Consider the following 230686-nt stretch of genomic DNA (forward strand, 5'->3'; position numbering starts at 1 on the left):
AATAAACTATTAACAATCAAAAATAATAAAATGTAACTTTAAGCCGATATTTAGAACGATTTGTGAGTATATAATTGGCATTTTCAGCAAAGTTAAGGCATAAATAAGTAGAGAATATATATAGATATAAGGGAGAGATTGTAATGAAATTCATTAGTAATAATAATATTACAGATCCAACTTTAAACTTAGCAATGGAAGAATATGTTTTAAAAAATTTACCAGCAGAAGAAAGTTACTTTTTATTTTACATAAATAGACCATCTATCATTGTTGGAAAGAATCAAAATACGATAGAGGAAGTAAATCAGACATATATAGATGCTCATAACATCGATGTAGTAAGAAGAATTTCTGGTGGTGGCGCTGTTTATCATGATACTGGCAATTTAAACTTTAGTTTTATAACAGATGATGATGGTAACAGTTTCCACAATTTCCAAAAATTCACTGAACCAATTGTTCAAGCATTACAATCTTTAGGCGTAAATGCTGAATTAACTGGTCGTAACGATATTCAAGTTGGACAAGCGAAAATCTCAGGAAATGCCATGGTTAAAGTTAAAAATAGAATGTTTAGTCATGGTACGTTGATGTTAAATAGTGATTTAGACGAAGTTCAGAATGCACTAAAAGTTAATCCAGCTAAGATTAAATCAAAAGGTATTAAATCTGTTCGTAAACGAGTAGCAAACATTCAAGAATTTTTAAATGACCCTTTAGAAATTGAAGAATTTAAAAAAATCATCTTGAAAACTATCTTTGGAGAAACTGAAGTAGAAGAATATAAATTAACGGATGAAGATTGGGAAAATATTGAAAAGTTAAGTAACGACAAATATAGAACTTGGGAATGGAATTATGGAAGAAACCCTAAATATAACTTTGAACGCGAGGAAAAATTTGAAAAAGGATTTGTACAAATCAAGTTTGATGTTAAACGAGGTAAAATCGAACATGCAAAAATTTTCGGTGATTTCTTTGGTGTCGGAGATGTCACTGATCTTGAAAATGCATTAGTTGGCTGTCTACACGACTTTGAGCACATAGAAGAAGCACTATCAGAATATGATTTATATCACTATTTCGGTGACATAGATAGACATGAATTAATTAGATTAATGTCATAAACGATTAAAGGACTATTCTTACATGTATGAGATGTTAAGAATAGTCCTTTTATGATTGCGTTATGGAATTCGAATCAATGTTATTCACCGAGAAATGCCTCCAAATTTTTGTATTCTGCCATATATTGATTAAATGCTGCTTCATCTTTATTGACGAGTGCGTCATCTATAAGTTCTATGAGCTGTCGTTTTCTTACCTCTCGAAGTGCTTCATTGATAATTAATTCAATACCCAAATCATTGACGGTTGTGACAAACGCTTCTAAAGTTGTATGCTTAACATTAGTATTGTATTTCATAGAAACCACTACCTTTCTTTAATTTATAATAAGTATACATTTTTCTAATTTTGAAATCAATGAATATTCTGACTATTAGTTAAAAATTATTGTACATTTTCACCAAAATAATAACTTGACAACTCAGAATTTTATTATAAAATATCTTTATATCATTAATTTCATTTTTATATTAATGGTTTAAAACTTAATAAAGCGAGGTTTTGCTTATGTATTCTCAAAATATTTATGTGATACGCAAAGGAGACATGGTTATTCGACCAGCATTTGATGATGACGATCAAAGAAATGGTAGTGAAATAATTCGGTTTGACAAAACGCGTATTCAAAATCCTTTTAAAGTCCAGAAAATCATTGAACGCTCTTGCAAATTTTATGGTAATACTTATCTTGGCAAGAAAGCAGAGACAAACCGCATTACTGGCATTTCTAGTAAACCACCTATTTTACTAACACCATTATTTCCAACTTATTTTTTCCCAACACATTCTGACAGACAAAATGAAAATATTTGGTTAAATATGCATTATATCGAAAGTATTAAAGAATTAAAAAATCGTAAATGTAAAGTGACATTTATTAATAATGAATCAATCATTCTTCATGTTTCATACCACAGTTTATGGCACCAATATAACAATTCCATTTTTTACTATTACATGGTAGATAAACAATCTCGCATGATATCAAAAAATCCCGACCAACCAATAGATTATAATAAAGCCACATTGAATGTGTTTGAAGCATTGACACGCTATTCTTTATTTGAAGATAAATAAATTGTTTATTTTTAAAATATGCGGAATGTTTTATAAATATAGTGTAAATGTTCTGCATATTTTTTTAAGGTATCTATTGCAAATTAACTTAATCTTGTTATAATAATATTTGTGCTTGATATTCAAACACATACAAATTAATCCACAGTAGCTCAGTGGTAGAGCTATCGGCTGTTAACCGATCGGTCGTAGGTTCGAGTCCTACCTGTGGAGCCATTGGAAACGTACTCAAGTTGGCTGAAGAGGCGCCCCTGCTAAGGGTGTAGGTCGCGAAAGCGGCGCGAGGGTTCGAATCCCTCCGTTTCCGTTACTTGCTTAAATGGTATATACCATTTAAGCTTTTTTGTTTACTTATATATATAATGAATGAGAATTTCACTGTTCTTTTATATCAATTTTATAATTCTAAAAACCTTTCCTAGATAATCTTCTCTAAGAAAGGTTTTTATACTTGTTAAACTTATAATTAATTTATTACATAGCAATATTCACCTGTTTTTAACTACAAAATTATCACTACATGAAATAAGATAATTCGGATCTCTTAACTTCTCTGCAATTAATGTACTCATTGTTTCATCGTATGATTCATGTATAATAGCATTTTTTAAATAATTCTTGTAGTTACGATAACAATAGTCAGTCATTGTAACTCTATAACTCTTAGTCGAATCAATTTGATCTAACATTACTCGTTGCCCAGGTTCTAGATTCATATCAATCTCATAATTGAATCCTTGCCACATTGTACATAATGTTTCATCAATAATTGTTAAGCTTAATTGCTCGTTAACAAAATCTAAATGTGAATAACTATACTCCAATATATCTTTGATATTTTGACCACTAATTGTCATATCCATTGGCTTATCTGGATAAGGGTATGCATGATACAAATCTTCATTTCGAATCTGTCCATTCAACCCCTTCTCTCCGTTCATAGGCACGTGGACACATGTTATATCATTATCAAATGCAAGGTGAATTGCATCATGTAATAATTGCGAAAATGGATGTGTTTGACAGACTAAATCTTGTAACCCATTTACTGATAACATCAAACCTTTATCACTTATGATTTCCTGTGACCAATAAGCCACTGCTTTTCTATCATAGAATGTTAAATCTAATAATTCTTGGTCCTCTTCATACTCATTTAAGTCAATCACTTTAGAATCAATGCTTTCAACATCATAAGTTGTTGTTCTCTTTTTAAAATTAATCGAAAGATGTACAAGCTCTTTTGCATCTTGACCAGCCTGAACATAATACGTTTCATGATCTTGACCTACTATTGTTTGATGCTGATGAGCTGTAATCATTAAATCTATAACACCAATTTCTTCCATTAATTTTTCAGCTTCATTCGAACTTGCCTTTTTATTTTTCGTGCTATTACTAATTTTATTCAATCCACCATGATAAATTACAATCAAAAAATCCGGCTCTTCAACTTCATGGATATATCTAATCCATCGTTTTGATGCCACTAATGTCTTTTCAATAGATACATCTTGCTCCATTTCAGAATACTCATTTTCCATTAAACCATCTGCTGTAACGCCTACGATAGCAATTTTTAAGTCACCAAAATGTTTAATACAATATGGAGTTGAAAAATAAGGCTCCTTAGTAACATTGTATTCAATATTTGCTGATAACCATGGAAAACGTGCCAAAGCAATTGAACGAGTTAAAAATGATAAACCAAACTTGAATTCACTTGGACTCACACCGCTAGCATCATAATGCATTCTGTTCATCAACTTTATCATTGGATGTCGTTTATAAGGTGCAACAATAGCATAATAATAGGCCGCTAACGAGCCAGCTAAACTTCCGCCACTATCTAATAAAATGACGCGATGATTTTGTGCTCTTACTTGGTTAACATAAGTACCAGCTCTATAAATATTTGAACCATAATCACCATTTAAGAAATGACTATGCATATCTGACGTAGTTAAAATCTCTACATTAATGTTTTCATTTTTTTCCATCATGTTACACCTCTCATTGTTACTAGTTTACCATTTTCAAATCCAATCGTCTTATAATATAAGTTAAAAATACAAACTAAAAAAGCAATCTAAGTTCCAGTTAAAATCTACATTAACTAAACTTAGATTGCTATTATATTATCCTATTTGAATACGTTCTTTTGGATAATGGAATTTATCTGGTTCTCGACGTCCTGCTATCATAATGATAAATGATATTAAGCCAACACGTCCTATAAACATGAGTACCATTAGTACGACCTTGGAAATATCACTAATATCACTTGTGACACCAAGCGATAGTCCACAAGTTCCAAATGCAGACATGACTTCAAAAAATACTTGTAAAAATGTAAGCTTACCATTTTCAGTAGCTGATATAATTAGCATTCCTAAAAATGTTAAAATTGTCGCCATTGTAAATACTGCAAATGAACGTTGAATATCCATAATGTGTACTTCTCTATTGTATACTTTTATGGATGTTTTATCGGCATTATTACTAAAGTTAATTAAAAACAAAATTAAAATAGCGAAAGTTGTTGTACGAATACCGCCACCAACCGAACTTGGCGAAGAACCTATAAACATTAAAATACCCATGATAATATTCGTAGGGTCACTTAGTGTTGTCACATCAATTGTTTGAAGACCCGCACTTCTTGTAGTCGCTGATTGAAACAGCGAATAGAATAACGATTGATGCCAACTTAATCCTTTGAACGCATGGTTATGTTCAAATAATAGAATGGCTAATACCCCAACAATAAATAGGAATAAATATGTTGATGTCGTAATTTTAGTAAATAATGAAAATCTAAAATTAGTAACCCTATTTTGAATGTAAGCTTTAACCTCTAATAATACTGGGAAGCCGATTGATCCTAAAATTATTAAAAATATAACTATCGCTTGTACAAAATAATCATGTGCATAAGGAATTAATGACTTACCTGTAATATCTAATCCACCATTGGTAGTGGCAGAAATAGAAACAAAAACACCTTGCATGATTGCATATTTTAAATCTGGATTATCTCGATAAAAGTAAAATGCTAATAACATGGCTCCTACGAGTTCGATTACAAATATTGATTTTACAATATCAATAATCAATTTGACGGTACCACTCATTGTGTTTTTGTTATTATCTAACATAATTAACTGACGTTCTCTAATTCCAATATGTTTACCTAGTACCACCCATAACATCGTACCAATTGCCATGACGCCAATTCCACCAATATTTAATATCACGAGGATAATTAATTGTCCAAATGTAGAATAGGTATCGACAATACTTATCGGAGACAATCCAGTAACACTAATTCCGGATACGGCAACAAATAATGTGTCAATTGGATTTACTTCTACACCTGGTTTATGAACATACGGTAAGTTTAATAATAAAAATGCAACGACAATTGCGACGATATAATACAATACAATACCTTGTTGAGGGCTTGATCTTTTTAAAAACTGGCTAAAAATTGACACGTTGTTCACCTCAACATTATTTTAGTTTAATATTAATTTCTTTTTCTTTACCATCTCTATAAATCTTCGCTGTAATTGATTTCAAGTCATCTTTATGACTAAATATAATCTGCCTAAAGCGTAAATCATCTTCTAAAAGTTTGCCATCTAATTCAGTAATTACATCACCTTTTTTCAGACCAGATTGATCTGCTAAACCATTGTTGTCAACTTGATCTACAACAACACCGTTCTTAACTTTTCCTAGCAATTTAACTGCTTGTCTTTCAAAACTATTTAGACTGGCAATATTCTTCATTTTAACACCTACATCGGGATAGTCAATTTTACCTTTTGTTTCTAATTCTTTTACAATCTTTTGTACTTCATTAACAGGTATTGCAAATGACATATTTTCAACGTTTGGCATACTAATTTTAGCTGCAACTACACCAATTAATTTTCCTTCTCTATTGACGACAGCACCACCCGAGTTACCTGGATTTACTGATGCATCAATTTGGAAAGCTTTCATCAACATATCATATTTATTATCTTTATCGAAATCAATTGGAACATTTCTGTTCAGACCTGAAATAATACCTTCTGTCACAGTGCCTTTAAAGTCTACACCAAGTGGATTACCTACGACTAATATTGGCTCTCCTAACACTAAATTATTTGAATCTCCAATAGCTATCTCTTTCACTGAACTGTCTGAAGAAGTTGCTTTAACAACAGCTAAATCTGACCATTTATCTTTACCAAGCACTTTCCCAACAACACTTTTATTATTCGAGAAAGTTATTTTTTGATTTTCTTTATCACCGACAACGTGTGCATTCGTAACAATATATAACGTATCTCCAGATTTTTTATATACAACACCTGATCCTACTTCGTCTTGAGATGCTTTATCTTTAGGTAATGATGAATCTTTTGATGTTTCATTTTCAACTGTAACGACCGATTTAACTGCGTTATTGGCATTTTTCATCGTTGTCGTATATTTTTGAGCATCTGCATCATTATTATCATTCATGCGATCATTTTTGTTCACATTATTAAAAATGGCATTCAAAATAACAATTAGAATAATAATACCCATTAGAATAACTAATTTAGGCCAATACATCATCCAAAACTTTTTCAAAATGGCACTATAATTATTATTTGTAGCGCGCCCTTTGTTCAATTTTGATGTAGCCTTTTTTTGATTATTATTTGCCGATGTCTTTGTATTTGGTTTTTGACCGTTTAATTTATCATGGTCATTAATAGCCATATTTCTTTTTTCAGTGCTACGATGAGATGCACTTGACTGACTTTGATATCCCACCGTTTCAGATGAGTCTGCATTTTGTTTATGTTTATCTTCGACATGAATTTTTTCATCAAGTTTTCGATCGTCATCTATTTTTGATAATGATGGTGTATTGATATCATTATCAGGATTATCGTCAACAATATGATCTTCTCTCATAACGTAATCTTTATCATCACTTATCGATGGTGTATGATGACTTAAATCATTTTCATGATTAGACTTGTCATTTTGTTCGCTATCACCATATGTATAAGTTTTTGTTTGCTCATTTTGACTTTGCTGCCTTTTCAATTTCTGTTCTTCCGGCAAAGTTAATGGCTTCTGATTATTTACTTCATCATCAGATTCCGACAATATTGGTACTGAATTTGATTTGTCTGATATTACTTCAGATTTCAGATTACTACTTTTATTTCCATCTGAACTGTCTTTTTTTATTTTCTCTGTCTGCATCGAGCTGTCTGAATCAGTTCTTGAAGACTCAAAATCAATTCTAGTCTCTTTATCATGTTCTGAAGGTTTAGAAAGTACATGTTGCTCTTCATGACCAACTTTGTTTTTATCTGAACTTAGCTTTCTCATGTCAGTTGATTCTACTTTATCGGTTGAATTAGTTGATAAAGTCGCTTCAGTATTTTGCTCATAATATTTTGATTTCTCTGTATCTTGGTCTACTGAATCTAATGAATTTTGTTTTTTAGATACATCGTCTGTTAAATAATGATCTTTGTTATATGCTGACTTACTACCCTGATTACTTTTACTTTCTTCAGCTTTGTTCTCATTCACATCACGGTTTCTCTGTTCTAAATGCGATGATAAACTATTTTTAAAACGTTCGTGCTTATCAATTGAATCTTTATGTATTTGCTTATCTGCTTTTTTTGATGTTGTATTATCTATATTTTGTTTATCTTGATGTTGATTTAAATTTTCTTCTCTGTCTTCGTTGTGGAAGAATTCACGACGCTTACGTCGGTACTGACTTTTAGGAATTACATGTTTTTTACCAATATCCACTAATGTCCACTCCATTCAATAAAATCACTTTTCATTATGACACATTAACACTTAATTTGCTTTAAAATCTATATAATTTCTATTGAAAAAATGCTAAATATAAAAGGCACATTTTCTTAATACTATATCGCATCTTTTGATACATATTCTTCAAAATCCATTTTTCATAGATCACTTAATTAAATGAAAAAGGACAACCTTAAACTAAATTAAGATTGTCCGCTTCACATCATTTATTTATGCGATTTTTTATTTTTAACAACCGAACCTAACCAACCGATAATTACTAATCCAATTAGTACCGTCCAGAAAATAGATTGCCATAATACGCCATGTGGGAAGTGCTCAGGCAATACAGCGATGTCTGGGTGCGCTAATACCATGACAACTAACTTAACACCTACCCAACCAACGATCGCGAAGGCTGCACCTTCAAGTCCTGGATATTTGTTTAATAGCTCTACGAACCATGTTGCTGCATAACGCATTAGAATAACACCAATCATTCCACCTAGGAACATGACTACGAACTGACCTAAGTCCATACCACCAAAGTGAATACCAACTTTAGGAAGTGTTACAGCAATAGCTAAAGCAGCAAGCATAGAATCAATGGCAAATGCGATATCTGCAAATTCTATTTTCAACACAGTTCCCCAGAATGATTTGTTACTTGCTTTAATCTCTTCACCAGACTCATCATAATGATGATCATCTCCAGCTTCAGGACTTTCAATTTCTGGGTGTTTAAAGAACTGCCATAGATTTTTGATTGACATATAAATTAAGTAAACCGCTCCTGCAGCTTGAATAAACCAAAAGTTCGCGATAATACTAATTAAGAATAATGCTAAAAATCTAAATACAAATGCACCTAGCAAACCGTAAAACAAAGCTTTTTTACGTTGTTCGGGTGGTAAGTGCTTAACCATTACAGCCATAACGATTGCGTTATCTGCTGCTAATAAGCCTTCTAAAAATACTAAAACGACAAGTACCCATAAATAAGGTAAGATCAAACTTGGATCCATTAACATGTACAACTCCTTTAAATAAATAAGTTAAGTACAAACAAAAAGACCTATGCTAAATAAATAGCAAAGGTCTCACTAAGCAATTTTAATTGCCCACTTTACCGGAAGATATCTTCGTAATGACGATAAAGTGTCGAATCATTTATACGGTCATGATTCTTAAGTTACTCCCCTCTGACAAAATGCCATAGGTTATTCATTTGATACATCATAGTATACCTTTTTCTTTTAAAATATACAATTTATTTTTCTTCAAGGAAACAATTATTTTTAATGTAACAAATTCGATTATACAATTGAGCCGTTAAAGTAAACTATACAATTTAATTTCAGGGAATTTCTCTTCGAACCATCTTGTTGCAAATTCATTTTCAAATAAGAATACTAAATCGTCATATCTATCTTTCACTAAAATCGATCTTGATGTGTTCATCTTATCTGTAATTTGGTCTTCATTTTCAATCCAACGTGCAATTTTACGGCCTACTGGCTCCATAACAACATCAACATTATATTCGTTTTTCATTCTATGTTCGAAAACTTCAAATTGTAACTGACCAACAGCACCTAAAATAATTTGGTTTGTGTGTAATGTTTTATAGTATTGAATCGCACCTTCTTGAACTAATTGTTCAATACCTTTATGGAAATGCTTCTGTTTCATGACGTTTTTAGCAGAAACTTTCATAAAAATTTCTGGCGTAAATTGTGGTAAATCTTGGAAACTGTAGGTTTGTTTTCCACCAACTAAAGTATCTCCAATTTGATAATTACCTGTATCATATAGTCCAATGATATCGCCTGCTACAGCATGATTCACAGTTTCTTTATCGTCTGCCATAAATGACGTTGAACGTGTGATCTTTTGCTTTTTATTAGTACGTTGCAAAGTGACATCCATACCACGTTCAAATGCACCACTAACGACACGCATAAAGGCAATTCTATCACGGTGTTTAGGGTCCATGTTGGCTTGAATTTTAAAGATAAATCCTGAAAATGAATCATCAAACGGGCTTACTTCAACCTCTTCTTTTGTTTGTCTCGCATTTGGCATTGGCGCAAAATCAACATATGCATTCAAGAAATTTTGTACACCAAAGTTAGCTAAAGCTGAACCGAAAAATACAGGTGTTAAGTCTCCACTCAACAGCGCGTCATTATCAAAGGCTTCCCCCGCTTCTTCAACCAACATTAATTCTTCAATTGCTTGTTCAAAAGCACTATCATTTGTAATTGCATGATCTTCTTCCAACTCAAAATCATCATTCAAATGTAATATATTTTCTTCATCTCTAAATGGTTCAATTGTTTTAGACTTTCTATCAATGATGCCAAAGAAACTTTGTCCCATACCAATTGGCCAATTCATAGGGTATGTTTCAATATTTAATGTCTCTTCGATTTCATCTAATAATTCAAATGGTTCTTTACCTACTCGGTCTAATTTATTAATGAATGTAAAAATTGGAATACCACGCATTTTACAAACTTTAAATAACTTCAAGGTTTGTGGTTCAATACCTTTTGCACAGTCTATGACCATGACAGCACTGTCAACTGCCATTAATGTTCTATACGTATCTTCTGAAAAGTCTTCATGTCCTGGTGTATCTAAGATATTGATTTTATAATCATCGTAATCAAATTGCATTACTGAACTTGTTACAGAAATACCACGCTCTTGTTCAACTTTCATCCAGTCACTTGTCGCAAATTTACCAGTCTTCTTCCCTTTAACTGTACCCGCTTCACGAATGGCACCACTGAAGTACAATAGTTTTTCAGTTAACGTTGTTTTCCCTGCATCGGGATGTGAAATAATCGCAAAAGTCTTTCTAGACTCAACTTCTTGCTTTAAGTTCATTAGTCTTTCTCCTTTTTATATGTTTCTATCCAATCTGTTAGTTGTGATGCAATCGATTCTGCCTCTTCCTCTTCTTTAAAAACAAACAATTGCATGAGTATTGCTTCAAAACAAGTTTCTTCATTTAATGTCATTGCCATCTGATATGACCAAAACCAATCTGGTATAGCAATGATTATCTGGTCATTTAATGCTTCGAATAAATAAACATCAATAGTTTTACCTTCATCAAGAAGTCTTTTATTGACCAACAGGGCCACCACCGAACTTTTTGTAAGCTGCTTCAAGGCCAATTAAATCATCTCGATGTGGCACCTTAATATGTCCTGGCATGATTTGATATGGTTCTCTTCCTTTTGATGCTAAAACGACAGTATCCCCAGGCTCAGCTATGTCAATTGCATGTTTTATCCCTTCTGCACGATCATCAAATTCTATATAGTTTTGATGTGTTGCACCTTTGGCTAATTCTGCTGTTAACATTTTCGGGTCATCATTTGCCGGATTATCCGGTGTGAAAATGACATAATCTGCACGACAGGCAACTCGCCCCATTTCAGGCGTTTTAGTTAAATCACGTTCGCCTGCCATACCAACTAAAAATATCAACTTTTGCTTTACAAAAGGCTGTACTGCATCGATTAATTTGTTCATACCATCAGCTGTATGTGCATAATCGATAATTAAATCAATAGGTAACGAAGGATCTAAAACTTCTAATCGTCCTTCAACAGGTTCTAAATTTTCAACAGCTTTAATAATCGTTTCTAAAGATGTACCTTTACTCCACACCGCAATCATTGCTGCCATAATATTAGAAATATTAAACTTACCAACATAAGGCGATTTTACTTGGTAAGTTCCAAAAGGCGTTACAAAATCAAAGCTGACACCTTGTAAAGATTCTTGAATATTTTCAGCCATAAATTGGGCTTCCTCATCAATTCCATAACTAAATACTTCATAAGGCGTCACTGTTCTTAAATACTCAGAAAATGAATCGTCATTGTTTAACACGACATACTTTTCTTTCGACAAATCTTCACCTAATTGACTAAACAATAAAGACTTCGCGTGTCCGTACGCTTCCATTGTGCCATGAAAATCTAAATGGTCTTGTGTTAAATTTGAAAATATTGCAACGTCAAATTCAACGCCTCGCAGTCGTCCTAATACTAAGCCATGGCTCGATACTTCTAATGTCATGGATTCAGCGCCTGCATCAACTGCTTCTTTAATTTTCTTAGTCAAAGAAACTGTTTCTGGTGTCGTATTTGCACCTTTTGTCTTTGTTTCATTAATTTGGAAACCATTAGTTCCTAAATATGCACTATTTTTTTGTAACTTTCTTTGAATTAAATGAATCATCGTCGCAATAGAGGTTTTACCATTTGTACCCGTTACACCAAATGTCACTAACTGATGACTCGGATAATCAAATAATGTGTGTGCTAGAATACTAGCTACTCTTAATGTGTCCGGCACAACCACTTGTGTTACGTTAGCTGATAATGATTGTTCTTTATTGACCACTACCAACTTACACCCTTGATCAGCTACACTTTGACAGAACTTATGACTGTCTACAGTATATCCAACTGAAGCGACAAAAATGCTACCTTCTCTCGCTGTACGTGAATCAGTAGTGATATCATCTATTTGTTGTTCTAAAGAACCCAATACACGCTTTACTTTTACTTTCTTAAACAACGTACTTGCATCCAAACTGAACCGCTCCTTTTTCTACAATATGTTTATTATACACGTTTTGTTGATGTTAATAAATTTATAATTTCACTGTTATATCCTACTAATCAGCATTTTCTAATTTCTACTATTAAAAATAAAACATAAGGTATTATGAATTAGTTTCACAATTATGGTTCATCTTAAATTATTAAAACCATCTTGTAACATGGTATAATATCATAATTGTTTCCAAAAATATGCTATAATTGTATACTGGATAATTTTAAATATACAAATAAAACATAGAACAATAAATTGCTTAATAAAATAACGTTTTATTTTGTATCAATTCATCTATTGATTAAAATGCTATAAATGTAACGACTTTGCGTCTTTATTTCTTTTATAATGCCGTAAAATAAGTTACACTTAAATAAAATTTTCAAACTAACGGAGGGTGGCTATTAATGGTTACTCAAAATAAAAAGATATTGATTATTACTGGCTCTTTCGGTAACGGTCATATGCAAGTTACACAGAGTATCGTTAATCAACTTAATGATATGAATCTAGACCATTTAAGCGTCATTGAGCACGATTTATTTATGGAAGCTCACCCAATTTTGACTTCTATTTGTAAAAAATGGTATATCAATAGCTTTAAATATTTTAGAAATATGTACAAAGGGTTTTATTACAGCCGCCCAGATAAACTAGACAAATGTTTCTACAAATACTATGGACTTAATAAATTAATAAATTTATTGATAAAAGAAAAGCCGGATTTAATATTATTAACGTTTCCTACACCAGTTATGTCGGTACTAACTGAGCAATTTAACATTAATATTCCAGTTGCTACAGTGATGACAGACTATCGCTTACATAAAAACTGGATTACGCCGTATTCAACAAGATATTATGTGGCAACAAAAGAAACGAAACAAGACTTTATAGACGTAGGTATTGATCCTTCAACAGTTAAAGTGACAGGTATTCCTATTGATAACAAATTTGAAACACCTATTAATCAAAAGCAGTGGTTAATAGACAACAACTTAGATCCAGATAAGCAAACTATTTTAATGTCAGCTGGTGCATTTGGTGTATCTAAAGGCTTTGACACGATGATCACTGATATATTAGCGAAAAGTGCAAATGCACAAGTAGTTATGATTTGTGGTAAGAGCAAAGAGCTAAAGCGTTCTTTAACAGCTAAGTTTAAATCTAACGAGAATGTATTGATTCTAGGTTATACCAAACACATGAATGAATGGATGGCATCAAGTCAACTTATGATTACGAAACCTGGTGGTATCACAATAACTGAAGGTTTCGCCCGTTGTATTCCAATGATTTTCCTAAATCCTGCACCTGGTCAAGAGCTTGAAAATGCCCTTTACTTTGAAGAAAAAGGTTTTGGTAAAATCGCTGATACTCCAGAAGAAGCAATAAAAATTGTAGCTAGTTTAACGAATGGTAATGAGCAATTAACTAACATGATTAGTACAATGGAACAAGATAAAATTAAGTATGCTACACAGACAATATGTCAAGACTTACTTGATTTAATCGGTCATTCATCACAACCACAAGAGATTTATGGAAAGGTTCCTTTATATGCAAGATTCTTCGTTAAATAATTACGCTAATCATAAAAATTTCATTTTAATGCTTATTATCTTATTTTTAATGGAATTTGCGAGAGGCATGTATATCCTAAGCTATATTAATTTCTTGCCAACAGTAACATCCATTGCTGTAGCAATAACGTCTCTAGCATTTTCAATACATTTTATTGCTGATGCATCTACAAACTTTGTTATAGGATTTTTACTGAAAAAATTCGGCACAAAAATCGTTTTAACGACTGGATTTATTTTAGCATTTACAAGTTTATTTTTAGTTATTTGGTTTCCAGCATCACCTTTTGTAATCATATTTAGTGCTATGATGCTCGGTATTGCAGTTAGTCCTATTTGGGTCATTATGTTATCCAGTGTTGAAGAAGATAAACGTGGCAAACAAATGGGCTATGTTTATTTTTCATGGTTGTTAGGCCTATTGGTAGGTATGGTTTTTATGAATCTACTTATCAAAGTGCACCCAACACGCTTTGCCTTCATGATGTCTTTAGTCGTTTTAATTGCTTGGATATTATATTATTTTGTCGATGTAAAGTTAACAAATTATAATACTCGTCCAGTTAAAGCTCAATTGAGACAAATTGTTGATGTGACAAAGCGCCATTTATTGTTGTTCCCTGGTATTCTTTTACAAGGTGCCGCAATTGCTGCACTAGTTCCTATATTACCAACATATGCTACTAAGGTTATTAACGTAAGCACAATTGAATATACTGTTGCAATCATTATTGGTGGTATCGGCTGTGCAGTTTCGATGCTATTTTTATCGAAACTAATAGATAACCGCAGCAGAAACTTTATGTATGGTGTTATTCTAAGCGGATTTATTTTATACATGATATTAATTTTCACTCTATCTATGATTGTTAATATTCACATCGTGTGGATTATCGCTTTAGCTATCGGTCTAATGTATGGCATCTTATTACCAGCATGGAATACCTTTATGGCACGATTTATCAAATCAGATGAACAAGAAGAAACTTGGGGTGTTTTTAATAGTATCCAAGGATTCGGCTCAATGATCGGGCCATTATTTGGCGGATTAATTACACAATTTACCAACAATTTAAACAATACATTTTATTTCTCGGCATTAATCTTTTTAGTCTTAGCTGTATTTTATGGAAGCTACTTTATAGCAAATAGAGAAAAAGCTAAGTAAGGTTAAAACGTATTTTAAAATAAAGAAAATGGTCATTTTTATTACATTCAATAAAAATGACCATTTTCTTATTAATTCAAACATACTACGATTAACAATACTATTATGTTACTTAAGCTAATTTAAACGTTTCAATAACTTTCCATTTATCTTCGTCATCGTCAAAACGTAACAAAGTTAATTCATCGATAATTTCTTTATGGTCTACCCCAGCTAATGCTACTTGACCAAAAATATCTTCGAATTCTTGGCTAGATAGTCCTTGTGCTATTGTAAAGTGTGGCACAAAAACATGTTCAGCTTCTCCATAGAAATCTTCTCCATTAAAGCGATTAAACAATTCTTCTAAGTCGTCCGTCTTCGCAACTTTAAAGTAAATCACATTGTTCGTTGGTTTGAAGCTAGAAGCTTTTGTAGCATGAACTTCTACTGCTGGTATACCATTAATACGAGCTCTAACCTGTTCAATGACAGAATCTAAATCACCATCTTCAATTTCAAATGGTGCTTTAATTGTCACATGTGGTTTAATTCGTGAATACTGTTTATCATATCTTTTACGGTAAGAATCCACCGCTTCTTGAAATGACTTTGATGGAATTAATGCTAATCCTAAAATCATCTGAATTCCTCCTTTGTTTAACCTATTGCTATTATATCAAATTTCTTTGAAAACCGTTACATTAAAAATAATTCATTATACATCTTTTGCAATTTCGACAAATTTAAATTAAATTAAATTAAACAGTAAAATCTTTTATAAATATATTTAACTATAGCATTGTCAAATTTATCTAGACAGCCTAGATAACCCTATAAATAATTTTAATTCTGTTTTATAATTCAGTGCGTTTCTATTACAATGTTCATTTAAGCTTGTTGTGATAGGATTCTATAATAAACAAAAAATATTGATTTCTAGTAACAGTTGTATATTATTTTTAGTTAAAGAACTCCATACAACATTCGTATGTAATTGGTTTATAGATATAAAAATGTATCGCTGAAAAAATATATTGAGAATTTTCTACAACAATTACCTTAAACCTTTCCGGTAGTAATGTGATAATCATCTTAATAATTCCTTTAAAAAAAATGATAGAACTGGCATGATAAATAGTCACTATACTGCCTATTTAAGATAATCCAACATTTATATAAATAAAGTAGTATCTTCTATTATTTCAGAAATAGGTCTTTAAAAAGTTTATCTACTCTTACCTTTCATTTAAAAAGTACGTAAAGTAAACATATTCTGTAAAGTAATTTACAGAATATTACATCGGGAGTTGAATAATTAGAAAAGAGATTAAGCAATCCTTATATTTAATAGGTTTTATTTTTACTGTACAACAAACTGCTTAAACATCTATTCAACCATGTATATATACCAATATTTAAACACATCTATAGATTTCATGTTTTGGAAGTAAGATTCTCCCTTACTTTTATCAATCGATTTATGTGGAAGATCATGATTTTTTTCTATGGCCCTGTGCAATCCTATGTCTGCTACAGGAATATTTTCAAAAGCTACGTGAGGAAATTGAAATAGCATAAACATTTGCACTGTCCAAGAACCTATACCTTTTATACTTGAAATAACTTGTAAAACATTTTCTCTTAAGCCGTTTTTTATATGTAATTCAGCAAGAGTTATGATAGCCTGCTTTCTATTATTAGTCGTACCTACTAAAACTTTTTGTTCTTTATATATTCGACTGAATATTTTATCCCAATTTAAAAAAGTGTATTCTTTATTATTTAGTTCAAAAATTTCACCATAAGTATTAATAAATAATAAAAATAGTTTATTGGCTTGTTCTATGCTCACTTGCTGAGCAAGTATAGTCCGTATTAATGTTGTGTAATTATCTGCATCGGATATAATAGTTAATCCAAAAGTATCAGATTTATATTTTATATTACTATTGATATCAAGAGCTTCATTAAGTATGCTTCGTGAAATTCTAACTATATCACTTTCTTGTATTACACTTTTTCGATTAGAGTTTAATACTTCCTGATAATGAAGTTTAATTAAAGCGTCTTTTTCTTGATAAATTTTTAAGAGCACATAATTTCCATCTACTACCAAAGGCATTTCAATAAAATCATAATTTTCATTGGTTACATAGGGCTCAAACTTTTTCATTAAGCATAAATTTTTAATACTCTTTTTTAAATCAATATAATGATTGAAATTTAATGATATATCCATGTTAATTTTTATTCTCCATTGTTGTTATAGCCCAATCTTTCTTAATATATTTAGGTATTTTGCATTCTGAAAAAGATAAATTAAAATTATCTTCACTCACATAATATGGCATAACAGAAATGTTATTACATCGTTCATTCAATAGCGATAACTCACTTTTATAATGTTCTATATTATCAAAATAAATATATGGCTTTATACTTAAATAATCCAATGGTACGAATTTGTTATAAAATAAATGATACTTTATCCAGTCTATATATTTATGGTGTTCCGGTAGTATATTAATACAATTTACAGGTCTTAACTCACTTTTTTTCGGTACTAGTTCGGAAATTTCCTTTTCTTTAAGTATATTTGAATCATCAAAGTCTAAAAATAAATCGTCATTTATACTCGAATTCTCTAATAAAGAAGGTATGCTTATATACTTAACTGGAGAGGATTTATATTTTAACCATGAGGCTATTTCTAACCGAACTCCTTCTGGAATATATTTATTATTGTCTATGAATACCCAAAGTTCATCACAAATCATTTCCAAAGACAAGCAGTCTCTTAAACACTCACCTTTGTCATTGTCATGAATCGATGTAGATATATAATATCCTAATGATTTAGTTGGATTTATTGGAATATATTTAAAATCAATAACAAGTTTAATAAAACTATCTATCAATAGTATGTTATCACCATCATAAGAGGTATATATAAGCTTATTATTCACTGTAAATTCCCCCCTTCACTATTCTATACATTTCACCTTCTTGAAGCTCTTTATCCGTTGTTATTGCAGGAATATGCTTTTCTCTTAATATAATACCTAAGTGCCCTAAAATTGCCCCTCTTTTGAAGATAAAACCACTACAATAATCAGTTATATAAGAACATATTACTCATATAATTGATCCGGTGACTGATTACTAAAAAAATACAATAATATATCTGACAGCAATGGTTTCCAATCTTTCCATTGGTGACCACCTTCAAATTCATCGTAATAATAAGTTATATTATATTTCTTAATTTGTTCAGCTAATTCTCTATTCGGTGTTAAGAAATCGGCACGCTTACCATTTGTTGGTAAAGTGAAATCTTTTTCATCTAGACCAATGACATGCCAAATTGTCAATTGTTCTTTATTAGCACATTGATTTAGCTTATCTAATACTTTTTCATCTGAATGTGGACTTAACATTGCTACACGACTAAAAATCGTTGGATAGGTCAACGCCGTTAATAAGGCAATACTACCCGCTAAACTATCTCCTACTAATAACCTTGCATTACCTACTTTCAGTGTAGAAAACGTCGAGTCAATAAATGGCAATATTTCTTTACCGACTGATTGAATAGTTAAATGAGAACGACTTCCTTGTGGATGAAATTCCTCTCTACGCTTATCAACGTCTTCATAATGGAATCCGACAATGATCGCATCATCAATACGCGCTTCTTTGATTAACGATTCATATGTACGTTGTATTCTCCCGAAACGTAAAAAATCTAATCCGTCAAAGCAAAGAATGACATTATATTTAACAAGTTGATTATAAGATTCTGGCAAATAAATACTTAGTGTGACATCTCTATTTAAAATATCACTATATAAAACATGTTTATTAATCTTTCCAGCTTTAAATTCCAACATAAAAAAGTGCCCCCTAGTAATTGTATTATTATTGTACCAAGAGACACTATATTTTAAAATTCAAATTTCTGAGCACCTAAAATTCTCAATACTTTTTCTTTTTTATCAAATGATCACTACATATACCATAACTAAAAGTTGACTACTTTTTGGCACGTGCTTGTTTTAAACGTTCTGGATATGTCTTCAACCAAAAGACAGCATTAGGTAATTTATTCGGATCAGGTTGATAAACTGCATTATAACCGCTGCCTAAACGTTTCTTTTGAATTTCATAATCTTTTAAAGCATTTACGGCAGGCTTATGTAAAATCCAAATCGCAATGATATTTAACCAAGCCATTAGACCTACACCTAAATCACCGAATGCCCATGCTACATCAGCTGTTTTAACTGCACCGTAAAATGTAGCGAACAAAATAATCACACGAGCAATATTAATAAATACCGATGAAACTTGATTATTTTGATTACGCGTTAAATAAGCAACATTTGTTTCTGTAATGTAGTAGTACGACAAAATTGTAGTAAATGCAAAGAAGAATAAAGCAAATGCAATAAAGTACGAACCTACGCCAGAGAAAGTAGGATCAAATTGATAACCACTGCCATGGAACGCTTTATCAATGCCGGCTTGTGCATACATCGCAGTACCTGAATAATCTTTACCTGTTGCATTTTCAACATAAATCCCACCGTCTTTAATTAAATGCGGTGTGCCATTCGCATTAACCGTACCATCAGTCACATTATATGTACCAGAAATAAGTATAATCAGAGCAGTTGCAGTACATACAAATAATGTATCAATATAAACTGAAAATGCTTGTACTAGACCTTGTTTACTTGGATGTGATACTTCTGCTGCCGCTGCTGCGTGTGGACCTGTACCTTGACCAGCCTCATTTGAGTATAATCCACGTTTAACACCAATCTCTATCATTGCGCCAACGATACCACCAAAAGCAGATTGTAATCCAAATGCTGATTTGAAAATTAATGCAAATAACGCTGGCACTTCTTGTATATTGATACAAATGATAATGACAGCCATTAGTATGTAAATAATTGCCATAAATGGTACAACGGCTGTTGCAACATTGGCAATACTACGTACACCACCAAAAATAATTAATCCCAAAATAACTACAACAATACCACCCATTAACCATTGTGGAACATGAATCGCATTGTGCATAGAACTTGCTATAGCGTTAGATTGCACACCAGGAAGCAATAGACCTACTGAGATAATCGTAACAATAGCAAAGATAATTCCGTAAATTTTACCAAATTTACCACCAATACCATATTCTATATAATACGCTGGTCCACCACGGTATTCATTATTTTCAACTCTCTTGAATATTTGACCAAGTGTAGATTCAATAAAAGCACTACTTGCACCTAAAAATGCAGTAATCCACATCCAAAATACTGCACCAGGTCCTCCTATAAATATTGCAGTAGATACACCGACAATATTACCTGTACCAACCCTGCCTGCTAAAGACATGGCTATCGCTTGAAAACTTGAAATACCATTTGGAGACTTCTCTCCTTGAAACATTAATCGAATCATTTCTTTAAAATGTCTAACTTGAAAAAATCGCATACGCAATGTAAATAGCACACCAGTAATTAGCAAACCATAAACTAATGGCTTACTCCAAACAACCTCATTTAAAAAGGTTACTAATTTTTCAATCATAAGATTCCCCCTATTGTTTAAACATAAAAATATTATACGATTAAGCACGAGACACTTCAATATATTTTTCAGAATATTCTTATAAATATTAATATGATCATTTCATTATTTAAACACGTTTAATATTAAAATAAGTTATTCATATAAATTGGTACTGTTTGATCCATTTGCAGACTTACGAGTCATTGAAAAGTCTCACAAACTATTGAAAGTAAATATCTTAAAATAGAAAGTAAATGGTTAATTTAAGTATATTTAAAAAATATTAACCTTTTTAAGCACTGCTATTTAGGATATACTAAATAATAACTAAGTTTAGAAAAATAGGAGGAACATCGTTTATGTTAAACAAGGTTTGGTTCCGAACTGGCATCGCTCTGATTATGCTGTTCATTCTCATCAAACTATTTATGGAAGTGCACGAAGTATTTACTCCAATAGCTACAATCATCGGTTCTGTATTTCTTCCATTTTTAATTAGTGGTTTTTTATTTTATATCTGTCTACCTTTTCAAAACTTACTTGAAAAAGTCGGTTTTCCAAGATGGGCTAGTATAACAACAATCATGTTAGCTTTGTTTGCTATTATCGGCTTAATTGTTGCGTTTGTTGCACCAATCATCATTTCAAATATCAACAATTTAATTAGTCAAACACCTGCCTTACAAAAAGAAGCAGAGCAAATTATTAAATTCGCACTAGCTCAAATGGATAAATTACCTGAAGATGTAACAAGTAGAATTACAAATATGGTTAAATCAATGGGTGATGGCGTTACTAATATTTTATCTAATTCATTACAGTACATTACATCATTAATTTCAACCATCTTCTTATTGATTATGGTTCCATTCTTCTTAATTTATATGTTAAAAGACCATGAAAAATTTATCCCAGCTGTTGCTAAATTTTTCAAAGGTGAACGTAAAGTATTTTTCGTAGATTTATTAACTGATTTAAACTTTACATTAAAATCTTACATTCAAGGTCAAGTAACTGTCAGTGTTATTTTAGGTATATTCTTATATATCGGTTATTCAATTATTGACTTACCATATATTCCTTTATTAGTACTATTTGCTGGTGTCGCAAACTTAATTCCTTTCTTAGGTTCATGGTTATCATTTGCACCTGCAGCAATACTCGGTATTATAGATAGTCCTACTACATTTATATGGGTTTGTATCATTACATTAATTGCACACCAACTTGAAGGTAATATCATTACACCAAATGTAATGGGTAAATCTTTAAGTATCCATCCTTTAACAATTATCGTTGTTATTTTAGCAGCAGGAGATTTAGGTGGCTTTACATTAGTTCTGATTGCAGTGCCATTATATGCTGTACTTAAAACGGTTGTTAGTAATATTTTTAAATACCGCCAACGCATTATTGATAAAGCAAACAGTAATGTTAAGGACTAATTCTGTGGATGTCTTTTAATAATATAAGATACTATCGCCTCAAAAGTTGAAACTACAGCTTTTGAGGCGATTTTTTTGTGCATAAAAAAATCAGTCAGATGAAATATCAAATAATTTTCCATCAGTCCGATTATTATAAAAGCAAAAAAGCTTTGCTCACATATATAATAACGTGAACAAAGCTGTTGAATGATATTATTTAATTGCGTGGAATCCGCTATCTACATGAATATTTTCACCTGTAACGCCACTTGATAAATCACTTAATAAGTAAGCCGCTGTTTTACCTACTTCTACTTGATCAACATTACGTTTTAAAGGTGCACGCTCTTCGATTTCTTTAAGAATTGTATTGAAACCACCCACACCTTTTGCACTTAATGTACGGATTGGACCAGCTGAAATTGCATTAACGCGAATATTATCTGGACCTAAGTCTAATGCTAAATATTTAACATTTGCTTCTAAACTCGCTTTAGCAACACCCATCACATTATAGTTTTGAACTGCGAATTCGCCACCTAAATATGTTGTTGCAACAATGCTACCACCTTCTGGCATTAATTTTTTAGCTTCATGAGCAACGATAGTTAGTGAGTAAGAACTAATGTCTTGAGCTAACAAGAAACCTTCACGTGAAGTTTCAGAAAAACGTCCGCGTAAGTCTTCCATATTAGCAAATGCGATTGAATGATATACACCATCGATATTGCCAACATCTTTACCAATTTGCTCAAAACCATTAATAACTTCTTCATCGCTTTGAACATCAATTTGATATAAGTGCGCTTCTGGTTGATTTAATTGTTCTAATAATTTTTCAAGCTCTTTACGGCTACGTTCTTTACGGTAAGTAAATACTAATTTAGCACCTAATTGATCTAAAACTTTAGCGACACCAAAAGCAATACTACGCTTATTAGCGATTCCCATGATGACATATGTTTTGTTTTCAAGATTTAACATGTAAGATAACTCCTTATAATAATTAATTTAACGGATAGAATATCTAATCCCAGTTTTAACTAACTTTTTATTCGTCAATACATTTTAACACTATTATGACTTTTTAATAAAGTTATTTAAACGTATTACAACGATAAATGTTTGATTTAGTCCTTTCTGTATCAAACTTGATTTACGTAAAAAGCATGTATTTATCAAAATCATATACATACAAGCATTTTAAAATCATTAATTTTACGTCGTACTAAAATACGTCTGCATTTTAATATCATTATTGTTAAAAATAAAATTCTAACTCTTGCTTCAATTCATCAACGTATTCTTTAGCACCGGTAACAATTAAGCGATCACCATATCGCAATTGTGTATCTCCATGCGGAACAATCGACTCATTATTACGGATAATACGCACGAAGATGATGTCTCCTCCGAATGGGAAATTACGTAATTGAATATTTTCATATTTATAATTTAACATTTGAATTTCATATAGTGACGTTTCAACATTACTTAATAAATTCAACATGTTAGGTGTTTCAATTAAACCTTTTAATAAGATTTTATTACTTAAGTAGCTACTGAAAATTTCAATACCTGAATCAACTAACTCTGTATCGTCCGTTGTGCTTTCAAGTCTGCAAATGACACGCTCAACTTGATGTGTTTTGGCTAATTTAGCAACTTTTCGGTTAATATCATCGTCATTCGTGGCACAAACAACTATGTCTCGGTCAAACAGACCTAGTCGTTCTAAAACATCTTGTTCATAATCAGCAATTTCTATCATCGTGATATCATCCGACAATTGACGACGATCACTCAAGTCTTTGCGATAATATAATGTCACGTCATATAACTGAGATGTTAAATTTTGCGCTATAGGAATCGTTAATTGATTTTTACCAATTAAACTAACTTCAATTTTACGGTTAAACTCATCTGGAACTGGAAACAGTTTTTTGAAAATAATCGGAACGAATACACATGTAATGACTGCGCTTAAAATTAATATACCTGACGTTTCAGCTGAAATAGCATTTAATCTTTCTGAAATTTTGGCTGCAGCTATCACGAGCGATAATGTTGATGTTAATAAAAATGCTGATGCAATCGTTGTTTTCATATCAAACCAACGTCGAATAAACATGACTGGAATTAATTTTGAAATGATAAATGCAACGATTAAAATCGGTATGATAATTAGTAATTTCGGTTCTTTAATTAATGAAGGTATGTTTAAATCTACACCAACCATTATGAAGAAAATAGGAATAAAAAACCCGTAACCAAATGAGTCTAACTTTTCAACCATTTCTTCATCTGGATTTAATAATGAAACAACGACACCTGCTAAGAATGCACCTAATATATTTTCTGCGCCAACTCCCTCTGCTAGGGCTACTAATAATATTATTAATGCAAACACCGCACGAATACCGATTTGCGTCGTACCATCCATCAATTTTTGTAAAAATGACATTCTTTTAAATTGAACACCTAAAATATATGAAATTGCTGTGAAAACAACTAATATACCTATTAACCATATTGTACTGCCGCCTTGACCATTGATTGCACCATAGACCGTTAATAAAATCATAGTTACTAAATCCGCAAGCACTGCTACTAATAGGATAAATTGCCCTATAGTTGTTCTCATAATATTCATTTCTTTTAAAGTTGGAACAACTACGCCTAAGGAAATAGTTGAAATGATAATGACCATTAATAACACATCATCCACTAATCCAAGCCATTTAAATACATACGCTAAAAGAATCGAAATAATCATAATAAATGCAAATACAGTTAACGCTAGATTAAGATGCCCTGGAATTGAGGATTCATCATCATTTTGTCCTTGACGTGCGCGTTTATCTTTTTTAAAAGCTTTAAAATCAATTTCTAAACCACTTAAAAACATTAAAAAGATAAAGCCTAACGTTGATAAAATATTTAGAATTGAATCCCTTTCTACTATATTTAGAAATGAATTTCCAATCACAATTCCCATCAAAATTTCTGCAACAACAACTGGCAAGAAATTAATATTTAATCGATTGACAATTATTGGAGTTAAAAACGCTGCTAAAACAACAATAACTAAAGATAAAAACTCCATAACTCCTCCTTAAATTAAGTAAGCCATAAATGATGTAGCTAAACCAAAATAAATCAACATACTAATAATATCATTAATTGTTGTAATAAATGGTCCACTAGCCACTGCTGGATCGATATTCAATTTATTCATCAATAATGGAATCATCGAACCTACAAACGTCCCCACCGTCATCGCACAAGTTAAACTTCCTGCAACAATTAATGCTAAAAGTGGCTGATGATATATTGCAACAATAATTGTAAATAATATTGTTGAACATACAACACCCGATAATACACCACTTCCCGCTTCTCTTAATGCAATTCTAAATTTACTTTGCTCATTAATTTCCCCTGTCGTAATGTTACGAACTGAAACGGCTAAAGATTGTGTACCTGAATTTCCTGACATACCACTAATAATAGGAATAAACGCTGCGAGTAGCGCTACATTTTCTAATGTTTTTTCGAATCTCCCTAAAATTGTCGCAGTAATCATTCCTAAAAATGTTAAAATAATCAACCATGGTAAACGCTTTAATGCTGTTTTAATGATTGAATCATTAGTCGAATCGATATCTGAAACCCCGGCTAAACGAGAGTAGTCTTCACTAGCCTCTTCATCCATAACGTCTAAAATATCATCAATCGTGATGATCCCCAGCAAATGGTCTTGGTAATCTATAACAGGTACAGCCATGAAATCATAGTCTCTCATAACTTGAGCAACATCTTCTTGGTCGTCTGCTACATTCACACTAATGACACGTTCGTTCATAATATCTTCAATATACGCATCATTTTCAGCTACAATTAAATCTCTTAGCGATAAAACACCTACTAATTTACCATCATCATCAACAACAAAGATAACATATATTGTTTCTGCGTCTGGCGCTTGTGCTTTGACCAATAATAACGCTTCTTTAACAGGCGTATGCGCTTTAAGTGATAAATACTCCGTCGTCATAATACCGCCGGCCGTATCCTCATCATAGTGAAGTAATGCTTTGATTTCATTCGCGTCATCTTTATTCATCAATGTTAAAAGACTAGCAACTTTTGGTTTAGTCAACTCATTTAAAATATCTACTGCATTATCGTATGACATTTCTTCTAATATGTGACTAGCGTATGTCGCATTCATCTTATCAAATAGCAACTCATATTCATCGTCATCAATATCTAATTGATCAAAGAAATTTGCAACCTCTTCAGGTGATAAATATTGAAAAATCTTTTGTCTATTTTCATCGGTAGTATCTTCAAAATACTCACTTTGTTCATATGTGTGTAATGCTAGAAATTCATCTCTAAATTGATCAATATCATCATTTTCTAAGTATTGATCTAATAATGTCTCATCATATAATTCCTCTTGAACACGCTCTTTTTCATCTGTGTTCATTGACATACTTACACCCCCTGTGTGAATTAGAGTTGATTGAATAATTTAAGTAATTGCTTATAATCAATTGTAATATAAATATTGTTCTTATTGATTGGATGAACAAAATATATTTGCGTACATTGCAGTACTTGACCATGAATTTTGTCATGAAAACCATCATACAAAGAATCTCCCACAATTGGATGCCCAATATGTTGAAAATGTACACGAATTTGATGTGTACGTCCCGTATGCAAATGAACTTTACACAAACTATATTTATCATTTTGATTTATTACTTCATAAGATGTTTTAGCGTATTTACCATCCGAGGCAACTTCTCTAGTTATAATACTATCCTTTGACCGTCTAATATTAGCTTCAATAATACCAAATGTATGGGTTTTACCATATACAAGGCAAGTATATATTTTTTTCAAGTTTACTTTAGAAAATAAATGATGGATGTGTCCATATTTAGCGAATATCACAATACCAGTTGTATTACGATCTAGACGCGTAACAATATGTGGGTTAATATTTTCACCATGTTCTTGACAATGATATAGTACTTGTTCGATTAAACTTTCATGAGGATGTTCTCTCGAAGGCGTACAATTTTGATTGTTTGGTTTAGTAACTATGATGACAAAAGCATCTTCATACAATACTTCTAGCTTACGAGCATAAGGTATTAAATTAACACTCGGTATTTCTCGCGGCAAATGAATTTCTAATATATCATTTGGCATTAATTGCTTACGCACTGTGACTGGTTCATCATTAACAATTAAAGCGCCATTATTTTTAATGGCGCTCACTGTCTTCTTAGAAAAATCATGTCGTGCTAAAAAAGTTTTAACAGTTTCTTGTTGTGATATATGATACTTAAATTTCATCGTTCTTCATCACTTGATATGAAAGAATCGTGTACACGTTTCCAGAATGGGAATGGTCTAAAACGTGCAAACCTCACTTTTTCATTTGCTACACGGTATTGTATTGAATTAACATTTTTATGTTTGATACTAACATGATCTATCGTCATTCTAATGGTATCATGATTAACTGGTGATATTAAACATGTATGATGCTTTGGTAATACAAGTGGTGATCCTACCGTTCTAAACACACGATTATTTATTGAGGCAATTTCTGTAATTTGCATTGCTTCAAGTGAAGGATGTATAAGTGCGCCACCTAGCGCTTTGTTATAAGCCGTTGAACCCGAAGGTGTTGATACACATAATCCATCGCCTCTAAATCGCTCAAAGTGTTTCCCTCTTAAGTTAACATCCACAACAAGTGTTGAGCCATTTTCAGTTTTCATCGTTGCTTCATTTAATGCTAAATACCTTGTTTCATAGCCGTTGTCGTTGTATCTCATAATAATTTCAAGCAATGGATATTCAATGACCTGAAACTCTGAATTATTAATTTCGATGATTAATTTTTCAACTTCATGAGGTAACCAATCCGCATAAAATCCTAAATGACCTGTATGAACACCAACAAATGCCACTTTTGATAACATGTGGCTATACTGATGGAATGCTTGTAGTAATGTACCATCACCACCAACTGAAATAACAATTTCAGGATTTTCACTATCCTCAATCATGCGAAAATCTTTCATATAGTTCATCATTTTATGCTTTAAGGCATTAGACTTGGAGTCACCTTTAGTTAAAATTGTATAACGCATGATTTATAACACCTCGTTAATCATTTTCATGTTTTTTAGAACGTTTTTGCGTGTAATATTTTTGAGCTTCCTGAATTTCATCTTTAATTTCAGACATCTCTTCATCAAGTAAATACGCTGCTTCTGCCGCTCTTTCCAAACGATGTTGAATTTCATCCGGATAAGCACCATCATATTTATATCGTAAAGTATGTTCAATCGTTGCCCAGAAATTCATTGCTAATGTACGAATCTGAATCTCAGCCAATATAAACTTTTGGCCTTGTAATGTTTCGATTGGATATTCAATAATGACATGATACGAGCGGTAACCACTTTCTTTAGTGTTACGAATATAATCTCGTTCTTCAATTACTTTAAAATCTTTTCTTTGTCTTAAAATATTGACGACAACATCAATATCTTCAACAAATTGGCACATCATTCTTAAACCAGCGATATCGTACATTTCTTCTCTTAACCTATCAAATGGTATTTGTCGTTTGTTTGCCTTATCTATAATACTAGCGATTGGTTTAACACGACCAGTAACAAATTCTATTGGCGACGCTTGTTCACCAACTTCATATTGTTTGCGCATGCCTTTAAGTTTCACTTTCAACTCATCAACCGCTTGCTTATAAGGTGTTAAGAACTGATCCCATTGATTCATAGTGCTTCACCCCGCTTTATTCAATGTCGAATGTTTCTTCAACGGTTGCAACAAATTCCTTACCATAATTATTATTTCCTTTTATGTTGTCTAAAATATAAGTAAGTTCTTGGTGGAATTCAGTCAATTCTAGTTCATCATTGATAATAATTTTTTTAGTCATGTTTTCATGCAACATCGTCCATGTTTCTTGTACGAAAATGAGATAAGCATACGCTTTACCATCATCTAATGTATACGCAAAGGCATAATTATCACTATCAACGAGCATTTGTCCTACTTCAGATAATCCTTTAATAGAATCTTCTGTATAACAATAAAGTATGTCATCTTTAATTTTAATTTCATTAATATATAAACGCATGCTTAATCCTCCTCTTATTCCATAACATTTTAACACAATTCAATAATACAAAACACTTACGAACACTATTTTTAATGGTCAAATTAACATTGATAATAGATAAAGGAAATTACTTTTAAAATTCAACTTTGTCATTCATAATATAGTTAAGATAAATTGAATTTGATACGAGGTGTATACATATCATGGCAACAAATCATGAAATAGAATTTAAACAAATGATAACTGCATCAATCTATAATAAATTGCAAGAGAAATATTTTAAAGACAGTGTGCTTTTTAAGCAAGTCAATTACTATATTGATACACCCGATTTCAAATTAAAGGAACATCGCTCTGCACTACGCATAAGAGTTAAAGACAATCAATATGAAATGACTTTAAAGACACCAGCAAAGGTTGGTCTATTAGAATACAACTATATCGTCGACATTAAACCAGAGATGAACTTGATTATTTCAAACGACAATCTTCCAGATGACATTCGTCAAATTATAGTTGAACAGTTTGGTGTAAAGGATACAACTTTATCAATACTTGGCGCATTAACGACATATCGCCAAGAAACTAAATATAAAGGTGATTTACTTGTTTTAGATAAAAGTGAGTATTTCGACACTACGGATTATGAGTTAGAGTTCGAAGTTAAAGACTATAATCAAGGTTTAGAAAAGTTCCAATCTTTATTAAATGAACTAAACCTCGAACATCATCAACCTTTAAATAAAGTTCAACGTTTTTTTAAGAAAAAAGAAACACTTTCAAACAATATAAATTAAATTGGCAAATATGCATATTTCTTTCAAATGTTTAAAATCATGTTATATTAGTTATATATTAACTTAAGTTCGTAACAGTAAATTTTTGAAAATGGGTGATTAAATGACAACAACACCATATGACATCATTGGTAAAGAAGCGTTATACGATATGATTGATTATTTTTACACCCTTGTAGAAAAGGATGAACGACTTAATCACCTGTTTCCAGGAGATTTTGCAGAAACAAGTCGTAAACAAAAACAATTTTTAACACAGTTTTTGGGCGGTCCAAACATTTATACCGAAGAACACGGACATCCTATGCTAAGAAAAAGACATATGGCGTTTACAATCACTGAATTTGAAAGAGATGCATGGTTAGAAAATATGCAGACAGCAATTAATCGCGCTGCGTTTCCACAAGGTGTTGGAGATTATTTATTTGAGCGCTTAAGATTAACTGCTAATCATATGGTGAATTCCTAAAATTAATTGTAGGTGAATAAACATGGCTGGAGAATTACGAATAATGGAAAATAAGAGTCGTGAAGATATTAATCTATCACCTGTAAGTAAAATCGAAATTTATTCATTTTTCGATCCATTTAGCTCCGATTGCTTCAAATTATCAGCAATCTTATCCAAATTAAGAATTGAATATAATCAATATATACGTATCAGACATATATTAAATCCTTCGTTAAAAGTATTAACGAAATGCCAAGCTCAAAGTACATCCAACTTTGATAACATCGCCCTAGCTTATAAAGCAGCTGAGTTACAAGGTCGTTTACGTGCCGAACGATTTATACATTTAATGCAAAATGAAATCATACCTAAAAGAGATATTATTACAGAATCAATGATTTGTGACTGTATTCAAAATGCAGGTATTGATTTAGAAGTATTTAAAGACGACTTACAAAAAAGTAAATTAACCGAAAGCTTGAAAATTGATTTGCATATTGCAAGAGAAATGGAAATCGAACAAGCCCCTTCTCTCGTTTTCTTTAGTGAAGATGTTCATGAAGAAGGTTTAAAAGTCGAAGGATTATACCCATATCACATCTATACTTATATAATTAATGAATTGATGGGTAAACCTATCGAAAAGAATCTTCCTCCTAAATTAGAAACTTATATACAGCAACAACAACTTGTAACGATGGAAGAATTACTTACTATTTATGAATGGCCAGAAAAACTTTTAAACAAAGAGTTAAAGAAGTTAGCTATTCAACAAAAAATTGAAAAACTTAAATATCCAGATGGCGATTTCTGGAAATCTAAAATGCCTAAAATCAAATCAAAATAAATAAATTAAAGACCTCGTACACCATAAATGTAACGAGGTCTTTTTATTGACTCTTAATTTTGCAACATTAAATTATTAGAACGTAATGTTACGCATCGATCTAAATATATTAGTGATGTTTTTCGAATTTAACCAGTTCGAAAATTATACAAATTATGAATTTGGTACATAATAGACATATATTAATCGTTAATGTATAAAAAGTGCATATTTAATACATTTTTATACAACTTCACTTCCCTCTTATTAAAAAAGAACATAAAAAAACGTCGTGTCTGAATACACGACGCTAAACAAAGGGGATGGGAGAAATTTTTCACTTCAAACAAAGGGGTATGTTTGTTATGTGATTAATTTCATGTTCATAATATAACACGCTATCTCTCCCATTTCAACCTTTTAATAGTACTTAATTTAAATTGTCACAATCTGTTCATAATGTAAGCGAATACAACAGTGCTAAGCTTTCATTAATTTTTCAAAAGCGTTCAATTTTTGTTCAAAAACTTCACAAGCTTGTTCAATTGGTTCAGGTGTTGTCATATCTACACCAGCATTTTTTAATATCTCAATTGGATAATTTGAGCTACCTTTTTTCAAGAATTCATTAATATATCTATCTACTGCTGGCTTACCTTCTGTTAAAATTTGATGACTTAAGCTTTGAGCTGCACTGTAACCAGTTGCGTATTGATATACATAATAATTCATATAGAAGTGTGGAATACGTGACCATTCCTTACTAATATCTTCATCAGTTTCTACAGAATCACCGAAGTATAATTTATTTAATTTGGCATATTCTTCATTCATTCTAGTTGGCGTTAATGGTTCACCTGCTTCTTCAATGGCATGAATTTTATGCTCAAATTCTGCGAACATTGTTTGTCGGAATAATGTAGCTCTGAAACGTTCTAATTCTTGGTTTAATAATAATAAGCGTTTTTCATCATCAAGATGTTTATCCATATAATCACTTAAAAGTGCTTCGTTACAAGTTGATGCTACTTCAGCGACAAAAATAGTGTAGTCACTAGAATTTGACGGTTGGAATTTTCTACTGAAGTAACTATGTGCTGAATGTCCAAATTCATGAACTAATGTGTATAAGTCTGAAATAGTATTAGACCAGTTAAGTAGAATAAATGGATTAGTTAAATGTGCACCTGATGAATAGCCACCTGAACGTTTACCTTTATTCTCATAGACATCGACCCAACGATTGTTTAAGCCTTCTTTAACTACATTTAAATATTCTTCACCCATTGGTTCTAAAGCTTTTAGCATCCACTCTTTAGCTTCTTCATAAGGCATTTCAAACTTAATATCTTTAATTAATGGTGTATATAAATCATACATTTTCAAGTCATCTAAACCTAGCAATTCTTTGCGCAATTCAGTATATCTATGTAGCAATGGTAAATATTTATGTACAGTTTTTACTAGATTGTCATATACATTTTCTGGAATATGATTATTACTCAATGCTTTTTCTCTTGCAGTTTTGTAATTGTGTGTACGAGCATTAAATACATTTTTCTTCACTTCACCTGCTAGCGTAGCGCCAAGCGTATTATTATGAGCACCATATGCTTTATATACATTTCTAAAAGCACTTTCTCTTAGTTTGCGATCATCTGATTCTAAATACTTAATAAATGTACCTTGTGTTAACGGGTGTGCATTTTCATCTTTATCAATCGCATCTTCAAATACTAAATCAGCGTTGCTAAACATACCGTATACATTTGATGGCGTTGATAACGCGTCCTGCGCTTCTGTTAATAACTTTTCCGTTTCAGCATCTAAAATATGAGGACGTTTTTCATTAATCAACTTCAAATCAAATGCGAATTTTTGTAATTTATCATATGAATTTACAAATGATTGAATTTTATCTTCATCAATTTGTAAAATCTCTGGCACTAAGAAACTCCATGCCGAGCTAAATTTAATAATTAATTGATGTGCTCTTGACTCCATACCAGTATACTTGTCGTTCGTTGTATCTTGGTCTTGTTTTAGATGCGCGTATACATATACTTTTTCTAATTTAGTACCTAATGTATCTTCTAATTCTAACGCATTGTATAATGTCTCAGCACTATCACCAATGTGTCCTTTAAATTGTTCTTCTTTGCCTAACTCATTTTCAACTTCTTTAAATGCAGCCTCAAAAGCTTCATCATCTTTGAAAATTGTTGTTAAGTCCCATGTATATTCAGGATATTTACGTTCCTGTTCTTCTCTCGATAATTGTTGACTCATATGTAGTAAACCTCCTAATAAAATATAATTGATATAATTTTCTCATTTTAGAACAAAATTTGCACGTCATTACCTCTATCTGAACTAATATTTAAATAATTGTTAATAAGTTTTTCTATAATTGCTGTTTTACTTTCTAGAGCAACAATAAACTTTTTCAGTTTAAAATAATTAATATTGTCACTTACTAATTTGCTTTTTCCATTCTTTAACCATAAATCAACTTGTAATTGCCACTCAATTGGATGATTTTCAATATAAATTTGCTCTGGAAAAATATAACCATAATTGTGCACTACTTCGTGATCAGTTAACTGTAACTGATACATTGCACTTAAAGTGGGTTCTAAAACAGAATTTTGCCAGCGACAATATTTGATATATTGATTAATTGCGAACTTTGATAATTTATAAACAGCATGATAATCACAAGGCGCCTCATTAAACAACTCACTAATTTTGGCATTCTTTTTTTCAGCGACATATTTGTGCCCGCCTAAATATTGTATTTGTTGAAACATAATTATTTGTTTTTTCTCTAAATTGAACGTATGAAGTTTTCGAGTGATTGGATTAATAAACATACTTTGAAAATGATTGAACTTCACTTTATTATGACAATAATCAACATCATTTAATAACCAACTTACTTTATATCCCATTTTCTTTAAACCTTCCGTTCGTTGAAGAATCTGTTTATAAGGAATTGGCGAATACTGTAGCTCAATAACATATTTATTATTAATCAAAATATCCGGAATTTGTTTTATTTCTTTTAAAAATGGCTCTATCTCTACTTTACATCCTTGTTGCTGTATCATCTGTGCTAAAATCAATTTACTTTTATAATGTTTAATCGATTCATTATTAAAACATTTTTGTTCCGCTAAATGTTTATGTGCAAAATGACTAATTACTTTGAGCCCACGCTTTAAAATAACTTGCTTGCCACACACCGGACAAAAATATTGTGTCTTTCTCAATGCAGTAGTTGCTAACACGCGTTCCTTTTCTTCATTTAAAGCTACTAACATATCTTCACCTCAAAATATTACACGTAAGTTTAACTACTATTACTTTTTCAGCTTTTGAAACAATAAAAAAAAGAGACTCCAAAGAGTCTCCTTTCATAGTGCGTTGCTTAATTAATATCGTTATTCAGTTGTCTCCGGAAAATAACGTCGAACTTGAGCTGTTACGTTATGACTCATAATTATTTTAGCATAGTCATTTAAATAAACTTCTGTTCTGTCTGTTGGATAAGCAAATTCAAGCAATTGACTGTAACTATCATTAATGACCTCTTGATCAACATGACTATCAAAATGTACAGCATAATAATAAGTACCATCAACCATATATAACAAATCTTCAAACTCTGTAGTTATTGGATTGCTATGATATGCATAATTAATAACATCTTCTAAATCGTTAAATTTCACAATAATTGTTCTTGTATTTTTACGTGCTGAAGACTTTTGACGTTTAGAACCTTGAGCCTCTTTTTCTTTTGTTCGTTGCTCGAATAATTCTTCTAATTGATCTTCACCTTCTAATGTTTGAGCTAACAATTCTTGAACTTGTTCATCAAATTGATCAGTTGCATCATCATCAGACATATTCATCATATCTTCATTTTTAGATTTAGAAATTGTGACTTCGACACCTTTTTCAAAGGCATGTACTTGAATCCATAATGGACCTTCTACAACAAAATCTTCTTCTTCGTTAATTTCATCCATCATTGACCAAAAGAATTCTTCGCCACGTTTGCGATTTGTCCATAAATCTTCACGACTAAATCCACGGGCCTCGATATCGCTATATGTTATAAACAATTTTACAGTTGTATCATCTACTCGTTCTATTCTCATATCATCTCACTCCTTACAGTCGATGAATAGTATCCACATTGTATTAAAGCATCAAACAAAATACAATATATTTGTTTGATTTCTTTCTCTAAAATATTTTGGTAACTTATAATAACATATTCGTTGTAGCAAAACTATTTAAATGATTTATACAGTTAAAGCATTAAAGCACTTTCTTAATTTAATTTTACCTTATCATAGCAAATGTTTCATCCAAAACACTCTAATATAGAGCTATATTAACAATTGCACATTTGATTTAAAAGATACTAAGCAATTATTGTAAATTTAAAACCAAAAAAGCAACACTATAGAAATAGCGTTGCTTGACATATCTTTTAGTAAAGTATGACACATAGTTAAATGGTTATTAGTCAACCATACGTTGTGCTTCTTGTAATTGGAACGTACGAACTTTTCTAGGTAAGAAACGTCGAATCTCGTCCTCATTATAACCAACTTGTAGTCGTTTATTATCTAAAATAATTGGACGACGTAATAAGCCAGGATTATCTTGAATGATTGAATATAAGTCTTGTAATGGTAGTGAATCAATATCAACATTTAATTTTTGGTATGTTTTAGAACGTGTAGAAATGATTTCATCAGTACCGTCTTCAGTCATTTTTAATATTTGCTTAATTTCATCAATTGTTAAATGTTCAGAAAAAATATTACGCTCCGTATACGGAATGTCATGTTCTTGTAACCATGCTTTCGCTTTACGGCAAGATGTGCAACTTGGTGAAGTAAATAATGTTACCATACATCTCACTCTCCTATTTGAATGAATAAAATTCATTGCTTAAAATTTAGTTATAGATCAAGAAAAAACATTTTTTTCTAAAATTCTTAATCGTTACTATTTATTATAACTATCTAACATTAAAATTAAATGAGAAAAACCTAATTTTTCAGATAAGTTTCTACACTTATAAAAAAGATTATTAATCCCTTTGTTAGTAGCAAGTTATACATATATTCTAACACATCTTACATTTTTAAGAAATACTGTTATAATGATAATTGTTAAATTATTACTAAGAAAGTAGGCATTTAAATGGAAACATTATTTTCAGGCATTCAACCTAGTGGAATTCCTACTATTGGAAATTATATTGGCGCATTAAAGCAATTTGTTGATGTGCAAAACGACTATGATTGTTATTTCTGTATCGTAGATCAACATGCAATTACAATGCCACAAGATCGCTTAAAATTACGTAAACAAACTAGACAATTAGCAGCGATTTATTTAGCTTCTGGTATAGATCCAGACAAAGCAACATTGTTCATACAATCTGAAGTCCCTGCACACGTACAAGCAGGATGGATGTTAACTACAATTGCTTCTGTTGGCGAATTAGAGCGTATGACGCAATACAAAGATAAAGCTCAGAAAGCAGTTGAAGGTATACCAGCTGGTCTATTAACATATCCACCTTTAATGGCAGCTGATATTGTTCTTTACAATACTAATATCGTTCCAGTTGGCGATGACCAAAAGCAGCACATTGAATTAACACGTAATCTTGTAGATAGATTTAATAGTCGTTATAATGATGTCCTTGTGAAACCTGAAATTCGTATGCCTAAAGTCGGTGGCCGTGTTATGAGTTTACAAGATCCAACAAGAAAAATGAGTAAAAGTGATGACAACGCTAAAAACTTTATTTCATTATTAGACGAACCAAATGTTGCTGCTAAAAAAATTAAAAGTGCTGTGACTGATTCAGACGGTATTATTAAATTCGACCGCGACAATAAACCAGGTATTACAAATTTAATTTCAATATACGCTGGATTAACAGACATGCCTATTAAAGATATTGAGGCAAAATATGAAGGCGAAGGTTACGGTAAATTCAAAGGCGACCTTGCTGAAATAGTTAAAGCATTTTTAGTAGAATTCCAAGAAAAATACGAAAGTTTCTATAACTCAGATAAACTTGATGATATTTTAGATCAAGGTAGAGATAAAGCACATAAAGCTTCATTTAAAACTGTCAAAAAAATGGAAAAAGCGATGGGTTTAGGACGTAAGAGATAAAATAAAGAGCTTGGGACATTAAGTTCTTAGGCAATGTAAAAAAGCTGATTTCTATTAATTATTTGATAGAAATCAGCTTTTTTTAAATGTATTTGATAATATACAGCTCGTCGAGCTACTATTTTCCTTATATTAAGTGCCATTAATACAAAACCTAGCTCTCGTTTAACTTTATTTATTCCTCGAACTGACATTCGAGTGAAACCCAAAATAGCCTTCATAAATCCAAAAACAGGCTCTACATCAATTTTTCTTTGACTATAGATTTTTTTCGTTTCTGGTTCAGAAAGCTTTTGATTAATTTGGGCTTTAAAGTATTCCCAATTATAATTCTTCATGATTTTCTTATTGGATTTCGAATTTGGCTTCATGCATTGTTGCCTCAAAGAACATGCTGAACAGTCATCGCATTCATATAGTTTGAAGTCACGTTTAAAACCATATCTATCATTACGGTATGCATATCTTTTAAAACCTATTCTTTTGTTATTAGGACATATAAATTCATCATTAAGTTCGTCATATTTCCAGTTTTGAGTGTTAAAAATGTCACTTTTAAACTTTCTCGTTTTATCTTTAATAAACATACCATACGTAATAAGTGGCGTTTTATTAAAATCATCTATAATAGCCATATAGTTTTGCTCACTACCATAACCTGCATCAGCTACAATATACTCCGGTAAATAACCGAAGGTATTTTGAATCATTGTTAAAAATGGAATTAAAGTTCTAGTATCTGTCGGGTTTTGAAATAGGTCATAGGATAAAACAAATTGAGAATTTGTCGCTATTTGTAAATTGTATCCTGGCTTAAGTTGGCCATTTTTCATATGGTCTTCCTTCATTCTCATAAAAGTTGCATCATGATCAGTTTTAGAAAAGCTATTTCTATCTTTAAGAATCGATTTTTGTTCTTCATATTTACTTTTTCTTTCGGAATAATCATCAAATTTCTTTTTGAACTTCTTAATCTCAGTTCTTTTTTTACGGGTCTGTTTTCTAATTTGAGTACAATCTTCGTTCTGAATAGAATGATTTAAATCTTCGATTTCTTTATCTAAATGACTACCAATTAAATCTATTTCTTCTATTGTTAAATCGCTATCTCCATCTTCTTTTATCTCTGGTATTATTTTTTCTTCGACTAAGTCACGATATAATGCTTTTGAATTTTCGTTCAATTTCGATTCGTAATTTTGAATACTTTTCTTCCACACAAATGTATATCTATTGGCACTAGCTTCTACTTTTGTACCATCAATAAAAATTGATTTATCATCAATAAGATTTTGCTTTAAACATTGACTATGGAACTGAATAAATAAAGATTCAATTAGCGCATCAGTATTAGGATTCACTCTAAAACGATTAATAGTTTTATAAGAAGGTGTTTGATCTTGAGCTAACCACATCATTCGAATACTGTCATGAAGTAATTTCTCTATTCTACGACCAGAAAATACAGATTGAGTATATGCATATAAGATGATTTTTAACATCATTTTTGGATGATAGGATGTTGCACCACGATGATGTCTGAATTCATCGAATTCGCTATCAGGTATAGTTTCAAAAATTTCATTAACATATCGCGAAATATCATTTTGAGGAATTCTAACAGAAGTTTCTATTGGTAGTGTAAGTTGAGTCATGTTATAATTTTTATACATAAGGCACCTCGTTAATTTAGTTTAGTGGTATTTATTAAATTATACGAAAGTGTCTTATTTTTTTAAAGTATTTCAAAGTAAAATTACATGTTAATACGTAGTATTAATGGCGAGACTCCTGAGGGAGCAGTGCCAGTCGAAGACCAAGGCTGAGACGGCACCCTAGGAAAGCGAAGCCATTCAATACGAAGTATTGTATAAATAGAGAACAGCAGTAAGATATTTTCTAATTGAAAATTATCTTACTGCTGTTTTTTTAGGGTGAAATGCTCCCTTCAAAGTAGACATTGAAAAAATGAAAACTTTGAAGGGAGCTTTATTTATGTCAATAAAACCTAAAGTAGACATAGATGTACTGCTATATATGTTTCAAGAATATGAAAAAGGCGTGTCGTTTCAATACTTAATCGATACATTACAATTAGATATTAATGTCAATACTTTGTATCCTAAGTATAAATATTATAAAACCCATGGTATTGAAACACTACTTACACAAAAACAATACAATCACTATTCAAAGGAACTAAAATTAAAAGTTGTAAATGAATATTTGAATTCAAATCAATCAACCCAAGACATCGCAATCAAATACAATATTCGTAGTTCGACACAAGTCAAAAATTGGATAAAAATGTATACTGTAGGAAAAGAGATTAAGAATCAATCTCCTAAAACTGGGGTGTATATCATGAAAGCAAGAAAAACCACATTTGAAGAACGTGTAACAATTGTTGAATATTACTTGAATCATAAACAATCTTATAGAGAAGTTGCAGAACACTTTAATATCTCATACGGTCAAATTTACCAGTGGGTTCATAAGTATCAAGCACATGGTAAAAATGGATTAGTAGATGGCAGAGGCAAAGGAAAACCCAAATCTATGATGACGCCAGAAGAACAAAAAGAAGCTGAAATTCAAGCATTAAAAGCACAAAATCGATTATTAGAGATGGAAAATGACGTTTTAAAAAAGTTTCAAGCATTGGAAAGAGAGATGATTCAAAGAGAAAACAAATCACGGCATACAAAACGATCGAAGCGTTAAAACATCAATACCCTATCCAACGCTTGTGTCGTATTTTAGGCATTTCTAGAGCGAGTTATTATAAGTGGGTACATTATCAATCGAGTGAACTTGAATTAGAGAATGAACAGCTTAAGCGAGAAATAGAATCAATCTATCATAAGTATAATGGTATTTATGGCTATCGTCGCATTTATATCTATATTCGCTTAAAACTAGGTAAACAAGTAAACCGAAAGCGAATTTATCGTTTGATGAAAGAACTTAATTTAAAAGCAGTAATACGTCAAAAGCGAAAACCTTATCGACGTTCAACGCCACAAATCACATCAGAAAATAAGCTTAATCGACAATTTGACATTGATACGCCAAATAAAGTTTGGTTAACAGATGTAACAGAATTTAAAATCAAAGAAGGTAGTAAGATATATTTGAGTGCCATTTATGACTTAGGTGCTAAACGTATTGTTAGTTATGAGCTAGGCCCTTCTAACAATAATCAATTAGTATTTAAAACATTCAATCAAGCGATAGAAAAAGTAGAAAATACCAAAGGTATTTTATTTCATAGTGACCGAGGTTTTCAATATACATCGAAAACATTTAAACATATGTTGGATGAATGTGGCATGATTCAAAGTATGTCACGTGTTAGCAAATGTATCGATAACGGTCCAATGGAAGGTGTATGGGGTACAATAAAAAGTGAAATTTTTAGAGGAAATAAGCACTTTAAATTTAATAGTGTAGAAGAAGCTACAAAAACAATTCATGATTTTATTCTTTTCTTTAATCATGAAAGAATTACATTAAAAATGGCTGATTCTGTATAACAACAAAACCAACCATTAATTTTAATTATTTAATTGTCTACTAGACTGGGTGCAGTTCAGGGATTTATGTCCCAGACTCTTTTATTATTTAACGTCTACCTCTAGGATTAAAAGCATCTTTAAGCCCTTCCCCTACAAAGTTTATACTTAATATAGTTAATGTAATCATTATAGCAGGTGGCATCCATATCCACGGTTTACCACTTATAACATCCCCTTCTTGAGCATCACTCAACATATTACCCCAAGATGGAATTGCTTTACTAATTCCGAATCCTAAAAAGCTCAATCCTGATTCCACTACAATCATACCGGCAAATAACAATGTTGCTTGTACGATAACTACACTTAATATATTCGGCAAAAGATGTTTCAAAATAATTTTATATGTGGGTGTACCAATTGATTTTGCTGCCAAAAAGTATTCATTTTCTTTTTCTTGAAGTACTTTACCACGAACAAGTCTTGCAATACCTCCCCAACTTAATACGATAATAACTAGAACAAGAATTATGGCAGATCCATAAGGATTTTTAATTTTATCTCCAAGTGCAGCATTTAATACAATTGCAAATATTAAAAATGGAAATAACATAACAAATTCGGTTATTCTCATTAATAATGTATCAACAATACCTCCAAAATAACCAGAAATCACTCCAACTGTAATTCCAATCAAAAGCATTCCTATTGTAGATGTAATTCCAATGGATAATGAAATACGACCTGCATATAACAAACGACTAAAGTTATCCCTACCACCAGAGTCTGTACCAAGAATGTTTTGTGCTGTCATTTCACCTTTTATATTTAATAAATCTTGTTGGTTCACTGGAAAAGGAGCTATTAATGGCGCTATAATTGATACAATAGTTATGATTAATAAAAAAATAACCGATAACATTGCAATTTTATTATGAATAAATTTAGACAATGCAATTTTAAAAGGCGATTTTGACTTATTTTGCATTCTAATCCCCCCTAGTTACTTCTAATTCTTGGATCTATAAATCCATAAGTAATATCAGAAATCAAATTACCCAGTAAACCTAAAGTGAATGCAGGTAAAAATGTGTGATATATTTTACTCATATAATATTCAAAAGTACCTTCTTTAAGGTTAATATCAACAGAACCTTGAAACGGGAACCATTGTAATTCAAAAGAAAAAATAAAAATTGCAAATACTCCCGCAATAAAAGATGGAATGGCTAACATCAAATAATTAAATATTTGCACAGTATAATCCGTCAAACTGTAAGAATATCTACCTGACGTTATTCCTAAAGCAAATGAGATAATATAAGTAATAATTAATGACATAGCACCGAGTAATATTGTATTTGGAATTCTTTCCTCAATAACATCAATTACCGGCCTTTTATATTTGATTGACTCCCCTAAATCACCGTGTATAACATGATTGACCCATCTAATGTATTGATGTGGTATTGAGTCGTTGAGACCTAATTTTTCCCTTTGTGCATTTATTGCTTCTTGTTTTATTTTACCGTTTTGTAGATCTGAAAATGGATCTCCTGGTTGTATGATTGCTAATGAAAATACAACTATTGAAATTAAAATTAGTAACGGGATCATTAACCCTAATCTTTTAAGTATTAATTTAATCATTTAAATCACCTACTTTATCTACGTAGAAACAAGCGACTTGATGTTCGTTACCAATGTCCTTTAATTCTGGCATACTTTTTTTGCACATATCTTGAGCAATTGGACATCTAGTATGGAAAGGACAACCTTGTGGCGGATTACTTGGCGAAGGTAATTCTCCCTTTAATATAATTCTATTTTTATTTAGCTTATCAATTTGTGGTATTGATGAAATCAACGCTTTTGTATAAGGATGTTTGGGATTTTCATAAATTTCTTTATCAGATGCGATTTCAACTATATGACCTAAATACATAACTCCAATGACATCACTTATATGTTTTACTACACTTAAATCATGTGCGATAAATAAATAGCTTAAGTTAAATTGTTCTTGTAAATCTTTTAATAAATTCAGTACTTGAGATTGAACAGATACATCTAATGCACTTACAGGCTCATCAGCAACAATTAAACTCGGACGCAAAGCCAATGCTCTTGCAATTCCCACTCTTTGTCTCTGTCCACCTGAAAATTCATGTGCATATTTATAATATGCATCTTCACTTAGACCAACACATTTTAATAAATATAGAACTTCTTTTTTTATTTCTTCTTTTGGCAATTTTTTATAATTTAAAATAGGTTCTGAAATGATATCTCCAACCATTTGCATCGGATTCAATGATGCATACGGATCTTGAAATATCATCTGATATTGTTGTCGTGATTTTCTCAGTTTTTTACCTTGTAATCTTGTTATATCTTCACCATTAACAATTATTGAGCCTGAAGTTGCATCTTCAAGTCTGATAATCACTTTACCTAACGTTGACTTACCACAACCTGATTCGCCTACCAATCCAAAAGTTTGTCCTTTTTTTATTGAAAACGATACGTCATCAACAGCTTTAACGTACTGAGTTTTTTGTAATAATCCAGTTTTAATTTTGTAGTATTTTTTTACTTGATTTACTTCTAAAATATTTTCCATTCTTATATCTCCTTATATTCATTTTGGTATAAATGACACCGTACAATGACGTCTTCACAAACATGCATTTTAGGAGATTGATTATTACAAATATCCAGTTTTTTGTTACATCTATTTGCAAATCTGCACTTATTAACGTGAAATGCTTGGATTGATGGCACAATTCCTTCTATTGTTTCAAGTCGTTTCTGCTCTTCTTTAAGTTTTGGAATTGTAGATAATAATTTTTGGGTATAAGGATGTTTCGGATTGTGTAGTATTTCTTTTATGCCTCCAAATTCTACAATTTGACCTGCATACATAACCAAAACTTTATCGCAAAATTCAGCAACCACACTCAAATCATGTGTAATCATCATAATTGCCATTTGCGTTTCCTTTTGCAATTCTTTTAATAAGTCTAATATTTGCGCTTGAATCGTGACATCCAAAGCAGTTGTAGGTTCATCAGCAATTAATAATTTGGGAGAACATGAAATGGCCATTGCAATCATTACTCTTTGCCTCATACCACCAGATAATTGATGGGGATAGCTATTTAATATTTCATCTTGTCTTGCAATTCCAACTTTTTTTAGTAAATCTTTTGCTAAGTTATTTGCTTCTTTTTTAGAAATTTTTTTATGTGATTTTATAGATTCCACAAGTTGATTTTTTATAGTAAATACCGGATTTAAAGCAGTCATAGGTTCTTGAAAAATCATAGCAATATCATTTCCTCGAATATCTAGCAATTGCTTCTCATTGAGCGTATCGATTCGTTTACCATCAAATATAACTTCTCCATTACTTAGTTTAGATATCTTTTCTGGTAATAATTTAATAATTGACTTACTTAATATGGACTTACCGCAACCAGATTCCCCTACTATACCCAAAACTTCTCCTTTAGATAATTCAAAAGAAATATTTTCAACAGTTGCTAACCATTCATTATTTATTTTTAATGATGTTTCTAAATCTTTAACCTCTAACAATACATTATTCATAACATCCCCCCATATAAGTAAACCTCGACAAAATCGTCGAGGTTACATTACTAAGCTTCTTTAGTTAAATTATATAAACTTTGATCAGTTCCAATTTCAATGTCTAAGTTTCGTACTTTATCATTAACTATAGTTATCGATTTACCTTGGAACATTGGTAATCCAGGTAACTCATCATTCATATATTTTTGCCATTTAACATAAATATCTTTACGTTTCTTTTCATCAATGCCTACTTTATCGAAGTCTAATGCATCATCTAAATATTGATCTGATTTTGGTAAAACTGTTCTCATTTCATTTTGAGGTCTATCAGTGTGGTATAAATCTGATGGGTCTGGATCTGTACCACCTGCCCATGATCTGAAGTACACTTCCATATCTTTTGATGCATTTGCTAAGTCTTCATTATATTTACCGAATTCTACTAACTTCACATTTGTTTTCAAGCCAACTTTTTCCCAGAAATCTTTTATCGCAGCAGTTCTTGGTTCAAAAGTAGGATTTGAACCTGAATAATGTTTAAAGTTAATCTCAAATTTATTACCTTTAGGATCTTCTCTAAATCCGTCACCATCTCGATCTTTATAACCTAACTTATCTAAGATTTTTTTAGCTTTTTCAGGATCATATTTATAATCGTTTAGTTCCTTAGGATCAGCTGCTATCCAATGCATTGATGGTACAAAACTATTTATTTCACTAGCGTAACCATTGAAAAATGCTTTGATCCATTTTTCTCTATCAATTGCATAAAGCATTGCTTTACGTAATTCTTTGTCTTCATATTTTGGTCTCACTTTACCAGTTTTATTAGCTTTTTTATCGTAATCATGAGATACGAATCCTATTAAACCGTAGTCTAAGCTTGGCGCAGATAATACCTTGAGACCAGCATTAGATGACTTAGCATCTTTTGCCATTGCACCGGTAGCATCATTCGTAACATCAATATCGCCTTTTTCCATTGCCTTAATAATTTGAGCTTGATCAATAACTTTTAAATTGATTTTATCTAATGCAGGCTTACCTTGCCAATAATCATCAAATTTAACAAGTTGAACAGCCTCACCTGGGACGATTTTCTTAACTTTATATGGTCCAATACCAATAGGATATTTTCGGATTTTATCTGATTTCGCTAAATCTTTAATTGGTACATCTGATAAATATTTTTTACTTAATAAAGGTCCAGTAATAAATCCTGTTAAGTAATTTTCTTGCTTTTTATCAAATGTAACCTGCATTGTGTAGTCATCTATTTTCTTCAATCCGTTAATATGATCAGCTTTTCCTTCATGATAATCTTTTGCACCTTGGATATTTTCTACACTTGGATAATAAGCACCTTCGTAATCCTTGTTAGCTAAGACTTCAATTGAATAAATCCAATCATCAATTTTCAATTCATTACCATCATGCCATTTAATACCTTTTTTAATTTTAAATTCTATTTTCTTAGCCGGCTCGATATCCTTCCATGAAGCAATATATGCTTTAGGATGTATTTTTTTATCAATTGACGGATTGTAATATTAAGTGCAACACCTATAAAAATTCATAAAAAATGCCCATAATTGGCACTTTGTTGTAAGATGTTAATAACCACAAAAACACATACAAGGAGTGCCAACATGAGCTATAACCATCTTACACTAACTGAACGCGCACGTATAGAGGTTTTACGTCAAGAAAATTATTCTTTAAGATCTATTGCACGTAAATTAAAACGATCTGTATCTACTATCTCACGTGAAATTAGTAGGAATAATTTAAATCAGTCATATCAAGCTGAAACAGCTCAAAAAAATTATGAAACCAAAAGAAAACTTTGTGGTCGTCCTACTCGATTTACTCCAGAACTTGGTAATATCATTAAATATTATTTAAAATGCCACTGGTCTCCTGAACAAATCGTAGGTCGTCTATTACAAAACCAAATCTGTTTTAAAACCATCTATCGATGGATTAACTCTAATATGATTAATTTCGAACTTATTTCATGCCTTCGTCAAAAAGGAAAAAGACAGAAACCTAAAGAAACTAGAGGTAAGTTTAATATTGGCCGTCCTATTTCACAACGTCCTAAGGAAATAAAGAAACGTAATACATTCGGTCATTGGGAAGCTGACACAATTGTATCCAGCAGAGGCAAAAGTAAAGGGTGCATTGCTACTTTCGCAGAAAGAAAATCACGTTATTATTATTGTGTACTTATGCCTGATCGTTCCTCTAATTCTATGGAGACGGCAATTAATAACCTTATCAAACATCTACCTAAAGGTGCCGTTAAAACTATTACTGTCGATAGAGGGAAAGAGTTCTCTTGTTATCAAAATATTGAAAACCAATTTAATATTAATGTCTACTTCGCTGATCCATATTCCGCATGGCAAAGAGGTACAAATGAAAATACCAATGGTTTACTAAGAGAATTTTTCCCTAAGAAAACAGACTTAGCTAAAGTAAATCAAGAGCAACTTAACTATGCATTAGACTCAATTAATTATCGACCAAGAAAGTGTTTAAATTGGAAGTTTCCTTATGAAGTTTTATGTGATGAACTGTTGCACTTAAATTGACAAATCAACAATTGTTAATAAGTTTTCATTAAAATATCCTTCAACTACAGCATCCGCATGTGTACTATTTAATAACGAAGAATAAACACCACTTGGCGGTGCTGTTAACGCTACATTTAGAGTACCACCTTTATGTTTTGACGCTTCTGTTTTAGTAGCATCTTTTACTCCTTCATCTTTATTACTGCTTTTTCCGCAAGCGCTCAACACTAAAACGACAATAAGAAGTATTGAAATATATTTAATAAGCTTCCCCATACATATGCCTCCTACTTTCAATCTAATATTTTCTTTTTAGTTTACTCATAGAAAAAATTATTACAAGTTTATTTTTAGAATATTCAGTCATTTATGCATTTAATCAATTTCAGTAATTTAAAAAACGACTTATTTTAATTTTTTATTCCCAAAGTTTTTCTGCAACACAAAAAGACTGGAGATATATCTCCAGTCTAATTTACAAAGCAAATTATTTTTTCTTCTTACCTGTTTCTTTATCTATCGATTTATCAATATATACATGTTTAAGTGAGTTATTTGGACCAAATTTATGGTAAATCAATCCTTTTACTTGAGGATTTGTTAAATGTGCAACACCTTTTTGATAAATTGGTGCTACCGGTGCATCTCCTAGGAACATTTCTTCTGCTTTTTTCAAGTTTTCATATCGTTCGTTCGGTTGAAGTGCCAATTTGGTTCTCGCTACTTTAAGTAATTGATCGTATTCTTTATTACCCCAGTCTGTATTATTTTGTGCGCTACCTGTGGTCATTGTTTCTAAATAAGCCATAGGATCAGGGTAATCTGCAGACCAACCACTAAGTGATGCTTCAAAATTGTTACTCAGTTCTAGTGATACTCTTTGTTTAAACGGCAATTGCTTAATTTTCAAAGTAACTCCTGGTAAATTTTTCTCAACTTGTGATTTGATGTATTCAGCAGATATTTTTGCATCTGGTGTATCTTCTGTGTTCATCGAAAATGACAATTCATTTTTACCTAACTCTTTTTTAGCTTTGTCCCAGTGCGCTCTTGCTTCTTTAGGATTATATTTTAGAGGTGAATTCATGGTACTCGCATAATCTTTGCCATTAGGTGCTTTCGCAATGCCTTTGGCTGTTAGTGTATCGGAAGGAATTGAACCATTGTTTTTCACTGAATCAACGTATCCTTTTTTATCTATTGCTTGTGCGATAGCCAGTCTTAAATTTTTGTTTTTAAAATCAGGATATTGTTTTTCATTCATTTTTACAAAAAATGTCCCAGTCGTTAACACAAAGTTTAATCCTTTATTATCTTTATATTTATTTACTTGATCTGCTGTAATAACTGCGTCATCTACAGATTCAGTATCATACAATGATGCACCTGCTTGTAAGTCTTTAATAACTTTATAATTCACTTTATCTAATTTTACTTTCTTTTTATCCCAATAATACTGATTTTTAGATAGTAACGTTTTATCTTCTTGTTTCCAATCATCAACTTTAAATGGACCATTGTATACCGCTCTATCAGCTGCCGTACCATAATTTTTACCATATTTTTTGGCAACTTTTTCATTTTGAGGTGCAAATGTATTAAGTGCTAATAATTGATTAATGTATGGTACCGGCTTTTCTAAATCAATTTGTAATGTTTCATCATCTAATGCTTTGATACCTAATTGCTCTACAGGTTTCTTACCAGTACTAATATCACTCGCATTTTTAATGTCCCCCATAATGTATGCAAATTCAGAACCAGTTTTAGGGTCAACTGTTTTTCTCCAAGCATAAACAAAGTCTTGTGCAGTCACTTTGTCACCATTGCTCCATTTAGCATCGCTTCTTAATTTAACCTTTAAAGTTTTCCCATCTTTACTCTTTTCAGGAAAAGCTTTCGCAACACCTAACACCGGTTTGTCACCTTTTCCTAATGTATATAAACCTTCGAATGTTTGCGCAGTCACTTCAGAAGATATTTCATCCGTAATTAATGATGTATCAAGTGATGTTAAGTCTGCTGACAAAATTTTTCTGAATACTTGACCTTTATCTGAATAAATACCATCATCATTAGCACAACCACTTAATGCAATTGTGGCAACAAATATTAAAATCAGCGTTTTTAACTTTCTTGTCATTTCATTTCTCCCTTCCCCTTAATCTTGTGTTACCAACAAATTTTTTCGTAGTCGTGCCGCTTCTTCTTCAGTACTAAAGACAAAATGCTGTGGTCTTATTTCATGTAATTGTCTTAAATGATTATTTGCTTCATCATCAATATAACTAAATCGTTTACGACTACGTTCCGATTCAGGATCCGGTTGAGGAATTGCCGACAATAAAGACTTAGTATAATCATGTAATGGATATTGATAAATATCGTCTGCTGGTCCGATTTCTACAATTTTCCCAAAATGCATGACTGCAATTCGATCAGAGATATACTTCACCATCGATAAATCATGTGCAATAAATAGGAATGTAATACCTTTTTCACGCTGTAATTTTAATAACAAATTGACTACTTGAGCTTGAATTGAAACATCCAATGCTGAAATAGGTTCATCTGCTATAATAAATTCTGGTTCAACGGCTAATGCACGGGCAATTCCAATACGTTGGCGTTGTCCACCTGAAAATTCATGAGGATAACGATTGGCATGTTCTTTACTTAATCCAACAGTTTCAAGTAAATCATAGACACGTTTTTTACGGTCACGCTTATCAGTTGCTAAATGATGGATATCAATACCTTCAGCTACTATATCCATTACTTTTAACCTAGGATTTAAAGACGCATATGGGTCTTGAAAAATCATCTGTATCTTTTTATTAAATTTAAGCAAATCTTTACGTTTACGAATCTTTTGTATATCAATACCCTCATACAAAATTTCTCCACTTGTAATATCATTAAGTTTGATAATTGATTTACCAGTTGTAGATTTACCACACCCCGATTCTCCTACTAAACCTAATGTTTCTCCTTTGTATATTTCAAACGAAATATTTTCAATCGCTCTCACTTCGTTTTTCTTTCCTGCGTTAAAATATTGCTTTAAATTTTTAATAGATAATAGCACTTCATCATTTTTCATTGAACGACACCCTTTCTACCTTGAGTGGTTTTTCATAATTATTAGGCATCGGTTTCATACGTTGTTTTACCAGCTCGGGTAGTTCAACTTTTGGTGCACGTGCGTCTAATAACCAAGATTTCACAAAATGTGTCGGTGAAACTTTAAACCACGGCGGTTCTACTTTAAAATCAATATCTAATGCATATTGACTACGTCTCGCAAATGCATCACCTTTAGGTGGGTGTAATAAATCAGGTGGCGCTCCAGGAATCGCTAGTAATGGTGTGTCATTTGTTGTTGATAGATCAGGCATTGACGATAATAATCCCCATGTATATGGATGCTTTGGATCATAAAATATTTCGTTAACATCTCCTGTTTCAACCATTTGACCACCATACATAACTGCCACTCTATCAGCAATATTCGCAACAACCCCTAAATCATGCGTTATAAAAATAATTGCTGTATCGATTTTTTGTTGTAGTTCTTTCATTAAATCTAAAATTTGTGCCTGCATCGTTACGTCTAATGCAGTCGTTGGTTCATCAGCAATCAGCACTTTAGGTTCACAAGCTAATGCGGTTGCAATAACAATTCTTTGCCTTTGTCCACCTGAAAATTGATGTGGATATGCTTTAAATCTTTTTTCTGCATTTGGTAATCCTACAAGATTTAGTATTTCCAATGCGAGCTTTTTAGCTTGTGCTTTACTATAATTTTTGTGCTTAATTAATGGTTCCATGACTTGTTTACCAATTTGCATCGTTGGGTTTAAAGATGTCATTGGATCTTGAAAGATCATTGAAATATCTTTTCCACGTAATTTAATTAACTCATTTTCAGGTTTTTTTGCTAAATCTTCCCCTAAAAATAAAATTTCTCCCTTTTTAATTCTTCCTGTGTCCCCTTGGAATAATTTTGTAATTGCTTTTGTTGTCACAGATTTACCTGAACCTGATTCACCAACAATTGCCAATGTTTCCCCTTTGTTTAAATAAAAATCTACACCTCTCACTGCCTGCACTTCCCCTGCTGTAATATCAAAGGAAACATGCAAATCATTTAGTTCTAATATTCTTTCAGTCATATGCTATGCCCCCTTTTATTTACGCATTTTCGGATCAAATGCATCACGTAATCCATCACTAAATAAGTAAAAGAATAGAATTAATAAACTTAAAATCATTGCTGGTATAAATAATTCATGTGGATAAATTAATAACATTGCGCGCCCATCATTTACTAATGACCCTAACGATGTTTGAGGTGCGGGTACACCTATACCAATGAAACTTAAAAATGCTTCGAAGAAAATAGCACTAGGTACTGTAAACATTGATGTAACCACGATAGCACCTAACGTATTAGGTAAAATATGCTTAAATATCAATTTGAATTTAGAAGCCCCCAATGTTTTCGAAGCCATGACAAACTCTTGATTTTTCAATTTTAAAAATTCTCCACGTACAACTCTGCTCATGCCTAACCAGCCTGTGATAGACATAGCCAATATAATTGTCCAAATGGATGGTTCAAAAATTAATACAAATAAAATTACGACAATTAAATTCGGAATAGATGCTATGACTTCAAGTATACGTTGCATAATCGTATCGACACGTCCACCGAAGAATCCAGAAATCGCACCATATACAACGCCAATAAAAATATCTAACATCGCTGCAACAACACCGATAAACAATGAAATTTGAGCACCTTTCCATGTTCTTGTCCATAAATCTCGACCCAACTGATCAGTACCAAACCAATAATTTTCTTTAGCATTTGCTGCTTTATAAGCATCCTTGCCATCTGCATCTTTACCATCAAAAGGTAAAAATGGAACTTTGTCTAATAAAGGTATTTTTGCCGGAAGATTTCTATGTTGTACATTTTGTTCAGCATAATCATGTTTATTTATAACTGGACCGATAAAAGCAAATATTACAATGATAATTAAACCTATCATACCGACAACAGCTAACTTATTTCGTTTTAACTGAGCCCAAGCATCTTGCCAAAAGTTTTTGCTTTCTCGTTGCATTTCAGGTTCCTGATTCAAATCTAATTCTCTAATAATAAAATCAGATGATGCGATAGCGTCAGAGGTATGCGTCATAGCTGCATTAGAATGATCGTCGTTAATCGACAAATTGTTTTTATTTTCAGCCATTATTTTTTACCTCCTTGAACACGAATTCGTGGATCTATCACACCGTACAAAATATCTACAATAAAAATAGAAACGATAAACAGTGTGCTAAATAATAGTGTGATTGCCATGATTACTGAGAAATCATTTGTTGTAATTGAACGTACGAATTGATCCCCTAATCCAGGAACTCCAAAAATATTTTCAATTGTTAAAGTGCCTGTTAAAATACTTGCTAACATGGGAACGATAATTGTAATAATTGGAATTAAAGCATTTCTAAGTGCATGTCCAAAAAGTACACGCATTGTCGAATTACCTTTAGCTCTCGCTAATAAAATGTAGTCTGAACTTAATACCTCTATCATCTCTGCTCTTATGTATCTGGCGACAGTTGCTAAAACAGCTGCAGATAATGCAAGTGACGGTAATACCGCGGTCGAAAAACCTTCCCATCCAGCTACTGGGAACCATCTTAATTTAACTGCAAATACGTATTGTAAAAGTACAGCAAGTACAAAAGATGGTACAGATACTGCAATAACTGAAATAACTGTAGTTGTATAATCAACCCAAGAATTTTGTTTAGTAGCTGCTGCAACACCTAAAATAAGACCCAGTATCACACCGATGAACATTGCTGTAAGACCCATTTCAAAAGAAGGTAATAGTCTCGGTTTAATCAAATCCCACACAGGTTGATTATGATATTGGAATGAATTACCAAAATCCCCTGTAACAACATTTTTTAAATAATGTAAATACTGCGTTGCTACAGGATCATTTAATCCATATTTTTCATTTAAAATTTCTTTTTGTTCAGCATTTAATTTAGCATCGTTAAATGGTGAACCTGGCATTAATTTCATTAAGAAAAATGTAATTGTAATAATAATAAATAAAGAAATAAGCATATAAATAAATCGTTTAAAAATATATTTCCCCATCTAATCCCCTCCTCTAACAAATTCCGATTTCTAAATTTCCATTCCCTTCAAAATTTTCTGAAATCTTAACTAATATTATATATACAATATTTACTATATATCAATATTTTTTTGCTTTAAACTAATGAAGAATGATTGATTTTAGAATTTCAATAAAGCTGAAGAAATTAAAAAATCATTCCTCAATGTCTCATTTTAATGTAAACTATGCGTAAGAGTTTTCTATAAGTGGGAGTGATCAAATGTTGAAAAAATGGCTTGGAATGGCACTAATAACCCCAATGCTAACGTTTATTATATGGGTTTTTAATAGCCATACTATCATTACATATTTAAATATATTGTTTTATGTTTCATTAATTATTTTTATTAGCATTTTTTTGATTTTACTTGTACAAGAAGGCATTTTTGATGCGACAAGTTATGGTTTTAGAAGATTAAAGTATCAAATGTCATCTTCGAAAAAGAAGAAGTCTATCTCTGATGATCCATTTTTCAACCCACAAGAGGTAAAAAAAGAGCATTACTTTGTTTCTACATGGATAATACCCTTATTATTAATAAATATTTTATATTTTATTATGACGATTGTGCTGTCGCTCATCTTAGTATAAAGAAACAGAAAAAATCTTCAGTAACTAAAACAACGTTACTGAAGATTTTTATAATTATGCTTCAAATTTCTTGAATACTAATACTGCGTTATGTCCACCGAATCCTAAGCTATTACTCATTGCATAAGTAATATCAAGGTCTTGCGCTTCATTTGGAACAATATCCAAATCACATTCTGGGTCTGGTGTTACCGCATGAATTGTAGGTGCGACTTTAGAGTCTTTAATTGAAAGCGCTGAGAAGATTGCTTCAATTCCACCTGTTGCACCAAGTAAGTGACCAGTCATTGATTTTGTTGAGCTAACTTTTAAGTGTTTAGCTGCTTCACCAAATGTATTTTTAATAGCTTTAACTTCATTTAAGTCACCAACAGGAGTACTTGTACCATGGGCATTTAAGTATTGTACATCTTTAGGTTCAATACCAGCATCATCCATAGCTGCTTGCATTGCTCTAGAACCGCCTTCACCTTCTGGAGCTGGCGCTGTAATATGATAAGCATCACCTGTAGTACCATAGCCAACTATCTCAGCATAAATATTTGCACCTCGAGCTTGTGCTGATTCTAACGATTCGATTACTAAAATACCAGCACCTTCACCCATAACAAAACCGTCTCTACCTTCTTGGAATGGACGACATGCTGTTTCAATGTCATCATTTGTAGAAAGCGCTCGACTTGCACTGAAACCTGCAATTGCCATATGAGTAATTGGAGCTTCCGTACCGCCAGTAATCATTGCATCTGCATCACCGCGTTGCACAATTTTAAATGCTTCACCGATAGAGTTAGTACCTGTTGCACATGCTGTAACTGTTGCACCATTTGGTCCTTTTGCACCTAAGTCAATTGATACTTGTCCAGTTGCCATATCAGGAATTAACATTGGTACGAAAAATGGACTCACACGTCTTGGGCCTTTATCCATTAATTGTTTATGTGCAATTTCAAATGTTTCCATTCCACCGATACCAGAACCAATCCATACACCGATTCGATCTGCAGTATTTTCATTGATATCTAATTGCGCATCTTTAACAGCCTCTCTAGCTGCTACAATTGCATATTGAGTAAATCTATCCATACGACGCGCTTCTTTTTTGTCGATATGATCTTCAATATTAAAGTTTTTAAGTTCTCCTGCTAAGTGAACGCTATAAGGTTCAGTATCGATACGTGTAATTTTATCGATACCATTTACGCCTTTTAGAGCATTCTCCCATGTTGTTTTGACATCATTACCGATTGGAGAAAGGGCTCCCATACCTGTAATAACTACTCTTATATTTTGACTCATTCGTTATCCTCCTATTTTCCCCATTTTATTGTCATTGCGCCCCAAGTTAGGCCGCCACCGAATCCGACAAGAACAATTGTATCATCATCTTTGAGTTTACCATTTTTTAATTCTTGATCGATACTTAAAGGTATTGACGCAGCTGAAGTATTTCCATATTTATTTACAGAAACACTCATTTTGTCTTTTGAAATACCTAAGCGTTCTCTAGCTGATTCCATAATTCTAATATTAGCTTGATGAGGAATAAATAAATCTATATCATCTGATGTTAAATTCGCTTTTTCAACTACACGTGTTGATGCATCACCCATAATTCTAACAGCAAATTTAAATACTTCTCGACCATTCATTTTCAGTTTACCAGTATCTTTATCTAAATATAAATGTTTACCACCTGTGCCATCAGAACCCATTTCATAACTTATAATACCTCTGCCTTCTGAAACTTCACCGATGATAACCGCACCTGCACCATCTCCAAATAGAACTGCAGTAGAACGGTCAGTTAAATCTGTTATTTTAGATAATTTATCTGCACCGACAACTAAAATATTATGATAATCTCCAGATTGAACATATTGTTTAGCTGTAATCATTGAATACATAAATCCAGAACATGCTGCAAGTTGATCCATAGAGGCAACTTTGCCCGTCCCTAAACGTTCTTGTAACATATTTGCGACAGTTGGAAATGGCATATCTCCAGTTGCTGTGGCAACAATTATCATATCTATATCTTCGGGCTGAATACCAGCGTCAGCGATTGCTTTTACACTTGCTTCATATGCTAAATCTGAAGTATCTTGATCGTCATCTGCCCAATGTCTTTCTTTAATTCCAGTCATCTTAGAAATCCATTCATCAGATGTATCTAAAAATTGCTCAAAATAGGCATTGTCAATAATCTTTTCTGGTGCATATGCACCAAAACCTTTAATACCCACGTTCATAGTTGAACACCTTCTTAATAAAATTTTTAATACCAGGTATTAATTTAACATAGATTACTTTTTAAACTCAAGTCAGAGGTAGGAATATTGACTAGTTAATAAAATTTTAATGCTTTATTATCGTCAAATTTCAGTATGAAATTGATTTTAATGCGCTTAATTTAGAATAGCCATTCAGATAAAATCATTTATTTAAACTGTATAATATGGTCAAAATATATGAGATGTTACTATACAAATTTCTAACTTTCACTTAAAATAAAATATATATAATTAAAGTGGAGGTAGAATGACATGAAACACCTCGTAACATTCTTTTGGGCATTATTATTAATGCAAATGGTTAACTTTGTACTTAATAGCCTAGTAGGTGGAGACAGCTTAAATGTAGTGAATCCAATTATCATGGCAGTATTGTTCACGATTTTCACAGCAATTTTCGCTGCAGTAATTAAACCGCCGAAAGATTCATCACAATAACTATTTAGTATAAAATGAAATATGTCTTTCTTATTATTGAAGCTGCCCAGATAAAGGCGGCTTTTATTTTTGGCCATTAATGTTTTGTATTTGGAATATTTTAAAACTCAATGACCTCTAACCCATCACTTTTAAATTTAGAAAAAGCCTTAATACAAAGATGTCATTTACGAGTAATCTTTGTATCAAGGCAATTATATTATAATCATCACTGTAAAATTAAATGCTTCATGTTGAATTTGATAATTTTAAGTGTTTATTTAGTTTTTACATTAATATCAATTTGCTTAATTGAATTTGAATCAAACAAGTTTGCTGTATAACTATCTTTCTTTAAATCCACTTCTTTTTTACTGCCATCTTTCCAAGTAATCGTGTAAACGGCAGATTTTGCATTTCGAATCTTCTCAGGTGTAACACCACGTTCATCATATAATAAAGCTTTAACTTTATTCCCTAAATCTAAATATGATAATTGGCTATCTTTTGGTAAATTTAAGTAAGATTGATTGAAAGCCATAATGCCATCTACTGCAATTGTATATGGAACATTTTGCATTTCTTTAGCTTTTTGAGTTGCCGGTAGTTTGTCCTTTTCTGCTGCAGATACCTCATTACTTGCCACAGTAGCGCCAGTCGTTGCGATCATGCCCAGTGCCAAAGTTACAGTTATAAATGATTTTAATTTCATATAATCTCTCTCCTTTGTGAGTTAAAGTATCTTACAAAATCAATATAACACAAATCTAAAAGTTTCAAAAATTATAAGTATGTAAATTGTTTACTTGTTTTTAAAAATAAATTTTAATTAATGTAAAAGCTATAATTGTTAATACTTTCTATTTTTTCAAATAAATTCACATTACAATAACTAAGTTTACATTTCTTAAATTTAATTACTTCATTGCATTATAGCGAACGCCGTACCTAATATATAAATTAAATCCCTTGTTTCTTCGTACTTTTAATTGAACAATTTTATATTGATGAGATATTTAATATTAAATTTTTCTTCCTATAAGGTTAATACTTGTTTGATCTATTTTATGTTGATTTACTTCTTTTAAAAATTCATTCAAGTAGAACCCATTCTTCAAATTTAAAGAATGATCTAACGCATAAACTGTTAATTCATATTGATGATCTTTATCAGGTGGTGTTGGTCCTACATAGTGATTTTCTATTTCTGAAAAATCTTCAGCTAACAAACCACTAGTGAAGCTATTTTTACCTTGTACATAGTCGCCCTTTGTTCTTGATAAATCTGCTTTAATAGAAATTGAATTGCCACTAACACTTACATTAGCTACACTCCAATGAATCCAAGCAAAGCCACATACTGGGATTGCATCATAGTCAATTAAAGACCAAGCAAGATATTTAGTCCCTTCCGGTAATTCAGTTACTTCAAATGGAAATGATTTAATTGGATTCCCGTTAATAGAATCACTCACATCTGCACCTGCTGCGTATTCATATGGTATATTGTTCCCTTTAAATTCAGTTTTTAGTTTCATGTTGCTCTCTCCTTGTAAAATAAAATATTATTATTAAATATATAAAAATTAATAATGCAATAAATAATATTAAGTATTGAATAGTTCCTATTGTATATAAGTAACCACCCATAAGTAAAAATGCGATATTAAAAATAAAATATAACGTTTCTGCATAATTAAGCATCACTCTTAAGTTACTACTGCTAGAAAGTTTATTTATAGTTTGTGGACGAGTTAACCCTGAAGAAATACCTAAAAATATCATAGAAATAGTAACTGCTATGAAACTTTGATATGTATATATTATTAAAAATATTACTAAACAAATTTCTGACACAAACTTATAGTTCAAGTATTTGGTTAAATAACGTGAAGATAAATAACCCATAACTGTGTAGCAAGTTAATACTGAAATAAATTGTAAATTATTCAGTTTTAAATCATTATATATATTAATTGGAATAAATCCTATAAAAAATCCTAATATTAACGCTCTTAAAAAAGAATAATGCAATATCCAAAACTTCTCTTCCGGTAGAAATTTCTTTATCTTTCCCTTTGTTTCTCCTATTAAATTTAATTCCCTATTTTCAACTAATGTGCAGCGAATAATTATAATTGTTAGAATTGAAAATATACCAGTCATTATTATAGGCCATTTAATATTTATTCCATAAAGATAACTACCTATAATCCCTGAAATTAATAATGATAGGAACATGTAGCTATTTGACTTATTTTGTACGTATTTCTCATTTGTTATATTTCTTTTAATTATTGCTGTATCAACACCCGTCATCATTGAGTAACTTAACCCTAATAATATTTGTGCCACTACTAAAATTAAATATTGATTTTGATATAATAACAACAATAAACCGATGATTTTGAATATTTCACTAACAACTAATTTATTAGAATCTTTTAAGTTACAAATTTTAAAACACTTCTCTTTGTATAGAGAGAATAAAAATGCTGCAATGCCATAAGACGCCATTAATATTTCTAATTGTATTATGGAATAACCTTGAACCAAAAAGTAAATTAATAAAAAAGGTAAATAAAAGTACGCTCGTGAAAAAATTCGGTATAAATAAATCCCAAGTATTAACTTATTCATAAATAATACCTGTACCTAGTCTTTCTTTTATTTCTTCAAACTTTATATCTCCTTCTCTTAATAATTCAATTTTATTATCTGTCACTTTAATAATCGTACTAGACGTTTTATAGTTAGTTTTATTTTGACTTCTTAGCATATATCTTACATTTTCACCCATGTGCTTAATCGCTTCATTTTCAGTTATTAAAATATCATTGGCAGTTCCAGAGATATTTGCTGAAGTAATTGCTATAGGTGAATTAATATATGAAATAAACCTTCTCATCGTTTTATTTTGTACACATCCTATAGCTATACTATCTGAATTATTGAGCATATAATTATAGCTTGTTTTATTTTTTAAAATAATATTTAATGGTCCAGGCCAAAATATTTCAACTAGTTTATCAACTATTTCCGTATTTTGATTATCTCCATACAATTTCCAATCCTCTGGCTTATCAATAAATAATGATAATGGCTTATCTTTCGATCGCTTTTTATATTCAAATATTTTATCGATACAAAGATCGTTGTTTGGTAAACTACATAAATTATAATTAGTATCAGTAGGAACAATCACTGGAAAACCATCTTGTAATTGTAAATAAAGTTTTTCAAAACTTTTTACAGAATCATTTAAAATTTCCATCTTTACTCCTCCTTTTTATTATCTGAAGTAAATCCACTGTATCTTCAGGTGCTACTTCAGGTGAAAACTTGTTCACAAGTTTATAAAAAGAAATATTTTCATCAATTTCTTCAGTGTTAACTATTGATTTAAATTTATTGTGCAAGATTTTCTTACTAGAAATATTACTTATTGGAAACTGAACAACTTGTGAATTTTTCAATCCTAAATCACTAGGAACTAAATATTGATACATATTTATATTTTTTTTAGTACCATCTTGATGAATTCCTGATTCATGTTTAAATATATTTTCACCAATTATAGGTTTGTTTTCTGATATTTGAAAATCGAGAATTTTAGAAATATTAATACTAGTTTTATATACGTCGGGTAAAGTGAATTCCGTACTTTCTATTTGTTTTTTTGTCAAAATAGTAATTATTTCCTCAATAGGAGCATTACCCGCTCTCTCACCAATTCCCAAAAATGTAGTTTCTATTTGCTTCGCACCATTTAAAATTGCAGCTAATGTATTTGCAGTAGCCAACCCTAGATCGTTATGACAATGAGCAGAAAAAATTATGTTAGAATATTTTTTTACAAAGTAATTAAAAATATCTCCGTATTCTAATGGTGTCGAACATCCTACAGTGTCCGCAAATGTAACTGTTCTAACTTGATATTTTGAAATAATTTCCATGTATTCTTTCAATTTTTCTCTAGAAGTCCTTGTTGCATCTTCAAAACAAATATCTACTCCTTTTTTATCTTTCTTTAATATATCCAAGCAGTCTTTGATTTTCTGAATATAATATTTATTTGAAAAATTAAGCTTTTCTTTTATATGCAAGTCAGATATTGGCAATAGTATTTTTACCACTAAATTATGAATTTTTAATTTGACTATTTTTTTTATTTCTTTTTCATTAAGCCTAGTCAATACTACTAATTCTTTTTCAGGACTTAAAATGTCTCTGAATTGATGAATATTAAATTCATCCTCGATAGTTGTACACATGCCTACTTCAACAGAATTTATATTTAACTTGTTAATTTGTTTCAATACTTCTTTTTTTATAATTAGACTTTTTCGAACATTACTTTGTTGCATACCATCCCTTATTGTATTATCTTGAATTCGAATCATATTACTTCACCCCCTCGATAACCTCTGATATAATATTAATATTATTTTTATGCAATAAAAATTAAATATTATCTAATGAATTATTAACTTTTTTGAAAGAGGTAAGTTCATGAATTTGGATTGGTACTATACATTTGTCATTTTAGCGAAGACGTTAAACTATCGATTAGCTAGTGAAGAAATTAATCTCACTATACCTTCTATACATAAGCAAATTAAAAATTTAGAACAGCATCTCAATGTGAAACTATTTGAAACTTATAAAAATCAAATTATCTTGACTGAAGATGGTCATACATTTCTTCCAATTGCGCAAAGTTTTATTGAACAATATGAAAGTGGCATCAAACATATCCAACTTAAAAAGACGATGTTTCAATCGAAATTAAATGTTGTCGTGTCTTCATATATCGCGACATTCATTATGCCCAAATTTTTAAAATCTTTCTTTAACGAGCATCCGTTTATCGATGTTTCTCTCCATGTCAAAAATGAAAATATTGAAAAAGATATTAATAATCATACGTATGACATCGGGATTAGCAGAAATCAACCTAAACTAAGAGAAGTTCATTCTGAAAAAGTATGCGAAGGTAAAATTGTATTGATTGCTCCCAATAAAGAGAATAATCATCTTCTAACTGAGGCATCTTTATTTGAAAAATACAAAATAATAAGTGATAACCATCCAGAATATTGGTCATCACTTAAAAATAATATTTTAAATATTTATGAAAAAGCACAATTTCTATCTATCAATGATGTGCATACTTCAATTAAATTAATCGAAATGAATCAAGGTATATCATTCCTGCCTATTTATATAACAAAAAATAGTAATTACAATATTTCGGTTATTAACACGAAAATTTTACAAGCACCTATTTCATTTACATATATATACAGCAAAAAAGAAAATCCAGAAATATTGGCGTTTATTAAATCATTTAAAAAGTATATTGCCAATGAACAATTATAATAAATTTCAAATCTAAAAAACCAAGAATGCGATTAATCATCACATTCTTGGTTCAATTTTATTCATGAATTTTTTCAACATTAAACGTTAAGTTATTGTCTGAATTTAAATTAACTTTAATAGTTGTACCTTCTGGGAATCCCTCTTTAATCATCATACGTGCTAATGGTGTTTCAATTTGGCGTTGTACAAAACGTTTTAATGGTCTTGCACCGTATTGAGGTTCATAAGCCTCTTGACCTAGCCAAGCTTTAGCATCATCAGAAACTTCAATTGAGATTCGTTGTTCTAGTAATCTTATATTTAATTGCGTTAATATTTTGTCTACAATCATACTCATGTCATCAATAGATAAAGGTTTAAATAATACGATGTCATCCATACGATTCAAAATTTCTGGTTTGAAATATGCATTTAAACTTGTCATAACAGCTTTTTCTGTTGATTCTGTAATTTCACCAGTCTCTTTTACGTTTTCTAGTAAAACTTGAGATCCAATATTACTTGTCATAATAATAATAGTATTTTTAAAATCAACGCTACGTCCTTTAGAATCAGTTAAACGGCCTTCATCTAAAATTTGCAATAATACATTAAAGACGTCAGTATGCGCTTTTTCAACCTCATCTAATAAAATAACTGAGTATGGATTACGACGAACCGCTTCAGTTAATTGACCCCCTTCATCATGTCCAATATATCCTGGAGGTGCCCCTATCAATCTTGATACTGCATGTTTTTCCATATATTCACTCATATCAATACGAATCATATGTTTTTCAGAATCAAATAATGATGCAGCTAATGATTTAGCTAATTCAGTTTTACCTACCCCAGTTGGACCTAGGAATAAGAAACTACCAATAGGTCTGTTTGGATCTTTAATACCTGCTCTAGCTCTAACTACTGCATCTGAAACCAGGTCAACCGCTTTATCTTGACCTACAACACGTTTATGCAAGATATCACTTAAGTGAAGTAATTTTTCACGTTCTGTTTCAACTAATTTTGAAACTGGTATGCCTGTCCATTGGCTGACAATATCACCAATTTCTTCGTCTGTTACAACTTCACGAATCATTCGATCTGAATCTTCACCTTGCTCATCTTGGAAATTATCCTCTAATTCTCTAAGCTCTTTTTCCAATTGAGGAATTGTTCCATATTGTAGTTCAGCTGCTTTTTCTAAATTGTTATTTGTTTGTGCATCTTCCAACGCTTGTCTACTTTCATCTAGTTGCGCACGTTTTTCTTGTAAATTTGCTATTTTTTCTTTTTCTGATTCTACACGAGATTGAAGTGCTGCTTGTTTCTCTTTTTCATTGGCAAGCTCTTCTTGTAGTTCTTGTAATCTCTGTTTGCTCGCATTGTCAGATTCATTTTTAAGTGCGCTTTCTTCAATTTCTAATTGCATGACACGTCTATTAACTTGATCCAATTCAGTTGGATTTGATCCCATTTCCGTACGAATTGTTGCACATGCTTGGTCAACTAAATCAATCGCTTTATCTGGTAAAAAACGATCAGTGATGTAACGATCAGACAATTCAGCGGCAGCAACTAAGGCTCTATCTTGAATACGCACACCATGATATACTTCATATCGTTCTTTTAAACCACGTAAAATTGAAATTGTATCTTCAACATCAGGCTCACTAACTGCTACTTTTTGGAAACGACGCTCTAATGCCGAATCTTTTTCAATATATTCTCGATATTCATTTAAAGTTGTTGCACCAATACAATGTAACTCTCCTCGTGCTAACATTGGTTTTAACATGTTGCCTGCATCCATGGCACCATCTGTTTTACCAGCACCTACAAGCATATGGATTTCATCAATAAATAATATAATTCTACCATCAGACTCTTTAACTTCTTTTAGGACTGCTTTTAATCTCTCTTCAAATTCACCACGATATTTAGCGCCCGCTACTAATGCGCTTAAATCTAACTCAAAAACAGTTTTATCTAATAATGATTCTGGCACATCTTTCTTAACTATACGCTGCGCTAATCCTTCAACAATTGCAGTTTTACCAACACCTGGTTCACCAATGAGCACAGGGTTGTTTTTAGTTTTACGACTTAAAATACGAATCGTATTTCGAATTTCTTCATCTCTTCCTATAACAGGATCCATTTTACCTTGTCTAACTTCTTCTACTAAGTCGCGGCCATATTTAGCTAATGCTTCGTAATTAACTTCTGGATTTTGTGATGTCATGTGATTTCCCCCTCTTACTTTTTTAATAATTTCTTTGATAACTTCTACTTTATTATTTATATAATGTTTTGTTGTTTGATCAATGTCCATTGCCGAACGTAAAATATGCTCCATTGAAATATATTCATCTTCATATTCTTTCATGTATGATTCAGCCTTAGTTATCAATTGGTTTGCTTGTTGGCTAATATATTGACCATATTGTATATTGTCACCTTCTACAGATGCATACGTGTTTAGTTCGTCTTCATAAGCTTTGTTTAATTGATCTACCTCAATATTTGCTCGTTCTAAAATACTTTTATATAAGCTTTCACTTTCATTTAAGGCAGCGCTTAAAATTGCCTCAATTTCTATATTTTGTAATTTATGTTGCTGACTCAGTTCAACTGCTTGTTGTAAAGCACTTTGAACAGCATATGTCATTTTATTTATATCCATTAATTTCACCTCTAATTTGTAGAGTTGGTCAAGTTGCACTTTTGACTTTGACTTTCTTTGACCTTAATTATATTATAGTCCCAATATAATCATTTATCAACTCTTTTACACTTAAATTTCCTAATATTTGTAAATAATTTTTTGAATTAAAAAAATCTAGCTAATGTTACGTTACACATTAACTAGACTTATTAAACATATGTTATTTCTTTTTAAGTGCTTTTAATATTTCATCTTTTAAAGCTAGGACTCCTTTGTACTCTAAATGTACACCGTCTGGTGCAAAATATTCACTATGTCCTTGTGATCGCTTATACCAATCAATTAATGTGACATTGGACTTTCGTTTCGCCGCGTCAGCTAATAATCGATTTACATTTGCCTCATAAATTCTTGGAACACGTGTATTAACTAAATAAATCTTGGCTTTTCCAAATTGATTAAGTAAATCGTCGAGCTGTTTGACAGTAAAGTCGCCATTTGTACCTAATTCTAATACGACTTGATCAGATGATTTTTTATATTGTGAATAATTCGCTTTAACTAAAGGTAAGGTTTGATACAATTGACGCCCTACTTTTCCATCAATTCTAGACTTAGGAACTGATGACTTAAATGACTCACCGATATCAACCATTACTGAATCACCGATTAAAAGAGGTTTAATATTATTATATACATCGGAAGATTCCTTTTTCTTCTCACTTACTAAGCCATCAATGTGAATGTTATCAATTGGTGCTATCCGCATTGAATAATTATCTTCAATAGTGGTATCAAAGCTATTCGCTTTTTCTCCTATAATGTCTTTACCATATTTATTGAATGCACCTACTAAAATCAACATAAATGGAATTAACAAGGTTACTACAATTACCATTCTTATAAATTGTGGTATATAAGAAGATCGCCAATTTAAAGCTTTAATACCTTCTTTTCTAAATGGAGTTTCTATAAAGCGATATGATAGCTCTGCAAATATAATTGTTAAACTTATATCTATAAAGTACACATATACAGGTATCTGTCCGTCTACATAGTAACTATGTACGAAACTAATTACTGCAAAATGCCATAAATATAGACTATAAGACCTTTTCCCGATAAATACTAACACTGGATTTGAAAATATCTTCGCTATCCATGTAGATGGATGAACGACACTGGCAATAATAAATAACGTTAATATGGATATTAAATAGAAACCACCATCATATATCCAATTCGTCTCATCATTAATAATGAAAAATAATAATATAAGTACTATAAATGATAAACTACCTATGCTATCAATAACATATTTTACAACTTTAGGTGGATCATTTTTCAATTTAAACGGCGGCCATAAAAAAGCTAAAATAACACCCAGTAACAATGTCTGTAATCTAGTATCTGTACCAAAATACACTCGTGAATGATCCCCATTAATACTGTAGATAAACATCATTAACCCTAAAGAAATTATAGATACTCCCCAAAAAATAAATCCTATTTTGTATCGCTTTTTAATTGTTAACAATAATGTAACCAAAATAACTGGGAAAAATATGTAAAACTGTTCTTCAATTGCTAAAGACCATAAATGCTTTAATGGCATAAATGAAAATTGCTCAAAATAATTAACATCTTTTGCTATATACCACCAGTTTGATACATAAAATATCGCAGCAATAATATCATGTTTAACCCTAATGATATTATCTGATTTTAATAATAAGGTTGCTGTCCCTACAACCATTAATAAAACTATGACTGCTGGTAATAAACGTTTTAAACGACGTATCCAAAAGCTTTTCAATTTAATGATACCTGTGTCATCATACTCTTTGAGTAATAAGCTTGTAATTAAATAACCAGAGATCACAAAAAATGTATCCACACCTAAAAAGCCACCTGTCAACCATTGCTTATTTAAGTGGTAAATAATAATTCCTAGAACAGCGATTGCCCTCAAACCATCGAGCCCTGGCATATATCTCATTTTCTTATATTTTGTAAAACCCTTTGTTTTGTTCATTTTTGCATTCTTCCCTTTTAAAACTGTTCTTCTTAGATGCTTAATTAAATTTAGTTATGCTGTTTAAAAGAATATTGAAATGCATATGTATATTATTGAATTACGACATCATCAAAATCATATTGACTAAAATACTGTTAAATTAAAAAATTACCAATGATGATTCTTATTTCGAAATCCAATTTGTAATGCAACTCGGCAACTTAAAAACTATGAAGTATTATGTATTGTAATATAACTGTAATATAAATTCAATTTATTATAGAAATTTTCAAGAAAATATTCAAATAGGAAATGAATTGTGCACTCTTAGAAGTGCAAGTCACTGTCTTAATTCATATTTTCTGAAACAAGTTAGATATAAATTTTCAAAATAAAGTCAGAACCTAGAACGTAAATAAGGCTCCCTTCAATGTCTACTTTGAAGGGAGCTTATTCACAATGAATTATACTCTACAATGTTATATTGACTGCGGGGCCCCAACACAGAGAATTTCGAAAAGAAATTCTACAAGCAATGCAAGTTGGGAGCGGAGCCCCAATTGGATTTCCAATTTCTACAAGTAATGCAAGTTTATGTTAGCTCACACCAAGTGCAATCTTAGCGTAACGTGACATCATATCTTTTGTCCAAGGTGGACTCCATACGATATTCACTTCAGTATCCTGAATTTCAGGAATCTCTGCTAATACTGTTTTAACTTGATCAATAATTTGAGGTCCCATTGGACATCCCATTGATGTTAAAGTCATATCAACTGTACATACGCCTTCATCATCAACATTCACTTTGTATACTAAACCTAAATTAACGATATCAATTCCTAATTCAGGGTCAATTACCATTTCTAATGCACCTAAGATACTATCTTTCAATGCCTCTTCCATCCATATCACCTCTTTAATGTCATATTATTCATAATATATCAAATATCCGACAAAACGCCAATAAAATGCTATGATGTATCTATATGAACTAAGCAACTTATGAGGAGAGAGATATGCAACCACATTTAATATGTCTAGACTTAGACGGAACATTATTAAACGATAACAAAGAAATTTCATCATATACTAAACAAGTATTAAATGAATTACAACAACGTGGACACCAAATTATGATTGCGACTGGCAGACCTTATCGTGCAAGTCAAATGTATTATCATGAATTAAATTTAACGACACCAATTGTTAATTTTAATGGCGCTTACGTACATCACCCTAAAGATAAAAACTTCAAAACTTGCCATGAAATTTTAGATTTAGGCATCGCACAAAATATTATTCAAGGATTACAACAATATCAAGTATCGAATATTATTGCAGAAGTGAAAGATTATGTTTTCATTAATAATCATGATCCAAGATTATTTGAAGGTTTTTCAATGGGTAATCCAAGAATTCAAACTGGTAATTTACTTGTCCACTTGAAAGAATCCCCTACCTCAATTTTAATTGAAGCCGAAGAAAGTAAAATACCTGAAATCAAAAATATGCTTACTCATTTTTATGCCGATCATATTGAGCATCGACGCTGGGGCGCACCATTCCCTGTCATTGAAATTGTAAAACTTGGAATTAATAAAGCAAGAGGCATTGAACAAGTTAGACAATTTTTAAATATTGAACGAAATAATATTATTGCATTCGGTGATGAAGATAATGATATAGAAATGATTGAGTACGCGCGTCACGGTGTTGCTATGGAAAATGGTTTGCAAGAACTTAAAGATGTAGCGAACAATATTACATTCAACAATAATGAAGATGGAATTGGTCGATATTTAAATGATTTCTTTAATTTAAATATTAGATATTACTGTTAATTTATAACTAATCATTTTATAATATTTTAAAACAATAGGAGGTAAGTTACGATGCCCAAAATAGTCGTAGTCGGAGCAGTCGCTGGCGGAGCAACATGTGCCAGCCAAATTCGACGTTTAGATAAAGAAAGTGACATTATTATTTTTGAAAAAGATCGTGATATGAGCTTTGCTAATTGTGCATTGCCTTATGTCATTGGCGAAGTTGTTGAAGATAGAAAATATGCTTTAGCGTATACACCTGAAAAATTTTATGATAGAAAACAAATTACAGTAAAAACTTATCATGAAGTTATTGCAATCAATGATGAAAGACAAACTGTATCTGTATTAAATAGAAAGACCAACGAACAATTTGAAGAATCATACGATAAACTCATTTTAAGCCCTGGTGCAAGTGCAAATAGCCTTGGCTTTGAAAGTGATATTACATTTACACTTAGAAATTTAGAAGACACTGATGCTATCGATCAATTCATCAAAGCAAATCAAGTTGATAAAGTATTGGTTGTAGGTGCAGGGTATGTTTCATTAGAAGTTCTTGAAAATCTTTATGAACGTGGTTTACACCCTACTTTAATTCATCGATCTGATAAGATAAATAAATTAATGGATGCCGATATGAATCAACCTATACTTGATGAATTAGATAAGCGGGAGATTCCATACCGTTTAAATGAGGAAATTGATGCTATCAATGGAAATGAAATTACATTTAAATCAGGAAAAGTTGAACATTACGATATGATTATTGAAGGTGTCGGTACTCACCCCAATTCAAAATTTATCGAAAGTTCAAATATCAAACTTGATCGAAAAGGTTTCATACCGGTAAACGATAAATTTGAAACAAATGTTCCAAACATTTATGTAATAGGCGATATTGCAACATCACATTATCGACATGTCGATCTACCGGCTAGTGTTCCTTTAGCTTGGGGCGCTCACCGTGCAGCAAGTATTGTTGCCGAACAAATTGCTGGAAATGACACTATTGAATTCAAAGGCTTCTTAGGCAACAATATTGTGAAGTTCTTTGATTATACATTTGCGAGTGTCGGCGTTAAACCAAACGAACTAAAGCAATTTGACTATAAAATGGTGGAAGTCACTCAAGGTGCACACGCGAATTATTACCCAGGAAATTCCCCTTTACACTTAAGAGTATATTATGACACTTCAAACCGTCAGATTTTAAGAGCAGCTGCAGTAGGAAAAGAAGGCGCAGATAAACGTATTGATGTACTATCGATGGCAATGATGAACCAGCTAACTGTAGATGAGTTAACTGAGTTTGAAGTGGCTTATGCACCACCATATAGCCACCCTAAAGATTTAATCAATATGATTGGTTACAAAGCTAAATAAATGAATCATGCGATTCAATCTAATCTTAATTGTCTAGGTTAGAATTTTGTTGAGCTTGGGACATTAAGTTCTTAGGCAATGTAAAAAAGCTGATTTCTATTAATTATTTGATAGAAATCAGCTTTTTTTAAATGTATTTGATAATATACAGCTCGTCGAGCTACTATTTTCCTTATATTAAGTGCCATTAATACAAAACCTAGCTCTCGTTTAACTTTATTTATTCCTCGAACTGACATTCGAGTGAAACCCAAAATAGCCTTCATAAATCCAAAAACAGGCTCTACATCAATTTTTCTTTGACTATAGATTTTTTTCGTTTCTGGTTCAGAAAGCTTTTGATTAATTTGGGCTTTAAAGTATTCCCAATTATAATTCTTCATGATTTTCTTATTGGATTTCGAATTTGGCTTCATGCATTGTTGCCTCAAAGAACATGCTGAACAGTCATCGCATTCATATAGTTTGAAGTCACGTTTAAAACCATATCTATCATTACGGTATGCATATCTTTTAAAACCTATTCTTTTGTTATTAGGACATATAAATTCATCATTAAGTTCGTCATATTTCCAGTTTTGAGTGTTAAAAATGTCACTTTTAAACTTTCTCGTTTTATCTTTAATAAACATACCATACGTAATAAGTGGCGTTTTATTAAAATCATCTATAATAGCCATATAGTTTTGCTCACTACCATAACCTGCATCAGCTACAATATACTCCGGTAAATAACCGAAGGTATTTTGAATCATTGTTAAAAATGGAATTAAAGTTCTAGTATCTGTCGGGTTTTGAAATAGGTCATAGGATAAAACAAATTGAGAATTTGTCGCTATTTGTAAATTGTATCCTGGCTTAAGTTGGCCATTTTTCATATGGTCTTCCTTCATTCTCATAAAAGTTGCATCATGATCAGTTTTAGAAAAGCTATTTCTATCTTTAAGAATCGATTTTTGTTCTTCATATTTACTTTTTCTTTCGGAATAATCATCAAATTTCTTTTTGAACTTCTTAATCTCAGTTCTTTTTTTACGGGTCTGTTTTCTAATTTGAGTACAATCTTCGTTCTGAATAGAATGATTTAAATCTTCGATTTCTTTATCTAAATGACTACCAATTAAATCTATTTCTTCTATTGTTAAATCGCTATCTCCATCTTCTTTTATCTCTGGTATTATTTTTTCTTCAACTAAGTCACGATATAATGCTTTTGAATTTTCGTTCAATTTCGATTCGTGATTTTGAATACTTTTCTTCCACACAAATGTATACCTATTGGCATTAGCTTCTACTTTTGTACCATCAATAAAAATTGAATTATCATCAATAAGATTTTGCTTTAAACATTGACTATGAAACTGAATAAATAAAGATTCAATTAATGCATCAGTATTAGGATTTACTCTAAAACGATTAATAGTTTTATAAGAAGGTGTTTGATTTTGAGCTAACCACATCATTCGAATACTGTCATGAAGTAATTTCTCTATTCTACGACCAGAAAATACAGATTGAGTGTATGCATATAAGATAATTTTTAACATCATTTTTGGATGATAGGATGTTGCGCCACGATGATGTCTGAATTCATCGAATTCGCTATCAGGTATCGTTTCAACAATTTCATTAACATATCGTGAAATATCATTTTGAGGAATTCTAACAGAAGTTTCTATTGGTAGTGTAAGTTGGGTCATGTTATAATTTTTATACATAAGGCACCTCGTTAATTTAGTTTAGTGGTATTTATTAAATTATACGAAAGTGTCTTATTTTTTTAAAGTATTTCAAAGTAAAATTACATGTTAATACGTAGTATTAATGGCGAGACTCCTGAGGGAGCAGTGCCAGTCGAAGACCAAGGCTGAGACGGCACCCTAGGAAAGCGAAGCCATTCAATACGAAGTATTGTATAAATAGAGAACAGCAGTAAGATATTTTCTAATTGAAAATTATCTTACTGCTGTTTTTTTAGGGATTTATGTCCCAGACTCATTTTTTTTGTTTAAACATTTTTAGAATCAAAAAAGACATAAGGTCTTGGACTAATAATTGTCCATGCCTTATGTCATATACTATATGTCTTATCAATTAGCCAATACCGAATAATTTTGATATAGGCCCTAACGGTAGAATGACACCTAATACCATTGTGATGATAATTAATGCAATTGTTATCCAAAACATTGTGTGACTTTGTTCATGTCTCTTTCTTTTAGCAATCGACACTTCCATCAATCCAACTACTGCTACACCACACAGCATTTTCAATGTAAGCAACATATGATTTGCCCCGCCATTCATAAATGACTGAATTAATATCCAAAATCCTGAAATTAACGTCAACAGCATAAATAATCGTAGCACCATATGTAATGGTTTGAAATATGGCGTACCACCTTGATTTTTTGAAATATTTAAGTATGTAGCGATAAATAAAATGATTGCTAATACCCAACTTAAAATATGTAAATGTAACATATTAATTCCCCCACTTTAATAATTTTAGTTATTAAATTAAAACTTCGTGGGATAAATACCCACTTTCTTATAATTTAATCATTATTTGTTCATACACAAATATATATTTTACCACACTTCTATATTTTAGAGGAAGAACATGACATTTTATTACTTATTAGAATACTGTGCATCTACTGTAAAATAATCAACTACTTCTTAATATCAATATTTCACTTTCGTCTCAAAATGGTAACATTATAAACAATGATCTTTAACACTTTTTAGAAAAGCAAGAAAAAACTAACCAATCTATATAAAGACTGGTTAGCTTTTTAAATGATAATTATTTAGCGATATAAGTTGTCAGCGTTCCAATATTATCAATAGTCACTTTAACTTCATCACCTGGTTGTAAGAATTTTGGTGGTTGCATACCTGCACCAACGCCTGCTGGTGTACCAGTTGCAATAATATCTCCCGGATGCAGTGCAACATATTTTGAAATTTCTTCTATTAATTCATCAATTTTAAGAATCATTTCGCCAGTGTTGCCATCTTGTCTAATTTCGTTGTTAACTTTTGTAACAATATTTACATTTTCAGGTAATGGTAGTTCGTCTTTAGTAACGATATAAGGACCCATTGGGCAACCGCCAGTTAAACTTTTTGATAAAAATGCTTGATCTTGTTCACTTTGTGCTTTGCGATCAGTGATATCGTTAATAATTGTATAGCCGTAAACATAATCTAAAGCTAATGCTTTTGGAATCTTTTCACCAGACTTACCAATAACAATACCTAATTCACCTTCATAATCTAATTGATCAGTAATATCTTTATGATTTGGAATTGTTGCATTATCTCCTGTTAAAGATGACGCTGCTTTTGTAAATACATATAATCTTTCTACTTCATGATTTAATTCGTTCGCATGATCTTTGTAATTTCTACCAAAAGCAATCACATTATTCGGAGGTGTTACTGGTGGTAAGAATTCAATGTCATTAAATGAAATTTTATAGTCTTCAGCTTTGCCGCTATCTTCTGCTGCTACAACTGCTTTACGTACTTGTTCTTGAAAATCTAAAGTATGATTTTGTTGTAAACCAGCTAACAATGTTTTAGGATGGAAATCTCCTTCTGCAAAGTCAGCAAATACTTGTGTTAAATCCCATACAGCATCTTCGCGTTTTACTTTAACGCCATATGAAGTTTTGTCATTATACTTGAATGATAAGAATTTCATTCATTCTCAACTCCTCATCTTTATCTTAATTCACATTATAACTTTTTTCGTTATCAAATAACAAATAAATAAGTAAGACAATTTTGAAAATGAGTTGTGTTCATTCTGCTACAAGGACTTTGCACTTAATCGAAATTATTTTTTATTCTTTTGAAAATCAAAATACTACAGTTGCAATGTACCAAATTTGAAGAAGTATAAATAACCTTTAACTTCTTTATTAAGAATCGTTTGAAGCGTATTTTGATAATATTTCATCTGTATCTTATATTTATTTTTTAATTGTGTACCAATTTCTTCATCTGTCATCCCACGGCGACGATTAAATGCATCGGTTTTATAGTCTACAAAATAATGCACACCATCTTTAACAAAGATTAAGTCAATCATACCTTGAATAATTGAGACGTCTTCGTCTCCTTGTGGCAATTGGTCAACTAATGCTTGGTTAACTACAAACGGTAATTCACGATAAACTTGCTCTGCTTCAGCAATAATCGAATATAACTCACTATTGATAAATGTCATTATTTCATCCATACGGATATCTTTTTTCGTATCTGCTTCGATAATATGTTTATCGATTAATCCATCGATATACTGATGTAACTCAACTTCAGATATGCGTTCTTTTTTGAATGGTAAATGTTGCATCACTGTATGCATTAACGTACCAATTTCATTCGCTTTTCGTTTACCTTGTTCACTTAGAAATTTAGGTCGTTCATACGTTGAAAAACCGATACGATATTGCCTTACTCGTTCGTAACTTGTGCCACTTTCTTCAGTTTCATATTGTCTTTTCAATTCAGAAACAGATTGTTTTGAGGGCTTTTTAGTATCATTTACATATGGATATTGATAATCAAGTTGGTGTTTAATTTGTGCTTTAACATCTTCATTACCATTTTGCATAGTTTCTAATTGATTAACCGAACGATATTCATCATTATCTAAAATGGTTTCTGTAGACACATCTTCAAAGTATATAATTGAAATATTTACATTCGGACGACTACTATCTTCAATTTGTGCTATATCTTTTTCAAATTTTAAATCATCTGGAATTGACGCAGATTGATGTTTAGATAAAATACTATAAATAAGATGGAACGGATTTGGTGAAGTTAATCGTTCATTGACAGCAATGTGCTCACCAGAAATAGACAATTGCTCTAGTTCTAGTAATGATTTATCATTTTTCACTCTACCAATTAAATAAAGTTGTTCTTTCGCTCTTGTTAATGCTACATAGACTAATCGCATTTCTTCTGACACAAGTTCTTTTTCGGCAACAGCTTTATATGCAACCGAAGCTAAAGATGGAAATGCCATTTCTTTATCCACATCAAAATAATCCATTCCGAGACCAAATTGCTGATTTAAAATAACTGGTTGTTTCAAATCACGTTTATTAAAATCTTTTGACAATCCAGAATAAATGACAAATGGAAACTCTAGACCTTTACTACTATGAATTGTCATCATTCTAACGACATTATCGTTTGGACCAACTACATTTTCCTCACCAAAATCTTTGCCTCTTTCAATCAATTCATCGATAAAACGAATAAATTGATATAAACCTCTAAAACTTGAATTCTCAAACTCGATAGCTTTATTAAATAAACCATAAAGATTTGCACGTCGTCCACGTCCACCAATAAGTCCACTAAAGTATTGAATAACATAATGATCATTATAAAATTTATCAATTAACTGATACACCGGATGATCTTTACTATATTGTTGGTAACTTTGAATATCTGATAAAAACATTTTTAATTTATCAACTAAAATAGCATCTGCTGCTTCGTCATTAATGTAATTTACAATCGATTGATAGAAGTAGTCATCATTCGGACTCAATATTCTAATTTGAGCTAATTCATCTTCTTTGAACTGATAAATAACGGAACGCATTAACCCAACTAAATAAATATCTTGTAATGGATTATCTATCGCTCTTAAAAATGATAATACTAAACGGACTTCTGTTTGTTCAAAGTATCCTTCACGACTATTAACATGGAATGGAATATCTTCATTTTTAAAGGCTTGTTGTAAATTGCGAGCTTGTCCAAAGCTGCGTTCTAGAATAACGATATCCTTGTATGTCGCACTTCTATAGCTTCCTGTTTTCATATCAAAAACTTTTTGATGTTCTAAGATATCTTTAACTTGTTCTACTATAAAATGCGCTTCTTGTTCACTACCAGTTAAATCACTATGTTCTTGATCCGCTTCAACAAGCACTTTTAAGTTTACTGGATGGTCCGATTCATCATATGGTGCACCATAATACAACTGTGCTGCTTCATCATATCTTACTTCACCGACTTGTTCATCCATCATATGTTTGAATATATAGTTTGTCGTTGACAGTACTTCTTTACGAGAACGGAAGTTTTGCGACAAATCAATTCGACGCCCAGTGCCATCTCCATCTAAAGTAAACCGTTGATACTTTTCAATAAATAAACTTGGATCAGCTTGTCTAAATTTATAAATGGACTGCTTAACATCTCCAACCATAAATAAATTACCATTATGTTCATCACCCGTTTTGATGCAAGATAGTATTTTCTCTTGAACTCGGTTCGTATCTTGATACTCATCGACCAATATTTCATGAAAATGTTGACGGTATGATTCGGCAATTTCTGAAGGCGAACCATCCTCATTAGTTAAAATTTGTAATGCAAAATGTTCATAATCAGAAAAATCCAGAATATTTTTGCTACGCTTTTTTCGATTGAATTCTGACATAACATCTTTCACAATACGCGCAAGGTACTTTACTCGTGGCGCCAATTGTTGCATATCAGCTTTCAAATCATCAGCTTCTCTTGAAAAGTAATCACTTTTCACTTTATCAATTAATGATTTATATTTTTTATACTGAAGTTTAGCATCTTCTAAGGCATCGACCATCATTTCATTTGCTTCTTTAATTTTCGCTGTTACATTAGGCAAACGCGCACCAAATTCGTGACCAGTTAAATAAGATATATCAATAAAGCCACCTTCTAAAACACGCCCCATTAAACGTCGTTCATCTTCTATAACAGCTAAATGTTTATCGACGCCATCCATCATACTAAACAAATCATACGCCTTATTTAAAGCATCATAGGCAGCTGTGATAAATACTTTAGATAAGTCTGTTAGTAGTTGAATAAGTTGCGCTTGTTGTGCTTCTTCTTCGTATGGTGTCACCAATTGATCCAACCAATTTGTAGGATTTGGATTTGCAACGCTAAAGAAATACAATTGTTTAATAATCATTCGAAACTGATCATCACTTCTATCTGAAGACAATTGCTCTGTTAATTCAATAAAAGCAGGATCAAGGATATCGTAATGTTGTTCTATGACCTCATCTATCGTTTGTTCTAATAATAAAATATTTTCAGCTTCACTGCTTGTTCTAAAGTTCGGGTCAATATTTAATACATCATAATGCTGTTGAATTAATTTCAAGCAAAAACTATGAAGTGTAGATATTTGTGCTTGATGAATTTTGATGCGTTGGTTTTTCAAGTGTGCATTTGCAGGATCAGCAATCGATGCCTCTTGAATACGTTGGTCTACACGATGCTTCATTTCACGTGCACTTAAGTTTGTGAACGTTACGACTAAAAGTCGATCGACATCAATGCCATCACGTAAAATCTTTTGGATAATACGCTCAACTAGTACAGCTGTTTTACCTGAACCTGCCGCGGCTGCAACAAGTACATCTTGTCCAGTTTCGTAAATACTTTGCCATTGCGCGTCAGTCCAAATCACGCCTTGTGGTTTCTCTGGAATTGTCATCTATTGCTCACCCCCAAATTCATCATTAATGTTAATATTTTGAATTGCTTCAATTGGATTTATTGTTTCATCTACAGTTCGATATCGCTTACTATCAATCATGCCATCTACATGACATACCGATTGATAACTACAAAAAGCACATGGCAATTTTTGTTTGTACTTTAATGGTGCAACTTCAGTATGTCCATCCATAATATTTGAAGCGGTTTCTATAAAATTTTCTTTGTTATGTTGGATGAATTTATAAATCGTTGCTTCATCTGCAACTTGGCTGCCTCGTTTACTCAAAGAACCATCTTTATTCAAACCAACTGGTACAATATCTGAAGTGAATTTAGGTTCTAAACGAATATCCAATGCATCAATAACAGTTTGGTCTGCATTCACTAAACCACTCAGCTTAAACTTTTTAATTAAATCTTGTTCTAATTTATCTTCATCAATATCTGCCCAAGATTTAAATTTAATTCTAGGTTCATGTACATGGAAGTATAATAAACCACCTGGTTTCACAATATCTGTTAATCCAAGGCGTTGTTTATTTTGTAAAACGATATCCATGTATGTCATCATCTGCATTTGCATACCATAATATACTTTCGTTAAATCAAGTGTCGCACTACCTTCAGAGGATTTATAGTCAATGATATTAACAAAACTTGTATCATTCTTTGTATACGTATCGATACGGTCAATTTGCCCTCTAATATTAATTGGAATACCTTGAGTTGTCGTTAATGTTTGTGCAATTAATTCGTCATTTGTTCTTGGTTTCCTTCTAAAACTTGTCTCAAAATGTTTTGGCATAAACTTTGAATACGTGCCTTGATATTTTAATGCGCTTAGTGTTGTTTCTACAATAGCGCCAATGCGTCTTGATAAATAACGATAGTAAGCTGAAGAATTTAATAAATTAAATTGAACTTTAGGTAAAATTTCTTCCAATGCTTCATTTGTTAATTGTCTTATTTTTTTCAGGTCTAATTGTTTAAAATCACCATTAATACGTTCAGATATATATTTTAAAACGGAATGGAAAATATCGCCTAAATCAAAGTTTTGAAGTTCATACTTCGTTCGCTCATTTAGTTTCAGACCATGTGAGGCATAGTGTTTAAATGGGCATTGTTGATAACCTTCAAATCGAGATACACTGGCATTGATTTCCTTACCATATAAATCTTTAGACAACGTTTCACCTAATTTTACAGTTTCATTGTCAAACGTTAATGCTGACATTAAATAATCTAAACCTTGACTTAAATGATCGCTATCTCTAATTACTTGATAAGCATCTAACCAACTATCAGCCACAATTTCATCATCTAACCAAGCACGCAATGCTTCAAATAATGTAATTTTGGTTTGCTTAGCATGTTGCATTAGTGACAATGGGTTAACTTCATGGTATTGAGGAATGTTAGTAATTTCCAATTGGTTGAACAATGATTGAATTTGATTTAAAAATGGGCTGATTTCCTTATCATCACCACTTGATCCCATTAGACTATAAGAAAATGTAACATTTCCCTTAGCTCTAGTCATAGCAACATAACAAGCAAATGCTTCATCCATCTGTAAAATATCTGATGTTGGACTTAACTCGACATTAGCCTGCTGTTCAAAGTATTTCTTTTCTTCATCTGTAATCAAGCTTGACGCAGTTACTGGTTGTGGCATCGTACCATCATTCATTCCAACTAAGTAAACATGTTGCTTATTGTCGACTTTAGCCAAATCCATCGTACCAATACTAACTTGGTCCAATGTTTGCGGAATCATAACAAATTCTAATTGTTCTAAACCAATATCAAATACTTCTAAGAAACGTTCCATCGACATTGGTTCATCTCCAAATACTAGAACTAAGTCATCGAGGATTTGAATTAAGCCATTCCATATTTGATCAATTTCTTCCGCCTTTTCATGATTACCATTTAAATCAAGTTCATCTCGCTCTGTCATCAATTGATTTGGCAGTTCAAAATATTCCATACTTTCATAAAAAGCAGTTGCAAAGTCTTTTACAGTTGCTGCTTGTGACATTTGCTTTTCAAAATGTAAAATTTTATCAATGACATCTTTCTTTAACTTAACGACTTGTTCAAATGTGTTACGTTCATCTTCGGTAAGTTTATGCGCTTTACGCCCCATTTTGCTAAAATGTTCGACATTAAATAGCTCATCATCTAACCAACGTTTACCGTATATACCACGTTCAAGTACAAAATTTTCAAGTAAATCAACTAAGTATGCACTTTTTAGATATGATGTCGTTAACACATCAGTCTTCAATAAGCGTAGCATTGGATTAATTTGCCAATTTGATTGAATAACTTCAATCAATGAACGAATCATTTCCATGACCGGATGATGTGTCATCGAACGCTTTGTATCAATGTTATAAGGAATATTATAAAGCGGTAATATGGAATCAAATAAATAAGCATAAGACTCGTCACGATATAAAATAGCAATATCTTGATATCGTAATTGTTTATCACGAATATCAACGATGATACGTCGTGCAATTTCATTTATTTCCTCTCTCATAGTCGCAGATTCTAAAATATTGATATGACCTTGACATGCCACTCGATTGATTTGAAGTGCATCAAATTCTTGTTCAAGATGCTTTAAATCTTGATTATTAAAGCGATATAATTGGTTGAAATATTGACGTTCAATAGAAATATTGAGTTCATTTGATATTTCTTCAATATGTCGTAACACTTCCGATGGTTTTCTAAATAAACTGAATTGATCGTGGTTACCATCTGTCGTCAATATAATTGTGACACTCTTCGCATATTTAATTAATCCTTTGATTATTAAATACTCAATCGTTGAAAAGTTGTGAAAACCATCAATATATATATCAGCACGTTTTAGCCACTCTGATTTCGGCATACAATCAATAAAATATTGTAATGCATCCTCACCCGTAATAAACTCGTTTTGAATGCGTTGTTCGAACTCTCGGTATATTAAAGCAATATCCTCTAACTTATTTTTAGTTCGAGTTTGCATATTTTTATCAGCAATAAAGCTTTCTAAATGTTCAGGCGTTACTGCATATTTTTTAAAATCTTGAATTTGTTCTGTTAATTTTTCACTAAATCCATAATATTTTGCTTGTGATTGATAAAGTTTTAAATACTTTTGTTGTTCTTGAACAATGTTATAAATCATCATTTCCGTTGCAGCTTTAGATAACTTTTGTTCGCTATAACTACCAACTTCTTGGAAAATACGATGACTTAATCGTTCAAAATGCAACACTTCTGTTCTTAAACTACCATTTAATTCCGGATCATTGACAAAGGCTTGTTCTAATTGAAATGTACTTTGAGTTGGCGCAATTAAAATGATTGGATCTCCAAGCGGATCTGCTTTCATTTTTTGTTTTATTTCGGTCAACATTTTCGTAGACTTACCTGTTCCCGCTCTACCTAAATAAGCATGTAATGTCATGACAAACCCTCACTTCCTTTGACACATATTTTAACACAAAGTGATTGTGATTGATTTATTATAAGTTCATTTCGAACTTAGCTTTTATCATACCTATTACAAAATAAAACATCGTTTATCAGTATTAAAACCGACAAACGATGTTGTATTTGTTTCATATTAATTTTTAGTATTTTCAGGATTGAAATTATATTTAAATTCGCTGAATGGCCAGAATCTAAACGAAACTTTACCAACAATTTGGTCTTCATCAATGAGGCCAAACGCACGGCTATCTTTACTTACTTCACGATTATCCCCAAGCACTAAATATTTACCTTTTGGAATTACATTTGATTTAGGGTTCGCATTCGGTAAATCTTTAACTTGGAAAGTCCCAGTAATGTAATCACCTTGTTTATGTTTTAAATTGTAGTTTAAATATGGTTCATCTTGTTTTTTGCCATTGACATATAATGTATCATTTTTATATTCTACTTTATCACCAGGAACACCGATGACACGTTTAACATAGTCATCATTTTTGTTTGCATGGAAGACAACTACATTACCTTTTTCCAAACCACCTGTTTTATATCCAATAATGTTTACAGCTACTCGCTCGCCATCTTTCAAAGTTGGATCCATTGATTCACCTTTAATTGTATATGGTGTAACAATAAATTTACCTACTATAAATAAAATGACAAAAGCGACTGCAATTGAAATAATCCATTCCAATAATTCTTTTTTCAATTTTGACACCTCTTTTTAAGATTTGAACTGAATCGTCCATTTTGAAAAAGGATAATATCTCAAACTTATATTACCAATAATATCCTTTTTATCAATTAAACCAAATTGTCTAGAATCATGCTGATTGTTATCATGATCATTTAGCACAACAAAATTGTTAGGCGGTATAATATCTCCATCTAATTTTTTAAAATTGCGCAAACTAAAATCTTTAATTTTTCTGTTCTTGGCATAAGATGCGTCAACCGGTCGGTCATCACGGTATAATTGTCCCTGACGAAACGCCATTGATTGACCAGGCTTGGCAATAATTCGACTAGTATATATCTCGTTACCACGCCTATATGTAATGATATCACCATTATTCAATTGATTAAATGTAACTTTAATTTTATTTACAATAACACGATCCCCTTTGTTAAGGGTTGGTGACATATCATTATTCGGAATGACATGACCAACTATTACAAAAGTTTGTATGAACAGTACAATGATAATAGCAAGTATCAATGAAATCAAATATTTTACAACTTTTTTCACGATGTCACTCCTTTTTCGACCCCATAAAATGCTGTTCTAACTTTTTTCCAACAATCCAAAATACAATCAACACAACTAACATTAATATCCCTCTTAAAGGATGCGTTAAAATTGTAGTAATTTCCTTTCCTAAATAACCTAAAATAATTGTTGAAACTAACTTTGATGATGCCAAAACAATGAAATAATATTTAGGTCTAATATGAGATAGACTCGCTACAAAATTTATTAATGTATTTGGCGTAAAAGGAAAACAAAGTAAAATAAATAATGGGATTAATCCTTGGCGATCAATAAAACTAATCAAGCGTTGAACAGCAGTACGTTGTTTAATTCGCTGCATCCTTTCAGTATCCACCAATCGTTTACAGATCAAATAGACTGTAAATGTTCCAGAAATTAATCCAAGCCAACTAATCAATATACCTAAAATAGGTCCATAGGCTTGAATATTAATTAAAATATAGAGTGCTAATGGAAATACTGGAATAATCGCTCTTATATATAACAATATGAATCCAGGTAAATAACCAAACTGTCGAAATATCTCAAACCATTCTTCTACTTGATGAAACGACAAATCATCAATCCCTTTCTTTGGCTGAAGATAATTATTCTTACATTATAAAGTTAATTACTAAGTAAAGAAACATTAACATGTAATCATGCTAATAAATCAGTCTCTAGTAGTATAACAATTTTATTGTATGGCAGATATTATTTTCTCTTTAATTTTCTCTTAACATCTTGTCACATTAGCTAGTAACCTATATCTTGCATATAAAATAAAAACGAGGTTGTCATTACATTTTTACATTTGTAATGACAATCTCGGAAATATGCTTTAAATAGTTAACGTCTAGTTCTATCTTTTCAAACTTCACTAATCATTGAAGTAATGTATTTTATAAACGTTCTTCTAATTCTTTTTTCAAGTCTTCAAAACCAGGTTTACCTAATAATGCGAACATGTTTTGTTTATATGCTTCTACACCAGGTTGGTTAAATGGATTTACGCCTAATTGGTATCCACTCATTGCACAAGCAAGTTCGAAGAAGTATACGACATAACCGAAAGTTTCTTCATCTAATTGTGGAATGTTCACTACCATGTTAGGAACACCACCATCAGTATGCGCTAATAATGTACCTTCGAATGCTTTTGTGTTAACTTCATCGATTGTTTTACCAGCTAAATAATTTAATCCGTCTAGATCATCACTATCTTTTTCAATAGTAATATCATATTTAGGATGATTTACTTTTACAACTGTTTCGAATAAGAAACGACGGCCTTCTTGTACATATTGACCTAAAGAATGTAAATCAGTTGTGTAGTTGGCACTTGAAGGATAAATACCTTTGAAGTCTTTACCTTCTGATTCACCAAATAATTGTTTCCACCATTCATTAAAGTATTGCATAGATGGTTCATAGTTAATCAACATTTCTGTTGTATAACCTTTTGCATATAAAATGTTTCGAATTGTCGCATATTGGTATGCAATGTTTTCTTCTAATTTATCTGAAGATAATTCTTCACGTGCTTTTGCAGCACCAATCATCATAGCTTCGATGTTAATTCCAGCTGTTGCAATTGGTAATAATCCTACTGCTGTTAAAACAGAATATCTTCCACCTACATCATCAGGTACGATAAACGTTTCATAACCTTCGTTTGTAGCCAACTGTTTTAAAGCACCTTTTTCTTTATCCGTTGTTGCAAATATACGTTTTTGTGCTTCTTCTTTACCGTATCTTTCTTCAACTAATTGTTTGAACAATCTAAATGCAACTGCTGGTTCTGTAGTTGTACCAGATTTAGAAATAACGTTTACAGAGAAATCTTTGTCTGCTAAATAATCAACTAACTCTTTAGTGTATGTTGATGATAAGTGATTACCAACAAATACAATTTCAGGGTATTCATTGCTGTTTCTAAATGATGACGTTAACATTTCGATTGCTGCACGTGCACCTAAGTAAGAACCACCAATACCGATGACTACTAAAACATCAGAATTTTCTTTAATGCGTTTTGATGCTTCAACAATTCTTGAAAATTCTTCTTTGTCGTAATCAACTGGTAAATCAACCCAGCCTAAGAAGTCACTACCTGCACCAGTACCTTCATGAATTGTTTTGTGAATTGATTTAACAATTTCTTGTTGTTGTTTTAATTCGTGTTCACCGAAAAATTCTAACGTTTTACTAAAATCTAATTGAATATGAGTCATCTATAAAAGCCTCCTGTTTCATTTAATATCTTAATTTTACTAAGTTTACGTTTGCGATTCAATTCACAAGTTTGTACTTAATCAATAAAATTGATATTTATGTGACGTTTCACACCTATTTTTCAACAAACATTTCAAACCGGCGTCAAACACTCAAACATTTTTTATACAATTTGCATGTTTTTTAAAACACTTTTAAACATTGATAAATAAGTATTTATACTTACAACTCTAACTACCTCTATCATATTTTATGAATAAATATGTAAAATAATGGTTTTATTTTCATTAAAAGTTTGCTATCATGTGTTCATACGAAATATTCAGATAACTACAATGAGGTGAATTTTATGAAAGAGAAAATTGTTTTAGCATATTCAGGAGGACTAGATACAAGTGTGGCCGTTCAATGGCTTATCGACAAAGGATACGACGTTGTAGCTTGTTGCCTAGATGTTGGTGAAGGTAAAGATTTAGACATCGTTTATAAAAAAGCTTTAGATATGCGAGCTGTTGAATGTCATATTATTGATGCAACAAAAGAATTTAGTGATGAGTATGTAAGTTATGCAATCAAAGGAAATTTAATGTATGAAAATGCATATCCATTAGTTTCTGCTTTATCAAGACCATTAATCGCTAAAAAATTAGTAGAGATTGCTGAGAAAACAAATTCAGTAGGTATTGCACATGGTTGTACTGGTAAAGGGAATGACCAAGTACGTTTCGAAGTTGCCATTAAAGCATTAAACCCATCATTGAAAGCATTCGCACCTGTACGTGAGTGGGCATGGAGTCGTGAAGAAGAAATTGATTATGCAATTAAACATAATATCCCTGTATCAATTAACCATGATTCACCTTATTCTATCGATCAAAACCTATGGGGCAGAGCGAATGAATGTGGTATTTTAGAAGATCCTTATGCTGCACCACCAGAGGATGCGTTCGATCTAACAAATGCTTTAGAAGAAACACCAGATACTGCTGATGAAATCATTTTAACGTTTGATAAAGGCATCCCAGTTCAAATTGATGGCAAAACATATGAATTAGACGATTTAATTTTAACGTTGAATGCATTAGCTGGTAAGCATGGTATCGGAAGAATTGACCATGTAGAAAATAGACTTGTAGGTATCAAATCAAGAGAAATTTATGAAGCACCTGCTGCAGAAGTTATTTTAAAAGCACATAAAGCATTAGAAACGATTACGTTAACGAAAGATGTTGCACACTTTAAACCAATCATTGAGAAGCAATTTGCTGAACAACTATACAATGGACTTTGGTTCTCACCTTTAACTGATAGCTTGAAATTATTTATTGATAGTACTCAGCAATACGTAAGTGGTGATGTCAGAATTAAATTATTCAAAGGTAATGCTATCGTGAATGGTAGAAAATCACCTTACACATTATATGATGAAAAATTAGCAACTTATACAAAAGAAGATGCATTTAATCAAGACGCTGCTGTTGGCTTTATCGATATCTATGGTTTACCTACTCAAGTAAATGCGATGTTACATGGAGGCTATAGCAATGAGCAATAAAGCTTGGGGCGGTAGATTTGAAGTACAACCTGAAGAGTGGGTTGACGACTTTAACGCATCCATTACTTTTGATCAAACGCTCATAGATCAAGATATCGAAGGCAGCATTGCGCATGCAACTATGCTTGCGAATCAAGGCATTATTAGTCAACAAGACAGCGAACAAATTATACAAGGACTAAAATCTATTCAACATGATTATCATCAAGATCAAATTCAATTTAATGCATCATTAGAAGATATTCATTTAAATATTGAACATGAATTAATTAAACGTATTGGTGATGCTGGTGGTAAGTTGCATACTGGACGCAGTAGAAACGATCAAGTTGCAACAGACATGCACTTGTACACTAAGAAACAAGTGCAAGATATCATCGCATTAATTAAGTCGTTACAAAGTGTAATTGTAGACATCGCTTCCAATAATGTTGATACAATTATGCCTGGTTATACTCATTTACAGCGTGCACAACCAATTTCATTTGCACATCATATTATGACTTATTTTTGGATGTTACAACGAGACCAACAACGATTTGAAGATAGTTTAAAACGAATCGATATTAATCCTTTAGGTGCAGCAGCCTTAAGTGGTACCACATACCCTATCGATAGACACGAGACAACAGCATTGTTGAACTTTGGCAGCCTCTATGAGAATAGCCTAGATGCTGTTAGTGACAGAGACTATATTATTGAAACATTGCATAATATTTCTTTAACGATGGTTCACTTATCACGTTTTGCAGAGGAAATTATTTTCTGGTCCACAGACGAAGCTAAATTCATTACATTATCAGATGCATTTTCTACTGGCTCATCTATTATGCCACAAAAGAAAAATCCTGATATGGCAGAATTAATTAGAGGTAAAGTTGGTCGAACGACTGGTCATTTAATGAGCATGCTTATGACTTTAAAAGGATTACCTCTAGCATATAACAAAGATATGCAGGAAGATAAAGAAGGTTTATTCGATGCTGTCCATACAATTAAAGGTTCTTTACGTATTTTCGAAGGTATGATTCAAACGATGACCATTAATAAAGAACGACTCAATCAAACTGTTAAAGAAGATTTTTCAAATGCAACGGAACTAGCAGATTATTTAGTAACTAAAAATATTCCATTTAGAACTGCACATGAAATTGTAGGAAAAATCGTCTTAGAATGTATACAACAAGGTCATTATTTATTAGATGTTCCTTTATCAACATATCAACAACATCATTCTAGTATCGATGCCGATATTTACGATTATTTGCAGCCTGAAAATTGCTTAAAACGACGTCAAAGTTACGGTTCTACGGGTCAATCATCGGTCAAACAACAACTTGATGTTGCTAAACAATTACTATCACAATAAATACGTTAATCTACCTACCCACAATGTCTATGAAAATTACATTGTGGGTATTTTAATGCTCTCTTCGTCTTGTTGAACATCACATTTTTAAGATTCCTAAAATGTTTGATAATTCTTTTAAATTTATATTACAGAAATGTTATAAATTGTAAAAGAAATGTGTAAAGCGTTTTCACAAGCAGGTTTTTGTAGTATTTTAAAATTGTTAGACTACAAATAAAGAGATGAAAGGATAAAGACTATGACTAACTCTTCGAAAAGCTTCACTAAATTTATGGCTGCTTCTGCTGTTTTTACTATGGGATTTTTATCAGTACCTACTGCTGGCGCTGAACAAACTAATCATATTGCAAATAAACCTCAGGCTATTCAATGGCATACAAATTTAACGAATGAGCGATTCACTACTATCGCACATCGTGGCGCAAGTGGCTATGCACCCGAGCATACGTTTCAAGCATATGATAAGAGTCATAATGAGTTAAAAGCATCGTATATCGAAATTGATTTACAACGTACCAAAGATGGCCATTTAGTTGCTATGCATGATGAAAATGTTAACCGTACAACAAATGGACACGGTAAAGTTGAGGATTATACCCTTGATGAATTAAAACAGTTAGATGCAGGAAGTTGGTTTAATAAAAAATATCCAAAATACGCAAGAGCAAGTTATAAAAATGCTAAAGTACCCACTTTAGATGAAATTTTAGAACGTTATGGTCCAAATGCAAACTATTATATTGAAACAAAGTCACCTGATGTATACCCAGGAATGGAAGAACAATTATTAGCTTCATTGAAAAAGCATCACCTTTTAAATAAAAATAAATTAAAAAATGGACATGTAATGATTCAATCATTTTCTGACGAAAGTTTAAAGAAAATTCATCGTCAAAATAAGCATGTGCCATTAGTAAAATTAGTTGATAAAGGTGAACTACAACAATTTAACGACCAACGCTTAAAAGAGATACGCTCTTATGCGATTGGATTAGGTCCTGATTATACAGATTTAACTGAACAAAATACCCATCATTTAAAAGACTTAGGATTTATAGTACATCCTTATACAGTGAATGAAAAAGCTGATATGTTACGATTAAATAAATACGGCGTTGATGGTGTCTTTACAAATTTCGCTGATAAATATAAAGAAGTCATTAAATAGTATTGTTAAACTAGAAAACATAAATACAAAAATATAGCTATTACTATAAAAAACAGCAGTAAGATATTTCCAAATTGAAATTATCCTACTGCTGTCTTTTTGCTCAACTATATATAGTTGAGCGTTTAATTAGAAATTCTCTGTGTTGGGGGCCCACCCCAACTTGCACATTATTGTAAGCTGACTTTTCGCCAGCTTCTGTGCTGGGGCCCCGGCTATTTTTGAAATAAGCTTGTTACAAGTGTATTTTTATTCAGTCAACTACTGCTAAAATATAATTAACGAGCTTAGGGCTTTGTTTTCTGTCCCAAGCTCGTTAAATCACATATGATAATTAATTATGCCCAACCACGATATCTAGCTGCTTCTGCTGTACGTTTAATACCTATGATATATGCTGCAAGTCTCATATCTATTTTTCGATTTTGAGACAATTCGTAAATCGTATCAAATGCCGCTTCTAATTTTTCACGTAGCTTTTCATTAACTTCTTCTTCAGACCAATAATAACCTTGATTATTTTGTACCCATTCGAAGTATGAAACCGTTACACCACCAGCACTTGCTAATACGTCTGGAACTAATAATATACCACGTTCAGTTAAAATACGTGTTGCCTCTGGTGTTGTAGGTCCATTAGCAGCTTCAACAACGATGCTAGCTTTAATATCATGTGCATTGTCTTCTGTAATTTGGTTTGAAATAGCCGCTGGTACTAAAATGTCACAATCTAATTCAAACAATTCTTTATTTGAGATTGTTTCTTCAAATAAATTTGTTACCGTACCAAAACTATCACGACGGTCTAATAAATAATCTATATCTAAGCCATTTGGATCGTGTAATGCACCGTAAGCATCAGAGATACCTACAATTTTTGCACCTAAATCATATAAGAATTTAGCTAAGAAACTTCCGGCATTACCGAAACCTTGAATAACAACCTTGGCACCTTCAATTTGCATATTACGACGTTTTGCAGCTTGTTCAATTGCAATAACTACACCTAGTGCAGTTGATCTATCGCGTCCATGAGAACCACCCAATACAATTGGTTTACCTGTGATGAAACCTGGTGAATTAAATTTATCTAATGCACTATATTCATCCATCATCCAAGCCATAATTTGTGAGTTTGTAAATACATCTGGTGCTGGAATATCTTTGTTCGGACCTACGAATTGTGAAATTGCTCTTACATATCCGCGTGATAAACGTTCAACTTCATGAATGCTCATTTGACGTGGATCACAAACGATACCACCCTTACCACCACCGTATGGTAAGTTAACAATGCCACATTTCAAAGTCATCCACATTGATAATGCTTTTACTTCTTCTTCATCAACATCTGGGTGGAAACGCACGCCCCCTTTTGTTGGTCCAACAGCATCATTATGTTGCGCACGGTAACCTGTGAATGTTTTAACAGTGCCATCATCCATTCGTACAGGGATACGCACTTGTAACATTCTTAAAGGTTCTTTAATTAAATCGTACATTCCTTCGTCAAATCCCAATTTATGCAATGCTTCTTTAATAATTCCTTGAGTAGAAGTTACTAAATTATTGTTCTCAGTCATGATCCTTTTCGCCTCTTCTTTACCTAATGATTTCGCTTTCAAACATATTGTAACATAACGTATTCCTTTTTAAAGCCCTTACAAACTGATTGTTACAACTTTTTGACATTATTGAAATACATGTCTTATTTTTTCAAGTGCAAGGTCCAATTCTTCTTTAGTAATAATTAATGGTGGTGCAAAACGAATGACAGTATCATGCGTTTCTTTACATAATAAGCCTTCTTCTTTTAATGCTTCACAGTATGGTCTAGCACTTTCATTAAGTTCCACACCTATAAACAAACCACGTCCACGGACTTCTTTAATTGATGGATGATCAATTTGCTTTAATTGTTCTTTAAAATAATCTCCTAATTCTAAAGAGCGACCTGGTAAATCCTCATCAACGATAACATCTAATGCAGCAATTGATGCTGCACAAGCAAGTGGATTACCACCAAATGTTGAACCATGTGAGCCAGGTGTAAAGACATCTAATACTTCTTTATCTGCTAATACAACAGAAATTGGGAAGACACCACCACCTAGTGCTTTACCTAAAATATAGACATCAGGTTTTACATTATCCCAATCCGTAGCAAATAATTTACCCGAACGACCTAATCCTGCTTGGATTTCGTCAGCAATAAATAAGACATTATGTTCATCACATAATTCTCTAATTGCTTTCAAATATCCTTCTGGTGGTATATTTATACCCGCTTCACCTTGAATTGGTTCTACTAAAACTGCTGCAGTATTTTTATTAATTGCAGCTTTCAATGCATCTACATCACCAAAATCAACTTTTCTAAACCCATCTAATAATGGACCATAACCACGTTGGTATTCTGCTTCTGATGATAATGAAACTGGCGCCATTGTTCGACCATGGAAGTTACCATTAAATGCAATGATTTCTGCTTTATTTGGCTCAATTCCTTTAACATCGTATGCCCAGCGTCGTGCTGCTTTCAAAGCTGTTTCTACTGCTTCAGCACCTGTATTCATTGGTAAAGCTTTATCTTTACCTGCCAGTTTACAAATTTTTTCGTACCATTCTCCTAAGTTATCACTATGAAAAGCACGTGAAACTAGAGTCACTTTATCAGCTTGATCTTTTAATGCTTGAATAATTTTCGGATGTCTATGACCTTGGTTAACAGCGGAATATGCAGATAACATATCCATATATTTATTGCCTTCAGGATCTTTAACCCATACCCCTTCAGCTTCTGAAATGACAATTGGCAATGGTAAATAATTATGTGCTCCGTAATGATTTGTTAACTCAATAATTTTTTCAGATTTAGTCATCATATCTCCCCTTTTCATCATTTATAACTATTATACATGAAACATTATCCAAATAATTACATTAGTTTTCAAAGCAGATACTTTTTCACCCGAAAAGATGAATTAATCACTAAGTTTCATTAAATTTGTCTATTTTGAAAACCCTTACATTTATAATGACATAATTACTTAAATGATTACAAGCAAAAGAATTGATAATTTTACACTTAATCAAAAGTATATTTTACTAAGAATATTTTTATTTATAAATATTGAAAACCACTAACAAATTGCATACACAATATCATTAGTGGTAACAGTCAAACACTTATTTATCTTTACGTGGTAATGGATAGAACCCTTCATTAAATTGATGCCATAAATTAGGAGTTAAGTGATGATTATCTTCTCTCTCTGGATCAAAGTAATTAATAATTTCATCTTCCCGTCCATCTTTAATTTTTTCAACAAATTGATAATCTAGTAGTAGCTCTCTACCAATGGCTACTAAGTCAACACCAACATTTTCAACTGCATCTAAAGCGTCGTCAGCTGTGAAAATTGAACCAATACCGATAAGTGGCATACGACCATTTATCCATTTGTGAATTAAAGGCAGTCTTTCTTGTCCAGCGTATTTACCTTCACGTGCCGTTGCATGCGTATCCATCATTGAAACATGAATATAGTCGATTGGCATATGGCTAATTTTATTAACGAGTTCCTCTGTAATTTCCATTGTGATTCCTGGAGACTCCGCTTCCTCTGGAGATAATCTGTATCCAACTATAAAGTCTTTATTACCATACACTTCTTTCGCTTTAAGCACTTCTTCAATCACAGCGATCGGGAATTTATATTGATTTGCCCATACATCATTTCTTCTATTATAGTATGGTGATACAAATTGATGAATTAAGTAATGATTCGCGCCATGAATTTCAACACCATCAAACCCTGCTTCAATTGCACGTCGCGTTGCTTCACCAAAATCCTTGATTGCTTGTTCAATCTCTTCATTCGTCATTTCTCTAGCACTATGTTCTTGTTTCTGACCGAAACTTTTTAAAGAAATTGGACTTGGTGCTACGACGTCTCCATCAGGTGTTAATTCAGGCAATGCTTGTGCACCGCCATGATGTATTTGTACGAGTGCTTTGGCACCGTTTTTCTTCATTGCTGTAGCTAATCGTTTTAGTCCTTCAATATCACTGTCATGCGCGATTGACGGCTGTCCTGGAAATGCTTTTCCGACATCACTCACATTACTCGCAGCATTACTTGTAATACCAACATCTTGTGAACGCTTTTCAATATAAGGAAGTTCTATATCTGAAATAGTACCATCATCATTTGAAGAAATATGTGTTAAAGGGGCTAACACAAATCGATTTCTCAACTCTACTCCATTTGGTAATACTACTTTATCAAACAATGGTTCGTATTTACTTTTCATTACTTAATTCCTCCTTAAAATTATTGAGTTGACTATAACATGTAATTTTTTCATTCTCCAATTATCTGTTTATATAGTTGCAATTCGTTTAATACTTTAAGTTGTAGTTCTCATTTCTAAAATAAATTAAAAAAACAAATCCACATACATCATTGCAAATCAACGATTCTATCTAATAAAGATAATGGATATGTCACCTTAAACCATTTGTACGTGTAAATAGAATCAATCATATTACGTTAACGCAGACAAAAAGAGATTAGTATCTAATATAATTTAATAGATACTAATCTCTTTTATAGTCTAAGAAACTTTCATTTCAGACCCTTTGTATGATTTTCGGTACGATTTATCTGTTCCTTTAGTCGTTTCGAATTGCTCGCTTTGACTGTTTTATCCAGATTGGTAAGCGTTCTTTAAGTGTTTGAAACCCATATTTTTCTGTTTCTCTGATTTCATCTAATACTGATTGTTTTTCCTTCTTACGCTCATAATTTTTGAAGTAATCATTATCCTTTAATGATAGATTGAGCTTTCCTTCATCATCTATAGACAAAATTTTAGCTTTAACAATTTGGCCTTCTGATAGAAATTTCTTCAAATTATGAACGTAGTCATCCATAATTTCTGATATATGAATCAGTCCTTCAGTATGATTAGGGGTCTCAACAAACGCACCGTATGGTTGAATACCAGTTACACGCACCTTGATATGTTGGCCAATTTTGTAGTTATTCAACTTAATAACCCCTTATTTCGTTTACTTAACACTATTATCATAGCACAAATCGAAATGGTGGACTAATTAAAACATCAAATCATACGAATATTATTTTATAAATGAATAAGAATACTACAAACTTGGATTTACAAATAAAATCAGCAACAAATTCCTATCTAAATCAATATGATATCCAGCTACTTTGTTTTCAATTTATTAACTATTTGAATAGCAATTCTCTGTAAAACATAAAAAGCAACCTCAACTATTATCTCTAGAATACACATCTATTTAAAAACTGTGCTTTCTTGATAAATATATTGAGATTGCTCATCATATTAGTTTATTTGTTTTCGTTGGAATATATACTAATCCATTCATAAATTAGCTTTATCCGAGTTTAAAATGTTGGCAGTTAATTATGTTTAGATATTATTCTTCAACATCAATAGATTCAATTACAACATCATGAAGTGGTTTGTCTTGTGGTCCCACTTTTGTATTTGCAATATCTTCTAAAGTAGTTTCACCATCAATGATTTGACCGAATACTGTATGTTTTTGATCTAACCATGGTGTACCACCCTTTTCGCCATATGCATCAACGATTGGTTGAGGCCAGCCACCATCTGCAAGTTGACTTAACATATTTTGAGGTACTTCTTTCATTTGAACAATGAAAAATTGTGAACCATTTGTATTAGGTCCTGAGTTAGCCATTGATAATGCGCCATATAAGTTAAATGCATTTAACGAAAATTCATCTTCAAAAGCACCGCCATAAATACTTTCGCCACCCATACCAGTAGCTGTTGGATCGCCACCTTGAATCATGAAGTCATTAATGACACGGTGGAATGTTATTCCATCATAATAACCATTTTTTGCATGTGTCACAAAATTTTCAACTGTTTTTGGTGCAATATTTGGAAATAATTTGAATGTCATGTCACCTTTATTTGTGTGCATAACCACTTTAATTTCACCTTGTTGTACTTCTTTGTTTAACTGTGGATAGTTAGCCATTTATATTCTCCATTCATGTTATGATACATATATATTAACATACTTTTAAGGGAGGAAAATAGCATGAAGCTATATCGATTTTCACACAAAACAGGTAGCTATGGTGTCACGATTGTTGAAGAAAATGGAGACGATGTCCTTGTTAAAGTTGAACAAGTTATCAAACACCCGAAACAAGGTGATTTACATAACCCTACTGAAACTGAAGGTGTATTTTTCCATGAACGCAAAGCATTAAGTCATTTTGAAAAACGCTATACGAAACGTTCACAATTACGCGACTTCAATGTTGATGTATTGCGCTATGAAGATTCACTTCAACAAGCAATTACAGATTTAGAAACTAAACTTAAAGCTCAGCAAACAAAACATGCTGAAATGTCTTTAGCTAGTTTAGCACGCTTAAAAGAAGATTATTCACTTCAATACAAAGAAAATTTTAAATAAAAAATGACGTGTTTCTTCTTATTTAAATACTTCTGAAAATAAAGCACAACAAGGAGTGTGTACGTTTTTCAGAACTATATCATTCATGTATAATGAATAACATAAATATTTTTTAAAGGAGGACAACATAGTGAGTTTGTTACATATTGCGGTGATATTACCGTTAATATTCGCACTCATTATTCCTATCCTGTATAGATTTTTTAAACGTATACATTTAGGATGGTTCGTATTACCTGTCCCTATCGTCATATTTATTTATATGCTTACATTAATTAAAACGACGATGTCAGGTAATACTGTAATGAAAACCTTAAATTGGATGCCTCATTTTGGTATGAACTTTGATTTATATCTTGATGGCTTAGGTTTACTCTTTAGTTTGCTTATTTCAGGAATCGGCAGTTTAGTAGTATTATATTCAATCGGCTACTTAAGTAAGTCAGAACAACTAGGGAATTTTTATTGTTATTTATTACTATTTATGGGTGCAATGTTAGGTGTCGTACTTTCAGATAATGTTATTATTCTATATTTATTCTGGGAGCTAACGTCATTTTCTAGTTTTTTACTTATTTCATTCTGGCGCGAACGACAAGCATCTATATATGGTGCTCAAAAATCGCTTATAATCACAGTATTTGGTGGTCTATCATTATTAGGTGGTATCATCTTACTCGCTATACCAACACAATCATTTAGCATTCAGTACATGATTCAACATGCTTCTGAAATTCAAAATAGCCCATTCTTCATTTTTGCGATGATTTTAATCATGATTGGTGCTTTTACAAAATCTGCTCAGTTTCCATTTTATATTTGGCTACCAGATGCAATGGAAGCACCTACACCAGTCAGTGCTTATCTTCATTCAGCAACAATGGTTAAAGCAGGGTTATATTTAATCGCTCGAATGACACCAATCTTCGCAGCATCGCAAGGTTGGATATGGACTGTCACACTTGTTGGTTTAATTACGTTATTCTGGGCTTCGCTAAACGCAACAAAACAACAAGACTTGAAAGGTATACTGGCATTTTCAACAGTATCCCAATTAGGTATGATTATGGCGATGCTTGGAATCGGTGCCATTAGTTATCACTATCAAGGCGATGATAGCAAAATATATGCTGCTGCATTCACGGCTGCAATATTCCATTTAATCAACCATGCAACATTTAAAGGTGCCCTATTTATGATTACTGGTGCAGTGGATCATTCTACTGGTACACGTGATGTTAAGAAATTAGGTGGCTTACTAACAATTATGCCTATTTCATTTACAATCACTGTTATTACAGCATTAAGTATGGCTGGTGTACCACCGTTCAATGGTTTCTTATCAAAAGAATCATTTTTAGAAACAACATTTACAGCAAGCAAAGCAAATTTATTCAGTGTTGATACATTAGGCTACCTATTCCCAATCATTGGTATAGTGGGCAGTGTCTTCACATTTGTATATTCAATTAAATTTATAATGCATATATTTTTCGGACAATATAAACCTGAACAATTACCTAAAAAAGCACACGAAGTATCAATATTAATGCTTTTATCACCAGCTATTTTAGCTACATTAGTAATTGTATTTGGTTTATTCCCTGGCATTTTAACTAATTCGATTATTGAACCAGCTACATCTTCGATTAATCATACGGTAATTGATGATGTTGAATTCCATATGTTCCATGGATTAACGCCTGCCTTTTTATCAACATTAGTGATTTATATTTTAGGTATCTTACTAATTGTGACATTTAGTTATTGGGTGAAATTGTTGCAACGACAACCTGGTAAACTAACATTCAATTATTGGTACAACAGAAGTGCAAATGTTATTCCAAACTACTCTGAAAAGATGACGAATAGCTATGTTACCGATTATTCACGTAATAATTTAGTTATCATTTTTGGTGCATTAATTTTATTAACATTTGTCACTGTATTCTCAGTACCTTTCAACATTAATTTTAAAGACGTTAGTCCGATTAGAATTTTCGAAGTTTGTATCGTAATTTTATTATTAAGTGCTGCCTTTTTAATTCTTTTCGCTAAATCAAGATTATTTAGCATCATTATGTTAAGTGCAGTTGGATATGCTGTGTCTGTATTGTTTATATTCTTTAAAGCACCCGACTTAGCATTGACACAGTTTGTCGTTGAATCTATTTCAACAGCATTGTTCTTATTATGCTTCTATCACTTACCAAATTTAAATCGTTATAATGAAAAGCGCTCATTCCAGCTTACTAATGCTTTAATTGCTGGTGGTGTTGGTTTGTCCGTCATTATTATCGGTTTAATTGCATACGGAAATAGACATTTTGAATCGATTTCTAAGTTTTATCAAGAGCACGTTTATGATTTAGCTCACGGTAAAAACATGGTAAACGTTATACTAGTTGATTTCCGTGGTATGGATACTTTATTCGAGTCATCTGTGCTTGGTATCGCAGGATTAGCTGTATATACAATGATTAAATTACGTAAAAAGCGTCAAACGCAAGGTAACGAGGTGAAAAATCATGAATAGACAACAAAATGATCTAATTTTGCAATTTGCTGCAGTTATTATCTTTTTCATGGTAATGGTCTTTGGTTTTTCACTTTTCTTAGCAGGACATTATACACCTGGTGGCGGTTTCGTCGGCGGATTATTATTCGCAAGTTCACTTGTTATCATTACGATTGCATTTGATATAGAAACAATGCGTAAAATTTTCCCATTAGATTTTAAAATCTTGATAGGTATCGGATTAGTTTTTTGTATTGCGACGCCTATTGCAAGTTGGTTTTTAGGCAAAAATTTCTTTACGCATGTCACATTTGATATACCGTTATTTATATTAGAACCTGTTCATATGACAACAGCAGTATTCTTTGATTTCGGTGTTTTATGTGCAGTAGTTGGTACTGTCATGACAATTATTATTTCGATTGGAGAGAACGAATAGTGGAAATTATTATGATTTTTGTTAGTGGTATTCTCACAGCAATTAGTGTCTATCTCGTTTTGTCTAAAAGTCTGATACGAATTGTTATGGGAACTACGCTATTAACACATGCAGCAAATTTATTTTTAATAACTATGGGCGGACTTAAACATGGTACTGTTCCAATTTATGAAGCGAACGTAAAAAGCTATGTTGATCCTATCCCGCAAGCACTTATTTTAACAGCAATCGTTATCGCCTTTGCGACAACAGCCTTTTTCTTAGTATTAGCATTTAGAACATATAAAGAATTAGGCACAGATAACGTTGAGAGTATGAAAGGAGTTCCAGAAGATGATTGAAAGTAATATGCTTGTGTTAACGCTCGTCATTCCAGTAATTACAGCCATATTACTTGTCTTTATTGGAAAACGTCCTATTATAAAGCGTTATGTCGCACTAGGCGGTACATTATTAACCTTGGTCGCGGCAATTATCAATTTAGCAAATGTTGTAAAACATGGACCATTACGAGTTGAACTAGGTTCATGGAAAGCGCCTTACAGTATTGTCTTTGTTTTAGACATATTCAGTGCCCTACTAATTATTACTAGTATTATTATTACAGCTATTGTGATTTTATATTCATACCAAACAATTGGTATTGAACGTGAAAGATATTATTATTATTTTTCAGTACTATTTATGTTAATAGGTATCATTGGTGCATTCACAACTGGTGACATTTTCAACCTATTCGTATTTTTCGAAGTATTTTTAATGTCATCTTATTTCTTATTAGTAATTGGTTCTACAAAAATTCAACTACAAGAAACAATAAAATATGTTCTTGTTAACGTTGTATCGTCATCCTTCTTCGTAATGGGTGTAGCGATTTTGTATTCAGTAGTAGGAACATTGAATCTAGCAGATATAAGCAATAAATTAGCTAACCTTTCAGCGCATGACAGTGGCTTAGTCAATATCGTTTTCATACTATTTATCTTTGTTTTTGCTACAAAAGCTGGCGTATTCCCAATGTTTGTTTGGTTACCTAGTGCATACTATGCACCACCAATTCCAATCATTGCATTCTTTGGTGCTTTGTTAACAAAAGTTGGTGTTTATGCAATCGCTAGAACATTGAGCCTATTCTTTAGTGATAATGTAAGCTTTTCACATTATGTCATTTTATTCTTAGCACTATTAACGATCATCTTTGGTTGTGTCGGTGCTGTTGCATATGCCAACATTAAAAAAATCATCCTATACAATGTCATGATTGCTGTAGGTGTGATCTTAGTCGGCGTTGCAATGATGACAGAGTCAGGTATGATTGGTGCTATTTACTATACATTGCACGACATGTTAGTAAAACTTGCATTATTCTTGCTTATCGGAATTATGATTAAAATTACAGGCACTGCTGATTTAAGACAATTTGGTGGCTTAATTAAACGATATCCTGTACTTGGTTGGTCATTCTTTATCGCAGCATTAAGTTTAGCTGGCATTCCCCCACTCAGTGGCTTTTATGGAAAATTTTTCATTGTCCAATCAACATTTGAAAGAGGATTTTATTTAAGTGGTGTCATCGTCTTATTATCAAGTTTAGTCGTATTATATTCTGTCATTCGCATATTCCTACAAGGCTTTTTCGGTCAACCAAAAGGATATGATCTTAATAACAAAGTCGACGTCAAATATTTAACTACGATTGCAATCGTTGCAGTTGTGATAACTGTTTTATATGGATTGTCAGCAGATTACTTATATCCAATGGTAAAAGCTGGTGCAGAAACATTCTACAATCCATCAACCTACGTTAAAGCTGTATTAGGAGGTAAATAACATGGCTGTACAATTAGTTTTAAACTTTATTATTGCAGTGTTTTGGTTGTTTGTGACAAATAGTTACACAACAAATAACTTTGTGTTAGGTTTCATCTTTGGCCTAGTTCTTGTTTACCTCTTACACAGAGTGTTACCAGGTAGATTTTATGTCATCACGCTATATCGTATTATTAAATTAGTTATTATTTTCTTAATCGAACTGATTAAAGCTAATTTTGATGTTTTGAAAATTATTATTAAACCTTCGATTAAAAATGAACCAGGATTCTTTGTTTATCACACAGATTTAAAAAAAGATTGGCAAATTGTCTTGTTGTCTAATTTAATTACATTAACACCTGGTACTGTAGTGCTTGGTGTAAGTGATGATCGTACAAAAATTTATATTCATGCCATAGATTTTTCAACTAAAGAGCAAGAAGTAGAAAGTATTAAAACATCATTAGAGAAGATTGTAAGAGAGGTGGGCGAAATATAATGAATCATAATGTTATTATCGTTATTGCATTAATCATAGTTGTCATTTCTATGTTAGCTATGCTCATTCGCGTTGTGCTAGGCCCATCACTTGCCGATCGTGTTGTCGCATTAGATGCGATTGGTCTTCAATTAATGGCAGTTATAGCATTATTCAGTATTTTATTAAATATTAAATACATGATTGTCGTTATTATGATGATTGGTATATTAGCCTTTTTAGGTACTGCAGTATTCTCTAAATTTATGGACAAAGGTAAGGTGATTGAACATGATCAAAATCATACTGATTAGTCTTGCACTTATCTTTGTTATCATCGGTGCTTTAATTAGCGCCCTAGCAGCCATAGGATTATTGAGACTTGAAGATGTATATTCACGTGCACATGCTGCCGGAAAAGCATCAACATTAGGTGCAATGTCATTACTATTTGGTACGTTTTTATATTTTATTGCTACTCAAGGTTTTGTAAATATGCAATTAATCGTTGCGATTATCTTTGTATTAATTACAGGTCCTCTTTCAAGTCATATGATTATGAAAGCAGCATATAATATTAAAACGCCTTATACTAAAAAGACTAAAGTCGATGAAATTTCTGAAGACTTAAAAGACACAAAATTATAGATTATATAACAAAGTCATGAATATAAATCAACAACAAACAGCAGTAAGATGATTCCAAATTAGGAATGATTTTACTGCTGTTTTCTTTTGACATTGTTACCTCTTTTTCAATGATTTTAGTTTAGTACATACTTCTTTGACTACACCTTCGCCCTATCTAGGTATATCTCTTTAATTTAATTGCCTTTCATGTCGTTATGTATTATGATAATAATGATTATAAATCGTAACGATTACGCTTTAAAAAGAGAGAGGTTTTATTATGCATTGGACAATTATCGGCGGTGGCATACAGGGAACTGCAATCGCACAAAAACTATTATCAAGCGGATTAACAACAGACCGATTAACAATCATTGACCCACATGAAACTTTTTGCCAAAGGTTTAACTCATATACAAATCGAATAGAAATGCCTTATTTAAGATCACCGATTGTACATCACGTACATCCACAACCGTTCCATCTAAAACAATTCGCTAAACAGCACCAATATACAAATGCTTTTTATGGTCCTTATCAGCGACCTGAATTGACAATGTTTATGGATCATATTGCACATGCTTCTAAACAATATCAATTAGAGGATTGCTTGGTTCAAGGTTTAGTTCAAACTTTAGATAAACAAGAAGACAAATGGCATATCAAGTTAGAAGATGGACAAATTATCACTACAGATTGCGTCGTTATTGCAATAGGCAGTACAAATATTCCGTTTATGCCTGACATTTTAAAAGACAAACAGAATGTAAATCATATCTTCGAGAAAGAACATGATCAAGTAGTATATGATAAGACCGATCATATCGTTGGTAGTGGTATTACTGCTGCACATCTTGCACTTAAATTGTTAAATCATGATGACGATAAAAAGATTCATTTATGGCTAAATAAAGATATTGAAATACATGACTTTGATGCTGATCCTGGTTGGTTAGGTCCGAAAAATATGTCTTCATTTTTAAGTACTAAAAGTATGCCTGAAAGAAATGCCATTGTACAACGTGAACGTCATAAAGGATCAATGCCTCACGAACTGTACTTACGCCTTAAAAAACATATTAAAAATGGTCGTATAAATGTGCATAAAACACCTATCACTCAAATTAGTGATGGTTTAATTAACACTGAAAATGATTCTGTTCCATATCAACAGATTATGGTTGCAACTGGTTTTGAACAAGATTTTATGTCACAACCACTTATTAAGCAATTAATACAAAATTATGATGCACCTATCAACGAATGTAATTACCCTGTTATTTCCGAAAAATTAGAATGGATACCAAATCTATATGTCGCAGGATGCTTTGCAGACTTAGAATTAGGACCATTTGGTAGAAATGTTATGGGTGGCCGTAAAGCTGCCGAACGCATTGAACAAGCATTTCTAAAATTACAACAATATAGCGCATAAAAAAACTGCTAGCCGTAGTTATGAATATCTCATAACTTTTCAGCTAGCAGTTCTTTTATTTTAAAGGTTTAATAGCAACTGTACCACGCATAACTGTAATTAATTGTTCTTTGTCATTCTTAATTTTTATATCCCATACATGTGTTGACTTACCTTGATGAATAATTTCAGCTGTCGCAATAACACGACCATCTTTAGCAGAATGAATATGATTGGCATTCATCTCTAAACCTAATGGAATAAATTTGGTTGTATCAATTAGATTAGCAGATCCTAATGAACATGCTGTTTCACCTAAAGCAATCGAAGCACCGCCATGTAAATATCCAAATGGTTGTTTTACTTTATCAGTAACAGGCATAGAAATAACAACTAAACCATCTTCCTGGTGATCTATTGACATCTCAAATGTCTCTAATAAATGAGTCATATTTTCACCTCTTTATGCTTATAGTACCATAGCAGCAATAGTACCGAAAATCATTAAAGGAATATTATAAAACAAGAAGTTTGGTACACATGTATCGCGTATATGATCATGTTGGCCATCAACATTTAATCCCGCAGTTGGTCCTAATGTTGAATCACTTGCAGGTGAACCTGAGTCACCTAATGCACTCGCTGTTCCAATCAATGCGATTAATGCCATTGTATCTAGTCCAATTGACGCTCCAAAAGGAATGAATAATGATGCGATAATAGGAATTGTTGCAAATGATGATCCAATACCTAAAGTGACAATTAAACCTATCACATACATCATGATAATGCTAAATAATTTATTATCACCAGTAATACTTGTTAAAGTTTTAACTAATTCATCTATATCACCAGTAGCATTCATTACACCAGCAAATCCATTTGCTGTTAAAATAACTACACCAATATAAGCCATAATTTTAATACCTTCAACAAACTTAGCATCTAATTCATACCAATTATATGCACGTGAAATAAAGAATACGAGTACCCCGGCCAGTGCACCAAAAATCATTGAATCTGTAAACGTTTGTACTAAAAATGTAGCTAGTATTGCCACAATTGTTACTATTAAGATATATGGTTTTAACTCTGTAACATTGTCACTATCTGAAATTTTACGTGTTTCATATTCACGTGGTTTACGATATACATATAAACCGATAAGTAAGCCAACAATATACCCCATTGAAGGAATAAGCATTGCTTTCCAAATCATATTAAACTCAATTGGGTGATTCGCCTTTGCAAAGCCACTTTGAATAATTTGCTGGAAAATTTGACCGAATCCATATGGTAATAACACATACGGGAAACATAAACCAAAACCGATAATCAAACCGATTAAACGTCTATCTATTTTTAAGTCATTAAACAGACTTAATAATGGTGGGATGACAATTGGAATGAATGCAATATGTACAGGAATTAAGTTTTGACTCATGATACTCATAGCTAATAATGCAATGATTATTGTCACTTTCACTTTAACTCTTGACCATCGACTATTTTCAGCGTGAATTGCATTTATTATTTTTCCTACTAAATAGTCTGTGATACCACTGTATGAAATTAATGCTGCAAATCCACCTAATAAGGCATAGCTTAATGCTACCTCAGCACCATCGACTATATTTTTCCCAAATACATTTATAACTTTTTCAATGCTCATGCCTGAAATTAAGCCACCTACTAGCGCACTGATAAATAAGCTTATAACTACGTTTAATCGACATAAACATAGCACAATCATTAATATTACTGCTATTACTACTGCATTTATCATATGACAACCACCCTTTATCACTCTATCGAACTAAAGCGTTTATAGACTACATAGTATCAGTAGCTTTAACACCTGTCAATAGCAAACTATACCAATAATCTTTATTTTTTAGTTAATTGTCTTTCTTAAAATAATTTTCGCTTTCATTAAATTAAACAATTTTACAAGTCTGGAACACCAATCAAAATCCTAAGTTCTATAATGTTATATTAGTAGTCGTTGACTGAATGAACATATGCTTATAATAAGTTTTTGCAATGCTAATCAAGTTGATTTATGCTCACAAGGATATGCGATTTATATTTTCTTACAACAATGAAAATGCCTGATACAATGCGATCCTTTATACTTTCAAGAGTTAAATTAGAAATGTATAACAAGACACAAGTTGTATCAGGCAAATAATTAAATTATTGTTGTTTTAACCATTGTACTATCGTCGGAATCATAAATCCTGTTGGCCCTTTTGGACCATTATATGAAGCTTTATTAGTCGTTGCTGGACCTGCAATATCGAAATGAATGTGAGGTGTTTGACCACTAAAATGTGTTACAAAACTTGCCGCAAATAGCGCTTTACCTTGTCCATTCGTATGGTTAACTAAATCAGCGATATCACTGTGTTTAATACTTGCACGTTCGGTTGCAGTAATCGGTAATTCAAATACCATTTCATCGACTTTAGAACTTATTTGTAATATGTCGTTTAATATCACTTTACTATTCGATTCAAATGCAGCAGCTTTATCATCGCCAAGTGCAACGATGGCTGCACCCGTTAATGTAGCAAAGTCCATAATCACACTAGGCTGATATTGATTTGCATAATACACAGCATCTGCAAGGACTAATCTACCTTCAGCGTCTGTATTCATTACTTCTACAGTTTCACCACTTAACGCTGTAAATACATCATCTGGCTTCATTGATGCTTCATTTATCATATTTTCAGCACAAGCAAGCACTCCGACAATATTTACAGGCAGTTGTAAACGACTAGCCGCTTCAATGATACCAACGACATTCGCAGCGCCACACATGTCATATTTCATTGTAGCCATGCCATTCTTCGTTTTAATACTATAACCACCAGAATCATACGTTATACCTTTACCAACTAAGGCAATTGGTGCTTCATCTTTGTCTTTGCCATTATATGTGATGGTTACTAATCTCGGTTTATGCTTACTACCTTTACCTACCGCTTGTAAAAGTCCAAATCCTTCAGAAACTAAAGTGTCATAATCTTTAACCTCTACTTTGACCTTTGTATTTTTAAAATGATTAACAATATCTTCTGCAAATGTTTGTGGTGTTAATACATTCGGTGGCATATTACTAAAGTCTCTTGCCAAATTAATGGACTGGCCAATACTGATACCTTCATGAATAAAATCTAATTCAATTAATGATTCACTAATAAGGTTTAAATTTGTCTTAAACGGTGCCTTCTTACTTGATTTATAATGATCGAATTCATATGTTGCACGCTCACTTTGAATACCGCATGCCATTAATACATCTGATAACTGATCATATTTTGAAATAAATGAATCCATAAGTAAATACGTATCTTCAATGTGTTCTGACTTTATGTATTGGAAAAGATGTCCCCATATTTTCAACATATCTTGATAACTACGTGTTTTTAAGTTTCCTAAACCAACTGTAATTAAACGATATGTTTGATCTTGTACATCAAATGCAGTTGTATAAATCTTCCCAACTTTACTACCAATAATATGTTGATGTTTTAGTCTTTCAAGTGATTCTGTAATATCGATATGATTAAAACTAATGCGCTCTAACTGATTTAAATGTTCTGGTATACCAATAATCAATGTATTTATTTCGTTGCTTATTGTGTTATTTAATTTAAAATTCATAATGTACCTCCTTAGATTTGATATGTTACTCACTTCAAATTGTACAACAATAAAGCCCTTCAGTGACACTGAAGGACTTTATAAATGAATAATTTAATTTTATGTGTTTAGCTGTAACTTAATTTAAAGCCTAGAATTTACCTTTTTTGAAAGCTAAACCGATACCACCGATTTTGAATACCGCACGTGTATCAATCACTTTTTTCATGAATGCTGCTTTTTTACCAGCGATAGGTTTACCAAATACCATACCTACACCGTCATGTGAACCTAAAGAACAAACAGTTCCACGATCAACGTATTCGAATTCTTCAGTTGATTCACCGTTTAAGATGCGTTTAATGTTTTTAGCAACACTTTCACCTTGTTGCATTGCAATTTGTGCTGTAGTTGGTAATGGACGCTCTTCTCCAGCTGGGATAAACGCTGAACAGTCACCAATAACAAAAATGTTGTCGTAACCATTGATTGTTAAATCTTGCTTTGTAACGATACGTCCACGTTTAACGCCTTCAAATGATTCTTCCATTAATTTACTACCACGTACACCAGCAGCCCATACTGAAGTACCTGCATTTAATTGTTGTTTTTCACCATCTACTTCAACTACGAAACCTTTTTCGTTACAAGCAACGATTGGTGTAGCAATTTTAAATTCAACACCGCGGTCTTCTAAGTAGCTAACTGCGTGGTTAACTAATTCTTCTGAGAACATTGGTAACATTTTAGGTGCTGCTTCAACACAAGTGATTTTAACTTTATTTTGATCCACACCATATTTGCTACATAATTCAGGAATTCTGTCTGTTAATTCACCTAAGAATTCAACACCAGTGAATCCAGCACCACCAACTAAGATAGATAAATCGTTATCATCTTTTTCTTTTGATGCTGCATAGTTAGCAAATTTGTCTTCGATATGACGTGATAATTCACGTGCTGTGATAACATTTTCAATTTGGAAAGCATGATCTTTCATACCTTCGATGCCGAATGTTTCACTAACGAAACCTAATGCTACTACTAAAATATCAAAGTCATAAATACCTTGATTTGTTTCTACCTTTTTAGCATCACGGTCAATTTTTGTTACTTCTGCTTGAACAAAGTTCACTTTGTCTTTCTTCAAGACACTTTCCACAGGATATAATACATCTTCATAGTTTAGTGTACCTGCTGATGCTTCATGTAACCATGTTGCTTCATAGTGATATTCATTTTTATTAATAAGCGTAATTTCTGCTTCTTCTGTTGATATCGCTTTTTGCAATTTAGTTACAGTTTGTAAACCTGCATAACCAGCACCAAGTACAAGTACTTTTTTACGATCTTGAGCCATTTAATTTCACCTAAGCTTTCATATTTTTTTAACCAAATGCTGATAATTACTAGTAACAACTGGTCATTACTACTTTTACCACAATGTATACTAGTTTATCATCATTTTGTTATTTAAGTCTTTTAAATTATGTAAAAACCTGTGATGTTCACAAAAAAGACATTTTTAATCCAATACTAATTCTATAGCTTTTATGTTATATTTTCAAGCAAGATTCAGTCAGATTGTGAAAAAATTAATTAATTTTTTCGTAACCTGATTTCGATTAAAAATGTATCCGTTATCACGATCATTTAAAATACTATTAATAGTCAGATTCTTAATTTTTAATGAGATTTTTAATAAAACAAAATATCTTTACGCAAAAATAGGACATAATCAAATATGTCCCTAATCGTAATTGATATCAATTTGTATCCCCAAAATTGGGTTAATCATTAAAAAGTTATTTTATTAGCAGTTTTCAGGATTACCTGCAACTTTTGCAGTTCTAAATGAACTACCACAGCCACATGATGCAATTGCATTAGGATTGTCGATTTGGAAACCGCCACCCATTAATGATTGCTTAAAATCAATAGTCGTACCATTTAATACGGGTGCATCTTTTTTGTCTACTAAAACTTTTAATCCAAAGTATTCTAAGACTTCATCATTTTCACCAGGCGCTTCTTCTGCACCCATTCCGTATGTTAAACCAGTGCACCCGCCACCATTCACTTTAATTTTTAAATAGCCATCTGGCATTTCATTTGCTTTAAGCATATCTTTTACTTCGTAGGCAGCTGCTTCTGTTAATATAACTGTTGGCATGATAACTCCTCCTTAAAAAATCCAAGTTTCTTTTATATGTGCATATATATTTTGTAATAATTCTTCCGGCGAATCACCTTCAACAATATCACCATTTACTAAAGCATACAACCCGGCTGAACATATACCACAATGTGTCAGGCAACCATACTCTAACACATCGACATCTGGGTCATTTTCCAGTTGATTAAAAACATAATCTCCACCTTTTGCCATGTTAGAGAGACAAAATTCTACGATCGGATTCATACTTCACCTTCTTATTTCATTTGTTACAATATTATAGCATTTTAAAACTGGTATTTTAACATGATGTGCTCAATTAGCAACAACTGATGTTTCTTATCCCAGTTATGTAATAGTGCCTTAGTTAGGACAAATATTTATTTGTAGTCATTTTCAAAAAAATATATAATAAGCATATAAATACATATTTACTTTTTTAGGGGTTATTGATGAATCAAAGACACTTGCATTTTATAACTGTTCATTAACAAATATATCTATGCACTTTGATCTTTTCAAAATTAAAGTAAATATTAACATATAAAAGGGGTACTTCATTATGAAAAACTTAGTTTTGTTAGGCGGCGGATATGGTAATATGCGTATCATGTCACGCATTTTAACTACATCTTTACCACAAGATTATACAGTCACATTAGTTGATCGTATGCCATTTCATGGATTGAAACCAGAATTTTATGCTTTAGCTGCGGGCACGAAATCAGATAAAGATGTTCGCATGAAATTCCCTAATCATCCACAAGTGAATACGGTTTATGGTGAAATTAACGACATAGATTTAGATGCTCAAATTGTCTCAGTCGGTAATTCTAAAATTGATTATGATGAGCTAATTATTGGTTTAGGATGTGAAGATAAATATCATAACGTTCCAGGAGCCGAAGAATATACACATAGTATTCAAACACTCTCAAAGGCTCGGGATACTTTCCATAGTATTAGTGAACTACCAGAAGGTGCTAAAGTTGGTATCGTTGGTGCTGGATTAAGCGGCATAGAACTTGCCAGCGAATTAAGAGAAAGTAGATCAGACTTGGAAATATATCTTTATGACCGTGGGCCACGAATTTTAAGAAATTTTCCAGAAAAATTAAGTAAGTATGTTGCGAAATGGTTCGCCAAAAATAATGTTACCGTTGTTCCAAATTCAAATATTAATAAAGTTGAACCTGGTAAAATATATAACTGTGATGAACCTAAAGATATTGATTTAGTTGTATGGACAGCAGGAATTCAACCTGTTGAAGTTGTTCGTAACTTGCCGATTGATATAAATAGTAATGGACGTGTGATAGTTAACCAGTATCATCAAGTACCAACATATCGTAACGTCTATGTAGTTGGTGATTGTGCTGATTTACCACATGCGCCAAGTGCTCAGTTAGCAGAAGTTCAAGGTGATCAAATTGCCGATGTGCTTAAAAAGCAATGGCTAAATGAACCATTACCTGACAAAATGCCGGAACTAAAGGTACAAGGTATCGTTGGGTCATTAGGAGATAAACAAGGTTTTGCATATATCATGGATCGCACTGTAACAGGACGACTCGCTTCTATTTTGAAATCCGGCGTACTTTGGTTATATAAATATCATAATGGTTAAAAATTAAAAAGCAATGTCAGTTCACACTATTACTGACATTGCTTTTTATTATGTGTATATTATTCATTCACAAGCTTTTGGTCTATAAATCGAGTGATTTGCTTTGTTTGTATATAACCATCTGCTACATATTCATCGTTCATTGTAATTAATGGATAAAATAGTTCATCTTGTTCTATTCTTTCAATAAATTGTAAATCATGATCTGTTAAGTTGTCATTATCTTTTGTAATATCTATATACGTATATTTAAATGATATATTTGGGTATTTTCTTTTTAATAGCGGCTGTAGCCAGTCATAAATATCTTTCGATGTTGGCGCATTAACGCAACTTGCACATATAACATCTGCCCCATATACTATCACACTCACGTGCTCCATATATTTATCCCCCATTGGTTTGATAGATTTTTATTACACTATCTATTATAATATACTAATAAAGATTATCAAATTCATCTCTCGAAAGGAGACTTGCCTGATGCCTACTGAAGATACAACGATGTTTGATCAAGTAGCAGAAGTTATTGAACGTCTTCGCCCATTTTTATTACGTGATGGTGGCGACTGCTCATTGATTGACGTGGAAGACGGTATTGTTAAATTACAATTACATGGTGCATGTGGTACATGCCCAAGTTCTACAATCACTCTTAAAGCTGGTATTGAGCGTGCATTACACGAAGAAGTGCCTGGTGTAATAGAAGTAGAACAAGTATTCTAATATAAAGATATTAAGTTAACAGAACATATTATGAATAACAACAAAGACAGGAATACTGAATTATTTATAATCAGTTATTACCTGTCTTTTTTCGCTGTCAAATTGGACTGATGGGAAAGTTATTTTATACTATTTATCTGATTAATTATTTTATAATAGCCACATATCCAAGCGCATATTACTATTCTATTCTATGAAATTTAAAATATAAAAATAGCACATACCCTCAATCAAAATCGTTGAGTTATGTGCTATTTGTATTTTAATTTTTAGGTTTATCTACTTCAGGTTGTGGTTCACCTTTCATATGTTTCGCAATTTGCTCATCCATATAAACCCAACCTTTCCAACCGATGTGTACGGCATCACTGATTACATATTTTTCATAATCTTTATCAGTCATATCGTAAATTTTACCACCATTATCTACAACAGTAGAATGGATTTTTTTATAAACTGCTTGACGACGTTCTTTATCGATACCAATGTGGTCATACCATACACCGTTTGATGGAATACTTACATATTGAACATCTGCACCAGCAGCACGCATTGTTTTTACAAGTAATTCTAAATCTTGGAATTCTGGAGAATTAACATTGAATTCATAGTCACGTCTAACTTTACGCTTACTTTCTTGAATTAATTTCCAGTATTGATCTCTAATACCAAATTTATTCGATGTAGTATCAGCTTTACCAATTTCAACTGCTTTTTGTTTCATCTCATCCCAAGAAGCGTCTGGTTTTGTAGCAGGTTTAACATGTTCTAATGGAGATTTATCCATTGCAAACAATGATTTAATCGCTTCTATTTTAATCAATTGATTCTCTTTAAAACCAGAAATATAACTATCTTTAGTTTCTTTAGGGTTTTTAGCATAAGATTTCAAGTATTCTTTATTGTGTACATGTGGAAACTGTAATAAACGTTGTGCATAACGACGTTTTAATTCAGTAGACATGTTTTTCTGCTGGAACATTTGATTAATTTGAGTTTGAGACATACGAGCATCAAAGTTTTGATTCGTTAAACCATGATTTGTAAACCATTGTGGTGAAATAATAAATGTTAATTTCTTACCTTTTAATTTATCATACTGTGATGCAAGTTCAACTGCGTTAATTAAGTCTGTAGAACCACCAGCACCTAATAAGAATGCTTTTTTGTTGGCGTTATGCTTATTTAATGCAATTGCAGGATTAAATGGGTCATCTTTACCTAATTCACTAGAGCCGTATATAGGATAATACTTGTTTGATTCGTATAACTTATCTTGAATGAGTGTGCCTTTTAGTACTTGATCTGTCAATGAAGTTCTATTATCTTCTACAGTCTTTTCATTTACTAATCCTGTAAACCAACTAGCAGGTAATAATAGAAAGACAATGAATACCGCTCCACTAATTAAAATGGGTAAAAAAGGTTTTAATTTCATCGTAACTCTTCTAATGCTTCAACGATTTTATTTGGTGTTGCCCACTCATCTCTATCAAAGTCCATAATAGATACTTCGATATCAAGTTTATTTTGAATCTCTAATAATAATCCAACTGTTTGGAAAGAATCAATAATACCTTCTTCAAAAATTTCTACGTCTGGATTTTCTTTTACAATATCATTTTCTGCTACTTCTGCTAATAAATTTAATACTTGTTCTCTAAATTCCATAATTAAATTCTCCTTTATTATATAAGTTTACCTGAGAAGATTAAAAAGCCAAATGTTACAAAGTGGAATGTAATCACAATGCTAAGTGCTGTTGTGAAACCATTTTGCCAACGTGGCGGATGTTTCTTGCGCCAACGTTCATAATAGCCATAACCTATAAACAATGCTGCATGGTATAAACCATAAACAATGTAATACACTTCGATACCATGCCAAATTCCCATTATGAAGAAGTTGATTAAGAATGCCACGTTAGACATTGCAAATTGACTCTTCAATAATTTTTTACGAGACATGTAGAATAAAGATCTCATGTAAATACAATCTCTGAACCAGAATGATAATGTCATATGCCATCTATTCCAGAAATCTTTAATATTTTTCGCTTTGAAAGGTTTATCGAAGTTTGGTGGTGTTTTAATACCGAATAAATAACTAAATGCTATCGCAAATAAACTATAACCTGCAAAGTCAAAGAATAAATATAGGCTGTATGCGTACATATATAACCACAAATTGACAAAGCCATGTAAGTCTAATTGTAACGGCATGATTGCATATGTGTTAATAAAGTAAGCAACAATATATTTATACAAGAAACCAAGCATAATCATGTGAATTGCTTTTAATACTAATTCACGATATTCATTGCCTGTTGGTACTTTTTTATCGTCTTTAACGAAACGTTTGTAACGATCGATTGGTCCAGATGAAATCGTTGGGAAGAATGAAATAAATTGAATTAATTTCCATACTTTAATTTCTTTGATAGAACCATCACGAATTTCCATAATTAACTGCACACTTTTGAATGTAACATAAGAAATTCCTAAGAAACCAACAAATTCAATTAATTTACTTTCATGGAAGTGAATCTGATGTCCACCTAACCATGTACTTTGTAACACTTTCACAAGTGCTAATGGCAATATTGATAAAACCATTACAGTTACAAATTTTGAAAATGAATTATTTTTTGGTTTTGAATGATAATAAAACATTATCAATAAAACTTGCCATACGACGTAAATAATAAAACTAATTAATTGAACACTTAAATACTTTTGGTCAAACAGATTATGTTTATCAGAAGAAAAGATTAACACAATCATAAATGCTGTAACTACGCCATTATAAATGTAACTTCGCTTACCTAAAAATCCAAGTATAATGACTGGTAATAATGCAATTAAAGCAATTAAGAAGAATGTAAAATCACCATATGGAATCATCCGTTAATTACCTCTGCAATTTTCTTTCTGTCAATTTTACCATTTGAAGTCAATGGCAATTGTTCCATCCATTCAAACTTTCTAGGAATCATATACTCTGGTAAGCGTGATTTCAAGTCATTTTTAATATTTTTAGTCATTTCTGCATTGTCCGTAACTTCAGTCGTTGGCACAATTGCACCAATTAAATGAATAACTTTATCATTTTTATATACAGGTACAACAATCGCTTCTTTTACGAACTCAGACTGGCGTAATTGTGTTTCAATTTCTTCTAATTCCATTCTGTAGCCATTCAATTTGATTTGGAAATCAATACGACCTTGAATGAACCATTGACCATTTTCAAACTTCGCTTTATCACCAGTGTGATAAGTACGAATACCGTCATCGAAATTAAATACTTCAGCAGTTTTTTGGTCATTTTTTAAGTATCCTAAACTTACACTTTGACCTTCGATAACAAGTTCACCTTCATCTGTCGTAGATAATCTTGCGCCTGGTCTTTCAACGCCAACAGGTAATGTCGGATATTGATCTAAGATTTCTTGTGTAATTTGAATACTTGTAACTGCTACCGTAGCTTCAGTTGGACCATATGTGTTGTAAATCGTCGCACTTGGGAAACGGCTTACTAACGCTTTTGCTGCTCTGTGAGGTAGAATTTCACCACAGAAGAAGAATTCGTTAAGACTACCATACTGTTCTTCATTAAGCGTTGGTAATAATAAACACATTTCCATAAATGATGGTGTTGATACCCAAATGTTAATCGGTGTTGCTGTTAGCATTTCATTTAATAGTTTAGGTTTATTAATCATGTTTTTATCTACAAGATTTAATGTACCGCCTGACGCTAAACATGGATAAATAGCCATTACAGATAAATCAAATGAAAATGGCGCTTGGTTAAGCCATTGTTGTTCATTTCCTGATTTATTAAGTTCTAACATCCACTCAGTAAATTGAACTAAACTTGCATATTCAATTTGAACACCTTTAGGTTCCCCAGTAGAACCAGATGTAAAGATTGTGTATACTGTGTCGTTATCTTTAATCTGACTATCAAAAATTACTGGGTCTTGAGATGTTTTAATATCTTCTATTGTAAATACTTCACCTGCTAAACTTTCAAACGATTCATCAGTCGTATTAAATACAAACTCTGGTTGAACCTTGTTAATAATCATTTTAATACGGTCTTCAGGAATTGAAGTGTCTACAGGTACATATCCACATCCTGCTTTAATGGCACCAATCATCCCAACAATCATATATGGTGACATGTGACCGAATAAAATCATCGGTTTCTTACTACCTTGTAATCGATGTGCTAATTTACTAGACTCATCCATTAACTGTTGATAAGTTAATTCATCAGTTGTGTGTCTAACAGCAATGCTTTGTGGATTTGCATCCGCAAACGCTTGCAGCTTGTTAATAATATCTGTCATATTAAGTCTCCCTCATTAGAACTCATTATAAATGAAGTTATTGTGTGTGTCGCCACTGCCATAAATTAAATATAAAGTAATAAATATTGCCAAATACAATAGTGTTAATAAATATGGTTTGAATGCTTCAACATATTTATTAGGTGGCTGTTTACTTTTAGATTTCATATTGCACCTCTTAAAGTTCTTAGTAAAAACGCCTTTATAAAGACCGTTCAATATAAAATACGTTTTAAAATTTGTTTTTTACAATTCATTATATCGATATTCATAATGAAATTCAATTTTAATTTTATAGATTCAACATAGTAATTGGTTGTCATCACTCAATTATTGTAAATGATACACTATGTTGAGAACATCATTCATTTTAAAGGTTATTTAAACAATAAACAATTACAGTCTATATAACAATTTTGTTATATACGTCAAAATCAAATAAACTCATCACATTAATATGACGAGTTTATAACGTTATTGAATTATCATCAGCGCAAATATATACATTCGCATGTCAAGCATAACATATTTAACAATTGCTTTGCTTGTTTACCAATGATTAAAAACCATACTTATTTTCAATTTACTGGATTATGTGGTACCTGATTTGTCATAACCGCTTCTATATTATTAATACATAATTGAATCATATTGTCCCGTGTTGTTACTGATGCGCTACCAATGTGCGGTGTAATCAGAACATTATCACGTCCCATTAATGGATGTGTATGATCAATTGGTTCATTTGCTAATACATCTAAACCACATGCTAATATTTCTTTATTGTCTAGTGCATCGATTAATGCTGTTTCATCTACAATTTGCCCTCTACCGATATTAATAAAAATTGCATCATTTTTCATTTGTTCAAATGCTTCAGCATTAAATTTATGATGTGTTTCTTTTGTAAGTGGCGCTGTACAGATGATAAAATCACTTTCTGCTAACAACGTTTCAAAAGAAACATATGTTGCATTAAAGTCCGCCTCTGCATCTTTATGTCTTGATCGATTATGATAAAGAATTTTAGTATTAAACCCCTGCAACCTTCTTGCAAAAGCTTTACCAATATCTCCCATACCATATATTCCAACAGTTGAATTGAAGACATCTTTACCTGACAATAAATAAGGACCCCAGCTTTGCCATGCATCTGCTTCTACATATTTTTCAGCTTCTACAATACGACGTGCTGTAGCAAGCATTAATGTAAATCCTAATTCTGCAGTTGTTTCAGTAAGAACATTTGGTGTATTCGTGACAACCACGTTGTTCGCTGTTGCACTTTCAACATCGATGTTGTCATATCCTACAGCCATATTCGCAATTACTTTTAAATTTGGTGATTGTGCTAAAATTTCTGCATCGATCTGTTCACTTAATGTGATAAAACAAGCATCTGCGTCACGAAGTGCTGTCACAAATTGATCTTTAGGCATAGGCACTAATGATTTTTGCCACATAACAACGTCACCAAGTTTACTCAATTGTTGATAAAATTTATCTGGAATTTTCCTCGAAACAACTATTTTTACCAAATCAATTCACCTACTTTATAAAATGACTATATCTATTTTTCTAATTCAGCTATTGCTTCATTTAAATCTTTAAAAGAATACGTTGGTGGCACATTTTTATTTTGCACATCTTCTAACGTAGATACACCTGTTTGTACATGAATCGTATCCATACCTACGTTAATACCAGACATAATATCGGTATCGTACAAATCGCCTACCATAGCAACTTCGGATTTATCTAGTCCTAAAATTTCTAATGCTTTAACCATAATAATCGGTTCTGGTTTACCAATAAATTGTGGCGATACACCTGTCGATACACTTACAACACTTGTAATAGCACCATTCCCTGGTAAAAATCCTCGCTCTTTTGGAATTGACACATCTGGATTTGTAGAAATAAATGTTGCCCCATTTCTTACACCTAACGTTGCAATCGCAAGCTTTTCATATGTAACTTGTTCGTCAAGTCCAATAACTACATAATCAACATGCTCGTCATTTTTAATGACAAGTCCCGCTTCGGTTAACGCAGTATTTAAACCACTACCACCTAACATATATACTGATGCTCCTGGTGATTGTTCTGAAATATAATCTGCAGTGGCTAACGCTGACGTTACAACCTCTTCTGGTTTAGCATCAATGTGCATTTCACGTAATTTTTCAGTTACTTGCTCAGGTGTTTTCGTTGAATTATTAGTTACGTATAAATGAGGAATACCTTTTACATTTAAATAATCGATGAATTGTTTTGCTCCATCAATCTCATCTGTTCCCATATACATTGTGCCATCTAAATCGATTAAATACGCTTTATACTGTTTCATTATTGATTTTCTCCTTTACCAAAAGCTGTTACTGGTACATTTTCTTGATGTAAAAATGTCGTTACTTCTGTAATAAATTGTTTGTAATAAGGTAATGCGTCATCAAACATTGGCATGATAACCTTAATATCTAAGGCTGTGTAATCATATGTAAATTGTTTACGAATATCGACAGTTTTATTAATCGCCTGCTGTGTTTCTTTAGTAATAACATTTTCTAGTTCTAATATATCAATCACATCTTTATAATTACCAGGATCCCTTAAAATAAATGCATCGATAATCATATTCCCTATATCTACCGATGATTCTATCAACATTTGAGCAATGCGTTCAAATGCATAATGATTGTGCTTACTCTCATGATAATCATCAGTTAATGCTTGTAAATAGGCTAATTTCTGAGTTAGTTTATCTTTGTCTACAAAATACATTCCTTGTCACCTCTCGCTTATATATTATCATAATTTTGCAGTATACTTCATTTGTCGTTATACTAACTTTACTACTTTTAAAAGGAGTCGCTACAAAATGATTGATATGTATTTATATGATGACAACGAAGAGAGTCAAGTTCAGTTTGTTGGTTTTGTTGGCGAGCATAGTCGATATGATTTAATGCTAGTCCATACAAATAGACATTATGGTAAGACACTCGTACTTAATATGCAAACAAATAAATTCGGTATTATCGGTACTGATGATTTAAAAGAAGAAGGCTATATTGCTCATATTTTAGGTGTAAATGCTGAAGAAGGCGATGAAATTACAGAGTATTTAAATGAAGTCATTCATTAAAGATAAAAACCCCTAACTAGATTACAGGTCCATGCTTGAATTGCATGATTCCCATTTTCAATCTAGCTAAGGGTTTTATTAATGTTCAGTATCTTGAATGGTTGGCTTAATCTTCACATCTTGAAGTTTATTGTCGTCATCTATCACATCAGACGGATGAACTTCTTCGATTAACTTTTTAACCTCTTGTTTAGACAAATGTCTTAATACAAAGTAAGGACAACCAAAGTTACAATATTCAAATATGTAATCTTGAATATTTGAAAAACGTTTACTCATCTCTGCTTTTTTATTAGAATCTTTGTAAAAACCTTTTAATCGTAATTGATCGTAACCATAGTCACCAACAATGTAATCATATTTATCTAAAATATCTGAATACCTAGCAATAAATTGTTCTTCATTAAAACATTCGCGATAATTTTCTATTAATTCAAAGTAATGTTGATCTACTTTTATCAAATTCTTCACCTATCTATGACAATGAAAGGCTCAGTTTATACTTTAGTGTTTCATAAAAATAATGATTACTTCTATGACACGTTCGTTTTGTACAAACTAAGCCTTTATGCCTTATTAATGGTTAAATATTAACTATTTAACTGTGCCTCACCTTGGCGTTGCTTTTCTTTAGCAGCTTCATTTACTTGCTCATCCGCATGATATGAACTACGTACTAAAGGTCCAGCTTGACAATGTTTAAACCCTTTATCCATTGCCACTTTTCTTAATTTACCAAACTCTAAAGGCGTGTAATATTTTTGAACCTTTAAATGTTTACGTGAAGGTTGTAAATATTGACCAATCGTTAAAATATCTACATCATTCGCACGTAAATCATCCATCGTTTCATAAATTTCTTCTATAGTTTCACCTAATCCAACCATAATACTTGATTTAGTTGGGATATCCGGTTGTAATTCTTTTGAACGACGTAAAAACTCTAATGTTCTGTCGTATGTCGCACGCGCACGAACTCTCGGTGTTAATCGACGAACAGTTTCAATATTATGGTTTAAAATGTCAGGTCTTGAAGCCATTAATGTTTCTAACGCATCATAGTCCCCGCCCATATCTGATGGTAAAATTTCAATCGTTGTAAATGGATTTCTTTCTCTAACTTTACGTACTGTCTCAGCATAAACATTTGAACCAGCATCTCTTAAATCATCACGCGCAACAGCAGTGATAACAACGTGTTTCAAGTTCATTAATTCAACTGATTCAGCTACACGTTCAGGCTCATTTAAATCAAGTTCATTAGGTAAACCTGTCTTAACCGCACAAAAACGACAAGCTCTTGTACATACGGCACCTAAAATCATAAATGTCGCTGTACGACGTGCACCCCAACATTCATGTATATTAGGACATTTAGCTTCTTCACATACAGTATTAAGATTTTTTTCCCTCATCATCTTCTTAAGTCCTGTATAGTTTTCGTTGGTATTTAATTTTATTTTCAACCAATCCGGTTTACGTAATATTTCCTCGTTTTTTGTCGCCATAACAACACATACCCTCCTGTTAAGTGTATCTTTAAACATTATATCGAAATTCATGACAAATGAAAATCCAATAATCTTACTTTTTAATATTCCAATAATTTTTCTTTAAATATATCTCTTAAAAACTCTGGCATTAAATACTCTTTTGGTAATTCTTTCAATGTTGGGAAATAACGACCGAACGTATACATATCTATCGTACCTAATACATATTCTTTGTCGTCTTCGATTTCTTCTCCATTCAGATAGTAACGCCCTGTAGAATGAATGTACCCTAAATTATAAAGAATATATCCTCCAAATATATTCCCTCTGAAACCCAAACCTTGTGCATGTTCATACATATATTCTTGTTTATTACTTTTAGCTAAAATCTCTTTTAATTTCACACCAGAAAGTCTAACCCTTACCATATTAATCGGATGCGGTAACATTTGATGAATGTCATATTCAGTCACTTCATCTTTTACAATATCTTTAACGAGTAAGCCAGCATTGATGATAGCACATTGAGCATGTGTATACTCACAAACACTTTGAGCTAATAAGTATGCAGCTTCAGTTATGTGGTTCATACTACGCTTAAGCACTACTGGATGTTGAATTACTGGATTAGACATTAGCGTTTTTCCTTCTTCTTCAAATGAAGTTTTAACTTCAGGTAATGTTTCTAAAGGAATAATCTTTGCAGTTTTATGTACTACTTTATGTGCCTCAAAAGTTAAATTAACCTCTCCAAGATAATTACCATACTTTCCAGCTGCCGCCATCAGTACACCATTATTAATTTCACCATGTTCAAAATAATGATGCGTATGACTACCAAAAATGACATCAATTTCAGGCAATTCTTGGCATAATGTTTCATCGAAGAAAATGCCACAATGACTTAGCACGATTAATACATCAAATTTACCTCGTTGATGTTCAATTTCTTCTTTTATAGAATCAAGTGGATCGGTAACAATCCAATCTAGTGCACGATAAAATGGGGTAAAAGGTGCTGTCGCTGCAACGAATAGTATTTTCACACCGTCTATATCCTTAATATAAGAAGAAACGATATTATTTGGTAAATGACCTGATTCATCTATAACATTGCTACATGTCACTATAAATTTTGCTTCGTCGTAAAGGTGATTTAAAGCTTCGTGTGAAATGGTCATCCCTTCATTATTACCGATTGTTGCAACATCACATTTTGCTTCATTTAGTAATGCTACATTCTTTTTACCTAAAGTTGCTTCTGTTATAGGTGCGGATAAATCTACATGATCACCTAGATCAACATATAAAGAAGGATGATTAAGTCGTGGCCGTTGTTCTGCCATATATGCTTTAATGCGTTCGTATTCATGTAAATGACTATGAATATCGTTCGTATGATAAATTGTAAGCCTCAAATTGACGTCCTCCTTTTAAAGTTGTATTAAATCAACGCACGAATAATTAAATATATACCCATTAACAACATTACTGTTCTCAATAATGTTACTACCGTATCTGATTTAATTGATTGATTCACTTTGACACCGATTTTCGCACCAAAATAACTAGATATAATTAAAATGATTGCATAACCCCAAGCTACGTGACCTTGAGCAATGTGCCCTATAGAACTCATGACACTTGAAAAGAAAATCATCATCATACTTGTTCCAACAGCTACATGAGGTGGAAATCTAAATACAATAAGCATTAGTGGCGTCATTAGTGCGCCACCTCCAATACCAAATAAACCTGTCAATATACCAATTAAAAACGTTGTAATAAAAGCAAACAATGGTGGCACACTATAATGATATGTTTTACCTTTAGCGTCTACATAAGTTTTTTCATACTTTGGTTTATCAAATGTTTTAAACGGTTTAATCTTATTTCTTACCATTAATAAAATAGCTACAAAGATTAAAAAGATTCCAAAATATAAATTAAATGACTCAAATGTTAAATATCTACTAATGAATGACCCAAGCAATGAACCTGGTAATAATCCAAATAAAAAGATAGAGCCATTTTTAATATCAACTTGTTTTGTTTTTAGATATCCAAGCGATGAAGAAAGTCCTGTCACAATTAGAATGACAGACGATGTCCCAATCGCTATTTGCGTTGTAATATTATGTAGTAATCCATGTTCAACACCGAGGTAAACCATTGTTGGAACGATAATAATACCGCCTCCAATGCCTACGATTGACCCTATAATCGCTGACAAACCACCGATTAGAACTAATAATGTAATTGTTAATAACATAGTCGTCGCCTCTTAAAATAATTTTAATTGTTGTGGTGCTAACCCTTCATATTCTATATTCAATAATCGCTGATATGTTTTGGCATTATTTGCTGCATGACCACCAGAATTATTGTTAAATATGACGTAAACTTTCTTAGCTTTTTGCGCTAATATTTGTGCCTTTTGTGCTAAGTCTATTAATTCTTGCTCATTATAATCATATAAATAGCGTACATCTCGCCATTCTTGATCTGACATATCTTTCTTAGTCCAACCATAATGATTACGTCCATGATAACGTACAAACGCAATTTCATTTGTGATTCGATTGACTAAAGGTACACTGCCATCTTTCACTTGTGGTTCATCAACTACTGCATGAATGATCTGATGTTCTGTTAAAAATGCCAATGTTTGTTCTTTAAATGCATCACTAAACCATGATTGATGCCTAAATTCTACACACATTGGAAATGCTTGTAATTGCTGTCTTACATACAAAATATATTTGATATTTTGTGCATTGCAGTCAAACCACGGAGGAAATTGAACTAATACCATTGCTAATTTTTTCTGTGTATGTAAGGGCTCTAACATATTTTTAAATTGATCAAATAGTTCTTGCCTTGTATCTGCAAATGTTTTGTAGTCTGCATGCAATGTGAGTGCTTGATGAATTTTGACCACAAATTCAAATGTATCAGGCGTTTCTTTTATCCATTTCAATATATTTCTTTCCGGTTGTATCGCATAGTATGTCGCATCTAATTCGACAACCGGAAAATGTCCAGCATATGTTTTAAGTTTATCGGTTTGGCGTTCTAAATCTTCATATAATGAATAGTGATCACCCCAACCTGTTAATCCGATGTTTATCATATATATCACCAATGTCATCATACCATATAACTTTTATCATAATCATTTCAGCGAACTTTAGTTTGATGTTTTCGTTAGATTATAATCATTTCAGTGAACTTTAGCTCGATAATTTCGTTTGATCATAATCATTTCAGTGAACTTTAGCTCGATAATTTCGTTTGATCATAATCATTTCAGTGAACTTTAGCTTGATGATTTCGTTTGATCATAAACATTTCAGCGAACTTTAGCTCGATAATTTCGTTTGACTAGATTGGTAAAATAGAAACGCAATCCACAAAAATGACAAGCACTAAAATAATGTTTGGGGGTGCTTGTGCTTTTGTGGATTGCGGTCGATTATTTATATTGCATGATTTGATTAATTTGATTGATTATATTGGACATGATGGTGTTGGCGGGATGCGTTGTTGCTAGTCGCGGGCTTTGTCCACTCCACATATGTGTTAACTCTTTGTCGCCGATGTTTGCTGCGGCTTTTCTTATGCTACTTGTTAGCTCATTTTGTATTGGATAATCTGGGATGTCGCCTTCGTATTGGGACATTTCTTCGATAAACCTATTGTTGATACCGCGTGCAAGCTTTCCACTAAACGCTTTTGTAACGACTGTATCTGTTTCTTTACTATTTATAATTGCATCTCGCAGTAGTTCTGATGCATTACTATCTTGTGATGTTAAAAATGCGGTGCCCATTTGTACCCCTTCTGCACCTAAGACAATACTTGCCAAAACTCCTCTACCGTCCATAATTCCACCAGCGGCAATGACCGGAATTGAAACGACATCTACAATTTGTGGCACTAAAGATATTGTTCCAACCATAGGTAATTGATTTTTAGGTTTTAAAAATGAACCACGATGTCCACCTGCTTCACTACCTTGAGCAACGATAGCATCCATACCTGCTTTTTCATTCGCAATAGCTTCATCAACACTTGTTGCTGTACCTATTAGCTTAATGTTTGCTTCTTTCAATCTTTTTATAATAGATTCATTTGGAATTCCAAAAGTAAAACAACATACAGGTACTTGCTTTTTAATTATCGTATCAATATGACACTTAAATTGTTGTTCTTCGGTAATTTTTACAACCGGCTCTTCTAAATGTAATGCGCGTCGATAAGGTTTTAACCATGCATTCATATTTTCAATTTGACTACTGGTATATGATTGTTGACTTGGTACAAAGACATTTACACCAAAAGAATTTGACGTTAATTGGCGTACATAATCTATTTCGTCTTCTAATTGCTGCGTATTAAAGTAACCTGCGCCTATTGTGCCTAATCCACCACTGTTACTTACTGATGCAACTAATTTCGGTGTCGTACTTCCTGCCATACCTGCTTGTATAATTGGATATTCAATACTTAACATTTGAGTAAGTCGGTTCTTATTCCACATAGCTGTTCGCTCCTTATATAGATACGTTGCGATTTTTCCGTTGTTGAAATTGAATTTGCTGTTGAGAAAGTTTTTCTTTTTCCTTTTTATCCATCTCATCTTCAATTTCCATACCTAATAATTCTTCAATTAAGTCTTCATGTGACACTATCGCTTCAGTACCACCAAATTCGTCCAACACAATTGCTAAATGTTTTCTAGAAATAGTCATCTTACGTAATACCCATTCAGCTTTATTGTGTTCATTCACAAATAATGGCTTAGCTGAATAGTTTGTAATTTGATCTTCTTTTTTATTACTCCAAGCCAACAGATATTTAGAATGAAACACCCCAATAATGTTATCAATATCTCCCTCGTACACTGGATATCTAGTGTATGGCTTATTCATAACCGTTTCATAAACTTCTTCGTATGTCGCATTTGAAGCAAATGCCGTCACATTAATTCTAGGTGTTGTATCAACATCTTTTACTTTTAAATTTTCAAAATTAATGACACCTTCCAACCTACTCGTCTCAATTTCATTTAAAGCACCTTCATGTCCAGCAATTGCTAACATTGTTTTAAATTCTTCTTTTGAAAATTGATGTTCTTGAGGTTGACCCTTAGATAAACTTCGATTAATACTGTCCGTCAACTTATTTAAAAGTAATGTGATAGGACGGAACACAATGACACAAATATTTATAATTGGATATACAAGCCTTGTTATTTTATCTGGAAATGTTGCAGCGACAGACTTGGGAATCACTTCGGAAATCAAAATGATAACAACTGTTAAAACAGCTGATGCAATCCCAACGCTAATCCCCCAACGTAAAGCCATAATTGTAACAAGTGTTGGTAATAAAATATTCGCGACATTATTCCCAATTAGAATAGTTGTAATAAACTCACTTGGTTTTTCAAGTAACTTTACAATGCCTTTTGCTTTTTTATCACCTTTGTCAGCTTCAGTTTTAAATTTTGTTTTATTGGCAGCCGTTAATGCCGTCTCGCTTCCTGAAAAGAAAAACGAAATAAATATCAATATAATTATGGCAATGATCACGCGTGTAGTCTCCTTATTGTCATATCTTATTTTTATTGTAGTTACCTAATTCCCGACGTTCTCGTTTAATAAACCAGTTAAAATTCATTATATATAATAGACTTAATAATGATAATTAATATGCATTTTTAATCATAGCTACTTTAATGTATTTATTAGTAAAATGATGCTATAATTCGACCTAATTGTTATTAATAAATTTACATAATGAAAAATTTTAACAAATTTAGTTTATGACATAGTTATAATGATTTGAAATCGCTATAATGATAACAAAAAGTTTCTCATAAATTTATTCTAATTATCTTTTAAATATCTTTAGACAAGTACTTGTTTACAGATATTCAAATATAGAAAGAAGGATTAACATGTATTTTGTTTTAGCAATATTTACACTCATTAGTGCCAGTGTGAGTTTAGGTTATTCAATTCAAGCTTGTGCATCTAGCCATAATATAAATGCATATTATGCACTTAGTCGAAGCTTACCTTTATTTTTATTAGCTATTTTTTCTTTAGTCATTCATAGTGCTATATTTTTGATAACTATATCCATTGCAATGATTTTAGTTCAATTTTTAGATGCGATTGTTGGTTATAAAAGTAAAGATGTCTTTAAAACTTACGGTCCATTAGCAACATCTGTAGTGAACTTAATTTTATTAATAGTTTTCTTATTTTAACTCACTTATACAACGAAACTTAATCGAACTATTATCGAATTATCTTTAAAGGATATTTGATGTAGTTTTCAATTAATTTAATAAAGACCAGCACTCTAATGCCACAATCATGTTGTATTTATGTTGTCGCTTTATCTAGCATCAATGATTATTTTTTACACCAATCAAAAAATCGGACTGATATAAATAAGTACAAAGCTTATCTATCAATCCGATTTAGTTATAAAACAAAAAAAGCCACAGTAATGTGGCTTTTTGTTATATTCAGTATCAAAATGGTATCAATAACCGTTTTCGACAGTTAAGAATGGCTTAACAACGCGGTTTAAAGCTACCCAATACTACCTTCCATTTCGAACTTGATTAAACGGTTCATTTCGACCGCGTATTCCATTGGAAGTTCTTTTGTAAATGGTTCGATGAATCCCATAACAATCATTTCTGTCGCTTCTTCTTCAGAAATACCACGACTCATTAGATAGAATAATTGTTCTTCAGAAACTTTTGAAACCTTCGCTTCATGTTCTAATGATATTTGATCGTTGAATACTTCGTTATATGGAATTGTATCTGATGTTGATTCGTTATCTAAGATTAATGTATCACATTCAATATTTGAACGAGCGCCTTTTGCTTTACGTCCAAAATGAACAATACCGCGATAAATAACTTTACCACCATTTTTAGAAATAGATTTAGAAACAATCGTTGAAGATGTATTTGGCGCTTTATGAATCATTTTAGCACCGGCATCTTGAACTTGTCCTTTACCAGCAAATGCAATAGATAATGTACTACCTTTTGCACCTTCACCTAAAAGAACACAGTTTGGATATTTCATCGTTAACTTAGAACCTAAGTTACCATCTACCCATTCCATATTTCCGTTTTCATAAACAAAAGTACGTTTCGTAACTAAATTGTATACATTGTTCGCCCAGTTTTGAATCGTAGTATAACGAACGTGCGCATCTTTATGCACAATGATTTCCACAACAGCAGAGTGTAAAGAACTAGTTGTATAAACTGGTGCAGTACAACCTTCTACGTAATGTACAGAAGCACCTTCATCAGCAATGATTAATGTACGTTCAAATTGACCCATGTTCTCAGAGTTAATACGGAAATAAGCTTGTAGTGGCGTATCTAGTTTGATATTTTTAGGTACATAAATGAACGAACCACCTGACCATACTGCTGAGTTTAACGCCGCAAATTTGTTATCTGCTGCAGGTACTACAGAAGCAAAGTATTTTTTGAATAATTCTTCATTTTCTTGTAAAGCACTATCTGTATCTTTAAAGATAATACCTTTTTCTTCAAGTTCTTTTTCCATATTATGGTAAACAACTTCAGATTCATATTGAGCAGAAACACCAGCTAAATATTTTTGTTCAGCTTCAGGAATTCCTAATTTATCGAAAGTTCTTTTAATTTCTTCAGGCACTTCATCCCATGAACGTTCAGCTTGTTCTGAAGGCTTTACATAGTAAGTAATGTCATCGAAATTCAATTCTGATAAGTCGCCACCCCATTGAGGCATTGGCATTTTATAAAACAATTTTAATGATTTAAGACGGAAATCTAACATCCATTCCGGCTCATTTTTCATGTTAGAAATTTCTCTAACGATATTCTCAGTTAAACCACGTTCTGATCTGAAAATGGACACATCATCGTCGTGGAATCCATATTTATAATCCCCAACATCAGGTGCTTTTTTAGCCATTTCAATCACTCCTTAAAAATATATTTACAACGGCGTGCGTAAGTTTTTAATTCATGATGTAAACCATATTATAACAATGACATGACATCATATAAAAATTTTTTTACTATTATATGTCTAATATCAAAATCATCTATGATTAACAGCATTCTATTCTTCTTCAGTCGTACCTTCTGCTTTACCTTCTTTAGCAACAGTACCTTTTTCCAATGCTTTCCAAGCTAATGTGGCACATTTAATACGAGCTGGGAATTGAGATACACCTTGCAATGCTTCAATATCTCCCATTTCTTCTGTAATCACATAGTCTTCACCAAGCATCATTTTCGTAAATTCTTGGCTCATTTGCATTGCTTCTCCAAGTGAATGACCTTTAACGGCTTGTGTCATCATCGATGCACTTGCCATTGAAATCGAACAACCTTCACCTTCAAACTTAGCATCTTTTATAATGCCGTCTTCTATATCAAATGTTAGTCGTATACGGTCACCGCATGTCGGGTTATTCATATCTACTGTCATAGACCCGTTATCTAATACACCTTTATTTCTAGGATTTTTATAATGATCCATAATGACAGATCTATATAATTGATCTAGATTATTAAAATTCATAAGAGAAAAACTCCTTCGTTTGTTTCAAGGCATTAATTAACTGATCAACGTCTTCTTTCGTGTTGTATATATAAAAACTCGCTCTAGCTGTTGAAGACACATTTAACCATTTCATTAACGGTTGCGCACAATGATGCCCAGCTCTAACCGCTACACCTTCTGTATCTACGGCTGTAGCAACATCGTGTGGATGTACATCTTGTAAATTAAACGTTATTACACCTGCACGACGATCCTTTGGCGGGCCATAAATTTCAATTCCTTCAATTGCAGACATTTGCTCATAAGCATATATCGTTAATTCTTGTTCATATTTATGAATTGCATCAAAACCTATGCGTTCTAAATAGCGAATAGCTTCTGCAAGCCCAATTGCTTGAGCAATTAATGGAGTACCCGCCTCAAATTTAGTAGGTAAATCAGCCCATGTTGCATCATACTTACTTACAAAATCAATCATGTCGCCACCGAACTCAATCGGTTCCATTTTTTGTAGTAACTCACGTTTACCAAATAATACGCCAATACCTGTTGGTCCAAGCATTTTATGTCCACTAAAACTATAAAAATCAGCATTCATTTCTTGCATATCAAGTTTCATATGTGGTGCTGCTTGCGCCCCATCAACACTGATAATTGCACCATGTTGATGAGCTATTTCTGCAATGGTTTTAACATCATTAATTGTACCGAGTACATTAGAAATATGTGCAATAGCAACGATCTTTGTTTTATCATTAATCGTTTGCTTAATATCCTCGATGTTTAATTCACCGTCAGCTGTCATTGGTATAAATTTCAATGTCGCATTTTTACGCTTTGCTAACTGTTGCCAAGGAACAATATTGGCATGATGTTCCATTTCAGTGACAACAATTTCATCGCCCTCTTCAACATTTGCATCACCATAGCTATGTGCTACAAGGTTAATCGACGCAGTTGTTCCGCGTGTAAAAATGATTTCTTCAAAATACTTCGCATTAATAAAACGACGAACGGTTTCACGGGCATTTTCATAACCATCAGTTGCTAATGATCCTAATGTATGAACACCACGATGAACGTTTGAATTATAACGCTTGTAGTAATCTTCTAAAACATTTAACACTTGCACAGGCGTTTGACTTGTCGCTGTTGAATCAAGATATGCTAAACGTTTGCCATTGACTTTTTGATCTAATATCGGAAAATCCTTGATTACTTCATTAACGTCAAATGAGTGTTCGGCCACTTCATTCACGACCTTTCTTAAATAAAAATCCTAATCATTTAAATACTGACGTTGTATTAGTCTTATACCAATATCGACAGTCTATATCTATTACAAACTTTTATTTTCAAAATATTATTTAGAAACTTTGCGTTCAATTACTTCTCTCAATTGACGTTTAACGTCTTCGATAGGTAATTCACGTACTACTGGATCTAAGAAACCATGTATAACAAGACGTTCCGCTTCTCTTTGAGAAATCCCACGACTCATTAAATAGTAAAGTTGATCTGGATCAACACGACCTACTGATGCAGCATGACCAGCTTGTACATCATCTTCATCAATTAATAAAATAGGATTCGCGTCACCACGAGCATGTTCAGATAACATTAATACACGTGATTCCTGATTAGCAATTGATTTAGTTCCACCATGCTTAATGTAGCCGATACCATTAAATACAGATGATGCATGTTCTTTCATAACACCATGTTTAAGGATATAACCATCAGTTTCTTTACCATATTGTACGATTTTAGATGTTAGATTAATTTTTTGTTCGCCTGTACCTACAACTACTGATTTAAGTGAACTTGTTGAACGATCACCAAATAAATTTGTTGTATTATCAATAATTTGGCTACCCTCATTCATTAAACCTAATGCCCAATTAATTGAGGCATCCGCTTCAGTAATACCACGTCGAATGATATGACCTGTAAAGCCTTTATCCATATAGTCTACTGAGCCATATGTGATATTTGAATTTGCACCAGCAATCACTTCAGAAATAATATTTAATTGATTTCCTTCACCAGATGCATTTGATAAGTAATTTTCAACATATGTGACTTCGGCGCTTTCTTCAGTAACGATGATGACATGGTTATAAAAGCTTGCATTTTCGTCGTCGTGCAACACAACGTATTGTACTGGATGTTCTACAACTACATTTTTAGGAACATAAACAAATACGCCACCATTAACTAATGCCGTGTGTAGCGCTGTGATACGATGTTCATCTACTGTTACTGCATCTTTCATAAAGTACTTTTGTACTAAATCACTATGGTTCATAAGAGCATCTGCTAAACCTTCAACGATAACGCCATCTTTCGATGCATTATCATCAACTTGTGTGTACGCAATCGTATTATTATGTTGAATTACTAAGTTTTTAGAATGATCTACGTCAATAATTTCTCTTACTGACTCAGGTAATTGTGATAAAGATTGATAAACATCACCTTTTACATCGTGTTGTTTAAAAGAATCAAAATCCCATTTTCTTAATTTTGTTTTATCAGGTTTTGGCATTTCTAAAGTTTCTGTTAATTTCAAAGCTTTTTTACGTAATTCTGTCATCCAAGAAGGTTCATTGTGGGCTTTAGAATAATCAACAAGTTGTTCTTCAGAAATGTTCAAAATATCAGTTGTCATAACTTTTTCCTCCTACTTGATGAAATTTACTATTTCGTATAAATGTTCATTTTCATCATATATAGATGAACATCTCATGGATACTGTATTAATAAGATTATTCAGCTGAACCGAACTCTTCTTTAACCCATTCATATCCTTCTTCTTCAAGACGTTTTGCTAATTCTGGACCACCAGATTTAACGACCTTACCAGCATACATTACATGTACTTTATCAGGAGTAATGTAATTTAATAATCGTTGATAGTGTGTGATCATTAATGCACCAAAGTTTTCCCCACGCATTTGGTTAATACCTTTAGATACAACTTTTAATGCATCGATGTCTAACCCTGAATCGATTTCATCTAAGATTGCAAACTTAGGTTCTAACATCATTAATTGTAAGATTTCGTTACGTTTCTTCTCTCCACCTGAGAAACCTTCATTTAAATAACGTTGTGCCATGTCTTTATCTATGTCTAGAAAATCCATATTTTTATCTAATTTCTTAATAAATTGCATTAAGTTGATTTCTTGTCCTTCTTCACGTTTCGCATTGATAGCTGAACGCATGAAATCAGCATTTGTAACACCTGTAATTTCTGATGGATATTGCATTGCCAAGAATAATCCTGCTTTTGCTCTTTCATCAACTTCTAATTCTAAAATATTTACACCGTCTAAAAGTACTTCTCCTTTAGTTACTTCATAACTTGGGTGTCCCATAATTGCAGATGACAAAGTTGATTTACCTGTCCCGTTTGGTCCCATAATCGCATGTATTTCATCAGTGTTAATTGTCAAGTTAACACCTTTTAAGATTTCTTTATCCTCAATAGACACATGTAGGTCTTTGATTTCTAATGTTGATGCCATTTTATATTCCCTCCGTAAAATATAAAGTTTTCTTAACTAGTTTATAATAATTTTAATTTGTAGTCAAAAAGACTTTGTAATAATGCGTTCAGTTAATTATAACTTACTTATACCTTAATATAAACAACTTAAACCCTTTTTATTATTTTTAATAACTCTAAAGTACAACTCTAATCCGCTCTCTTTAAAAATATAAATGATAATAAGAACACATAATTTCTCAATGGATTTTATGAATTTAAAATATGTTATCATTTCACTAGGACATTTGTAATATGGTATGATGCTATTTATGATTTTATTCCAATCGTTTGAAAGGAGTTATTCATGCAACAATTTAAATGGATTAATATTCTAAAAGGTTTTGCTATGGGAACGAGTGACTTGGTACCTGGTGTTAGCGGTGGGACTATTGCATTATTGTTAGGTATATACAATCAATTTATCGCTTCAATTAGTGGCATATTCTCACGACGTTTTTGGCCAAGTTTTACATTTTTAATCCCTATTATAATTGGAATGTTACTGGCAATGGGATCACTAAGTAATCTTTTTAATTATTTATTAAGCCAACACCATATTCCAACTATGTTTTTCTTTGGTGGATTAATCATTGGTATCGTTCCATATTTATTGAAAATTTCTAACTATAAAACGTCATTTACAACTAAACATTACATGATGGTTATAGCTGGTATCGCTATCTTAATTGTTATTACATTAATGAATAATAGCGATAAACATGCTGGAGAAACACTTACTCTATCAACTGGTCTTATTATTAAATACTTTATTGCAGGTATGTGTGCATCTAGTGCTATGTTACTCCCAGGTATTTCAGGGTCATTTATGTTATTAGTATTTGGCGTCTATGGTACGGTCATGCTAGCAATATCTGAAGTTGTTAAACTTAACTTTGCCGGTCTTCCTATATTACTTGCAGTCGGATTTGGCGTGCTTGCTGGATTCATTATTTCAAGCAAAATTATCCAGTATTTCCTAACACATCATAAACTAATGACTTTTGCATTAATCATTGGTTTTGTTGTTGGCTCCCTCTTTGCAGTATTTCCAGGTTTACCAACTAATATCGTGATGTGGTTCGTTTCATTAGTAGTATTTATCATCGGTTTTATTGTAAGTTTGACTTTAGGTCGAATTACCGCTGAAAATGAATAATCATTTTAGGGGTGATAAAATATATTCAGTATCTCGTTAATCATATGCAATATATGTCTCGTTTTGTATACATATTATTGGATATCATTAACGAGTTTTTATTTAGTTTTTTTCTAACATTAAAATAATTATTAATAAATTTTGGTATCCACTTTTTTAATACAAAAAACCACCTAGCCGATGGTTATACCGACTAAGTGGCATGTGCAGTGTATTAGGAATATAAAGTAAAATTACTCTCCTTTGTTACCTTTTACTTTATCAATAAAATCAGTTGCTTTTTCTTTTGCATTTTCAACGAATTCTTTCGCTTTACCAGAAGCTTTATCTTCTTTACCTTCGTTTTCTAAATTTTTATTATCAGTAACATTACCTACTGTTTCTTTAACATTACCTTTTGCTTGTTCAAATTTACTTTCGTCTGCCATAATAAATGCCTCCTCGGAATAATTAAATGTTATATATAATACTTACCCACTGAAAAATTATCTAAACATTTTACTTAAATAATTTTTGATATTGATTTGACGTCATTTTATAACTAGCGAAATAGATTCATCATTAACTTGAGGGAGCGGAACTAAAATAATAAAGAATCACTAATGATTTATTATGAAATGGTTCTTGGGAGTGGGACTGAAATGATATTTTCGCAAAATTTATTTCGTCATCCAACCCCAACTTGCATTGTTTGTAGAATTTCTTTTTGAAATTCTCTGTGTTGGGGCCCCGCCCCCCCAACTTGCACATTATTGTAAGCTGGCTTTTCGTCAGCTTCTGTATTGGGACCAACCCCAACTCGCATTGTTTGTAGAATTTCTTTTCGAAATCCTCTGTGTTGGGGCCCCGCCAACTTGCACATTATTGTATGCTGGCTTTCCATCAGCTTCTATGTTGGGCCCAACCCCAACTCGCATTGCCTGTAGAATTTCTTTTCGAAATTCTCTATGTTGGGGCCCCGCAATTATTGTAAAAAGGTTGTTACAATCGTATTTTCATTCAATCAACTACTGCTTATATATCATTGTAAAGCTTTGGACATTGATTGAAGTCACAGAAGCGTATAGGCTTCACTTAATACATAATGACTTGATAATCATTTATATATAGTTATTCATCTCTTATCATATTAAATCTTCTACATTTCATATTGATTCTAATTAAAAAAACCCCCATCAAAGTTTGCATTTTTTCAATGTCTACTTTGATGGGAGCATATCAGTCAATGAGCTTAATTATTAATTATTTAGCAGGAATAACTGCACCGTTGTATTTTTCATTAATGAAGTCTTGAATATCTTTAGATTGTAATACTTCAATTAATGCTTTGATTTTCTTATCATCTTGATGTCCTTCTTTAACAGCAATTAAGTTTGCATAAGGATTATCTTTCGCACTTTCTACAGCAATAGAATCTTTTTTAGGATTTAGTTTTTGTTCGATTGCAAAGTTTGAATTAATGATAACAGCATCCGCGTCTTCATTTTGATAAATTTTAGGTAAGAATTCTGCTGATTGTTTATTATTAAACTTAATATCTTTTTTATTCTCTGTAATATCACTAAACTTAGCATCTTCAATTTTTACGCCTTTTTTGATCTTAATTAAACCTGCATCAACGAAGAATTTTAAGAAGCGTCCTTGTTCAGCTGGATTATTAGACACATAAACTGTTGCACCTTTTGGTAATTCTTTTAAACTTTTATACTTTTTAGAGTATACAGCCATAGGTTCTAAGTGAACATTACCGGCACTTACGATTTTGTAACCTTTATCCTTTTTCTCTGTGTTTAAATATGGTGTATGTTGGAAATAGTTTGCGTCAATTTCACCTTTGTCTAGTAATTTATTAGGCGTAGTGTAATCGTTAATTGTTTTAATATCTAGTTCATAACCTTTTTTCTCTAATAATGGTTTTGCTTTTTCTAAAATTTCAGCATGTGGTGCTGGTGAAGCACCTACTGTTATTTTCTTGTCGTCACTGCCACTTTTGCTTCCATTACCGCAAGCTGCTAATACAACTGCAAATGTTAATACTAAAATAAGACCAAATAATTTTTTCATAAAATGAAACCCCCAATTTATCGTTTATCAAGTTTATTTGTAAGCCAATCCCCAATGAATTGGATTATAAATACAATAATTAAAATAAAAACTGTTGATACTAAAATGACATCATTTTGATTTCGAGTGAAACCTGTTAAGTATGCTAAATTTCCTAAACCACCGGCACCAATTACACCTGCAACTGCCGTTGAACCAACTAAAGCGATTGCTGTAACTGTAATGCCAGACACTAGCGCTGGCATGGCTTCAGGTAAGAGGACTTTACGAATTACTGTCCAAGTATTAGCACCCATTGACCAGGCCGCTTCGATGACACCTTTATCAATTTCTTTAAAAGCAATTTCTACGAGCCTTGCATAAAACGGCGCTGCGCCAATGATCAATGCTGGTAACGCACCTGTCGGACCACTTATCGTTCCAAGTATCAAACTTGTAAATGGAATTAATAATAAAATTAAAATAATAAATGGTATCGCTCTAAATAAGTTAACAATGAAAGAAACGATAGAATAAAATAACCTTGCACCAATAGACTTACCTTTAGCAGACAAGAATAATAACACACCTAAAATAAGACCGAGTATAAATGCAAATATAGTTGAGACGACTGTCATGTATAGTGTTTCGACTATTGCAGTCCAAACTTCTGGCCACTGAATATTAGGCATTGTAATCATTTCATTTATAATTTCACTAAATGATTTACCCATGTCTTAACACCTCCATTTTAACTTGTCGCTCAATTAACTCTTTTTCGAATTTTCCGAAATCTATACTTGAAATATATGGAATATGCAGAACTAAAAAGCCGACTGTTCCATTTTTTGTATTTTTAATATTTGCTTCTAAAATATTAATTTTAATATCATAGGCAGTTGATAGACTCGATACAATAGGCTCGGTTGTTGTTGAACCAGCGAAAACTAATCTAACGATATAAGCATCTTTTTCTAATGGCTCTAATTCTGTTAAAGATGTTTCGAAATCATCATTTAAATCTTCTTTCACAAATCGTTTTGTCACAGCGTGTTGCGGATTTTCAAAAACCTGTGTCACCGGTCCATGTTCTATCACTTTACCACTTTCCATAACTGCAACTTCATCACAAATACGACGAATGACATGCATTTCATGCGTAATTAGTATAATTGTTAAATTTTGTTGTTCTCTAATTTTTAGTAGTAGATCTAAAATTTCATCTGTTGTTTGCGGATCAAGTGCACTTGTTGCCTCATCACAAAGCAAGACTGTTGGATCATTAGCTAACGCTCGTGCAATCCCAACGCGTTGCTTTTGTCCGCCTGATAACTCTGATGGATAAGCCTTTTCTCTACCTTTTAAACCGACGAGTTCGACAAGTTCTAATGCTTTTTGCTTTGCTCTCCTTCTAGGGACACCTGCAATTTCAAGCGGAAACATAATATTTTTTAACACAGTCCTTGACCATAACAAATTAAAATGTTGGAAGATCATACTTACTTTTTGTCTTTTTGCTCTTAATCCATTTTTGGACAATTGGCCTATATGGTCTCCATCTATAATAACTTCACCTGATGTAGGCGCTTCTAAATGATTAAACATTCGAATCAAAGTACTTTTTCCTGCTCCAGAAAAACCAATGACGCCATAAATCGATCCTGCTCGAATCGATAAATTAACGTGATCTACAGCAAGGACTTCTTTATTTTTAGTCCGATATTCTTTAACAACTTCTTTTAATTCAATCACGTTGATTCCTCCCTGTGTTGCTTAATAAAATAAAAAATGCTTTCTCAATATCGATAGAAAAATTGAGAAAGCAATAGTAGTATTGTTTCTCTCATCTTCAAAAGTTAAAACTTTATGTGAATTGGCACCATTTCTATATAAGACGGTTGCCGGGCTTCGTAGGGCACATCCCTCCACCACTCTCGATAAGAGTTTACGCATCATTTAATTTGTATTAATCCTAACACCTTAGTAAAATTTCGTCAATAACTATTTTAAATTTTCTAACAAATCAGTCACCGATTGAAATGCATAAATTCGTTTTACTTCTTTATCTTTATTCATCAACAATAAAATCGGCGTAGACATGATTTGCATATCTTTACAAAACTGAGGATAAAAGTTTAAATCTATTTTCAATAATGGCAACTGCAATATTTCATTAGTAATGTCTAACATTCTTTCTGAAACCTTACACGTACCACAAGTTGGTGTATAACCATAGATTAAATGTTTATCTTCCTCATAAAATGTAGTTACATCTTTGATGTCTAATGAATTATTCATTTACTAAAACTAACCTTTCATTATTTATATTCGGTAAGAAAGGTGTTTCTTTCTTACAAGTAAAGCCATGTTTTGAAAGTACATGCGCCAAATATTGTTTGGGGCAATTCGTAACTTGACAGTAAGTTTTATCAATAAATATATGTTCACTTTCACTCAAATAACGTTTAAACCAATTTCTAATTCGATCTCCTTCGTCATTAGAATCGGCTAATACAAAAACTTGTTTATCATATAGTGATTCTATCATATCATCAAGCTTATCTATACTCATTGTTCCATGAGTACAAATAATATTGACTGGTTCTGCAATAACCTGTTGCACCCTTTTTTTATCAGATTTCCCTTCAACAATTATCACTTTATTTACAATAGCCATCATCATCACCCTTTAAAATCAATAAACATCTGTCACTGTATCATTTCACAAAATTGGTATGAATAAAACATAAATCACAAAAAATTTAAACTAGCTTAATATAATAATTACAAAATCAATGTTTGACTAGCTGGGACATTTAACATAAGCAGACAAAGGCTAAACCATAAATCAACATCCTAAAATCTACAATGATATATTACCAATAGTTAACCAAAAGAAAATACACCTATAACAAGCCTTTTTCAATTATAGCGGGGCCCCAACATAGAAGCTGACGGAAAGTCAGCTTACAAGCAATGCAAGTTGGGGTGGGCCCCAACACAGAAGCTGACGGTAAGTCAGCTTACAAGCAATGTGCAAGTTGGGGTGGGCCCAAACATAAAGATATACTTTTTCTTTAGAAATTAGTATTTCTTATGCATGAGTTTTACTCATGTATTCCTATTTTTAAGTACACATTAGCTGTGGCTTATGAAAAAGAACCACTACATTATAAATCACTAGTGGTTCTTTATCATTTCTGTCCCACTCCCTAGATTGATCTACAGATACTACACTTATTAAAGTAATATATTTTTATGATTCTCTTAGCTGCAATCCCATGAATACATGTAATCATCAAACTTCATAGCCTCAAGGTCAGTAGATTTTACTAAGATATTGGCAATACCTAAATCACCCCATATAATCGAAGAATTACCATCTCTTGTAGAATCAATTTGCAGTAAGACTCTATCATACATTTTCAGTTCTTGATCGTTCGTTCTTGGATCTATTTGGTCAAAATATGGATAACCACCAAGTTGATTAAATGGTTCCTTAGCAGTAAATGTGTTACACACAGGTTCCATTAATTCATCATAACCACCAAACATTGATTTTAGCGCGAAGGATGGATTGACTTTATTCCACAATGCAAGATCGTCCTCATCGTACTTATAATCAGTACATGTAATAGTTTGTTTCGACAATCTAAATTCTATAGAAAATGCTCCGCTGAACGGGATATCCTCATTATCAGCATCTAATGACTTCAAATGCGCTTGAATATCTTTGAGTGATAAATCTGTAATTGGCTCTTTTATATAAACAAGCCTTGAGTTTATATTGTTTCCCTTTAAATTTTCAGACATACCATACATTTGATCTTCTGAACTAATCCAAAACTGCAATATCCCTTCATTTACAGGAAATAATTCTTGTTGTTCTGGAAGATCATTCAAATTAATCTGTGCTAACAATACCATTGGTACATTATTTTCATCTAATGGTATATCTTTAAAAGATTTTAAAAATGGCATTCCACCAATCTTACTCTGGTTTAATGTTTCTTCTTGCATCTCTTTTAGATCCATTTCAATACATGGTAGTACTGGTAAATTACCGTTTTCTACAGATTCTACGAAACGGTTATATGCTTTTTGCTCCTTTTTAGAAAGATGACTAACGTCTTGAATGTTTAGCATATTTACTCCCCCAATTTTTATTTTTAAAATAGCTAAATTCATTATTTTCATCATTCTTGAATAATAAAATGTAGCAATACTCCAAATAATAGTACCTAATAAATTTTCTTTCATATTATTTACTTGCTCAGACTAAAAATAAACTCCTCAATCTTAGATTAAGGAGTTACACGGTGATTATTCACCAATCATTTCTGAATATTTTTCAGCTGTTAATAAAGCTTCAAGCTGACTTTCATCACTAATTTCTACTTTTACCATCCATGCTTTTTCGTATGGAGATTCATTTACAAATTCGGGACTATCTTCTAGTTCTTCGTTGACTTCAACTACTTTACCAGAGATTGGTGCATATAATTCTGATACAGTTTTAACTGATTCTACGCTACCAAACGTATCCCCTTCATTAATTTCATCACCTGTTTCTGGTAATTCAACAAAAACAATATCACCTAACTCGCTTTGTGCGTATTCTGTGATTCCAATTGTTGCTACATTACCTTCAACTTTAACCCATTCATGCTCTTTTGAATATTTCAATTCATTTGGTACTGCCAAGAGAATCCCCTCCTAATTAATCTTTACATCATTAATGATGCCATAAGGCTAGATGCTATTCAACTATATTTATAAAAATTAACAATTGTATAGCTTATTTCATTTTACATGTAATGAATCTAAATATCGAGATATTTAGTAAACGTTTACATTATACTTACGCTAACCAAGTCTCTTTATATTGATCTTCTTTAAATCCTAATGTTATCTTATCGCCCATTACTGCTAGAGGACGCTTTACTAACATACCATCAGATGATAACAACTCTAACTTTTCATCATCTGATAAAGTTTGTAATTTATTTTTCAAATCAAGCTCACGATATTTCGCACCGTGTGTATTAAACAATTTATTAATTTCTACGCCTGTATTTGCAATTATTGTTTTAAATTCATTTATTGTAGGTGTATGTTGAACGATATCAATTGGTTCATAACTTACGCCATATTCATCTAAAAACTTTGCTGCCTTTTTACAAGTTGTACAATTCTTATATTGGTAAAATTTAATCATACGACTGCAACCTCCTTTATGTATTTAAAATAAATATATCATTTTCCATAGCAAAAGGCTTTCATTTTGAAGCTAAAATTTTTTATTATGATATAAATTTAGCTATAATAAAAATTATTAAACTATCTAGAGGAGTTGTTACAATGCAAGCAATCAAAAGTAATGAATCATTTAAATCTGTAATTAATAGCGATACACCTGTAATCGTTAAATTTGAGGCAGGATGGTGCCCAGACTGTCGTGCTATGGATTTATGGATTGACCCAATCGTAGAACAATATAATGATTACCAATGGTATACTGTTAATCGTGATGAATTAGAAGATGTAGTTGTTGAAAATGAAGTTATGGGTATCCCTAGCTTGCTAGTATTTAAAAACGGCGACAAAATTGCACACCTTCATTCAGCAAATGCTAAGTCACCTGAACAAGTTGAATCATTTTTAGCAGAAACTTTTAAATAAATACTAAAATACAAATGTGTATATACTGCACAATAAAAAGCTGAGACTGTGATTGTACCGACTCTAGTAAGTTAGATTAAATCTCTAACTCGATAGATGTCCATCAATTCATGACTCAGCTTTTATTAATGTTTCTATAATTATACATATTAATATAATGTAATTAAGTTTCTATTTTTACGTGGTGCTTTAGGCATATCTTCTTCTAAATCCGTTAAATATAAGAATCCAGCAAGAACTTCATCTTTCTTTATACCAAGTGTTTTTCTTACTTTAGGATCATAGATATATAATGGCGATTTCCAACATGTACCTATTCCCGCTTCATAAAGTAACAACATAAGATTTTGTGCATATGCACCAAATGCAAAGTAGTTTTCATCATTTTGACGTTGTCTTGGATCTGTTTTTAAAATAAGCAATAACATGCCACCTAGTTTCGTTACTGCATCATAATGACATTGTTGCTTATCTAATTCATTAGGAAATGCAAATTTAGAAATATCCTTACTCATATCTCCTAATCTGTCTTTCGGAACATGCACAACTCTCCATGGTTCCCTCATTCCGTGATTTGGAGCATCAGCAGCTTTCTCAATTGCTTGATATAGCAATGCGTCATCTATGTGCATATCTCTTTTAAATTTTTTCACACTTCTTCTATTAGCTATTGCTTGTTGTAATTCCATCTAAAATCGCTCCTCCACGAACAATGATAATACTTCTCAATTATAAGACAGCACTTACACAAAAGCAACCTAATTCATTTTATTAGTATAAAGTCACTTGTGCTTTTAAATCAGTAACATCAATCTGTCCTGGAGCTTGTGGTTCTCCGATACAACCATAAGTCAACGCACCACCAAAAACGCCTTGAGCCGTTCTACTTATTAGTCCAAGTTTAGACATTGAAATACCAACAACTTTGCAGTCCATAGTATCTGAAAATGTAGACATTGCCTGCAATAAATTTAGCACATCATTTTTATTATGTGGCATTACTGCTAATTTAACGTATTCTGGGTTGAATTTTTGCATTTTAAAAAATATAAATTGCAATTCATCTAATGGAGGCGTACTTTCGAAATTATGATGTGATATAATCACCTCTTTATTATACTGTTGCAAATGTGTAATGATTCGTTGATGTTTTTCAATGTCAATATCTGCTTGCCATTCTATATCAATCATATCTATGCCATTGATATTTGCTAAGTCTGATATTAAATTAAGATACGAGTCATTTGTAAATTGCCCATAGCCACCTTGTAACTTTGTACGATACGTAACCAATAATTTGAATGAATCTTGCATAACCTTCAGCTTTGTAATCATTTCTGCCACTTGATCAACTGTGACATTTTCAAATTGATCAATTCGTAATTCTAATACGTCTATTGCATCAATACGATGATTAATTTTTTGAATTAAAGTTTCTTCGATATATAATTGTGGCGTGATAGTCGCTACTACTTCCACATGTGTCATAGTAAATCCCTCATTTCAGATACTCATTATTTTTATTGTAAACAACAACTTTTTATCCTTCAATCAAACAATGCTATAAATGAATATGATTAAGGTATTTTCGAATGGGTAAAGCATAAATGTATTTTAAATTAGGAGGTTATAAGAATGGCAATACATTATGAAACTAAAGCGACGAATGTTGGCGGACGTAAAGGACATGTTTATACTGATGATCGAGCATTAGATATTGATATCGTTCCGCCTGCTCAAGCAGATGGTAAAGCTACTAACCCCGAACAATTATTTGCAGCAGGTTATGCATCTTGCTTCAACGGTGCCTTCGACCTAATTTTAAAGCAAAACAAAGTGCGTGATGCTCATCCAGAAGTAACACTAACAGTGAGACTAGAAGATGATCCAGACTCAGAAAGTCCTAAATTAAGTGTTTCAATTGATGCGACAATTAAAAATGTTATATCTCAAGAAGAAGCTGAAAAATATTTACAAATGGCTCATGAATTTTGTCCATATTCAAAAGCGACTCAAGGAAATATTAATGTCGATTTAAATGTAAATGTTGTAGATTAGCATTAACTTAAAGAGATTATTCAACGTTATTAATAAAATTCACATAAAATTCAAATTTGCCAACCAAAAATTTTTGGTTGGTTATTTTTTCTAATCGTGATTGAAATTTCTGGCAATATTTAACTGAAAATGATTGTCCCTTAGTCATCATAAATGTGACCGGTTCCAATACTGGCTTGACTTCTTCGCATACCGTCTACAAATAAAAGTCCAGTGTCGACCAATAACCAATTCCATAATTCCCTGAACTTAAAAATAAATATAATTAAATTGATAATCCATTTACAAGAATGTGCATATAAATCAATGATTGCAAAATTTTAATAAACATTTTAATATGTAATTAAGAAATTTTTTTAGTACAAAATCTTTCTTAATAATGATTAAGGAGGTCAGTAATGATTGAAATTAAAACATTAACGAATAATGATTTTAATGAGTATAAGAGACTTGTTTCGACAGTCAATGAAGAATTCACTCAAGATTCACATTATAGTCAAACAATGACTGACACCTTAATACATGACATTTTAAATCAAGGTTCACCGAAATGTATTGTATTTGGCTGTTATGAAAACGAAACACTTATCGCAACAGCTGCCTTAGAACAAATTCGATACGTTGGAAAAGAACATAAATCATTAATTAAATACAACTTTGTTACTAATAACGATAAATCGATTAATAGCGAGCTCATTAATTTCATTATTAATTATGCACGGCAGAACAATTACGAATCTTTACTTACATCAATTGTGTCAAACAACATAGGTGCTAAAGTTTTCTATAGTGCACTAGGATTCGACATTCTTGGTTTTGAGAAAAATGCAATTAAAATCGGAAATACCTATTTCGATGAACATTGGCTTTTTTATGATTTGATTAATAAGTAATACAGTTTTATATATTCTACATTTCTCATAAATTCAAATCATATATTAATCTATTTTTCATACAACTACTCTACTATTGAGTAGTTGTTTTTTATTTGGTATGATATCAATAAGTTTTTTCAGAATATTCTATGTTTTAGGGGTGTCAAAACTTAATGGTAACCGCAATTATTCATGGATTTATCTTAGCGATTGGTCTAATTTTACCTTTAGGTGCACAAAATGTATTTATTTTTAACCAAGGAGCTAATCAACCAAAATATAGATATGTATTGCCTGCAATAATTACAGCCGGGTTGTCAGACAGCTTATTTATTATTATTGCAGTGGTAGGAGTTTCTATCATTATTATGTCTTTACCTATACTTCAAGCAATTATTTATATAGTTGGTTTAATTTTCTTGATGTATATGGCTTGGACCATTTGGCATGATAAACCCTCAACAGATGGAGAAGCTCAAATTATGTCTCCAATGAAACAAGTAAGTTTTGCTTTATCAGTTTCATTACTCAATCCACATGCTATTTTAGATACAATTGGTGTAATTGGTAGTAGTGCTGCATTATATAGTGGCAGCAATAAAATTGCGTTTACAATCGCTTGTATTAGCGTTTCATGGTTATGGTTCTTTTTACTCGCAATTTTAGGAAAAATGGTTGGATCAATTGATAAAACCGGAAAATTATTAACAATAATCAATAAAATATCAAGCATAATAATTATTATTGTTGCTCTGATGATATTACAAAAACTTATTCAATTATTATTCTAAAGCGTCATGTAGTTGTATTTTAAAAGCGTTATACAAAAGACATACTTGTGTCTATGTATAACGCTTTATTTATTATAAATTTGGATCAATTAACTCAACAAATTTAAATGTTCCATTGTCATATTCAAATTTCAAGATATTACAATTACCGATATTATGCTTTAATGCTTCATCTAGTTTAAGGCAATATCTTAAAAATACTCCCATTATTGTTCCATGACTCACGACTAATGCATTATTCTTTGTTTGAGACATAATGTCATGTAAAGTTTTCACAATGCGATCTTCAACTTGTTGCCTTGCCTCTCCTTTGAAAGGAACAATTCGATCTCCGAATAAGTCTTCAGGCTTGTATAGATTATCAAATAGATAGACTGACTCACCTTCAAATAATCCAAAATGCCATTCCTTCAGTCCCTTAAAACGTTGATACGATTGATTAGGTGCAACATTTTCAAGTGTGTCACTTGCACGTTCTTGCGTTGATGATGCATATAAATCGAAGTTTATCCCCTTAGTTTCATAATAGCTACGTGCCTTTTGAGCTTGAGCAATTCCAAGTTCTGTTAGCGGCGAATCTCCAAATCCCTGAATTAGTCCCTTAAAATTAAACAAAGTTTGTCCGTGGCGCATTAAATATAACGTTTTAGCCAACAATAACACCTCTTCAATAAAAAGTATTGATAGCTCAAAATGTATTCTCTTTTTATTAAAATGAGTACCAAATATATTAAACCATTATTTAAACTTTTTCGGTAGCGAAAACCTTTGCTTTTGATGAACATTTTTTTCATAAGTAATGATGATTTTAGTTTAAAAGATAATGTGACGGGGTAAAACGCAATGAAGAGTACAGAATTTTAAAGGAGTGAGTGTTTATGGATAATCATAATCAATGTAATTATGTGAATCCACAAAATGTTTCACTTGACTGGGAATGTTTTATAATTAGTAAAAGTGAAATGTTGTTAGATGGTGTACCAAATGAACTTATAAACACTTGGTTAGATAAAGACATTATTACACCATTTTCGATAAGAAATGATGAAATAAACTTTAAAACAAAAGATATTTGGGATGCACTAATACATCATAATTGGTACTACTCAAATTAATTTGCCATATATAAGCTAATAGCTCTATTTGTAGTTTCAATTAATTGATGATCTGTGTAATTAGACATCACATATGCTCTAATTACTTGGTGTCTTTCTTCTAATCGAGGGAATGCTTTATCTTCACTAACGTGTTCGGCCAATATACCAAATGGTGTGTTATCATTTTGAAAACCCATGATGAAATTGTAAAACGTCATAAGACTTGCCCCCTTCATTTATTAAACGCTATTTAAAGTGTTATTATTAATCTTATCAGAAAACTAGTATTTGTAAATGTGCAAAAGTGATTTTGCACATTTTTTTGTTATCTGATTCTAAAAATATTAACGAATTGTACAACTTTAAGGGTTTTTAGTATGTAAATATTCTTTTCACATTAATACTATACTCCCCTATATATGCTCACTTGTTTGAATTAATAAACTTTAGCATTCTACAAATAATATTTTAAAAATAACTATACTTTTTATTTACCTATTGGAAAATAGTGCTATCATATTTATTAAGAAGCTATTTTTATACTAGTAGGTGTCAGTCATGAATAACATTTTGTTAAATGCTATCAATATAGTTATTACTACCACTTTTGTTATCTTTAATATTTTAATCACATATAATAAAGATTTAGATGATTTATGTTGGCTCCTGCCTGGTATTATCATTTGTGGTGTGATACTCATAGTATCCTTTACCATTGCAATGATAACTAAAAACTGGTTAAGTGAAATATTATTTTTTATAAATATCGTACTCGTTCTCTATTACATTTATCCTATTTTTTATAGTTTTATAGGTTAATAATTACGGTATATAAGGAGGGTTTCACATGTCTTTACATTTTGCAATTCTGTTTTGGCTAGCATTAATTTTCTTAGTTGCCGCTACGTTTATACTCGTATTAATGAAAAAAACTGGCAAAGAATCTAAAAAAGAGTCCTATTTAAGTTTCACTGTCATTCTCTATATTTTCGGATTCGCTATTTTAATATACACATTTATATTTGGTGTGCTATAAATGAAATTCATTTTATATCCAGTCTGAAACGTCTCAAAGATGTTTTAGACTGTTTTTTATTCTTAATAGACATTTCACACTCTCATACTTTAATATTTAAGATATGTTTTAGTCTTGCATGCTTATTAAAGATTAAAATTATAATTCAAGGCTATTTACATATATTTCTTCAACAAGGAGCTTTTAAGTGAACTATATTAAACGAACGTTAATTTTACTTATATTATTCGTTGTCGTATCCCCTATAAACTCACCAAAAACAATTGCAGATAATAAGTATTCAGAAATTCAAGATGACAAATTCCAATTACAACCTGGTGATATTATTATTACAAAAGGCCCTGTCATGTGGGGATTTTTTGGTCATTGTAGTATCGCGATTGATGATAAAACGATTTTGCAAATTGAGGGGCCTGGCGACAAACCAACTACACAATCCTTCGAATCTTTTAAATATAATTATGCAAGTGGCAAAAATGATTGGATGAAAGTTTATCGTTGCAGCTATCCTGGTGCAGGTAAAAAAGCGGCTGACTGGGTTAAGAAAAACTATGAAAATACAAATCATCGTTATCTAGTTACATTAAATTTGAACAGCAAAAAATTTACGTATTGTACTAAAATTATCTATCAAGCTTATAAATTTGGTGTAAGTGAAAAATCAGTTAAAAGTTATGGACTACATATTATTTCACCCTATGCAATTAAAGATAATTTTATAGATCCATATAAACTAAGACTTGTTAAAGCTTATTAACACAGTTTCATCAAATAGTTAAATTAGTTTGTGTTTTGCAATAAATTGGGTATAGATTACAAATGATATTTCAGGAGGCCCAATATTTTGAATGAACTAACTAAAGAACAAAAGTATACAATAGCTAAATTTTACAAATTATATATTGAACGTTCGAATAATGGAGAAACAGAAACAGTCGCTAACTTTTTTGGCGATGCTAAAGATGCACGTGAAAACTATTTTTGCGATCGTGATTATCAAGACTTCTTAACTAACTGCCAAATTTTAATTCAAAACAAATACTTAACTGGTGAAGTTTTGGACGATAACATTTACAATATTTCTATTTTAAACAAGACATTTATTGAATTTGAACAAAATTTTGGTTGAACATGAATGTCTCAACTATAAACTTTCTAACCCTAATTTAAAGCAGGAGTGAAAAACATACATGAGTGAATGGCATATTAATAATCAATCTACAAAACCTTTTTTAATACAACAAGCGGAAAAGCAATTGTCTATTGTTAAACCGTTGCCTAATGGTAGCTTCCAAATACTCACAGAAATAGATTTGGATAATGGCAATGTTAGTAACATCGATCATTCTCTACTTGTTTCAGTAGACCCCAAAGCATTAGAAATAAGTATATTTGACGCTGTAAATTAAACACAATATTTTTATTTAATTATTTTAATGTTTCGCCTTTTAAATGAAAACAAGATTACTGAATTATTATGAGATTTTAAAAACAATAAATATTCTCAATAATTAATCAGTCTTAATAAAAAATTAACAAAAAGTTGATTAGTTAAATTATTAATTAAGTAGTAAGATATTATGCGATGTGGTATCCTATTATTGTTAAACATTTTGAGTGTTTAACATTACTTCTTGTTATCGCCATATACAGACTTTAATTCTCGTCATTATTAAAGTTCTGTATTGGCGCTTTTTTTATATTCAAAATCAAAAGTCGGACAGATGAAAAGTAAAAAACTTTTCCATCAGTTCGATTTATTTTAGAACCATTATATATTGTTAGATCTCCACCTAAATTTATTGGACAAAAAAATAACAGCTAGTGCTTTTACCACACCAACTGCTATCGATTTAAAGCATAAAAAAAACAGCCCTATAATAAGGACTGTTTGAATAAGTTAAAATTACATTTTAACTACGTTTGCAGCTTGCTCGCCACGGTCGCCTTCAACGATGTCGAATTCAACTTTTTGGCCTTCTTCTAATGATTTGTATCCATCTTCAGCGATTGCTGAGAAGTGTACGAATACGTCGCTACCATCTTCTCTTTCGATGAAACCAAAACCTTTTTCTGCATTAAACCATTTAACTGTACCGTTATTCATATTGAATACCTCCGTCGTGCTTTTGCACTAAATATTTTGTAACAAATTCATAAATGAAAAGGAGAATATTCTATATAAATAACTCACATTTTTCTTCACGCTCTTTATTACTTAACCTTCATTATACACTTTTAAATATAGAAGTAAAGCATTATTTTATTTTCTGTGATAATACACATTGAAATATATAGTAATATTCCATTTTAATACTAAATTTAAAATTTTTATTTTCTAATATTAAATACACTTGATTTTGATACGATTTACTTTTTTAATTCTGATTTGATAATAAATCATAACGTGATCTAAAAATTATAAAAGTGCCACTAGCAGCAGTGACACTTTTACAATGAGCATTATTGACCTGAATCAGCGTTGTCTTCGCTCCAAATATTTAATTTCTCTTTTTTCGCTTGTGCTTCACTTTTTCTTAAAAGTTGTTCATGTGTATTGTTAGGTTTATAAACATAAGCAACTTTAGCCAAGCCTTGACGAACTAAAGCTTCGTTTACCATTTTTCCATCAGCATAAATATACGCTAAGCCACGTCCATATTTATCAGTTCTTTGACCTTTGTCAAACTCGACTTCAATTTTCTTTGCATTTTCTACCATCTTTTTCGTAAATGCACTTGCTTCAGGACCATATTTCTCTACACCTTTTTTAGGATGCTTTGTTTCAGGTGTATCAACCAATAATAGTCTGAATGTCATTGGTTGACCTTTGTACATTAATTTAACAGTATCACCATCAATCGCTTTAATTAATGTCGCAGGTTCTTTATGTAATTTTTTAGTTGAAGTTGCACTATATACTGTTGGATCTTCAGAACCACTTCTATTTACGCCATTATCTGTTTGTGATGCATTTGCTGAGCTACTTAGACTTGAAGCTACAACTAAAGTTAACACTAAGCAACTAGTAGCGAAAAAGAAAAACCTCTTTGCGTATTGTTCTTTCGAAACATTACTGATAGCCATCCCTATAAGTAATATTGAAACAATTGCCATACATATGCCAGCACTTAATAAGTATTCTGTCATAACTAACACCTCTTTCTTTTTAGTTAATTTTAATATTAAACGTTAATTAATTATAATTCTACATTTTTACAATTAATTAATAAAAATTTAATAATTATAATAAAATAACTATACTTACTTTTATGTATTTTCTATATTTTAGGTGTCAGAACTTATATATTTAGTCGTATTTGTAAAATTAAAAAGCCTACAACATGAATCGTTGCAGACTATCATATCGAGACAAAGAGGTTTATTAGCGTCTCTATATCTATGCGGAATTTGAAAAGATTATTTATTATATTTACGGGGATAAATTGTCATTTAAAAACGAAATGTATAACTTATAAATTACTTTGTATTAGCGTTTTTCAGTTTTCTCTATCTTATTATTCACTTTATCAATTTGTTTATTTAAATAATTTTGGTGAGACTGACTAAGTGTACTTACCTTTGCAGTAGCTTTAGCAAAGTCTTCATATATTTGCGTATATTTATAATCATTAATCAAGTTTTGTGCTTCTTTAACATGATCACGTCTGATAGCACGTTTGTCGCGGTCTGTGAAATGTGATGAGTAAATTTCACTATAACCAACCATAGCTCCTGATTTACCGCCTACGTATTTTGAACTCATTGATAATTCTAAAACATTATTAGAAGAAGTGCTATATGTAATTTTTTCGTAATCGTTGTGTTCTCCACCTAATCCCTTCAAATCATTTTGGGGATAGTAAATAAAGCTTTCATTGACTTTCGAAATAGCATCTTTTATAACTTTTTCTTCCGATGTTACTTCAGTAAATTGCTTAGTATCATTAACGCCACTCTCTGTCACTAAAGCTTTTGCATTATTCGTTTGCCATAATTGTGTCGCACAAAGTACGCCCATTGTTAATACTAGTACTTTCCTTTTCATTTTTTACTCCTTATTTGCTTTGATTTAAAAACCGACTTTTTTACCCTGTTTTCTTCGCCATTGAAAATTATATACCAATATTTTAGAAACAATAATTAACTTGCGATGAACAAACTATTAACAATAATCTCGAGTCTTATATTTATCTTAATTAATAATATATTTATTTAAGATTATGTTACTTCCAACTTTTAAAGTAGAAAAACGGTATAATTTGTTGATGGGTGTTTATTGATAAACTGCAAAAAACATAGCCTACAACCTCATAGATTGCAGACTATGTTTAAAATAATAGGTATTTATCATATCTCGTAAACTTAATGTCAATTTTTATACTCGTGGTGCTGGTAAGATACCCTGAAACTCAGGAACAACGTGTGTAGGGCTATTACTTGGAACAGCATATTGATAATTTACATTTTTGATGTTTAATGCTGGTTTAACAATTTTACAACCATGTGATTTTGAAAATGAGAAATGTTTTTTTACACCTTTGACTACTTTATAAGTATAAAAATATTTATAGTTATAAGTTTTATTTACTTTTGCATTTTGATGTGTTGCTGTTGTGTTATTTTGGAAACTTGGTACATGCATACGATGTGAATTGTGACCATATGATGGAATGACCTTAAAACTATTTATTTGAGGTACAGCACAAAAGTGATGAATTCTAATACTAGCTTGTCCTGGTGTTACAACTTTATGACCATGGTATCCAGGAACTGCAAAATGATGATTTATAATTAACGATTGAGATTGAGATGGGTGTGTATATCTAGGTGCTTCTGATGGTTTAATAGTAAAGTGATGATGGATAGAAGATGTTGCATGGTTTACATGTTTATGTACATGTGTTGATTTGTATGAAGTAATAACTTTCTTATAGTGGGTTTGCGTAGTAATGAAACGATGGTTTACTTTATTTTGCGTAATAAATCTATTCACCTCTGGGTCTTTAGCAACAATTTGCTTGTCAACTTGTTTTGAAGCTGGATTGTTTGTTGTTACATTCACTCGATTATTGATTTCTTTATACTCTGGTACAATGATTCCTAATTTTGATTCTGGTACGGCAAAGTTTTTATCTACAATTTTACTAGCTGCCGATGGATCTGCAATCTTATTCAATTTATCTTCAGAAGCTACAAAGTTTTTGTTGTCAGCTAAATTACTAACATTTACTTTTGGTGCTTTTTTAAATTCATCGTAAGTTGGAATAATTTTATTAATACCCGATTCTGGAACTACAAAGTTTTTATCAACACTTTCTGTTGATGCATTAGCGTGATTTGAATTCATAAATTGTGTAGCAAATAGCGTGCTCATAGTTAAAACTAATAATTTCTTTTTCATCTGTTATTTCTCCTTTATATAGACTCAATATCATAACCAATTTAATTTTCCTGTTATATTCACTAACAGCATTATATACCAGAATTTTCAGTATAATAATTAACTTGAAGTAAACGTTGTCTTAACATTTTTATTGTTTTTCAGCTTAAAATTAATTATTGATATTGATAGTTAAGCATAATAATTTTTTCGTAATATAAAGTGAAAAAAGTAATAGTCCACACCTGTTTAGAATGTGGACTATACTAGATTGCATCATTGAAATGATGACTTTGATATTATTTATTGCTAGTTTAAAATGTTGTTATTTTTACGGCAAACTCATTATTTCCTTTGCAGCCATGCATTAATTATTTGCCATTATATACTTTATTAATTTATTTATTAAAACGTTTTTGATGACCTGCACTTAAAGTATTTACTTTTTGTTGGGCATTTAATCGGTCTTTATAACTATGTGTATCTTTATAATTATCAACTAACTTTTGAGCTTCTCTCACGTGTTCACGTTTAATCACGCGCTTCTCACGTTCAGTTAAATGCGAAGAATCAATTTGACTCAAACCAACCAATGAACCTGTCTTTCTACCAGGTAAAGCAGATGTTTCTTCAATTTCAATAAGATGATTATGCGTGTGATTTGAAGTAGTTGGTGATTGATGCGTTGTTGTGAAATCATGACTTTCACCATTTAATCCAGCTAATGGTTTTGGTGCTTTGTAAACGATTTGTTGCTGTGTTTGACGCTCAACTGTAGGCATTGGTAGCTGTGTGGTTGTTTCAGTGTATGTAGGCGGTGTTGTTGGTTTCTTTGATGGCTCAGAAACCACAAGTTGCTTGTCGTTTTCGTTGTCAACACGTTGTTTATGTTCAAAATCATATTCTAATGAAACTACAGGAGTTTTCTTATTTTTTTGCTTATCTAAAAATCTCGCTTTTCTTTCTTCAGCTTTTCTTTCGTAGTCAGCTTTTTGTTGTTCAGAGACTTCTTGAGATACAGATTTGTGATTGTGGGTATTTAAACTTCTTTTTGCTTCATCATTTTTTGCTGCTTCAGTGTCAGATTTTAATTTATTTGCATTTTTTATATTTGTTTCTTTTTCTTCTTTAGGCGCTAATGTTGGTATAGATGTTGGCCTTTGTTGTCCAATTTCTCCAAAGAATTCATCAATAATAGTTTCTAAATCCTCTTTTTTATTATTGAACATTCTTTGATTGGTAGCCCTCTTCTTTTTTCTCTCTTCATCTTTATAACCAAGAATCATATCTAATTTGTTATATAAATCTTCTACTTCATTTTTATTCGAGTGATAAAATGTATAACCTATCATTAGTACTTGATTTTCAAGAGTGTTTAATTCCGTATCAGCTTTAGTTTGTTCCTCATTGTTATATTCTTTTAACACTGGATTTTTATTATTAATTTCTTCGATTTCTTTTGAAAATTCTTCACGATGATTTTTTAATGAATTATAAATTGACTCATATCTTTCGTGTGTTAATCCCAGATAATTTGATGTATTAGTATTTCTATTTTTTATTTTTTTCTCTTCACTAAAAAATTTTTTAATGCATCATCTTCAGCCATAAATTTTTGTTGATACTTTTTAACTGCTTCTTTGTATTCTGGTTCCTCATATTTTTCATAATCTGCAAATGATAATGACGATATTAACATATCTAAATTTTCTTCATATTTATCACTAGTTATTGTAGTACTTCTTTTCCCATTTAATTTCAATGACTCAGATTTATATGGATTCTCCTCCCCAGAAACCACTGCACTCGCACGATTGCTTTCCCAAATTTGTGATACACATAATGCTCCCAATGATAAAACTAGCAATTTATTTTTCAACTGTATTTTCTCCTTAATTTTCCCTAATTAACAACCTACCTTACACCCTATTTTTTCGCCAAGCCAAATTATATAACATCTACCTTTTTAAAATAATTAACTGTTGATGAATTAATTATTAATTATATTCAAACAATATATTTGGAAAATCCAAGTAAAAAAGCCACCTTTTTAGGTGACTTCTTCATGAATCATACGATTAATTTAATATCATTATTACTTATTTCTTATCTTTATTTTCTTTTTTTCTTCTGAAAAGTAGTAATGAACCTAATGATGCTAATAATCCCCAAATTAGTGACGTATTAGCTTCATCTTCAGAACCTGTATCTGGTAATGGTTCTTTACTTTCTTTAGCCTCATTTTTATTTGAAGCATTAGTACCACTTTTAGGTGAATTAGGCGGCACTACATTATTGTTAGAACCTGAATCGGAATCGCTATTCGAATCACTTTCTGAGTCTGAGTCGTTATCTGATCCTGTGTCACTCGTTGAATCTGAATCGGAATCACTCGCTGAATCCGAGTCACTATCTGAATCTGAGGCACTGTCTGAGTCGGAATCGCTATCTGAATCTGAGTCACTATCTGATTCTGAATCGCTGTCTGAGTCTGAGTCGCTATCTGAATCTGAGGCACTATCTGAGTCGGAATCGCTATCTGAATCCGAGTCACTGTCTGAGTCTAAATCACTGTCTGAATCTGAATCGCTGTCGGAATCCGAGTCACTGTCTGAGTCGGAATCGCTATCTGAATCCGAGTCACTGTCTGAGTCTAAATCACTGTCTGAATCTGAATCGCTGTCGGAATCTGAGTCGCTATCTGAGTCGGAATCGCTATCTGAATCTGAGGCACTATCTGATTCTGAATCGCTATCCGAGTCGGAATCGCTATCTGAGTCTGAGTCGCTATCCGAGTCGGAATCGCTATCTGAGTCTGAGTCGCTGTCTGAGTCTGAATCGCTATCTGAATCTGAGTCGCTATCTGAGTCTAAGTCGCTGTCTGATTCTGAGTCACTGTCTGAGTCTGATTCACTATCCGAGTCTGAGTCACTGTCTGAATCTGAAACACTGTCTGAGTCGCTGTCTGAATCTGAATCACTATCTGAGTCGGAATCGCTGTCTGAATCTGAGTCGCTTTCTGAGTCTGAGTCGCTATCTGAATCTGAGTCACTGTCTGAGTCGGAATCGCTATCTGAATCCGAGTCACTGTCGGAATCTGAATCGCTATCTGAGTCTGAGTCACTATCTGAATCTGAATCGCTGTCTGAGTCTGAGTCACTATCTGAATCTGAATCGCTTGCTGAATCGGAATCACTCGTTGAATCTGAATCACTCGTTGAATCTGAATCACTCGCTGAATCTGAATCACTTGCTGAATCTGAATCACTCGCTGAATCTGAATCACTTGCTGAATCTGAATCACTCGCTGAATCTGAATCACTTGCTGAATCTGAATCGCTCGCTGAATCTGAACCACTATCTGATGTAGAATCACTACCCGAATCTGAACCGCTATCTGAATTAGAATCGCTGCCAGAATCTGAAACACTATCTGAACCTGGGTCAGAATCTGAATCCTCTGGAATTGGTTCAATTTCACCCGGCTCATCAGGTTGTTCAGGAACAACAGGTTTATCGATACCGTCACCAGAACCTGATCCGTTATTAAATGCTACTTCATTATCCCATGACATTGATCGCCAAATTATATTCGAATTATATCCATATAAAGTTGAACGTAAAGCTAAATCACCTTTACTATTAGGATCAATATGCCCATTAACAACTACAATATATGGTGTTGTTATTTGATCATCAGGCGTATTGAACTCTACTTTATATTGATTTGGATTTGGGAATGTAATATTCACACTATCAGTGACATCTTCAAAGTTATCTGGATTCACATAATAACTTTCAGACAAGTCTGATGCATTATCAACTTTATATACTTTAATACTAGTATTTTGTGCATCTATTAATGCATTACTATCCGTATTTGGTTTTAAATTACCTGTTAAAACCGGCGCAATAACGTTATCTCCACTTGGATTGACATAAATTGTCTGACGATACGTATTATTTGTTTTATCGATTTGGTCAATTGTACCTTTAATAGATAAGTTATAAAACTTACCATATTTTTCATAATCTACTAATACTGTTTTGTTTGCTGTTGTACTACCTATGCCAGTAGCCAATGTCACATTACCTGTCTTTGTAACATTTTCAGGGTCAATATAAGCGGGCATGGTCAAAGTTGCTTTAACATCATCTTTAGTATTTACATAGTCTGTAAATGTATAAATAACATTACCATCACTATCGATTACACCATTTGCCAATACTTGATCTCCGGCCATAATTGGTGGCACTTTAGCAGTTGAAGTTACACCATTTAAGTTTAATTCTTTGGGCACAGTTATTTTGAATGTGTCACCTTGAACAGCCTCATTTGGTACTGAGAACCCATAATTCAGTTTGACATAGCCTGCTTGGTGCGGATAAACTGTATCTCCAGAGTCAATACCAACTGTCTCATTCGTCAACTGATTCGTAATATCTTTGCCAGCAGCCGGTGCATCTGCAGCTACAGCCGCTAAACTAAATGCTCTCATTCTAGGCGCACTTGTATTAACCGCTTGATTAACTACATCTTTATTACTTGCATCTGTACTCTGTGGAGCTGATTCATTGTTTGAAGGTGTTGCTTCAGTTGAAATGTCTTGCGTTGTTGAAACATTTTCCGCATTTGTAGAATTTTGAGGTGAATTTACAGATGATACTGTATTAGTATCATTAGAAGTCGTTTCATTACTTGTTTGATTCACTGATTCTTCCGCATTTGTATTGCTTGATTGAGTTGTTGCCGGTGTATTAGCTTGATTCGTTGCCGTAGTAGTAACTTCACCAGTTACCGGTGTTTCTTCTGTAGTTGCATTTGTTGATGCTGATTGTGTCGTTTCCTGTTGTGCTGGATTTTGCGCTACATTCGTTTCGTCACTATTAGTGTTTGTCGTTGTATTAGAATCACTCACGTTTGTGTTGTCTGTTTTAGGTGCAGCATTAACGCTACTTGGATCATTACTTTTGCTCTCATTACTCGTATTTTCCGTTTGTGTCATACTATTTTCACTTGCATCTGCTTCTTTACTGCTGAGTAGTCCAAAACCGATTAACGTACCTACAAGCACTGAAGCCACGCCAATCGATTTTTTACGAATTGCGTGTTTTTCTTGTTTCTTCATATTCATTTTATTCCCTCTTTTTAAAAAGTCATTTTATATTAACTGTATACCCTTTTAATATATATTTAATCTCTATTAATGCAATTATACACCAAAATTGCATAATGGCAATTAATTTGTTTTAGAATTTTATTAACTACAATAAATATTTACAACGAAAAGTTTTTCATTTTCTCTGTTTTAAAAATTGCAAACGACAATGCGCGATTTCATTGTAAACAATTTGTATTATTAATATGAACTCTGCCTAATGTAATCCTAGCTTGAAATCATATTTTTTCAAAAGCAGATGTGTAATTTATGGTACCTGTTTTTCCCGCTAAACTGTTCACTTTTAATTCTTTAATTAAAAACGCTTCATCTGGTATACCATCATATGGTGGATAAATGTCGTACATACTTGCGCGTTGATATCCTAGATTGGCATAATAATTCGGCCATCCTAATACACTGATAAAATTATATCCTTTTAATATTGCTTCTCGTTCTAATGCTTGAATCAATCGCTTCCCAATACCTTTATTTTGATGATGAATATCAACAGATACAGGTGCTAACACTAATCCAATTTCCCGTTGTGCCTCGTTATCAAGATAAACTTCACTTAGTAAACCGTGCCCTACAACTTCATTTTGAAGAACAGCTACTAATTCTAAGTTATTGTCATACGTATCACTTAGACGAATTTGGTCTACTAGTTCTGATTCATTACCATAACCATGTTCACTATTTTCAAATGCCGTTCTAATTAACTGGTCAACTTGAGCAAAGTCATGTTGATGTATTTGTCTAATTTGCATCTTTGCCCCTCCTTTTAGTTCTATCTTATAGAAAAATGCATTACAACATAAAGTAATATTTTATAGTAATGACGCCATTATTTCATTAAAATTGAATGATATTTTTTGCAATAAACAACTATCCTCTTAAATCAATTTTCAGATAAACTGCAAATCATAAATTTCTTTATTATTATAAGTATTAAAACGGTCGATTTGACCTTTTAATATAACTTCCTGTTGTTTGTGACTTACATTATGATAATAAGTCATACGTACATTCAAATCAGCTTCATAACCATTGTTCTCAATCGTTCTTTCTAATTCTTCGTACACATTTTTATTAATTGATAACATGTACCCTTCTTTACTAGGTAAAATATTCACGTACTTTTTCTGAATGACTTTATCATTACCCAATAAAACCTCTATTGCAATTTTTTTAGCAGCACCGCCACCTAAATTATATAGTTTAATATAATCTTTATGATGATGCTCTTCTGTAGCGGAATTCATTATATTAAGTTGATCCCCCTCCCTTTCTAATAAAATTTGGTTAAAACCTAAAGCTGGCAGAAAGCTAATTTTCATTTGATAAAGTTGAACTGAAACTGATACAAAATAAAATAAAGCCATAATAAATGTTCCAATAGATCCTATAGCTGAAATAATATTAATCATTAAGATATCACCCTTCTCTTAAGAAATTCATATGATTAATTTCAAACTGAAAAATCATTTTACTTAATCGTTTATATCCAAAAAGAATCATTTTAAACGTTATATTCGACTGCTCATATAAAAAATTTTGCTTTATAGCCTTAAGTAATTTTTTAACTATCAAGTACGCTTATTATTACGGCAATCTATTTGCATTGACTAAAAAATACAATAACGCTTTTGAGGGCACCCATCTTTGACCAGTATTTCAAAATTAATAAAACATCTTCTTCAATACATATTCATCTCATACAAATAAGTTGAATTTTTTTATTTTTTATAAACGTAATTTCTTAACAAATCAAAATTTTACATTTAAATCTTTCGATATATTACAAGTTTTTTAAAAAAGTAATATATTTCTATCAATAAAAGTAATATAATATTAGTAATTATAGTTCCATTAATTTATTGCAACAATACATAGAATCATTATTACAAGAATTATTTAATATCATCTTAGAATCTCACAAAATATCAACTTTGTTTAATTACTCAAAACGATAAGTCGTTTAGAGTTTTTAAAATAAATTTTTGCGAAATAAAGGAGACATGTTAAATGAAAAAAGTAATGGGGATATTATTAGCAAGTACACTTATCTTAGGTGCTTGTGGACATCATCAAGATAGTGCAAAAAAAGAGAGCACTAGTCACAAAAAGAAAGAAAATGACAATGAAGAATTAAATGAAGAACTTAAAGAATTTAAAAGCAAAAAAATATGGATATAAAAATTAAAGGCGATACTATTGTTAGTGACAAATTTGAAGCTAAAATAAAAGAACCGTTTATCATCAATGAAAAAGATGAGAAAAAGAAATATATCGCTTTTAAAATGGAAATTACTGCTAAAAAAGACGATAAAGATTTAAATCCATCTTCTATTTCTCATGACTATATTAATATCACTCAAGATGATAAAAATACAGTAAATAAATTAAGAGATGGTTATCTTTTAAGTGATAAAAATTATAAAGATTGGACAGAACATAACCAAGATCAAATTAAAAAAGGCAAAACTGCACAAGCCATGTTTATCTATGAGTTAAGAGGTGATGGAAACATTAATTTAAATGTCCATAAATACTCAGAAGATAAAACAGTTGATTCTAAATCATTCAAATTTAGTAAACTTAAAACCGAAGATTTTTCTCATAGAGCGGAAACAAGGGAAGAAGTAGAAAAGAAAGAAAAAGAATTTGAAGAAGAGTACAAAAAAGAACAAGAACGAGAGAAAGAAAAAGAAAAGCAAAAAGATGACGACCACAGTGGTTTAGATGAAGTATAAATTTATGAATGCTCGCATTCAGCGTTATAATCTTTGTTGTTATTATTGTCATTATAAATTAGCTTACTTACACTCATAATGACACACTAATTTAATTGTTAAATATAACAAAAAAGAGTAGCTCGCCTACTCTTTTTTGTTGTTTTGAAATGGTCATTTTTGAAATGACTCGATTATAGTTTCACGAATACCATGCAACATTTTTCGTGAACTCATATTTTACAAATCAATATTTATCGATCAAAAATAAACCTATACACATAGTTAGCTATGCCCTTTTAAAAGTTCTATATTATATTAGTTAAAAATTTGTAAACAGTTGGTGTAACAGTAATTTCAATTAAAGCGCATAAAAATGCCACAGGTAAAAATATTAGCAGGTAACACTTTACTATTGATTTTAATAAAACAAAAAAATTTGGCAATGTCTCTTTTCTTTTTCTAAATAAATTCATTGAATTTTTTCTGATGTACGCATTTAATAAGAATAACATTGATAGTTCAATGCTTGTTAAGTATATTTCTAAAATACCATGAGGCAAAATACCAATAAAAATAGCTATCCCTTCGTTTAATTTATATGAAAATGTAACCCCAATAATAACCGACAATGAATAAATTGTAGATATTGTAGGAATAAAATACAAATATGGTATTGGTATTATCGATAATATAAGTGACACAAAAGGAACTATAAAAGCATTATTAACAAATATCTCCAAAAACCCATTAAGATTATAAGTCACTTTATGATTTAAATCTTTACTAGGAAAATCACTAAAGTCCTGTATATTCATACCAATTATGTAAAATACTATTATTAGAATCAAACAAATAAAACAATTGAATTGCATAAATTTGTTACTGCGTTTCAAAAATGAAGATAAACTCAAGTCATTCATTGATTATGCCCCCATCTATAAATACTATTTCACTAAATAGATACGTTCACTCGCAAACGATATCATCCTTAAAAATCTATTAAAAACCAGCTATATTAAAACCTTTAATTTACCAGCTAAAACTATCACAACTTTTCCTCATTACATTTAAACAATATATCAAATTTAAGTCAATTAAAAGAAAAATATAATATTTATAAAAATCTTGATTCTAATTCTAAACTATATATTTAATTCTCTTATTTATGATACTTCTTTAGCTTAATTAATTTTGCAAATAAAATTTACATTTTAAAACTCAAAGCTCAACTTTTTTGACACTTATTTGACACATATTCTTTCAACCCTTAACGCAAAATCTTATATGTACACAAGTATTAATTTTTCATTCATGAAAATTTGAACCTAATCAGATACTATCATATCAACGTTCACAGCTAATTTAACCTTCCTCACAAGAAGAGATAAAAAACAAATAAAAAAGCCCACATCCGCAAAGGTTGTAGGCTACAAATATGGAGACGGCGGGATTTGAACCCGCGTCCAGAGGTCCTGATACACATCTTTCTACGTGTGTAGTTTATCGAAAAGTTTCGCATCATGAAAAGTGATAAACAACCAACATGATGCTAGCTTGATTAAGTTTCTTCTAAACAGACTTCAAACGGCAGTGTTTAGCATATCCTATTAAGGTTGAATCGCGTTAACAGCACATAGGAAATGCTGTTAGGCGATGCAGAGTGCGATTAGGCAGCTACTGCGAAATTATTGTTTGATTTGCCAGTTATTATAAACTGTGTGTGTTGATGACGAAGACAACCCTCCGACACGCTTAATGAGCTCGGGGGACCCCTGTCGAATCCAGAAACGTCCCCGAAATAATAAATCAAACAAATCATACTTTTGCAATTTACAAAAGCACATATAACTATATCAAATATAGCCCGATTAAGCAACTAAATCGCTTAATAACGGGCTTTCATATCGCGCGCAACATCTCGTTTGACTGCTTTTTCTTTCAAAGCTTGACGTTTATCATATTTTTTCTTACCTCGTGCAACACCAAGTAATACTTTACAATGTCCATGCTTCAAATAAAGCTTTAACGGCACAATCGAATAACCAATCTCACGTGTTTGATCACCCAATTTAATGATTTCACGCTTATGCAATAATAATTTTCGAGAACGAAGAGGATCGTGATTAAAACGATTCCCTTCTTCGTATGGTGCTATATGCATATTATTCAAATACATTTCACCGTTTTTAACTTGCGCATAACTATCTTTAAGGTTAGCACTACCTCGGCGAATTGATTTTATTTCTGTGCCTTGCAATACAATTCCCGCTTCAATCGTGTCTTCAATATTATAATCATGTCTAGCTTTACGATTTTCCGCTAATGTACCTGGTGATTTCTTCTTAGCCATTCATACTCACCTCATTGCTGCTTATTTTTTCTTACGACGTGCTTTCTTTTTCACACTTTTATCTTTATAAAATGGCTTATGTTTACTGTTTCCTGATTTGTCATTTTTACGTTGGTTTTTACCTTTACGTTGCTTACCTTTTTTCTTATGACCTTTATCATCAGATTTCGATTTATCTAATGATTTACCACGCGTTTTAGCTTGAATTGTCTTACCTCGTGCTGGGCGCTGTGATCGATCATTTTTCGGTAAAGGCATACCTACAATTTGAAAATCAATTAATCGTTCATCTACATCAACATGCGTCACTTTAACCTTAACTGTGTCACCAATTCTAAATACTTTAGCTTGACGCTCACCAATTAATGCCATTTGACGCTCTTCAAAACGGTAATAATCATCAGTCATATTCGCAATATGAACCATACCTTCTATCGTATTTGGCAATTCAATGAACATACCGAAGTTAGCTACTGAGCTGACAATACCTTCAAATTCATCACCAATATGTTGAATCATATATTCTGCTTTTTTCAATTCATCAGTATCACGTTCTGACTCAATAGCACGACGTTCACGTTTAGAAGTATGTTCAGCTAACTCAGGCAATTTGTCTTCCCAACGCTTCACTTCTTTGTTATCCATTGATTTCTCAATTAAATACTTACGGATTAAACGATGAACTGTTAAATCAGGATAACGTCTTATTGGTGATGTAAAATGCGTATAATATTCAGCTGATAAGCCAAAATGTCCCAAGTTCACATCATCATAATGCGCTTGTTGCATTGAACGTAACATCATTGTTGAAATGACCATTTGTTCAGGTCGACCTTCTACTTCTTCTTGGACCTTTTGAAGTGTTGTTGGATGAATATCTTCGCCTGTTCCTTTAATCATAATGCCAAAGTTAGTAATAAAATCAAAGAATTGTCTTAAGCGATCTGATTTAGGTTGCTCATGCACTCGGTAAATAAATGGTACATCTAACTTACTAAAATGTTCAGCAACTGTTTCATTTGCAATTAACATAAATGACTCAATAAGACGTTCGCCTTCACCACGTTGTCTCAATTGAACATCTGTAGGTATACCATCTTCGTTAACTAGTACTTTCGCTTCGCTAATATCAAAATCAATTTCACCACGACGTTTTCTCATTTGAATCAAACGATTAGATAAATCTTGTGCTAAATCTAACATAGGCGTAATTTCTTTATATTGCTCGCGAATGTTAGGATCCTTTTCAGTAATAATCTGGTTAACTGCATCATACGTCATTCGATAATCAGAATGTATAACACTATCAAAAATTTCATGTTTAACAACACGACCACTTGCATCAATTTCCATGCGACAGCTTAACGTTAAACGATCAACGTGAGGATTTAATGAACAAATACCATTGCTTAATCGATGTGGAATCATCGGAATCACACGGTCAACAAGATATACACTTGTCGCTCTATCATAAGCTTCTTTATCTAAAGCTGAATCTTCCGTTACATAATAACTGACATCAGCAATACTTACAGTTAATTGCGTATGACCGTTCGCTAACTTTTTAACACTGATTGCGTCATCTAAGTCTTTAGCATCCGCACCATCAATTGTGATTGTCAATTCATCACGTAAATCATGACGGCCTTTAATTTCAGTATTTTCAATATGATCAGGTACTGCTTCAGCTTCTTCTAATACTTCATCAGGAAACTCAATTTCAATACCATGTTGATAAATAATAGATAAAATATCTACACCTGGATCATTTTTATGTCCTAATATTGCTGAAATATGCCCTTCAGGATTATCTGAACCATCAGCATACTTAGTAATTTGAACTAGTACCTTATGCCCATCTACTGCACCTAAACTTTGACCTTTAGGAATGAAAATATCTTGCATAATACGTTTATCATCTGGAATAACAAAGCCGAAATGTCTAGCTTCACTATACGTACCAACAACTTGAGTTACAGAATGCTTCTCAATCGACTTAACTTCCCCTTCAATTTTACCTTTATGTTCACCTTTAGATTGATGTATTTCTACAATTACAGTATCTCCGTCTAAGGCACGATTAATTTTTGTTGGGGGAATAAATATATCTTCCATATCCTCATCTTTAGGTCTTAGGAAAGCAAAACCTTTCTTGTTTTGACTTAACGTTCCTTTTATCAATTTCGATTGACCTTTGGAACTATGCTTTTTTTGGTATCTATCTGTTTTCGAACGTTCGATTAATCCTGATTGTTCTAACTCCACAAGCACCTTAATTAAATCTCTAAACGAGTCGGCACTGCTTAAACCTAATGCATCTTGAAAATCTGAAACTGACATAGGTTCATATTCAGGTTGATTAATAATCTCTTCTATTGATTGCTTTAAATTCATTATGCCCCTCCTTTCTAATGTTAAAATCTCTTTTTATTCTGACCAGTCTAATGACTCTAAAAATTGATAAATATCATCGAAAACTTGTTCTTTTTCTTTATCAATTGTAATAACATGTCCTGACTGACTATACCATTTGATATCTTTTTCGTCAGAGTCTACATGTTCATATATATAATTTGCGGATTGTGGATCAATCATATTGTCGTTTTCTGCTTGAATCACTAAAATTGGGTCAAGCACCTCATCAACTTGATCTTTAATCGTATCTAATGCTTCACTTAATTCTTTTAAAGTTTCAGTTGGTTTGAAATGATGCATTTCTTTGTCAATCGTTTCTTGATCTTTACCCTCATACTTTTTAAAATTGCGTGCATATTCTAAAAAGCCTTCATAAATGGCACCTTCAGTTTTGCCACCCATAGGAGCACACATCGTTACAATACCCTTTACATCTCGATTTAAGCTTAATTTTAATGCAAAATCGCCACCTAATGACAAGCCAGCAACAACGATTTCATCATAACCTTGTTCAACAAGGTAGTCATAGCCATCTAAGGCATCTTTAAACCAAACAAAAGGACTTGATTGAAGTATCTCTTCTGGTGGTGCTGCATGACCTTCATATTGTGGTGCATACGATGTATAACCTTTCTTTTGTAAAAATCGACCTAATTGACGAACATCAGACGAATTGCCTGTAAAACCATGTAGTAATAACACGGCACGTTTACCTTCCTCAAAAAAGAAAGGCTTTGGTAACTTTATTTGCATAAATCTAACGCTCCTTTTTCACAATTAACAAACGTACTTAATTAAACAATATGTTTCTAATAATTGAACATGAGTCCTTTATTATTCTAATTATAAATAAAAAAGCCCGACATTTACATCGCCGGACCTTACATACCAAGATAACTTATGCAAATCATAAGTACAAAAAATAATATTGATAAAATAATTGTTAATCTATTTAAGAATAAATCGACGCCACGTTGTTTTTGTTTACCGAATAACTGCTCAGCACCACCACTGATGGCACCTGAAAGTCCACTGCTTTTACCTTCTTGGAGTAGTACAACAGTTATTAATGCAATACAATCAATGATTAATAATACGATTAAAAATGTATGCATAAATTGTCCTCCGTTCCTTATATACGACAAGTAGTATATCATATTTTCATTGTTAAAATCAATTTTCTAGCGATTAAATGTACTTTTACGTTTGATAGAAACAACAAGCATATAAATCGCTAATGCAACCGAACCTATAATAACAATTAAAATTGGCAATGTTAAGTACGCACCGTGTGCAGCTTTTATTGCTTGAATTGTGATTGATAAATTAATCAACGTAAACAAACTATTTGATACATAAACTGCAAACATAAACCACCACACATAAGTATGTCGATTCCAAAAAGTGATGAAGCCTGCTAGATAAGCCAAAATATACATAATACCAGTGAATCTAAAGCTGTTTAAAATGTAATCTATCGCTTTATCTGAAGTGTTTTGATTCGTTAAATTGAGTAATGCTTTGGCAGTCGCATTATCCAACGAAACAAAGTAATGAATAATCAACAATATTGAGAATGCGATTGATGCAGTTGCAATAAAGCGTCCTGTTTTAATTTCTTTATTCGTTCTATCAGCCATTTGTTTACTCCTCATATATTTAAATACGTTCTATAAAACCTTTATTTAATTTTACCTTTTAATAAAAGTGAATACCCTGTCATACAATATTCATTTCAACATAAATTTATTATACCAGTTTAATAATACAAGTTAAATATGTGTTATTAGTTACCTCATGATTATTAGTCTGTTATGAATAATACTTCAAAAAAAAACCTGCCACAGTCTCAACTCTGTGGCAGGTTATAAATAAAAGCGTGAACTTTTTAAGCGTGAACTCAAAAACTTTATTCAATTTATACCGACATAATAATCCTCAACTAAAATTATGGCAGTACTTAATGTTTAAAATGATTATTTATCTAAGTTATAGAATGATTTGATACCGTCATATTTAGCAGTTTCAAATAATTCATCTTCGATACGTAATAATTGATTGTATTTAGCAATACGGTCAGTACGTGATAATGAACCAGTTTTAATTTGACCAGCGTTTGTAGCAACAGCGATATCAGCAATTGTTGTATCTTCTGTTTCACCTGAACGGTGAGAAACTACTGCTGTGTAACCAGCTTTTTGAGCCATTTCGATTGCATCAAATGTTTCAGTTAATGTACCGATTTGGTTAACTTTAATTAAGATTGAGTTACCAATTCCGTTTTCAATACCTTTTGCTAAAATTTCAGTGTTTGTTACGAATAAATCGTCACCTACTAATTGTACACGGTCACCGATACGTTCTGTAAGTTGTTTCCAACCATCCCAGTCGTTTTCGTCCATACCGTCTTCAATTGTAATGATAGGATATTTGTCTACTAATTGTTCTAAGTAGTCAACTTGTTCTGCAGCTGTACGTTTTGCACCGTGTTCGCCTTCGAACTTACTGTAGTCATATACACCATTTTCATAGAATTCTGATGATGCACAGTCAAATCCTAAGAATACTTCTTCACCTGGTTTGTAACCAGCTGCTTCGATTGCTTGGATAATTGTTTCAACAGCATCTTCAGTACCTTCAAATTTAGGAGCGAAACCACCTTCGTCACCTACTGCAGTTTCTAAACCACGTTTGCTTAAAATTGATTTTAAGTTGTGGAAAATTTCAGTACCCCAACGTAATGATTCTTTGAACGTTGTAGCACCTACAGGTAAAATCATGAATTCTTGGAATGCAATTGGAGCATCTGAGTGAGAACCACCATTAACGATGTTCATCATTGGTACTGGTAACTGCTTACCATTAAATCCACCTAAATATTTGTAAAGTGGTTGACCTAATAAGTCAGCTGCTGCACGTGCTACTGCAATAGATACACCTAAAATAGCATTTGCACCTAATTTACCTTTGTTTGGAGTACCGTCTAATGCGATCATCATTTTATCAATAGATACTTGATCTAATACTGAAAATTCACCTTCAATAATTTCTGGTGCGATGATTTCATTAACGTTTTCAACTGCTTTAGTAACACCTTTACCTAAATAACGTGATTTATCTCCATCACGTAATTCAACAGCTTCGTGTTCACCAGTTGAAGCACCTGATGGTACTAATGCACGACCAAATGCGCCACTTTCAGTTAATACTTCTACTTCAACAGTTGGGTTACCACGAGAGTCTAAGACTTCGCGAGCGTAAACATCTGTAATAATTGGCATGTTTATAATCTCCTTTAAATAGTTATTCTATAATTATTATAGCTTTATTCTTTCATTTAACAAAATGATATTACTATTATTTTCAAAAAATAAGTGTCATTAAGCGTTTACTTAACATCTTTTACAATATTAGTGTTTAATTAAAGATTCACCTGTCATATCTTCAGGTTGTTCTACATTTAATAAATCTAATAATGTAGGTGCTAAGTCACCTAAACGACCAGTTTCTCTAAGTGTAACGCCTTCTTTTGTTACAATCACTGGTACTGGGTTCGTTGTATGCGTCGTCATTGGTTGATCATCATCCGTCAATACTTGATCAGAGTTACCATGGTCAGCAGTAATAATTGCATAACCGTCCATGTCTAAAATCTTATCAACCACTTCGCCTAAACATTCATCAACCGCTTCGATTGCTTTGATTGTCGGCTCAAGCATACCACTATGTCCAACCATATCAGGGTTAGCAAAGTTTAAAATAATTAAGTCCAAGTCACCTTTATTTAACTCTTCTAATAATGCATCTTTAACTTCATAAGCACTCATTTCTGGTTTCAAGTCATACGTTGCAACTTTAGGTGAATCAATCAAACGACGACGTTCACCTTTAAATTCCTCATTACGTCCACCACTCATAAAGTAAGTAACGTGAGGATATTTTTCAGTTTCTGCAATACGTAATTGAGTTAAATTGTTATTTTGTGCAATTTCACCGATTGTATTATTTAAATCGACTTTTTCGAAGACGATAGCCGCATCGATATTGTCATTATACTTAGTGAATGTTGCATAGAATAAGTCTTTAACTTGTTCAACTTTAAATCCTTCGAATGCTCTGTTCGCAAAAATTTCCGATAATTGTGCCGCTCTATCAGGTCGGAAATTATAGAAGATCACTGCATCTCCATCATTAACACCGTCATTTTGATCCTCAACGATGAATGGTACTACGAATTCGTCAGTTAAGCCTTCATTATAACTTGCTTCCACACCTTCTTTGGCAGTTGCATAAGTTGGGGCATCAAAGTTACGAATAGCATTGTAAGCTTTTTCTTCACGTTCCCAACGTTTGTCACGGTCCATTGCATAATAACGGCCAGACACAGATGCAAATTGACCAATACCTAATTCATTGAATTTAGCTTCAGTCTCTTCGATGTATTTCAAAGCGGATTTTTGATCTACGTCACGACCATCTAAAAATGCGTGTACGTAAACTTTTTCAACACCTTGTTTTTTAGCAAGTTCTAACAAAGCAAATAAATGTTTGTAATGACTGTGTACACCACCGTCAGACAATAAACCAAAGATGTGTAACGCTGAATCATGTGAATTCACGTGTGCAATTGCATTATTTAAAACATCATTTTCAAAGAAATCACCGTCTTCAATTGATTTATTGATTCGAGTTAAACTTTGATAAACGATACGTCCTGCACCGATATTCATATGACCAACTTCTGAGTTACCCATTTGTCCTTCAGGTAGTCCAACATCTAAGCCACTCGCTTCGATTTGAGTCGTTGGATATTTGTTGTAATAACGATCAAAATTAGGCTTGTTTGCTAATTTTACCGCATTACCATGTTCGCTTTCGCGGTTCGCAAAACCATCTAAAATAATTAACGCAGTTGGTTTCTTAGCCATGATTATTTTGCACCTTCTAACAATTGTACGAAATCTTCAACTTTAAGTGATGCGCCACCTACTAATGCCCCATCAATATCAGTTTGTGCCATGTATTCTTTAATGTTGTTAGGTTTAACACTACCACCATATTGAATACGAGTTGCTTCTGATACTTCTTTGCTTGATAAGTCAGCAATAGTTTGACGTACAAATGCACACATTTCATTCGCATCTTCAGATGTTGATGATTTACCAGTTCCGATTGCCCAGATTGGTTCATAAGCAATTACAACTGATTTAAGTTGATCTTCAGATAAACCTGCAACAGCTTTCTTAACTTGCTCACCTACAACATCGTTAGCTTTACCACTTTCACGCTCTTCGTCTGTTTCACCAACACAAATAATTGGAGTCATTCCATGTTTGAAAATAGCGTGCGCTTTTTTGTTAATTTCTTCATCTGTTTCGTGGAATAATTCACGACGTTCAGAATGACCGATAACAACGTATTTAACGCCTAAATCTGCTAATGCAACTGGAGACGTTTCACCTGTGAACGCACCGTTATCTTCGAAATACGTATTTTGAGCACCGATTTCTAAACCTTGTGCTTTTCCTTCTTTAACTGCAGTAGTTAATGCATCTAATTGAATTGCTGGTGCACAAATTACTGATTCTACTTCTTTTGAATCTGGTAATGTTGGCAATGCATTGACGAAGTCTTTTGCTTCTTGTACTGTTTTGTTCATTTTCCAGTTACCAGCTATAATTGGTGTTCTCATTAAAGACACTCCTTGTTTTGTAAATATTTTTGAAAAGTGATGAAACACGATGTCATCTTATGACTGTTTTCCCGTAACAATGTTAAACAAACATGCCACATCACTTTAAACTATCACTTTATTATTTATTATTGATTGCTTTGATACCAGGCAATTCTTTACCTTCTAGGTACTCTAATGACGCTCCGCCACCAGTTGAAATATGAGTGAAGTCATTTTCAAAACCTAAAGAGATTGCTGCTGCAGCTGAATCACCGCCACCGATAATCGTAATTGCATCTTTAAGGTTTGCAATTGCTTTACATACACCAATTGTACCTTGTGCAAAGTTACTGAACTCGAATACACCCATAGGTCCATTCCATACAACAGTGTGCGCACCTTCTAATTCATCTGCAAATAATTTTACAGTGTTTGGTCCAATATCCATACCTTCTTGGTCTGCTGGAATTGAATCAGATGGTACTACAGTAATTTTGGCATCATTAGAAAATTCTTTAGCAACTTTAGTGTCTACTGGTAATACAATTTTATCACCATGTTTTTCTAATAAATCTTTTGCGAAGTCGATTTTATCTTCTTCTAATAATGAAATACCAATTTCTTTACCTTGCGCTTTTAAGAAAGTATAAGCCATACCTCCGCCGATGATAATTTTATCAGCGATGTTAACTAAGTTTTTGATGACATTAATTTTGTCAGATACTTTTGCTCCACCTAAAATAGCAACAACTGGTTTATGTGGATCGTTAACTACGCCACCGATAAACTTAATTTCTTTATCCATTAAGAATCCAGCTGCAGTTTCTAAGTGTGTAGAAATACCAACATTAGATGCATGCTCACGATGCGCAGTACCAAAAGCATCATTTACAAACACATCACCTAAAGATGCCCAGTATTTACCTAATTCTGGATCATTTTTAGATTCTTTTTTACCGTCTAAATCTTCATAACGTGTATTTTCAACTAATAATACGTCGCCTTCTTTAAGGTCTTTAATAGCTGCTTCAAGTTTTTCGCCGCGTGTTTCTGGTACGAAAACAACTTCTTTATCTAATTTCTTAGATAAGTCTTCAGCAACTGGACGTAAAGTTAATTTTGCTTTATCACTTTCTTCTTTTACTTTACCTAAATGTGAAAATAGTACGATTTTACCACCTTGTTCGATGATGTATTGAATTGTAGGTAAAGCTTGAACGATACGGTTGTCATTAGTAATTTCACCGTCTTTTAAAGGTACGTTAAAATCAGCACGTACTAGGACTGTTTTACCTTTAAGATCTAAATCAGAAACAATTTTTTTAGCCATGGTGTTTCCTCCTTGTAATTAGGAAATTTTATATAAAAATAAGCGGAGAAGCGTTTGTGCTCCCCGCTTACTCATAAGCTTTAATTAATGCTAAATAGTTCTGAGCACTAGCGTATTTGAATAAAAACTATACTAAAATTATTTAGAAAGTTCAGCTAAGTATGCTAATGTACGAACTAATTGTGCAGTATATGACATTTCGTTATCATACCAAGCTGCAACTTTAACTAATTGACGGTCACCAACTGACATTACACGAGTTTGTGTAGCGTCGAATAATGAACCGTAAGTCATACCTACAACGTCTGAAGAAACGATTTCGTCTTCAGTGTAACCGAATGATTCGTTTGAAGCATTTTTCATAGCTTCGTTAACTTGTTCAACTGTTACGTCTTGTTTTTCTAATACTACTGTTAATTCAGTTAATGAACCTGTAGCTACAGGAACACGTTGTGCACCACCATCTAATTTACCATCGATTTCAGGAATAACTTTACCGATAGCTTTAGCAGCACCTGTTGAGTTAGGGATGATGTTTTCTGCTGCTGCACGAGCACGACGTTTGTCACCTTTTCTGTGAGGTGCGTCTTGTGTATTTTGATCACCTGTGTAAGCGTGAATTGTAGTCATTAAACCTTCAACTAAACCAAAGTCATCGTTTAAAACTTTAGCAACTGGTGCTAATGAGTTTGTAGTACATGAAGCACCTGAAACAACTGTTTCAGAACCATCTAACTCTTGGTGGTTAGTGTTGAATACGATTGTTTTTAAGTCACCAGTAGCTGGTGCTGAGATTAATACTTTTTTAGCGCCTGCTTCAATATGAGCTTGTGCTTTATCTTTATCAGTGTAGAAACCAGTACATTCTAATACTACATCGATATTTAAGTCTTTCCAAGGTAATTTGCTTGCATCTGGTTCACTGAATGATTTAACTTCTTTACCATTTACGCGGAAACCACCATCAACTACCTCTACTTCACCTGTGAAACGACCTTGCATAGTGTCATATTTTAATAAATGCGCTAACATGTCGTCATCTGTTAAGTCGTTTACTGCTACAACTTCAAGACCTTCTACTTCTTGAATTCTTCTGAATGCTAAACGACCAATTCTACCAAAACCATTAATTGCTACTTTTACTGCCATTATAATGGCCTCCTTTAAAATGATATTTAAAAAGTATTAAACTTTTTATCTCTTATTCAAGTATTATCTTTGCTGCGGCTTCATCAGTGATTAACACTGTATTCTTGGGTGCAATCGTCAAGTATGCTTTAATTGCTTCACCTTTCGATTTGCCTCCTGCAACTGCAAAAATAAAGTCTTTTGATTCAAGGTCTTCTAATTGAAGTCCAATTGTTTTAACCTTATGGACAATTTGACCTTGTGTATCAAAATAATAACCAAATGCCTCTCCGACAGCTTGATGATGTTGAAGTTGTTCAATGACCTTTTCAGGTGATTGACGTCGATGCGCCATCTTCAGCGCATCACCAATGCCGTGTAATATAACGTTTGCTTGTTTAATTTTGTCTAAAGTGTTTATGACTGATGGCTCTAACAACAATGTGTTATATGTTGTTTCGCTGACATTATCAGGTACATACATCGTCGTATAATAACCGCCAGCTTGTTGTGCCATACTGGCTGCAATTGTGTTTGCCTGAAAGACAACATTTTCGCCTAGTCCACCTCTGGCTGGTACGAAGAATACATTATATGGTAATAAATGAATTGCTTCACTAACACATGCCATCGTGGATCCGCCAGTTACAGCAACTATCGCATCTTCTTGTAATATGCCTTCAAGTAATTGACCTGCTTGCCTACCTAATTCTGTTTTAACAGATTGGCTATTATCAGCATCACCAGGAACAACATGAACTTCCTTAATTTGAAATTTATTCTTAATACCTTCTGACAGACGATTGTCATCTGCATAGATATCAAAGTAATCTTTCAATTGCGAAATCAGTTGCTCACCTTCAGCTGTAATTTCCATTCCGGTAGGCTTAACTTTTATCAAATCTTGTTTCTTAAGCATATCTGTTTCAGAACGCAGTACACGTTCAGTCATATCCATATGTTCGCTTAAACTTCGACGTCCGACAGGCTGATTTTTTGAGATAGTAGTAAGAATAGAAAAACGTTTATACATTTTATCTATGAGATCCGGTATAAGCTTTTGCTGTGCTTGCAATAAGTCTTTCACTACTACCTCCTCCTTATATTTATAAATGTAAATAAGGATATGTCACAACCAGTGGTTGCCTTTTTAAGTCCCACGTGGGACAAAAATTAACCTCTTTACACTTGCAATAGTACTATTCTATTTCAAAAATTGCAAGCATAAAACTTAAATTTTCTAAATAATTTGATAAAGCGCTTGCAATATATTTTCGATTTATTATACAACAAAACGTTTTATTTTATTCGCTGTAGTCAAATGTATACCCTTATACTGATTCTCTAATCATTTGCTTATTATTTGAGACTAGGACATAAATCAATGCTCTAGAATCTGAAAAGTTACATTGCCAGTAGTTGACTGAAAAAATAAATTTCACTATCTGCAAAATAAACAACTAACTATTTAAGTATCATCTCTCCCCTAATTAACAATTATAAAAATAAGAACCAATATTCGAGACAACCTAATTAATTGTGTTGTCTGTCATACTGGTTCATTTTTGTTTGACTAAATACTACTTATCATTAGCATTATTTTGTTTATTTGTTGTTGATTGGCTATTTTGTTGTGGTGCTTGTGGTTTCGCTTGTTGATTTGATTGATTGTTTTGTTGATTATTATTTGGCTTTGGTGTTGGTTGTTGCGGCTGTGGTTTAGGCTGAGCTGGTTGTTTATTATCATCAGTTTTCTTCTGATTATCATCTGATTTATCTTGAGATGCTTTGTCATCCTTATCTTTCGACTCATCCTTTGATGCTTTATCATCATTCTCTTCTTTAGCAGGACGTTGCTTTGTAGGTGCTTGTTGCTGAGGTGGCACATATTGATATTGATTCTGCTGTGGCAATTGCTGATATTGGTTTGCTTGTGAATCTAGCTCACTCTGCTCTTTTTCCTCTTGTTGCTTTTTCTTTCTCTCTTTTTCTGCATTTTCTTTTTGACGCTTTTCTTTTTGTTCCTGCTTTTGTTCGTTCAACATACGTTCTTTAGCTTTATTCGAATGATCTACATATGCAAAAATTGCAAATACTAATCCTCCGAGTAATAGCAATACCGTCGCAATGCTAACTACTTTCGCTGTTGTACTCATTTTCTTCTTACTTCCATCTTCATTTTTATTGTAGTCGTAATTTTGATTCGACATACTCTCCCTCACTTCAAACTAATTTAAATATAGAAATTATCACGTAACTATTAACATTTTCACAACTAATTTGCTTACCTTGTTTCTACAAACATTAATAAACATTTACTCTTTTTGCCTTCTTCAACTTAAAACTATATTCACTATTACTCACTCGTAAATCGGATTCATTTTTACAAAGAAATAGTAGTCTTATATATCTTAACATTTAATAACTAAATCAAACATATTTTGAGCCTTTTTTTGAAAATTAACATATTAACCTTTTTGATTTTACAACAAATTATAGCTACGTATTGAAAATTAAAGCATTAGTTTAAGTGTTGTGTTAAAAGTTTTTATGTTTAGATTGTTATATTACTATCTATTCTTAAATTTGTTTAAAAAATTAATGCTTTGAATTGATGTATAACGGGAATAAGATATAAATAAAAACGACCCGCACGATAAACGTACGGGTCCACTACTAAAGGGAGTCAAATTTTTACCTTCGTTTGTATCATGCAGCGTTTTACACATACTTTTAAGAGATGTTTATTCGTTATCGAAGGTACACCTTTATTATAACTTATATCATTTTTATTAAAATACAATTCAAAAAAAGTTATTGACATATTATTGTCTAAATAATGTATAACCTTTGAACAACAATAATGATTATTAAATAGTAACTAAATACAAAATTACATGGGGTGAATGATAATGAAACAATACTTAATTACTGGTGGGACTGGTATGGTTGGATCTCAATTAGTTAATGAAATCAAAAAATCAGATTCACATATCACGATATTAACGCGACACGACCAAATTTCAAATAATAAGAAAATTTCATATGTCAACTGGGCTAAATCTGGGTGGGAACACAAAGTTCCTCAAAATATCGATGTGGTCATCAACTTAGCAGGTGCTACATTGAATAAACGATGGACACCGGAATATAAACAAACGCTAATGCTAAGTAGAATTCAATCTACGCAAGCTTTATATGAATTGTTTAAATCACGTAATAAAGCACCTAAAGTTTTATTTAATGCTAGTGCCACTGGTTACTATCCTCCTGATTTATTTATGAGTTACACAGAAGTTTATAAAACTTTACCATTTGATTTCTTATCAGATATTGTGTATCAATGGGAACGTTTCGCACAACAATTTGAACAATTAGGTACACGAGTTGTCATCGGTCGTTTCGGTATAATTTTATCGAATGAAGGCGGTGCGTTACAAACAATGAAACTACCATACGAATATTACATTGGTGGTAAATTAGGTTCTGGTCAACAATGGTATTCATGGATTCATATCAATGATTTAATTCAAGCTATTTTATTTTTAATAAATAACGAGTCAGCTAGTGGTCCGTTTAATTTAACTGCACCTATACCTGAGCGTCAAAATTTATTTGGCTACACTTTAGCAAGAGCTATGCATAAGCCTCATGAAACTTGGGTACCAAGTCTTGCAATGCGTCTCATACTTGGTCAAATGTCAACAGTAGTATTGGATACTCAAAAAGTATTACCTAATAAAATTCAAGCATTGGGATTCCAATTTAAATATAGTAATTTAAAAATGGCACTTGAAGATTTAATTAGTAAGTGAGTGGGACATTGATCTCTCCTACTCCACTTCAAGCAAAAAGTCTAGGAGATAATTCGTTAAATCTCTCTAGACTTTTCTATTTGCTGATATTACATATAGATATAACTTTAAAGTCACTTATGAATATTGGTTGATTAATTTTAAAGTAAATACGAAAAGGCCACTTGAAACAAAATGTTCAAATGACCTTTTACTACTTTATAAAATTAAATGTATGATTTGTATTCAGGATACCAAATTTCAGCTTCAATTGCTTCATCAATATCATCAATAGTTTCAGCGTTTAATCCTTGATCAATGACACTTTGTGCAACCGCTTTGGCTATGGCACGAGAACATTGATGTATTTTCTCAACAGGTGGTAAGACTGCAGCTCCTGGTTCATCTGGATTGACCATGCCACCAAGTGCATGACTCGCAGCTGATAGAATCTGTTGATTTACTTTCTTCGCTTTTGACGCAATAAGACCCAAACCTAAACCAGGATACATCAATGCATTATTTGCTTGACCAATACTGTAATTCACACCATTGTATTCAATGTCATTATATGGGATACCAGTTCCAATTAATGCTTTTCCATTAGTCCATTTTAATAAATCTTGTGCAGTTGCTTCTGCTAATTTTGTAGGATTAGACAATGGGAAAATCATTGGACGTTCTGTATGTTTTAACATCTCTTTTACTGCATCTTCTGTAAATGCACCTGTTTGAGTTGATGTACCGATTAAAACAGTAGGCTTAATATTTTCAATTACTTCTTTTAAATTTTTCCAGTTTACTGTATTTGAAAATTCATTCCTATTTTTAGCAAATACTTGTTGAGCTTCAGTTAAGTCATCCATATCATCAAACAACAATCCTTGTTTATCCATAATATAGAAATGCTGATTTGCTTTATCTTCTGAAACATCCTGTTTAATTAGTTCATCTTTTAAAATATTGGTAATACCCATACCAGCTGTACCACCACCATAAACTAAGAACGTCTGATTCGTATAGTCTACTTTAGAAATATTTAATGCACCTAGTACGCCGGCTAATGTAACTATACCTGTACCTTGAATATCATCATTAAATGTTGGTAAAGTATCTTCATATTTATCTAAAATATTTTTAGCATGCCCTCTACCAAAATCTTCCCAATGTAATAGTGCATTAGGATATTCTTTACGCACTGCACTCACAAATTTATCTACAAATGTGTAATATGTCTCATCATCGACACGTTTATGACGATTTCCTAAATAAAGTTCATCATTCAGTAATTGTTCATTATTAGTACCTACATCTAAAGATACAGGTAATACTTGTGCGGGATTTATTCCAGCTGCCGCTGTATATACTATTAATTTTCCTATCGCAATATCTACACCATCAACGCCCCAATCGCCGATACCTAATATACCTTCCGCATCTGTTACTACGATTAATCGAATATCTCTGCCATTTGCAACGTTGCGCAATTCTTGTTCAATTTGGTCTTGTCTATCAACAGATAAAAATACTGCATCTTGGGGTCTACTGAAATTCTCATTATATTGTTCAATCGATTGTGCAATAACAGGGTCATAAATAATTGGCATAAATTCAACTAAATGCTCAGAAGTCAATTTGTAAAACAATGTACGATTACGATTAAAAATTGCCATTAAAAATAAACGTTTCTCAAAATCGGTTTGTTTCGCCTTGAATTGTTCATAACATTGTTCTGCTTGTTGTTCTAAAGTTCGAACATTCGCAGGTAATAATCCTTCAAGCCCTAACTGTTTTCTTTCTTCGTTAGTAAAAGCTGTACCTTTGTTTAAAAATGGATTGTTAAGTAATTCAATGCCTTTCATAAAATCATCCTTTATATTTTTTAGATTGTAGAACCGCAGACGTAACGTGTCTAATTAAATTCTTATAAATATTTTTACCCGTTATTTTTTGCTTTTACTCAAAATATTTTGAACGATTTATTTATAAATTGGTTTAATCATACAAAAAGAGCAGACTGCTTAGTCTACTCTTTACTTTGAATTATTTTGTTTCAGGTACCATCACTTCATCAATTAAGCCATATTCTTTAGCTTCTTCTGCAGTTAAGAAGTTATCACGATCTGTGTCTTTTTGTATTTTTTCAATACTTTGACCAGTACGCTCTGATAAAATGCGATTTAATTTTTCACGTGTTTTTAAAATGTGATTTGCAGCAATTTCAATTTCAGTTGCTTGTCCTTGAGCACCACCTAATGGTTGGTGAATCATTACTTCTGCATTTGGTAACGCAAAACGTTTACCTTTAGCACCAGCTGCTAATAAGAATGATCCCATTGATGCAGCCATACCGATACAAATTGTTTGAACATCAGGTTTAATGTGTTGAATTGTATCATAAATCGCAAAACCAGCTGTTACACTTCCACCGGGTGAATTAATGTATAAATAAATATCTTTCTCTGAGTCTTGTGCTTGTAAGAATAATAACTGTGATACGATTGAATTTGCTACGTTGTCATCAATTTGTGAACCTAACATAATAATACGGTCTTTTAATAAACGTGAGTATATATCGTATGCACGTTCACCGCGATTTGTTGTTTCAATAACTGTAGGAATTAAATTCATCTATATTTCCTCCTTGTAATAACTGTTACTCATTATTTTACATATTAAGTCAAATTTGGTCAAACACTTTGACTTTAAATAGTTACATTGTTTGACGCTTGTCTCTTTCCTTTGTAAACTGATAATATCTATTTTAGATTGTACTTATTTTACTTCTCATAGTACAGTGATTTGATTAACACATTTACTCCTTGTGGTGTAATGGATAACACGTAAGATTCCGGTTCTTAAGATAGGGGTTCGATTCCCTTCAAGGAGGCATTTTAATAAAATACAATACTTTTCAATACAGAGAATCCCGCAATGTCGGGATTCTTTTTATGTTGATTTTTTGTCTATGATCAGGGACTTTCAGGGACTCAATTAATTATCACATTCATATTTTCTTATGACCAAATTGATATATATGATGCTACTTAATGAGAAAATTAGGTAACGCTTGGTTATTGAATTTCCTTCATTAAACTTCCCAGCTTAATTTAATGGTTAGTCGACTATTATTCATTAAACACTTTTTAATCATAAAAAAGGTATTTTTGATAATTCAATACCAAAAACACCTTCTTACTTATAATTCTATTTGTTCACCATTTCTAATCTTATCGGCTAAATCATTAAGTTTTCTTAATCGATGATTTACACCTGATTTTGAAATTGGACCAGTTGATACCATTTCTCCAAGCTCTTTCAACGAAATTTCTTGATGTTCTACTCGAATTCTAGCAATCTCTCTCAACCTGTCTGGTAAATTTTCAATACCAATTTCTTTATCAATCAATTTAATGCTCTCAACTTGTTTCATCGCAGCACTAACTGTTTTATTTAGATTTGCCGTTTCACAATTAACGAGTCGGTTAACAGAATTACGCATATCTCTTACAATACGTACGTCTTCAAATTTTAATAACGCTTGATAGCCACCTATCAAACTAAGAAAATCCGAAATCTTTTCCGCTTCTTTTAAATACGTAATACTTCCTTTTTTTCGCTCTAAATGTTTGGCATTCAACTCATAACTATTCATTAGTTTCGTTAAGCCTTCTGCATGACTCTCATTTTGAGAAAAAATTTCCAAATGGTATGAAGATGTTTCAGGGTTATTCACTGAGCCACCTGCCAGAAAAGCTCCTCTCAAGTAACTACGTCTCATTTCGTCATCTTGAATCATTGAATGATCAATTTCATGCGTAAAAATGCCGTCTTTTAAAATTCCTAATTCATCAAGAATTTCTTTCGCTTTCATCTTTGTACGACAAATATAAATATTATTTTTTTTAAGTTTCATTTTTTTACGGACTAATATTTCAACTTCCACATTAAAGACACGTTTAATCAACGAATAAATACGTCTTGCCGTTGTTGCATTTTCCGTTTGAACATTTATAACAAATTGTTGATTTGAAAGACTAAGTGCACCATTCATTCGAATCAGTGCACTGAGCTCTGCTTTTGCATTCATTTCATCGACGTCTATTCTAGTTAATTCATTTTTCATTTCTGATGCAAAGCTCATCGTACAGTCATTCCTTTCTTATTTAAAACATGATTCACCTTAGAACCACTGTCTATTTTCATTTTTATACAGCTCTATTATCATATCATAATATGATTACGTTCTATATTATTTACGTTTATCACTTGGTACGAAAGAAATAGTACTAATTAATTCTAAAGCTATGTCATAAATCATTGTCGATAACACTTTAGTATTATGTCTTACTAAATGATTTTCAGAAATTTCAACTAAATTAGAAGATGTTTTTACATTTATGCTTTCTTTTTCTAGTTCAGCCTTATTAACTTCAACTGGTTTAGAATGTTTTTCTTCATATTTTTTCAAAACTTGAGCATTGAAAGTTTGTGTACTACAAATGACATAATCAATAAACGGTTGTCCGGCTTGTCTATGAATCGCGTCGATATGATCTTTCACGCTATAACCATCTGTTTCCCCAGGTTGCGTCATCACATTAGATACATATAGCTTAGGCGCATCAGAATGAATTAATGCATCTGAAATACCATTGACACATAAGTTAGAAATAACGCTCGTATATAATGACCCTGGTCCAAGAACGATTAAATCTGCTTCCCTTAAAGCATCGATTGCTTCTTCCATTGGTTGCACATCGTTAGGTTCTAAAAACACACGATCAATTTTTTTATGTTTTTTAGGAATATTTGTTTCTCCAAAAACAATTTCTCCATCTTCCATAACAGCATTTAATTGCACACTTGTATTTGTAGATGGAATGACTCTACCTTTAATATTTAAAATTTTACTTAATGCTTTAATGGCATGTCCGAAATCATTCATAATATTAGTCATACCTGCGATTAATAAATTACCTAATGAGTGACCGCTAATTTGATTTTCTTCAAAACGATACTGAAAAAGTTGGCTTAAAACTGACTCAGAATCACTTAAAGCTGCAATCACATTTCTGATGTCTCCTGGTGCTGGTATATCCATTTCATCTCTGATTTTCCCTGTACTCCCACCATTATCAGCAACTGTTACAATCGCTGTAATATCAATTGGGAATTCTCTTAATCCCCTAGCCATAACTGATAAGCCAGTGCCACCACCGATAAGTACAACTTTTATTTGTCTCATTTTTTCTCGCCACTTTCAATATGTGCGTCCCTATGATGCACATAAACATTATATTCAAATACTTCATTTAGATAATTACCTAGTCGTTCTGCTAATGCTACAGATCTATGTTGTCCACCCGTACAACCGATGGCAATTACTAATTGAGATTTCCCTTCTTTTTTATACCCAGGTATCATAAAATCTAACAAATCAGTTAATTTTTCAAAGAAAATCTCTGTCTCTTTCCATTTCATAACATAATTATAAACGTCTTTATCTAATCCTGTTAAAGGTCTTAAATCTACTACATAATATGGATTTGGTAAAAATCGTACATCAAATACTAAATCTGCATCCATCTGAATCCCATGTTTAAAACCGAAACTTGTGACATTAATTGTAAAAGTTTCAAACTCTTCATCTTCATAGTATCGACGAATGCGTTCTTTTAATTCTTTAGGTGATAACTTTGTAGTATCTATAACAAAATTAGCTATACTTCTAATTTGAGACAAATGCTCTCGCTCATCATTAATTGCATTGATTAACGATTTTTTACCTTGTTCCATCAAAGGATGTGCACGACGCGTTTCCTTATATCTTGAAATTAATTTTTCAGTACTAGCTTCTAAAAACATAACATCAATGATGACGTCACTTTCACTTTTGACTTTATCCACTACTGCAACTAATGAATTAAATAGTTCCTTACCTCTTAAATCAATTGCAATTGCCACTTTTCTTAAGGATGGATTTCCTTGTTCCATCAACTCTACAAATTTAGGCAATAACACTGGTGGTAGATTATCTACACAAAAATATCCCATGTCTTCTAAACATTGAATAACCAAAGATTTACCTGCGCCAGATAAACCTGTGACAACTAATAATTCACTTTTACTTTTTTCTTTTTCATTATTATCCATTATTTTTTCACCGCCAAAACGAATTTCATGATGTTAATTTAAATGTTCTATGACAAAATTAAGCAACGATGTTTTATATTTATTTTAAACTATGTCTAGATTAAATTTCTAAAAATATACATCATTTAAAAGGAGATTGGGACATAAATCAATGTCCTAGGGTCTATAATATTATATTGCTAGTAGTTGACTGAATGAAAATGCGCTTGCAACAAGCTTTTTTCAATTATAGTCAGGGGCCCCAACAAAGAAGCTGACGTAAAGTCAGCTTACAATAATGTGCAAGTTGGGGTGGGGCCCCAACACAGAGAATTTCGAAAAGAAATTCTACAGGCAATGCGAGTTGGGGGGTGGGCCCCAACACAGAAGCTGACTTTCCGCCAGCTTACAATAATGTGCAAGTTGGGGCGGGACAACGATAAAGAAATACTTTTTCTATAGAAATTAGTATTTCTTATGCATGAGTTTTACTCATGTATTCCTATTTTTAAGTACACATTAGCTGTGGCTAATGTGTAAGAACCACTACATAATAAATCATTAGTGGCTCTTTATCATTTCTGTCCCACTCCCATAAAGTTATAAGTTTAATATAACATATAAAAAAACTAGAACTCATTGAAACGCACAAATGATACGTACTAAGTTCTAGTTTTCTATATAATTTGCTTTAATTTAAAAGTAAGACATTATTTTAACAATGTGATGTCACTATTAAAATAAATATCCAAATAATTTACAACGCAACATCTTAATTCGACTTCGATTTAAGCTTGATCGTTTAAATGTTCAATATATTCCGCTGCACTTTGTGCTGCAATACTACCATCGCCAGTAGCAGTGACAATTTGGCGTAAACCTTTGTCGCGAACATCTCCTGCTGCAAAAATACCTGGTACTGATGTTGTCATATCATCTTTTGTCACAATATAACCAACATCATTTGTAATACCTAAGTCTTTAAATGGTGCTGTTAATGGTTTCATACCAATATAGATGAATACACCATCAGCCTCGTGTGTTTCTTCTGAACCATCTTTTGTAGACGTTAATGTCACAGAACCCACTTTGCCGTCTTTTTCATTAATTGATTTCAAAGTATGGCTCCAAATAAAGTCTATTTTATCATTTTTGAATGCTCTATCTTGTAAAATACGTTGTGCACGTAACTCATCACGACGGTGAACGATTGTTACTTTGTCAGCAAATTTAGTTAAGAATGTTCCCTCTTCTACTGCTGAGTCACCACCACCGATAACGAATAGGCGTTTATTTTTAAAGAATGCACCATCACATACTGCACAATAACTTACACCGCGTCCACCAAGTTCTTGTTCACCCGGAACACCAATTTTCTTGTATTCTGCACCTGTAGCAATAATGACCGCTTTAGCTGTTAATTCTTTGTTACCAAAGTTAATCACTTTATATTCGCCTTTATCTTCTACAGATTTAATATCTCCATATTGATAAACTGCACCAAACTTTTTAGCGTGTTCAAACATTTTTGTAGATAAATCTGGACCTGTAATCATTTCGAAACCAGGGAAGTTCTCTACTTCTTCTGTATTAGCCATTTGACCGCCTGGAATACCTCTTTCAATCATAACTGTTTTTAAATTAGCACGTGATGCGTATACTGCAGCAGTCATACCAGCTGGACCTGCACCGATAATTGCTATATCAAAATCTATTTCAGTCATTTTATTAACGCCTCCTCATTATTAATCATTATGCGCATTATATAATAAATCTAACTTTTCATAAATCTATATGCTCAAGAGAAATTCAATCATTTTGTTCAGTTTATATTGTGTTATGCCTAACCATGTTGTAATTTGCTTCTTTGTAACGTTTCGAGGTTGATTTTTAAAATACAAATAAATAAACGCACCGATATATGGCTCAACATCAGTTAAATCTACTTTTTCAGCAATTATGAGTTCACCTTGATTAATCCATGCAACCATTAAATCATTTTCACTTACAAATAATTCATTATGGTAAAGCGTTAACAAGCCGCGATGAATGAAGTCTAATTTATTGAGCGTTAAACCTTGAACTAAATACGTTAAATACAATTTCTCATAATTATTTAGATTTTCCAGAACCTGCCAAATACTTTCCGTCATCACAATTTCTTTACCATTTAATTGATCCAATAAAAAAATACCATATAAACGATAATGACTGTCATCACTTTGAAGTAATGGCAAAATATGTTGGTCAAAAACTTCTTTGCTATTTTCAATTACCCAAGGAGCATGTCCAATTTCCACTTTAGAAATTTGCTTCAATTTATCCCAGTAGTAATGACTTTCGTCTTCTTCACCTAAATAATAATAATTATATGCTAAAGCATTGTACATTTGAATTGATAAAAATTTCCCTTTTTTATATAAAGGGTACAACAATTGTTGTGAAGCACGATACTGCTTTAAATAACTTAAAACAATACCTAATTTAAAACTTTCATCGTCATTCATAGGTACAACTTTATTTAATATTTTTAAATACTTTTGGTATTGTTCATTTTCCTTAGTGTTATAAAGTAGCAAAGTATAATGGCATAATGCATATATATCTGTACTATCCTCTTTTAATAGTGCTTCGTACAATGCTTTAGCCGTATCATATTCGCCGAGATATAAATAACACATTGCCAGTAAATTACGTACGACACGATGATCTTGAACTTCTTGTGGTTGATGTAAGACATAATTCTTTGCATCTTTTAATCGACCTTGAGAAAAAAGATATTGGAATAGTATTTGAACTACAAACAATTGAGCTTCAAGTTCAATTTGTTCTTCACTTTGATATTTCACATCAAACATTTGATCTAATTCATCTCTATAATCTTGGTCGTCGCTAACAATAACATAATTAATACCAAACAAGAATGCCTTGTTTGGTTCGTTAACTTCAATGTTGAGCTGACTCAATTCATAAAAGCTATCTTCTAGATGCCTATTATAAATAATATTGTCATAAAATAAATGTTCTGCTTTTTTAGCAATACCAAGTTGCACTAGACATTGTGCATAATCAATTTGAATTTCCAGATCATCAGGTGACAATTCTAACACTTTTTCAAAGTATTCAGCAGCTCGTTTATATTCTCTTTGTTTAAACTTCTGATTAGCCATTTTACGATAAAATGCATCATCAAAAGTCATTGGAATTACATTATTATTCTTTTGCGCCATAAAATTGTCACCTCCTAATCATTTTTATATACATAGGGTTGCCATATGCAAATCCATTATCCGGTATATCTTTTGAAACAACCGTACCAGCTGCAACTTTTACATTGTCACCAATCGTTATACCGGGTAAAATGGTAGCATTTGCACCAATCAAAGTGTTAGATCCTATCGTCACTGGTCCATAACGAAATTCATCAACTAATGCTTCATGCGTCAAAATTGTTACATTGTAACCAATAACACTGTTACTACCAATCGTAATCAGTTCTGGATAAAAAATATCTAACATTACTTTATAAGCTATCGACGATTGATTACCGATATTAATATTTAAAATTTGTTTATATATATGTCTTTTCAGTACCATACTTGGAATAAATTTCGAAAATTCAATGATGATTACATTCTTAAAAACTTTCGAAAATTTAATAAGACGGTATACATGCCATAAAGGGTTTGTACGATGATATTCTTTTGATAAAAATTTTCTCAAAATATCACTACTTCACTTTTCTTGTTGGCCATGGAAGCGCCCCAACTTTGCTATACAACGGTGGATTATACTTAATCCTTCTATATACAATTAAACTTATACTTATTAAAATTAAAAGAATTGATACTAATTGTGCAACTCTAATATTACTTGTGAGCATTAAGCTATCTGTACGTAATCCTTCTATAAAGAATCGACCAATTGAATACCAAGTTAAATATAAAAAGAATGTTTCTCCTAATTTTAAATGTTTACGAATATTAACTAAGATAATAAATCCAGCGACATCCCAAATGGATTCATATAAGAATGTTGGATGATAATATTGGCCGTTAATATACATATTTTCTATTATAAAATTAGGCAAATGTAATTGTTCTAAAAAAGCGCGTGACACAGGTCCACCATGTGCCTCGTGATTCATAAAGTTACCCCAGCGTCCAATTCCTTGCGCTAAAATTATACTTGGCGCAACGATATCACCAATTTGAAATGGGTTTAAATTTTTCACTTTACATACAATAACACCAGCAATAAAGCCACCTATTAAACCGCCATGTATTGCTATACCACCATGCCATATTTTAATAATTTCACCTGGATTTTCCGCGTAATATGGCCATTGGAAAATTACAAAATAGATTCGTGCCGCGATAAATCCAAATAGTGCACTATAAAAAATAATATCTACTAAAGTATCTTTATGTAATCCTGCTTTAACTAGTGCACGTTGTGCAACAAAGTAACCAAGTAGTATTCCGACAGCAATGATAATTCCATACCATCGTACACTTAGTGGTCCTAAGTTAAATGCCACAGGATCTATATAGTTAAATACAATACCACCCATTCAACCTACTCCTCACTCTTATGACTGTTCTTGATAATTTCTTCATTTAATCTTTCACTAAATTCTTCGGCAGTGTTAATGCCCATGATATTTAATCGATAGTTCATTGCAGCGACCTCAATAATTACCGCAACATTTCTACCAGGTCTTACAGGTATTGTTTTTTTAGTTATTTCAGTATCTAAAATACTTAACGTCTCTTCATTAAGACCTACGCGGTCATATAACTTTTGCTTGTTCCAGTTTTCCAAATTAATATTTAATCTAATTCGTTTTTCAGTTAATATTGAACCCGCGCCAAATAAAGTCATAACATTGATAATACCTAGTCCACGTATTTCTAATAGATGTTCTATTAACTTTGGTGGTTTCCCTATTAGTTCATCTTTATTAATTTGACGTATTTCTACATTATCATCTGCTACTAATCTATGCCCACGCTTCACTAATTCTAACGCAGTCTCACTTTTACCTATTCCTGAATCACCGGTAATTAGTACACCAACACCGTAAACATCTACTAAAACTCCATGTAAAGATGTCGTCTTTGCAAGTGCATGCTCTAAAAACGTCGTTAAGCGACTCATTAAACTTGTAGTGGCATCTTTAGCAACTATAAGTGGCGTATTTAATTCTTTTGCAGCTTCAACTAATTCTTCTGGTGGCTGCAATCCACGTGTCACAATAATTGCAGGCGTTTCTGGTCTGCATAGTTTACGCATACGACCTGCGCGATCCTTATCTGGTAATAAATTGTAAAACGATAGTTCCGTTGTTCCTAATAGTTGTATTCTATCTGACGCATAATGTGAAAAATAACCTGCCATCTCTAAGCCCGGTCTTGATATATCAGCATTTTTAATTGGCTTCGATAGCCCTTCTTCACCAGCGATTAAATCTAACTTTAATGTTTCAACTAGTTTTTCTGTCGTTAACATGGGTTCACCTCAATTGTATTTATCCCTACTCTTACATCTCTTCTTATCATATCAAAAATATAACACCAATCTACATTGAAAAGCTAAAATAAATATTAATTGTTCATTATTGTTATTATTTTACAAGTCAATATCAATCATTAATTTATTGCTTGCTTAATTTACATGTTTCATATCGCCATAAAAGTCCGAGCCATAAATCAATGACCTAAGCTCTAAAATGATAAATTCGAATTAGTTGGCGGGGCCCCAACACAGAGAAATTGGATTCTCAATTTCGACAGACAATGCAAGTTGGGGCGGGCCCCCAACATAAAGAGATACTTTTTCTTTAGAAATTAGTATTTCTTATGCATGAGTTGCACTCATGCATTCCTATTTTTAAGTACACAATAGCTGTGGCTAATGACAAAGAACCACTACATAATAAATCATTAGTGATTCTTTATCATTTCTGTCCCGCTCCCAGTTTCGATTTATGTTTAGCTACTCTAGATTGACCTTATCTTAACATAATTCTTTTTACGCATCTTTTCTTTCTACTATTCATTACTAAATTAATAAAAAGAAGTGAAGGATAAATTTACAACATCCTTCACTTCTTTTAATCTTATTTATCTTCAGTATTTTGTTTATCTCGTTCAAGTACTTCTTTTAAATACTTTCCTGTATATGATGACTTTGTCTGAGCAATATCTTCGGGTGTTCCAGTCGCAACAATAGTACCACCGCCACTACCACCTTCAGGACCTAAGTCTATAATATAGTCTGCTGTTTTGATAACATCTAGGTTATGTTCAATAATTACAACAGTGTCACCATTTTCAACTAATCGGTTTAATACTTTTAATAATCTACTAATATCGTCAACATGTAACCCTGTTGTCGGTTCGTCTAGGATATAAATAGATTTACCAGTTGAACGTTTATGAAGTTCAGATGCAAGTTTCACACGTTGAGCCTCACCACCTGATAATGTTGTAGCTTGTTGACCTAATGTGACGTATCCAAGACCAACATCAACTAGTGTTTGTAGCTTGCGCTTAATCTTAGGAATATTTTCAAAAAATTGTGTTGCTTCTTCAACAGTCATTTCTAAAATGTCAGCAATATTTTTACCTTTGTAAGTAACCTCTAGTGTCTCGCGATTATATCGTTTACCATCACACACTTCACAAGGAACATAAACATCAGGTAAAAAATGCATTTCAATTTTAATAATACCGTCACCTTTACAAGCTTCACAGCGTCCACCTTTTACATTAAAACTAAAACGACCTTTTTGATATCCTCGAATTTTAGCTTCATTTGTTTGCGCAAACACATCACGTATATCATCAAACACGCCAGTATATGTTGCTGGATTAGAGCGTGGCGTTCTACCTATCGGTGATTGATCAATATCAATAATTTTATCAAGTTGATCAATACCTTCAATTTTATCGTACAATCCTGGCTTTACTTTAGATTTATTGATTTTTTGAGCTAATGATTTGTATAATACTTCATTTACTAATGAGCTTTTACCAGAACCTGATACACCTGTAACGACCGTCATGATTGAAAGTGGTATGTCCACATCAACCCCTTTAAGGTTGTTACTTCTAGCTCCACGTATAGAAATTTTACGATCTGAAGCCGGTCTGCGATATTCAGGTACTTCAATACGTTTCTTACCACTCAAGTATTGTCCTGTTAAAGATTTTTTATCTTTCATTACCTTTTGAGGTGTACCACTAGACACAATCTGTCCTCCATGCTCACCAGCACCAGGCCCTATGTCCACTAAGTAATCAGCCGCACGCATTGTATCATCATCGTGTTCAACTACAATTAAAGTATTTCCTAAATCTCTCATTTCTTTAAGTGTATTAATTAATCGATCATTATCTCTTTGATGCAGTCCAATTGATGGCTCATCTAATACATATAAGACACCAGTCAAACGCGACCCAATTTGCGTTGCCAATCGAATACGTTGTGCTTCACCACCTGAAAGTGTACCTGAAGCTCTGTTTAGCGTTAAATATTCAAGTCCCACATTATTTAAAAAAGTGAGTCGGGAAATAATTTCTTTCAATATTTGATTTGCAATCGCTTGATCTTGTTCTGACAAATTAATGTTTTTATAATAGTTCAGCGCTTGACTAATTGAGTATTCGACTACTTCACCAATATTTAAACCACCTACATAAACAGATAACGCTTCACGACTCAATCGCTTTCCATGACAAGTTTCGCAAGGTAGTTCAGTCATATATTTACTCATCATTTCACGTGTATATTCTGAAGGAGATTCATGGAATCGTCTACTTATATTAGGAACTACACCCTCGAAAACCATTGTTCGTTTTCTAGTACCACCCTGACGTTGTGTAAATGTAAATTCAATTTCTTTGTCACCCGAACCATACAATAAAATATCACGTTGACGTTCTGTTAACTTTTTAAAAGGTTTATCCATATTGATTTTATAAACTTCACAAACACGTTTTAACAATGTTGGATAAAAATCAGAACTCGTCGGTATCCATGGTTCTATTGCACCTTCGTTTAGCGTCTTATCTTTGTCGGGAACAACCAAGTCTACATCGACTGTTAACTTTTGACCTAAGCCATCACATGTTGGACAAGCACCAAAAGGACTGTTAAAGCTAAACATTCTTGGTTCTAATTCTCCGATTGAAAATCCACATATAGGACAAGCGTGGCTTTCTGAAAACTTAAGGTCTTCCCCGTCAATGACATCGACTGTTAATTGTCCTTCTGAAAGCTCTAACGCAGTTTCTATAGAGTCAGCTAGTCGTGTTTCAATTCCATCTTTAACAACTAATCGGTCTACAACAACTTCTATTGTATGATTCTTGTTCTTATCTAATGTAGGTACATCATTTACATCAACAATTTCGCCATCGATTCTTAAACGTACATAACCTTTTTTACCAATATCTTCGATTAGCTTTTCATGACTACCTTTACGATGAGCGATGACAGGTGCTAATAATTGAATCTTTGTACGTGCCTCTAATTCCATAATGCGGTCAACCATTTGTTGTACTGTTTGCGATTCAATTTCTATATTGTGATTTGGACAGTAAGGTTTACCAACACGTGCATATAACAAACGTATATAATCATATATTTCTGTTACTGTTGCAACAGTTGACCTTGGATTTTTACTTGTTGTTTTTTGATCTATTGAAATTGCTGGCGATAATCCTTCAATAGTATCAACATCTGGTTTGTCCATTTGCCCTAAAAATTGACGCGCATAGGCACTTAATGATTCAACATAACGTCGTTGTCCTTCAGCATATATAGTATCGAATGCTAATGACGATTTACCTGACCCAGATAATCCTGTCATAACAATTAATTTATTTTTAGGTAGTTCGATATCAATATCTTTCAAGTTATGCGCACGAGCACCTTTTACTACTATGGATGGTTCTTTCATTTACTTGTCACCCTTCTGCTTTTAATTCAAATAACATATCTCTTAATTCTGTAGCTTTCTCGAAATCTAAATCTTTCGCTGCTTGTTTCATTTCTTTTTCTATATTGTCGATTGTCTTTTGACGTTCTTTTTTCGTCATCTTCTTAGGTATCACAGTTTGTGCTTTGTCATTATTTTCGTCATTTTCAACAGTAGCACTAATTAAATCATGTATTTTTTTATTAATTGTTTTAGGTGTAATACCATGTTTTTCATTATGTTTCATCTGTATTTCTCGACGACGTTGTGTCTCATCAATTGCATACTTCATCGAATCAGTCATTTTATCGGCATACATAATGACTTCACCTTTATCGTTACGCGCAGCTCTACCTATTGTTTGAATTAATGAGCGGTTAGAACGTAAAAATCCTTCTTTATCTGCATCTAATATGACAACTAGAGAAACTTCTGGTATATCAATACCCTCTCTTAATAAATTAATACCTACGATAACATCATATGTACCCATTCGTAAGTCTCTAATTATTTCGATTCGTTCTAATGTCTTGATTTCTGAATGCAGATAATTAACTTTAATACCCGCTTCTTTCATGTATGTGGTTAAATCTTCACTCATCTTTTTAGTGAGCGTTGTAACAAGTACGCGTTCATTACGCTCAACCCTTGTTTGAATTTCACTTAATAAATCGTCAATTTGATTTTCAGTAGGTCTAACCTCAATCTTAGGATCCAGTAAACCAGTAGGACGAATAATTTGTTCAACCATCTTATCCGTATGTTCAATTTCGTATGGTCCAGGCGTTGCAGATACATACACAAGTTGTTTTGTCTTTTCTTCAAATTCTTCAAATTTAAGAGGACGGTTATCTAATGCACTCGGTAATCTAAATCCATGATCCACCAAAACTTGTTTACGCGCTCTGTCTCCGTTATACATGCCTCGAACTTGCGGTAATGTCACATGTGATTCATCAATCATTACTAACCAATCATCGCCAAAGTAATCCAATAAAGTATATGGTGTCGAACCCAGTGGTCGCAAAGTTAAATGTACGGAATAGTTTTCAATTCCTGAACAGAATCCCATCTCTCGCATCATTTCTAAATCATAGTTGGTACGCTGTTCTAACCTTTGCGCTTCTAGTAATTTATTCTCATCTCGTAATTCTTTCAATCGTTCTTCCAATTCTTTTTCAATACGTTCAATCGCAACTTTCAACTTTTCTTCACGTGTTACGAAGTGAGAAGCTGGGAATATCGCAAAATGTTCTCTTTCTTTCAACACTTCACCAGTTAGGTAGTTAACTTCTCGAATACGGTCAATCTCATCGCCGAAAAACTCAACCCTTATACAAAGTTCTTCTTTAGAGGCTGGGAATATTTCAACAACATCACCACGCACTCGAAACGTTCCTCGTTGGAAATCGATGTCATTTCGTGTATATTGCACATCTACAAGTTTTCTAAGTAATTCACTTCTATCCATTTCCATACCAACTCGAACACTTACTACTAAATCTTTATATTCTTCAGGATTACCTAAACCATATATACAACTTACACTAGCAATAATAATTACATCATCGCGTTCAAATAATGCACTTGTAGCAGAATGTCGTAGTTGATCAATTTCATCATTGATTGAGGCATCTTTTTCAATAAAAGTGTCAGTAGACGGTACGTATGCCTCAGGTTGATAATAATCATAGTAACTTACAAAGTATTCCACCCTGTTTTCAGGAAAAAATTCTTTAAACTCACTATATAATTGTCCTGCTAATGTTTTGTTATGCGCGATAATTAACGTTGGCTTCCCAACTTCTTTAATAACATTACTCATCGTAAATGTTTTCCCTGTGCCAGTTGCACCTAATAAAGTTTGATGTCTTTTCCCCGCTTTAATACCTTCCACGATTTCCTTAATTGCTTGCGGTTGGTCACCTTGAGGCTCAAAATCAGAATGTATTTTAAAAGGATAATGTTCAACCATAGTCACATATGCCTCCTCTTTCAACGTATTATTTATATTTCCGCTCAACTCTTCGCTTTCTCATTACATATTTTAGCAAAGTAGTCACACAAAAAGCAAACGTTTGTTCGTAAAAATGTCGAACAAAGAAAAACAAACATAGTTGTGCTAACTATGCTTGCCTTAAATCAAATCGTTTATCTTGTTATTTTTAGTATGTAAATACACATTATATTAATCATCATTTTGTTTCAACAAATTTGTTTGAAACATTATTTTAAAGTTAATCTTAGCGATCTTCATCTTGATGTTTATGAAATTCGAGTTGATCTATAATTAAATAACCAGCTAATAATGACACCACATCAATAAAAATAATCCACTCGTTATGGAAATACTCTTTATAGATTGAGGCACCAATTAAAATTAATGTCAGAATAGTACCGACCCATTTACTTCTTGTTATTACACTAAACAATACTACCAAGACACATGGAAAGAATGCTGCGCTAAAATACCATATCATTCATTTTCCTCTTTTCTTTTATTTAAAATGTTCATAGTTGTTTCTCTTAATTCTGTTCTAGGTATAAAGTTTTCAGTCAACATTTCTGGAATGATATTATTAATAAAATCTTGTACAGATGCTAAATGGTCAAATTGAATAATTGTTTCTAGACTCATTTCATAAATTTCGAAAAATAATTCTTCGGGATTACGTTTTTGTATTTCTCCAAATGTTTCATAAAGCAAATCAATTTTATCAGCAACTGAAAGTATTTGGCCTTCTAATGAATCATCTTTACCTTCTTGCAGTCGTTGCTTATAAACATCTCTATATTGTAATGGAATTTCTTCTTCAATAAAGGTCTCTACCATTTCTTCTTCAACTTGCGAAAATAATTTTTTTAATTCACTACTCGCATATTTAACAGGTGTTTTTATATCACCAGTAAACACTTCAGCGAAATCATGATTTAATGCTTTTTCATATAAGCTTTTCCAATTAATCTTTCGTCCATGATATTCTTCAACCGTTGCTAGATATTGAGCAATTTTAGTTACTTTAAAGGAGTGCGCTGCAACATTGTGTTCAAAATATTTAAATTTTCCAGGTAATCTTATAAGTCTTTCCATATCTGATAATCTTTTAAAATATTGATGTACACCCATCTCAATTACCTCCTCCATTAATTAATCATAAATTATACTTTCTTTTTACATATCATTCAATTAAATATCATTTAAATATCTTCTTTATATAAGTCTGATTAGATGATACCAAAAAATCCTCTCAACCTGTTACTTAAACAGGTTAAGAGGATAGTCTTGTCTTGATATGTTACTTAGTGGATGTAATTATATTTTCCTGGATTTAAAATTGTTCTTGAAGATTTAACATTAAATCCAGCATAGTTCATTTCCGAAACAGTAATTGTTCCATTAGGATTTACAGATTCAACAACACCAACATGTCCATATGGTCCAGCAGCTGTTTGGAAAATAGCGCCAACTTCTGGTGTTTTATCTACTTTAAATCCTGCAACTTTTGCTGCGTAATTCCAGTTATTTGCATTGCCCCATAAACTTCCTATACTTCTACCTAATTGTGCACGACGATCGAAAGCATAATATGTGCAGTTTCCATAAGCATATAAGTTTCCTCTGTTAGCAACTGATTTATTGTAGTTATGTGCAACAGGTACAGTTGGTACTGATTTTTGTACTTGAGCAGGTTTGTATGCTACATTAACTGTCTTAGCTACTGTTTGCTTAGGTGCTTGCTTAACTACTACTTTTTTAGACGCTTGTTGTACAGGTTGTTGTACTACCTTTTTAGCTTGGCTTGCTTTTCTTACTGGTGATTTAACCGTTTTAGTTTGTTTCACTTTATTTTGAGGCACAAGTGAAATCACGTCACCAGGAAAAATTAAAGGTGTTACACCAGGATTGTATGAATATAATTGATTCAACGTTAAGTGATGCTCTAAAGCAATCTTATATAATGAATCGCCAGCAACTACTGTATAAGTTGTCGGTGATTGCGTTTGTGCTTGAACATTTGATACATAATTATGTTGAACAGGTGTTTTTACTTGTGTGCCATGTTGTTGTGCATGTGCTGCATTATTTAAAGCTAAAAAAGCTAACACTGACGAAACCGTCACTGTAAGAGATTTTTTCATCTTGCTGTCATTCCTTTGCTGTTAGTATTTTAAGTATGCAAATACTATAGCACAATACATTTTGTCAAAAGCTATTGTTATAACGATGTAATCAAATGGTTAACAATATAAAAAAGAATGCAAACTACCTACTCGGTGTAAAATGTATTCACTGCAAATGATTGACAACGTTTTCAACATTTAATTCAATACATTGAAATTCGTTGAAGGTAATATTACTTAATGCACAGTACATAGATTTGTTTAACAAACGAAACTTTTATAAAGGATAATATTTCGTCAAAAACCACCGAATTGTACTTAAATATTCATAAACAAATCATATTCCAAAATCTAATTTACAATTTATTTAGCTACCTTTAAAAAAACCAAAGAGCCTGAGACATAAATCAATGTTCAATGCTCTACAAAGTTATATTGGCAGTAGTTGACTGAACGAAAATGCGCTTGTAACAAGCTTTTTTCAATTCTAGTCAGGGGCCCCAACAAAGAGAATTTCGAAAAGAAATTCTACAGGCAATGCAAGTTGGGGTGTGGGCCCCAACAAAGAGAAATTGGATTCCCAATTTCTACAGACAATGCAAGTTGGGGTGGGACGACGATAAAGAAATACTTTTTCTATAGAAATTAGTATTTCTTATGCATGAGTTTTACTCATGTATTCCTATTTTTAAGTACACATTAGCTGTGGCTAATGTGTAAGAACCACTACATAATAAATCATTAGTGGCTCTTTATCATTTCTGTCCCACTCCCTTAAAATATATATTAATCGTGCGACATTGTCTGTCTTAAATATGATTCGATAAATGGTCCAATGTCTCCATCCATCACTGCATCAACCTTACCTGTTTCTTCGTTCGTACGATGATCTTTCACCATTGAGTATGGATGGAAAACATATGATCTAATTTGGCTTCCCCATCCGATTTCTTTTTGTTCGCCACGAATTTCAGCCATTTCACGTGCCTGCTCTTCCAATTTTAATTGATATAATTTAGACTTTAACATTTTCATAGCTGCTTCACGGTTTTTAATTTGAGAACGTTCATTTTGGTTATTAACAACTATACCTGAGGGGTGATGGGTAATTCGTATTGCCGATTCAGTTTTGTTAATATGCTGACCACCTGCACCAGAAGCTCTGAATGTATCAACTGTAATATCATCCGGATTGATTTCAATCTCTATTTCATCATTATTAAAATCTGGAATCACGTCACATGATGCAAATGATGTATGACGACGTCCTGATGAATCAAATGGAGAAATTCGTACTAGTCGGTGTACACCTTTTTCAGCTTTTAAATAACCATAAGCATTATGCCCTTTGATGAGCAATGTTACACTTTTAATCCCTGCTTCATCTCCAGGTAAATAATCAACAGTTTCAACTTTAAAACCTTTCTTCTCACAATAACGTTGATACATTCTAAATAGCATATTAGCCCAATCTTGAGATTCCGTGCCACCTGCACCAGGATGTAACTCTAGAATTGCGTTATTGGCATCGTGAGGTCCATCTAATAATAATTGCAATTCGTATTCATCCACTTTAGCCTTAAAATTAATGACCTCTTGCTCTAAGTCTTCTTTCATTTCTCCATCAAATTCTTCTTGTAATAAATCCCAAGTAGCATCCATGTCATCTACTTCTGCTTGTAGTGTTTTATAACCATTAACTATTGCTTTTAACGCATTATTTTTATCTATAATATCTTGCGCTTTTGTTTGGTTATCCCAAAAATTAGGTTCTGCCATCATTTCTTCATATTCTTGAATATTAGTTTCTTTGTTCTCTAAGTCAAAGAGACCCCCTAATTTGTGTTAAATCTTGATTATACTTATCTATATTTCGTTTGATTTCTGATAATTCCATAGCCTTCGCTCCTATTTATAATTCAATTCAAGTCATTGATTTATATCTTTTATAATGCTAAATTTTAACATAATTTTGTTAAATAACAATGTTAAGAAATATAAGCCCACTGACAATTAGTTTATACTTTTATTGTTAAAAAACAGTACATTTATCATAGACATATGCTTAAACCTATTTTTTTAAACTAAGTACATAACAACGTTTAACAACTTCTTCACATTTTTTAAAGTATTTAACGCTTGTAAAATAAAAAGACTCCTCCCATAACACAAACTATAGGTGTTTAATTGGAAGGAGTTATTTTATATCATTTATTTTCCATGGCAATTTTTGAATTTTTTACCACTACCACATGGACAATCATCGTTACGACCAACTTGATCGCCTTTAACGATTGGTTTCGGTTTCACTTTTTCTTTACCATCTTCAGCTGAAACGTGCTTCGCTTCACCAAACTCAGTTGTTTTTTCACGTTCAATATTATCTTCAACTTGTACTACAGATTTTAAAATGAATTTACAAGTATCTTCTTCGATATTTTGCATCATGATATCAAATAATTCATGACCTTCATTTTGATAGTCTCGTAATGGATTTTGTTGTGCATAAGAACGTAAGTGAATACCTTGACGTAATTGATCCATTGTGTCGATATGATCAGTCCAATGGCTATCAATAGAACGAAGTAAAATCATACGCTCAAACTCATTCATTTGTTCTTCTAAGATATCTTTTTGACTTTGATATGCTGCTTCAATCTTAGCCCAAACGACTTCGAAAATATCTTCAGCATCTTTACCTTTGATATCATCCTCTGTAATGTCACCTTCTTGTAAGAAAATGTCATTAATGTAGTCGATGAATGGTTGATATTCAGGCTCGTCATCTGCTGTATTTATATAGTAATTGATACTACGTTGTAACGTTGAACGTAGCATTGCATCTACAACTTGAGAGCTGTCTTCTTCATCAATAATACTATTTCTTTCGTTATAGATAATTTCACGTTGTTTACGTAATACTTCATCGTACTCTAAGATACGTTTACGCGCGTCGAAGTTATTACCTTCTACACGTTTTTGTGCTGATTCTACAGCTCTTGATACCATTTTTGATTCAATTGGTGTAGAGTCATCTAAACCTAGTCGGCTCATCATTTTCTGTAAACGTTCAGAACCAAAACGAATCATTAATTCATCTTGTAATGATAAATAGAAGCGACTATCCCCTTTATCACCTTGACGTCCAGAACGACCACGTAACTGGTCATCAATACGACGAGATTCATGTCGTTCTGTACCTATTACCGCTAAACCGCCTAATTCCTCTACGCCTTCACCTAATTTAATATCTGTACCACGACCAGCCATGTTAGTGGCAATAGTAACGGCACCTTTTTGTCCAGCGCCTGCAACAATTTCAGCTTCACGTTCATGATTTTTCGCATTTAACACATCATGACGGATACCGCGTTTTTTAAGTAAATTTGAAATATATTCTGAAGTCTCAACTGCAACAGTACCTAATAGCACTGGTTGCCCTGCCTTGTGTTTTTCTACAACATCTTCTACTACTGCATCAAATTTACCTTTTTGGCTAATGTAAATTAAATCAGACTTATCGTTACGTTGCACAGGTTTATTTGTCGGAATTTGAGTTACTGTCATGTTATAAATATTTCTAAATTCTTCTTCTTCAGTTTTAGCTGTACCTGTCATACCCGCAAGTTTATTGTACATTCTGAAATAGTTTTGGAATGTAATAGACGCCATAGTTTTAGATTCATTTTGAATTTGAACGCCTTCCTTCGCTTCAATAGCTTGGTGTAAACCTTCCGAGAAACGACGTCCTGGCATTGTACGTCCTGTAAATTGATCGACAATTAATACTTCGCCATCAACAACCATATAGTCTACATCACGTTGTAATGTAACGTGCGCACGTAAAGCTGTGTTGATATGACTAATAACATCAACATTTTGTACATCATATAAGTTTTCAACTTTGAACATACGTTCAGCTTTATCCGCACCTTGTTCTGTTAAATGTACTGATTTTGTTTTTTCATCATATTTATAATCTTCGTCCTGTTTTAACATTTTTGCAAAAACATTTGCTTGTGTATAAAGTGACGTTGACTTTTCAGCTTCACCAGAAATAATTAATGGCGTACGTGCCTCATCAATTAAAATTGAGTCAACTTCATCAATGATTGCGAAATGTAATGGACGCATTACTCTATCTTCAGAATAATTCACCATGTTATCTCTTAAATAGTCAAAACCTAACTCATTGTTAGTACTGTAAGTAATGTCTTGCGCATATGCTTCACGTTTTTCTTCAGTCGTCTTACTGTTTAAGTTTAATCCGACAGTCAAACCTAAGAAGTTATATAACTCAGCCATTTCTTCACTTTGAACACTTGATAAGTATTCATTGACTGTAATAACGTGAACACCTCTACCAGCTAATGCATTTAAGTATGTTGGCATTGTCGCTGTTAACGTTTTACCTTCACCTGTTCTCATCTCAGCGATATCACCTTTATGAATTGCAATACCACCCATAATTTGAACTTTATATGGTGTCATATTGAATACACGTTTAGAGCCTTCCCTAACAAGTGCATATGCTTCTGGTAAAATTTTATCTAAATAATCATTTTGCTTTTTGACATTATCAATGTCAGCTAATTCTGTTTGGAATTGTTTCGTTTTATTACGAATTTCTTCATCAGTTAAAATTGCCGTTTTTTCTTCTAAAGCGATTACTTTATCAGCAAGTTTACCTAACTGTTTAATTTCTTTATTATTGCCATCAAGAATTTTTGATAAAAATCCCATTTCGTTCGCTCCTTTAGCTAAAAAACTGTTTGGCCTACAACAATATATCTTATCATTTATAGTTAGAAAATTATACTTATTTACTCATTTGTAGAATCAATATAAATATATTTATGACATACTTCATTCACATTCTGTTGTCAACAAGTTTATCACTAATAAATATATTCTCAAAACGCAATTATACTTCTTAATAAATTATATTATAAATATTTTACGATTTTCGACTCGGACTATACAATAGACTGACATACTATTATTAACTTAACATTCAAATATATACATCCATTAACATTAGCATAGTCACTATGTTTCATTCAACAAATTACATTATCGAACTATGAAATTGTTAGAAATTGCTTTTAGAGTATAAAAAAGCACTTGTGCAAAAACACAAGTGCTTTAAACTTAATTTATTGTTCACTAGTTTGAATCAAGCCATATTTACCGTCTTTACGGCGGTAAACGATACTTGTTCCATCAGTTTCTCTGTCTGTGAATACAAAGAAGTCATGACCTAATAGATTCATTTGTAATACCGCTTCTTCTGAATCCATTGGTTTTAAGCTGAATTCTTTTGAACGAATAATTTCTATCTCGTTATCATCGTAAGCGTCATTATCAACTTGTGTTTCTTGCATTTCTTGTAATTCGGCAACAAACACTTCTTGATCTCCTCGATCACGGCTCTTACGATTAATACGTGTTTTATATTTTCGAACTTGTCTTTCAAGTTTATTATTAATTAAATCAATACCTGCGTATAAATCATCGTTTCGCTCTTCAGCTCTTAACGTAACATTTTTCAATGGAATTGTTACTTCAATTTTAGTAGCTGAATTTGAATAAGTTTTAACTTTAACATGCGCCACTGCATTTGGTACGTCATTAAAATAACGTTCCAACTTACCAATTTTTTCCTCAATATAGTTGCGAATAGCATCTGTGATAGTGAGGTTATCTCCATGAATTTCAAATCTAATCATAGTAATCTCTCCTTAAACCTCTTTATTGGTAACTCTTTATTATATTTTAACATTTTTACGCTATCGTGCAAACGCAAACACTTTGAATTTTCTGATATTTTTAGCATATAATTTACACCCTGCACGATGAATTGTTAATCCAGTTGTATAAATATCGTCAACGAGTAATATTTCCTTACCATTTAAATCTAATTCCGTATCAATAATAAATGGATTTTCATCTGCCAGACGCTCTTTCTTAGTTAAATGAGACTGTTTTGGTCTATTTGACATCTTTAAAATCTTATCAAAGCGAATCCCTTTTGCTTTTAGTACTGCTTCTACCGGGTTAAATGTTCTAGATAAATCATGTGCCGGCGAAGAAGGAATTGGCACAATATAGTCATAAGATGTTTGTGGTATTTCAATCAAATGTGCCAATAATTCACATAAATAATAGTCTTTCGAAAATTTATACTGATGTATCATCTCTTTCATTAAACCGTCATATTGAAATTGACAATATAATTGTTCCATTAAATTAAAGTGTGCCGATAGAAACTTGCAGTCTAAACAATACGCTTCATTTTGATCTAAGTATTTTAAGCACCTTGAACATCGCCTTGCTTTAATATCAAGTTTAATATTGTCCCAATTCTCTTTGCATCTGTCACATAATCTATTAGGTTTCTTGAACAAATTATAAATGGTTATATTTTCATATAACTTAGCACCACAACTCAAACAATTATTCATCAATCCAACCTCTTTTTAATGCTAATTTGTTCATCTTTTGAATCTCTTTTTTAGCTTGAATCATATTCATACTTACACCTTCATGAAAAAACAATACTTTTCCAGTAGGACATTCTAATTTTCGTCCAACACGTCCAGCAATTTGTATTAAAGCCTCTTGAGTATATTGATGTGCATCGATAACAACAACATCTAAATTTGCCATTGTAAATCCACGTTCTAATATTGTCGTAGTAAAAATGACATCGTATTGTCCATTCCTTAATTGTTCAACTTTTTCAAAGCGAAAAACATCCTCGCTATGGACATATGTTAATTTAGTAATTTTCTGCTTATAAATCGAAAATGTTTTAATCATTGTTTCTATATTGTTAAAAAACACCAGTGTATAACGTTGATTATTAATTTGATCTTGTAAAATTCGATATAACATTTTCTGAATCTTATTATTGTTAAGTTTGAAATAGCGATATTTAGGAACTGGAAGTGATTTTTTATGAAAGCGAGCTGGCAATTTAATTATATTTTCGAGGGGAATCTCTGACAGAAGTTGTTTCGGTGGTGTTGCTGTCATATAAATCGTTGCATGTTCAACTTTAGAAGATGACTTCAATGCTTGTTGTAAACTTTTATCCATTGATAAAGGAAAGGCGTCGACTTCATCAATAAAAATAGTATCAAAGTGCTGTTTGAATCGGTAAAGTTGATGCACTGTGCATACAACAAAATGCCCTTCAAATTGTTGACTTGATTGCTGGTGTAGTATGTCTATATCTTCATTAAGAAATGCGTCTTTAATACGTTTACTAATTTCTACAACAACATCTACACGTGGTGACACAATAGCTATATTATCTCCCTGTCGTCTTGCATATTGAATGCCTTGAAACATCATTTCTGTCTTACCTGCACCTGTTACTGCATATAACAAAATCGTTTGTCTCATTCTAATGGCTCGAACAATATGTTCTGAGGCATAAGACTGTTGTTCCGATAATTCAAATGAGAGATGATAATATGCTTGTGATGAACTTTGCGAACTTTCTGTTATTTTATATCTTGTTACATTATCCATTCGACCCAGTGATATACAATTTCTGCAATATACAATTTTCTTGGAATGTACTGAGGAATCATACTGATAAAAATGCTTTGGATTTGTACTTTCACATTGAACACAATAATAGTTTGACTTTTGTTTGATGACACCTGTTACTTCTTTATTAATTTTTTCATTAGTAAGTGAAGTATGAGGATGAATTAATTTCCCGTAATGTTTAATGCTTAAAACCTCATTTCAACGTAAAAAAGAGTCTAATATTATAATGATTTTCTTATATCTTTAGCATTTTGACATTCAAATGATGAACATTTAAAGCCATGTATACGAGAGATAATTTCCAATTACAATATAGACTCTTTTATTAAAATTTTATAATTATGTTAATCTTATTTTTCTGCCAACATAGCCTAAACCTAATCCACCTGAACCTAAATGTGCTGCAACAACTGGACCAAACTCAGAGTATGCTACTTGATAAGCTGAAGGACAATCATCTTGTAACTTTTTGTATAACGCTTGTCCATCTTCGAAATGGTCTCCATTTATGACAAATAAAGTTACTTCTTCAAAGTCTTTTACAATATCTAATACTTTCTTTTCTAATGTTTGAATGGCACGCTTTTTAGTACGAACTTTTTCTTCTGGTATAATCTTGCCATCTTCAAACTTAAGAACTGGCTTCATTTTCAATAATGTTCCAACCCATGCTTGAGCACCAGTAATTCGACCACTTTTTTGTAAATTCTTTAAGTCATCAACAATTAAATATGCACCTGTGTGTTCACGCATATTAGTTAAATCATCAATAATTTGCTGTGGTTCGTATCCTTCTTCAACCATTTCAATAGCACGTAATACATAACATCCTTCAATCATTGCTGCAAGCTTACTATCAAATGCATGTACATTAACACCTTCAACCATTTCCCCTGCTTGATAACTAGATTGATAACTTCCACTAATTCCACTTGATAAGCAAATGACAATGATATCTGTGTAACCTTGATCTCTTAACATTTCATATTTAGTAATCCATTCGCCAATTGCTGGTTGGCTTGTTGTTGGAATCGTTTGAGACGATGCCATTTTATTATAAAATTCTTCAATTGCTATTTCATTACTTTCTGTAAAGTTCTTCCCATCATCAAAAGTCACACTTAATGGCGCTATTTGAATATTATATTTATCGATTAAGTCCTGCGACAGATAACTTGTAGAATCGGTCATCACAGCAATTTTCATAGTCGTCCTCCTAAAATATACTCATAGCAATGATACAATATTTCAGTTAAAAAGAAAATGGCAATCAAACGATTTATAGTCATATCATTTTCAGTGTATAATGAAGATTAAATAATCTTAAGCTTATGAATTAAGGAGTTATTATGACACAAAATATCATTACTGTTAAAAAAGAACACATTATTGAAAATGTGATTAGTAAATCAAGATTCATTGCTCATATCAAACCTGTTCAAAATGAAGATGAAGCTAAAGCATTTATTGCTGCAATAAAAAAAGAACATAAAGATGCCACTCATAATTGTTCTGCATATACTATTGGACCTGAAATGAATATTCAAAAAGCGAATGATGATGGTGAACCGACAGGAACTGCCGGTGTCCCAATGTTAGACATATTAAAAAAGCTCGATGTTCATAATGCGTGTGTCGTAGTAACAAGATATTTTGGTGGTATTAAATTAGGTGGTGGCGGTTTAATTCGCGCCTATAGCGGTGCTGTCAGAGACGTCATTTATGATATCGGACGTGTCGAACTACGAGAAGCAGTACCATGTATAGTAACACTGAATTATGATCAAACTGGTAAATTTGAATATGAATTAGCCTCAACTCATTTTATGTTAAGAAACCAAACTTACACTGATAAGGTAAGCTACTATATCGATGTCGTTAAAAGTGACTATGAAGCGTTTATTAATTTTTTAAATCAAATGACTGCTGGAAATTTCGATTTGACTGAAGAAACTCCAAAGCAGTTACCTTTCGATATACCAACTGAATAAAAATAAAAAGCACTAGCTTAGGATGGCTAACTCTAATTGCGTATTGTTACTTTGCAATTTGGAAAGCACGTTCCATGCTAGTGTTTTTTGTGAGTATGCCTTCTTTATAACAACATAAAAGTACAGACATCATTTTTTATTTTATTACTTACCGTTTTAAAATCTATTCCTCTTTATGAGATGACTTACGACTAATTAAATTTAATATTGGTCGGTAGTTGTTATCTATTAATCCTGTAAATTCAACAATTAATTCAATACTAAATATGATTAATACAAACATTAATACAACACCTAATGGTGGCGATACATACAAGATAATGCTCGAAAGACTAAATAAAATAGAAATTGAATAGATTAATAATACCGTTTGTCTATGTGTGTAGCCTAAAGCTAATAACTTATGATGCAAATGCGATTTATCAGCTTGCATTATATGCTGCCCTTTTTTCACACGTCGAATCATTGCGAACAAGGTATCAATGAATGGAACTGCTAAGATAACAATTGGGAAGAACAATGCAATAATTGTAATATTTTTGAATCCGAGTAAAGAAAGGAATCCGATGATAAATCCAATCATTAAAGCGCCACTATCACCTAAAAATATTTTGGCAGGATGGAAATTGTAAAATAAAAACCCAATTAAAGAGCCTAATAAAACACAACAAATCATCGTTATGAAAATATTAGCTTGTAAAATTGCAATGAATCCTATTGTAATGAGTCCGATTGCAGAAACACCCGATGCCAAACCATCGAGTCCATCAATTAAGTTAATTGCATTTGTAATAGCAACAATCCAAATCACAGTAATTGGAATACTAAGAAATCCAAAATGAATAGTTGTACCCATTGGCAACGAAATAAAATCAATAGTCACACCATAAAAAGCAACTACTAAGGCAGCAGCAATTTGACCAGCCAATTTTATATACGGTTTCAAATCGTAGATATCATCTACAAGCCCAAGTACGTACATAATAATCGCACCAATAATAAGTGGTTTGATTTCTGTTTCAATAGGATGACCAATCCAAATACCTATTAAAAATGAAAAGAGAATCACCGTACCACCCATAACTGAAATAGGTTTAGTGTGTACTTTTCTAAAATTTGGTTTATCAACTAAATTTAATCTTTTCGATATTGCAATAACAATTGGTGTTATCGTCAAACTGACAATCATTGTTACTGCAACTAGTAATAATGTAACCATTTATTCACCTTCATCGATATTAATTGTTTTTAACGTTATATTTATTTAATATTGTCTTTATAGAATGATATATCTATTTTCTACGTATATCTTATAGCTTTATTATAAATTAATTCGCTCAATCAATGATATCATATTTACAACTATACGATTCATTTCTTATATATCGCCTATTATTCATTTTTTCATCATATCATTTAAGGCAACATTTTAACATCAAAGTCTATATCATACATTAATTTTATATGTAAACTAATGACAAATTGTAAGTTTTCACTTACAATAGCTAGTGGTCAATTAAAGGAGTCGATTCAGACATGTTCGAAGCATTTATATACAATATATCTGTTATAGTCGCTGGAATCTATTTATTCCATCGCTTACAGTATTCAGAAAACAAACGTATGGTTTTTTCTAAGGCATATGTCACTGTATTAATGACAATCGTATCATTATTATTATCTGTCTACCCTATCCCTTATCGTGAAGATTATTTAATTCACTTAACATTCGTTCCTTTATTGTTTTTAGGTAGATTTACAAATATGGTCTATACATTATCTGCCACAGTAATTGTAGCAATTGTTGAAATTGTAGTATTTAACAACTCGATTATGTACGGTGTTACGTTGATTGTTATTGCCGCAGTAACAAGTGCTATTGGACCATTTTTAAAACAAAATGATGTGCTATCATTGTTAATACTTAATGTTGTTACAATAATCATTTTATTTGGTGTCGCATTAGTGAGTCCTATTTACACACTATCGGAAGTTATCATTTTAATACCAATTTCATTAATTATCACTTTAGCTTCAGCGATAACATTTGTCGATATTTGGCATTTCTTCTCACTCGTAAATCGTTATGAAAACGAAGATAAATATGATTACTTAACAGGCTTAGGTAATGTAAAAGAATTTGATAGACATTTAAATGAAATTTCACGAAAAGCTGAAAAAGAACATCAAAGTATCGCATTATTATTAATCGATATCGATGGATTTAAAGATGTCAATGATACCTACTCACACAAATCAGGTGATGCTGTATTAAAACAAATGTCTCAATTACTTAAAAACTATGTGCCGAATCAATTTAAAATTTTTAGAAATGGTGGCGAAGAGTTCTCAGTTGTCATTCACAACTATTCACTTGATCAAAGTGTTAAATTAGCTGAAAATATTCGTTCGGGTGTTGAAAAATCATCATTCCATTTACCAAACAAAGAAGTTATTAAATTGTCAGTGTCTATCGGTGTTGGTTATTTAACAGATGACGATCCAAAATCACAGCGTAAAGTGTTTAAAGATGCAGACGATATGGTGCATGTAGCCAAAAATCAAGGCCGAAATAAAGTAATGTTTAACCCTATCATCAATCTATAACAACGACAAAACTGTTAATCCTTTGCTATTATTAAATCATAGTATAATAGCAAAGATTAACAGTTTTTCTTATTTAAATTTGAACCATACAAGTTCATCATACTAACACAAAGTCTCACTATTGAAAGTTGCAACAACAAGTTGTAAACTTCAATTGTTCAAATAAATAACACATATCATTGGAGGTGAATTGATATGCCAGATTCAATCACAATTATAGATGAAAACAAAGTGATTGATGTTGTATTAATTGCAGGTAGAATTTTACTTGAATCAGGTGCTGAAACATATCGAGTTGAAGATACAATGAACCGTATCGCACATAGTTATGGTCTTCATAATACATATAGTTTTGTCAGTTCAACTGCAATTATTTTTTCATTAAATGATCGTACAAGTACAAGATTAATTCGTGTACAAGAGCGTACAACAGATTTAGAGAAAATCGCTTTAACGAATAGTCTTTCACGTAAAATATCAAATAAAGAACTCACAATTGATGAAGCTAAATCTGAATTTATTCATTTACAGCATGCATCATTACAATATTCTTTTTTAACGAATTTCTTTGCAGCTGCCATTGCATGTGGCTTCTTCCTGTTCATGTTTGGTGGTGTCGCATCAGATTGTTGGATTGCAGTCATTGCTGGTGGATCCGCATTTTTAACATTCAGCTTTGTGCAACGCTATATACAAATTAAATTTTTCTCAGAGTTTGTTGCAGCCGCTGTGGTCATATCCATTGCAGCCACATTTACTAAATTAGGTATTGCAACCAATCAAGATATCATTACTATAGCCAGTGTCATGCCACTTGTCCCTGGTATATTAATTACCAATGCCATTCGAGATTTATTAGCGGGTGAATTACTTGCAGGTATGTCTCGTGGTGTTGAAGCTGCATTAACAGCATTCGCAATCGGTGCTGGTGTCGCAATCGTTTTATTAATCATTTAAGGAAGGACTGTTAAAGCATGCTATTTTATTTATTTCATTTTACAATCAGCTTTATATCAACAGTACTTTTCTCTATCATTTTCAATGCACCCAAACGTCTCTTAGTAGCATGTGGATTTGTAGGTGCCATTGCATGGACGATTTACCAATTAACGGTAGATTTAGAGTTTGGAAAAGTTGGCGCTTCATTTTTGGGAAGCTTAATTTTAGGCTTAATGAGTCATACTATGAGTCGCAGTTATAAACGACCGGTAATTATATTCATAGTGCCAGGCATTATACCATTAGTACCTGGTGGTGCAGCTTATCAAGCGACTCGTTTTTTAGTATCGAATGATTATACAAGTGCTGTAAATACATTTTTAGAAGTTACACTGATTTCAGGTGCGATTGCTTTCGGTATATTAGTTTCTGAAATTCTATATTACCTGTACACACGTATCAAACAACTGTATGGTAAAATCAAAGGTAAGACATATAAAAAATCTTACAACATGAATAATAGAGTTTAAGGGGTCGAATATAATGAAGAACCAATTGATAGATAGATTAACAAGATATACGACAATTGATACGCAATCTGATCCAAAATCTACAACAACACCTTCAACTGAAAAGCAATGGGATTTGTTACATTTATTAGAAAAAGAATTACAACAATTAGGATTGCCAACTGATTTAGATGAAAATGGCTACTTATTTGCTACATTAGAAAGTAACATCGATGCCGACGTCCCAACTGTTGGTTTTTTGGCTCATGTTGATACATCACCTGATTTCAATGCTTCAAATGTTAAACCGCAAATTATTGAAAACTATGATGGCAAGCCATACAAACTAGGCAATACTAAACGTGTCTTAGATCCTAAAGTATTTCCAGAACTTAACAGTTTAGTTGGTCATACATTAATGGTAACTGATGGTACATCGTTACTAGGTGCAGACGATAAAGCGGGTATTGTGGAAATTATGGAAGCTATTTGTTATTTACAAGAACATCCAGAAATTAAACATGGTACCATTCGCATTGGATTTACACCAGACGAAGAAATCGGTCGTGGTCCACATAAATTTGATGTTGACCGCTTCAATGCTGATTTTGCTTATACTATGGATGGTAGTCAATATGGAGAATTACAATATGAAAGCTTTAACGCTGCTGAAGCGGTTATTACATGCCACGGTGTGAATGTTCATCCTGGTTCAGCTAAAAATGCAATGGTAAACGCAATACGTTTAGGTGAACAATTCGATAGTTTGCTACCTGATAGTGAAGTTCCGGAGCGAACAGAAGGATATGAAGGCTTTTACCACTTAATGAACTTTGAAGGAACTGTTGAAAAAGCAACTTTGCAATACATTATTCGTGATCATGATAAAAAACAATTCGAATTGCGTAAGAAACGTATTTTAGAAATACGTGACGATATCAATGCCCATTTTGAAAATTATCCAGTTAAAGTTGATATATCGGATCAATATTTCAATATGGCAGAAAAAATATTACCATTGCCTCATATTATTGATATACCTAAACGTGTCTTTGCTAAATTAGATATTCCAGCAAACACTGAACCTATTCGTGGTGGTACAGATGGTTCACAATTGTCATTTATGGGATTACCAACTCCAAACATCTTTACAGGTTGCGGTAACTTCCACGGCCCATATGAATATGCATCCATTGATGTCATGGAAAAAGCAGTACAAGTAATCATTGGAATTGTAGAAGATATCGCTGAAAATAACTAAAAACAAACGATTATATACTAGTTCAACTCAGGCTTAATTAATATAAAAAATCACGCTAACATTCAGTGCAATGATAGCGTGATTTTTCATATTTTTTACGTATACTTTCGATCTTCTAATTCGTTTTGCTAACCATCATAAATGTTATTAACCATCATGACAGCATCACCAATTTAGTCCTTCTTTACTAAACCTCAACATTAAAATGTGTTTTCAACAGTTTTAAAGACTGAACAGTATAATGCCTAATTTGTAATCCCATTTTAAAGTCGGTATAACTTTCCGGCATATCGATAAATGTATTAAACATTGCTGTAACCCCTTGTGATTCAAATAAATCAAACTTTTCAGCAGTTGCACAAATTGCAATGGCAACCTTTTGATGTTTATGACAAAGTTCTGCAATACGCAATGTTGTCGTTTCTAGCAACTGATCATTTTCATTTAATCCTTCTCCAAAAATAATTAAATCCGCTTGTTCAACTAAATTTTCTAAATGTGTTAGTTGGTCTACTAATGCATGACTGGTTAATATTTCAGCTTGATACAGTCCATTCAAGACTGCTGCAATTCCACCACCAGCACCACCACGTTCAACTGGACCAATTGCAATTTTCAATTCACTTTTAAATAACTCACTAAAATACCAAATTAAATTATCGATTTCTGCTGCTTGATTATGGTTCAACTGATGCGCATCATAAGTTTGCATGATTTCACTTTGCTTACCATATAATCGACTTGAAAAATCCGACATTACTTGAATTCTTGCTGTTTCCATTTTAGGGTGTAAGTTCGACATATCCATACGACGAATATATTTAATTACACCAGCACCTTGTCTCATATCTACGACACGCCCTTCGTCATCATAGAATTGAGCACCTAATGCTTGTAACATACCTGCACCAGCATCAAAACTATCAATCCCACCTAATGAAATTACAACATGTTTTGCGTCGTTATCTAATGCATGTTTAATCATTTCTCCTAAACCATAACTTGTTCGTTCAACAATTGGTTTTTTACCTTTTAAAAATAAATTCCCCTCGATAACGGTCATCCCTGTATCAGTTTGTCCGTAAACACCTTCAACTTCATTCATATCTGCATCATGTACTGGTATACGATACTTTTGCCCAGATTGCCATAAAAATACAGAATCTAATAATTCATGTCTTCCATTAAACAATGGTACTTGAACTACATCTGCAGTTTCAATTTGGCTTGCAACTGCCTCTTCAACATATCTATTAGCTTGATAACTCGAAATAATTCCATGAAACTCATCCATGGCTACTAATACTTTCATAACCTTGACCACCTTACTTTATTATTTGTTGTGATACGTTTTTTATTCATAAAAGATTAATCTTAAATTTTAGATTTTATCTCGTGATTATATGCGAACATTTAACATGACATGATTATTAATTATTCCAGCAAATAACAGTATACTTCTTATGGTTTAGCATGTATTTCCTATTAAACTAACTTACAAATCATGTTAAAATTTTCTTATTGGATTCGTCGTTTTCCAAAATATTTTCAATAAAAATACTCGAATACATTATACATATGTTTGTAAAAAAGTACTAACTTAACTGCTTCTAAAGGTTACATAAAATAAAAGGTCAGAACATCATTATAGCCAAACTACTCTGATTCACACGAATTTAAGTTGTGCTATTCACGTCTAGTAGTGTAAGGCAAAATGTTCCAACCCTATAGTTTCATTATTCTTCTGCTTGTGCTAATGACGACACATTAATATCACCGTGGTCTCGATTCCAAACCATTTCACCATTTACAAAATAAAATGCTTGAGGTGATTCATGTTTAACGTTCGTTTTTTTAGCAATATAATCTGACAAATCGCGTTCTTGTTGGACAATCAAATAATAACCGTCCATATCGCGTTCATATAAAAATTTATTAAATTGATCGTACGCATTTGCCGATATTGGACAAGTTTCACTATGTTTTAATACAAAAACATATTTATTTTCCTCAATAACCTGTTCAAATTGGTCAATTGAACTTAGCTTTATAGCCACTCTATTCACCTCTAAAAATATTTATCACATTTAAATAGCATCTGCGTGACATTTTTATACATATAGTTAATATCAATGTTTACCATTATACACATAGTAAGTTGACATGTTAACCATAAATTCAAAATTTTTAACTTTGAAAAATGATTATAGTTATTTTTCTTCTAATTTTTCAAGCTTTTTTTCAAAGGCTTTATCGCCGTGAGTTATATCTATACCCTTTTTCGGCAACTTATCTACATCGACTTTTGATAACTTCTCACTAACCTTTATTGTTTCAATACGTGTATTATAATAGTTCTGCAGACTGTAATACATTTCTATTGCGTTTTTCCTTGCATTATTAACATGCTTATCACTAATATTAGTTTGGTTAATATCGGTAATTTGTTTTTCAATCATTGGCATAATGTGATTTTTAATCGCGCCTTTTACTTCATTTTCTTTACTATCATCTAGGTTCTTTTTCGCAGTATCTCTTAACGCTTTATTATTATGTTCTAATTTTGTCGTAAGATTAGTTGCTTCACTTTTATTATCAGCTAATTTAATTTCTGATTCAACTTTGTATCTATTTTTTTCAAATTGTTTCGTATAATCTAAAATGTCTTCGTTATACTTGATAGATTGATTACATAAACCTATGAATTTTTTTAATTGATATATCGCATCCTTCTTCTCATTTGCAAGCGTCATATATTCTTTTTTTAATTTCTTAACTTTCATTGTATCATCAGGCAAATTTTTTGCTGACTTATAATATGCTTCAAATTTAGGTATGAGATGGTTTTTAACATCTTCTTGTAGTGCCTTAAATTCTTTACTATTTTTATCAGTTGTATCAGTTTTACTTAGATGATCAATTTCTTTCAAATGTATATTATCCATGACATGTTGTAATTCTTTTTGTTTTTGCTCAACATCTTTAAATTGCTTAGTAAATTGATGTTGTGCCTCTTTTTCTTTATTACCACAAGCACTTATTACTACAAATAAAATCGCTAAAACAGCGATAATAACAATTTTTTTCATGATTGCACTCCTTAACAGATTCATTATACAAAAACATGTTTATTATGAAAATGAATTATGTTATAGTATTCCAGACTTTATCGTGATTAAATTAATTTTCAATATCAAAGGAGTTTATCATGTATTCAAATGTTCAACCATTCATTAATAGTGATTTAACTAATTGTTTTCAATCACAATACACTGAAATTGAATCATTATTATTCAACCTCTTAGACAGCCCAGTAAAATATACAAAACATATTGGCGGTACGAATCATTTTAAATATTCAACAGAGCCAATTTTAGATATTTTAGTAGGTGTAGAAAATTTGCATGATATTACATCCTTAGATGAAAAACGCTTAAATTATGTAGGGTTTTATCGTTTGCATCATAAATATAATAAAAAGGTTATGATGGCGAAGTTTAACAATTTTCATGAACTAAAACAACAGGTGCGTCTACATATCATTCAAATGAATACCCAAACATTTGAATCTTATCTTGCACTTGATCGTCTCTTATCGACTAATGATGAGATCGCTTTACAATTCAATACTAAAAAGCATCAAATATTGCAACATAGCTTAACAATTAGACAATATGAGATGCAAAAGCAACAATACTTTGAAAAACTATGTAAAAAATACTTATAACGACAATAATGCCGTATTTTATATTTATACTAATTCTAATACTTTCTTTTCAATTTTCGCAAATGAATTTTAAAATTGGTATAATACTATATGATATTAAAGACATGAGAAAGGATGTACTGAGAAGTGATAAATAAAGACATCTATCAAGCTTTACAACAACTTATCCCAAATGAAAAAATTAAAGTTGATGAACCTTTAAAACGATACACTTATACTAAGACAGGTGGTAATGCCGACTTTTATATTACCCCTACTAAAAATGTAGAAGTACAAGCAGTTGTTAAATATGCCTATCAAAATGAGATTCCTGTTACATATTTAGGCAATGGCTCAAATATTATTATCCGTGAAGGTGGTATTCGTGGCATTGTAATTAGTTTATTATCACTAGATCATATCGAAGTATCTGATGATGCAATTATAGCCGGTAGCGGCGCTGCAATTATTGATGTCTCACGTGTTGCTCGTGATTACGCACTTACTGGCCTTGAATTTGCATGTGGTATTCCAGGTTCAATTGGTGGTGCTGTGTATATGAATGCTGGCGCTTATGGTGGCGAAGTTAAAGATTGTATAGACTATGCGCTTTGCGTAAACGAACAAGGCTCGTTAGTTAAACTTACAACAAAAGAATTAGAATTAGATTATCGTAATAGCATTATTCAAAAAGAACACTTAGTTGTATTAGAAGCTGCATTTACTTTAGCTCCTGGTAAAATGACTGAAATACAAGCTAAAATGGATGATTTAACAGAACGTAGAGAATCTAAACAACCTTTAGAGTACCCTTCATGTGGTAGTGTATTCCAGAGACCGCCTGGTCATTTTGCAGGTAAATTGATACAAGATTCTAATTTGCAAGGTCACCGTATTGGCGGCGTTGAAGTCTCAACTAAACACGCTGGTTTTATGGTAAATGTAGACAATGGAACTGCTACAGATTATGAAAACCTTATTCATTATGTACAAAAGACCGTCAAAGAAAAATTTGGCATTGAATTAAATCGTGAAGTTCGCATTATTGGTGAACATCCAAAGGAATCGTAAGTTAAGGAGCTTTGTCTATGCCTAAAGTTTATGGTTCATTAATCGATACTGAAACACGCTGTCGCCATTATTTTACCGAAGAAGATATTATTGCAATTAAATTTAAATGTTGTAATAAATACTATCCATGCTATAAGTGCCATAATGAGTTTGAAAAGCACGCCATTAAGCGTTGGTCTGAGCCTTCATTTAACGAAAAAGCAATCTTATGCGGTGTATGCAAACATGAATTAACAATCAATGAATATATGATGGTTGAGCGTTGTCCTAATTGCCAATCTCGATTTAACAATCGCTGCAAATATCACTATCATATTTATTTCGAAATTTAAACAACATAGCCAAAAAATTATAGGGAGTGGGATAGACATGATAAAGCACCACTTCTGTAGAATTTCTTTTTGATATTCTCTATGTTTGGAGCCCGGCAACTTACATTGTCTGTAGAAATTGGAAATCCAATTTCTCTATGTTTGGAGCCCACAGGTATTGAAATGAGCTTGTTACAAGTATATGTTCATTCAACCAACGACTGACAACAGAACATTTTAGAGTCTAGGACATTGATTGACGTCCCAGATTCCCTTTTTTAAAGCAAAGAGGGGAACAATGATTAAGACCTTTAACCATTGTTCCCCTCTTTTAAAATTATTTTACAACTTTTTCAAGTTCATCAATTTGTTTAATTGTAGTTGTAGTTGATCCAGCTGCAAAGTACCATAATTTAGGGTCTAAATTATAAACTTTGTCTTCTTTAATTGCTTTAACATTTTTTAATACAGGATTATTTAATGCTTGTTTCGCAGTTGATTTACCACTTACAGCCTGTCCTCTATCCATTGCTAAAATAACATCTGGATTTTCTTTATTAATGTATTCGTTAGAGACATTTTGTCCGTGGTTACTATTGCTTACGTTTTTATCAACCGCGTTGAAACCTAATGTATCGTAAACTAATCCACCGAAACGACCTTTAGGTCTAAATGTTGATAATTCACCTTCATTAACTAATAAATACATAACTGATTTGTTGAACTTCTTAGTTTTATCTTTCATTGAAGCAATTTTGTTATCTAAATCTTTATTTAATTCTTTAGCTTTATCTTCTTTATCGTAAATTTTACCAATATTTTCAGTGTTTTGTTTCATTGAACTAATTAAATTCTTTTCATCTGCACCAACGTAAACAATTTTTGCTTTTGGTGCAGCTTTTTTAAATTCATCTAAATTCTTTTGATTTGCTGTACGGCCAGAGATAAAGATTACTTCCGGTTTTGTTGCTGCAATTTTATCGAAATTAACTTCTTTCAAGTTACCAACATTTGTATACTTGTCATCTTTAAATGACTCTAAGAAATTCGGTAATGACTTGCCGCCTTCACCTTTAGGTAATGCTTTTACTTTGTCTGATAAGCCCATTTCTTTCATTACATCTAATGCGCCATAATCTAATACAACTGCATTTTTAGGGTTCTTTGGTACTTCAACAGTTTCTTTAACTTTTTTAGCATCGCTACCATCTTTTTTCTCGCCACGCATTTTATAGTTGTTTTCAATTTTTACTGTATCTTTAGAACCTTTAGTTTCTGATTTTGATTGTTCTTTATCAGAATTGTTACCGCATGCCGCTAATAAAAACATTACTGCTACTACTAAATATAAGACTGTTTTCTTCATAATATAATATTCTCCTCTTTTGGCTTAATCTGTGTGCTTGATGTGAAATACGAATAAATACTTGTTAACCCTTCTTTAATTGGCGCATCACCCCTTTAAAGTGTCTCCAAATTATCAATCCTTAAAATATAAACAAATCCTTTGATTTCTTATATGTTCAATTTGAATATCCATGTCATATAAATCACTTAAAACACTACTTTGAATGACATTATCTTTCAAATCTGATTTAACTAGTTGTCCGTTTTTCATTGCTACAATCTGATCTGAATAACAGGACGCAAAGTTAATATCATGTAACACAATGACAATCGCTTTATTCATTTTATGCGCTAACATTTTTAACGTTTGCATAATTTGAACAGCATGCTTCATATCTAAATTATTTAACGGTTCATCTAAAAGAATATATTCAGTATCTTGTGCAATGGTCATCGCTATATAGGCACGTTGACGTTGTCCACCAGACAATGATTTTATATTACGCTTTCTAATATCTTGTAATTGCAACAAATCTAAAGCATCATTAACAATTTCATGGTCTTCTTTCGTTAAACGTCCTTTAGAATATGGAAATCGTCCGAAATTAACTAATTGTTCTACAGTAATGTTCATTTCTGTATGGTTCGTTTGCTTTAAAATCGATATCTTTTTCGACAAATCATTGTTTTTATAATCAGACATAAGCTGTCCATCTATTTTTACTTCCCCTTCATCAAACCGAATTAAGCGACATATCGCTGAAAGTAACGTACTCTTCCCTGCTCCATTAGGTCCAATTAAAGAAGTCAACTTACCTTTTTCAATTTCTATGCTAATATCGTCCAATATCATTTGATTATTTATAGTTTTAGTTAAATTCCCAACTTGAATCATTGCGCATTTCTCCTTCTAACTAATAGATAAATGAAATAACTTCCACCAATTAAATCAATAAGTATACTCATTTCTGTCGTAGCCTCAAACACATTTTCAACTACCCATTGCGCACTAAATAAACTAATCCAACTCAAGCAAATTGTCGCGATTAATATATATTTATGTTCATACGTCTTCATTAGTTCATGCGCTAGATTTACAGTCAATAAGCCTAAAAATGTAATTGGTCCTACTAATGCAGTTGACACAGAGACTAAGACAGAAACTATTACAAGTAGAATCCGCGTTAATTTTTCATACGATATCCCCAGATTAATTGCTTCAGCACGACCTAAAAGCAATACATCTAAATATGGCAATAGAAAAATTGTAATGACTAATATGATTACTAATAATACTGCTGAAAAAGTAACTAAATTCGAATTAGAAGCATTAAAATTAGCAAACATACTACTTTGTATTGCTAAAAATGACTCAGGATCCATAATCAATTGAATAAAACCTGTAATACTTCTAAAAAATGTTCCTAAAAGGACACCTATAAGTAAGATAAAGTAAATTGAAAAATGTCCAATTTTAAAGATACCTTGGAATAGGATTAGTGCGAATAACACCATCGTTATAAGTGTTAATATAAAGTTCAAATATACATTAGTAACCCATACCGATTGAATTCCAAATAAAAAGACGGGCAATACTTTGATAAATAAATAAACTGCATCTAATCCCATTATTGATGGTGTCAATAAACGATTATTTGTAATCGCTTGGAAAATAACAACGGATGTTGCAATGGCAGCACCTACTAAAATAATTAATATGAACTTTCTTAAACGACTTGAAAATTGATATTCAAATATATCAAAATCAATACCAACAAATAAGTACAGCATACTAATTAAGAACGTGACTGCAATTAAAAGCATTATTTTTTTATTATTGTTGCGCATAATTTTTCCTACCTTTCATAAGTAAGATAAGGAAAATGATTGTTCCAAATACACCTATTGTTAAACCAATATTAATTTCATATGGATAAACTACAATTCTGCCAACTATATCAGAAAACAATACAAAGATGGCACCTAACATCATCGTATGAGGAATTGCATTTTTTAAATGATCGCCTCTATAAATCGAAATAATATTTGGAATAACTAAACCTAAGAAGGGTAAAGTTCCAACTGTCACAACGACTAATGCCGTAATTGTGGCAGTAATAAATAGAGCAATATTGATTAATTTTTCATAACTCAAACCTAAATTATTGGTAAAGTCTTTACCCATACCTACAATTGTGAAATGATTTGCAAAAAGATATGTCAATGCTAAAAGAGGAATACTTAAATACAAGATTTCATAACGTCCACTTGTGATAATGGCAAAGTTCCCGTTAAGCCAGTTACCAATGCTTTGAACTGCGTTTGTACGTAATGAGATAAACGTTGTAAAACTAGCGACAATGCCACCCATCATAATCCCTAATAGTGGTACAAAGATGACATCTTTCACTTTGATAAAATCAATAATTTTAACAAATAAAAATGTTCCGCTGATGCTGCAAATAACAGCAAATACTAGTTTTAATAAAATATGACCAGTTGGAAAGAATAATAGGGCAATTAAGATTCCTAATTTTGCCCACTCCATCGTCCCAGCTGTAGTTGGACTAACAAACTTATTTTGCATCATTTGTTGCATGATTAGGCCAGCTAAAGCTAATGAACTTCCAGCAATTAAAATACTCATCGTTCTCGGTATTCGGCTTGAGAACAATATATTTTGCTGTGAGTCTGACAAATGAAAGATATCTTTAATAGACAGTTCACTGACACCTATAAACAACGAAATAATTGTTAGCAATATAAGTAATAGAAGCAAAATTTTTCCCTTTAATAAATACTTCATTACAAAATTTTCTCCCTTTAATTTAATGATAATTATTATCATTGATAACATTTCTCATTAATGGTATCGTTTTTTGTCACTCATTTCAATAGCCTTTCAAATAATTTATTGTCAATTTTATTGATATTTGCAATTAAAATAGAAATCATTTTTTGTAAATGTGTAATTTAGATGTATATAGTAAAATAGCACACCCTTTTGTAATGCAGTATCTTGTATACTTTCTAGCCTCATTGGCATCATTAAATGCCATTTTTACTTTTTCAAAATGTGCATACGTTTTTAAGTTATAGAAAAAAGACCTTCAACATGTAGGAGTCAAGACGAAACGAATCGCTATTATCCTTTCATGTGAAGGTCTTTTTAATTTTAATTATTATTTGTTGTCAAATACAAAGTCATCATCTTGTAATGCTTCTACATTTAATGCTAATACATAACCATCACCTTTTACAGAGAAGAAGTCATGGTTTTTAGTTGTTGTATCTAAGGCATTCTCAATAATTGGGTTAAATTCACGTTCCTCAAAATAAGGTTCAAAACCTAAATTTGAAAGTGCTTTATTTCCATTATATTTAACATAGTTTAACACATCTTCAGTGATTCCAAGATCATCGTATAACATTTTTGTGTATGACTCTTCATTTAAATACAAGTCATTTAGCAATTTATACATTTCTTGGTCAGCTTTTTGCTTCTCGCTTTCAGATAGTTCATTTCGTAAATGCTGCGCATCTAAACCAGTAAACACACCATGAATAGATTCATCTAAAAGAATTTTACGAATGATTTCGCCTGATGTCGTCATTTTTCCTTGACCAGCTAAATATAGCGGATAATAGAAACCAGAGAAGAATAAGAATGTTTCTAAAAATACACTCGTAACTCTGGCCATATATTGGTCATATATGGAAGCTTCTTTACCCCAAAGTTTGTGGTAATTAGCAACAATTTTATCTGATTTATATTTTAAATGTGGCTCTTCTAAAACCCATTCATCTAATAAATAGTTTGTTTCACTAGATGGTAATAGCGTTGTGAAAATATGCGAATAACTTTTCGCGTGTATTTGCTCCATCATCGCCATAAATGAATAAACTGCTTTTTTTCTTAAGTCAGTCGTATGTAGCATGACTAAAGGCATACCATCATCTGCTTGATGTGTATCTAAGCCTGTTAAACCAGCTAATGCTTTTTTAAATGTGTCTTGTTCAGCTTCTGACAAAGTCTTCCAACTTGCAATGTCTTTTGATACTTTAAATTCTGTTTCAACCCACATTTGAGATATATTTTGTCTCCAAAACATATTCGTCATATCTTCTTGTGTGTTCCAATTAACAGCTATCATGAATATAATTTCCTCCTGTAATGTTACTCTCAATAATTGACAAATATAGACATGGCAGACTAATCATCTGTTATTTTAAACGAGATGATTAGTTGTTTGTCATTTTTTACGTTTACTTATTAGATAGAACAACTTGTACATTCTTCTACACTTAATAATTTATTTCTAGTATAGTAAAGTGATTTTAATCCTTTATAGTGCGCATATACATATAATCTTGCTAACTCACGTGTAGAAATTTCAGAATTAACATAAAGTATCGTTGAGATACCTTGGTCAATATGCGTTTGAATTGTCGCAATTAAATCGATTAATTTCATCTGATCAGTATTGAATGCAGATTTGTAGTACCACATTGTTTGAGGCGATAAGAATGGCATAGGGTAAAATGTTTCCGCATTACCATAAGTACGACGTTCAATTTGATCTACTATTGGCATTACAGAACTTGTAGCATTTTGAACATAAGAAATACTTTGTGTTGGAGCAATAGCTAATCTATATGCATGATATAAACCATATTGTTCAACATCTTGTTGTAGTTTCTTCCAATCCTCAGAAGTAGGAATAGCCATACCGTCAAATAATTCACGTACTTTTTCGAATTGAGGTTCAAATTCTTGAGTTGTATAGAACTCGAAATATTTGCCATTAGCATAATCAGACTTTTCAAAGTCTTGATATTTGATACCACGTTCTTTAGCGATTTCCATTGAACGTTCGATTGAGTAGAAATTCATCATCATAAAGAAGATATTTGCAAAATCTTTTGCTTCTTCTGACTCATAACCAATTTTATTTTTTGCTAAGTAACCATGTAAATTCATCACACCAAGACCAACTGAATGTAATTCACTATTAGCTTTTCTAACTCCTGGAGCATTTTGAATATTTGCTACATCACTTACAACAGTTAATGCGTCCATACCAGAGTGAACTGAATCTCTGAATTTTCCGCTTTCCATTACATTTACAATGTTTAATGAACCTAAGTTACAAGAAATATCACGTTTAATTTCGTCTTCAATACCATAGTCGTTAATAATTGAAGTTTCTTGTAATTGGAAAATTTCAGTACATAAGTTACTCATCTTAATTTGTCCAATATTTGAATTCGGATGAACTCTATTAGCATTATCTTTAAACATTAAATATGGATAGCCTGATTGTAATTGTGTTTGCGCAATTAAATTCAACATTTCACGTGCATTCTTTTTCTTTTTCTCAACATTTGGATTTGCAACCATATCATCATAATATTTTTCTAAATCAATATCGTCTAATGTAACACCGTATTCTTCTTTAACTGTATGAGGTGCAAACATATAAAAGTCTTTACCTTCTTTAGCTAAATCGAAGAATTTAGATGGAACAATTAAACCAGTTGATATTGTAGATAAACGTAAATCTTCATCCGCATTTACTTTTTTAGTATCTAAAAATTCTTCTACATCATAATGGAAGATATTTAAGTACACAGCACCAGCACCAGGGCGTTGACCTAGTTGATCTGCATAGCTAAAGCCACCTTCAAGTGACTTAGCAATAGGTAAAACACCTTTCGCTACGCCTTTAATTCCTTTAATCGCTTCACCACGTGCACGCAATTTAGATAAGTTAATTGCTACGCCGCCACCAATTTTACTTAATTGTTTTGCAGTTGAATCAATAAAGTTAATTGAATTTAAGCTGTCATCCACTTCTAATAAGAAACATGACACTAGCTCACCACGACGCGCACGGCCGGCGTTTAAAAATGTTGGTGTCGCTGGTTGATATCTTTGTTCAACCATAGCAGAAATAAATTGTTTAGCTTGTGCTTTATTACCATTTGCTAGGTATAAAGCAACAATTGCAACGTGTTGATTATAGTCTTCTAAATATTGACTTTTATCATTTGTTTTCAAAGCGTAATCTTTGAAAAACTTACTAGCTGACATATAACTTGCAAAATTAAACGGGATTGATTTTGCATAATCAGTGATTTCAATTAGATCCGCTTCACTATAAATATCAAACACATTGAAATAAAAATCGTTGTCTACTAAATAACGTAAACGCTCGATTTCAGTGTCGAAGAAGATTGTTTTATCTTTTACTTCTTCTAAATAAGCTACTAAAGCTTCTTGGTCTTTTTCTAAACTAAAGAATCCATCTTCTCTTCGTTTAGTGACCTCATTATTTAATTCAATATGATTGTACTTTTTCTCTTCCATGGTTTTCATTAAAATTACCCACCTTGTTCTTAAATTCAATAACGTCTTTGTTTTTTCCATGTAACTCAAACTTCATTAATAAAGGGACATTATACTCTTCTGATATCGTGCGACCCGCTTTTGCGAAATTTAGTCCCCAATTTCGATTACCGCTAGCTGCCACACCTCTGATGTATTGATGATTAACTTCTAAAAAAGATTGAACGGGTTCTGGTACTTCTCCAAATCCAATAGTGCCAGTAACGATAATAAACGGTTCATGAACTGGTTCCATACAATTTTCTGCTGTAATCTCAAGCGTATTTTCAAGTTCTGTTCTCTTAATGAAACGACGGACATTTCCAGTAAATGAAAAATATATTATTTTCATTGGATCACCTTCTTTCTTCAACCCTTTTAAATTAAGTAGTCATTACAATTAAAAAATGCTTTAACAACGTCGCTACTATGGTTATCTCAGCATTGTATTAACTATAATGAAGCTACTTATTTTCTCAAATGTAAACCAATTGCATAGATTTATATTTGAGAAAATAGTAGCTTATATGGGTTGAATGTATAAAAATCACTATATGTAGTGTTTAGATCATTAGATACCTTCCATTTGCTCAGTACATTTTCTAAAAAATATGACTATTCATTGATAATAACTATTAAATTTCTGTGTTAAATTACTTTTAAATGTAATTTCTTCATAAATAAAGCATTTGCATACAAAACACAAGATATTGTGTCTTTTTCGTTTAACCAACACTATATTATGTGTTTCATTATACATAAGACACACTATGATTTAAAGTGTCATTTTCTAATCGAATGTTCGTAAAACGTTCCAACTAGGCACCAATACTTAATTAGAAAAACTTGAACAAATTAAAAAAATTTTTTCAGTAGATATCACTTGATTTTTTAAAATCTGTGTCAATCTCAATTGTATCAACAGAAATCAAGAAAAAGCTTATTAGCTTGATACTGAATTGATATTTGTTTTATGTAATAACACAAACATTCATAAAAGTGTAATGCCCTATTATTCCGACAAATAAACACAGAACACTTGTTCGATAAAGTCTATTATAGTCTTTTTATAGTAAATTTCAACTATTTATGCACAACATGTTGTTTTATGCTAATATAAATACGTTAATTTTATATAAAAGAGGCGATAAAATTGAATCCTAAAGTAAAAGGTATCATTGCCATTTTAATTTCGGCTATTGGTTTCAGTTTTATGTCAGTGTTTTTCAGACTTGCAGGTGATCTTCCTGTTTTTCAAAAATCATTAGCACGAAACTTAGTAGCAATGTTTATTCCATTATTTTTTATATATAAATATCATCAACCAATGTTTGGTAAACTCTCAAGCCAACCATTATTATTAACACGATCAACACTTGGACTCATAGGTGTATTATTAAATATTTACGCCATTGACCATATGGTACTTAGCGATGCTGATTCACTAATGAAACTCAATCCTTTCTGGACGATTTTATTAAGTATTGTTTTCTTACATGAAAAGGTAAGGAAATATCAAATAACAGCAATGATAATTGCTATTTTAGGTATGCTTTTAATAGTGAAACCTGAATTTTCATCATCTATGATTCCATCACTAGCTGGACTATTTTCAGGTATTTTTGCTGCATCGGCATATACGTGTGTACGCGCACTTAGTACTAGAGAAGCACCATATACTATAGTATTTTACTTCTCCTTATTTTCTGTCATCGTTTTAATACCTTTCACTGCATATACCTATGAACCAATGAGTCAAACGCAAGTGCTTTATCTATTAGGTGCTGGTTTAGCTGCAGCTGTAGGTCAAATTGGCGTTACATTGGCATATAGTTTTGCTGCTGCGAAAGATATTTCTATTTTCACATATGCATCTATAATTTTCACAGCAATACTTGGATTTATTCTATTTGGAGAATCTCCAGATTTCTATGCAACATTAGGTTACGTCGTTATTATCGGTGCAAGTTATTACATGTTTGAAAAAGCACGCCGAGACGCCAAAGTAATAAAAAAATAAATTTAAAGGAGCGCTTTTTATGGCACATGGCCGTCAACAAGATGAATTACAAGATATAACTTTATTAGGAAATCAAGACAATACGTACAATTTTGACTATCGTCCTGATGTATTAGAATCGTTTGATAATAAGCATCAAGGTCGTGACTATTTCGTAAAATTCAACTGTCCAGAATTCACATCATTATGTCCGATTACTGGGCAACCAGATTTTGCAACTATCTATATTTCTTATATTCCAAATGTTAAAATGGTTGAATCAAAATCGTTGAAACTTTACTTATTTAGTTTCAGAAATCACGGTGATTTCCATGAAGATTGTATGAATATAATTATGAATGACTTGATAGAGCTTATGGATCCACATTATATTGAAGTTTGGGGCAAGTTCACACCACGTGGTGGAATTTCTATTGACCCTTATACAAACTATGGACGACCAAATTCTAAATACGAACAAATGGCTGAACATCGTTTAATGAATCATGATTTATATCCCGAAAAAATAGATAATCGTTAAATGTATCATTTAATAAACACACCAATAAGTTGATTTTCCTAACTTATTGGTGTGTTTTTCATTTAGCATACATAATAGGTTACATTAAAATAACATTTTATACCAAAGTACACCAAAAGAATATTAGTACACGAATTAAACAACATTTTTATAGAAACCTATTGCACTTTAACGTCAATAAGTATATTTTTATATTATCTCTAATTAATTGTGCGCGCTTAATAACAGAATATTCTCAATATTTTTATTTTTTTGTGATTTGTGAAATATTTAGTTGATAAGGCACAATCAAATTTACTTAAACTATTGTATTAGGGGAAGAAAGGATGGGATGTATAAATGACACAACAAAACTCCCATGGAAATCAAATTCAAGACATACCTCAAACAGGATTTTTCGGGCATCCTCGAGGGCTAGGCGTACTCTTCTTTGTAGAGTTCTGGGAAAGGTTTAGTTATTATGGCATGCGTGCCCTACTCATTTTCTACATGTACTTTGCCGTAACAGATAATGGCCTTGGAATTGATAAAACAACAGCTATGTCAATTATGTCAGTTTATGGTTCATTAATCTATATGACATCAATACCAGGCGGATGGATTGCTGACAGAATTACAGGTACTAGAGGCGCTACTTTATTAGGTGCAGTCTTTATTATTATCGGACATATTTGTTTAAGCTTACCATTTGCATTAATCGGCTTATTCACATCAATGTTCTTCATCATTATTGGTTCAGGTTTAATGAAGCCAAACATTTCAAATATCGTTGGCCGTTTATATCCTGAAAATGATAGACGTATGGATGCAGGTTTTGTTATTTTCTATATGTCAGTTAATATGGGTGCATTATTATCACCTATTATTTTGCAACACTTTGTTAATGTTAAAAACTTCCACGGTGGATTCTTGATTGCAGCTGTTGGTATGGCATTAGGTTTAGTATGGTATGTACTTTTCAACCGCAAAAACTTAGGTAGCGTTGGTATGAAACCTACTAACCCATTGACACCAGCTGAAAAGAAAAAGTATGGTCTTATTATCGGAAGTGTTATCTTAGCAATTGTATTAATTATCGTTATTGGTGCATTAACTAACTCATTATCATTTAACTTAGTTAGTAATACTGTTTTAGTATTAGGTATTGCATTACCAATCATTTACTTCACTTTAATTATTAGAAGTAAAGATGTCACTGATACTGAACGTTCTCGTGTTAAAGCATTTATTCCATTATTTATTCTTGGAATGGTGTTCTGGGCTATTCAAGAACAAGGGTCTAATGTATTGAACATTTATGGAATTGAACATTCAGATATGAAATTAAACTTATTTGGTTGGAAAACAAACTTTGGTGAAGCGATTTTCCAATCAATTAACCCATTATTTATTTTATTATTAGCTCCAATTATTTCACTTTTATGGCAAAAGCTTGGAACTAAACAACCTAGCCTGCCAGTGAAATTTGCAATTGGTACGTTCTTAGCAGGTGCGTCATACATACTAATTGGTATTGTAGGTTATGCATCAGGTTCATCAAACTTCTCAGTTAACTGGGTTATTTTATCGTACATTATCTGTGTTATCGGTGAACTTTGCTTATCACCAACGGGTAATAGTGCTGCTGTTAAGTTAGCACCTAAAGCATTTAATGCCCAAATGATGAGTATTTGGTACTTAACTAACGCTTCTGCACAAGCAATCAATGGTACATTAGTTAAGTTAATAGAACCACTAGGTCAAACAAATTACTTTATCTTCTTAGGTGTTGTTGCAATTATTGTTACAACAATTGTATTAGCATTCTCACCTTTAATTATTAAAGCAATGAAAGGTATTCGTTAATATTGTTGGCCTAATTCAAAAAACAGTAAGTCATTTAAATGGCTTACTGTTTTTTTATTGGTTTCTAATAATTAAATTCAAGATATCAGTATAAATAAAAACTTAATATGCTCGTTATAGACAACTATAACTATATTTTCTCGTCCCACTCTATAGACATCAATTTCAGTTATTACCATTTTCTCTATTTAAAAACATATTTTTGGTATTAACAATTAAAAGTGGGTATATATATTTAATGAACCAATTTTTAGAAAGTAGGCTAAACTATGGAAAATAAATATACACATGGTGTCCTCTTTTACCATGAACACAGTGGATTAAAAAATATTAATCAAGGTATCGGGGAAGTTACAACGGCATTAAGTTCAATTTGTAAGCATCTTTCTATTCAATTGAGTGAAAACGAAGGTGACATAATTAAATATTGCCAAGAAATTAAAGCTAAAGATTATGCAAAAGATGTAGATATATTATTTATTCTTGGCGGTGATGGCACGGTTAACGAACTTATAAATGGTGTTATGACACACGACCTTCAACTCCCTATTGGCATTTTACCAGGCGGTACTTTTAATGATTTTACAAAAACGCTAAATATAGCACCTAATCATAAACAAGCTAGTGAACAAATGATTTCTGCACAAGTTGGTACATACGATGTAATTAAAATAAATAATCAATATGCACTCAACTTTGTTGGCTTAGGTCTAATTGTTCAAAACGCTGAAAACGTACAAGATGGTTCAAAAGATATATTTGGTAAATTGAGTTATATTGGATCAACTGTCAAAACACTGCTAAATCCAACACAATTTAATTATCAATTATCAATTGATGATAAGACATATTCTGGCGAAACGACCATGATACTATCAGCAAATGGTCCATTCATTGGTGGTAGTCGAATACCATTGACTGATTTGTCTCCTCAAGATGGTGAACTGAACACTTTCATTTTTAATGAACAAAGTTTCAGTATTTTAAATGATATTTTTAAAAAGCGTGATAGTATGAATTGGAATGAAATTACTCAAGGTATTGAGCATATACCTGGTAAAAAGATTTCACTTACAACAGATCCAACAATGAAAGTTGATATTGATGGCGAAATTTCATTAGAAACACCTATTGATATTGAGGTTATACCAAATGCCATTCAGTTGCTTACTGTCAATGATTTGTAAGCATCCGGAATGATATTAACGCGATATTATATTAGGTTTAAAGTGTAATCATAAGATTCAACGTACGTAATATTTGTTGGTATTAGCTTTAAGCTATTACCCTGTTTCAAAAACAGACATATAATTTTGGCGCATGCCACTAAAATGATTGATGTTGTATTTTAAATCATAGTGGTTTATGTGCCTTTTTCAAATTCTATAAAAAATCGGATGAAGTGTAATCTGCCATAGATTAACACATTCATCCGATTTATAATAATGAGATAGACTAACATTTATTGAGAGTGGGATGGAAATGATAAAGAACGACTAATGGTTGATTATGTAGCGATTCTTTATCATTAGTCACAGCTAATGTGTACTTAAAAATAGGATTGCATGAGTTACACTCATGCATAAGAAATACTAATTTCTAAAGAAAAAGTATTTCTTTATGTTGGGGCCCCGCCCCAACTTGCATTGTTTGTAGAATTTCTTTTCGAAATTCTCTTTGTTGGGGCCCCAGTATATGCATTTTATTTGCTACATGAAAGGCTTCGAGTGACATATTTTTATTTCTCAATATTATCTAAAAAATACTGTTCTACATCTTTCCAGCTATTTACGCGTTCAAATCGATCATCATTAATATTATGCACTGCTGTAAACATAATCGGTGTACCAGTAAAAATTTCAAGCTGTCTAGGATTGTCATCTATTAAATAATCAGCTTTAACGATGTTTTTTCTACCACAAAAAACAAAATGCTGTGGATCTAAGAATGGAAAGAACTCTAGTAACCATTCATATTTATCACTGAATGATGTTGGTACATCCATTGCTGCTGTAGCAATATATACATCATAATGTTCAGTTAATTTTTTTACAACTTCTTGTGCATGCGGCATCACTTTAAGGTGTCTGAAGAAGCCTGGTTCTCTTAATACTTCTGTAATTAATCCATCATGTTCAGGAATAACATGTTTAAGTTTTTGACCATTCAAAGCTTCCATTTTAATACCTAAATCCGCTCTAAAATTGACAGCATCAATGATTTCTCCTAATGTATCTGCCAATACTTCATCCATATCAATCGCGATTGATTTACGGGTCATTTTAATCTTCTCCTCAAAATATCAGTATTGATTCAGTATAGCAAAAAAGCAATTGATACAAAACAATATCATCTATTGTTGCTTTTTACACTGAATACTCTCACCTCATCATTCACACTGCATTTTGTCACATATTCATACCATGTGGTGCCCACTTACTATTCGTATTTAAAGTTTGATAAAACTTCTAACATTTTACCATTTTGTTCTTTAAAACCAATTGTAATTCTAACACCAGTTGGAAATGGTCGCGTAATACACC

212 protein-coding genes, 2 tRNA genes, 1 other RNA gene, 6 pseudogenes and 2 riboswitches (1 of these 223 only partly in view) are annotated in these 230686 nt (G+C 32.1%); of the genes and pseudogenes, 60 read left to right on the forward strand and 161 right to left on the reverse strand.

The window, feature by feature from the left end; all coding sequences use genetic code 11:
- The first annotated feature begins 143 nt into the window (after window positions 1-143).
- On the forward strand, window positions 144-1130 hold the full coding sequence (locus NST10_RS05165; RefSeq protein ID WP_000668820.1) for a lipoate--protein ligase: 987 nt from the start codon (window positions 144-146) through the stop codon (window positions 1128-1130).
- A gap of 80 nt (window positions 1131-1210) precedes the next feature.
- Here the strand turns inward: NST10_RS05165 and NST10_RS05170 are convergent, their stop codons facing one another.
- The gene (locus NST10_RS05170) at window positions 1211-1429 is read right to left on the reverse strand and encodes an IDEAL domain-containing protein (protein ID WP_000876825.1); all 219 of its coding nucleotides are present in this window, start codon (window positions 1427-1429) and stop codon (window positions 1211-1213) included.
- Window positions 1430-1638: 209 nt separating this feature from the next.
- Between NST10_RS05170 and NST10_RS05175 the strand changes: the two genes are divergently transcribed.
- The 3 genes from NST10_RS05175 to NST10_RS05185 all read left to right on the forward strand — a co-directional run bounded on the left by NST10_RS05175 (window position 1639) and on the right by NST10_RS05185 (window position 2515).
- Entirely contained in the window at window positions 1639-2208 is a 570-nt protein-coding gene (locus NST10_RS05175) for a competence protein ComK (protein WP_000287265.1), read from the forward strand.
- A gap of 141 nt (window positions 2209-2349) precedes the next feature.
- Window positions 2350-2424: transfer RNA gene (locus NST10_RS05180), tRNA-Asn, on the forward strand.
- Between the two features lie 2 nt (window positions 2425-2426).
- Window positions 2427-2515, forward strand: a tRNA-Ser gene (locus tag NST10_RS05185).
- A 181-nt stretch (window positions 2516-2696) separates the two neighbouring features.
- Here NST10_RS05185 and NST10_RS05190 read toward each other — a convergent pair.
- The 7 genes from NST10_RS05190 to NST10_RS05220 all read right to left on the reverse strand — a co-directional run bounded on the left by NST10_RS05190 (window position 2697) and on the right by NST10_RS05220 (window position 12657).
- Window positions 2697-4208, reverse strand: coding sequence for a bifunctional UDP-sugar hydrolase/5'-nucleotidase (locus NST10_RS05190; RefSeq protein WP_000414169.1), 1512 nt, complete (start codon window positions 4206-4208; stop codon window positions 2697-2699).
- Between the two features lie 138 nt (window positions 4209-4346).
- On the reverse strand, window positions 4347-5705 hold the full coding sequence (locus NST10_RS05195; protein WP_000021872.1) for a TrkH family potassium uptake protein: 1359 nt from the start codon (window positions 5703-5705) through the stop codon (window positions 4347-4349).
- A 16-nt stretch (window positions 5706-5721) separates the two neighbouring features.
- Window positions 5722-8046 (reverse strand): trypsin-like peptidase domain-containing protein, encoded by a 2325-nt coding sequence (locus NST10_RS05200; protein WP_001794169.1) that lies wholly within the window; start codon window positions 8044-8046, stop codon window positions 5722-5724.
- A gap of 218 nt (window positions 8047-8264) precedes the next feature.
- Window positions 8265-9068, reverse strand: a complete 804-nt coding sequence (locus tag NST10_RS05205; RefSeq protein WP_000928413.1) for a TerC family protein — start codon at window positions 9066-9068, stop codon at window positions 8265-8267.
- Window positions 9069-9143: 75 nt separating this feature from the next.
- A riboswitch (yybP-ykoY riboswitch) is annotated at window positions 9144-9250 on the reverse strand.
- Window positions 9251-9369: 119 nt separating this feature from the next.
- Window positions 9370-10932: a peptide chain release factor 3 gene (locus NST10_RS05210; RefSeq protein WP_001049957.1), complete on the reverse strand. Its 1563-nt coding sequence runs from the start codon at window positions 10930-10932 to the stop codon at window positions 9370-9372.
- On the reverse strand, window positions 10932-11183 hold the full coding sequence (locus NST10_RS05215; RefSeq protein WP_000247593.1) for a YueH family protein: 252 nt from the start codon (window positions 11181-11183) through the stop codon (window positions 10932-10934). The genes NST10_RS05210 and NST10_RS05215 overlap by 1 nt, the downstream gene beginning before the upstream one ends.
- The gene (locus NST10_RS05220) at window positions 11173-12657 is read right to left on the reverse strand and encodes a UDP-N-acetylmuramoyl-L-alanyl-D-glutamate--L-lysine ligase (protein ID WP_000340133.1); all 1485 of its coding nucleotides are present in this window, start codon (window positions 12655-12657) and stop codon (window positions 11173-11175) included. The genes NST10_RS05215 and NST10_RS05220 overlap by 11 nt, the downstream gene beginning before the upstream one ends.
- A 431-nt stretch (window positions 12658-13088) precedes the next feature.
- On the opposite strand from NST10_RS05220, the gene NST10_RS05225 reads away from it, so the two are divergent.
- Window positions 13089-14264, forward strand: a complete 1176-nt coding sequence (locus tag NST10_RS05225; protein ID WP_000258649.1) for a diglucosyl diacylglycerol synthase — start codon at window positions 13089-13091, stop codon at window positions 14262-14264.
- Window positions 14242-15432: an MFS transporter gene (locus NST10_RS05230; RefSeq protein ID WP_001154224.1), complete on the forward strand. Its 1191-nt coding sequence runs from the start codon at window positions 14242-14244 to the stop codon at window positions 15430-15432. Before NST10_RS05225 ends, NST10_RS05230 begins: the two co-directional genes overlap by 23 nt.
- Window positions 15433-15544: 112 nt before the next feature.
- On the opposite strand, the gene NST10_RS05235 is transcribed toward NST10_RS05230, so the two are convergent.
- The 5 genes from NST10_RS05235 to NST10_RS05255 form a co-directional block, all read right to left on the reverse strand.
- Window positions 15545-16054, reverse strand: a complete 510-nt coding sequence (locus NST10_RS05235; protein ID WP_000600387.1) for a YjcG family protein — start codon at window positions 16052-16054, stop codon at window positions 15545-15547.
- 747 nt (window positions 16055-16801) lie between these two features.
- Window positions 16802-17653: a hypothetical protein gene (locus NST10_RS05240; RefSeq protein WP_000355329.1), complete on the reverse strand. Its 852-nt coding sequence runs from the start codon at window positions 17651-17653 to the stop codon at window positions 16802-16804.
- A 1-nt stretch (window position 17654) separates the two neighbouring features.
- A complete protein-coding gene (locus tag NST10_RS05245) occupies window positions 17655-18380 on the reverse strand; it encodes a hypothetical protein (RefSeq protein WP_001060544.1) in 726 nt (241 codons plus the stop codon).
- Window positions 18381-18545: 165 nt separating this feature from the next.
- A complete protein-coding gene (locus NST10_RS05250; RefSeq protein ID WP_000889176.1) occupies window positions 18546-19304 on the reverse strand; it encodes an esterase family protein in 759 nt (252 codons plus the stop codon).
- Window positions 19305-19446: 142 nt separating this feature from the next.
- Complete coding sequence (locus NST10_RS05255) at window positions 19447-21015, reverse strand: alanine/glycine:cation symporter family protein (protein WP_000570704.1); 1569 nt, start codon at window positions 21013-21015, stop codon at window positions 19447-19449.
- A 341-nt stretch (window positions 21016-21356) separates the two neighbouring features.
- Here NST10_RS05255 and cozEa point away from each other — a divergent pair, with 341 nt between their 5' ends.
- On the forward strand, window positions 21357-22442 hold the full coding sequence (gene cozEa, locus NST10_RS05260; RefSeq protein ID WP_000933105.1) for a cell elongation protein CozEa: 1086 nt from the start codon (window positions 21357-21359) through the stop codon (window positions 22440-22442).
- 195 nt (window positions 22443-22637) lie between these two features.
- On the opposite strand, the gene fabI is transcribed toward cozEa, so the two are convergent.
- The 7 genes from fabI to NST10_RS05295 form a co-directional block, all read right to left on the reverse strand.
- Window positions 22638-23408, reverse strand: a complete 771-nt coding sequence (gene fabI / locus NST10_RS05265; protein WP_000933195.1) for an enoyl-ACP reductase FabI — start codon at window positions 23406-23408, stop codon at window positions 22638-22640.
- A gap of 277 nt (window positions 23409-23685) precedes the next feature.
- Window positions 23686-25530 carry a monovalent cation:proton antiporter family protein gene (locus NST10_RS05270; RefSeq protein WP_000395156.1) on the reverse strand — a complete coding sequence of 615 codons (1845 nt, stop codon included), beginning with the start codon at window positions 25528-25530 and terminating at the stop codon, window positions 23686-23688.
- A gap of 9 nt (window positions 25531-25539) precedes the next feature.
- Window positions 25540-26925 carry a magnesium transporter gene (gene mgtE, locus NST10_RS05275; protein ID WP_000062404.1) on the reverse strand — a complete coding sequence of 462 codons (1386 nt, stop codon included), beginning with the start codon at window positions 26923-26925 and terminating at the stop codon, window positions 25540-25542.
- Window positions 26926-26945: 20 nt separating this feature from the next.
- The gene (locus tag NST10_RS05280; protein WP_000669938.1) at window positions 26946-27800 is read right to left on the reverse strand and encodes an RluA family pseudouridine synthase; all 855 of its coding nucleotides are present in this window, start codon (window positions 27798-27800) and stop codon (window positions 26946-26948) included.
- The gene (locus NST10_RS05285; protein ID WP_001270834.1) at window positions 27797-28606 is read right to left on the reverse strand and encodes an NAD kinase; all 810 of its coding nucleotides are present in this window, start codon (window positions 28604-28606) and stop codon (window positions 27797-27799) included. Before NST10_RS05285 ends, NST10_RS05280 begins: the two co-directional genes overlap by 4 nt.
- A gap of 16 nt (window positions 28607-28622) precedes the next feature.
- Window positions 28623-29258, reverse strand: coding sequence for a GTP pyrophosphokinase family protein (locus NST10_RS05290; RefSeq protein ID WP_001077683.1), 636 nt, complete (start codon window positions 29256-29258; stop codon window positions 28623-28625).
- Between the two features lie 16 nt (window positions 29259-29274).
- Window positions 29275-29622 (reverse strand): hypothetical protein, encoded by a 348-nt coding sequence (locus NST10_RS05295; RefSeq protein ID WP_001242102.1) that lies wholly within the window; start codon window positions 29620-29622, stop codon window positions 29275-29277.
- Between the two features lie 185 nt (window positions 29623-29807).
- On the opposite strand from NST10_RS05295, the gene NST10_RS05300 reads away from it, so the two are divergent.
- The 3 genes from NST10_RS05300 (at window position 29808) to yjbH (ending at window position 31699) form a co-directional block, all read left to right on the forward strand.
- Window positions 29808-30401 (forward strand): CYTH domain-containing protein, encoded by a 594-nt coding sequence (locus tag NST10_RS05300; RefSeq protein ID WP_000224620.1) that lies wholly within the window; start codon window positions 29808-29810, stop codon window positions 30399-30401.
- Window positions 30402-30504: 103 nt separating this feature from the next.
- Window positions 30505-30870, forward strand: a complete 366-nt coding sequence (locus tag NST10_RS05305) for a truncated hemoglobin YjbI (RefSeq protein ID WP_000214067.1) — start codon at window positions 30505-30507, stop codon at window positions 30868-30870.
- A 22-nt stretch (window positions 30871-30892) separates the two neighbouring features.
- Window positions 30893-31699, forward strand: coding sequence for a protease adaptor protein YjbH (yjbH, locus tag NST10_RS05310; protein WP_000896691.1), 807 nt, complete (start codon window positions 30893-30895; stop codon window positions 31697-31699).
- Window positions 31700-32158: 459 nt separating this feature from the next.
- Here yjbH and pepF read toward each other — a convergent pair whose 3' ends face one another.
- The 4 genes from pepF to spxA all read right to left on the reverse strand — a co-directional run bounded on the left by pepF (window position 32159) and on the right by spxA (window position 36607).
- Window positions 32159-33967, reverse strand: a complete 1809-nt coding sequence (gene pepF / locus NST10_RS05315; protein ID WP_000082722.1) for an oligoendopeptidase F — start codon at window positions 33965-33967, stop codon at window positions 32159-32161.
- Window positions 33968-34014: 47 nt separating this feature from the next.
- Window positions 34015-35001: a competence protein CoiA family protein gene (locus tag NST10_RS05320; RefSeq protein WP_339211732.1), complete on the reverse strand. Its 987-nt coding sequence runs from the start codon at window positions 34999-35001 to the stop codon at window positions 34015-34017.
- A 120-nt stretch (window positions 35002-35121) separates the two neighbouring features.
- On the reverse strand, window positions 35122-35841 hold the full coding sequence (gene mecA, locus NST10_RS05325; protein WP_001217728.1) for an adaptor protein MecA: 720 nt from the start codon (window positions 35839-35841) through the stop codon (window positions 35122-35124).
- A 370-nt stretch (window positions 35842-36211) separates the two neighbouring features.
- Window positions 36212-36607, reverse strand: a complete 396-nt coding sequence (gene spxA, locus NST10_RS05330; RefSeq protein ID WP_000258003.1) for a transcriptional regulator SpxA — start codon at window positions 36605-36607, stop codon at window positions 36212-36214.
- 294 nt (window positions 36608-36901) lie between these two features.
- Between spxA and trpS the strand changes: the two genes are divergently transcribed.
- Window positions 36902-37891 (forward strand): tryptophan--tRNA ligase, encoded by a 990-nt coding sequence (gene trpS / locus NST10_RS05335; RefSeq protein ID WP_000448933.1) that lies wholly within the window; start codon window positions 36902-36904, stop codon window positions 37889-37891.
- A 26-nt stretch (window positions 37892-37917) separates the two neighbouring features.
- Here trpS and NST10_RS05340 read toward each other — a convergent pair whose 3' ends face one another.
- Window positions 37918-39564, reverse strand: coding sequence for an IS1182-like element ISSau3 family transposase (locus NST10_RS05340; RefSeq protein WP_125899125.1), 1647 nt, complete (start codon window positions 39562-39564; stop codon window positions 37918-37920).
- Between the two features lie 295 nt (window positions 39565-39859).
- Here NST10_RS05340 and NST10_RS05345 point away from each other — a divergent pair.
- Window positions 39860-41427 (forward strand): IS3-like element ISSau2 family transposase gene (locus NST10_RS05345; protein WP_094409958.1). Its coding sequence is split into 2 segments (ribosomal slippage): window positions 39860-40535 and window positions 40535-41427, totalling 1569 coding nucleotides; the frame shifts between segments, so codons are not numbered across the junction.
- Between the two features lie 88 nt (window positions 41428-41515).
- Here NST10_RS05345 and opp4C read toward each other — a convergent pair.
- The 5 genes and pseudogenes from opp4C to opp4A all read right to left on the reverse strand — a co-directional run.
- Window positions 41516-42397 (reverse strand): oligopeptide ABC transporter permease, encoded by an 882-nt coding sequence (opp4C, locus tag NST10_RS05350; RefSeq protein ID WP_001180271.1) that lies wholly within the window; start codon window positions 42395-42397, stop codon window positions 41516-41518.
- Between the two features lie 71 nt (window positions 42398-42468).
- Window positions 42469-43059, reverse strand: a pseudogene (locus NST10_RS05355) (ABC transporter permease); the annotation flags it as partial.
- On the reverse strand, window positions 43052-44032 hold the full coding sequence (locus NST10_RS05360; protein ID WP_000427776.1) for a dipeptide ABC transporter ATP-binding protein: 981 nt from the start codon (window positions 44030-44032) through the stop codon (window positions 43052-43054). The gene NST10_RS05360 and the pseudogene NST10_RS05355, both read right to left, overlap by 8 nt.
- Before the next feature lie 2 nt (window positions 44033-44034).
- Window positions 44035-45021: an ABC transporter ATP-binding protein gene (locus tag NST10_RS05365; RefSeq protein WP_001067041.1), complete on the reverse strand. Its 987-nt coding sequence runs from the start codon at window positions 45019-45021 to the stop codon at window positions 44035-44037.
- A 50-nt stretch (window positions 45022-45071) separates the two neighbouring features.
- A pseudogene (opp4A, locus tag NST10_RS05370) lies at window positions 45072-46556 on the reverse strand (oligopeptide ABC transporter substrate-binding protein); the annotation flags it as partial.
- 99 nt (window positions 46557-46655) lie between these two features.
- On the opposite strand from opp4A, the gene NST10_RS05375 reads away from it, so the two are divergent.
- The gene (locus NST10_RS05375; protein WP_000121211.1) at window positions 46656-47603 is read left to right on the forward strand and encodes an IS30-like element ISSau1 family transposase; all 948 of its coding nucleotides are present in this window, start codon (window positions 46656-46658) and stop codon (window positions 47601-47603) included.
- Between the two features lie 15 nt (window positions 47604-47618).
- On the opposite strand, the pseudogene NST10_RS05380 reads toward NST10_RS05375, so the two are convergent.
- The 6 genes and pseudogenes from NST10_RS05380 to opp3b all read right to left on the reverse strand — a co-directional run.
- Window positions 47619-47861: pseudogene (locus tag NST10_RS05380) on the reverse strand (ABC transporter substrate-binding protein); the annotation flags it as partial.
- Between the two features lie 211 nt (window positions 47862-48072).
- Entirely contained in the window at window positions 48073-49728 is a 1656-nt protein-coding gene (locus NST10_RS05385) for a peptide ABC transporter substrate-binding protein (RefSeq protein ID WP_000197096.1), read from the reverse strand.
- Window positions 49729-49746: 18 nt separating this feature from the next.
- Window positions 49747-50688 carry an ATP-binding cassette domain-containing protein gene (locus tag NST10_RS05390; RefSeq protein WP_000786746.1) on the reverse strand — a complete coding sequence of 314 codons (942 nt, stop codon included), beginning with the start codon at window positions 50686-50688 and terminating at the stop codon, window positions 49747-49749.
- Window positions 50678-51760 carry an ABC transporter ATP-binding protein gene (locus tag NST10_RS05395; RefSeq protein WP_000140043.1) on the reverse strand — a complete coding sequence of 361 codons (1083 nt, stop codon included), beginning with the start codon at window positions 51758-51760 and terminating at the stop codon, window positions 50678-50680. The genes NST10_RS05390 and NST10_RS05395 overlap by 11 nt, the downstream gene beginning before the upstream one ends.
- A 15-nt stretch (window positions 51761-51775) precedes the next feature.
- A complete protein-coding gene (gene opp3C, locus NST10_RS05400; RefSeq protein WP_000829637.1) occupies window positions 51776-52846 on the reverse strand; it encodes an oligopeptide ABC transporter permease in 1071 nt (356 codons plus the stop codon).
- Window positions 52846-53772 (reverse strand): oligopeptide ABC transporter permease, encoded by a 927-nt coding sequence (gene opp3b, locus NST10_RS05405; protein ID WP_000521533.1) that lies wholly within the window; start codon window positions 53770-53772, stop codon window positions 52846-52848. Before opp3b ends, opp3C begins: the two co-directional genes overlap by 1 nt.
- Before the next feature lie 242 nt (window positions 53773-54014).
- Here opp3b and NST10_RS05410 point away from each other — a divergent pair, with 242 nt between their 5' ends.
- Window positions 54015-54386 carry a DUF3899 domain-containing protein gene (locus NST10_RS05410; RefSeq protein ID WP_000915161.1) on the forward strand — a complete coding sequence of 124 codons (372 nt, stop codon included), beginning with the start codon at window positions 54015-54017 and terminating at the stop codon, window positions 54384-54386.
- Window positions 54387-54440: 54 nt separating this feature from the next.
- On the opposite strand, the gene fabF is transcribed toward NST10_RS05410, so the two are convergent.
- Both fabF and NST10_RS05420 read right to left on the reverse strand, forming a co-directional pair.
- Entirely contained in the window at window positions 54441-55685 is a 1245-nt protein-coding gene (gene fabF, locus NST10_RS05415) for a beta-ketoacyl-ACP synthase II (RefSeq protein WP_000081181.1), read from the reverse strand.
- 11 nt (window positions 55686-55696) lie between these two features.
- Entirely contained in the window at window positions 55697-56638 is a 942-nt protein-coding gene (locus NST10_RS05420; protein ID WP_001100526.1) for a beta-ketoacyl-ACP synthase III, read from the reverse strand.
- Between the two features lie 294 nt (window positions 56639-56932).
- Here NST10_RS05420 and NST10_RS05425 point away from each other — a divergent pair, with 294 nt between their 5' ends.
- Complete coding sequence (locus NST10_RS05425; protein ID WP_000682089.1) at window positions 56933-57118, forward strand: YjzD family protein; 186 nt, start codon at window positions 56933-56935, stop codon at window positions 57116-57118.
- A 256-nt stretch (window positions 57119-57374) separates the two neighbouring features.
- Here the strand turns inward: NST10_RS05425 and NST10_RS05430 are convergent, their stop codons facing one another.
- The 5 genes from NST10_RS05430 to NST10_RS05450 all read right to left on the reverse strand — a co-directional run bounded on the left by NST10_RS05430 (window position 57375) and on the right by NST10_RS05450 (window position 61500).
- Window positions 57375-57809, reverse strand: a complete 435-nt coding sequence (locus NST10_RS05430; RefSeq protein ID WP_000769690.1) for an MAP domain-containing protein — start codon at window positions 57807-57809, stop codon at window positions 57375-57377.
- Window positions 57810-58119: 310 nt separating this feature from the next.
- Window positions 58120-58635 (reverse strand): YbhB/YbcL family Raf kinase inhibitor-like protein, encoded by a 516-nt coding sequence (locus NST10_RS05435; protein WP_000769795.1) that lies wholly within the window; start codon window positions 58633-58635, stop codon window positions 58120-58122.
- Window positions 58619-59737 (reverse strand): MFS transporter, encoded by a 1119-nt coding sequence (locus tag NST10_RS05440; protein ID WP_001037449.1) that lies wholly within the window; start codon window positions 59735-59737, stop codon window positions 58619-58621. Before NST10_RS05440 ends, NST10_RS05435 begins: the two co-directional genes overlap by 17 nt.
- Window positions 59730-60371, reverse strand: a complete 642-nt coding sequence (locus NST10_RS05445) for an L-threonylcarbamoyladenylate synthase (protein ID WP_000404423.1) — start codon at window positions 60369-60371, stop codon at window positions 59730-59732. Before NST10_RS05445 ends, NST10_RS05440 begins: the two co-directional genes overlap by 8 nt.
- Window positions 60355-61500, reverse strand: coding sequence for a LeuA family protein (locus NST10_RS05450; protein ID WP_000619360.1), 1146 nt, complete (start codon window positions 61498-61500; stop codon window positions 60355-60357). Before NST10_RS05450 ends, NST10_RS05445 begins: the two co-directional genes overlap by 17 nt.
- Before the next feature lie 109 nt (window positions 61501-61609).
- On the opposite strand from NST10_RS05450, the gene NST10_RS05455 reads away from it, so the two are divergent.
- Window positions 61610-62479, forward strand: a complete 870-nt coding sequence (locus NST10_RS05455) for a LysR family transcriptional regulator (RefSeq protein WP_001047061.1) — start codon at window positions 61610-61612, stop codon at window positions 62477-62479.
- Between the two features lie 58 nt (window positions 62480-62537).
- Here NST10_RS05455 and clpB read toward each other — a convergent pair whose 3' ends face one another.
- From clpB to NST10_RS05470, 3 genes are all read right to left on the reverse strand, one after another.
- Window positions 62538-65147, reverse strand: a complete 2610-nt coding sequence (gene clpB, locus NST10_RS05460) for an ATP-dependent chaperone ClpB (RefSeq protein WP_339211746.1) — start codon at window positions 65145-65147, stop codon at window positions 62538-62540.
- Window positions 65148-65349: 202 nt separating this feature from the next.
- Window positions 65350-67164 carry an acyltransferase family protein gene (locus NST10_RS05465; protein WP_001044234.1) on the reverse strand — a complete coding sequence of 605 codons (1815 nt, stop codon included), beginning with the start codon at window positions 67162-67164 and terminating at the stop codon, window positions 65350-65352.
- Between the two features lie 579 nt (window positions 67165-67743).
- On the reverse strand, window positions 67744-68052 hold the full coding sequence (locus NST10_RS05470; RefSeq protein WP_000390575.1) for a metal-sulfur cluster assembly factor: 309 nt from the start codon (window positions 68050-68052) through the stop codon (window positions 67744-67746).
- Window positions 68053-68165: 113 nt separating this feature from the next.
- On the opposite strand from NST10_RS05470, the gene NST10_RS05475 reads away from it, so the two are divergent.
- Together NST10_RS05475 and NST10_RS05480 are read left to right on the forward strand one after the other, a co-directional pair.
- Window positions 68166-68990: a Cof-type HAD-IIB family hydrolase gene (locus tag NST10_RS05475; protein ID WP_001182437.1), complete on the forward strand. Its 825-nt coding sequence runs from the start codon at window positions 68166-68168 to the stop codon at window positions 68988-68990.
- A 51-nt stretch (window positions 68991-69041) separates the two neighbouring features.
- Window positions 69042-70358, forward strand: a complete 1317-nt coding sequence (locus NST10_RS05480) for a CoA-disulfide reductase (RefSeq protein WP_001124494.1) — start codon at window positions 69042-69044, stop codon at window positions 70356-70358.
- 71 nt (window positions 70359-70429) lie between these two features.
- Here NST10_RS05480 and NST10_RS05485 read toward each other — a convergent pair whose 3' ends face one another.
- From NST10_RS05485 to NST10_RS05525, 9 genes are all read right to left on the reverse strand, one after another.
- Window positions 70430-72076, reverse strand: a complete 1647-nt coding sequence (locus NST10_RS05485; RefSeq protein ID WP_000277741.1) for an IS1182-like element ISSau3 family transposase — start codon at window positions 72074-72076, stop codon at window positions 70430-70432.
- Window positions 72077-72452: 376 nt separating this feature from the next.
- Window positions 72453-72842 carry a YisL family protein gene (locus NST10_RS05490; RefSeq protein ID WP_000902813.1) on the reverse strand — a complete coding sequence of 130 codons (390 nt, stop codon included), beginning with the start codon at window positions 72840-72842 and terminating at the stop codon, window positions 72453-72455.
- A 325-nt stretch (window positions 72843-73167) separates the two neighbouring features.
- A complete protein-coding gene (locus tag NST10_RS05495) occupies window positions 73168-74070 on the reverse strand; it encodes a fumarylacetoacetate hydrolase family protein (RefSeq protein WP_000670755.1) in 903 nt (300 codons plus the stop codon).
- 165 nt (window positions 74071-74235) lie between these two features.
- Window positions 74236-77889 carry a helicase-exonuclease AddAB subunit AddA gene (gene addA, locus NST10_RS05500; protein ID WP_000154949.1) on the reverse strand — a complete coding sequence of 1218 codons (3654 nt, stop codon included), beginning with the start codon at window positions 77887-77889 and terminating at the stop codon, window positions 74236-74238.
- Complete coding sequence (gene addB, locus NST10_RS05505; protein ID WP_339211749.1) at window positions 77890-81366, reverse strand: helicase-exonuclease AddAB subunit AddB; 3477 nt, start codon at window positions 81364-81366, stop codon at window positions 77890-77892.
- Window positions 81367-81525: 159 nt separating this feature from the next.
- Window positions 81526-82101: a signal peptidase I gene (gene lepB / locus NST10_RS05510; protein WP_000711897.1), complete on the reverse strand. Its 576-nt coding sequence runs from the start codon at window positions 82099-82101 to the stop codon at window positions 81526-81528.
- A gap of 15 nt (window positions 82102-82116) precedes the next feature.
- Window positions 82117-82641, reverse strand: coding sequence for a signal peptidase I (lepB, locus tag NST10_RS05515; protein ID WP_303661706.1), 525 nt, complete (start codon window positions 82639-82641; stop codon window positions 82117-82119).
- A 4-nt stretch (window positions 82642-82645) separates the two neighbouring features.
- Window positions 82646-83221 (reverse strand): TVP38/TMEM64 family protein, encoded by a 576-nt coding sequence (locus NST10_RS05520; protein ID WP_000007960.1) that lies wholly within the window; start codon window positions 83219-83221, stop codon window positions 82646-82648.
- 325 nt (window positions 83222-83546) lie between these two features.
- A complete protein-coding gene (locus NST10_RS05525) occupies window positions 83547-84878 on the reverse strand; it encodes a glucose-6-phosphate isomerase (protein WP_000148855.1) in 1332 nt (443 codons plus the stop codon).
- A gap of 350 nt (window positions 84879-85228) precedes the next feature.
- Here NST10_RS05525 and NST10_RS05530 point away from each other — a divergent pair, with 350 nt between their 5' ends.
- The 3 genes from NST10_RS05530 (at window position 85229) to NST10_RS05540 (ending at window position 88974) form a co-directional block, all read left to right on the forward strand.
- Entirely contained in the window at window positions 85229-86434 is a 1206-nt protein-coding gene (locus NST10_RS05530) for an argininosuccinate synthase (RefSeq protein ID WP_000660054.1), read from the forward strand.
- A complete protein-coding gene (gene argH / locus NST10_RS05535; protein WP_339211751.1) occupies window positions 86424-87803 on the forward strand; it encodes an argininosuccinate lyase in 1380 nt (459 codons plus the stop codon). Before NST10_RS05530 ends, argH begins: the two co-directional genes overlap by 11 nt.
- Window positions 87804-88044: 241 nt before the next feature.
- Window positions 88045-88974 carry a glycerophosphodiester phosphodiesterase gene (locus tag NST10_RS05540; protein WP_000185311.1) on the forward strand — a complete coding sequence of 310 codons (930 nt, stop codon included), beginning with the start codon at window positions 88045-88047 and terminating at the stop codon, window positions 88972-88974.
- Between the two features lie 338 nt (window positions 88975-89312).
- Here NST10_RS05540 and NST10_RS05545 read toward each other — a convergent pair whose 3' ends face one another.
- From NST10_RS05545 to NST10_RS05565, 5 genes are all read right to left on the reverse strand, one after another.
- Complete coding sequence (locus NST10_RS05545; protein WP_000138487.1) at window positions 89313-90557, reverse strand: Glu/Leu/Phe/Val dehydrogenase; 1245 nt, start codon at window positions 90555-90557, stop codon at window positions 89313-89315.
- A 108-nt stretch (window positions 90558-90665) separates the two neighbouring features.
- The gene (locus tag NST10_RS05550) at window positions 90666-91856 is read right to left on the reverse strand and encodes an ornithine--oxo-acid transaminase (RefSeq protein ID WP_000167322.1); all 1191 of its coding nucleotides are present in this window, start codon (window positions 91854-91856) and stop codon (window positions 90666-90668) included.
- Between the two features lie 307 nt (window positions 91857-92163).
- Window positions 92164-93291: an NADH-dependent flavin oxidoreductase gene (locus NST10_RS05555; protein WP_000838046.1), complete on the reverse strand. Its 1128-nt coding sequence runs from the start codon at window positions 93289-93291 to the stop codon at window positions 92164-92166.
- Between the two features lie 361 nt (window positions 93292-93652).
- On the reverse strand, window positions 93653-94030 hold the full coding sequence (gene ygs / locus NST10_RS05560) for a S1 domain-containing post-transcriptional regulator Ygs (protein WP_001067294.1): 378 nt from the start codon (window positions 94028-94030) through the stop codon (window positions 93653-93655).
- 414 nt (window positions 94031-94444) lie between these two features.
- Entirely contained in the window at window positions 94445-95038 is a 594-nt protein-coding gene (locus tag NST10_RS05565) for a peptidylprolyl isomerase (RefSeq protein WP_000035058.1), read from the reverse strand.
- Between the two features lie 63 nt (window positions 95039-95101).
- Between NST10_RS05565 and NST10_RS05570 the strand changes: the two genes are divergently transcribed.
- The 9 genes from NST10_RS05570 (at window position 95102) to NST10_RS05610 (ending at window position 102797) form a co-directional block, all read left to right on the forward strand.
- Window positions 95102-95485, forward strand: a complete 384-nt coding sequence (locus tag NST10_RS05570) for a kinase-associated lipoprotein B (protein ID WP_000781162.1) — start codon at window positions 95102-95104, stop codon at window positions 95483-95485.
- A 130-nt stretch (window positions 95486-95615) separates the two neighbouring features.
- Entirely contained in the window at window positions 95616-98021 is a 2406-nt protein-coding gene (gene mnhA1, locus NST10_RS05575) for a Na+/H+ antiporter Mnh1 subunit A (RefSeq protein WP_000054599.1), read from the forward strand.
- Window positions 98014-98442 carry a Na+/H+ antiporter Mnh1 subunit B gene (gene mnhB1 / locus NST10_RS05580; protein WP_001081626.1) on the forward strand — a complete coding sequence of 143 codons (429 nt, stop codon included), beginning with the start codon at window positions 98014-98016 and terminating at the stop codon, window positions 98440-98442. The genes mnhA1 and mnhB1 overlap by 8 nt, the downstream gene beginning before the upstream one ends.
- Window positions 98442-98783 (forward strand): Na+/H+ antiporter Mnh1 subunit C, encoded by a 342-nt coding sequence (gene mnhC1, locus NST10_RS05585; protein WP_000402803.1) that lies wholly within the window; start codon window positions 98442-98444, stop codon window positions 98781-98783. The genes mnhB1 and mnhC1 overlap by 1 nt, the downstream gene beginning before the upstream one ends.
- Window positions 98776-100272, forward strand: a complete 1497-nt coding sequence (gene mnhD1, locus NST10_RS05590; RefSeq protein WP_000573086.1) for a Na+/H+ antiporter Mnh1 subunit D — start codon at window positions 98776-98778, stop codon at window positions 100270-100272. The genes mnhC1 and mnhD1 overlap by 8 nt, the downstream gene beginning before the upstream one ends.
- A 1-nt stretch (window position 100273) precedes the next feature.
- A complete protein-coding gene (gene mnhE1 / locus NST10_RS05595; RefSeq protein ID WP_000290674.1) occupies window positions 100274-100753 on the forward strand; it encodes a Na+/H+ antiporter Mnh1 subunit E in 480 nt (159 codons plus the stop codon).
- Window positions 100753-101046, forward strand: coding sequence for a Na+/H+ antiporter Mnh1 subunit F (gene mnhF1, locus NST10_RS05600; protein WP_001016306.1), 294 nt, complete (start codon window positions 100753-100755; stop codon window positions 101044-101046). Before mnhE1 ends, mnhF1 begins: the two co-directional genes overlap by 1 nt.
- The gene (gene mnhG1 / locus NST10_RS05605) at window positions 101024-101380 is read left to right on the forward strand and encodes a Na+/H+ antiporter Mnh1 subunit G (protein WP_000590451.1); all 357 of its coding nucleotides are present in this window, start codon (window positions 101024-101026) and stop codon (window positions 101378-101380) included. The genes mnhF1 and mnhG1 overlap by 23 nt, the downstream gene beginning before the upstream one ends.
- Before the next feature lie 262 nt (window positions 101381-101642).
- The gene (locus tag NST10_RS05610; protein ID WP_000558764.1) at window positions 101643-102797 is read left to right on the forward strand and encodes an FAD/NAD(P)-binding protein; all 1155 of its coding nucleotides are present in this window, start codon (window positions 101643-101645) and stop codon (window positions 102795-102797) included.
- Between the two features lie 55 nt (window positions 102798-102852).
- On the opposite strand, the gene NST10_RS05615 is transcribed toward NST10_RS05610, so the two are convergent.
- The 6 genes from NST10_RS05615 to NST10_RS05640 all read right to left on the reverse strand — a co-directional run bounded on the left by NST10_RS05615 (window position 102853) and on the right by NST10_RS05640 (window position 108849).
- Window positions 102853-103227: a PaaI family thioesterase gene (locus tag NST10_RS05615; RefSeq protein WP_000149292.1), complete on the reverse strand. Its 375-nt coding sequence runs from the start codon at window positions 103225-103227 to the stop codon at window positions 102853-102855.
- Window positions 103228-103245: 18 nt separating this feature from the next.
- Window positions 103246-104562 carry a Na+/H+ antiporter family protein gene (locus NST10_RS05620; protein ID WP_000606324.1) on the reverse strand — a complete coding sequence of 439 codons (1317 nt, stop codon included), beginning with the start codon at window positions 104560-104562 and terminating at the stop codon, window positions 103246-103248.
- Between the two features lie 410 nt (window positions 104563-104972).
- The gene (locus NST10_RS05625; protein WP_001009683.1) at window positions 104973-106448 is read right to left on the reverse strand and encodes a M17 family metallopeptidase; all 1476 of its coding nucleotides are present in this window, start codon (window positions 106446-106448) and stop codon (window positions 104973-104975) included.
- 130 nt (window positions 106449-106578) lie between these two features.
- A complete protein-coding gene (locus NST10_RS05630) occupies window positions 106579-107787 on the reverse strand; it encodes an NAD(P)/FAD-dependent oxidoreductase (protein ID WP_000046076.1) in 1209 nt (402 codons plus the stop codon).
- Between the two features lie 453 nt (window positions 107788-108240).
- Window positions 108241-108600 (reverse strand): iron-sulfur cluster assembly accessory protein, encoded by a 360-nt coding sequence (locus NST10_RS05635; RefSeq protein ID WP_001143497.1) that lies wholly within the window; start codon window positions 108598-108600, stop codon window positions 108241-108243.
- Between the two features lie 12 nt (window positions 108601-108612).
- A complete protein-coding gene (locus NST10_RS05640) occupies window positions 108613-108849 on the reverse strand; it encodes a YuzB family protein (protein ID WP_001068337.1) in 237 nt (78 codons plus the stop codon).
- A gap of 316 nt (window positions 108850-109165) precedes the next feature.
- Between NST10_RS05640 and NST10_RS05645 the strand changes: the two genes are divergently transcribed.
- Complete coding sequence (locus tag NST10_RS05645) at window positions 109166-110230, forward strand: NAD(P)/FAD-dependent oxidoreductase (protein WP_000794020.1); 1065 nt, start codon at window positions 109166-109168, stop codon at window positions 110228-110230.
- A 59-nt stretch (window positions 110231-110289) separates the two neighbouring features.
- Here the strand turns inward: NST10_RS05645 and NST10_RS05650 are convergent, their stop codons facing one another.
- Window positions 110290-110613, reverse strand: a complete 324-nt coding sequence (locus tag NST10_RS05650) for a YuzD family protein (RefSeq protein ID WP_000401409.1) — start codon at window positions 110611-110613, stop codon at window positions 110290-110292.
- Between the two features lie 100 nt (window positions 110614-110713).
- Here NST10_RS05650 and NST10_RS05655 point away from each other — a divergent pair, with 100 nt between their 5' ends.
- Window positions 110714-110956, forward strand: coding sequence for a NifU family protein (locus NST10_RS05655; RefSeq protein WP_001141883.1), 243 nt, complete (start codon window positions 110714-110716; stop codon window positions 110954-110956).
- Between the two features lie 262 nt (window positions 110957-111218).
- Here the strand turns inward: NST10_RS05655 and dltD are convergent, their stop codons facing one another.
- The 9 genes from dltD to NST10_RS05700 all read right to left on the reverse strand — a co-directional run bounded on the left by dltD (window position 111219) and on the right by NST10_RS05700 (window position 118097).
- Window positions 111219-112394, reverse strand: a complete 1176-nt coding sequence (dltD, locus tag NST10_RS05660) for a D-alanyl-lipoteichoic acid biosynthesis protein DltD (protein WP_000769416.1) — start codon at window positions 112392-112394, stop codon at window positions 111219-111221.
- Window positions 112391-112627, reverse strand: coding sequence for a D-alanine--poly(phosphoribitol) ligase subunit 2 (gene dltC, locus NST10_RS05665; RefSeq protein WP_000395692.1), 237 nt, complete (start codon window positions 112625-112627; stop codon window positions 112391-112393). Before dltC ends, dltD begins: the two co-directional genes overlap by 4 nt.
- A gap of 17 nt (window positions 112628-112644) precedes the next feature.
- The gene (dltB, locus tag NST10_RS05670; RefSeq protein WP_000613541.1) at window positions 112645-113859 is read right to left on the reverse strand and encodes a PG:teichoic acid D-alanyltransferase DltB; all 1215 of its coding nucleotides are present in this window, start codon (window positions 113857-113859) and stop codon (window positions 112645-112647) included.
- On the reverse strand, window positions 113856-115313 hold the full coding sequence (gene dltA, locus NST10_RS05675) for a D-alanine--poly(phosphoribitol) ligase subunit DltA (protein ID WP_000129645.1): 1458 nt from the start codon (window positions 115311-115313) through the stop codon (window positions 113856-113858). The genes dltB and dltA overlap by 4 nt, the downstream gene beginning before the upstream one ends.
- A gap of 15 nt (window positions 115314-115328) precedes the next feature.
- Window positions 115329-115481, reverse strand: coding sequence for a teichoic acid D-Ala incorporation-associated protein DltX (locus tag NST10_RS05680; protein WP_000837752.1), 153 nt, complete (start codon window positions 115479-115481; stop codon window positions 115329-115331).
- A gap of 47 nt (window positions 115482-115528) precedes the next feature.
- Entirely contained in the window at window positions 115529-115639 is a 111-nt protein-coding gene (locus NST10_RS05685) for a hypothetical protein (RefSeq protein WP_001790652.1), read from the reverse strand.
- Between the two features lie 252 nt (window positions 115640-115891).
- Window positions 115892-116851, reverse strand: coding sequence for a D-glycerate dehydrogenase (locus NST10_RS05690; RefSeq protein ID WP_000239139.1), 960 nt, complete (start codon window positions 116849-116851; stop codon window positions 115892-115894).
- 32 nt (window positions 116852-116883) lie between these two features.
- Window positions 116884-117663: a TIGR01457 family HAD-type hydrolase gene (locus NST10_RS05695; protein ID WP_000816182.1), complete on the reverse strand. Its 780-nt coding sequence runs from the start codon at window positions 117661-117663 to the stop codon at window positions 116884-116886.
- Window positions 117663-118097, reverse strand: a complete 435-nt coding sequence (locus tag NST10_RS05700) for a DUF86 domain-containing protein (RefSeq protein ID WP_000273979.1) — start codon at window positions 118095-118097, stop codon at window positions 117663-117665. The genes NST10_RS05695 and NST10_RS05700 overlap by 1 nt, the downstream gene beginning before the upstream one ends.
- Before the next feature lie 97 nt (window positions 118098-118194).
- On the opposite strand from NST10_RS05700, the gene NST10_RS05705 reads away from it, so the two are divergent.
- Complete coding sequence (locus NST10_RS05705; RefSeq protein ID WP_000566649.1) at window positions 118195-118461, forward strand: DUF3055 domain-containing protein; 267 nt, start codon at window positions 118195-118197, stop codon at window positions 118459-118461.
- A gap of 78 nt (window positions 118462-118539) precedes the next feature.
- On the opposite strand, the gene NST10_RS05710 is transcribed toward NST10_RS05705, so the two are convergent.
- From NST10_RS05710 to NST10_RS05740, 7 genes are all read right to left on the reverse strand, one after another.
- Entirely contained in the window at window positions 118540-118923 is a 384-nt protein-coding gene (locus NST10_RS05710; RefSeq protein ID WP_000598444.1) for a YutD family protein, read from the reverse strand.
- A gap of 128 nt (window positions 118924-119051) precedes the next feature.
- Window positions 119052-119969: a lipoyl synthase gene (lipA, locus tag NST10_RS05715; protein ID WP_000201875.1), complete on the reverse strand. Its 918-nt coding sequence runs from the start codon at window positions 119967-119969 to the stop codon at window positions 119052-119054.
- A gap of 83 nt (window positions 119970-120052) precedes the next feature.
- Window positions 120053-121372 (reverse strand): bifunctional UDP-sugar hydrolase/5'-nucleotidase, encoded by a 1320-nt coding sequence (locus NST10_RS05720; protein ID WP_001241228.1) that lies wholly within the window; start codon window positions 121370-121372, stop codon window positions 120053-120055.
- Between the two features lie 26 nt (window positions 121373-121398).
- Window positions 121399-122226 (reverse strand): sulfite exporter TauE/SafE family protein, encoded by an 828-nt coding sequence (locus tag NST10_RS05725; protein ID WP_000927626.1) that lies wholly within the window; start codon window positions 122224-122226, stop codon window positions 121399-121401.
- Between the two features lie 12 nt (window positions 122227-122238).
- On the reverse strand, window positions 122239-123087 hold the full coding sequence (locus tag NST10_RS05730) for a DUF72 domain-containing protein (RefSeq protein ID WP_000608129.1): 849 nt from the start codon (window positions 123085-123087) through the stop codon (window positions 122239-122241).
- Between the two features lie 342 nt (window positions 123088-123429).
- Window positions 123430-124497: a nitronate monooxygenase family protein gene (locus NST10_RS05735; protein ID WP_000267243.1), complete on the reverse strand. Its 1068-nt coding sequence runs from the start codon at window positions 124495-124497 to the stop codon at window positions 123430-123432.
- 13 nt (window positions 124498-124510) lie between these two features.
- Window positions 124511-125551 carry a CNNM domain-containing protein gene (locus NST10_RS05740; RefSeq protein ID WP_000582326.1) on the reverse strand — a complete coding sequence of 347 codons (1041 nt, stop codon included), beginning with the start codon at window positions 125549-125551 and terminating at the stop codon, window positions 124511-124513.
- A gap of 368 nt (window positions 125552-125919) precedes the next feature.
- Here NST10_RS05740 and NST10_RS05745 point away from each other — a divergent pair, with 368 nt between their 5' ends.
- Complete coding sequence (locus NST10_RS05745) at window positions 125920-126234, forward strand: hypothetical protein (RefSeq protein WP_000274040.1); 315 nt, start codon at window positions 125920-125922, stop codon at window positions 126232-126234.
- Between the two features lie 5 nt (window positions 126235-126239).
- Here NST10_RS05745 and NST10_RS05750 read toward each other — a convergent pair.
- From NST10_RS05750 to sufC, 6 genes and pseudogenes are all read right to left on the reverse strand, one after another.
- Window positions 126240-126352, reverse strand: a pseudogene (locus NST10_RS05750) (hypothetical protein).
- 213 nt (window positions 126353-126565) lie between these two features.
- Window positions 126566-127963 carry a Fe-S cluster assembly protein SufB gene (sufB, locus tag NST10_RS05755; protein ID WP_001074405.1) on the reverse strand — a complete coding sequence of 466 codons (1398 nt, stop codon included), beginning with the start codon at window positions 127961-127963 and terminating at the stop codon, window positions 126566-126568.
- 150 nt (window positions 127964-128113) lie between these two features.
- Window positions 128114-128578: a Fe-S cluster assembly sulfur transfer protein SufU gene (gene sufU, locus NST10_RS05760; RefSeq protein WP_001010508.1), complete on the reverse strand. Its 465-nt coding sequence runs from the start codon at window positions 128576-128578 to the stop codon at window positions 128114-128116.
- On the reverse strand, window positions 128568-129818 hold the full coding sequence (locus NST10_RS05765) for a cysteine desulfurase (RefSeq protein WP_001006454.1): 1251 nt from the start codon (window positions 129816-129818) through the stop codon (window positions 128568-128570). The genes sufU and NST10_RS05765 overlap by 11 nt, the downstream gene beginning before the upstream one ends.
- Before the next feature lie 105 nt (window positions 129819-129923).
- Window positions 129924-131231: a Fe-S cluster assembly protein SufD gene (sufD, locus tag NST10_RS05770; protein ID WP_000205572.1), complete on the reverse strand. Its 1308-nt coding sequence runs from the start codon at window positions 131229-131231 to the stop codon at window positions 129924-129926.
- Window positions 131232-131328: 97 nt separating this feature from the next.
- On the reverse strand, window positions 131329-132090 hold the full coding sequence (gene sufC / locus NST10_RS05775) for a Fe-S cluster assembly ATPase SufC (protein ID WP_000168845.1): 762 nt from the start codon (window positions 132088-132090) through the stop codon (window positions 131329-131331).
- Between the two features lie 327 nt (window positions 132091-132417).
- On the opposite strand from sufC, the gene NST10_RS05780 reads away from it, so the two are divergent.
- Window positions 132418-133269 (forward strand): DUF368 domain-containing protein, encoded by an 852-nt coding sequence (locus tag NST10_RS05780; protein ID WP_001183862.1) that lies wholly within the window; start codon window positions 132418-132420, stop codon window positions 133267-133269.
- Window positions 133270-133502: 233 nt separating this feature from the next.
- On the opposite strand, the gene NST10_RS05785 is transcribed toward NST10_RS05780, so the two are convergent.
- From NST10_RS05785 to NST10_RS05825, 9 genes are all read right to left on the reverse strand, one after another.
- Entirely contained in the window at window positions 133503-133697 is a 195-nt protein-coding gene (locus tag NST10_RS05785; RefSeq protein WP_000752917.1) for a CsbD family protein, read from the reverse strand.
- A gap of 814 nt (window positions 133698-134511) precedes the next feature.
- The gene (locus NST10_RS05790) at window positions 134512-135333 is read right to left on the reverse strand and encodes a MetQ/NlpA family ABC transporter substrate-binding protein (protein WP_000732338.1); all 822 of its coding nucleotides are present in this window, start codon (window positions 135331-135333) and stop codon (window positions 134512-134514) included.
- Window positions 135334-135350: 17 nt separating this feature from the next.
- Complete coding sequence (locus NST10_RS05795; protein WP_000520233.1) at window positions 135351-136046, reverse strand: methionine ABC transporter permease; 696 nt, start codon at window positions 136044-136046, stop codon at window positions 135351-135353.
- A complete protein-coding gene (locus NST10_RS05800; RefSeq protein WP_000571209.1) occupies window positions 136039-137064 on the reverse strand; it encodes a methionine ABC transporter ATP-binding protein in 1026 nt (341 codons plus the stop codon). The genes NST10_RS05795 and NST10_RS05800 overlap by 8 nt, the downstream gene beginning before the upstream one ends.
- 88 nt (window positions 137065-137152) lie before the next feature.
- Window positions 137153-137256, reverse strand: a riboswitch (SAM riboswitch).
- Between the two features lie 57 nt (window positions 137257-137313).
- Complete coding sequence (locus NST10_RS05805) at window positions 137314-137610, reverse strand: thioredoxin family protein (protein WP_001065804.1); 297 nt, start codon at window positions 137608-137610, stop codon at window positions 137314-137316.
- Entirely contained in the window at window positions 137603-137989 is a 387-nt protein-coding gene (locus NST10_RS05810; RefSeq protein WP_339211817.1) for a toprim domain-containing protein, read from the reverse strand. Before NST10_RS05810 ends, NST10_RS05805 begins: the two co-directional genes overlap by 8 nt.
- A gap of 590 nt (window positions 137990-138579) precedes the next feature.
- Window positions 138580-139458, reverse strand: coding sequence for a YwqG family protein (locus NST10_RS05815; protein WP_001798062.1), 879 nt, complete (start codon window positions 139456-139458; stop codon window positions 138580-138582).
- 177 nt (window positions 139459-139635) lie between these two features.
- Window positions 139636-140016, reverse strand: a complete 381-nt coding sequence (gcvH, locus tag NST10_RS05820) for a glycine cleavage system protein GcvH (RefSeq protein WP_053014592.1) — start codon at window positions 140014-140016, stop codon at window positions 139636-139638.
- A 157-nt stretch (window positions 140017-140173) separates the two neighbouring features.
- Entirely contained in the window at window positions 140174-140530 is a 357-nt protein-coding gene (locus tag NST10_RS05825; RefSeq protein WP_000589549.1) for an arsenate reductase family protein, read from the reverse strand.
- A 143-nt stretch (window positions 140531-140673) separates the two neighbouring features.
- Here NST10_RS05825 and NST10_RS05830 point away from each other — a divergent pair, with 143 nt between their 5' ends.
- Window positions 140674-140994, forward strand: coding sequence for a thioredoxin family protein (locus NST10_RS05830; RefSeq protein ID WP_001147955.1), 321 nt, complete (start codon window positions 140674-140676; stop codon window positions 140992-140994).
- Window positions 140995-141143: 149 nt separating this feature from the next.
- Here NST10_RS05830 and NST10_RS05835 read toward each other — a convergent pair whose 3' ends face one another.
- Together NST10_RS05835 and aroD are read right to left on the reverse strand one after the other, a co-directional pair.
- A complete protein-coding gene (locus NST10_RS05835) occupies window positions 141144-141683 on the reverse strand; it encodes a nitroreductase (RefSeq protein ID WP_000422908.1) in 540 nt (179 codons plus the stop codon).
- A gap of 82 nt (window positions 141684-141765) precedes the next feature.
- The gene (gene aroD, locus NST10_RS05840) at window positions 141766-142482 is read right to left on the reverse strand and encodes a type I 3-dehydroquinate dehydratase (RefSeq protein WP_000150036.1); all 717 of its coding nucleotides are present in this window, start codon (window positions 142480-142482) and stop codon (window positions 141766-141768) included.
- Between the two features lie 147 nt (window positions 142483-142629).
- Between aroD and NST10_RS05845 the strand changes: the two genes are divergently transcribed.
- The 3 genes from NST10_RS05845 (at window position 142630) to NST10_RS05855 (ending at window position 144718) form a co-directional block, all read left to right on the forward strand.
- A complete protein-coding gene (locus tag NST10_RS05845) occupies window positions 142630-143052 on the forward strand; it encodes an organic hydroperoxide resistance protein (RefSeq protein WP_000974455.1) in 423 nt (140 codons plus the stop codon).
- 398 nt (window positions 143053-143450) lie between these two features.
- Complete coding sequence (locus NST10_RS05850) at window positions 143451-143945, forward strand: GNAT family N-acetyltransferase (RefSeq protein ID WP_000569884.1); 495 nt, start codon at window positions 143451-143453, stop codon at window positions 143943-143945.
- 155 nt (window positions 143946-144100) lie between these two features.
- Complete coding sequence (locus NST10_RS05855; protein ID WP_000255545.1) at window positions 144101-144718, forward strand: LysE/ArgO family amino acid transporter; 618 nt, start codon at window positions 144101-144103, stop codon at window positions 144716-144718.
- Window positions 144719-144790: 72 nt separating this feature from the next.
- Here NST10_RS05855 and NST10_RS05860 read toward each other — a convergent pair whose 3' ends face one another.
- On the reverse strand, window positions 144791-145372 hold the full coding sequence (locus NST10_RS05860; protein WP_001140696.1) for a histidine phosphatase family protein: 582 nt from the start codon (window positions 145370-145372) through the stop codon (window positions 144791-144793).
- Window positions 145373-145596: 224 nt separating this feature from the next.
- On the opposite strand from NST10_RS05860, the gene NST10_RS05865 reads away from it, so the two are divergent.
- Window positions 145597-145833, forward strand: coding sequence for a hypothetical protein (locus tag NST10_RS05865; RefSeq protein ID WP_000368687.1), 237 nt, complete (start codon window positions 145597-145599; stop codon window positions 145831-145833).
- Here the strand turns inward: NST10_RS05865 and NST10_RS05870 are convergent.
- Window positions 145830-146033: a sterile alpha motif-like domain-containing protein gene (locus NST10_RS05870; RefSeq protein WP_000145163.1), complete on the reverse strand. Its 204-nt coding sequence runs from the start codon at window positions 146031-146033 to the stop codon at window positions 145830-145832. The genes NST10_RS05865 and NST10_RS05870 overlap by 4 nt on opposite strands.
- 340 nt (window positions 146034-146373) lie before the next feature.
- Between NST10_RS05870 and NST10_RS05875 the strand changes: the two genes are divergently transcribed.
- The 5 genes from NST10_RS05875 (at window position 146374) to NST10_RS05895 (ending at window position 148260) form a co-directional block, all read left to right on the forward strand.
- Window positions 146374-146634, forward strand: a complete 261-nt coding sequence (locus tag NST10_RS05875) for a hypothetical protein (RefSeq protein ID WP_001059690.1) — start codon at window positions 146374-146376, stop codon at window positions 146632-146634.
- A 28-nt stretch (window positions 146635-146662) separates the two neighbouring features.
- The gene (locus NST10_RS05880; protein WP_000052076.1) at window positions 146663-146851 is read left to right on the forward strand and encodes a hypothetical protein; all 189 of its coding nucleotides are present in this window, start codon (window positions 146663-146665) and stop codon (window positions 146849-146851) included.
- A 187-nt stretch (window positions 146852-147038) separates the two neighbouring features.
- Window positions 147039-147608, forward strand: a complete 570-nt coding sequence (gene lnsA, locus NST10_RS05885) for a lipoprotein N-acylation protein LnsA (protein WP_001106663.1) — start codon at window positions 147039-147041, stop codon at window positions 147606-147608.
- Between the two features lie 87 nt (window positions 147609-147695).
- Complete coding sequence (locus NST10_RS05890; protein WP_001004401.1) at window positions 147696-147980, forward strand: hypothetical protein; 285 nt, start codon at window positions 147696-147698, stop codon at window positions 147978-147980.
- A gap of 61 nt (window positions 147981-148041) precedes the next feature.
- Entirely contained in the window at window positions 148042-148260 is a 219-nt protein-coding gene (locus NST10_RS05895) for a hypothetical protein (protein ID WP_000005879.1), read from the forward strand.
- 497 nt (window positions 148261-148757) lie between these two features.
- Here the strand turns inward: NST10_RS05895 and NST10_RS05900 are convergent, their stop codons facing one another.
- The 9 genes and pseudogenes from NST10_RS05900 to NST10_RS05940 form a co-directional block, all read right to left on the reverse strand.
- Window positions 148758-148958, reverse strand: a complete 201-nt coding sequence (locus tag NST10_RS05900) for a cold-shock protein (protein WP_001059082.1) — start codon at window positions 148956-148958, stop codon at window positions 148758-148760.
- 356 nt (window positions 148959-149314) lie between these two features.
- Window positions 149315-150001, reverse strand: a complete 687-nt coding sequence (locus NST10_RS05905; RefSeq protein WP_001574556.1) for a thermonuclease family protein — start codon at window positions 149999-150001, stop codon at window positions 149315-149317.
- Between the two features lie 340 nt (window positions 150002-150341).
- Window positions 150342-150899 (reverse strand): hypothetical protein, encoded by a 558-nt coding sequence (locus NST10_RS05910; RefSeq protein ID WP_000824491.1) that lies wholly within the window; start codon window positions 150897-150899, stop codon window positions 150342-150344.
- Between the two features lie 330 nt (window positions 150900-151229).
- The gene (gene emp, locus NST10_RS05915) at window positions 151230-152255 is read right to left on the reverse strand and encodes an extracellular matrix protein-binding adhesin Emp (RefSeq protein ID WP_000728052.1); all 1026 of its coding nucleotides are present in this window, start codon (window positions 152253-152255) and stop codon (window positions 151230-151232) included.
- A 377-nt stretch (window positions 152256-152632) separates the two neighbouring features.
- A pseudogene (gene vwb / locus NST10_RS05920) lies at window positions 152633-154113 on the reverse strand (von Willebrand factor binding protein Vwb).
- Window positions 154114-154333: 220 nt separating this feature from the next.
- Window positions 154334-157369 carry an MSCRAMM family adhesin clumping factor ClfA gene (clfA, locus tag NST10_RS05925; RefSeq protein ID WP_339211827.1) on the reverse strand — a complete coding sequence of 1012 codons (3036 nt, stop codon included), beginning with the start codon at window positions 157367-157369 and terminating at the stop codon, window positions 154334-154336.
- Between the two features lie 263 nt (window positions 157370-157632).
- Complete coding sequence (locus tag NST10_RS05930) at window positions 157633-158163, reverse strand: N-acetyltransferase (RefSeq protein WP_001167165.1); 531 nt, start codon at window positions 158161-158163, stop codon at window positions 157633-157635.
- Window positions 158164-158301: 138 nt separating this feature from the next.
- Window positions 158302-158823 carry a hypothetical protein gene (locus NST10_RS05935; RefSeq protein ID WP_000608187.1) on the reverse strand — a complete coding sequence of 174 codons (522 nt, stop codon included), beginning with the start codon at window positions 158821-158823 and terminating at the stop codon, window positions 158302-158304.
- A 7-nt stretch (window positions 158824-158830) separates the two neighbouring features.
- Complete coding sequence (locus NST10_RS05940) at window positions 158831-158986, reverse strand: hypothetical protein (protein WP_001791373.1); 156 nt, start codon at window positions 158984-158986, stop codon at window positions 158831-158833.
- A gap of 435 nt (window positions 158987-159421) precedes the next feature.
- On the opposite strand from NST10_RS05940, the pseudogene NST10_RS05945 reads away from it, so the two are divergent.
- Window positions 159422-160149 (forward strand): annotated as a pseudogene (locus NST10_RS05945) (DUF5067 domain-containing protein).
- 287 nt (window positions 160150-160436) lie between these two features.
- On the opposite strand, the gene NST10_RS05950 reads toward NST10_RS05945, so the two are convergent.
- The 14 genes from NST10_RS05950 to NST10_RS06015 form a co-directional block, all read right to left on the reverse strand.
- Window positions 160437-161051 (reverse strand): stage II sporulation protein M, encoded by a 615-nt coding sequence (locus tag NST10_RS05950; protein WP_000999096.1) that lies wholly within the window; start codon window positions 161049-161051, stop codon window positions 160437-160439.
- A 513-nt stretch (window positions 161052-161564) separates the two neighbouring features.
- Window positions 161565-161926, reverse strand: a transfer-messenger RNA (tmRNA) gene (gene ssrA, locus NST10_RS05955).
- A gap of 90 nt (window positions 161927-162016) precedes the next feature.
- On the reverse strand, window positions 162017-162481 hold the full coding sequence (smpB, locus tag NST10_RS05960) for an SsrA-binding protein SmpB (RefSeq protein WP_001085185.1): 465 nt from the start codon (window positions 162479-162481) through the stop codon (window positions 162017-162019).
- A gap of 21 nt (window positions 162482-162502) precedes the next feature.
- On the reverse strand, window positions 162503-164875 hold the full coding sequence (gene rnr / locus NST10_RS05965; RefSeq protein WP_001050041.1) for a ribonuclease R: 2373 nt from the start codon (window positions 164873-164875) through the stop codon (window positions 162503-162505).
- 33 nt (window positions 164876-164908) lie between these two features.
- Window positions 164909-165649, reverse strand: a complete 741-nt coding sequence (locus NST10_RS05970; protein WP_001165967.1) for a carboxylesterase — start codon at window positions 165647-165649, stop codon at window positions 164909-164911.
- Between the two features lie 128 nt (window positions 165650-165777).
- Entirely contained in the window at window positions 165778-166011 is a 234-nt protein-coding gene (gene secG / locus NST10_RS05975) for a preprotein translocase subunit SecG (protein ID WP_000556760.1), read from the reverse strand.
- Window positions 166012-166077: 66 nt separating this feature from the next.
- A complete protein-coding gene (locus NST10_RS05980) occupies window positions 166078-166536 on the reverse strand; it encodes a hypothetical protein (protein WP_000785248.1) in 459 nt (152 codons plus the stop codon).
- Window positions 166537-166872: 336 nt separating this feature from the next.
- Window positions 166873-168177: a surface-displayed alpha-enolase gene (eno, locus tag NST10_RS05985; RefSeq protein ID WP_001121760.1), complete on the reverse strand. Its 1305-nt coding sequence runs from the start codon at window positions 168175-168177 to the stop codon at window positions 166873-166875.
- A 129-nt stretch (window positions 168178-168306) separates the two neighbouring features.
- The gene (gene gpmI, locus NST10_RS05990) at window positions 168307-169824 is read right to left on the reverse strand and encodes a 2,3-bisphosphoglycerate-independent phosphoglycerate mutase (RefSeq protein ID WP_001085498.1); all 1518 of its coding nucleotides are present in this window, start codon (window positions 169822-169824) and stop codon (window positions 168307-168309) included.
- Between the two features lie 2 nt (window positions 169825-169826).
- A complete protein-coding gene (tpiA, locus tag NST10_RS05995) occupies window positions 169827-170588 on the reverse strand; it encodes a triose-phosphate isomerase (protein ID WP_001260089.1) in 762 nt (253 codons plus the stop codon).
- 121 nt (window positions 170589-170709) lie between these two features.
- Window positions 170710-171900, reverse strand: a complete 1191-nt coding sequence (locus tag NST10_RS06000) for a phosphoglycerate kinase (protein ID WP_001074749.1) — start codon at window positions 171898-171900, stop codon at window positions 170710-170712.
- Between the two features lie 138 nt (window positions 171901-172038).
- Window positions 172039-173049, reverse strand: coding sequence for a type I glyceraldehyde-3-phosphate dehydrogenase (gene gap, locus NST10_RS06005; protein WP_000279414.1), 1011 nt, complete (start codon window positions 173047-173049; stop codon window positions 172039-172041).
- A 52-nt stretch (window positions 173050-173101) separates the two neighbouring features.
- Entirely contained in the window at window positions 173102-174115 is a 1014-nt protein-coding gene (locus tag NST10_RS06010) for a sugar-binding transcriptional regulator (protein WP_000654027.1), read from the reverse strand.
- Window positions 174116-174608: 493 nt separating this feature from the next.
- Complete coding sequence (locus NST10_RS06015; RefSeq protein ID WP_111061066.1) at window positions 174609-175238, reverse strand: DUF4887 domain-containing protein; 630 nt, start codon at window positions 175236-175238, stop codon at window positions 174609-174611.
- A gap of 702 nt (window positions 175239-175940) precedes the next feature.
- Between NST10_RS06015 and NST10_RS06020 the strand changes: the two genes are divergently transcribed.
- Window positions 175941-176843 (forward strand): TIGR01777 family oxidoreductase, encoded by a 903-nt coding sequence (locus NST10_RS06020; RefSeq protein WP_000816311.1) that lies wholly within the window; start codon window positions 175941-175943, stop codon window positions 176841-176843.
- Between the two features lie 206 nt (window positions 176844-177049).
- Here the strand turns inward: NST10_RS06020 and NST10_RS06025 are convergent, their stop codons facing one another.
- From NST10_RS06025 to fakB1, 22 genes are all read right to left on the reverse strand, one after another.
- Window positions 177050-178684 (reverse strand): malolactic enzyme, encoded by a 1635-nt coding sequence (locus NST10_RS06025; protein WP_000675909.1) that lies wholly within the window; start codon window positions 178682-178684, stop codon window positions 177050-177052.
- A 181-nt stretch (window positions 178685-178865) separates the two neighbouring features.
- Window positions 178866-179453, reverse strand: coding sequence for an ATP-dependent Clp endopeptidase proteolytic subunit ClpP (gene clpP / locus NST10_RS06030; protein WP_001049165.1), 588 nt, complete (start codon window positions 179451-179453; stop codon window positions 178866-178868).
- Window positions 179454-180021: 568 nt separating this feature from the next.
- On the reverse strand, window positions 180022-180966 hold the full coding sequence (gene whiA, locus NST10_RS06035) for a DNA-binding protein WhiA (RefSeq protein WP_000006551.1): 945 nt from the start codon (window positions 180964-180966) through the stop codon (window positions 180022-180024).
- A 108-nt stretch (window positions 180967-181074) separates the two neighbouring features.
- Window positions 181075-182070, reverse strand: a complete 996-nt coding sequence (locus tag NST10_RS06040; RefSeq protein ID WP_303661562.1) for a YvcK family protein — start codon at window positions 182068-182070, stop codon at window positions 181075-181077.
- Window positions 182067-182978, reverse strand: coding sequence for an RNase adapter RapZ (rapZ, locus tag NST10_RS06045; RefSeq protein ID WP_000369719.1), 912 nt, complete (start codon window positions 182976-182978; stop codon window positions 182067-182069). Before rapZ ends, NST10_RS06040 begins: the two co-directional genes overlap by 4 nt.
- A gap of 767 nt (window positions 182979-183745) precedes the next feature.
- Window positions 183746-184681 (reverse strand): thioredoxin-disulfide reductase, encoded by a 936-nt coding sequence (gene trxB / locus NST10_RS06050; protein WP_000134963.1) that lies wholly within the window; start codon window positions 184679-184681, stop codon window positions 183746-183748.
- A gap of 66 nt (window positions 184682-184747) precedes the next feature.
- Window positions 184748-186187, reverse strand: a complete 1440-nt coding sequence (locus tag NST10_RS06055; protein ID WP_000057557.1) for a tetratricopeptide repeat protein — start codon at window positions 186185-186187, stop codon at window positions 184748-184750.
- A gap of 7 nt (window positions 186188-186194) precedes the next feature.
- Window positions 186195-186680 carry a DapH/DapD/GlmU-related protein gene (locus NST10_RS06060; RefSeq protein ID WP_339211860.1) on the reverse strand — a complete coding sequence of 162 codons (486 nt, stop codon included), beginning with the start codon at window positions 186678-186680 and terminating at the stop codon, window positions 186195-186197.
- A 7-nt stretch (window positions 186681-186687) separates the two neighbouring features.
- Window positions 186688-187530, reverse strand: coding sequence for a prolipoprotein diacylglyceryl transferase (lgt, locus tag NST10_RS06065; RefSeq protein ID WP_000508984.1), 843 nt, complete (start codon window positions 187528-187530; stop codon window positions 186688-186690).
- Window positions 187531-187535: 5 nt separating this feature from the next.
- Window positions 187536-188468 carry an HPr(Ser) kinase/phosphatase gene (hprK, locus tag NST10_RS06070; protein ID WP_000958224.1) on the reverse strand — a complete coding sequence of 311 codons (933 nt, stop codon included), beginning with the start codon at window positions 188466-188468 and terminating at the stop codon, window positions 187536-187538.
- Window positions 188469-189078: 610 nt separating this feature from the next.
- Window positions 189079-191925 carry an excinuclease ABC subunit UvrA gene (uvrA, locus tag NST10_RS06075; protein ID WP_000662687.1) on the reverse strand — a complete coding sequence of 949 codons (2847 nt, stop codon included), beginning with the start codon at window positions 191923-191925 and terminating at the stop codon, window positions 189079-189081.
- 7 nt (window positions 191926-191932) lie between these two features.
- Window positions 191933-193918: an excinuclease ABC subunit UvrB gene (uvrB, locus tag NST10_RS06080; RefSeq protein WP_000229253.1), complete on the reverse strand. Its 1986-nt coding sequence runs from the start codon at window positions 193916-193918 to the stop codon at window positions 191933-191935.
- A gap of 268 nt (window positions 193919-194186) precedes the next feature.
- A complete protein-coding gene (locus NST10_RS06085; RefSeq protein ID WP_000638419.1) occupies window positions 194187-194423 on the reverse strand; it encodes a CsbA family protein in 237 nt (78 codons plus the stop codon).
- The gene (locus tag NST10_RS06090) at window positions 194420-195070 is read right to left on the reverse strand and encodes a YfbR-like 5'-deoxynucleotidase (protein WP_000538141.1); all 651 of its coding nucleotides are present in this window, start codon (window positions 195068-195070) and stop codon (window positions 194420-194422) included. The genes NST10_RS06085 and NST10_RS06090 overlap by 4 nt, the downstream gene beginning before the upstream one ends.
- Before the next feature lie 173 nt (window positions 195071-195243).
- The gene (locus NST10_RS06095; RefSeq protein ID WP_000749385.1) at window positions 195244-196083 is read right to left on the reverse strand and encodes a CHAP domain-containing protein; all 840 of its coding nucleotides are present in this window, start codon (window positions 196081-196083) and stop codon (window positions 195244-195246) included.
- A gap of 768 nt (window positions 196084-196851) precedes the next feature.
- Window positions 196852-197962 (reverse strand): peptide chain release factor 2 gene (gene prfB / locus NST10_RS06100; protein WP_098827697.1). Its coding sequence is split into 2 segments (ribosomal slippage): window positions 196852-197889 and window positions 197891-197962, totalling 1110 coding nucleotides; the frame shifts between segments, so codons are not numbered across the junction.
- 174 nt (window positions 197963-198136) lie between these two features.
- Complete coding sequence (locus NST10_RS06105; protein ID WP_001791369.1) at window positions 198137-198235, reverse strand: hypothetical protein; 99 nt, start codon at window positions 198233-198235, stop codon at window positions 198137-198139.
- 41 nt (window positions 198236-198276) lie between these two features.
- Window positions 198277-200808, reverse strand: a complete 2532-nt coding sequence (gene secA / locus NST10_RS06110) for a preprotein translocase subunit SecA (RefSeq protein WP_000506536.1) — start codon at window positions 200806-200808, stop codon at window positions 198277-198279.
- 413 nt (window positions 200809-201221) lie between these two features.
- Window positions 201222-201794, reverse strand: a complete 573-nt coding sequence (gene raiA, locus NST10_RS06115; RefSeq protein WP_000617735.1) for a ribosome-associated translation inhibitor RaiA — start codon at window positions 201792-201794, stop codon at window positions 201222-201224.
- A gap of 60 nt (window positions 201795-201854) precedes the next feature.
- On the reverse strand, window positions 201855-202529 hold the full coding sequence (locus NST10_RS06120) for a ComF family protein (protein ID WP_001057973.1): 675 nt from the start codon (window positions 202527-202529) through the stop codon (window positions 201855-201857).
- On the reverse strand, window positions 202522-203604 hold the full coding sequence (locus NST10_RS06125) for a DEAD/DEAH box helicase (protein WP_000370984.1): 1083 nt from the start codon (window positions 203602-203604) through the stop codon (window positions 202522-202524). The genes NST10_RS06120 and NST10_RS06125 overlap by 8 nt, the downstream gene beginning before the upstream one ends.
- 363 nt (window positions 203605-203967) lie before the next feature.
- Complete coding sequence (fakB1, locus tag NST10_RS06130; protein WP_000686342.1) at window positions 203968-204834, reverse strand: fatty acid kinase binding subunit FakB1; 867 nt, start codon at window positions 204832-204834, stop codon at window positions 203968-203970.
- A 143-nt stretch (window positions 204835-204977) separates the two neighbouring features.
- Between fakB1 and NST10_RS06135 the strand changes: the two genes are divergently transcribed.
- Complete coding sequence (locus tag NST10_RS06135) at window positions 204978-205619, forward strand: YigZ family protein (protein ID WP_000192947.1); 642 nt, start codon at window positions 204978-204980, stop codon at window positions 205617-205619.
- 163 nt (window positions 205620-205782) lie between these two features.
- On the opposite strand, the gene NST10_RS06140 is transcribed toward NST10_RS06135, so the two are convergent.
- Complete coding sequence (locus tag NST10_RS06140; RefSeq protein WP_000258151.1) at window positions 205783-206838, reverse strand: MraY family glycosyltransferase; 1056 nt, start codon at window positions 206836-206838, stop codon at window positions 205783-205785.
- Between the two features lie 317 nt (window positions 206839-207155).
- Between NST10_RS06140 and NST10_RS06145 the strand changes: the two genes are divergently transcribed.
- The 4 genes from NST10_RS06145 (at window position 207156) to pepT (ending at window position 210935) form a co-directional block, all read left to right on the forward strand.
- Window positions 207156-208226 carry a GGDEF domain-containing protein gene (locus tag NST10_RS06145; RefSeq protein ID WP_000460983.1) on the forward strand — a complete coding sequence of 357 codons (1071 nt, stop codon included), beginning with the start codon at window positions 207156-207158 and terminating at the stop codon, window positions 208224-208226.
- Window positions 208227-208421: 195 nt separating this feature from the next.
- Window positions 208422-209183 (forward strand): threonine/serine exporter ThrE family protein, encoded by a 762-nt coding sequence (locus NST10_RS06150; protein WP_001113406.1) that lies wholly within the window; start codon window positions 208422-208424, stop codon window positions 209181-209183.
- Between the two features lie 17 nt (window positions 209184-209200).
- On the forward strand, window positions 209201-209695 hold the full coding sequence (locus NST10_RS06155) for a threonine/serine exporter family protein (RefSeq protein WP_000899891.1): 495 nt from the start codon (window positions 209201-209203) through the stop codon (window positions 209693-209695).
- A gap of 13 nt (window positions 209696-209708) precedes the next feature.
- Window positions 209709-210935, forward strand: coding sequence for a peptidase T (gene pepT / locus NST10_RS06160; protein WP_000795812.1), 1227 nt, complete (start codon window positions 209709-209711; stop codon window positions 210933-210935).
- Window positions 210936-211122: 187 nt separating this feature from the next.
- On the opposite strand, the gene NST10_RS06165 is transcribed toward pepT, so the two are convergent.
- The 3 genes from NST10_RS06165 to NST10_RS06175 all read right to left on the reverse strand — a co-directional run bounded on the left by NST10_RS06165 (window position 211123) and on the right by NST10_RS06175 (window position 214024).
- Entirely contained in the window at window positions 211123-212247 is a 1125-nt protein-coding gene (locus tag NST10_RS06165; RefSeq protein ID WP_000866741.1) for a glycerate kinase, read from the reverse strand.
- A gap of 424 nt (window positions 212248-212671) precedes the next feature.
- Entirely contained in the window at window positions 212672-212992 is a 321-nt protein-coding gene (gene ytxJ / locus NST10_RS06170; protein WP_000985617.1) for a bacillithiol system redox-active protein YtxJ, read from the reverse strand.
- 153 nt (window positions 212993-213145) lie between these two features.
- Window positions 213146-214024, reverse strand: coding sequence for an EMYY motif lipoprotein (locus NST10_RS06175; RefSeq protein WP_000724887.1), 879 nt, complete (start codon window positions 214022-214024; stop codon window positions 213146-213148).
- A 119-nt stretch (window positions 214025-214143) separates the two neighbouring features.
- Between NST10_RS06175 and NST10_RS06180 the strand changes: the two genes are divergently transcribed.
- The 3 genes from NST10_RS06180 to NST10_RS06190 all read left to right on the forward strand — a co-directional run bounded on the left by NST10_RS06180 (window position 214144) and on the right by NST10_RS06190 (window position 216044).
- Entirely contained in the window at window positions 214144-214662 is a 519-nt protein-coding gene (locus NST10_RS06180; RefSeq protein WP_000287208.1) for a GrpB family protein, read from the forward strand.
- Between the two features lie 126 nt (window positions 214663-214788).
- Entirely contained in the window at window positions 214789-215712 is a 924-nt protein-coding gene (gene murB, locus NST10_RS06185) for a UDP-N-acetylmuramate dehydrogenase (protein WP_000608444.1), read from the forward strand.
- A gap of 17 nt (window positions 215713-215729) precedes the next feature.
- Window positions 215730-216044, forward strand: coding sequence for a CHY zinc finger protein (locus tag NST10_RS06190; RefSeq protein WP_001127269.1), 315 nt, complete (start codon window positions 215730-215732; stop codon window positions 216042-216044).
- Between the two features lie 316 nt (window positions 216045-216360).
- Here NST10_RS06190 and NST10_RS06195 read toward each other — a convergent pair whose 3' ends face one another.
- From NST10_RS06195 to nrdI, 7 genes are all read right to left on the reverse strand, one after another.
- Complete coding sequence (locus NST10_RS06195) at window positions 216361-217389, reverse strand: siderophore ABC transporter substrate-binding protein (RefSeq protein ID WP_339211901.1); 1029 nt, start codon at window positions 217387-217389, stop codon at window positions 216361-216363.
- A gap of 114 nt (window positions 217390-217503) precedes the next feature.
- Window positions 217504-218265, reverse strand: coding sequence for an ABC transporter ATP-binding protein (locus NST10_RS06200; RefSeq protein ID WP_000616865.1), 762 nt, complete (start codon window positions 218263-218265; stop codon window positions 217504-217506).
- Entirely contained in the window at window positions 218262-219218 is a 957-nt protein-coding gene (locus NST10_RS06205; RefSeq protein WP_001245566.1) for an iron chelate uptake ABC transporter family permease subunit, read from the reverse strand. Before NST10_RS06205 ends, NST10_RS06200 begins: the two co-directional genes overlap by 4 nt.
- Complete coding sequence (locus NST10_RS06210; RefSeq protein ID WP_000876311.1) at window positions 219205-220176, reverse strand: ABC transporter permease; 972 nt, start codon at window positions 220174-220176, stop codon at window positions 219205-219207. Before NST10_RS06210 ends, NST10_RS06205 begins: the two co-directional genes overlap by 14 nt.
- 376 nt (window positions 220177-220552) lie before the next feature.
- The gene (gene nrdF / locus NST10_RS06215; protein WP_000562498.1) at window positions 220553-221524 is read right to left on the reverse strand and encodes a class 1b ribonucleoside-diphosphate reductase subunit beta; all 972 of its coding nucleotides are present in this window, start codon (window positions 221522-221524) and stop codon (window positions 220553-220555) included.
- Window positions 221525-221643: 119 nt separating this feature from the next.
- Window positions 221644-223749 (reverse strand): class 1b ribonucleoside-diphosphate reductase subunit alpha, encoded by a 2106-nt coding sequence (nrdE, locus tag NST10_RS06220; protein WP_000855505.1) that lies wholly within the window; start codon window positions 223747-223749, stop codon window positions 221644-221646.
- Entirely contained in the window at window positions 223712-224110 is a 399-nt protein-coding gene (gene nrdI, locus NST10_RS06225; RefSeq protein WP_000692521.1) for a class Ib ribonucleoside-diphosphate reductase assembly flavoprotein NrdI, read from the reverse strand. Before nrdI ends, nrdE begins: the two co-directional genes overlap by 38 nt.
- Window positions 224111-224911: 801 nt before the next feature.
- Between nrdI and NST10_RS06230 the strand changes: the two genes are divergently transcribed.
- The 4 genes from NST10_RS06230 (at window position 224912) to NST10_RS06245 (ending at window position 228143) form a co-directional block, all read left to right on the forward strand.
- Window positions 224912-225778, forward strand: coding sequence for a DMT family transporter (locus NST10_RS06230; RefSeq protein ID WP_001068491.1), 867 nt, complete (start codon window positions 224912-224914; stop codon window positions 225776-225778).
- Between the two features lie 19 nt (window positions 225779-225797).
- A complete protein-coding gene (queF, locus tag NST10_RS06235) occupies window positions 225798-226298 on the forward strand; it encodes a preQ(1) synthase (RefSeq protein WP_000930016.1) in 501 nt (166 codons plus the stop codon).
- Window positions 226299-226327: 29 nt separating this feature from the next.
- Window positions 226328-226576 carry a hypothetical protein gene (locus tag NST10_RS06240; protein ID WP_001791367.1) on the forward strand — a complete coding sequence of 83 codons (249 nt, stop codon included), beginning with the start codon at window positions 226328-226330 and terminating at the stop codon, window positions 226574-226576.
- A gap of 61 nt (window positions 226577-226637) precedes the next feature.
- The gene (locus NST10_RS06245) at window positions 226638-228143 is read left to right on the forward strand and encodes a peptide MFS transporter (protein ID WP_000193750.1); all 1506 of its coding nucleotides are present in this window, start codon (window positions 226638-226640) and stop codon (window positions 228141-228143) included.
- Window positions 228144-228220: 77 nt separating this feature from the next.
- On the opposite strand, the gene NST10_RS06250 is transcribed toward NST10_RS06245, so the two are convergent.
- Entirely contained in the window at window positions 228221-228322 is a 102-nt protein-coding gene (locus NST10_RS06250; RefSeq protein ID WP_031788440.1) for a hypothetical protein, read from the reverse strand.
- A gap of 90 nt (window positions 228323-228412) precedes the next feature.
- Here NST10_RS06250 and NST10_RS06255 point away from each other — a divergent pair, with 90 nt between their 5' ends.
- Window positions 228413-229330, forward strand: coding sequence for a diacylglycerol kinase family protein (locus NST10_RS06255; RefSeq protein WP_000429002.1), 918 nt, complete (start codon window positions 228413-228415; stop codon window positions 229328-229330).
- Between the two features lie 551 nt (window positions 229331-229881).
- Here the strand turns inward: NST10_RS06255 and NST10_RS06260 are convergent.
- Complete coding sequence (locus NST10_RS06260; RefSeq protein ID WP_000197262.1) at window positions 229882-230424, reverse strand: 5'-3'-deoxyribonucleotidase; 543 nt, start codon at window positions 230422-230424, stop codon at window positions 229882-229884.
- A gap of 158 nt (window positions 230425-230582) precedes the next feature.
- A protein-coding gene (gene hisC / locus NST10_RS06265) for a histidinol-phosphate transaminase (protein WP_000663016.1) crosses the window boundary here: on the reverse strand, window positions 230583-230686 show its 3' end. The gene runs 955 nt beyond the window's last position; only the last 104 of its 1059 coding nucleotides appear in the window; its start codon lies off the right edge, out of view; the stop codon is at window positions 230583-230585.

The organism is Staphylococcus sp. FSL W8-0305, from assembly GCF_037966415.1.
GTDB lineage: Bacteria > Bacillota > Bacilli > Staphylococcales > Staphylococcaceae > Staphylococcus > Staphylococcus aureus.

Coding starts and splice junctions, on each gene's coding strand:
- NST10_RS05165 (WP_000668820.1), top strand. CDS start 144: ATGAAATTCATTAGTAATAATAATATTACAGATCCAACTTTAAACTTA.
- NST10_RS05170 (WP_000876825.1), bottom strand. CDS start 1,429: ATGAAATACAATACTAATGTTAAGCATACAACTTTAGAAGCGTTTGTC.
- NST10_RS05175 (WP_000287265.1), top strand. CDS start 1,639: ATGTATTCTCAAAATATTTATGTGATACGCAAAGGAGACATGGTTATT.
- NST10_RS05190 (WP_000414169.1), bottom strand. CDS start 4,208: ATGGAAAAAAATGAAAACATTAATGTAGAGATTTTAACTACGTCAGAT.
- NST10_RS05200 (WP_001794169.1), bottom strand. CDS start 8,046: ATGGAGTGGACATTAGTGGATATTGGTAAAAAACATGTAATTCCTAAA.
- NST10_RS05205 (WP_000928413.1), bottom strand. CDS start 9,068: ATGTTAATGGATCCAAGTTTGATCTTACCTTATTTATGGGTACTTGTC.
- NST10_RS05210 (WP_001049957.1), bottom strand. CDS start 10,932: ATGAACTTAAAGCAAGAAGTTGAGTCTAGAAAGACTTTTGCGATTATT.
- NST10_RS05225 (WP_000258649.1), top strand. CDS start 13,089: ATGGTTACTCAAAATAAAAAGATATTGATTATTACTGGCTCTTTCGGT.
- NST10_RS05230 (WP_001154224.1), top strand. CDS start 14,242: ATGCAAGATTCTTCGTTAAATAATTACGCTAATCATAAAAATTTCATT.
- NST10_RS05235 (WP_000600387.1), bottom strand. CDS start 16,054: ATGATTTTAGGATTAGCATTAATTCCATCAAAGTCATTTCAAGAAGCG.
- NST10_RS05240 (WP_000355329.1), bottom strand. CDS start 17,653: ATGGATATATCATTAAATTTCAATCATTATATTGATTTAAAAAAGAGT.
- NST10_RS05250 (WP_000889176.1), bottom strand. CDS start 19,304: ATGTTGGAATTTAAAGCTGGAAAGATTAATAAACATGTTTTATATAGT.
- NST10_RS05255 (WP_000570704.1), bottom strand. CDS start 21,015: ATGATTGAAAAATTAGTAACCTTTTTAAATGAGGTTGTTTGGAGTAAG.
- cozEa (WP_000933105.1), top strand. CDS start 21,357: ATGTTAAACAAGGTTTGGTTCCGAACTGGCATCGCTCTGATTATGCTG.
- fabI (WP_000933195.1), bottom strand. CDS start 23,408: ATGTTAAATCTTGAAAACAAAACATATGTCATCATGGGAATCGCTAAT.
- NST10_RS05270 (WP_000395156.1), bottom strand. CDS start 25,530: ATGGAGTTTTTATCTTTAGTTATTGTTGTTTTAGCAGCGTTTTTAACT.
- mgtE (WP_000062404.1), bottom strand. CDS start 26,925: ATGTCAATGAACACAGATGAAAAAGAGCGTGTTCAAGAGGAATTATAT.
- NST10_RS05280 (WP_000669938.1), bottom strand. CDS start 27,800: ATGAAATTTAAGTATCATATATCACAACAAGAAACTGTTAAAACTTTT.
- NST10_RS05285 (WP_001270834.1), bottom strand. CDS start 28,606: ATGCGTTATACAATTTTAACTAAAGGTGACTCCAAGTCTAATGCCTTA.
- NST10_RS05290 (WP_001077683.1), bottom strand. CDS start 29,258: ATGAATCAATGGGATCAGTTCTTAACACCTTATAAGCAAGCGGTTGAT.
- NST10_RS05295 (WP_001242102.1), bottom strand. CDS start 29,622: ATGCGTTTATATATTAATGAAATTAAAATTAAAGATGACATACTTTAT.
- NST10_RS05300 (WP_000224620.1), top strand. CDS start 29,808: ATGGCAACAAATCATGAAATAGAATTTAAACAAATGATAACTGCATCA.
- NST10_RS05305 (WP_000214067.1), top strand. CDS start 30,505: ATGACAACAACACCATATGACATCATTGGTAAAGAAGCGTTATACGAT.
- yjbH (WP_000896691.1), top strand. CDS start 30,893: ATGGCTGGAGAATTACGAATAATGGAAAATAAGAGTCGTGAAGATATT.
- pepF (WP_000082722.1), bottom strand. CDS start 33,967: ATGAGTCAACAATTATCGAGAGAAGAACAGGAACGTAAATATCCTGAA.
- NST10_RS05320 (WP_339211732.1), bottom strand. CDS start 35,001: ATGTTAGTAGCTTTAAATGAAGAAAAGGAACGCGTGTTAGCAACTACT.
- mecA (WP_001217728.1), bottom strand. CDS start 35,841: ATGAGAATAGAACGAGTAGATGATACAACTGTAAAATTGTTTATAACA.
- spxA (WP_000258003.1), bottom strand. CDS start 36,607: ATGGTAACATTATTTACTTCACCAAGTTGCACATCTTGCCGTAAAGCG.
- trpS (WP_000448933.1), top strand. CDS start 36,902: ATGGAAACATTATTTTCAGGCATTCAACCTAGTGGAATTCCTACTATT.
- NST10_RS05340 (WP_125899125.1), bottom strand. CDS start 39,564: ATGTATAAAAATTATAACATGACTCAACTTACACTACCAATAGAAACT.
- opp4C (WP_001180271.1), bottom strand. CDS start 42,397: ATGCAAAATAAGTCAAAATCGCCTTTTAAAATTGCATTGTCTAAATTT.
- NST10_RS05360 (WP_000427776.1), bottom strand. CDS start 44,032: ATGGAAAATATTTTAGAAGTAAATCAAGTAAAAAAATACTACAAAATT.
- NST10_RS05365 (WP_001067041.1), bottom strand. CDS start 45,021: ATGAATAATGTATTGTTAGAGGTTAAAGATTTAGAAACATCATTAAAA.
- NST10_RS05375 (WP_000121211.1), top strand. CDS start 46,656: ATGAGCTATAACCATCTTACACTAACTGAACGCGCACGTATAGAGGTT.
- NST10_RS05385 (WP_000197096.1), bottom strand. CDS start 49,728: ATGACAAGAAAGTTAAAAACGCTGATTTTAATATTTGTTGCCACAATT.
- NST10_RS05390 (WP_000786746.1), bottom strand. CDS start 50,688: ATGAAAAATGATGAAGTGCTATTATCTATTAAAAATTTAAAGCAATAT.
- NST10_RS05395 (WP_000140043.1), bottom strand. CDS start 51,760: ATGACTGAAAGAATATTAGAACTAAATGATTTGCATGTTTCCTTTGAT.
- opp3C (WP_000829637.1), bottom strand. CDS start 52,846: ATGGCTGAAAATAAAAACAATTTGTCGATTAACGACGATCATTCTAAT.
- opp3b (WP_000521533.1), bottom strand. CDS start 53,772: ATGGGGAAATATATTTTTAAACGATTTATTTATATGCTTATTTCTTTA.
- NST10_RS05410 (WP_000915161.1), top strand. CDS start 54,015: ATGTTGAAAAAATGGCTTGGAATGGCACTAATAACCCCAATGCTAACG.
- fabF (WP_000081181.1), bottom strand. CDS start 55,685: ATGAGTCAAAATATAAGAGTAGTTATTACAGGTATGGGAGCCCTTTCT.
- NST10_RS05420 (WP_001100526.1), bottom strand. CDS start 56,638: ATGAACGTGGGTATTAAAGGTTTTGGTGCATATGCACCAGAAAAGATT.
- NST10_RS05425 (WP_000682089.1), top strand. CDS start 56,933: ATGAAACACCTCGTAACATTCTTTTGGGCATTATTATTAATGCAAATG.
- NST10_RS05430 (WP_000769690.1), bottom strand. CDS start 57,809: ATGAAATTAAAATCATTTATAACTGTAACTTTGGCACTGGGCATGATC.
- NST10_RS05435 (WP_000769795.1), bottom strand. CDS start 58,635: ATGAAACTAAAAACTGAATTTAAAGGGAACAATATACCATATGAATAC.
- NST10_RS05440 (WP_001037449.1), bottom strand. CDS start 59,737: ATGAATAAGTTAATACTTGGGATTTATTTATACCGAATTTTTTCACGA.
- NST10_RS05445 (WP_000404423.1), bottom strand. CDS start 60,371: ATGGAAATTTTAAATGATTCTGTAAAAAGTTTTGAAAAACTTTATTTA.
- NST10_RS05450 (WP_000619360.1), bottom strand. CDS start 61,500: ATGATTCGAATTCAAGATAATACAATAAGGGATGGTATGCAACAAAGT.
- NST10_RS05455 (WP_001047061.1), top strand. CDS start 61,610: ATGAATTTGGATTGGTACTATACATTTGTCATTTTAGCGAAGACGTTA.
- clpB (WP_339211746.1), bottom strand. CDS start 65,147: ATGGATATAAATAAAATGACATATGCTGTTCAAAGTGCTTTACAACAA.
- NST10_RS05465 (WP_001044234.1), bottom strand. CDS start 67,164: ATGAACAAAACAAAGGGTTTTACAAAATATAAGAAAATGAGATATATG.
- NST10_RS05470 (WP_000390575.1), bottom strand. CDS start 68,052: ATGGAAGAGGCATTGAAAGATAGTATCTTAGGTGCATTAGAAATGGTA.
- NST10_RS05475 (WP_001182437.1), top strand. CDS start 68,166: ATGCAACCACATTTAATATGTCTAGACTTAGACGGAACATTATTAAAC.
- NST10_RS05480 (WP_001124494.1), top strand. CDS start 69,042: ATGCCCAAAATAGTCGTAGTCGGAGCAGTCGCTGGCGGAGCAACATGT.
- NST10_RS05485 (WP_000277741.1), bottom strand. CDS start 72,076: ATGTATAAAAATTATAACATGACCCAACTTACACTACCAATAGAAACT.
- NST10_RS05490 (WP_000902813.1), bottom strand. CDS start 72,842: ATGTTACATTTACATATTTTAAGTTGGGTATTAGCAATCATTTTATTT.
- NST10_RS05495 (WP_000670755.1), bottom strand. CDS start 74,070: ATGAAATTCTTATCATTCAAGTATAATGACAAAACTTCATATGGCGTT.
- addA (WP_000154949.1), bottom strand. CDS start 77,889: ATGACAATTCCAGAGAAACCACAAGGCGTGATTTGGACTGACGCGCAA.
- addB (WP_339211749.1), bottom strand. CDS start 81,366: ATGACATTACATGCTTATTTAGGTAGAGCGGGAACAGGTAAGTCTACG.
- NST10_RS05525 (WP_000148855.1), bottom strand. CDS start 84,878: ATGACTCATATTCAATTAGATTTTAGTAAAACGTTAGAATTTTTCGGT.
- NST10_RS05530 (WP_000660054.1), top strand. CDS start 85,229: ATGAAAGAGAAAATTGTTTTAGCATATTCAGGAGGACTAGATACAAGT.
- argH (WP_339211751.1), top strand. CDS start 86,424: ATGAGCAATAAAGCTTGGGGCGGTAGATTTGAAGTACAACCTGAAGAG.
- NST10_RS05540 (WP_000185311.1), top strand. CDS start 88,045: ATGACTAACTCTTCGAAAAGCTTCACTAAATTTATGGCTGCTTCTGCT.
- NST10_RS05545 (WP_000138487.1), bottom strand. CDS start 90,557: ATGACTGAGAACAATAATTTAGTAACTTCTACTCAAGGAATTATTAAA.
- NST10_RS05550 (WP_000167322.1), bottom strand. CDS start 91,856: ATGACTAAATCTGAAAAAATTATTGAGTTAACAAATCATTACGGAGCA.
- NST10_RS05555 (WP_000838046.1), bottom strand. CDS start 93,291: ATGAAAAGTAAATACGAACCATTGTTTGATAAAGTAGTATTACCAAAT.
- NST10_RS05565 (WP_000035058.1), bottom strand. CDS start 95,038: ATGGCTAACTATCCACAGTTAAACAAAGAAGTACAACAAGGTGAAATT.
- NST10_RS05570 (WP_000781162.1), top strand. CDS start 95,102: ATGAAGCTATATCGATTTTCACACAAAACAGGTAGCTATGGTGTCACG.
- mnhB1 (WP_001081626.1), top strand. CDS start 98,014: ATGAATAGACAACAAAATGATCTAATTTTGCAATTTGCTGCAGTTATT.
- mnhD1 (WP_000573086.1), top strand. CDS start 98,776: ATGATTGAAAGTAATATGCTTGTGTTAACGCTCGTCATTCCAGTAATT.
- mnhE1 (WP_000290674.1), top strand. CDS start 100,274: ATGGCTGTACAATTAGTTTTAAACTTTATTATTGCAGTGTTTTGGTTG.
- mnhF1 (WP_001016306.1), top strand. CDS start 100,753: ATGAATCATAATGTTATTATCGTTATTGCATTAATCATAGTTGTCATT.
- mnhG1 (WP_000590451.1), top strand. CDS start 101,024: ATGATCAAAATCATACTGATTAGTCTTGCACTTATCTTTGTTATCATC.
- NST10_RS05610 (WP_000558764.1), top strand. CDS start 101,643: ATGCATTGGACAATTATCGGCGGTGGCATACAGGGAACTGCAATCGCA.
- NST10_RS05615 (WP_000149292.1), bottom strand. CDS start 103,227: ATGACTCATTTATTAGAGACATTTGAGATGTCAATAGATCACCAGGAA.
- NST10_RS05620 (WP_000606324.1), bottom strand. CDS start 104,562: ATGATAAATGCAGTAGTAATAGCAGTAATATTAATGATTGTGCTATGT.
- NST10_RS05625 (WP_001009683.1), bottom strand. CDS start 106,448: ATGAATTTTAAATTAAATAACACAATAAGCAACGAAATAAATACATTG.
- NST10_RS05630 (WP_000046076.1), bottom strand. CDS start 107,787: ATGGCTCAAGATCGTAAAAAAGTACTTGTACTTGGTGCTGGTTATGCA.
- NST10_RS05635 (WP_001143497.1), bottom strand. CDS start 108,600: ATGCCAACAGTTATATTAACAGAAGCAGCTGCCTACGAAGTAAAAGAT.
- NST10_RS05640 (WP_001068337.1), bottom strand. CDS start 108,849: ATGAATCCGATCGTAGAATTTTGTCTCTCTAACATGGCAAAAGGTGGA.
- NST10_RS05645 (WP_000794020.1), top strand. CDS start 109,166: ATGAAAAACTTAGTTTTGTTAGGCGGCGGATATGGTAATATGCGTATC.
- NST10_RS05650 (WP_000401409.1), bottom strand. CDS start 110,613: ATGGAGCACGTGAGTGTGATAGTATATGGGGCAGATGTTATATGTGCA.
- NST10_RS05655 (WP_001141883.1), top strand. CDS start 110,714: ATGCCTACTGAAGATACAACGATGTTTGATCAAGTAGCAGAAGTTATT.
- dltD (WP_000769416.1), bottom strand. CDS start 112,394: ATGAAATTAAAACCTTTTTTACCCATTTTAATTAGTGGAGCGGTATTC.
- dltC (WP_000395692.1), bottom strand. CDS start 112,627: ATGGAATTTAGAGAACAAGTATTAAATTTATTAGCAGAAGTAGCAGAA.
- dltB (WP_000613541.1), bottom strand. CDS start 113,859: ATGATTCCATATGGTGATTTTACATTCTTCTTAATTGCTTTAATTGCA.
- dltA (WP_000129645.1), bottom strand. CDS start 115,313: ATGACAGATATTATTAACAAGCTGCAAGCGTTTGCGGATGCAAATCCA.
- NST10_RS05680 (WP_000837752.1), bottom strand. CDS start 115,481: ATGAAATCTAAAAGTAAACAGCCACCTAATAAATATGTTGAAGCATTC.
- NST10_RS05695 (WP_000816182.1), bottom strand. CDS start 117,663: ATGAAACAGTATAAAGCGTATTTAATCGATTTAGATGGCACAATGTAT.
- NST10_RS05700 (WP_000273979.1), bottom strand. CDS start 118,097: ATGTATTTTGTAGACAAAGATAAACTAACTCAGAAATTAGCCTATTTA.
- NST10_RS05705 (WP_000566649.1), top strand. CDS start 118,195: ATGATTGATATGTATTTATATGATGACAACGAAGAGAGTCAAGTTCAG.
- lipA (WP_000201875.1), bottom strand. CDS start 119,969: ATGGCGACAAAAAACGAGGAAATATTACGTAAACCGGATTGGTTGAAA.
- NST10_RS05725 (WP_000927626.1), bottom strand. CDS start 122,226: ATGTTATTAACAATTACATTATTAGTTCTAATCGGTGGTTTGTCAGCG.
- NST10_RS05730 (WP_000608129.1), bottom strand. CDS start 123,087: ATGATAAACATCGGATTAACAGGTTGGGGTGATCACTATTCATTATAT.
- NST10_RS05735 (WP_000267243.1), bottom strand. CDS start 124,497: ATGTGGAATAAGAACCGACTTACTCAAATGTTAAGTATTGAATATCCA.
- NST10_RS05745 (WP_000274040.1), top strand. CDS start 125,920: ATGTATTTTGTTTTAGCAATATTTACACTCATTAGTGCCAGTGTGAGT.
- sufB (WP_001074405.1), bottom strand. CDS start 127,963: ATGGCTAAAAAAGCACCTGATGTTGGGGATTATAAATATGGATTCCAC.
- sufU (WP_001010508.1), bottom strand. CDS start 128,578: ATGAATTTTAATAATCTAGATCAATTATATAGATCTGTCATTATGGAT.
- sufD (WP_000205572.1), bottom strand. CDS start 131,231: ATGACAACTGATATTTTGAACATTTCTGAAGAACAACTTGTTGATTAT.
- sufC (WP_000168845.1), bottom strand. CDS start 132,090: ATGGCATCAACATTAGAAATCAAAGACCTACATGTGTCTATTGAGGAT.
- NST10_RS05780 (WP_001183862.1), top strand. CDS start 132,418: ATGCAACAATTTAAATGGATTAATATTCTAAAAGGTTTTGCTATGGGA.
- NST10_RS05785 (WP_000752917.1), bottom strand. CDS start 133,697: ATGGCAGACGAAAGTAAATTTGAACAAGCAAAAGGTAATGTTAAAGAA.
- NST10_RS05790 (WP_000732338.1), bottom strand. CDS start 135,333: ATGAAAAAATTATTTGGTCTTATTTTAGTATTAACATTTGCAGTTGTA.
- NST10_RS05795 (WP_000520233.1), bottom strand. CDS start 136,046: ATGGGTAAATCATTTAGTGAAATTATAAATGAAATGATTACAATGCCT.
- NST10_RS05805 (WP_001065804.1), bottom strand. CDS start 137,610: ATGAATAATTCATTAGACATCAAAGATGTAACTACATTTTATGAGGAA.
- NST10_RS05810 (WP_339211817.1), bottom strand. CDS start 137,989: ATGGCTATTGTAAATAAAGTGATAATTGTTGAAGGGAAATCTGATAAA.
- NST10_RS05815 (WP_001798062.1), bottom strand. CDS start 139,458: ATGCTAAACATTCAAGACGTTAGTCATCTTTCTAAAAAGGAGCAAAAA.
- NST10_RS05825 (WP_000589549.1), bottom strand. CDS start 140,530: ATGATTAAATTTTACCAATATAAGAATTGTACAACTTGTAAAAAGGCA.
- NST10_RS05830 (WP_001147955.1), top strand. CDS start 140,674: ATGCAAGCAATCAAAAGTAATGAATCATTTAAATCTGTAATTAATAGC.
- NST10_RS05835 (WP_000422908.1), bottom strand. CDS start 141,683: ATGGAATTACAACAAGCAATAGCTAATAGAAGAAGTGTGAAAAAATTT.
- aroD (WP_000150036.1), bottom strand. CDS start 142,482: ATGACACATGTGGAAGTAGTAGCGACTATCACGCCACAATTATATATC.
- NST10_RS05845 (WP_000974455.1), top strand. CDS start 142,630: ATGGCAATACATTATGAAACTAAAGCGACGAATGTTGGCGGACGTAAA.
- NST10_RS05850 (WP_000569884.1), top strand. CDS start 143,451: ATGATTGAAATTAAAACATTAACGAATAATGATTTTAATGAGTATAAG.
- NST10_RS05855 (WP_000255545.1), top strand. CDS start 144,101: ATGGTAACCGCAATTATTCATGGATTTATCTTAGCGATTGGTCTAATT.
- NST10_RS05865 (WP_000368687.1), top strand. CDS start 145,597: ATGGATAATCATAATCAATGTAATTATGTGAATCCACAAAATGTTTCA.
- NST10_RS05870 (WP_000145163.1), bottom strand. CDS start 146,033: ATGACGTTTTACAATTTCATCATGGGTTTTCAAAATGATAACACACCA.
- NST10_RS05875 (WP_001059690.1), top strand. CDS start 146,374: ATGAATAACATTTTGTTAAATGCTATCAATATAGTTATTACTACCACT.
- NST10_RS05880 (WP_000052076.1), top strand. CDS start 146,663: ATGTCTTTACATTTTGCAATTCTGTTTTGGCTAGCATTAATTTTCTTA.
- NST10_RS05895 (WP_000005879.1), top strand. CDS start 148,042: ATGAGTGAATGGCATATTAATAATCAATCTACAAAACCTTTTTTAATA.
- NST10_RS05900 (WP_001059082.1), bottom strand. CDS start 148,958: ATGAATAACGGTACAGTTAAATGGTTTAATGCAGAAAAAGGTTTTGGT.
- NST10_RS05905 (WP_001574556.1), bottom strand. CDS start 150,001: ATGACAGAATACTTATTAAGTGCTGGCATATGTATGGCAATTGTTTCA.
- NST10_RS05910 (WP_000824491.1), bottom strand. CDS start 150,899: ATGAAAAGGAAAGTACTAGTATTAACAATGGGCGTACTTTGTGCGACA.
- emp (WP_000728052.1), bottom strand. CDS start 152,255: ATGAAAAAGAAATTATTAGTTTTAACTATGAGCACGCTATTTGCTACA.
- clfA (WP_339211827.1), bottom strand. CDS start 157,369: ATGAATATGAAGAAACAAGAAAAACACGCAATTCGTAAAAAATCGATT.
- NST10_RS05930 (WP_001167165.1), bottom strand. CDS start 158,163: ATGCAAATTAGACAAATACATCAACATGACTTTGCTCAAGTTGACCAG.
- NST10_RS05935 (WP_000608187.1), bottom strand. CDS start 158,823: ATGATTAATATTATTTCAGCTATAGGATCTATTGGAACATTTATTATG.
- NST10_RS05950 (WP_000999096.1), bottom strand. CDS start 161,051: ATGAATGACTTGAGTTTATCTTCATTTTTGAAACGCAGTAACAAATTT.
- smpB (WP_001085185.1), bottom strand. CDS start 162,481: ATGGCTAAGAAGAAATCACCAGGTACATTAGCGGAAAATCGTAAAGCT.
- rnr (WP_001050041.1), bottom strand. CDS start 164,875: ATGAATTTAAAGCAATCAATAGAAGAGATTATTAATCAACCTGAATAT.
- NST10_RS05970 (WP_001165967.1), bottom strand. CDS start 165,649: ATGCAAATAAAGTTACCAAAGCCTTTCTTTTTTGAGGAAGGTAAACGT.
- secG (WP_000556760.1), bottom strand. CDS start 166,011: ATGCATACATTTTTAATCGTATTATTAATCATTGATTGTATTGCATTA.
- NST10_RS05980 (WP_000785248.1), bottom strand. CDS start 166,536: ATGGCTGATAGAACGAATAAAGAAATTAAAACAGGACGCTTTATTGCA.
- eno (WP_001121760.1), bottom strand. CDS start 168,177: ATGCCAATTATTACAGATGTTTACGCTCGCGAAGTCTTAGACTCTCGT.
- gpmI (WP_001085498.1), bottom strand. CDS start 169,824: ATGGCTAAGAAACCAACTGCGTTAATTATTTTAGATGGTTTTGCGAAC.
- tpiA (WP_001260089.1), bottom strand. CDS start 170,588: ATGAGAACACCAATTATAGCTGGTAACTGGAAAATGAACAAAACAGTA.
- NST10_RS06000 (WP_001074749.1), bottom strand. CDS start 171,900: ATGGCTAAAAAAATTGTTTCTGATTTAGATCTTAAAGGTAAAACAGTC.
- gap (WP_000279414.1), bottom strand. CDS start 173,049: ATGGCAGTAAAAGTAGCAATTAATGGTTTTGGTAGAATTGGTCGTTTA.
- NST10_RS06015 (WP_111061066.1), bottom strand. CDS start 175,238: ATGTCGAATCAAAATTACGACTACAATAAAAATGAAGATGGAAGTAAG.
- NST10_RS06020 (WP_000816311.1), top strand. CDS start 175,941: ATGAAACAATACTTAATTACTGGTGGGACTGGTATGGTTGGATCTCAA.
- NST10_RS06025 (WP_000675909.1), bottom strand. CDS start 178,684: ATGAAAGGCATTGAATTACTTAACAATCCATTTTTAAACAAAGGTACA.
- clpP (WP_001049165.1), bottom strand. CDS start 179,453: ATGAATTTAATTCCTACAGTTATTGAAACAACAAATCGCGGTGAACGT.
- whiA (WP_000006551.1), bottom strand. CDS start 180,966: ATGAGCTTTGCATCAGAAATGAAAAATGAATTAACTAGAATAGACGTC.
- NST10_RS06040 (WP_303661562.1), bottom strand. CDS start 182,070: ATGAGACAAATAAAAGTTGTACTTATCGGTGGTGGCACTGGCTTATCA.
- rapZ (WP_000369719.1), bottom strand. CDS start 182,978: ATGGATAATAATGAAAAAGAAAAAAGTAAAAGTGAATTATTAGTTGTC.
- trxB (WP_000134963.1), bottom strand. CDS start 184,681: ATGACTGAAATAGATTTTGATATAGCAATTATCGGTGCAGGTCCAGCT.
- NST10_RS06055 (WP_000057557.1), bottom strand. CDS start 186,187: ATGGCGCAAAAGAATAATAATGTAATTCCAATGACTTTTGATGATGCA.
- lgt (WP_000508984.1), bottom strand. CDS start 187,530: ATGGGTGGTATTGTATTTAACTATATAGATCCTGTGGCATTTAACTTA.
- hprK (WP_000958224.1), bottom strand. CDS start 188,468: ATGTTAACGACAGAAAAACTAGTTGAAACATTAAAGTTAGATTTAATC.
- uvrA (WP_000662687.1), bottom strand. CDS start 191,925: ATGAAAGAACCATCCATAGTAGTAAAAGGTGCTCGTGCGCATAACTTG.
- uvrB (WP_000229253.1), bottom strand. CDS start 193,918: ATGGTTGAACATTATCCTTTTAAAATACATTCTGATTTTGAGCCTCAA.
- NST10_RS06085 (WP_000638419.1), bottom strand. CDS start 194,423: ATGATATGGTATTTTAGCGCAGCATTCTTTCCATGTGTCTTGGTAGTA.
- NST10_RS06090 (WP_000538141.1), bottom strand. CDS start 195,070: ATGGGTGTACATCAATATTTTAAAAGATTATCAGATATGGAAAGACTT.
- NST10_RS06095 (WP_000749385.1), bottom strand. CDS start 196,083: ATGAAAAAATCTCTTACAGTGACGGTTTCGTCAGTGTTAGCTTTTTTA.
- secA (WP_000506536.1), bottom strand. CDS start 200,808: ATGGGATTTTTATCAAAAATTCTTGATGGCAATAATAAAGAAATTAAA.
- raiA (WP_000617735.1), bottom strand. CDS start 201,794: ATGATTAGATTTGAAATTCATGGAGATAACCTCACTATCACAGATGCT.
- NST10_RS06120 (WP_001057973.1), bottom strand. CDS start 202,529: ATGAATAATTGTTTGAGTTGTGGTGCTAAGTTATATGAAAATATAACC.
- NST10_RS06125 (WP_000370984.1), bottom strand. CDS start 203,604: ATGGATAATGTAACAAGATATAAAATAACAGAAAGTTCGCAAAGTTCA.
- fakB1 (WP_000686342.1), bottom strand. CDS start 204,834: ATGAAAATTGCTGTGATGACCGATTCTACAAGTTATCTGTCGCAGGAC.
- NST10_RS06135 (WP_000192947.1), top strand. CDS start 204,978: ATGACACAAAATATCATTACTGTTAAAAAAGAACACATTATTGAAAAT.
- NST10_RS06140 (WP_000258151.1), bottom strand. CDS start 206,838: ATGGTTACATTATTACTAGTTGCAGTAACAATGATTGTCAGTTTGACG.
- NST10_RS06145 (WP_000460983.1), top strand. CDS start 207,156: ATGTTCGAAGCATTTATATACAATATATCTGTTATAGTCGCTGGAATC.
- NST10_RS06150 (WP_001113406.1), top strand. CDS start 208,422: ATGCCAGATTCAATCACAATTATAGATGAAAACAAAGTGATTGATGTT.
- NST10_RS06155 (WP_000899891.1), top strand. CDS start 209,201: ATGCTATTTTATTTATTTCATTTTACAATCAGCTTTATATCAACAGTA.
- pepT (WP_000795812.1), top strand. CDS start 209,709: ATGAAGAACCAATTGATAGATAGATTAACAAGATATACGACAATTGAT.
- NST10_RS06165 (WP_000866741.1), bottom strand. CDS start 212,247: ATGAAAGTATTAGTAGCCATGGATGAGTTTCATGGAATTATTTCGAGT.
- NST10_RS06175 (WP_000724887.1), bottom strand. CDS start 214,024: ATGAAAAAAATTGTTATTATCGCTGTTTTAGCGATTTTATTTGTAGTA.
- NST10_RS06180 (WP_000287208.1), top strand. CDS start 214,144: ATGTATTCAAATGTTCAACCATTCATTAATAGTGATTTAACTAATTGT.
- NST10_RS06190 (WP_001127269.1), top strand. CDS start 215,730: ATGCCTAAAGTTTATGGTTCATTAATCGATACTGAAACACGCTGTCGC.
- NST10_RS06195 (WP_339211901.1), bottom strand. CDS start 217,389: ATGAAGAAAACAGTCTTATATTTAGTAGTAGCAGTAATGTTTTTATTA.
- NST10_RS06200 (WP_000616865.1), bottom strand. CDS start 218,265: ATGATTCAAGTTGGGAATTTAACTAAAACTATAAATAATCAAATGATA.
- NST10_RS06205 (WP_001245566.1), bottom strand. CDS start 219,218: ATGCGCAACAATAATAAAAAAATAATGCTTTTAATTGCAGTCACGTTC.
- NST10_RS06210 (WP_000876311.1), bottom strand. CDS start 220,176: ATGAAGTATTTATTAAAGGGAAAAATTTTGCTTCTATTACTTATATTG.
- nrdF (WP_000562498.1), bottom strand. CDS start 221,524: ATGATAGCTGTTAATTGGAACACACAAGAAGATATGACGAATATGTTT.
- nrdE (WP_000855505.1), bottom strand. CDS start 223,749: ATGAAAACCATGGAAGAGAAAAAGTACAATCATATTGAATTAAATAAT.
- nrdI (WP_000692521.1), bottom strand. CDS start 224,110: ATGAAAATAATATATTTTTCATTTACTGGAAATGTCCGTCGTTTCATT.
- queF (WP_000930016.1), top strand. CDS start 225,798: ATGGCACATGGCCGTCAACAAGATGAATTACAAGATATAACTTTATTA.
- NST10_RS06245 (WP_000193750.1), top strand. CDS start 226,638: ATGACACAACAAAACTCCCATGGAAATCAAATTCAAGACATACCTCAA.
- NST10_RS06250 (WP_031788440.1), bottom strand. CDS start 228,322: ATGGTAATAACTGAAATTGATGTCTATAGAGTGGGACGAGAAAATATA.
- NST10_RS06255 (WP_000429002.1), top strand. CDS start 228,413: ATGGAAAATAAATATACACATGGTGTCCTCTTTTACCATGAACACAGT.
- NST10_RS06260 (WP_000197262.1), bottom strand. CDS start 230,424: ATGACCCGTAAATCAATCGCGATTGATATGGATGAAGTATTGGCAGAT.